The sequence below is a fragment of the Pseudomonas sp. Pseusp10 genome (assembly GCF_059492225.1).
Genome location: NZ_CP168528.1, coordinates 2816553 through 3041504, shown reverse-complemented (window position 1 = coordinate 3041504; position 224952 = coordinate 2816553). Strand labels below are relative to the sequence as shown.

The window sequence follows — 224952 nt, the reverse complement described above, 5'->3', positions numbered from 1 at the left end:
CTGCACACCCAGGACCAGAGCGCTTATTACGCCAGGCGCGGCTGGGTTGTGCAGGAGCGTTTTCAGGCATGGGAAAAAGATCAATGGCTCATGGCGCGAGACCTGTGAGCCATTGATCGAATGGTTCAAGCCGCTGGCGCGCTGGCCCTGGCCTCCTCCAGCAACTGCTGAATCATTTTTTCCTGCGTGTCGTAGCTGCCTTCACCGAAGTGGGTGTAACGCACCTGCCCCTTGGCATCGATCAGGTAGTGCGCCGGCCAGTACTGGTTGTCGAAGTTGCGCCAGATCGCGTAGTTGTTATCGATTGCCACCGGGTAGGTGATGCCGTATTCCTTCACCTTGGCCCTGACGTTGTCGATGATGCGTTCAAAGCCGTATTCAGGCGTGTGCACGCCGATCACTACCAGTCCGTCCTTTTCATATTTCTTCGCCCAGTCCTTCACGTACGGCAGGGTGTGCTTGCAGTTGATGCAGTCGAAGGTCCAGAAGTCCACCAGCACCACTTTGCCTTTCAGGGCTTCGTTACTCAGTGCGGGCGAGTTGAGCCAATCCACTGCGCCGGACAGCGAGGGCATGGCGCCTTGGGCGTTGTCCATGGCGCTGTCGGCCTTGACCTTGCTGACCAGGTAATCGACGACTTTCGGCACGGTTTCCAGCACGCCTTTCTCCACACGGCTGACACCTTCCGATGAGGTGTTGGCCAGCAACAGGTCATTGGCACCCGTGGCGATCACCGCCGCACCGGCCAGCACCGCAACCCCGGCGCCCCGACGCAACCAGCCAGTGACCGGGATCGACGGTTTCAAACGATTGACCAGGCCGCGACCGGCAAAGATCAACGTGCCCAGGGACAACGCACTGCCCGCGCCATAAGCCACCAGCAGCAGACTGGTGCCGGCGTTCGCGCCTTGCAGCATGGCACTGGTGAGAATCACCCCGAGGATCGGTCCGGCGCACGGCGCCCAAAGCAGCCCGGTGGCGACACCGATCATGATCGAAGCCAGAGGTCCGGACATTTTGCGCGAGTCCGGGTCGATGCGATTGCCCAGCAGCACGAAAGGACGAGCCAGCCAGTCACCGACCCGGGCGGAAATCAGCGACAGGGCGAACAGCACCATCACGAACAGGGCGACGTGGCGGCCGGTGTTGCTGGCCTGTATCACCCACTCAGTGCTGACCACGGCCAGGCTGGAGACCAGGGCAAAGGTCAGGACCATACCGCCGAGGGTCAGCAGGATCGAGGAGCGTGTGCGGTCGGCACCGGCAAACAGGAAGGGCACGACCGGCAGGATGCACGGGCTGAGGACGGTCAATATGCCGCCCAGGAAAGCGATGAGTAACATGGGATCACCTAAGACAAATCAGAGGGCGACACACAATCAATGTGGGAGCGGGCTTGCCCGCGAAGAGGCCGGTACATTCAATAGAGATGTCACCTGCAAGGCCGCCTTCGCTGGCAAGCCAGCTCCCACAGTGGATTGGGGTGTTTTCAAGCTGTCTGCTCATCCAGCAACTGCCCCTGAGGCGTGCGGCTGGAACCGTTCTCGGCAAGCATCTGCCCTTGCGGCGTACGGCTGGAACCGTCTTGTGCAAGGAAGCCATGGGTGCCCTTCTCTGCCACCGGCGTGAGCTGGAAGCAGGTGTTGCTGGCGCAGGCGCTTTGTTCGACAGCAGCGTTGGCATGGGCTGCTGCACCGGCGACGGCAAAGACGATGGCGGTCAGGTAGCGGGAAACGTTATTCATGATGGTCTTCCTGTTTCAAATGGATTAAGTAGTCGTTTATCGCGACACTCAGTTTTCCGAGTTGCAGTTGTCAGCCAACTTGCGGTAATCCAGCACTTGGGTCTTGGACTGGGAGTCGAGGTACGTCAGCCGCGCATTCACCACGCCGCAGGACGGTGTAGTGTCCTCGGTCAGCGACACCACTTTCTTGATGTCAAGTTGGGTGCCGTAGGTGTAGGTTTTTGGAGCGACATCGGCTTCGGCGCGGGCCGACAGGGTGCAGATGTTCAGGGCGGCAAACAGGCAAGCGGCGTAGATGGCTTTGGTGTTCATGGCGAGTTCCTCAAGGTTTCAACAGGTTGATCGTTGGTTGATCCGAGGCGGTCTGATTTGCCTCGATGGAACCTATTAAAAGCCTGCGAGGTATCTCGTCTGTGTCGGGAATCGGCGCGAATCAATCGGTTCGTATCAGAACGGGGCCTGGATACACAGCAATACAAAACCGCTGAAAACCGGCTTTTTTGCCTTCGTGTGTATCCGCAGGCAAGCCAGATACACTGCAATACAAAGGGCGGCAGGCGAGCCCGCCCGAGCTCGATAGACTGTGTGGCATTCCCCATTTATCAGAGGTTTGGCCCAATGGATCACGTTGATCACATCCTCATCGTTGACGATGACCGCGAAATCCGCGAACTGGTTGGCAACTACCTGAAGAAGAACGGCCTGCGCACCACGGTCGTGGCGGACGGACGGCAGATGCGCGCGTTTCTGGAAACCACCCCGGTGGACCTGATCGTGCTGGACATCATGATGCCGGGGGACGATGGCTTGCTGCTCTGCCGCGAGTTGCGCGCCGGCAAACACAAGACCACGCCAGTGCTGATGCTCACCGCCCGCAACGATGAAACCGATCGCATCCTCGGCCTGGAAATGGGCGCCGACGACTACCTGGTCAAGCCGTTCGCTGCCCGTGAACTGCTGGCGCGGATCAACGCGGTGCTGCGGCGTACACGCATGCTGCCGCCGAACCTGGTGGTGACCGAAGCCAGCCGCCTGTTGGCCTTCGGCCGCTGGCGCCTGGACACCTCGGCCCGTCACCTGCTCGATCAGGACGGCACCATGGTGGCCCTGAGCGGTGCCGAATATCGATTGCTGCGGGTGTTTCTCGACCATCCGCAACGGGTGCTCAACCGTGATCAATTGCTGAACCTGACCCAGGGCCGCGACGCCGACCTGTTCGACCGCTCCATCGATCTGCTGGTCAGTCGCCTGCGCCAGCGCCTGCTGGACGACGCCCGCGAACCGGCCTACATCAAGACCGTGCGCAGTGAAGGCTATGTATTTTCCCTGCCGGTGGAAATCCTGGGCGATCAATCATGACGCAGGCGTTACATTGGCCGCGTACCCTGGCCTCGCGGCTGTCGCTGATTTTCCTGATCGGCCTGATCCTCGCCCAGGCGCTGTCCTTCGGCGCGCAGTATTACGAGCGCTACGAATCCTCGAAAAACACCATGCTCGGCAACCTGGAAACCGATGTTTCCACGTCCATTGCCATCCTCGACCGCTTGCCCGCCGAAGAGCGGGCCGGTTGGCTGCAGCAACTGGAGCGACACAACTACAGTTACCTGCTCAATGAGGGTTCGCCGGGCACCCCCATCAGCACCGACATGCCCGATGCGCCCATTGCCATCGCCTCGATCAAGGACGCCATCGGCCACGATTACCCGATGACCTTTACCGATATCCCCGGGCCGAAAAAGCACTTTCAAGTGCATCTGAACCTGGCGGACGGCAGCCCGCTGACCATCGACGTGCGCCCCGCAATGGTCCCGTTGTCGCCCTGGCTGCCCATCGTGTTGCTCGGGCAACTGGCGCTGATGCTGGCCTGCTCCTGGCTGGCGGTCAGAATCGCCATCCGCCCCCTCACCCGCCTCGCCGGTGCCGTCGAAACCCTGGACCCCAACGCCCATCCCGTGCTCCTGGACGAAAAAGGCCCGACCGAAGTCGCCCACGCTGCCAAGGCCTTCAACTCGATGCAGGCACGCATCGCGGCGTACTTGAAAGAACGCATGCAATTGCTCGCAGCGATTTCCCACGACCTGCAAACCCCGATCACCCGCATGAAACTGCGCGCCGAGTTCATGGACGACTCCAGCGAAAAAGACAAACTGTGGAACGACCTGGGCGAGATGGAACACCTGGTGCGCGAAGGCGTGGCCTACGCCCGCAGCATCCACGGCGCCACCGAAGAAAGCCGCCGCACCGACCTCGACTCGTTCCTCGACAGCCTGGTGTTCGACTACCAGGACATGGGCAAGGACGTGCGGCTCGAAGGCAAGAGTGCAGCCGTCATCGACACCCGCCCACACGCCTTGCGCCGGGTGCTGGTCAACCTGACGGACAACGCATTGAAGTTTGCCGGTGCTGCCGAGTTGCGGGTGGAAAAACAGGCCGATGGCAACCTGTCGATCAAGATCCTTGATCGTGGCCCGGGGATTGCCGAGGAAGAACTCAAGCAAGTGATGGAACCGTTCTACCGCGTGGAAAACTCCCGCAACCGCAGCACCGGCGGCACCGGACTGGGGCTGGCGATTGCCCAGCAACTGGCGATAGCGATTGGTGGGTCGTTGACCTTGAGCAATCGTGAGGGTGGCGGGTTGTGTGCGGAGCTACGATTGCCAGTGCAGCCGTAAAAGAATCGTCGGCTGGCAGGCAGCCATCGCGGGCAGGCCCGCTCCCACAATTGGATCGAGTACATTCGGTAGAAATTGGTCGGCTGGAAGGCAGCCATCGCGAGCAGGCTCGCTCCCACAATTTGACCGAGTACACTCGGTAGAAATTGGTCGGCTGGAAGGCAGTCTTCGCGAGCAAGCCCGCTCCCACAATTGGACCGAGTACACTCGGTAGAAATTGGTCGGCTGGAAGGCAGCCATCGCGAGCAGGCTCGCTCCCACAATTGGACCGAGTACATTCGGTAGAAATTGGTCGGCTGGCAGGCCGCCATCGCGAGCAAGCTCGCTCCCACAGAAGAGCAACGGCCGGTCGGCGTACGCCCACGCTCTTCACCACTCATCAGGCCGAGCGTTAGCTCGCCTGCAGCTTTTGATCTTGATCCACCCGCCCCCTCGGCAGGCTGAGTGGAGGTGTTCATCCGGGGATGGGCGCGCAGCGCCGTTCGACGCAGTCGAACTCATTGCATGTAGGTCGCGCGAAGCCGACCGGAGGGCAATGCCCCCGGATGAATGCCGGAGCGAAGGAACCCCGAGCCTAAGCGAGGGGCCGTACGTAAGGGGCGAGCGTTTTTTGGGTTACTTTTTTTAGGCGCTTGTAAAAAAAGTGACTCGCCGTAAGGGCCATCCCTTTCAAGGTCTTAGGTAAAATCCCCTGAAATTTCAGTCAGGGATACCCGAAAGATGTGGGCCGATGTTCTAGCTCGATTCGAAAAAAAAGCACCTGCCAGCGTCATGGCCAAATTGGCGCTGGAGCAGGCTATTGCCCCTGAGTGGGTCGATCAGGTTTTCGAAGAACATCGGCAACGGCAGTATTCTCGTGAACTATTGTTCTCGACCATCATCAAGCTGATGTCCCTTGTTTCATTAGGCTTGAAGCCATCCCTGCACGCCGCCGCACGGCAACTGGAAGATCTTCCTGTCAGCTTGGCAGCCCTTTACGACAAGATCAGTCGTACCGAGCCTGCGCTGTTGCGCGCCTTGGTCACGGGCTGTGCACAACGCCTGACGCCAACCATCAAGGATCTGGGTTGCACGACGATGCTGCCGGGGTGGCAGGTTCGGGTAGTGGACGGTAATCACTTGGCCTCCACTGAGAAGCGTCTGGGGGCTTTACGCCACGAGCGCGGCGCCGCTCGTCCCGGTTTTTCGGTGGTTGTCTACGACCCCGACCTGGATCAGGTCATCGACCTTCAGGCGTGTGAGGATGCCTATGCAAGCGAGCGTGTTTGTGTGCTGCCTCTATTGGCCGATGCCGAACCGGGCCAGGTGTGGCTGGCTGATCGACTCTACTGCACGCTGCCGGTCATGGCAGCGTGTGAGCAGGTCCAAACCTCCTTTGTGATTCGTCAGCAAGCCAAGCACCCGCGCTTGATTCAAGAGGGTGAGTGGCAAGCGCCCGTACCTGTGGAAACAGGCACGGTCCGTGAGCAGATCATCCAAGTCAGAGGCGGTTACCAATGTCGGCGCGTCGAACTGACGCTTCATTCGCCAACGGACTCGGGTTACAGCAGCTTGATGTTCTGGAGCAACCTGCCTGAAAGCATCAGTGCGCAGCAGATCGCGGAACTCTATCGCCGTCGCTGGAGCATTGAAGGCATGTTCCAGCGGCTGGAAGCGATCCTGGAAAGTGAAATCGAAACCCTTGGCAGCCCGAAGGCTGCCTTGCTCGGATTCACCACGGCGGTATTGGCCTACAACGTCCTGGCCGTACTCAAACGAAGCGTCGAGCAAGCCCATCGGGATACTCAGCCTGAAGGTTGGGAGGCCTCGACCTACCATTTGGCGGTTCAGATCCGAAGTGGTTATGAAGGCCTGCAGATTGCGCTGCCCTCGGAACATCTTCCCGTTATCCCTGCGGAAAAACTGGCCCAGCGTTTGTTGGAACTGGCCAAAAACATCCAGCCAAAACAAGTTGCGAAAAGTCCCCGTGGCCCCAAGGTGCCCAAGCCCAAGACATGGGTCCAAGGCACCGCGGTGCATGCGCATGTTTCAACGGACCGGGCAATCAAGGCCGCCAAAACGAAAAGACCTTGAAAGGGATGGCCGTAAGGGCGAAACCATAAGTCGTCGTTACCAAACAAATGGATATGTACTCAATCAATACCCCCCACAACCCCCTCCCCATGCATCTGCCGCAACAACCCCAAACCACCCTCGAAAAACACCAAAGAACCGACCTGCCCCGCCTCGACCGCCAATCCTTGCAGCTGCTCACGCCCAGTCAGCTCTGGAAACTCGCCAATCCGCTGCAACAACCGCCACGCTAACGGACTCAACTCGGAAAACTTCACACTCCAGTCCTCGGCACGACGCACCAGCAACAACGTCGGCTGAGCCGGTAAAACGTCAGGCTGATAATCCGGTCCCACTTGTTGCACCGGCCAGGCGTAAGCCAACGGCCAAGCCAACGGCGACACTTGCAACGGCCGATCCAGCAACAACCCGGCATCACCCGCTGCCAACGGCTCGGCCTCGGACTGTTGCAGCGCCATTTCCACCCACTCGTAATGCGCCAGCTCCACCATGAAAGGTGGCCACGGTCCACCGGTCAACGCCTCAGGCCCGGTCGCGAGGAACTCGACAAACTCCTGAGCGATCTCACCAAATTTCGGTGTACGGGCGCGGTAGTCCCGCAGAAAGATCCGCACCAGTGAACGCCAGCGTTCATCGCCCAGAATCCTCACCAACACAGGAAAGGTACCACTGAGCAGCGAAGACAGATTGGCGAACACCAGATCACGGTAAACCTGTGCCCGCACCGGGTCCATTTCGGTGGGTGGCGCGCAATGCTCGGGGTCTCGCAGGTATTGGCCCATGATGCTTTGCTGTTGGTGCAGCGAATGTTTATCCACGGTTCACGCCCTCCTGTTGCAAGCGGCGAATGGTCTGCAATTCCGCCACCAGCTCGGTGAATGCCGGAAAGTTGAAGTCCCGCTCAAGCAAGGTCGGTTGTGCGCCAAACCGGGCATACGCCTGCTCCAGCAACGACCACACCACCGGTTTGACCGAAGCACCATGGGTGTCGATTTTCAAGGTGTCGGATTCGTCGAAATGCCCGGCAATGTGCATGGCCACCACCCGGCCCGAATCGATGCCGGCGAGAAACGCCTGCGGATCGAAGCCGTGGTTGATCGAATTGACGTAGACATTGTTGACGTCCAGCAGCAGGTCGCAGTCGGCCTCACGCAGCACGGCATTGGTGAATGTCACCTCATCCATGTCCTGTTGGGGCGCGGCGTAATAGGAAACGTTTTCCACCGCCAGGCGCCGACCGAGGATGTCCTGGGCCTGACGGATCCGCGCAGCGACGTGGTGCACCGCTTCTTCGGTGAAAGGCAACGGCAACAGGTCGTACAGGTGACCGTCATCACTGCAGTAACTCAGGTGCTCGCTGTACAGCGGCACGTTGTAGTGATCGAGGAAGCTGCGAACCTCTTGCAGAAAATCGACGTCCAGCGGCGACGGCCCACCCAGGGACAGGGACAAGCCGTGACAGGACAACGGATAGCGTTCGGCCAGGGCCCGCAATGCGGCGCCGTGGGCGCCGCCGATGCCGATCCAGTTTTCCGGCGCGACTTCCAGAAAATCGAAATCGCCTGACGGCGCGGCCTGGAGGTCTTTCATTAAACCGCGGCGCAGGCCCAGGCCGACGCTGGCCTTGGCTTCTGGGGGAATGGAGGTCTGCATGGTGTCGATCTCACAAGATGTTCAAGGACGCGAGCCGGTGCCCGCCATGAGACACAGTTAATCGAAGGGGTGTATCGGGACTGTGTTCGGCTGGGGCCGGAATAAGAGGTCACTGTGTCAAAAAGGGGTCTGGATACAGTGGGATACACACGATCCTTGCGGGCACTGCCGATACCTGTGGGAGCGGCGATGCGGCGATCCGACTTGCTCGCGAAGAGGCCGGCACATTCAAAAGAAAGGTTGACTGACCTGCCGCTTTCGCGAGCAAGCTCGCTCCCACAAGGTCCAGTGTCGGTCAGGGAAAGGTAGCTTTCGTCGCTCAACGCGGCGCTATATGGCCTGCGAACTAAACTAAATGCACGCAGGACCCGCTTGGTGCCCTGCACATTCCCACGACCACCGCCCAGCGGCGAACACCTCCCCACACAATGCCCCTGGACCGTGATCCTGCTGAAGGAGCACACGTGATGGACGAGGCCAGACTCAACGATTTCATGGGCAAACTGGTAAATGACATGGGAGGCGCGGCGATGCTCGCCAACGTCATCCTCGGCGAAGAGCTCGGCCTGTACCGGGCGATGGCCGACAGTCAGCCAATGACCCCGGAAGCACTCGCCGCCAAAACCGGCTGCAACACCCGCCTGCTGCGCGAATGGCTCAGTGCCCACGCCGCTTCCGGCTACATGGAACACCGTGACGGCCAGTTCCGTCTGCCCGAAGAACAAGCCATGGCTTTGGCAAACGAAGACTCACCGGTTTATGTGGCGGGCGGGATCGGCGTGGTCGCGTCGTTTTTCCATGACAAGGACAAACTGGTCAAAGCCATGCGCGGCAACGGCGCCCTGCCCTGGGGCGAGCACCATCCGTGCATGTTCAGTGGTACCGAACGTTTCTTTCGCCCTGGCTACAAAGCCCACTTGGTCACCGAATGGTTGCCGGCCCTTGACGGCGTGGCGGCCAAACTGGAAGACGGCGCCAAAGTGGCGGACATCGGCTGCGGTCATGGCGCCTCGACGGTGATCATGGCCCAGGCGTTTCCGGATTCGCGCTTCGTCGGCTTCGACTACCACGCGCCCTCCGTTACCGTCGCCACCCAACGGGCCGAAGAAGGCGGTGTGTCCGGCCGGGCCAGGTTCTTCCAGGGCACGGCAAAAAGCTACCCTGGCAGCGACTACGACCTGATCTGCTACTTCGACTGCCTGCACGACATGGGTGACCCGGTGGGTGCGGCCAAACATGCTTATGAATCATTGAAAGACGACGGCACGGTGCTGCTGGTCGAGCCCTACGCCAACGATTTGCTCGACGACAACGTCAACCCGGTCGGACGCCTGTTCTACGCGGCGTCGACCTTCATCTGCACGCCCAACTCGCTGTCCCAGGAAGTCGGCCTCGGCCTGGGTGCCCAGGCCGGTGAAGCGCGGTTGCGCAAGGTATTCACCGAAGCGGGTTTCACCCGTTTTCGTCGAGCCACGGAAACGCCGTTCAACCTGATTCTGGAGGCGCGCAAGTAAACACCGCCACCCGTCTTCTGTAGGAGCGAGCTTGCTCGCGAAAAGCGCGATTACGCCGCGGGGTGTCAGGCTTACAGTGTTATCGTTGACGACCATCGCGAGCAAGCTCGCTCCTACAGGTTTCCCAGCATGCTCGACAGCATGATCCGTGACCAGCTCGACCGCCTCCATCAGCTCATGGCCGACGCGCCGTTTGCAGTGCTGACCGGTGCCGGCATCAGTACACCTTCGGGCATCCCCGATTATCGCGACAACCAGGGCGTGCGGCGGGGTCGGCAGCCGATGATGTACCAGGAGTTTCTCTCGGCCCCGGAGTCCCGGCGACGCTATTGGGCGCGGGCGATGCTCGGTTGGCCACGGGTCCGTCAGGCGCAGCCGAACGTGGCCCACGACACCCTGGCCAGTCTGCAGGGCACGCGGCAGATCAGCGGGTTGATCACCCAGAACGTCGACACCCTGCACGACCAGGCAGGCAGCCACGATGTGATCGAACTCCACGGCAGTCTGCACCGGGTGCTGTGCCTGGATTGCGGCCGGCGCAGCGAGCGCGATTCGATCCAGCGCTTGATGGAAACACAGAACCCGTACCTGGCCGGTGTCGACGCGGTACAGGCGCCGGACGGCGACACCTTGCTCGACCCGGCCTTCGAGGCACGCTTCCAGGTCCCGCACTGCCCGCATTGCGCCGGGGAACGGATGAAGCCGGATGTGGTGTTTTTTGGTGAAAACGTCGCGCAGGCCACGGCGGCCAAGGCGATGACGGTTGTCGAACAGGCTGCAGGGCTGTTGGTGGTCGGCTCGTCGCTGATGGCCTATTCGGCGTTTCGCTTGTGCCGGGCGGTGGTGGATCAGGGCAAGCCGTTGATTGCCATCAACCTGGGCAAGACCCGGGCGGATGAGATTCTGGATCTGAAGATTGAGGGGGCGTGCGAGCAGCTGTTGCCCTTACTGGCAGAACGCCTCACTTCCTGATCAACACAATACCCTGTGGGAGCGAGCTTGCTCGCGATGGGGGCGGCACATACAACACATTTACTGACTGATCCTCCGCCATCGCGAGCAAGCTCGCTCCCACAAGGCCCCCCATGCAACTCAGGGAAATCGCTGACCCAGGTTTTCCTCTTTCAGCACATCGAACAAGGCCTGCGCCGCCGCCGACAGTTCTCCCCCAGGCAAGGTCAACACCCCGAGCGCCCGCTCCACCACCGGGTCACGCAAGGTGATGCAACGCGCGCCCAGCTCACGCATCTGCCCCGCGCACAAGGCCGGCACCGCGCTCACACCCAGGCCACTGGCGACCATGCGCCCGACCGTCGCCAGTTGATGGCTTTCAAACTCCACCGACAGCTTCATGCCGCGGGCCTGCAAATGCTCTTCCAGCATTACCCGCACGGTGGAAGGTCGCTGCAAGGTAATGAACGGCTCCTTGAGCAGAGTCTGCCAGTCGATGTCTTCCCGCCCGGCCAGCGCCGAATCCAGGGGCACCACCGCGACGAAACGGTCGATGTACAACGGCGTGAATTGCAGCGGCGAACTCTGGGTCGGCTCGAACGCCACCCCCAGTTCCACCTGGCGGTCACGGACCATTTCCAGCACTTGCTCGTTGATCACGTCGTTAACCGTCACGTTGACGTTCGGATAGCGGGCGCGGAATGTCTTGAGGATCGGCGGCAGCAGGTTGCCGGCGAACGACGGCATCGCCGCCAGGGTCACGCGACCGCGCTGCAGGGTAAAGCGTTGACGCAGTTCATCTTCGGCGTTGTCCCAGTCGGCAATCAACCGGCGTGCCAGCGGCACCAGGGATTCGCCTTCGGCCGTGAGCGCCACGTTGCGCGTGTTGCGGGTGAACAGGCGCCCGCCCAGGCCTTCTTCCAGCGCCTTGATGGTCAGGCTCAGGGCCGATTGCGACAGGTGCAGGCGTTCGCAGGCCACGGCAAAGCTCAGGCTCTGGGCCACGGCCAGAAAGGCGCGGATCTGCTTAATGGTCATGGTCGCTTCGCTTCCAGTTGTAAGCTACAAGCTTGGAGCTGCAAGAAAGCAGCGGTTTGTTGAGTTTTATCTATTAATCAACATTAAAAATCAACTTAACAAATGAATTAACCAGCGCGACACTCAACTCCATTCGGCTAGCCAGCCGCCCACAAAGAATAAAAGAGGTGCATATGGCAGGTTTCGACAAGCGCGTGAGTTCCTACGAGGAAGCTCTGGCAGGTCTTGAAGACGGCATGACCGTGATCGCTGGCGGCTTCGGCCTGTGCGGCATCCCGGAAAACCTGATCGCCGAGATCAAGCGCAAGGGCACTCGCAACCTCACCGTGGTTTCCAACAACTGCGGCGTCGACGGTTTTGGCCTTGGCGTGCTGCTGACCGACCGCCAGATCAGCAAAGTGGTGGCGTCCTACGTCGGCGAAAACAAGCTGTTCGAAGAGCAACTGCTCAAAGGCGAAATCGAAGTCATCCTGACCCCGCAAGGCACGCTCGCCGAGAAAATGCGCGCTGGCGGCGCAGGCATTCCGGCCTTCTTCACCGCCACCGGCGTTGGCACTCCAGTTGCCGAAGGCAAGGAAGTGCGCGAATTCCATGGCCGCAAGTACCTGATGGAAGAGTCCATCACCGGCGACTTCGCCATCGTCAAAGGCTGGAAAGCCGACCATTTCGGTAACGTGATCTATCGTCACACCGCGCAGAACTTCAACCCGCTGGCGGCCACCGCCGGCAAGATCACCGTGGTCGAAGTCGAAGAAATCGTCGAACCCGGCGAGCTGGACCCGGCGCAGATCCACACCCCTGGCATCTACGTCGACCGGATCATCTGCGGCACGTTCGAAAAGCGTATCGAACAGCGCACCGTGCGTAAGTGATCCCCTGCCCCCGGACCGAATGAAGGAATAACGACAATGGCACTTTCCCGCGAACAAATGGCTCAACGCGTCGCCCGCGAAATGCAGGACGGCTTCTACGTGAACCTGGGCATCGGCATTCCGACCCTGGTCGCCAACTACATCCCCGAAGGCATGGAAGTCATGCTGCAGTCGGAAAACGGCCTGCTGGGCATGGGTCCTTTTCCTACTGAAGAAACCATTGATGCCGACATGATCAACGCCGGCAAACAAACCGTAACCGCTCGTATCGGCGCTTCGATCTTTTCCTCGGCCGAGTCCTTCGCGATGATCCGCGGTGGTCATGTCGACCTGACCGTGCTGGGCGCGTTTGAAGTGGACGTGCAAGGCAACATCGCCTCGTGGATGATCCCCGGCAAACTGGTCAAGGGCATGGGCGGCGCGATGGACCTGGTGGCCGGCGCGGACAACATCATCGTCATCATGACCCACGCGTCCAAGGATGGTGAGTCCAAGCTGTTGTCCCAATGCAGCCTGCCGCTGACCGGCGCCGGGTGCATCAAGCGCGTGCTGACCGACCTCGCCTACCTGGAAATCGAAAATGGCGCATTTGTCCTCAAGGAACGCGCACCTGGCGTCAGCGTTGAGGAAATCGTCGCCAAGACCGCTGGTAAACTGATCGTCCCGGACCACGTTCCGGAAATGCAGTTCGCTGCCCAGTGAGGAATCATTCCATGCAAGAAGTCGTCATTGTTGCCGCCACGCGCACCGCGATCGGCAGTTTCCAGGGTTCGCTGGCCAATGTGTCCGCGGTTGACCTGGGCGCTGCGGTGATCCGCCAGTTGCTGGCGCAAACCGGCCTGAACCCGGCCGAAGTCGATGAAGTGATCATGGGCCAGGTATTGACCGCCGGCGCCGGGCAGAACCCTGCGCGCCAGGCCGCGATCAAGGCCGGCCTGCCCTTCGCCGTACCGGCCATGACCCTGAACAAGGTCTGCGGTTCGGGCCTCAAGGCCCTGCACCTGGGCGCCCAGGCGATCCGCTGCGGCGATGCCGAGGTGATCATCGCAGGTGGCCAGGAAAACATGAGCCTGGCCAACTACGTCATGCCCGGCGCGCGCACCGGCCTGCGCATGGGGCACGCGCAGATCGTCGACACCATGATCAGCGATGGCCTGTGGGATGCGTTCAACGATTACCACATGGGCATCACTGCCGAGAACCTGGCCGAGAAGTACAGCCTGACTCGCGAGCAGCAGGACGCCTTCGCTGCGGCCTCGCAGCAGAAAGCCGTGGCCGCCATCGAAGCCGGGCGCTTTGTCGATGAAATCACGCCGATCCTGATCCCGCAGCGCAAGGGCGATCCGCTGTCCTTCGCCACCGACGAACAGCCACGGGCAGGCACCACCGCCGAATCCCTGGGCAAGCTCAAGCCGGCCTTCAAGAAGGACGGTTCGGTGACCGCTGGCAATGCGTCGTCGCTGAACGACGGAGCCGCCGCCGTGATCCTGATGAGCGCCGAAAAAGCCAAGGCCCTCGGCCTGCCGGTCCTGGCGAAAATCGCCGCCTACGCCAACGCAGGCGTCGACCCGGCGATCATGGGCATCGGCCCGGTGTCGGCCACTCGGCGTTGCCTGGACAAGGCCGGCTGGAACATCGACCAGCTGGACCTGATCGAAGCCAACGAAGCCTTCGCCGCGCAATCGCTGGCCGTGGCCAAGGACCTGGAATGGGACTTGAACAAGGTCAACGTCAACGGCGGCGCCATTGCCCTGGGTCACCCGATCGGCGCCTCGGGTTGCCGCGTACTGGTGACCCTGCTGCATGAAATGCTCAAGCGTGATGCCAAAAAAGGCCTCGCCACCCTGTGCATCGGTGGTGGTCAGGGCGTAGCACTGGCGCTCGAACGGGCTTAAGCCAACAGCGTTCAACAGGCGGCACGGGGACCCACGAAGATCCGTCGCCGTCTGGACAAACACCCGGTGCGATGCAAGTCGCACCGGGTTCTTTTTGCCTGCGTTTTTTTCAGTTAGACCGCGTTATCGTTCTTCGCGAGCAAGCCCGCTCCCACATTTGACCGAGTTGTCCAGACGGGCACGATCCACTGTGGGAGCGGGCTTGCTCGCGAAGGGGCCCGACAAGTCACCCCAAGAACTGCAGAGTCAACCCACTGTCCGCCCCACTGATCACCACAAAGCAAAGTCTACGGAGCCATGCCCAGCAACTGCTGGCGCAACTCGGGGTTGCTGGTACGCGGATCGAGCCAGATGGCAAAAAATGCCTGGGCGAATTGCAGGTCCTTCACTTCACGCAACAACTCCTGACCAAGAAAAAACCGCGCGCCCTGCCCCGGCAGGTACACCCCGGTCAGCCGCGTGCCGGCCTGCACATCGACGAACGACTGCTGCATCTGCACCTGCCAGGACGCCAGTTGCCCGGCACTGATCGAGGTGCCGGCGAGTCGCTTGATCTCCCTGACGCTGGCATTCACCAGATCTTCACGGGAAATGTTGCGCTGGTAGATCAGCTCCAGGGCGAACGGCTGATCCCTCGCCAAGGGCCGCGACGTACTCCAGAGCCGTGCGCTGTAGACATCGAAGCCGTACTTGCGAAACTCACCACTGCCAATGACTTGCGCACCGGGCAGCGAATCCTGCCAATTGGCCAGGGCCTGGCAGCTCAGCAAAACAAGCAGCCACAGACCATGGCGCAGCGGTGATCGTTGGTGGTTCATACGGATTGGCCTCATCGCGGGATGCCCAGAAAAACGTAGGCGCAAAAGACCTTTTCGTACAATTTCCGAAGGGCCATGTTTTTGTATACAAAATCCATATACACATAAAGCAATCTACCCGACGCAATGTTACCGTTGCTACCTCACACAGGTCGGAGACGTGCGCGTGTTGATCCTTAAACTGCTGGTGATCCCAGGCTTTCTGCTGCTGATTTCCCTGGCTGGCAAACGCTGGGGGCCGAGCGTGGCCGGTTGGTTGTCGGGGTTGCCGGTGGTGGTCGGGCCGATCCTGTTGTTCCTCGCCCTTGAACAAGGCCCGGCGTTCGCCGCGCAATCGGCCACCGCTGCACTGTCGGCCATGTTCGCGATGATTGCGTTTTGCGTGACCTACGCCCAGGTCGCACAACGGGCCGGGTGGCCACTGGCGTTGATGGTCTCGCTGGTGGTCTGGGCGCTGGTGGCGGTTGTCCTGTCGCTGATTCCGGGATCCCTGGTGTTTTCGCTGTGCGCCGCCGCGACCGCGCTGCTCGCCGCGCCTTATCTGTTCCCCCCCGTGCAACCGGTGCTCAGTGGCCCGGCACCGAAATCCGACAAGCTTGTGCTGCGCATGGTGGCCGGGGCATTGCTCACGCTGGTCGTAACATTGCTGGCCAGCACCGTCGGCGACCGCTGGAGCGGCCTGCTGGCGGTGTTCCCGGTGTTGGGCAGCGTGATGGCGGTGTTCTCCCAGCAAACCCATGGCCCGGCCTTTACCGCCGCGTTGCTGCGCGCCACCGCCACCGGCATGTACTCGTTCGCCGCCTTCTGCCTGGTGTTGGCGCTGACCCTGCCGACGATGGGAATGAACGCTTTTGTGCTGGGCATCGCGGTGTCGGTGGCCATGCTGGGCGTGACAAAGCGTCTGCTGGCGCAGCCGGTTGGCCCGACGACGGACGCTGGAGGAACCGTCAAAGCACCGAAACACGTTCGATGAGGTACGTCTGAAAGAATGCAGGGGGCCGCTTCGCGGCCCAGAGGGGCGGTGCGGCGTTCCGACAAGCCCCCTCGTCACAGGTAAGCCACCTAACCCCAGATCGCTGCTTTGCCTGAGTGACCACTCGTTAGAGCACGCTGGAATGCATCACAAACTCCATGGGATGATCGCGCCCCACCGCGCGTCCATCCCTGGAGATTCCGATGTCATTGTTGAGTAAAAAAGCCCTTGTCCTGCTGCTGGCAGCCGCTACCGGCCTTGGGGCTTTGAATGCGCAGGCCGCCAAGGCCACTTCCAGCGATGCGCCAGCACAGAAGGTCTCGATGCTCGGCGGCAAGTTCACCTTCAACCTGCCCAAGGGTTTCCTCGCCAACCCGCTGCCGGCCAGCCCGGGCGGTGCCAACGGCACCCTGTACAGCAATGAGACCACCAAGACCGTGGTGATCGCCGCTGAAAACACCCTGCCCAAAGGTATCAGCGTCAAGGACAACGACGGCGGGTTCCTCGACGGCACCGTGGCCGACTTCGATGCGGCGCAACACAAGTCCCTGCCCGACTACAACAAGCTCAGCGAGAAAACCCTGACCCAGAAATCCGGGCTGGGCCTGCGCCAGGTCGACGGCACTGCCACGCAGGGCGGTGGCATGACCCTCACCACCACGCTGATGGCGGCATCCGGCACCCGCATGGCGGTGATTCAGGTGATTTCCCGCCCCGGTGACATGGCGGCCCACGAAACCCTGATCAAACAGATCGTCAGTGGAAAATAAGACTCAGGGGTTGAGACGCTGCAACCAGGCGCTCAAATCCTGTATCTCGTCGGCGCTGATGTTGTGACCGACACCAGGGTAGCCGTGGAACTCGGGTTCGAGTGACACGCTCTGCAACAGACTGTTGGCTTCGGTGCCGTCGCTGTAGGGAAGGCGTTTGTCCTGCTCGCCATGACCGATGAAAATTGCCAGCGACTGACGTTTTTCATCCGGTTGGAGCTCGGACTTGAGCACCGGCAGAATCCGCCCGCTCAATGCAGCGATCCCACCGAGCGCCTCGGGATGCCGCAGGCCTGTTTCGTAGGTCATGATCGCGCCCTGGCTGAACCCCACCAGGAATACCTTCTCGGGCTCGGTGTGATATTTCTTCGTGGCCTGTGCGACGAAATCCAGCAGCAACTGGCCGCTGGACTTCAGATCATCGGTCTCGCCGTTGTAGGCCCCTTCGCCCTTCTTGCGGAACCACTGATAGCTGCCTGCTTCCATCACCAAAGGTGCCCGCACCGACAGGTAGGTGTAGGACTCGGGCAAGTCGTCCTTGATGCCGAACAGGTCCTGCTCGTTACTGCCGTAACCGTGAAGAAAAATCACCAGGGGTTGATGGTTCGAATCGGCGTTGGCCTGCTCCAGGTACTTGAGCGGCAGGTCGGTTTGCAGCGGGGATTGGGCGAGGACGGCAGTGGATGCCAGGAGGGTGAGCAGCGCGAGAATCTTCAACATGGGACTTCCTTCACGGAATGCAGGATTCGCGCAAGAGCCTAACACTGGTCAGTAGGCAGGAACATCTCGGGCGTGGCGAATGCCGCCATCGCGAGCAGGGCTCGCTCCTACAGGGATTGCGCAGTCCCTGTAGGAGCGAGCCCTGCTCGCGATGAGGCCCGGGCGGGCAATGAAAATTCCGGCTCAGTCGTTGATCAACTTCCCCGCCCGAATCGCCTCGCGCCCCGCCACTTTCGCCTGCCAGGAGCCTGGCTGGGTATAGCGCCCACGGTCGATGGCGAACAGCACGCCACTGGTGCCGGCCTGCACGGTGGTGACCTTGTCGTTCAACGGGTCGACCACTTCGAACAGCGCATCGCCCTTCTCCACCCACTCCCCGGCCTCACGCAAGAAGCTGACCACGCCGTGATGCGGTGCGAACAGGTATTGGGTGCCTTCGAATGGCATGCCTTCACAGCATTCGGCCGGTGCCGCCGGCCAGGTGCCGGAGATGAAACCTTGCTCGGCAAGGAACCCGAGGATTGCCTCGCAATTGGCCTGGGCCTGGTCGACCCGGGTATCTCCCATGCTGCCCAGCTCCAGCGTGGTCGCCAGGTTGGCCGGTGGAATCGCCGCCGCCGGGAACGCCCTGGCCAGGCGCAACCATGGCGAAGAACAGGATTCATCGAACGAACTGCCGCCGGAGTCTTCACACAACAACGCCACGCCGGCCTTCAAACGCGCCGCCAGGGATTGCCATTGCGGCCAGTGCTGCGGCAAGGCGTAGATGTGAATCGCTGCATCGAAATCGCAATGCAGATCGAGGGTGATGTCGGCGTCGCAGGCATGGCGCAGCAACAGACGGTGCATGGCTTCCAGCTGCGATGCCGCTGCCGGCAAGCCGTCGAGAACCTGACCCATGGTCTGGCGAATCAGCGCGATGTTGGCCTGGGCGTCAGTGCCCAGGCGATCACCTATCAACGCGGCCACCGGCGCACTGAGTTCGACGAACGAGCGGTTGAAGTTCTTGCCGCTGCCCAGCTCGAAACGCCCCATATGGCTGCCTTGCAAGTGCTGGTCGAGGCCGATGGGATTGGCCACCGGCACCAGCTCGATCACACCGTTCAATTGTCCCTGTTGTTCAAGTTCGGTCAGGCGTTTCTTCAACTCCCAGGCCGTGCGCATGCCAGGCAATTCGTCGGCGTGCAGGCTGGCCTGGATGTACACCTTGCGCGTGCCCGCGCCATAACGAAACACGCTGAGGGTGCGCTCGCTGCCCAGGTGGCTCCAGGGAAGTTTGTGGTCGATGCGTTGCATGTGGGGGGCTCCTGATGTCTGTACGGCGAGATCACCTGTGGGAGCGGGCTTGCTCGCGAAGGCGCCGGTACATTCAACATCCATGTTGCCTGACACGACGCCTTCGCGAGCAAGCCCGCTCCCACAGGTATCTCAGTGCTGAAAATGATTGCACAAAAAAAATGGCAACCGCTTCAACGGCTGCCACTTTTTTAAACGGCTCGCTTACTCGCCGTAAACGTCAAACTTGAAGTACTTGTCCTGCACTTGCTTGTACTTGCCGTTGGCGCGGATTTCGGTGATAGCGGTGTTGAACTTGTCCGCCAGTTCTTTATCACCCTTGCGCACGGCAATGCCGGCGCCGCCACCGAAGTATTTCGGATCGTTGTACTCAGGACCGACGAAGGCAAAACCTTTACCGGCGTCGGTTTTCAGGAAACCGTCGTCCAGGTTGACCGAGTCGGCCAGCAGCGCATCGATGCGGCCGGAAACCATGTCCAGATTGGCTTCCTGCTGGGAGCCGTAGCGCACCAGGTCAATACCGGCAGGCACCAGCACTTCCGTGGCGAAGCGGTCGTGGGTACTGGCGCGCAGCACACCGACTTTCTTGCCCTTGAGTTCGGTCAGCGGGTCCTTGATGCTGGAACCTTCCTTCATCACGAAGCGCGCCGGGGTGTGGTAGTACTTGATGGTGAAATCGACGTTCTTCTTGCGGTCGTCAGTGATGGTCATGGACGACAGGATGGCGTCGATTTTCTTGACCTTCAGCGCAGGGATCAAGCCGTCGAACTCTTGCTCGACCCAGGTGCACTTGACTTTCATCTGCTCGCACAGGGCGTCGCCGATGTCCACGTCGAAACCGGTGAGTTTGCCGTCAGGGGTTTTCATCGAGAATGGCGGGTAGCCGGCTTCGATACCGATGCGAATCGGCTTGGCGTCTTCGGCCACAGCGGTCAGGGACAACATCGACAGTGCCAGGGCACCGAACATCACTAGCTTCTTCATTTATAACTCCTGTGTGCGGAGGCTTTTATTGGCAGCTTCGATTGGCAGCGTTCGGTCATCGCTTCGTGAGCGGGAACCGGGGTGGGCGGGCAGTCTAGAGTGGCTACTGGAGGGCAAATTACGCTGAAGCGACAAATACTTATAGAAAAGTGGCAGCAGGATGCAGGCGTTGAGGTGCACGCTCCATGACAGTGCAAAGTCTGTCAGACACGCCGCGTTTTCAGACCAGACCTACAGATTTTCGGGCGTCATCCGACGGAATGAACTGACTGGCGATGCCGGGAGTTTTGCGGCACATTGAGCGCCCTTGCGTCCCATCGAGAGTAGCGTGATGCCCACGTTGAACCTGATCCAGCACCACCCCGCCGAAGGTCCGGGTGCCATCGCCTTCTGGGCCGAATCCCGAGGGCTGACGCTGAAGGTGTTTCGCGCAGACCTCGGCCAATTGCCGCCCGCCAGCGCCGATCCCGTGATCCTGTTGGGCGGACCTTACGAATCCAATGCCGGCCCGGCCTGGCTGGAGGCCGAACGGCAATGGCTCAAAGGCAGTCTCGATCATGACGCGGCCGTGTTCGCCATATGCCTGGGGGCTCAGTTGCTGGCGCTGAGTCTCGGAGGGAATGTACGGCGGATGGACCAGACCGAAACCGGATGGACCACCGTGACCTTTATCGAGGGGCAAACACTGAAGGTGCTGGAATGGCACGAGGATGCCATCGACCTGCCGCCTGCCGCGCAGCTGTTGGCCAGCAGCGAACACTGTGTGCAGCAGATGTACCGCGCCGGGCCGGCGCGGCTGGGGTTGCAGTTTCATCCGGAGTGGAACGCCGAGTCGGTGACCATGCTCAATGCACATTTTGGCGATGAGTCGCCGTTGCCCCGGGGTTCGCAGGACGATGCTGCTTACGCCGACGTGTTTGCGTGGTTGCAGGCAACACTGGATGAGTGGTGGGCGGCCGCTTCCATTCGCTAATGCAGGTCAAAACACTTTCCTGTGGCGAGGGGGCTTGCCCCCGTTGGGTTGCGCAGCAACCCCAGAATCTCTGGTAATTGTCGAGAGTTTTGGGAGCGCTTCGCACTCCAACGGGGGCAAGCCCCCTCGCCACAGGGGTCAATGGTGTTTCAAGATCAGCATTCACAACCGATCGCAGCATTCACCGGCCGCGGCACCACGGCACTCAACTCAAACCCTTCATCCAGCCATCCGGTCACGCCGCCGATCATCTCCTTGACCGGATAATCCAGGGCCGCCAGCTTCACCGCTGCCTTGTTGGCGCCGTTGCAGTGAGGCCCGGCGCAATAGACCACGAACAGGCTGTCCTTCGGATAACCCGCCAAACCTTCGGCAGTCAGCAGACGCCGGGGAATGTTGATCGCTCCCGGTACATGCCCGCGTTCGAAAGCCAGCGGGCCACGCACATCCAGCAGAATGAAATCGACTTCACCACCCTGCTGGCTGGCATGGACGTCGGAACAATCAGTTTCGAACGTCAGACGGTTGCTGAAATGCATCAGGGCGATGGCCGATGGGGCGGCGGGAATTTCGCGAACCAGACTGGTCATGGGCTGTACTCCTAAGTAGCGGTGGGTGTGGGATGACTTTATCCGCCAGCCACTTGCGGCTACAGTGGCGCACAAGACACTCACCGGGAATTTTCCGCCAAATGCACCCTACCCCAGGAATGGTCGCGATTCTGGCCTACGACGGCCTTTGCACGTTCGAGTTCGGCATTGCCGTGGAGATCTTCGGCCTGCCCCGACCTGAATTCGATTTTCCGTGGTACGAGCACCGTATCGTCGCAGTCGATCAAGGCCCGATGCGTGCCATGGGCGGCATCCAGGTCCTGGCCGATGGCGGCATGGAATTGCTCGCCGATGCCCGCACCATCATCATTCCCGGCTGGCGCGACCGCAGCGCCGCGGTACCCATGGAACTGATCGCCGCCCTGCGCCAGGCCCATGCACGGGGCGCGCGATTGCTGTCGATCTGCTCCGGTGTTTTCGTCCTCGCCGCCACCGGATTGCTCGACGGGCACGGTGCGACCACGCACTGGCGCTATACCTCGGAACTGGCCGAGCGGTTTCCCGGCATCCTGGTGGACCCGGACGTGCTGTATGTCGACTCCGGCCAATTGATCACCTCCGCCGGCAGCGCCGCAGGCATCGATGCCTGCCTGCATTTGGTAGCACGGGATTTCGGCACGCAGGTGGCCAATTGCGTGGCCCGGCGCCTGGTCATGTCGCCGCAACGCAGCGGTGGCCAGGCGCAATTCATTCCGACGCCGGTCAGTCCTGCACCGCGCAGCGATCTTTCTCGCGTCATGCAGTGGGCACGTGAGCGTTTGCACGAGCCGCTGGAAGTACGCGACCTGGCCAGCGAAGCCGCGATGAGCGAACGCACGTTCCTGCGCCGCTTCACCGAAGCCTGTGGCCAGTCACCGAAAAGCTGGTTGCAGCACGAACGCCTGGGCCGCGCCCGCGAGCTGCTGGAAAGCAGCGACCAGAACACCGAGCAGATTGCCGAACGTTGTGGTTATCGCTCGGTGGAAAGCTTCCGGGTGGCATTCCGCACGGTGGTCGGCGTGCCGCCTTCGGTGTATCGAGAGCGGTTTGGGCGTGGGGGCAATGCTGTGTTTTGAGGTGTTCTCAAGGCCCTCTTCGCGAGCAAGCTCGCTCCCACAGGTTTTGTGTTGTTCACACCAACCCTGTGGGAGCGAGCTTGCTCGCGAAGGGGCCAGACCGGGCTAGCCAACTTTCAAGACTTGCGCAATAAATAGGTATCCATGATCCAGCCATTAGCCAGCCGTGCAGCCTTGCGCACCCGTTCGATTTCATCCGCCACATCCTTGAGCTTGCCGCTGATCAGGATTTCATCCGGCGTCCCCAAATAGGCCCCCCAGTAAATCTCGGTGTCCTGATCCACCACCTGATGGTAAGCATCCTGAGCATCGAGCATCACCACCAGGCTGTCGGCATCGCTCACCTGCCCCGCCGCCAAACGCCGGCCAGTGGTGATTTCAACGGAGCAGCCAATCTGGTTGAGCGGCACCTTGTGCTGTGCCGCCAACGCCTGGACGCTGGTAATGCCGGGGATCACCTCGAACTCGAACGCGCAGGCACCTGAAGCCTGGATGGCCTGAAGGATACGAAGGGTGCTGTCGTACAGCGCCGGGTCGCCCCACACCAGAAAACCACCACACTGGCCGTCGGACATTTCCTCGTTGATCAGCCTTTCGAAGGTCTGCTGCCTGGCCAGGTTCAAGTCGTCGACACTGGTCCTGTAGTCCATCTCACCGCGCTCGCGCTCCGGGCTGTGGGCTTCGACAAAACGGTAAGCGTGATCGGTGATGTAGCGCTCGCAGATTTCGCGCCGCAATTCGATGAGTTTGTCTTTGCTCTGGCCCTTGTCCATGAGGAAAAAAACATCGACCTGATTCAGCGCCTTCACCGCTTGCATCGTGATGTAGTCGGGATTGCCGGCACCGATACCGATGACCAGGAGTTTTTTCATCAAAACAGATCCTCGGGGTCGGTGCCCGGCAAGCGCAGCCGCCAGCGGCCATGGAACCTCAACTCGACAGCCGCCAAGGGGTCGACGTCGATCAGGCTGGACGACGCCCCTTGCAACACGTGCGTCAGCGCGGCGCGGATGACAAAGGGATGGGTAATGGCAACGATGTGCCCCGGCGTCGATTGCAACGAGGTCAGCCACACGCTCATCCGCTCCTCCAGTTGCAGCACCGACTCGCCACCGTGGGGTGCCGAAGCCGGGTCTACCAACCAATACTGGAGCTCCTCAGCTTCAGTCTTTTGAAGCTCACCGATGCGAACACCACCCCAACGCCCGAAGTTGCAGTCCCTCAAGGCGTCGACAATCTCCGGCGCGCTGCCGAACAGTTCAGCGGTTTGCCGGGTGCGCAACTCCGGGCCACAGACAAGACGCGGAGCGCCCTTGAACTGATTGCAACGGGAAAGCCTGAGCGCTTGCCAATCCATCTCCAGAGGTTCGTCCAAAGGAAAACGCGCCAATTTCTGTGCAACGGTTCGAGCGTGGCAAATCAGGGTTAAACGGGTCGCCTGCACCAGCAATCACTCTATGAAAGGAAAGAAACGATGGTGCAATTGTGCCGCAAGTAAGCAGACCCGGGGGGTAATGTCCGTCAGTTAAGCAATTCAGCCGCGACACCCTTTGTAGCAGCTGCCGAGCCCGCGAGGCTGCGTTCGGCTGCATGGCCGTCGTGAGTCCAGCTGACGCGGCCTGCCTGACGTACCGCAATGACTGATTTTACGACTGCTTCGCAGCCGAACGCAGCCTCGCGGGCTCGGCAGCTGCTACAGATCGCATTACCGTTTAACTGACTGGCATTAGACCCGGGGGTGTTTAATTTTCCTGTTTGAAACTGATTCCTTCAGGCATTTCCTGACAGGTTTTCTGTTATGGCTGACCGCAACTCAGGCAATGTCTTACAAGACTTTACGACATCGGCGTAGCCCTTTAGTACAGGCATTTCGCCCCTTTTTCGGACACGGACAGACCACGCGAAAATTAACTAGACAGGCAGTGCGTGATAATTAAATACTCCTTTCAACGGACTGTTAAAACATGTTCCACGCTCATCCAGCAGGAGCCCGGATACCCTTTCTCGAAACCCCGATCAATGCGCCTGGCCAGGCATCGCTTGCGGCCGAATTGCCCGCTCTTTGTTTAAAACGGTTCATCCCAAGAAACATCTGACAAGAAAAAGAGTGGCGCCTGACAACGTTCAGACGACCACCGATTTAATGTGTGGAAAAACCGACAGTGATAGTCAGGTTCGGCTCAAACCGCTGAATCGATTGATACAGGAGTGTCTCCATGCTGGTCTTGCGTCCAGTCGAGTTAGCTGATCTGCCCCAGTTGCAGAAGCTGGCTCGTGAAAGCCTCGTGGGCGTTACATCCCTGCCCGACGATAGCGAACGGTTGCGCGGAAAAATCCTCGATTCCTGTGCTTCGTTCGAGAAGGACGTCGAGGGTCATGGCCCGGAAAACTATTTCTTTGTACTCGAGGACCTGACGACACAGCACCTGGTCGGCTGTTCGGAAATCCTCGCCACGGCAGGGTTCAACGAGCCGTTCTACAGCCTGCGCAACCGGCACTTCACCAGTGCCTCGAGGGAGCTGAACATCGAGCACGGCGTACCGGCCTTGTCGTTGTGTCACGACCTCAGTGGCCACACCTTGCTGCGGGGCTTCCATATCGATGCCGCGCGGGTACGCACCGCGCATTCCGAACTGCTGTCGCGGGCGCGCCTGTTGTTCATCGCCGCCCACGCCCGGCGTTTTTCCGAAACGGTGATCACCGAAATCGTCGGCTACAGCAGTGATGAAGGCCACTCGCCATTTTGGGATGCCGTGGGCAAGCATTTCTTCGACTTGCCCTACGTCGAGGCCGAACGGCTTTGCGGCCTGCAGAGCCGCACCTTTCTCGCCGAACTGATGCCGCAGTATCCGATTTACGTGCCCATGCTGCCCCAGGCGGCACAGGACTGCATCGGCAGCATCCACCCCGACGGCCAGGAAGCCTTCGATATCCTCGAACGTGAAGGCTTCGAAACCAACAGTTACATCGATCTGTTCGATGGAGGCCCTACACTGTACGCGCGCACGTCGGGCATTCGTTCCATCGCCCACAGCCAGTGCGGCGTAACGCTATCCGGACCGGTGATCGATGCCCGTGGCAGCTATCTGGTGAGCAACGACTCCTTGAGGGATTATCGGGCCATTGTCGTCGATCTTGACTACATCACCGGGCAGCCCGTCACGCTGGACGCCGCCATGTGCAAGGCATTGAAGGTGACCGATGGCAGCCCGATCAGGCTGATCGCCCTGTGAATACCCGCCAGGGTCAACACCAACGTCCGAGTACACGCGAACAAGGAACAGCCGCATGATTGTCCGTCCGGTCCAGATCACCGACCTGCCCGCCGTGCTCACGCTGGTGCGCCAGGCCAGTCCGGGGCTCACCAGCCTGCCGGCCAACGAAGAGCGCCTGGCCCACCGTATCCGCTGGGCCCAACGCACCTTCGCCGGGCAGGTCGATCGCGCCGATGCCGATTATCTGTTCGTGCTCGAGGACGACGAGCAGCAAGTGGTGGGCGTCAGCGCCCTGACGGGTGGCGTCGGCCTGCGCGAGCCCTGGTACAACTACCGGGTCGGACTGACGGTCAGCACGTCACCGGACCTGGGCATCCAGCGCCAGATCCAGACCCTGTTCCTGAGCAATGAATTGACCGGGCAATCGGAAGTCTGCTCGTTGTACCTGCGCTCCGATCAGCGCCAGGGAAACAACGGCCGCCTGCTTTCGCTCGGGCGTTTTTTGTTTGTTGCCGAGTTTACGCAGCTGTTCGGCAACCGGCTCATCGCCGAATTACGCGGCAGTGCCGACGAGCGAGGTGGCTCGCCGTTCTGGGACAGCCTCGGCCGGCACTTTTTCAAGATGGACTTCAGCCACGCCGATCACTTGTCCGGGCTGGGCAACAAATCGTTCATCGCCGAACTGATGCCGCGCCAGCCGCTGTACACCTGCCTGCTCACCGAACAGGCCCAGGCGGTGATCGGCAAAGCCCACCCGAATACCGAGCCGGCCCTGAAAATTCTTAGCGCCGAAGGGTTTGCCCACAAGGGCTACATCGATATCTTCGACGGCGGACCAGTCCTTGAAGCCCCGGTTTCCGGGATCCGCACTGTGCGCGACAGTCAACCGCTGTCACTGGCCATCGGCTCGCCGGACGATAAAGCGCCCCTCTGGCTGATCCACAACCGCCGTCTGGAAAACTGTCGCATTACCTGCGCCCCGGCCCGACAGGTGGGCAACAGCCTGGTGGTTGATCGCCTGACCGCCAAGCGCTTGCAGCTGCAGCCCGGTGACTCGGTGCGCGCCGTGCCGTTGCTTGACCAACGGCTACAGGCCGTGGCGGCGTGACCTATCAGTTCCATCGTTGCGACGTCAATCGGCCTTACCCAGCAAATTCGTCATCATTCTCCCCCTGCGCGCGTGATAGCCTTTTATTTCTTTGGCGTTGACACTTTTGCTCAAGCCCTTCCATTCCATTGGTGGAACTCATATGTCCAGGCTTTCCCATCAAGATTTGCGCCGCAATTTTCGCCAACTGTTCGCCTCCAACACCTGCTACCACACGGCCTCGGTTTTCGATCCGATGTCGGCGCGCATTGCCGCCGACCTGGGCTTCGAAGTCGGGATCCTCGGTGGTTCGGTCGCATCGCTGCAAGTGCTGGGCGCCCCTGACTTTGCCTTGATCACCCTCAGCGAATTCGCTGAACAGGCCACCCGCATCGGCCGTGTCGCCCAGCTGCCGGTGATTGCCGACGCCGACCACGGCTACGGCAACGCGCTCAACGTCATGCGCACCATCGTCGAACTCGAACGTGCCGGCGTTGCCGCGCTGACCATCGAAGACACGCTGCTGCCCGCCCAGTTCGGCCGTAAGTCCACCGACCTGATCACGGTCGCCGAAGGCGTCGGCAAGATCCGCGCGGCACTGGAAGCCCGCTGCGATAAGGAAATGGCGATCATCGCCCGCACCCACGCAGGGATTCTGCCGGTGCAGGAAATCATCAGCCGCACCCGGCAATACCAGCGCGCCGGAGCCGACGGGATCTGCATGGTGGGCGTAAAGGACTTCGACCATCTGGAACAGATCGCCGAGCACCTGAGCGTGCCGCTGATGCTGGTGACCTACGGCAACCCGCTGCTACGCGATGACAAACGCCTGGCCGAACTGGGTGTTCGCGTGACCATCGACGGCCATGGTGCGTACTTCGCCGCGATCAAGGCGACCTACGACAGCCTGCGCGAGCAACGCCAGATCCTCACCCAGACGTCGGACCTGAGCGCGACCGAGCTGACGCACACCTACACGCAACCCGAGGAATACATCCGCTTCGCGGAAGAGTTCATGAGCGTGAAGGAATGACGGTTTAAACCGACCCGCCGCCATCGTCGGATCGCCGCCCGGAGCAAGCTCGCTCCCACATTTGGATCGCGGCTGTACGCCAATGCCGTGCGCACCGCAAATCCCCTGTGGGAGCGAGCCTGCTCGCGATGAGGCCATCACAGCCAACATCCATGCCGCCCGACCCGCCGCCTTCGCGAGCAAGCCCGCTCCCACATTTGGATCGCGGCTGTACGCCAATGCCGTGCTCACCGCAATTCCCCTGTGGGAGCGAGCTTGCTCCGGGCGGCGATCCGACGATGAGGCCATCACAGCCAACATCCATGCCGCCTGACACGTCGCCTTCGCGAGCAGGTTCGCTCCCACAGGTTTTGCAGTGGACGTTCAGACCGAGTCGAGCAGTTCGCGATAGGGTTTGCCATTGCCGCAACAGATCACGCGGTTACGCCCGGTGGTCTTGGCTTCGTATAGCGCATGATCGGCGTCGTTGAGCCAAAGCGTCGCGTCGGTGTGCGCCGGGTTGAATGACGCCAGGCCTATGCTCAGGCTGACTTTCAGCGCCGGACTCTGCTCGTACCCCAATGTGGCGAAGCGATCTCGCAGGGCATCCATGACAGCGGCGGCGCGGTTCAGGGGCAGGTCCGGAAGGATCACACAGAACTCGTCACCGCCGTAGCGCCCTGCCACATCGGTCGCTCGCAGGTTCTGCCTGAGCATTTTGCTCAACTGGCGCAAGACGATATCGCCGGCAACATGGCCGTAGGTGTCGTTGATGACTTTGAAATGGTCGATGTCGATCAGGGCAATCGCCCCGCCTTTTTGCTGGCGTTTGCAACGCTGGAACTCGACTTCCAGCTGGTCCTTCCAGGCGCCATGGTTCAGCAGGCCTGTCAGGCTGTCGGTGCGACTCAGTGCCAGCAGTTCACGCTTCTGAAGGCCGAGGGTATGGGCCTGGCGGAAGCAGATCCAGCCCAATGACAACGGATACAGGCACAGCAAGGGCAAACAGGCATAGAGTTGCACCGGGCTGGTGGCAGGAATGAGCGCCGGGGCAAAAATCTGCAAGCCAACGCAGAGGCCTAGCACTTGCGCGGCCGTCCCGGCCAGCAGGAAGCGCAAGCCGCCGATGGCCACGTTATGCATGGCCATCATGGAAATGGTGGTCGCGCTGGGCAATGGATTGAACTGCATGGCGGCAATCCAGAAGCCGCCGAGAAAGGCATCGATCAGCAGATTGCGGTGTTCGGCGTGATAAGGCTTGCTGGCCCGGCGCGCCCATTGGTAAGCCAGATGCGGCCAGACCAGGCCATTGAACCACATGAATCCCCAGACCCAGGGCGCCGGATCGAGTGGATACATCGCCGCGCTCACACACACCAATCCCAAGGCTACCCCCAGGATTCGCGATGTATAGAGCCTCCTGGCCAATGAAAACCCCTGTCCTCCCGTTCTTGCCATAGGGCCTCTGTGCCACTCAACGGAATGCGAAAACAGCCTGAGCCTATGCACTGCAGTCTATCAGGGTGACATTAAATAGCCATCACCGGCTGGCGGGCTGAATATCCGCCTGTCACGCTCGAATAAATGCAAAAGCCTCCTCCAGAAACGGCTATACATGAAAGAAGGAGTTGATCAATGACCATAAGAGGAGGCCCATGCAGACCTTTCAAGTATTGATCATCGGCAGCGGGTTTGGCGGCCAATGTGCTGCAATTAATCTGCTCAAGGCCGGCATCGACGATTTCCGCCTGCTGGAGCGACGGGATTTCTTCGGTGGTACCTGGTGCCAGAACACCTATCCCGGTGCGGCGGTCGATGTGCCCTCACCGCTGTACTCATTGTCTTTCGCCCCGTATCGCTGGACGCAAATGTTCGCCGGGCAGGCCGAATTGCACCGCTACACCCGCCATGTGGTGGAGCACTTCGGCCTGCGGGACAAGTTGGAACTGAGCGCGAATGTCGAGCGCGTAGAATGGGACGACGCCAACAAGCGCTGGACGGTGTACACCGCCAGCAAAGGCACGTTTTGCGCGCAGTTCCTGATCAACGCGACCGGGCCGCTGAGTCAACCGGTGGTTCCGCGCTTCGACGGGCAGGAACGCTTTCAGGGCAAGACGTTTCACACCAACAACTGGGATCACAACTACGACTACCGGCAAAAACGCGTGGCCATCGTCGGCAGCGGTGCCAGTGCGGCCCAGGTCATTCCGGCCATTGCCCCGGACGTCGGGCAGTTGCATGTGTTCCAGCGCACGCCCCACTGGGTGTTGCCCCGGGCTGACCGCAGCTTTGGCCGCTTGCAGCGTTGGTTGCTGGGGTTCAAGCCAGCCTACAAGCTGCTGCGCTGGGGAATCTATTGGCAATTCGAAACCCGGGTGATTGGCTTCAAGTATTCGAAGCCGGCCGTGCACAGGGTCCAGCGCCAGGCCCTGCACTTCCTCAAACGCCAGGTGCCGGACGCCGAACTGCGGCGCAAACTCACACCGGACTACACCATCGGCTGCAAACGGGTGATTCTGTCCAGCACGCTGTACCCGGCACTGACGCGCAGCAACGTAACGCTGCACAGCCGCGAGCAAGGCATCGCGGCCATCGACGAAACCGGCATCGTTACCCTCGATGGCCAACACATCGAAGTGGACCTGATCGTCTGGTCCACCGGCTACGACGCCACCGACGGGGTGATTTCCTACCCGGTAACGGGCAAAAACGGCACCCGTCTCAAGGAGGTCTGGGCGCCGTACCCGCGGGCCTACCTCGGCACCGCCCTGCCCGACTTTCCCAACCTGTTCATCGTCACCGGGCCGAACACCGGCATCGGCCACACCTCGGCGCTATTCATCATCGAATCCCAGATGAATTACATCCTCGATTGCATTCGCACCTTGAAGGATCAAGGTTTACGCAGCATCGAAGTTCGCCATGAGGCGGAACGTACCTACACTGAAATGATCCACCGGGAAATGGAACGAACCGTGTGGAAGTCCGGTGGTTGCCACAGTTGGTATCAAAGCAAGAGCGGTCATGTGATTGCCATGTTTCCGGGGTTCAGCTTCAGCTTTCATCGTTTGACCCGAGCGCTGAAACCCGCCGATCACATTTTGTCCTGAGCTGATAGAAGGGAGACGCGTGATGCTTTTGTTGTTCGTCGTTCTCGCAGTGTTCGTCGCCTGGAGCTGGCTGACCTACCCGGCCATCGGCTACTGGCTCTATGACCTGAACATGGCGGCCGAGGCCAAGCTGTACCGGCTGCACAAAATCGTCGTGCCCATCCCCGAGATGACCGTCTCGACCTGGCAAGGCGGACCGTACGAGGCCACCAGCAATGTGCTGATGCTCCATGGCTTCAGCGCCGACAAAAACCTCTGGCTGCGTTTCGCCCGGCACTTTGTCGGCAGCCATCGAGTGATCATCCCGGACATCGCCGGCCATGGCGAAACCGGCTTCAAGGCAGGCGGCGGCTACGACATCCCGCTGCAGGCCAAGCGCATGATCCAGCTGCTGGATGTGTGCGGCGTCGAAAAAGTCCATGTCATCGGCAACTCCATGGGTGGCTACATGGCGGCGTGGCTCGCGGCCACTTACCCCGAGCGCATTGTGTCCGTGGCGCTGATCGACCCGGCCGGGGTCACCGCGCCCGAGCCCAGTGACCTCGAACGGCATTTGGCCAAGGGCCACAACCCGTTTCTGATTCACTCGCGCGAAGAATTCCAGCGTTTCTACGCCATGACCATGGCTTCACCGCCCTGGGTACCGAAGCTCGTACTCGATGCCGTCGCCCAGCGTTATGAACAGTCTCGCGAGGAACTGGAAGAAATCTTCCGGGATTTTCGCGCCAGCCCGCCGATGGAACCGCACCTGCCCGACATCACCGCACCGGCCCTGTTGCTGTGGGGGCGCAAGGACCGGCTGATCGATGTCAGCAGCGTGGCGGTCTGGAGCAAGGGCATCGCCGACTTGCGCGTGCATATCTGGGACGCCGTCGGGCACATGCCCATGGTGGAAGCCCCCACCGGTTCGGCGCGCCTGTATCGCGAGTTTTTGGCATCGCTGCGCTCGGAGAGCCCGCAGGATCAACGACTGCACTAGGGGGCGTTCTCAATTGGTTTCCCTACCGCGCCGGGTCTGCTTTAAGGCGACAACGCGGTGGGGAAACTAATTGAGAACGCCCCCTTGCAGTCCTTTGCAGAATGAAGTTCGTCAGAAACTTCGTTTGTCGGCGTCGCTGAAGGCTGCGATCTTTCGTCCATCCTTTACGTCTCCGCGCCAGGAATCCTGTTCATGAACCACCCGAACTTCGTCAGCCCTGACCTGATCCGCCAACGCTTCTCTAAAGCGATGTCCGACATGTATCGCGAGGAAGTGCCGTTGTACGGCGCGTTGATGGAACTGGTGGAGCAGACTAACCGTCACGTGCTGGACAGCGATCCGCAAATCTTGCAGCAGCTCAAGAGCACCGGCGAAATCGAGCGACTGGACCTGGAGCGTCATGGGGCGATCCGCGTCGGAACGGCCGCTGAACTGGCAACCCTCGCCCGCCTGTTCGCGGTGATGGGCATGCAACCGGTGGGTTACTACGACCTGACACCGGCCGGCGTGCCGGTACATTCCACGGCGTTTCGTGCGGTGCATGAAGCGTCGCTGCAGGTCAGCCCGTTCCGGGTATTCACCTCGCTGTTGCGCCTGGAATTGATCGAAGACCTGGAGCTGCGAGCGTTCGCCCAGTCGATGCTCGAGCAGCGCTCGATCTTCACCCCCTCGGCCCTCACGCTCATCGAGCGTGCCGAATCCCTGGGGGGCCTGACCGAGCAGGAAGCCGGGGAATTCGTCGAACAGGCACTGGAAACGTTCCGCTGGCACCACAGCGCCACCGTCACCGCCGAGCAATATCAAAGGCTCAGCGCCCAGCATCGTCTGATCGCCGACGTGGTGGCGTTCAAGGGCCCGCACATCAACCACCTGACACCGCGGACCCTGGACATCGACATCGTGCAGGCGCAAATGCCGGCCCATGGCATCACCCCCAAAGCGGTGATCGAAGGCCCGCCCCGCCGCCAGTGCCCGATCCTGCTGCGCCAGACCAGCTTCAAGGCTCTGGACGAGCCGATTGCCTTCACCGATCAAAACGAGGCTCACGGCAGCCACAGTGCCCGTTTCGGCGAAATCGAACAGCGCGGCGCCGCCCTCACGCCCAAAGGCCGCGCACTGTACGACCGCTTGCTCAATGCCGCACGGGACGAGCTCAAGGACTTCCCCAACGAAGCCAACGCCGCGCGTTACAACGCCCTGATGGCGCAGCATTTCAACGAATTCCCCGACACCTGGGAAGGAATGCGCCAACAGGGCCTGGCTTACTTCCGCTACTTTGTGACGGAAAAAGGCCTGGCGGCGGGCGATCTGAAAAACGCCGCCCTGGACGACCTGCTCGGCAGCGGTTACCTGCGGGTTGAACCGCTGGTGTACGAAGACTTCCTGCCGGTCAGCGCGGCGGGGATTTTTCAGTCGAACCTTGGGGACGCGGCGCAAACCCGTTACGGCGCGCATGCCAACCAGCAGGCGTTCGAACAGGCCCTGGGGCGTTCGACGATCGATGAGTTGGGCCTGTATGCCGAGAGCCAGCGGCGTTCGATCGAACAGTGCTTCGCCGCGTTGGCCGATGTTGTTCAAGTCAATAAAAAACATGACTGAAGGATTTGTCACCACTCAATAAAAAAGGTTCTTCACGCAATCCCGGGAAACACCGAAAACGCAATACCTGTAGGAGCCAGCTTGCTGGCGATGGACTCAGGTACGCCGCATTTATCCGGTTCACACGCGTTATCGTTAACGACCATCGCTGGCAAGCCAGCTCCTACAAGAGACCGCGTCTGTAGGAGCCAGCCTGCTGGCGATGGACTCAAGTGCGCCGCGTTTATCCAGTTCACACGCGTTATCGTTAACGACCATCGCTGGCAAGCCAGCTCCTACAAGAGACCGCGTCTGTAGGAGCCAGCCTGCTGGCGATGGACTCAGGTACGCTGCGTTTATCCGGTTCACACGCGTTATCGTTAACGACCATCGCTGGCAAGCCAGCTCCTACAAGAGACCGCGTCTGTAGGAGCCAGCTTGCTGGCGATGGACTCAAGTGCGCCGCGTTTATCCAGTTCACACGCGTTATCGTTAACGACCATCGCCAGCAGGCTGGCTCCTACAAGAGACCGCGTCTGTAGGAGCCAGCCTGCTGGCGATGGACTCAAGTGCTCCGCGTTTATCCAGCTCACACGCGTTATCGTTAACGACCATCGCTGGCAAGCCAGCTCCTACAATACAGCCAATAAAGTGTTCGCCCAGTGCAATGGCCTCGGCAATCCATGCACTGGTAAAGAGCCCTGACACTGGGCGAACGGAAAGTATTTTAGTAGAAGTGGCTAAATATTTCCGTGCGGTAAAGATGAAATTTATCGACATGATATTTAATAAAATGTCGACTTAAATCCAGTCCCGCACCGTGCCACAAACTCACCAGTTCGACCATATGAGCTGATTATTCCTATACAAAACTTGCACAATAATAATCAGCCCATATGGAGCCATTACTCAATCTCAGTGCTTGCTGGTCACCGTCAATATGTCGGTATAAACCACGTTAACGCTTTGCCCGACTTTCAAGTCCTTGAGTTTGGCCTGGACCTCAGGACGTTTCACGTCGACGGTCTTGGACTGGCCTTCCGGGTTTTCGAAGGTCACCTTATGTTTCTTCAGGTCAATGTGGGTGATTTTCAGCTGCACTTTCACCTGGCGGTAAGCTTCCCCGCCCGGGTTGGCGCTACCTGGCGCAGCACGCACTTCGCCGGTGGCTTCGGCGGTGCCGGGCAGGCCTTTGTCGATATCGGTGTCGAGGTAGGCTGCAACGGCGCTGGTGACCCTGATGTCGACCGTATCGCCGACCTTGAGGTTTTTGAGATTTTTCGCCTTGTCGGTCAATTGCACAGGGAACTCATTACCCTGCGGGCCTTTGAGGACCACGGAATGGTTCGCGGCATCAACCGAAACGACTTGGGTGGAGACCTGATCAGCCACCACGACTTCGGACAACGGAATATCGGCGGCAACCGCGCCAAAACTGGCGGCAGACAGCAAGGTAGCGAGGGTGATGGCTTTGGTCAGTGCATGGCGTTTCATAGGCAGAACATTCCCTGTGATAGATGGCAACAGACGGCGTTGAAGCCGGGCTCAACACCATGTGTGGGATGAGCATAGACGCTGTTCAGCGAGTGGTCGTGGCGGGCCGCTGATTTTCTAATACCCGGTCATTTCCAGATAGCCGTTCCCTGCATGGCTGCCACTGAGGCGCACCGGGCCTTCCCAATATGGAATGCGCAAATCCATCCAGGCCTTGGGATTGAGTGCGGTGATGGCGATATCGAGGTGTTTGGCGGGGATCTTGATCGACCAGCGAATGGGCATTTCGCGCCCGGCAACGCTGGCGGTGTCTTGCGGCGTCAGGCCGATGTCACTGGCCTGCAGCCCTTGGGTCTGGCCCCGGGCGTCGATCCAGGTGCCGGTGAGGTAAGGTTCGCCGTCCTTTTGCCGCATGCGATACAGCATCACCTGCTCGCCGCTGTCCAGGTGCAGGGAGAACCAGTCCCAACCGCTCTGGTTGGCAGTCAGGGGCTGGCTGCTCCATTCCCGGTCGAGCCAGGCCGGGCCACTGACCTGAAAGGTTTTGCCGTCGATTTCCAGGGTGCCGCTGGCCTGGAAGAACGGCTGGCTGTAGTAGTAAGAGGCCTGGCCCTGTTCGGACTTCTGGCTGAATCCCTGGTCCCCCTGAAGCACCAGCGGACCTGTCGCGGTCAACCGCAGCCGGTAGCTGAAACGCTGGTCGCGGGCACTGAGTAGCACGTCAGCCAAGGGGTCGTCGGCCGTCGCCTGGCTGCGCAATTGCCAGTCGTCGATCCACGCATTGAACGGCGCAACGCTGACACCGGCCTGACCGACGCCGCCACGGGCATAACGTTCGGCCGCGTGATGCGCCGTCGCCGATGTCACCGCCGCGTGGCCGAGCCAGATTGTCTGATTCTGCCAACCCGCCACCTCGGGGGTGGCTTTCAACGCGCTGCGGAACAACGTCCATTGCGCGCCGAACTCATGGCCCTGATCGTCCTTCAGGTTGGCCGTGACGTACCACCATTCGATGCGAAAGCCGTCGTGCGGGCCGTGATCCACCGGGAAGCTGAACACCCGACCGGGCACCACCTTGGTGAACGCAGCGGCCTGGTTACCCATTCCGGCAAATCCCTTTTGCTCCGGTGTCGATTGATCGCAGCCACTCAACAGCAGCACCAGCAGCGCCAGGAGCAAGACGCCGACATTAACTTTCATGGGCAAACGTCCGCAGCAGGTCCGCCGGTTGTGTGCGGTACAAACGATACAACGGCCAGGCCGAGGCCAGTAACGTCGCCACCAGCGCCAGCCCCATCAATTGCAACAGTTGCACGGGAAACACCCGCAACGGCAGGCGCCAGCCAAAGGCCTGCACGTTGATCACCGTGTCCAGGCACCACGCCAGGGCGATGCCCAGCGGCAACGCCAGCACCAGGGTCAGCAACGCCAGCAACCAGGTTTGCCCGAGGTTGAGCAACATCAAATGCCGACGCGTCACCCCCAGCGCCCACAACGGCGCCAGTTGCCCGAGACGGCTCTGGCTCTGGGTCAACAGACTGATGAACAGCGCCACCCCGGCCACGCATAGCGTCAGGCTGTTGAGCGCGGCGGTGGCGGCGAAGGTGCGTTCGAAGACTTGCGTGGACCAGCCCTTGAGCCGCGCCTGATCGACGATGCGGCTGTCGTCCAGGGTAAACCGCGCCTGCAACGCCGTGACGAACGCCGGGATCGACGCCGGTTCGATGCGCAGGTTGAAGCGGTTCGGCGTCAGTTGCGGCCAGCCGCGCAACAGGTGGTTGATGTTGACCAGAACGTGGCCCTTGGGATTGCCATAGTCGGCGTAGATCCCGACGATCCGTGGCGACCACGGGCCAGTGGGCGTCGGCAGCGTCAGGTGATCGCCCAGTTGCACTTGCAGGCGCCGGGCCAGTTGTTCGCTGAGCATCACCGCATCGTCCTTGGCCAGTCGTTCCCAAGGGTTGTCGCCCAAGGCTTCGAGCAGCGGCCAGTGCTGGCGATAGGTCGGGTGGTCGATGATCCCGGACAGGTCCGTCGGCCAGCCCTGCAACTGGATCGACACCTGCCAGTTGGGCAGCACCGCCGCCAGTTGCGGCTGCTGGTTGAGCCAGCCGTGCAGCTCCCGGGCCTGGGCCGGGTTTTGTGGATTGAGGTAAAGCTCGGCCGTCAGCCGTTGCTCGAGCCAGTCGCTGAAAGTTTGGCGAAACCCTGCAGTCATGCTGCCGGCACCGATGTTGGCCGCCATGGCCAGCAGCAATGCCATCAACGCCAGGCTCAGGGCCGGCAGTTGCTGGCGGCAATCGGCGACAAACCATTGGCCAAGCACCGAGCGACTGTGCTGCGAGCCGAGACTGAGCAGCGCGCTGAGCACCACCGGCAGTGCCAGTGCGGCGCCGATCAACAGCGCCGCCATCAACACGAAGCCACTGACCAGGCTGTCGCCGAAGATCAACGCCAGCAGCGCTATCACCCCGGCCATTGCCGCCACCCCACCCTGGCGCCGCAACCAGCGGGCATGGGCCTGATGCCAGGCCTGCGGGTCGGCCAGTGCCAGCAAGGGCAAGCGCGCCGCCCGCAGCAGACTGTTAGCCCCGGCCAGCAACGCGCCGATCAGACTCAGGCCGATACCACTGAACCACCATGTCAGGCTGAGGCTCAACTGCCCCGCCACTTCGGCGCCATACAAGCCACGCAGGCTGGCGGCGACATCCGGCAACAGCACGCTGGCCAGCAGGTAGCCGCTGACCACCCCGGCCAAACCGCCGATCAGGGCCAATCCGCCCAATTCGACGGCAAGACAAGCCACCAGCATCCGCGCGCTCACACCGCAGGCACGCAGGGTCCGAAGCAAGCCGCGCCGTTGCTCCAGTGCCAGCCCGATAGCGGCGTTCACGATAAACAGTCCCACCACGAACGACAGCACCCCCAGGGCATCGAGGTTCAGGTGAAAGCTCTCGGTCAGGCGCGTCAGGTTGTTTTCTTCGCCGGCGCTCTTGAGTTGCAGCTGCCCCTTGAACGGCTCCGGCAGCGTCGCGGTGAAATCCTTCGGCAACAGCAGTCGCGACAGTTGCTCCGGCAACCCCAGAATCTGCTGGGCAAAACCGATGTCCACCAGCAGCACGCCGGGCGCCATGTCGGCCTGCACATGCAGCGGCGGCAGTGCCGCGCCAGCCAGGTTCGTTGGCCGGTCATCTTCGCGCAAACCCAGTGCCTGCAACGTCTGCGAAGATATCCAGGTACTGCCCGGCGGACTGAAAAAGCCGACCACCTGTTCAATCGCCAAGGCCTGCCCGGCCACCGCCGCGCCCGCCGGCAGCGACACCGGCTCGATGCCCATCAACTGCAAGCGCTGCTCTTCGTGCCCCTTGAGCGTGACCCGCCCTTGCAGCACCGGTGACACGGGCCACCCCGCGCGGCGCAGATCGATAAACCATTGCTGGGGGAACGTACCGCCACCGGGCGCACCAAGGCTGGCCTGGGGTTCGCCGCCGATCAATTGACTGGCGCGGGCATAGCTGTCGCGTGCCTGGCTGTTGAGTGCCTGGACCCCGGTCAGCAGACCGGTGGCCAGCCACAGCCCGGTCAGCACACTGAAAAACTGCACCGGGTGCTGCCGCCAATGGCTGAGCAGCGCGCGCAGGGTTTCGCCAAAGATGCGCATGTCAGCGCTCGCCCACACCGGCCAGGCGACCACCGCACAGCAGCGCTTTTTCCGCCAGCCGTGCGGCCACGCCGGGACTGTGGGTGACCATCAACAGGCTGGTGGGGCTGTCGTCGAGCAATTCGAGCAGCAACTGCAACACCTCGGCGCCGGTGGTTTCATCGAGGCTGCCGGTGGGCTCGTCGGCCAGCAGCAATGGCGGGCGCGACGCCAACGCCCGACCCAGCGCAACCCGTTGCTGCTGGCCGCCGGACAGTTGCTCCGGGTAACGCCGCAGCAGCTCACCCAAGCCCAGGCGCCGCACCAGATGCGCCTGCCAGCGTGGGTCATGGCGCCCCGCCAGGCGTGCCTGAATCGCCAGATTGTCTTCGACCCGCAGGCTGCCGATCAGGTTGAATTGCTGGAATACCAGGCCGATTTCCGTACGGCGCCAGTTCGCCAGTTGGCCTTCATTCATCCGTTCCAGGCAATGCTCGCCACTGCGGATGCTGCCGCGATCGACCTTGTCCAGCCCGGCGATCAGGTGCAGCAAGGTGCTTTTGCCACTGCCCGACTCGCCCATCAGCGCCAGGCTGCTGCCGGGCTTTAGCGTCAGGTCGACGCCTTGCAGCACCGGCAGCGGCCCCTGCGGTGTGGCGTAGCTTTTGAAAACGCCATGGACTTCAAGCATGGGTCAACCTGCTGGATATGCGTGGCTCAAGGATAGCGGCCCTGAATGTTTTTTGTCCGCTGCTGATGATCGCCCTGCCCGTGCCCCGCCCTACCCTCGAAGCTGGTCTAACCATAACGATAAAAAACGGAGACGCCATGCCTCGTTTCACCTTGAGCCCTCGTGGCCTGCTTGCTTGCCTGATCACTGCCTGCCTTGCGCAACCGGTGGTAGCCGCCGATGCACCGGTCGCGGCCAGCCCGCAAACCACGGCCAGTAACGCCGCCGTGCTGCAACAACTGCCCTTCACCGACCGCACCGACTACGAGTCGGTCACCAAGGGGCTGATCGCGCCCTTCAAGGGCCAGGTCAAGGACGCCTCGGGCAAGGTCATCTGGGACATCCAGGCCTATGACTTCCTCGCCAAAGACCAGGCCCCGGAGTCGGTCAACCCGAGCCTCTGGCGTCTGGCCCAACTCAGCGCCCATGCCGGATTGTTCGAAGTCAGCCCTCGGCTGTATCAGGTGCGCGGCCTCGATCTGGCGAACATGACCATCATCGAAGGCGACGACGGGCTGATCATCATCGACCCGTTGACCATGGCCGAAACCGCCAAAGCTGCACTGGAACTGTACTACCAGAATCGTCCGCACAAACCGGTGGTGGCGGTTATCTACAGCCACACCCACGTCGACCACTTCGGTGGCGTGCGTGGGGTCATCGACGAGGCCGACGTCAAGGCCGGCAAGGTCAAGGTGTTCGCCCCCGCCGGGTTCATGGAACACGTGATGAGCGAGAACGTCTACGCCGGCAACGCCATGAGCCGCCGCGCGCAGTTCCAGTTCGGCAGCCTGCTGCCCCGTGGCGAAAAAGGCCAGGTCGATGCCGGCCTGGGCAAGAGCACGCCGAGCGGCGGCACCGTCACCCTGATCCCGCCCACCGACCTGATCGACAAGGAACTGGAAACCCGCACCATCGCCGGCCTCGACGTGGAATTCCAGTTGACCCCGGGCACCGAGGCGCCGGCGGAAATGAACCTGTACCTGCCGCAATTACGCGCCTTGTGCATGGCGGAAAACGCCACGCAAATGATGCACAACATCCTCACCCCGCGCGGCGCGCAAGTGCGGGACGCCAAGGCCTGGGCCGAATACCTGGACGGTAGCCTGGCGCGGTACGGCGACAAGAGCGACGTGCTGTTCGCCCAGCACAACTGGCCGACCTGGGGCGGCGAACGCATCCGCACGTTCCTCGCCGACCAGCGCGACATGTACGCCTTCCTCAATGACCGCACCCTGCACCTGCTGAACCAGGGCCTGACGCCGCTGGAAATCGCCGACTCGATCAAGAAGCTGCCCGGCAACCTGGACCAGAAGTGGTACACCCGTGGCTACTACGGTTCACTGAGTTTCAACACCCGTGCGGTGTATCAGCGCTACATGGGTTTCTATGACGGCAACCCGACCAACCTCAATCCTCTGCCGCCAGTGGAAACGGCGAAGCGCTCGGTCGAAGCCATGGGCGGCGAAGCGGCAGTACTGGGGAAAATGCAGGCAGCAATGGCCAAGGGTGAATACCGCTGGGCCGCGCAACTGGGCAATCAGTTGCTGTTCGCCAACCCGGACAACGCCGATGCCCGCAAAGCCCAGGCCGAGGCGCTGGAGCAACTGGGTTATCAAAGCGAAAACGCCACCTGGCGCAACATGTACCTGACCGGTGCCATGGAACTGCGCACCGGCGTGCCACCCCAAGCCGGCACTTCGGTGTCGGTGGACATGGTGCGGGCGATGAGCCCGCAGATGTTCTTCGACTTCCTGGCGGTGCGCCTGGACAGCGAAAAAGCCGTAGGCCATGACCTGACCCTGAACTGGACTTTCGATGACCTGAACAAAGACTTCAACCTGACCCTGCGCAATGGCGTGCTGACCCACCGCGCCGGCCTCAACGCCCAGGCGGATGCCAGCGTAACCATGAGCAAGGCCACCCTGGAACAGATCAGCCTCAAGCAACTGGATATCCCGACGGCGATCCAGAAAGGCCTGATCAAGTTGCAAGGCAATGGCAAGAAGCTTGGGGAGCTGATGACCAGCCTCGATACGTTTGCGCCGCAGTTCAATATCGTTACGCCGTGAAACCGCTTTCGCGAGCAGGCTCCCACACTGGCTCTGTGTCGTTCACACATGCTGTGAACAGCACTGATCCTTGTGGGAGCGAGCTTGCTCGCGATGGCTATGTGGTAGGCAGCATGGATTTTTACGGGTGTACATATCCATTTCTGCGGTAACGGCCACTTAGGGTTCCGCCCTTACGGCAGGTCACTTGGAAAAGCCCCAAGTAACCAAGGGCTCTTGCCCCTGACGTTCGGTGCCTCGCCAAGGCTCGGCATTCCCTCGCTCCGGTCCTGCTCCGTGGGCCCGCCGCCATCGGCCATCCATGGCCGGGGGCGGCTAACCCGGCATCCTTGCCGGGTTGCCCACTACGCAGAACCTCCACTCGGCCTCTCGAGGGGGCAAGAAGATCAAAAGCCAAAGTCAAAGCCAAAGCCAAAACGAGGCGGCCTGCTGGCCGGCCTGGTTCTGATGCGTATGTGTTTCCCTGTAGGAGCGAGCTTGCTCGCGAAAAACGCCAGGACAACGCGGGCATTCAGGCAGCACGCGTTATCGTTGACGTCCATCGCGAGCAAGCTCGCTCCCACAGAAGAGCAAAGAAGAGCAGAGCAAAGGCAGGGCTGCGTACACCCATGCTCTTCACCACTCATCAGGCCGAGCGTTAGCTCGCCTGCAGCTCTTGATCTTGATCCACCCGCCCCCTCGGCAGGCCTCGTTCCGGCGTTCATCCGGGGGTAGGCGCGCAGCGCCGTTCGGCGTAGCCGAACGCATCGAGAGGAGGTCGAGCGAAGCCGACCGGAGGCGATGCCCCCGGATGAATGCCGGAGCGAAGGAACCCCGAGCCTAAGCGAGGGGCCGTAAGGGCGAAACCATAAGCCGCCGGTACCGAAGAAACGGATATGTACACCCGTAAAAATCCACGCCGCCTGACACACCGCTTTCGCGGGCAAGCCCGCTCCCACAGGGATCCAGGGTTGCCCACAACATGTGTGAACGACACAAATCCAATGCAGGAGCGCGGCTCAGGCAGACACCACTTCAACCACCGGCATGTGCCAGCGCTGATTGACCACCTCCTGCCCAGGCCCATACAGGCGCAGGACCAGAGTGAACGCACCGCTTGCCGGCGTCGGCAACCAGTTGCTCTGCTCCGGCGGAGCGGCGTTCTGCAGGATCAACGTCAACCCACCATCAGCATCCTCTTTCAAACTATCCCGGCTGCTCAGGCAGTAACGATTGATCGGGTTGGCCACCAATTGCCGGTCCGGCAAGTCATACAACGTCAGCGACCAGAACTCGCTGGCCGGTGGCAATTGACCCGGTGCGAAACGCAGGCGATAGCTTCGCCCGCCCTGCAAGGGTTGCCCCTGATTATCCAGGCGAGTGCCGGTGTAGAAGGCCTCTTCCACGCTGTTGCCGTAGATGCCGACATTCGCCGCAACAGCGCGGTTGAGGTAATTGCCGTTCAGCGCTTGGCGAGTGCCGAACAGACCGAGGGTGGTACGTACCTGGCTCACCGCAACTTGCAACTGCGCCTCGGCGTCTTGAATCCCGGCGAGCAGTGCCTCGTGCGTTGCTTGCGGCAATGTCGCCGGGTCGAAACCCTGGCCGGGCACGATGCCGATGCGTGCAAAGCGTGCGCGCAAGGCTTGTTCGGACGGTTGCGTGGGACACAGGCTGAGGATCTGGTTCAGCGCCGGGATAAACTCCAGCCCCAACCCGGTCTTGCTATCCCAGGGGTGCCAGTCAATCGCCGGCGCAGCCACAGGCGGTGCACTGCCGATGTATTCATGCAACGAACGCAAACCGTATTGCTGCTGCAAGGCACGCACCGCTGGCAGGTCCCCGGCGTTTTTCAGGCCCGTTCTCCCAAGCACCATGACGATTTCGGTTTCACTACGCAGCACGGCCTTGACGCCGTCAGGTGTCGGGCCTTGCCAGTCGGGTCCGGCGATCAGGTAATTCCCCGCATCGCGACCGGTGCTGAGCACGCCGACATAGGCAAAGTTATGGGTGTACTGGTCGACCAGTTGAAGCACGTAATAGCGGTCGTCAGGCACGGCCGGCACACTCAACACTTGCGGCTCGCTGCGCAGGTCGAGCCAGGCCCAGGAGTACGGCGTGTCGTTGTTCGGCGTGACGATGTCGCGGTTGTTCGGGGTAAACAACTCGCTGTAATGACGAAAGCGGTTGAAGCCGCCAACGTACTCTGGCGCGGCCGGGTTGAGCGCCTGTTTTTCCATGGTCTGGTAATGCATGAGCATGGGGTACGCGTAAATCCACGCCTCTTTGGCAATCTGCCGCAGGTCATCGGAATCAGCGGCCAGCAACCAGCGTGGGAACATCAGACTTGCTCCCAATACCCCCATGCCGCCCAGCACCCGGCGGCGACTGAAAATCAGGTTCATGATTCGATCCTCGCAATCGTCGGCAACTGATAACTCCCGTCCAGTGCCCCGCCCTTGGGCAGGTACAGGCGCAACAGCAGGTTGAACGGACCTTGCGGCGTCGGCAGCCAGTTGCCCTGCGGCGCAGCCTTGGGCGCATCGGCTTGCAGGATCAGGGTCAAGCCGCCGTCGGCATCGTATTGTAGACCAGGGCTGCGATCGCCCAACGCGTAACGCTGGATCGGGTTGGCGGCGAGCAACTGGGTTTTGCCGTCATACAAGGTCAGCGACCAGAACGCATTCACCGGCGGCAATTGCCCGGCGGGGAAATGCAGGCGATAGGCGTGTCGACCGTCGAGCGTCTGCCCCTCGGCATCGTGCAGTGCCATCGGGTACAGCGCTTCCACCGCATCGTTGGCGTAGATGTAACGCCAGGCGACCGCGGCACGGGTCAGGTCGTCGTCACCAAACTTGCCAACATTGGAAGGCGACGGGAACCAGCCCTGCTGCTCCACTGACAACTGGCTCGACGCTGCGCGCACCTGCTCGCGGCCGGCTTCGGCACCTTGGGCGACGGCTTCGCTCAAGTCCGCCGGGGCCTGAAATTCGGTCCCCGGGTTCACGCCGATGGCGGCGAAACGGGCCAGTTTCTTTTGCTCGCTGGCGGTCCATTGATGCAAGGGTGCCAGCGCGTTAAACGTGTTGAACAGCGCCTGTGCCGGCCCTTGCCTGGTGTCCGCATACGCTGGCAGTTGCAGCGGTGCCAACGGTTCAGGTGCCGCGCCGCCACTCACTGTGGACAGCGGCTGCAAGGCGTAGCCCTTCAGCACTTGCGCGGCGTCTTTCTGATCCGCTTCGCCTTTGACTTCGGTCCGCCCCAACAGGAATACCAGCCGACTCGGCGAGCGAATCACAGCGCTGAAACCCGATGGCACTGGCCCCTTCCAGTCCGGCCCGAGAATCAGGTAGCGCCCCGCCTGGTCACCCGTGGCGCGGGTGCCGATGTAGTCGAGGTTGTCGGTGCGCATGTCCACCAGTTGAAAACTGTAGTAGCGACCTTGCACGGCCGGCACGTCCAGCACCATCGGTTCGCCGCGTAAATCCAGCAAGGCCCGGGAATAGAAGGTGTCGTTGTTCGGCGACACGACTTTGTTGTCCTGCGGGCTGAGCAGGCGCGGTTCGCTATAGAGCTTGTTGAACGGTAGCTTCGCGGCGATGGCACTGAGTACTTTGTCGTGTTCGACCGTGGCGTAGGCGAACACGTAAGCCTCTTGGGCCAGTGCCTTCGCCTTGGGTTGATCGAGGGTTGCTGCGTGAACGGTGCCCAGGCTTGCGCCCAGGGCAAGAGCGGATATCCAGTAGCGCACGGTAGATCTCCTTTGTGGAATCAACGATTCACCGCCCCCCTGTGGGAGCGGGCTCGCCCGCGAAGAGGTCGGTACATCCAACATTGATGTTGTCTGACACACCGCTATCGCGGGCAAGCCCGCTCCCACAGGGACTTGTGGTGGAAATGCAATACGGGTTACTTGGCCCAGCGCCGCAGGTCCGACGGGGTGTAGTCGTCGGTCTTGGCGGCGAAGCCCACGCGCATCGGTTCGGTCTCTTCGTTGGCCAGGCCGCCGGCGTAGTAGCGTCCGGAGATCAGGTCATAGGAGGTTTCCAGCACGTTGTAGGTGAAGCCGTGGTCGTACTGTTGAATCGCGTGCAGTTCACCGCTGCGCCATAGCTCACCGCGACTGTCGTACTGGTCCGACTGGGCGATCTGCCAACTGTCCTCATCCACATAAAAGCGGCGCTTGGCGTAGATGTGCCGCGCACCGGGCTTGAGGGTCGCCTCCACCACCCACACGCGGTGCTTCTCATACCGGGCCAGGTCCTGGTTGACGTGGTTGGGCTTGATCACCGCGTCGTACTTGAGGTCGCGGCTGCCGATCTTGTAGCTGTTGTAAGGGATGAACAGCTCTTGCTTGCCCACCAGTTTCCAGTCGAAACGGTCCGGCGCGCCGTTGTAGCCGTCGATGTTATCGGCGGTGATCAGGCCATTGCTGTAACGGGCGCTGTTGTCATAGGCGATCATCGGCGCGCGACGCACGCGACGTTGCCCCGGCAGGTATTGCCAGGCCGAACGCGGTTCGGCGACCTGGTCGATCGGCTCGTGCACCAGCACCGCCTCACCGGACAGACGCGCCGGTTCCAGCACCCGGCTCTTGAACATGAACAGGATGTTGGAGCCCGGCTCCAGCCCACCGACGGTGTCGGCAAAATTGATCAGCGACTGGTTGCGCACATAGCTGGTGGCGCCGTTTTCACGCACCAACGCCGAGCTGCTGATGCGCTCATAACTGCCGCCCCGGTAACGGGTCATGTGGTTCCACATCACCTCCAGGCCTTCGGTGGGCAGCAGAAACGGAATGCCCCGGGCGTAGTCATGCAGGCCGTTACCGCCGTCGGCCATGCTGGTTTTGGCGACGTTATCGCGGCTTGCCGTCAGCACGTCCCTGGGCAGGTTGGCGCTGCGATGGGTCGGGTAGATGTTCATTTTGTAAGTGTCGGGATAGCGCTTGAACAACGCGACTTGCCCAGGGCTGAGAAACCTCTCGTACTGCGTGACGTTCTTCGCCGTGATGGTGAACAACGGTTTCTCCGCGGCATACGGATCGCTGTAACCACCCTTGCTGTCAACGGTACCGGCGTTGGCGGCAAGCCCTCCGGTCCAGGCCGGAATGCTGCCATCGGCATTGGCTGCCATTTCCGAGCCCATGGGGGTCAAGGTCTTGCCCAGTGCCGCCGAATCGGTGCCTTTGGCCTGAGCCAGGCCGACGGTGCAGGCCAGGGCCAGCACGCACAATTGCATACGCATAACGGTTCTCCTTAGAAGTCTGCCTTGAGGCTGACGGATGCGAAATCGCGGTCGTCGAGGGTGCTGTAGTCGTTGGAACCGAAGAACGCGTTGTAGGCCAGTTCCACGCTGTAATCGTTCATGTAGACGCCGGTCAGGCTCACGCCCAGCGCTTGCTGGCCTTCCTGGAACGGCCCTTGCGGATCGTAGGAATAACCCTCGACGTCATGCCGCCAGTTGACGGCCGGAATCAGGTTGATGCCTGGCAATACGTCGCTGTATTCGAGGCTGGCGCGCAGGCGATAACCCCACGACCACTCGGTGGCAAAGCCCTTGTCGGTGCAGTATTGGTTGGTCACACCGGAAGCCACCGTGTTGCACGGCGTGCCGTCGCGCGGAGCGCTGCGGCCGAACGCGGCGTTACGGCCCAGGCGCTCGTCCCCGAGATCGTCGATGTGCACCACGCCGGCTTCGCCGAACAGACTCAGGCGTGTGGCGCCCAATATGTTGTCGAAGGCCTGGGTCGCCGAACCGGTTGCCTGCCAGACGCCTTTGCGCTCCCACGCATCGAACGGGCTGCCATTGGTGGTGCTGAAACCGGGCGGCAACTGCACCCAGGAACTGCCCCCCGCCCCGGAAATCACGGCGACGTTGACGTCGGGCGCGTTGATCGCCAGCGGCATGTTCGGTCGGTAGCTCAACTCACCGGCCAGGGAAATCCCGCTGACAGGTTCAACGCCATTGAGGCTGATGCCATACAGGTGAATATTTTCAGGGAAGGCCGCCGCATAGCTCGGCCCCTGGATGCCACCGGGAAAGGTGCCGGGCAAGGCGGTGTTCCTGGCATTAATGGTGAAATACGGCAACCGCGAGTGATAGTTGATGTAGTAGATCGCCGCTTCGGCATCGTTCAGCGCCGGGATCATCTGGCGCAGGGCAAAGCCGAACTGGCCATAGTCGGACGGCGACTCGTTGCCCCGGGACGTGGCGAACAAACCCGCAGCCTGCATCTGTTGATCGGTCTGTACCTGACTCAGAAACAGCGGCCCGCAACCCGGCTGGATCACATCGCTGCTGGCAAAAAAGGTGCCGCAACCGTCGAGGACGCTGGGGCGCCAGTTGTACTGATAGAAACCTTCGAGGTTGGTGGTGTCGGTCAGGCCAAAGCTGAAGGAGACCATCTCCACCGGCAACTGGCCTTCCTTGATTTCCACACCGGGGCGGTTGAACGCCGAGATGTCCAGCGGGTTGATCACGTTGATGCCGTTCTGGATCAGCAGCGATTCACCCCAGGACAACACCTGGTTGCCGACCTTCACGCTCAGCGGATGCTCGGCCACCTGGAAGTCTTTCCAGACGTAGGCATCGAGCACCTCGAAGCCCTTGAACCTGGCCAGGTCATCCCAGCCCGAATCATCGAAATCCTTGAAACGGCCGTTACCGGTTTCATAGGCGTGGTCGTACCAGTATTTGAAACGAATGAACGCGCCCTGGCCCTGGCCATCGAGACTGAAATCGGTAAGGCCCTTGAAGAGCTGCGAGATGGGGTCGCCCCTCTCGAAGTTGAGCCGGTTATCGTCGGCGCTGACGCTGCTGCCATTGGCATCCACGCCCTGGGCCTGCAAGGCATTGGCGCGGGTCATCAGGCTTTTGTCGGGGTTTTGCGTCGACCAGCTGCTGCCCAGGCTCAGGCTGGTCTTGGTCGACAGGCTCCAGTCTTCGTTGAGGTCAAATGTGGTGGCGTAGGTCGGCCCCGAGAGTACAGCAAGAATCGCCAGTGCAAGAGGTTGCGGGCGGGTATGGCCAAGCCGGTGCAGTCGTTGGCGGACTCCGGCTGTGGCCGAACGTTTTTTTATCATTATTAGGCTCCGGTCTGGTTTGCTCAGCCCGGACACGGTGCCCAACTATCGAGCGAGACACGCAAGCGATGGCCGACAAAAAATAATCATCGGGGGGGGGCTGCGTGGCAGGTGGTTTATGTTTTGAAGATGTACATATTCGTTGCTGCGGTAACGGCTACTTGTGGGAGCGGGCTTGCTCGCGAAAGCGGAGTGTCAGCCAACAGAGATGTTGAATGATCAACCGCATTCGCGAGCAAGCCCGCTCCCACAGAAAAGCAAAAGCAGATCGTCGTACACCTTCGCTCTACACCACTCATTAGGCCGAGCGTTAGCTCCGCCCCCTCGGGAGGCCTCGTTCCGGCGTTCATCCGGGGGTGGGCGCGCTATGTACTCCATCACCAAAGCCCGCTCCCCTGATCTACAAACCAAGGCGAAACTGCTTAGGCGTAATCCCGAACTGCTTGCGGAACGCCCGAATGAAATTACTCGGCTGCCGATACCCCAGCCTCTCGGCAATCCGCTCAATCGGCTGATCCCCCGCCGTCAACCAGTGCCGTGCCAGCTCCAGACTGTCGCTACGGGTGTGTTGCGCCGCAGCGGTCTGCCAGTGCCGCAACATGCTCTGATGCAAAAACGCATTAGCCCCCAGCAATGGTTCATCGAGACTAGTCGCTGCCAGGCTCAGACACGGATGTGTCCCCTCCAGCACCTCGATACCAACACTGCGCAACCACTGCCCGGCCGCTTGTTGTGGAGTCAGGCGGACGGCGACGAACACCTCGGCCGGGGCACGCCCCAGGCGTCGGGCGATGTTGCGCACCAACGTCAGCGTCGCCGCATCGAGACCGAAAAAATGCGGCTGTTGATCGGCACTGCGCAAGTGCAAGCGAGCCTGCCCACCACCCTCCTCCAGTTCCGCCACCACGTAGTTGGTCACCCGTGGCAGAAAATCGGTGAAACACGCCAGGCTCGCGCGCAGGGTCGCAGCGGAGTCCAGCAGAATGTTCAACCCCCGCAACGTGGAGGTCGCCATGCCGTTGACCAGTTCGCAGCCAAACGACACCCCTGCGCCCGCACGCTCGCATTCGTTCCACAAGCGTTCGACCAGGTGCGCGGGCACCTGCAGGTCCTGACTTTCGAGCAACGACAGGCAGATGCCGGCCCGTTGCAGCAATTGCTCCTGGCACAGTCCGGACTGCCGGGCATGGCTGAGAATGGTGCGGGTGAAGGCGCTGGAAATGAACGGTTGGCTGGTCATGGCACGTTACGGCGAGAAGACAGGCGTGTACTTATGCCAGCCTCTGTGCTATCGATCCAATGCATTAAAAGTATCCGCCAAATGCAGGAGACGCATGATGGACCTACGCCAACTCCGCCACCTTGTCGCCCTGGCCGATTACCGCAATTTCGGCCGTGCCGCCGAGGCCATCAACCTCAGCCAACCCGCCTTCAGTCGCAGCATCCAGACCCTGGAACGTGATCTCGACTGCGTGCTGGTGGAGCGCAGCAGCCGCGAATTCCGCCTGACCGGCCAGGGTGAACTGGTGCTGCAACATGCCCGACGCCTGCTCGCCGGCAGCCAGGCCTTGCACAACGAACTGACGCAATACAACGGCCTGACCGGTGGCGAGTTGCGCTTCGGCTGCGGCCCCTATCCGGCCCAGTTACTGGTGCCCGAGGCATTGGCGGAATTCATTCAGGCTCATCCGGCGATCCGCATCAGTTTTCATCAAGGTGACTGGGAACAATTGGCGCTGTGGCTGCGGGAACAGCAAATCGAATTTCTGGTGGCCGACGCACGCTACTTCACCGGCGACCCGCAATATCAAGTGCAACTGCTGCGCCCGCGCAGCGGACGGTTCTTTTGCCGCATCGGTCATCCACTGGCCATGCGCGAAAACCTGTCCCTGCGCGCCCTGCTCGACTACGCGGTGGTCGGCACGCGGATACCGCCGATGATCCGCAAGATCCTCGCCGACGTGCAGGGCGAGGCAGACTTCAACCCGAGCGTTGAGTGCGCGCAATTCGATGCCATCCGCCGCGTGGTCATGCGCTCCGATGCGATCGGCATCGCCACCGTGGAGGCCCTCGCCGAACTGGTCGATCAGGGCCAGATCCGCCTGCTGGAATTTGCCGATGTGCCCAAGGAGGATCCCGGCCTGCAACTGCACTATGGCATCGTCAGCCGCGCCGGCCACTCCCTGACACCGGCCGCGCTGGCGATGGTTGAGGCGGTGCTGACGGTTGACCGGCGCTTGCTGGCATCGAATTAGTCCTGCTGAAAACGCACAAATCCCTGTAGGAGCGAGCTTGCTCGCGATGGTGTATCAGTCGACACAGCGGTGAATGACACTCCATCGCGAGCAAGCTCGCTCCTACAGAGGGTTTGGCGTCACATTCAAATCACGCGCGCCGGGCGAACGACTGCAACGCCCGGGGCTCACCGAGGGCGCGTAGCAGGCAGTGCATCGCCTCCTCGCGGCTGCGCTCGAAGCGATAGCGCGACTCGATGTACAGCGCCAGTTTCAACTCCACCGGTTCGTCCAGAGGCAGCGGCACGTGTTGCAGGCCCAGCACACTGGCGACCCGGCTTGGCAGGCTGATGCCGAACGGCTGGCGGTCGGCGATCAGCTTCGCGGCCAGGGTGCTTTGGGTGCTCATCGCCACATGGCGGCGCAGGCCTTTCAAACCGAGTTGCAAGTCCACCGGGCTGAGCCCGTCGCGGCGGCTCGACACCTGAATCTGCGGCTGTTCCAGATAGTCCTGCAGAGTCCGCGGCGGTTCCTTGAGTGCGGCTCCATAGGCGAACACGTAATGGTCGGCGGGCAATGACTGTTTGTACAGGCCGGCAAGCCCGGCCAGCGGCTGGTCGAGGTCGATCAGGATATCCAGCTTGCCGCTGGCCAGGTCCTGCAAGGCATCACGGCGCCGGGGCTGAAAGTAACGTACCTGCCAATCGGCGTGGGGCGATTCGAGCAAGGCATCGAGCAACACCGGTTGCAGGCAATCCAGACAACTGATGCGCAGCAGCGGATTGTTCTGCCGCGCGGCGGGAATCAAGCGCAAGCCATCGCGCAACGACTCGAGCGCTGCACGCACGTAGTCGGCCAGACGATGGGCGACCAGTGTCGGCGTCACGCCCAGGCGACTCTTGATGAACAGCGGATCGCCGCACAATTCGCGCAGGCGACGCAATGCATTGCTCATGGCCGGTTGCGACAGGCACATCACCTCGGCGGCACGGGTGACGCTGCGCTGCTGGTAAATCGCATCGAAGGCGAGCAACAGGTTCAAATCGAGCTGGCGTAAATCAAGCATGGTCTTGCTCCGGCAAATCGCTTAACGTCGGGCAGCCTAACCAGTGTTCCGGGACAAGCTGTGAGCCCTACATGACAAAAAGCGATCAGCCACTGCACGACCGATCAACCCCCAATGCGTTCTACGCGCCGACCCTGTTGCCGGCCATCGAAGAGTTGCTGGCCCGCGGTGTGTCCCGGGACAGCATCGAAGGCCTGTTTCGTCGCAGCCTGTTCGAGTTGCGCACGCCATTCATGCGCATTCCTCTATTCATGTCGCGGCGCTTCTGGGCGTTTGCCCTGGAACAGAGCGGCGACCCGCTGATCGGCCTGGCGGCCGGTCGGCGTTTCGTTTCTACCGCCACCAACGGCCTGACGTACCTGTTCGACGTGGCCGCCTCGCTGGACAGCGCCTGCCAGTATTTCGTGCACTTCTTTCCGTTTTTCAACGGGCACTTCCGGGCGCAGATCGTGCGCGGCGCAGACCGCATCGAACTGTGCCTGTTCGACTGCGGTAGCGTAAAAGCCAGTGCAGCGACCGCCGATTACATCCTCATCAGCCTGTGCAGCATGTTACGGCGCAAATTCCTCGCCAGTGGCCTGGAACGTGATCCGATTCTCGACGTTGGCCTGGTCGGTGCTTGCACGGCCAACCCGCAGGAACATGAACAAGCCTTCCGCGCACCGGTGCAATGGGGCCAGGCGCAGCACTCGATCCGCCTCGATCCGCAACTGTTCGTCATCCCGTTGACGCCGGGCAATCATGAACTGGAACACACGCTGGTCGAGTTGCTGGAGCAGACCCGACGCAACAGCGAGCCGACCTTGCTGGAGCAAGTCTGCGACCATTTGATCGTCGACCTCGCCGAGGCCAACTGGAAGCAATTCTGCACCACCCAGCATTTGCTCGAGCGCACCGCAGCACGACGCTTGAAGGCGTTGGGCTGGAGCTTTTCAGAGTTGCTCGACGAATACCGCCGCTACCGGGCCGAAGACTTTTTGCAGGGGACAGACCTGGAGCTGGTGGAGATTTCCGACCGCCTGGGCTACAGCGATGTGCAAAGCTTCAACCGTGCGTGCCTGCGATGGCTGGAGTGCGCGCCGGGCTTGTATCGAACCCGGCGAAGCCAATAAAAAACCACGCTCGTGCGCCACAGGTGCTTTTGGTTTTTGCGTCCCCCCGGTTTCCAGCTACAAATGATGAGTGGGTTGAGTGTCCAAAAACCTGACAGCGCTTGTCACGGGGCGGACGTCGAGGGATGGCTTCGGTTTCAGGGATGGCGCGCCCGTCGCAACGACTACAGTCAAAGCGCCTGCGGAAAACCTCAAGGAGGGTAAACATGCCTCGGCAAGTGATAGTCAACGCTGACGATTTCGGCCTCAGTGCCTGCGAAAACGCGGTGATCCTGGGCGCGTTCCAGGCCGGGCTCATCAGCTCCGCCACCGCCATGGCCAACATGCCGGCGTTCGAAGCGGCCTGTGCCCTGGCCCGGCATCCATTGCTCGAAGGCCGCATCGGCCTGCACTTCAACCTGACCTACGGTCGTCCGTTGAGCCAGAGCATTGTGCAACGCCCGACGTTTTGCGACGGTACCGGCGTATTCGACCTCAACCTGTCCCGCACCCGCCTCTGGCTCGGGCGCCGGGATCGCCACGCCGTACTCGAAGAACTCGAAGCCCAGTGGCAGCGCTGCCTGGACAACGGCCTGCACCCCAGCCACCTGGACTCCCATCAACATGTGCACAACATCTGGCCGATCGGCGAGATCGTCGCGCGCTTCGCCGCCCGCCAGGGGGTGCCGGTACGTCTGGCACGCAATCTGGGGCAAAACCTCAGCCTGCCCAAGCGCGTGTTCAAGGACCTGCTCAACCGTCGCCTGAGCAACCTGGCCGGTGCCACCGCCGACTACGTGTGCACCCCGGTGGATCTGCGCAACGCCGAACCGCCACCCGACGGCCTGCTGGAAATCGTCGCCCACCCGAACCAGCTCGGCGCCGACTTCGGCGATGCCTACCTGGAACCGGGAGAGTCCTTGAGTACACTGCTGGAACGGCGCTTGCCGGGTGTGCCGAGGGTGGCCTATTCCGCTGCTGGCGACGCCACGCCTCACCGTGCCCAGACCGCTCTGGAGTAACCCGCAATCCCTGTGGGAGATTCTATGGTTGTGTGTCAGGTGTATCTGTTTTGATGGTGTACATATCCGTTTTTGCGGTAACGGCCACTTAGGGGTCCGCCCTTACGGCGGGTTACTTGGAAGAGCCTGTAGGAGCGAGCTTGCTCGCGAAAAACGCCAGGACAACGCAGGCATTCAGGCAGCACGCGTTATCGTTGACGTCCATCGCGAGCAAGCTCGCTCCCACAGAAGAGCAAAGAAGAGCAAAGCAAAGGCAGAGCGGCATACACCCACGCTCTTCACCACTCAACAGGCCGAGCGTTAGCTCGCCTGCAGCTTTTGATCTTGATCCACCCGCCCCCTCGGGAGGCCTCGTTCCGGCGTTCATCCGGGGGGGGGTGCGCAGCGCCGTTCGGCGCAGCCGAACACATCGAGAGGAGGTCGAGCGAAGCCGACCGGAGGCGATGCCCCCGGATGAATGCCGGAGCGAAGGAACCCCGAGCCTAAGCGAGGGGCCGTACGCAAGGGGCGAGACCTTTGGTTCCTTTGGGCTGGGCCGGCACTCCGGCGTTTGCCAAAGGGACTCGCCGTAAGGGCCATCCCTTTCAAGGTCTTTTCGTTTTGGCGGCCTTGATTGCCCGGTCCGTTGAAACATGCGCATGCACCGCGGTGCCTTGGACCCATGTCTTGGGCTTGGGCACCTTGGGGCCACGGGGACTTTTCGCAACTTGTTTTGGCTGGATGTTTTTGGCCAGTTCCAACAAACGCTGGGCCAGTTTTTCCGCAGGGATAACGGGAAGATGTTCCGAGGGCAGCGCAATCTGCAGGCCTTCATAACCACTTCGGATCTGGACCGCCAAATGGTAGGTCGAGGCCTCCCAACCTTCAGGCTGAGTATCCCGATGGGCTTGCTCGACGCTTCGTTTGAGTACGGCCAGGACGTTGTAGGCCAATACCGCCGTGGTGAATCCGAGCAAGGCAGCCTTCGGGCTGCCAAGGGTTTCGATTTCACTTTCCAGGATCGCTTCCAGCCGCTGGAACATGCCTTCAATGCTCCAGCGACGGCGATAGAGTTCCGCGATCTGCTGCGCACTGATGCTTTCAGGCAGGTTGCTCCAGAACATCAAGCTGCTGTCACCCGAGTCCGTTGGCGAATGAAGTGTCAGTTCGACGCGCCGACATTGGTAACCGCCTCTGACTTGGATGATCTGCTCACGGACAGTGCCTGTTTCCACAGGTACGGGCGCTTGCCACTCACCCTCTTGAATCAAGCGCGGGTGCTTGGCTTGCTGACGAATCACAAAGGAGGTTTGGACCTGCTCACACGCTGCCATGACCGGCAGCGTGCAGTAGAGTCGATCAGCCAGCCACACCTGGCCCGGTTCGGCATCGGCCAATAGAGGCAGCACACAAACACGCTCGCTTGCATAGGCATCCTCACACGCCTGAAGGTCGATGACCTGATCCAGGTCGGGGTCGTAGACAACCACCGAAAAACCGGGACGAGCGGCGCCGCGCTCGTGGCGTAAAGCCCCCAGACGCTTCTCAGTGGAGGCCAAGTGATTACCGTCCACTACCCGAACCTGCCACCCCGGCAGCATCGTCGTGCAACCCAGATCCTTGATGGTTGGCGTCAGGCGTTGTGCACAGCCCGTGACCAAGGCGCGCAACAGCGCAGGCTCGGTACGACTGATCTTGTCGTAAAGGGCTGCCAAGCTGACAGGAAGATCTTCCAGTTGCCGTGCGGCGGCGTGCAGGGATGGCTTCAAGCCTAATGAAACAAGGGACATCAGCTTGATGATGGTCGAGAACAATAGTTCACGAGAATACTGCCGTTGCCGATGTTCTTCGAAAACCTGATCGACCCACTCAGGGGCAATAGCCTGCTCCAGCGCCAATTTGGCCATGACGCTGGCAGGTGCTTTTTTTTCGAATCGAGCTAGAACATCGGCCCACATCTTTCGGGTATCCCTGACTGAAATTTCGGGGGATTTTACCTAAGACCTTGAAAGGGACTCGCCGTAAGGGCGAAACCATCAGCCGCCGTTACCAAAAAAACGGATATGTACACAGCCAACAAAAAGACAGGCCGCCATCGCGAGCCTGTTCGCGATGGCGTCAGTCCGAGCTACACGTCACTCAGCTCTTCACCACCACCCACGTAAAATACAACGGCAACTGCGCCACCTGCTGCTGATAGCGGTCATAGAGTTCTTCGCGGTTGGAATGCGGGTATTCCTTGAAGTGACGGATCTGCAGCCCTGCCGCAATGGCGGCGCTGAAGAGCTCGCCCAGGGTGTGGACGAACCAGTAGGACGCCGCCGACGGCTGTTCGACCCTGCCTTCGTAGACGATCGGTTCATGCTGCACGAACGGTTCGCGACGGAAGTATGAACTGGCCAGATGAAAAGGATCGGCTGCCTCGGGGTCGAACATTTCCAGGAACGGGTGGGTTTCGTACACCACCAGCGCACCACCCGGCTTCAGCGTGCGCGCCACATGGCGGAAGAATTCGCCGATGTCCGGCATCCAGTTCAAGACGCCGATGGTAATCAGCGCCAGGTCAAAGCGATCCTCCAATTGAGCCGGCAAGTGGTGAATGTCCGCTTCGATGAATTGCGGTGCATGGGGTGAGCGGGACGCCAGTTCCCGTGCCTGTTCGAGAAACGCGCCGGACTGGTCGACACCCACCACGCTTCGCGCGCCCAGGGCAAACAGCGACAGACTTTCACGGCCGTTGTTGCAGCCCAGTTGCACCACCGCCTTGCCGTCGACACCTGTCCGGGTCAGCAACGCGGTCAGGGTGTCATCCAGGCAGGAAAAATCCGCGTGCGCCACGTCTTTCAACAAGGCTTGCCATTCGCAGGAGTCTTTGTGGTGACGGGCGGAGTCATTCCAGGCATCGCGGTTACTGGCGATGGCTTGTACGTTTGTCGGCAGTTCCATTGCTCGCTCCAGGGTTCAGGTCGTCGATTTGACCGGCCGGAGTCTAGATCAACCTCATCCTGGCACGTGTTGCGAACTTGTAATCCGCACAGCGCCGACGGCTGCCCACGGCGGCAGCTATAGTTAATGACCTTGGGGAATGCGATTAAACCGATTTCGCAGGTGTTGCCATGAACAAAACCAACCTGACGTTTTTGCTCGCCTTCTGCCTGAGCGCGACCGCTATCGCCCACGCCGACGACTTTCCAAACACCACTGACTACAGCAGTGAATTCAACTATTACGGCGCCGACCAACCCTTCGCCCACCCCGTACCACCGTCCATCAGCATTGTGCCGCCAGGTTCGTACATCCCGACCGCGCCCGGGGAATTCATTCCGGTTTCAAGCGAGCACGTGTTCTACGACTCGCGCCTGCCGACCGTGGCCGACGCCACTGTTCGGGTGTTTATCCGCTCCTACGATCCGGAGCGTGGCGTGTACGTGAACCAGGAAGTCGAGAACCCCGGCTGCATGCTGTCCTGCCTGAGGCAAGGCCCGGTGTTGCAGTGAACGCCCCCTACCACTGGCGTTTGTCCGGACGGGCGAGGCCGAGCTTTTCGATCCGGTAGCGCAACATGTCACGGCTAAGACCCAGCAGGCGTGCCGATTTGGTGACGTTCCAGTCGGTCTTGTCGAGCATCTTGCGCACCATGTCGCGCTCCACTTCCGGCAGGTTCATGGATTCGCTGCCGTTGTAGGGCGGACGTGGTTCGCTGAGTTGTTGCGGTTCGTGATGAAACTTCGGTGGCTCATCCACCAGGCTCAGGCAGACGTTCAACTGATGGGCGGCGATGGTATCGCTTTGCGCCAGCAATACGGTTTGCTCCAGCATGTTGCGCAATTCGCGCACGTTGCCCGGCCAGCTGTAGCTGAGCAGCAACTCTTCGGCCTGGTCGCTGAAATGCAGGTTCGGCTTGCCGTAGCGTTTGCCATGCAGCCCCAGGAAGTGCCGGGCCAGCAGCAGGATATCGGCTCCCCGGGCATACAGGCGCGGTACCTTGATGGAAATGATGCGCAGGCGGAAAAACAGGTCGCGGCGGAATTTGCCTTGCTGGACCATTTGCTCGAGATTGCAGTTGGTGGCGCTGATCACCCGCAGATCGACCTTGCGCTCCTTCACCGACCCGACCCGGCGAATGGTCCGGTCTTCCAGCAGCTTCAGCAGCTTGGCTTGCAACAGCAGGTCCATTTCACCGATTTCATCGAGGAACAGTGTGCCACCATCGGCCGCTTCCACCAGCCCCATGCGACGATCCTTGGCGTCGGTGAAGGCGCCCTTCTCGTGGCCGAACAGCTCCGACTCCACCAGATTGGACGGGATCGAAGCACAGTTGAATTCAATGAACGGGCCTTTGGCTCGCGGGCCGTCGAAATGCAAGGCCCGGGCCACCAGCTCCTTGCCGGTACCCGTCTCGCCTTCGACCAGGACCGGCGGCAGATCGCTGTTGGCCATCCGCCGTTCGGCGTCGAGCAACTGGGTGATGGTGCCCTTGAGGTAAGCCATCGGTGCCGACTCGCCAATCAGTGCCTGCACCCCCGACTTCTGGGCCTCGCGCTCCTGGTAAAACGACAGCGTGCGCTCCATCCGGTCGGTGGCCAGGGCCTTGTCCAGCAGCTGCTTGAGCTCCGGCAGGGCCACCGGTTTGGTGACGTAGTGAAAGGCGCCCTCTTTCATCGCCGCCACGGCGTCTTCGACGTTGCCGTAGCCGGTCATCATGATCACTTTCAGATCCGGTGCGCTGATGCGCAGCTTCTGGATCAGGTCGTGACCACTCATGCCCGGCAACGAGTTGTCGGTCAGTACCACGTCAGGAGCGAAAGTACCCAATTGCTCCAGTGCATCTTCGGCCGAGTGGCAAACGGTCACCTCGAAGCCCTTGCGCTCCAGGTAAGTCTGAATATTCTCGGCGAGGATTTCATCATCCTCGACCAGCAGAATGCTGTGCTCCATATGCCCCTCCCGTTGCCACTTTGAATTTGAGACAAACGCGGGTTCCTTCCTGCTCCCTGCTGGTCAGTTCGACCGAGCCGTCAAACCGCTCCATTATTCTTTTGACCAGGGCCAGGCCCACGCCCAACCCGCCTTGCTTGGTGGTGAAAAACGGTTTGAAGACCATTTGCTGTTGTTGTTTGGACATTCCCTTGCCGGTGTCGGTCAGGGTCATGCTCAAGTCGCCGGGCACCGAGGAATCGATCTCGATCGTCAGCACGCCCCCCTTGGGCATGGCTTCCAGTGCATTGGCAAACAGGCTATTGAGTATCTGCGTGAGCAGCACCTGTTGGCTGACGACCGGTGGCACGCTGACAGGAGAGAAACGCACTTCGACGTTCGAACGTTTGATCAGGGACTCAAAGGCACTCAAGGTGTCTTCGAGGGCCAGCACCAGATCGACCGTTTCACAGTCGTCATTCATCGGCCGCAACGACACCAGCAATTCACGGACCCAACGCGACATGCGGTCGACCTGATTGATGATGTCGCCAATGTTTTTCTGTGCGGTCTGGCTGGCGATGTCCTGGGCCAGTTCGGCGCTGGAACGGATGTTCGCCAGTGGATTGCGCAGGCTGTGGGCGACCGCCGAAGACATTTCCCCCAAGGCGACAAAGGTTTCGTTGGCGATCAGCTGTTTCTGCTGGCTCTGCAGCTGTATCGCCGCACGCTGCACGATCCAGAACAGCCCCAGATAAATGGCGGCCCCGCCGATCAACGTGGCCAGCCAGATCGCCTTGAAGCCACGCTGGATGCGCCCCACCAGATCCAGCGGCTCTTTATAGATTTCCACCATGGCAATCACTTTGCTTGTGTCGGCGTTGAACATCGGAATGTAGTTCTCGACGAACAAATACTCCGGTTCGCGCAGCAAGCGCTGCTCGGGACGCTGCTCATCGATTTCGTGGTAACGGGTGGACACCGGCGATTTCATTTCGAAGGATTCGTCCAGTTCTTTGTCGTCTTCGATGCGCACGCCGATCAACTCAGGGTTGGTCGACCAGACCACGGTGCGGTCCAGGGCGTACACCGTCGCCAGCAGGATATCCGGCAGATGCTCCACATGGTCGAGAAACTCAACACGCGCGGCGGCCCGGGCTTCGGGCCTGACATCGGAATAGGCATGGTCCAGGCGCGGGTCGAGCATTTCGCCCATGGTTTTGCCCGGCGAAATCCCGGCATGACGGATTTCAGCCTCGCCAATGGCTTGAATGAACTGCGCGGTCAGCAACGAGTCGCGCTCGATACTTTCGTCGACCACAAAGCGCGTGGAGATGTAGCCCAGCCCCAGCGCCACCGCAGCGATGATCAGAAAGCTCGCCAGCGAGAACCAGCGCAGCAAGTTGAACTGCGGCCGCCAACCCTTGCGTTGTGCTGCCGGAGCCTGCGGCGCAGCTACTTTTTGTTGTTCGAGTATCTGCATGGCGGTGTCCTGGATGCTTGAAATCGAGCCTGCTCAGCCGCTATCTGGATCAGTGTAGGTGGCATTGATTGCCATTGACCGGCCAACGTAATTTTTTTGACACTATTGCACCTTGGGGATGTCGGGTTGCGCGACCGAATGATGATGCTCAGGCTCCTCGTTACCACTGGCCAATGGCACCGCTGGCGGATGCTGACGGTCGGTTTCTTCCTGCAGGAAATCGATGATGGACTGGGCGGAACGCTCATCCATCCGCAAGTTGGGCATCGCGATCTTGTTGTAGCGCTCGAACAGCTCCATCGCTATCGGGTCCTTTTCCGCGAGCATGCGGTCAGGTTCGCGGATCCAGCGATTGAGCCAGGCCGGATCACGCTGACGGGTCACGCCGATCAGGTCCGGGCCAATGCTGTGCAGGCCGATGCCCTGCCCATCCAGCGGACCGAGGCTGTGGCAAGACGCGCAGCGGGTGCGGAACAGCTCTTCGCCATTGCTCGGCGGACGGATTTGCGGAGCGTTGGCGTAGCTTTCTTCGACGCTGGGCTGCTTCCAGTTCTGCAAGGAATTGGCCAGTTGGTCGGCCAGAATCCACGGATTTTCGAACGGCGAGGATTTCATCCATCGGCCCGTTGCCTGGTTGCCGATGATCAGGCTCAGGTTGTGGTCCTTGTTGCGCCCGTTATCGATGCCTTCGATGAACAACCCCAGTTTCTTGCGCAGCTCGGTGACGTCGGCGAACTCCCCGGTGAGGAATTTCCACCCTGGCCCGACCTGGAATCGTTGCGCATAGGCCTTGAGCACTTCAGGGGTATCGCTCAAGGGGTCGATGCTGATGGAGTAGAAGAAGATGTCCTTGCCGACCCGATCCCCCAGCAGTTTCTGCACCTGGCGCAGGCGCGCGGTCTCCAGGGGGCAGGAGTCGCTGCACGAGGTAAAGATGAAGTTGATCACCACCACCTTGCCTTTGATCATGTCATCGAAAAAACGCAGTTGCTGACCGTCCTGATCGGTCAGCAGCGTGTTGGGGAAATAGTTACCACCCCACGGGGTGGCGGCTTCAACGACAGCGGACTCGGGAGTGGATGCCGGGGCAGGTGCGGGCGTCGACAGTGGCTGGCTGGCGACCAGCAACTGGCTGGCCAGCAAACCGGTCACCGACATCAGCATCAGGTGCATGCCCAAGGCGCGTGAGCGTGGTGAATGCATCTTCATGTTCATGTCGACACCCTCCCTGTTCATTGCTTGACGGTCACTTCAGGGCCGAAGCCGTCGCCAGTGAGGAAGGTCGGCAGTGCTGCGCAATTCACGTAGTGCGCACCAACCAGTCTGCACATTGGTTGGGTCATTGAAACTGGCCTGCACGGCAGACGGCAGAGCGTTTTCCATCCGCGTGGTGTTGCGTGAGCCTTTGACCCCGTCAGGCACATCGAAAGAATCTTCGTTGCACTGCGCTTTTTTTCCATCACCAGCCGCCTTGATGTCGTGAAGGGGGGTGATGGTGGTTCTGCAAGGATCTCGCCAATTATGTAATTTCTTTACATAAAAGCATTAACACTCAATAAAACAATGACTTATCAGCATCAATGTGCCACGAGTGGAGAAATGACTGGGGATTGAAACCCGCTAACGGGGATAGTTCCTCCCCATTTTCAGGGGGCCAATTTAAACGACAGACGGACAGTGGTGCCTTCACCTTCACGGCTATCCAGGGTCACCGTACCGCCAAAACGCTCCATGATCCGCTTGACCAGCACCAGCCCGACGCCCAGCCCGCCCTGCTTGGTGGTAAAGAACGGCCGGAAGGCCATGGTGCGCTGTTCTTCATTCATGCCTTTGCCGGTATCGCTCACCCTCACGCTGACGCACAGGGCATCGCGCGGCTCGATCTGGATGGTCAGCGTACCGCCACTGTCCATGGCTTCCACCGCGTTGGACAGCAGGCTGTTGAGGATCTGGGTCAGTTGCACCTGCTGACTCAGGACCATGGGCGTCTGGTCCGGCTCGAACACCACGTTGACCTTGGCCTTGCTGATCTGATGCTCGTAAGCCATCAGGCTGTCATGCAGGGCCGCCACCAGGTTCACCGGTTCAGCCTCGTCAGTGAGCGGTCGCAGGGACTGAAGCAACTCCCTCACCCATGTCGACATGCGATCGACCTGACCAATGATGTCGTTGATGTTCCCGTGTGCCGGTCCGCTGTCGAACTCTATCGCCATCTCGGCGCTTGAACGGATGTTCGCCAACGGATTGCGCAGACTGTGGGCGACCGCCGAGGACACCTCCCCCAGAGCCACAAAGGTTTCGTTAGTGATCAATTGCTTCTGCTGCGTCGCCAGCAGGATCGCCGCCCGCCGCACGATCCAGTACAGCCCCAGGTAAATCAGACCGCCGCCCAGGGCGGTCGCCAGCCAGATCAGCACCAGGCCGCGCTCCATGCGGTTGATCAGGTCCTGCGGTTCCTTGTAAATCTCGACCATCGCCGTTACGGTGCTGCCATCGGCGTCGAACAGGGGAATGTAGTTTTCGATGAAGATGTATTTGGGTGGTTTCAGGAACTTCTGTTCCATGCGGGATTTGTCCACATCGTGGTAGCTGGTCGACACGGGAAGCTTTGAGCTGAACGCCCGGTCGAGGTCTTCATCGCCATGGATCGTGGAGCCCATCAAGGCCGGGTTGGTCGACCAGATCACCATGCGGTCGGGGGCATAGATGTTGACCAGGATCACGTCCGGCAAGTTTTCGATATGGTCGAGGAAATCATCACGGACATTGGTGCGGGACAGCGGGTCGACGTCAGGAAAATCCTTGTCATTTCGTGGGTCGAGCAACTCGCCCATATTCCGGATGTTGGGAATCGACACATTGCGCACCTCGACCGAGGCAATCGCCTGAATGAATTGCGAGGTCAACAGCGCATCGCGCTGCACGCTTTCGGTAAGCACGAACCTTGTAGACACCGCCCCCAGCGCCACCGCCACCGTGCCGATCACCACCATGCTGATCAGTGAAAACCAGCGCAGCAGATCGAACGGCTCCTTGCGCGTGTTCAAGCGAACCTCGCTTTCGGTCACAAGTACTTTGGCGATAGTGTTCATGGACACGGTTCCCGGAAACCTCCTATAGGTTTATAGCCCACACATAGCCGTTTGCCCGAACCTGGGTACTGCGATCCCCACCTCCCGCGCCCCATTCACCCCCAAAGTTGGGGGCAACTGCCCGCCCCCCCAGCTTCCGGGTCTATCGCCAGCGACTGCGCCTAGGCCTTTAGTCCGAGCTTCTCACGGGCGTTTTCGCTGATTGGTATGGAAGTTGCCAAACATCCTGCCAACTGACCAGTCCCCAAGGGGCAGGTACTTCGATAGAGGGAATACTCATGCACCCTTTACTGTCCAAAGCCGCGACTGCCCTGGTCGTGACCGCTCTAGCCCAAGGCATTGCCCAGGCAGCGCTGTTTGCCGTAGACCCCGGACCCTACCTGCCAGCCAATGGCAATTTTGCCGCCTGGTATCAAGATACCCACGGCCGAACCCTTGACCTGTGTTTATCCAAAGCTGTCAGTTCCAGGGTTCCAAGCGCGCCGGGCGCGCCGACTTACATGTGTTCGTTGATTCCGACCCCAGGTATTTTCGACGACACCAAACCGTTGGTCTTCCCGACCAATTTCCCCGACGAAGCGTTCTGGGCCACCGGCGAAACCACCATCGTCGATGCCGCCCGGGGCATCGACCTGACCTATGTCTCGGCGCTCGAGGCAGCCTTCAGTGGCGGTGATCCACTGGAGGGCGACCAGATCAGCTTCGCCCGTATCCGTATTCGCATCGACGTGCCCGCCGCCGGCACTTACGTCATCACCCACCCCTACGGCGTCGAAGTGTTCAACGTCGACACCCCCGGCCGGCGGGCGATCAACATGACCCGGGACATCGGCATCGGTGCGCCAAAAACCTACGACGGCGCGCTCAAGGGCGACGTCGGGCCGTTCCTGCGCAGCGTCAATGGCCCCTACACCGAGACCAACCCGACCACGGGCCAGGCCGAACAATTCGTTGGCGATCCGAACCTCACCGAAGCCGTCACCGGCAGCCCGTTCAACACCAACTACGTGCGCATCGAAGGCCCCAACGGCCTGGACCTGCGCACCAACCTCTTCGCCGTATCCGGCAAGTTGTCGACGGTGGTCCGGCCGACCCCGGTGATCGCCGAGCGCAGCACTTACTCGCGACAGGCCGGCACCAGCGCCCCGGTGGCCCAGCAGGACGTGTTCGTGCTGGCCCCGCCACCACCGGCCACCGTGACTCTGGACAGCAACAACCCGGTCCTGAACTTCACCGAAGCCAACACCACCGGCCACTGGTATGCGCAGTCGCCGAACAATCCGACGCTGCCGAGCACCTTGCAAGTGACCGCCGACAACCACCTGGCCATCGCCAGCAGCACGCCGACCACCTTGCCCATGCCGCTGACCGACCTGGTGACGATCTCGCGCGCCGAGTACAGCCTGAGCACCGGGCAAATCACCATCGTGGCTTCGACCAGCGATGAAACGTCGCCACCGGTACTCACCGCCACCTCCGGCACCGGTATCGCCATCGGCGCCCTGAGTGGCGACGGCGCAGTGAAAAGCCTGGCCACCGGCATCACGCCGATTCCGCCAGCCCAGGTTCGCGTGACGTCATCCAATGGCGGCAGCGATACCGAAGAAGTGGTCATCGTGCAATGAACGCTCACATGCCCAGATCCTCATCAGGAGGCATCATGAACAAATGGCCACGCCTGGCGGTCAACGCCCTGGGACTGACTCTATCGCTGTCCGGCAGTGCTTTCGCGCAACTCGCCGCCGTCGATCCCGGCCCTTACACATTTGCCACCGGGAAATTTCCGATCTGGTATCAGGACAACAATCAACTGTCGATGGAGCTGTGCCAGTCACGCGCCGCCAGCTCGCGGGTCCCCGCCAGTGTGCCACCGGCCTACATGTGCACCCTGTTGCCGACGCCGGGTATTTTCGACGACACCCAGCCGATGGTGTTCCCGGATAACTGGCCAGACGAAGCCTTCTGGTTTCTCGCCGAAACCAGCATTCCCAACAACACCGCCGGCTACGGCATGGATGCCTATGTCGCCGGGATAGAAGCGGCATTCGCTGGCGGAAATCCACTCGATGGCGATCAAATCAGCTTCGCGCGGATCCGTATGCGGGTGAACATTCCCGTCGCCGGGACCTACACCATTACCCACCCCTACGGCGTGGAAACGGTCAACGTCACCACCCCCGGCCGTCGTGCGATCAACCTCACCAGGGACATCGGCATCGGTGCACCGGGTAATTTCAGTGGCGCACTCAACGGTGCAGTCGGTCCGTTCCTGCGCAGCGTCAACGGCCCCTACACCGAGGTGAACCCGGACACCGGCGCCGTCGAAACCTTTGTCGGCGACCCGAACCTCACCGAAGCAGTGACCGGCAGCCCCAACAACACCAACTTCGTGCGCATCCAGGGTCCGGCCGGCACTATCCAGACCAACCTCTTCACCCTGTCCGGCAAGGTGCTCGACAATCGCGCGCAAACCGCGGTGGACATGAGCCGTGCCACCTACCGCCGCACAACTGGCACGGGCGGCACCAACACCCGGGTCGAGGTGTTTGCCAAAGCGGCCAACGGTTCGAGCCTGTGCTTTCGCGAAAGCATCGCCCTGGTACCCGGCCCACCTGTGTCGCCTTGCCAGACCAACATGGTCAGCGATAACAACGGCGTGTTCTTCGCCCAGCATCTGCTGAGCAACGGCACCGTGCCAGCGGTCGTGGTGGTCACCGCCACCAACCCGGCCGGGAGCACCCGCCCGACCTCGGTGTCGAGCAAGCTCTCGGACGTGGTAAAAATCCAGACCGCCCGTTACAGCTGGAGCAACCACAGCCTGCTGATCGAGGCCACCTCCACAGACGAAGTGGTGGTACCGGACATGGTCGCCCAGGGTTACGGAAGGCTGTCGAAAGCCGGCACCCTGCAAAGCCTGACAGTGCCTGACCTGACCCAGCCTCCTGCAACCGTTACGGTGAAATCCGCCGCCGGCGGCAGTGACACCGAGCCAGTCGTCGTAGTAGGTACGGCACCGGACACCGGCGCGAACCAGGCACCGATCGCCGTCGCCGATACCGGCAGCACCAGCTTCGGCGTGCCAATCACCCTCAACCTGCTGGCCAACGACCGTGACCCGGACGGCAACACGCCGCTGAGCATCACCGCGTTGACCCAACCAGCCGCAGGCCAGGGCACCGTGGCACTGAGCGGCACTACAGCAGTGGTCTACACCCCTCCAGCCGTCGTCAACGCGCCGCTGACCACGACCTTCACCTACAAGGCCCAGGACATCAAAGGCCTGGCCTCGACGACAGCGGCAACCGTGACCATTACCGTGGCGCCTAACCGGCCTCCGGTGGCAGTCGCCGATGCGGTCACGACACTGGGTGTGGCGATTCCAATCAACGTACTGGCCAACGACACCGATCCGGAAGGCAACCTGCCGCTGGCGGTCGCCAGCTTCACTCAACCACCGGCAGGTCGCGGCACCGTCAGCAGTAACGGCACGGTGCTCACCTACACCCCGCCAACCACCGTCACCACGGCCTTCACCACGACCTTCACCTACATCGCCCGGGACAGCTTCGGCGCCCTGTCGACGTCGCCGGCCACGGTCACAGTGCAGGTTTCGCCACGGCCTGTTGCGGAAACCTTCGCAGTGACCACCGCAACGGTGAGCGCCCGCTCCAATAACCGCTTCACCTGGAACTTTGCCGGCACCTCATCGGTGACCACCGGCAACACCATCACCGTCAAGGTCACCACGCCGACCGGGCTGGTCACCCTGGGCACCACCTCCGTCCCGGCGAATGGACGCTGGAAGTTGACGGTGAACAACACCACCACGGTGGTTCCGTCGGCGAACCCGACCGCCACGATCACCTCGTCCCAAGGCTCCGTGCGGACGGTGCCGGTGATCGCCAACTGAGCCCGCGCCCCATCAGCCACGTTGGTTGATGGGGCCGGCTTCAACCCTATGGAAAACCGCGGCCTCGGGTGGGGGGCCGCGGTTTTTTGCCGGGTGCATTGATGGAAACAATCCAGCGGTGGTCTGGCTGCCATCACTGGAGCGGTGCCCGACCAAGCTCAATCCAATGGGCTGGGACAACTGCAAGTGAATGGTTGGCTCGTAAGCCGCCATCGCGGGCAAGCCCGCTCCCACAGGGATCGGGGAAGTCCGCAAGACTCTGGTCGGCTGGCAGGCCGCCATCGCGAGCAGGCTCACTCCTACAGAAAAGCAAGGCAGGGCTGCGTACATCCACGCTCTTCACCACTCAACAGGCCGAGCGTTAGCTCGCCTGCAGCTCTTGATCTTGATCCACCCGCCCCCTCGGCAGGCTGAGTGGAGGTGTTCATCCGGGGAGAGGCGCGCAGCGCCGTTCGGCGCAGCCGAACACATCGAGAGGAGGTCGAGCGAAGCCGACCGGAGGCGATGCCCCCGGATGAATGCCGGAGCGAAGGAACCCCGAGCCTAAGCGAGGGGCCGTACGTAAGGGGCGAGACTTTTTGGTTCCTTTTGTGTCGTTTGACAAAAGGGACTCGCCGTAAGGGCGAAACCATAAGCCGCCGTTACCCAAAAAACGGATATGTACTCAGACCCACAACCTGATCGACAAGCCCAACAACGCCAGCACACCGCACTGACTGCGCGGTATGTTGAATGGACGGCCTTAGCGCACCAGCCGCTCGGCCAACGCCTTGGCCTGGCTCGCCACATCGGTGACGGCCGTACTTTCCCACCACATGCCGCGCAACGGCGGCCCCATGGCAAACAGACGGCTGGCAGGCTGACCCTCGGCGTTCAGGACCGCACCATCGACCTCCGCCGCGATGCCCAAGGCCAACGGCCCCGGCCGCACCAGGCCTCGGGCGAGCAATTGCCGGGGCAGCGGTCGCGCGACACGGCGCCAGTCATATTCGATACCGCTGGAGTTGATCAGGGCGGCACCACTGACTACACAGGTCTGCGCCTCGCCGCGCTGTCGAAGGCGGATACTCACCTCGCCATTGAGCGAAGGCTCAAGGCCCTTGAACGAAGCCGCGTGAATACGTAACCGCCCTTCTTTATATAACCGCTCCACCAGTTCGGCACTCAAGGGTGGCGAGCGGTGGTGATGGCTTTCCCACCACGGCCGCACATGCCGCACGAACTGCCGACGCTGCACGTCCGTCGCCTGATGCCACAAGCGGCCGATATGTGCCCGCACCGTGTCCAGCGGCGCCTGCCAGTCGATACCCTGGGCGATGGCGTCCCGGCAGTGTCGACGCAGTTCGCGCATCAACTGGCGGGGTGTGCGGATGCTCTGATCCTGCGCCAGAAAATCCACCCAGGCCGGTGGCTGGCGACGCACATGGGGCAGCAGCCCATGGCGGGAAAACACTTCGATCGGACCACGATGCCCGGCCTGTTCCAGGGACACCACGGCATCGACCATGGTCAGGCCCGAGCCGATGATCATGACCGTCGATAGCGGATCGAGCCGCTGCATGGCTGCCACGTCCCACGGATCGAGGGCCGCAGCGTTCAAGCCGCTGGACCAGGTTTGTGGCGTGCGCGCGGCGGGGAACATACCCGTGGCCAGAACCGCAAACGCCCCTTGCAGGCATTGGCCATCGCTCAGTGTCAGCCGCACGTTATCCGTACCGGTTTGCAAATCCACCACTTCGGCCCGTACATGTCCGACGGTCGAACCGTTCAAGGCACCCACCGCTTGCGCTTCTGCCAGACGCTGCTGCGCGTACAGACCGAATATCCCCCGAGGCGGAAACAATTCGCTGATCGGCACATGCTGCTGGTCCGACTCCGGCCAGCCGCCGCTGGCAATGTAGTCGGTGAGCCATTGGGTCAGGTCGTCGGCGTTGTCCGGATCGACACTCATCCGCGCCGCGTTGCCGTTGAGCGTATGCCCCAACTCCACCGCGCTATAGGCCTCGCCCCGGCCGAGTTCGGCGCGGGGCTCAATCACCAGCACCTTGCGCTTGCCCGGCAGGCGCATCAGCTGCGCCGCCAGCATCGTGCCACTAAGGCCGCCACCGACAATCAGGATGTCAGCGTCATGGGTCAAGGCCTGGTCCATCGTGTTCTCCCTGTTCAGATCACCACGTTACGCACAAACCGCGCCGCCACCGTCCCGTCGTTGCGATAACAGTGCGGCTGGTTGCTGGCGAACATGAAGAATTCACCCGCTGCGATATTCTGTGGCTGGTCACCGAGCATAACGGTCAGACAACCTTCGAAGACATAAATCTGCTCGCTCCAGCCATCGGCGTCCGGCTCCGATGGATACACCTCGCCCGGTTGCAGGCACCATTCCCACTGCTCGACTTCGCGGCTGGCGTGGGCCTTGGAGAGCAACACCGCTTTACTGCCGGGAATGGTGCCGGTCCAGGCCAGCTCATTGATACGGCTGGGATCGCGGGCGTCGGGCGCCTGGATCAAATCACTGAAGGCGACGTCGAGGGCTTCGGCCACCCGGTCGAGGGTGGTCAGGCTGACGTTCTTTTCCCCCGCCTCGATCGCCACCAGCATTCGGCGGCTGACACCGGACTTTTCGGCCAGCGCGGTCTGACTCATGTCGGCGGCATGACGCAATCGACGGACATTCTGACTGACGTGCTGGAGCACCGATGCCCGTTGGGTAGAATCTTTGTGCACTATATTGCTCACTGGGTTGGGTTGGGCAGTATACTGCGCAACATTCGGCGCATTGTGCGTCCCCCTCCAGTAGCGTGCAAGGTCATGACGTCGGTGAACTCCCCAAAGGCTTCCTCCCGTTTTACAAGGCTCAGCAAGGCCGAATGCGTGCTGGTGCTGATCACGATGGTCTGGGGCGGAACCTTCCTGCTGGTACAGCATGCGATGACCGTCAGCGGCCCGATGTTTTTCGTCGGCCTGCGCTTTGCCGCCGCCGCGAGCATCGTCGCCCTGTTTTCCTGGCGTCACTTGCGCGACCTGACCCTGTTCGAACTCAAGGCCGGGTCGTTTATTGGCGTGGCGATCATGCTCGGCTATGGCTTGCAGACAGTCGGACTGCAGAGCATTCCCAGCAGCCAATCGGCCTTTATTACCGCGCTGTACGTCCCGTTTGTGCCGTTACTGCAATGGCTGGTGCTGGGGCGGCGTCCGGGGTTGATGCCGAGCATCGGCATCATGCTGGCCTTTACCGGGTTGATGCTGTTGTCCGGGCCGTCCGGTGCGTCGTTCAACTTCAGCCCCGGTGAAATCGCCACCTTGATCAGCGCCGTGGCCATTGCGGCCGAGATCATTTTGATCAGCACCTATGCCGGCCAGGTCGATGTGCGTCGGGTGACGGCGGTGCAACTGGCGGTCACTTCGGTGCTGTCGTTCCTGATGGTGGTGCCGACCAATGAGGCGATACCGGACTTCTCGTGGTTGCTGCTGTGCAGCGCATTGGGCCTTGGGGCGGCGAGTGCGGCGATTCAGGTGGCGATGAACTGGGCACAAAAAAGCGTTTCACCGACCCGCGCCACGCTGATCTATGCCGGCGAGCCGGTATGGGCCGGGATTGTCGGGCGCATCGCCGGGGAACGCCTGCCGGCGATTGCCCTGCTCGGGGCCGGGTTGATTGTGGCGGCGGTGATTGTCAGTGAGTTGAAGACCAAGGGTAAGGCGGCTGCGGTAGAAGAAGAGCTGGAGCGGGAAACACAGGGTTGAACCGCTAATTCAGCGGTGCATGATCGATTGCTTTCGCGGGCAAGCCCGCTCCCACAGGTTTTGCGGTGTGCACACCGTTTTGTGTACATCCACAAACTCTGTGGGAGCGGGCTTGCCCGCGATGGCGTCCGAGAGGTTAAACCCAACCCTCTGAAACAAGGATAAACACGACTTTTCCATCTACCGTGTAGGATTCTGCGACAGCTTGGCGTTTGGTGATCCGGGAACTGGCACGTATGATGCTTCACAAACTTCCGCAGATTAGAAGCCTATGTCCCTGATAGTTCTACTGCTTCTGCCTTTCATAGGCAGCTGTTTGGCGGCCGTGTTGCCGCACAATGCACGTAACGCCGAATCCCTGCTGGCTGGCCTGATCGCCCTGATCGGCACCCTTCAGGTCGCGCTCCTGTACCCGCAGATCGCCCATGGCGGCGTCATTCGCGAAGAGTTTTCCTGGCTGCCCAGCCTGGGCTTGAACTTCGTCCTGCGCATGGACGGTTTTGCCTGGCTGTTTTCCATGCTGGTGCTGGGCATTGGCACCCTGGTTTCGCTGTACGCCCGCTACTACATGTCGCCGAACGATCCGGTGCCGCGCTTCTTCGCGTTTTTCCTGGCCTTCATGGGCGCCATGCTTGGCCTGGTGATCTCCGGCAACCTGATCCAGATCGTGTTTTTCTGGGAGCTGACCAGCCTCTTTTCGTTCCTGTTGATTGGCTACTGGCACCATCGCGCCGATGCCCGGCGTGGTGCCCACATGGCGCTGATGGTGACCGGTGCGGGCGGATTGTGCCTGCTGGCGGGGGTCATGCTGCTCGGCCATGTGGTCGGCAGCTATGACCTGGACAAGGTCCTGGCCGCCGGCGACCTGATTCGCGCCCATGCCCTCTACCCGATCCTGTTGCCCCTGATCCTGATCGGGGCACTGAGCAAAAGTGCGCAATTTCCCTTTCACTTCTGGCTGCCCCACGCCATGGCCGCGCCGACCCCCGTGTCGGCGTACCTGCACTCGGCGACCATGGTCAAGGCCGGGGTATTTCTGCTCGCGCGGCTCTGGCCATCGCTCTCGGGCAGTGAAGAATGGTTCTACATCGTCAGCGGCGCCGGTGCCTGCACCCTGTTGCTCGGGGCGTACTGCGCGATGTTCCAGAACGACCTCAAGGGATTGCTGGCCTACTCGACCATCAGCCACCTCGGCCTGATTACCCTGCTGCTCGGCTTGAACAGCCCGCTGGCCGCCGTCGCCGCGGTGTTCCACATCCTCAACCATGCAACGTTCAAGGCCTCATTGTTCATGGCCGCGGGCATCATCGACCACGAAAGTGGCACCCGCGATATCCACAAGCTCAGTGGCCTGTTCAAACTGATGCCGTTCACCGCCACCCTGGCCATGGTCGCCAGCGCCTCGATGGCCGGCGTGCCGTTGCTCAACGGTTTCCTCTCCAAAGAGATGTTCTTCGCCGAAACCGTGTTCATCAATGCCACGCGCTGGGTCGAGCTGAGCTTGCCGATCGTGGCGACCATTGCCGGTACCTTCAGCGTGGCTTACTCCCTGCGTTTCACCGTGGATGTGTTCTTCGGTCCGCCGGCGACCGACTTGCCCCACACGCCCCACGAGCCACCGCGCTGGATGCGTGCGCCGGTCGAGTTGCTGGTGTTCACTTGTCTGCTGGTGGGGATATTCCCGGCACAGGTGGTCGGCCCGCTGCTGGCTGCCGCGGCGCAACCGGTGGTCGGCGGCACGCTGCCCGAATACAGCCTGGCCATCTGGCACGGCTTGAACGCGCCGATGATCATGAGCCTGATCGCCCTCTCTTGCGGCACCCTGCTCTACTTGCTGCTGCGCAACCAATTCAAGCGTGGACGCTTCCACTGCCCGCCGGTCATTGGTCGTTTCGACGGCAAACGCCTGTTCGAGCGTGGCCTGATCATGATGATGCGCCTGGCCCGTCGCCTGGAGCCCCGGATGGGTACCAGGCGCCTGCAAATGCAATTGTTCCTGGTGGTGCTCGCCGCCGTGCTGGCCGGGTTGATTCCCATGTTGCACAGCAGCCTTCACTGGGGTGACCGGCCGAAAATCCCGGGGTCGATCGTCTTCGTCACCTTGTGGTTGCTGGCCATCGCCTGCGCCCTTGGTGCGGCCTATCAGGCCAAGTACCACCGCCTCGCGGCACTGACCATGGTCAGCGTCTGCGGCCTGATGACCTGCGTCACCTTCGTCTGGTTTTCCGCGCCGGACCTGGCCCTGACGCAACTGGCGGTCGAGGTGGTGACCACGGTGTTGATCCTGCTGGGCCTGCGCTGGCTGCCACGGCGGATCGAAGAAGTCTCGCCGTTGCCGGGCAGCCTGCGCCGGGCGCGGGTGCGGCGTATCCGTGACTTGCTGCTGTCGACCACGGTCGGTGTCGGCATGGCTTTGCTGGCCTATGCCATGCTGACGCGCCAGACACCCAACGATATTTCTTCGTTCTACCTGAGTCGCGCCTTGCCCGAAGGCGGTGGCAGCAACGTGGTCAACGTGATGCTGGTGGACTTCCGTGGTTTCGACACCCTCGGTGAAATCACCGTGCTGGTGGCCGTGGCCCTGACCGTGTTCGCCCTGCTGCGCCGCTTCCGTCCGCCGAAAGAAAGCCTGCAACTGCCGGCCCAGCAACGCTTGCTCGCGCCGGACGTGGTCACCGACCTGGTCAACCCGCGTCACGCCAGCGACACCGCGCTCGGCTTCATGATGGTGCCGGCGGTGCTGGTGCGCCTGCTGTTGCCGGTTGCGCTGGTGGTGTCGTTCTACCTGTTCATGCGTGGGCACAACCAACCGGGCGGCGGTTTTGTCGCCGGGCTGGTGATGTCGGTGGCGTTCATCCTGCAATACATGGTCGCCGGCACGCAGTGGGTCGAGGCGCAAATGAGCCTGCGGCCATTGCGCTGGATGGGCACCGGACTGCTGTTTGCCACGGCCACCGGGCTGGGTGCGATGCTGGTCGGCTATCCGTTCCTGACCACCCACACCTGGCATTTCTCGTTGCCGCTGCTGGGTGACATTCACCTGGCCAGCGCGCTGTTCTTCGACATCGGCGTATACGGCGTGGTGGTCGGCTCGACCCTGTTGATCCTCACCGCCCTCGCCCACCAATCGGTGCGGGGTCACAAAACCGCTGCCCAGCCTAAATCAGTTGCCATGAAGGAGGTCGTCTGATGGAAGAAGTCATCGCAATCGCCATCGGCGTACTGGCCGCGTCCGGCGTCTGGCTGATCCTGCGCCCACGGACATTCCAGGTGGTCATGGGCCTGTGCCTGCTGTCCTACGGCGTCAATCTGTTCATCTTCAGCATGGGCAGCCTGTTCATCGGCAAGGAACCGATCATCAAGAACGGTGTGCCGCAGGATCTGCTGCACTACACCGACCCGTTGCCGCAAGCGCTGGTGTTGACGGCGATCGTCATCAGCTTCGCCATGACCGCGCTGTTTCTGGTGGTGCTGCTGGCCTCCCGGGGCCTGACCGGCACCGACCATGTGGATGGCCGGGAGCCTAAGGAATGATGGCGATGTCTCACCTGATCGTCGCGCCCATTCTGCTACCGCTGCTGACCGCCGCGATCATGCTGATGCTTGGCGAGAAGCACCGGCCGCTCAAGGCAAAGATCAATCTGCTCTCCAGCTTGCTCGGGCTGGGCATCGCCGTGGCGTTGTTGCAATGGACACAAACCACCGGCGTGCCCGGTTCCATCGGCGTGTACCTGCCGAGCAACTGGCAAGTGCCGTTCGGCCTGGTGCTGGTGGTCGATCGCCTGTCGGCGCTGATGCTGGTGCTGACCGGCATCATCGGCGTCAGTGCCCTGCTGTTCGCCATGGCCCGCTGGGACAGCGCAGGTTCGAGTTTCCACGCGCTGTTCCAGATCCAGTTGATGGGCCTTTACGGCGCGTTCCTCACCGCTGACCTGTTCAACCTGTTCGTGTTCTTCGAGGTGCTGCTGGCCGCATCCTACGGGTTGATGCTCCACGGCTCGGGCCGGGCGCGGGTGTCGTCGGGGTTGCATTACATCTCGATCAACCTGTTGGCCTCGTCGCTGTTCCTGATTGGCGCGGCGCTGATCTATGGGGTTACCGGCACGCTGAACATGGCCGACCTGGCGGTAAAAATCCCGCTGGTGTCCGAAGCCGATCGCGGCTTGCTACACGCCGGCGCAGGGATTCTGGCCGTCGCGTTTCTGGCCAAGGCCGGGATGTGGCCGCTGAACTTCTGGCTGGTGCCGGCCTATTCCTCGGCCAGCGCGCCGGTGGCGGCGATGTTCGCAATCATGACCAAGGTCGGCGTCTACACCTTGCTGCGCCTGTGGACGCTGCTGTTTTCCGCCCAGGCCGGGGCGTCGGCGTTCTTTGGCGGTGAGTGGCTGATCTATGGCGGCATGGCGACCATTGTCTGCGCAGCCATTGCGATCCTCGCCGCACAACGCCTGGAGCGCATGGCCAGCCTGAGCATTCTGGTGTCGGCAGGCATTCTGTTGTCGAGCATCGGTTTCGCCCAGCCGAACCTGGCCGGCGCGGCGCTGTTCTATCTGTTCAGCTCGACCCTGGCGTTGAGTGCGCTGTTCCTGCTGGCCGAACTGATCGAGCGCTCGCGCTCGGCCAATGAAGTCCTGCTCGAAGATGAAGCCGAACTGCTGCCCCGGCCTCTGGAAAGCCTGCATCCGCCCAAAGGCATCAACCTCGACGACGAACAAAAAGCCGTGGTCGGCCAGGTGATTCCCTGGACCATGGCGTTTCTTGGCCTGAGCTTCATCGCCTGCGCCTTGCTGATCATCGGCATGCCGCCGCTCTCCGGCTTTATCGGCAAACTCGGGTTGATCGGTGCCCTGCTCAATCCGCTGGGCCTGGGCAACAGCGGCGACGAGCCGATTTCCAACGCCGCGTGGGGCCTATTGGTGTTGTTGATTGTGTCCGGGCTGGCGTCGCTGATCGCCTTCTCGCGCCTGGGCATCCAGCGCTTCTGGACGCCAGCGGAACGGCCATCGCCCCTGTTGCGACGCCTGGAATGCGTGCCGATCTTTGCACTGCTGGGCCTGAGTATTGCGCTGACCTTCAAGGCAGATCCGCTGCTGCGCTACACCCAGGCCGCCGCCGATGCCTTGTACAACCCGCAGCAATACGTGATGGCGGTGCTCGATACGCGCGTCGTGCCGAACCCGCCGGCCCATGCGACCACGCTGGAGGTGCAACCATGAAGCGCCTGTTTCCTGCACCGTTGCTGTCGCTGGCCTTGTGGCTGCTGTGGTTGCTGCTGAACCTGTCGACCAGCCCCGGCAACCTGCTGCTGGGTGCCGCGCTGGGGTTCTGTGCGCCGCTGATGATGCGCAAGCTGCGTCCGCTGCCGGTACGCATCCGGCGTCCCGGGGTGATCCTGCGCCTGGTCCTGCTGGTCGGGCGTGATGTGCTGGTGTCCAACCTCGCCGTGGCCTGGGGCGTGCTCAATGCGGGTCGCCGCCCGCCCCGTTCGCAATTCATCAAGGTGCCGCTGGACTTGCGTGACGCCAACGGCCTGGCCGCGCTGTCGATGATCACCACGGTGGTGCCCGGTACGGTCTGGTCGGAATTGGCGCTGGACCGCAGCATTCTGCTGTTGCACGTCTTCGACCTGGACGACGAAGCGCTGTTCATCCAGCACTTCAAGGCAACCTACGAACGTCCGTTGATGGAGATCTTCGAATGAGCCCGTTGCTGTCGAACGCGATCCTGCTGAGCCTGTTCTTCTTTTCCCTGGCGATGATCCTGACCCTGATCCGCCTGTTCAAGGGGCCGTCGGCCCAGGATCGGGTCCTGGCGCTGGACTATCTGTACATCGTCGCGATGCTGATGATGCTGGCGCTGGGTATTCGCTATGCCAGTGATACGTACTTCGAGGCGGCGCTGCTGATCGCACTGTTCGGTTTCGTCGGCTCGTTCGCCCTGGCGAAATTCCTGCTGCGTGGTGAGGTGATCGAATGAATACGCCATTGTCGTTGTGGGTGGAAATCCCGGTGGCGATCCTGCTGGTACTCGGCAGCCTGTTTGCATTGATCGGCGCCACGGGCCTGCTGCGCATGCAGGACTACTTCCAGCGCATGCACCCGCCGGCCCTGGCCTCGACGCTCGGGGCCTGGTGCGTGGCGCTGGCTTCGATCATTTACTTTTCGGCGCTCAAGTCCGCGCCGGTCTTGCACGCCTGGCTGATTCCGATCCTGCTGGCGATTACCGTGCCCGTGACCACTTTGCTGCTGGCCCGGGCGGCGTTGTTCCGTAAACGCATGGCCGGGGATGATGTGCCGGCTGAGGTGAGCAGTCGGCGGAGTGAGAGTGGCAGCTAAGCCAAAGTTTTGCAGTGACTGGACCGGCCTCTTCGCGGGCAAGCCCGCTCCCACAGTGGATTTGTGGCGCACACAAAACCTGTGGGAGCGGGCTTGCCCGCGAAGAGGCCAGTACTGTCACTACAGAAATGTCGATCAATCAAATCCAGGCCACCGCCAACAACCCCGCCCCCAACACCACACACAACGGCGAGTAAACCCAGGTGTCCAGCCGGGCAAATTTCGAGCCTTTGACCTCTTTGAAAAAACCCACCAGCTCCGAATCGCCAATGGCCCGGGCAAACAGCAAGATCGCAATCGCGCTGATCACCCACTGCAACGACCGGTGATGCAAGGGTGGCAGGCACCAACCCACCCGCAAGCACACCAGCATGGCAATCAACAGCAACAGTCCGGCCACCACCAGCGTGATCCAGCCTCGCGGCGTGAACGCCGGCCTCAGTTGCGCACTGCCCTCCTGCGGTACTTGCGGGACCGCCGCCACCGCCGCCCACTCGCCACCCAACGCCCAATACACATGCACCAGACTGATCACGGTGAAGATCGTCACCAGCGACTGAGCCAACAACAGGGTCATGGTTCAGAGATCCTTGAAAGGGATATGAACCGAACATTGTAGGAGCTACCGCAGGCTGCGATGTCTTGATTTTGCTTTTTCATGACAAAGATCAAAAGATCCCGACCTGCGGCAGCGCCTACAGGGTGGCGGAGACTTTATCCGCCACGTCCTTGGGCAGCCACGCCCGCCAGACGTCCGGATGAGCCTTCATGAACGCCTCTGCCGCCTGGCGCGGCGGTGTATGTTTCTCGCTCATCTCGGCCAGCGCCTTGTTCAGGGGATCGATCGGAAAGTCGACCTTGGCAAAGAACTCGGCAATCTGCGGATATTGCTTCTGGAACGGTGTGGAGACACCGATCGACAGCTTGGAGGCCAGGGAACGGGTCGGCTGTGGATTGGGGTTGTCGGCATCGGTCAAGGTCTTCCAGGCTTCGGCGTCGAACGGCGGTTCTTCGAGTTGAATCAGTTTGAAGCGACCGAGCAACGGCGTGGGCGACCAGTAGTAAAACAGCACCGGCTTGCCACGATGAATAGACGAGCTGATCTCCGCATCCAGTGCCGCGCCCGAACCGCTGCGGAAGTTCACGTAACTGTCGTCCAGCCCATACGCCTTGAGCTTCTGTTTGTTGACCACTTCCGAGGTCCAGCCGATGGGGCTATTGAGGAAGCGTCCCTTGGTCGGGGCTTCCGGGTCCTTGAACACGTCTTTATAGCGCGGCAGGTCGCTGACACTGCGCAGGTCCGGCGCCAGCGGCTTGATGCCCTTGGCCGGGTCGCCCTTGATCACATACTCCGGCACCCACCAGCCTTCGGTGGCGCCCTTGACCGTGTCGCCAAGGCTGACGACTTTGCCTTCGGCCTCCGCCTTGACCCAGACCGGGCTGCGTCCGGCCCACTCTTCGCCAATGACCTGAATGTCATTGTTGGCCAGCGCGGTTTCCAGGGTGATGGTGGTGCCCGGCAAGGTGTCGGTCGACAGCCCGTAGCCCTTCTCGACAATGATGCGCAGGACGTCGGTGATCAGGCTGCCGCTTTCCCAGTTCAGGTCGGCGAAGTGGATCGGTGTCTGGGCGGCAAACACCGGGGCGGGTGTCGCCAGCAAACCGAAAGTGGCCAGGACAGCAGCCAGCAACTGTCGAATTCCGTTCATGCTTTTGCACCTCGTGCTGTTCACAGCAATAGCAGGATGGCCTGGCAGCAGGCCGCGAAGCCTCTGAATACTCAGTCCACTGACTGTAGTAGAGGTTTCTGCTTTCGAGGTGCGTGGATCAGTTTTCGCAGGTTTCCTGCAAACGCATCAGCTCTCGTCTGACCATGCTGGCGTATGCCGCCGGTTGCAGTTGGTAAAGCTGTGACGCCACCCAATTCAGCCAGGCTCCCTGCAGAATGGTCTTCTGCCCGAACAGCCGCCGCGCCTCGTCTTGAGCGCTGGCCTGGTTCTGTTCGTGGAAATCGGCGCGGGTCAGGGTCATCACTCGCTGGCCTTGAAGGTCACCAACTCGCCCTTGCGCCACTTGGCCGCTTTGGCGGTCACGGCTTTCAGGGTCTTGGTCAGGCCTTCCTGCAGCTGTTGATGGGCGGCGAACACCATCACCACGCTGTGACCCTCCTTGAACACGATCCCCTGGCCGTCGGCCGTGGTCACGAAGGCGTAATCGCCAATTCCGTAAACCGTCAGCTTGATGTCGCGGAACTTGATGTCCAGTTTGCCGCCTTCGCGACTGGGCAGCACGGACGCGCTGAAATGATCGCCGACCTTGAGTTTGAGTCCGGGCTTGTCGTCCACCACCAGAGCTGATTCGGTGTCGATTTCGGCAATGTAAATGCCTTCAGCGTTCTGTTCGGTGATGTAAACGAAACGTGACTGAAACTGCTTGACCAGCTTTGCGCGCAAATCACCCAGCACGAACAAGGCATGCATATCGAGATTACTTACTGCCAAGGAAACATCCCCACATCTGAAAAATGGTGCCGTGCGCGAAAAATAAACGCACAGCCAAAAAAGCGGCAATGCCGAAGGTGTAGCCAAAGAACCCGGATTGAAGTCCTGAATGAGCAGTGCACTCATTCATCACGAAGCTTGAGAAGACTACTGGAACGTCACTCGCATCGTCTTGCCTGGCGTTCGTCACAGGCTGAAGGAAAACACCCTTCCTGCTGCCAGAGAATTATGGACTATCAACTTCGGGGAAAAATCTCATCAAGAAAAAATCTTTTCCTACATATCGTCCGCAAAAAATTGCTTTAGATAAACATCATTCACCCACCAGTGAGGGTGATTCTAGAGCAGCGATGCTCTTGGAGACTAGCCAAAACGACGTACATACGTCGGTAAACAATGAAAAGGACTTCATATGTGCACGCTGACTCACTTTGCTTATCCCCTGGTGCCTGACTCAGAAACAGCGCCAATCTCGCACCCGATACGGTCCCGCCACCATGAACCGCTTCCCGTTGTCCCGGCCCGCCCGCGATTTCAAGTGGTGATGGCGGGCATTGCCTTCTTTCACATCAAGGATAATTCGACAGGCTGCGTAAGAGGTTTCCGAGCTGATCATAACGAAGCGTGTGCCCTCGCCCGGTTTCTTGAATCACATTGTTGACATGCCCGCCGCGCTCATCGCCATCGACGTTTCGTCTGCCCGCCGACTTATCTCAGCCGTCGACGGGCAACTACTGCCATACTGCCGCCCAATAAAACGGATCCGCAAAAAATCGGGTTGCGTTGACAACAACAATGTATTTCCAGGGGAAGTCTGCAACGTGACGGAATTTGATATCGGCGAGTTTTTTATCCGGGGCGAAGCCAGAGAAATCGACGGTGAATTCCAGGCCGTGATTGTCATGCGTGCCAAACCACCGCTAAAGACCGTGACCTATCACCAGGTCGAAAAGGATCGCTGGTTCAAGACCCCGGATGTCGCCGCCCTGGCGGCCCAGGAATCGGCCATGGAACTGAAGGCGGCGGTCGATGCCGGGGCACTGAAAGCCTGAATGTCCGATTGACGGTCTATGCTCACTGTTGCGTTTGAACATCGCGATCGAACTCCACCCGTGCGGCGCCCTCGAAACCAGGGTGCCGCGCCTCGCCCCTCGACCCGACTGATGACCTGCAAGGAGATGAAGATGGAATCACCGACCCACGACTTGAAAGGCCTGTTCGACCAGCTCGGCCTGGACTCCAGCCAGAAAGCGATCGACGACTTCATTGCCGGCCATTTCCTGCCTGACGACAAGAAACTCATCGACGCCGAGTTCTGGTCACCGCAACAGGCCGGCTTCCTCAAAGAACAATTGCGCGAAGACGCTGACTGGTCGCGGGTGGTCGACGATCTGAACCTGCGCATGCACCAGACGCACTGACAACCTCAATGCAGGCTGCCAGGTCTTTCGGTGCTCAATTGCGCCAACCAGGCAGCCTTGCATTCCTCCGCTTCATCGCGACTGGAGAACGCCGTGCCCCGGCGCTCGCCATTGAGCAGCACCACCCAGCAAACCTTGCGTCCCATGGAGCGCAGGTTGGCAGGTACTCCGCTGCCGATCATGACCGCGACATCAACTTTGCCTTGCATGCTGCCCCCCGAACTTCGTTAGCAACCTAATTAGTAGATATGCTAATTAGTTTTCCGGCGAGGAAACAGCAAAAGCCTGCACAGGTTAATTGCAGAATTCGTAACAATCCCCCGGCAACCCGTAATGCTGTTCAGTATTCACTGTAGGAGCGAGCTTGCTCGCGATGGTCGTTAACGATGCCGCGTGTTTACTGACTAAACGCGGCGCACTTGAGTCCATCGCGAGCAAGCTCGCTCCTACAGAATCCTTAACTGAACAGCATTACCCGGCAACCCGGGGTTTCTAGCGTGGCTTTTCCGGTTTGTAGCCCAGGCGCAAACCGCCCCAATGCCTGCCCTTGAGCGTGATCGGCACCGAGAGATCGTGCATCAACTCGCCGGTGTCGCGTGTATAGGTTTGCAGCAGCACGGCCTTCTGATGGCTGCCACAGCGGATCCCGGTACGATCAGCAAACTTGCGCTTGGTCCGGTTCTGCATGGCATCGACCTGCGCGTCGCCCGTCAGCGGCTGACTGAATACACTGTTGTGGGTCGGCACATAACCCTGCTGGGTGCAGGCGATGGCGAACACCAATCCTTCGTGACGCGGCAACAACGGTTCCTGGATCGTTGGCAAAACCTGATCGGTGTAACGGTCGAAACGCGTCTGGTACTTGGCCGGGCTGGTATGGGGGATGCCCTGGTAATTGCGGTCGAACAGATCGTCGAGACTGATTCGACCGGCATCGATATCCGCCTCGAAACGCGCGGCAATCTGGCTCGCGCCTTCCCGGGCCAGGTCATAGATCCGCTGGTGATAGTCATCCAGCCCCACCTCGGCAAGACGCTCGCTGATGGTTTCGGCTTGCCCTTCCATTTGCACCGCCGCATGGGCCAGACGCTGAGTTTGCTGATCGCTGACCACCAGGTCGCTGCGCATCTGTTCGATGGCGTGAAACAGGCTGTCGAGTTGTTCGCGATTGGTGTCTGCCCCTTGGGCGATTTCCCCGACCTGGGACTCGACACTGGCCGCCAGATGGGCAATGTTCTCCAGGTGCTGTCCCGTCCGTTCGACCTGCTCGACACCTGTGTCCAGGTCGCTGGACAGTTGGCGGATCTGCTCCACCACCTGCGCGGTACGTTGCTGGATATCGGCCACCATCTCGCCGACTTCGCCCGTGGCGGTCGCCGTACGTGCGGCGAGCCCACGAACCTCGTCGGCCACCACTGCAAACCCGCGACCGTGCTCCCCCGCCCGCGCCGCTTCAATGGCGGCGTTCAACGCCAACAGGTTGGTCTGGCTGGCGATGGACTGAATCACCAGGGTCACTCGCTGGATATCATCGCTGCGCAGGCTCAAGGCTTCGATCAGTTCACGGCTGTTGCTGGCGCGCTGGCTGAGCTGATGCATGCGCGCAATGGACTCGATCAGTTCCGTACGCCCCGCCACTCCGCTTTGATGAGCCTCGCTGGCGGCACTCAGCGCCTGGCGACTGAGCGCCGAGGTGGCCTGTTCGGTGGTGATCATGACCTCGGCGTTACTGACGATCTGTGCAGCCGCCGTGAGCTGCGATTGCAACTTGTCCGCCAGTTGCCGAACCGAAAACGCCACACCGGCGGCAGACAGCGCGTTATGGCTGGTGGTGTAGGAAAGGTTGCGAGTCAATTCGCCAATGGCATCGGAGTTGGCTGGGGAAGCAGCCTCAGGGGTCGCGCGCGAACGCAGGCGAGGCAGCCAGATAATCAATACGGCCAGGGGCAAGGCAAGGTAAAGCGACCAGTCGCCCAGCGTCATGCCACTTAACAACAGCATCAGGGCGATGCTTTGCAACGTCGGCGTCAACCAGCGGTTTTTCGGCAACAGCACTGGTGCAGGCACTGCTGCAACCAGAGACCCGTCTCTCGTCATCATCGTCACCCCGGAAAGCTTCTAATTGTTGTCTTCGCATTAAACGCCACCATAAGGCCATTATCCATGAGCCTTTAGTCGCGAACGTTGCAGCAGATCAATAGAAGAACCGGGAAATCGAAGACGGCAGAAAACAAAGATCGCAGCCTGTGGCAGCGCCCTGCATCGATTGTGCAGGAGCTGCCGCAGGCTGCGATCTTTTCAAGGCAGCCCGGATTAAAGGGGCTGCCTCGCAGAATCAGGCCTGACGCTGGTGCTTGTCGATTTGCTCGTGACGTTCCTGAGCTTCGATGCAGTACTTGGTGGTCGGGCTGATCAGCAGGCGCTTGAGCCCAATCGGCTCGCCGCTGTCGTCGCACCAGCCGAAGCTGTCTTCCTTGATGCGCTCAAGGGCTTGTTCCAACTGAGGCAGCATGCGCTGGTCGCGATCGATCGCGTTCACCAGCCAGGTGCGCTCTTCTTCGACCGAAGCCGCGTCTGCCGGATCGGCCGGGGTGTCCAGGCTTTCGATCGCGATGCGGTTCTGCTCGATGCGCTCATGGGTTTCGACTTTCATGTTCTGCAACAGCTCGGAGAAAAAAGCATGTTGCTCGGCATTCATGTAGTCATCCGCCGGCATGGCCAGCAACTTGTCCTTTGTCATTGATATCTCTATAAAAAAACGTGCATTAAGGCGAATAAGGGAGCGTTCCGGCAGACCTGGGCAGGCCATCGGAAAGGCGCCGTTTGTTCCAAGCGCCACCCGGCACTCAATTTACGAGGGGCGGCAGTCTACGGCCGACTTGAGGCCTCAGCAACCGAAAAGACAGCGAATTTGTCCGACAAAGCCCTGAAAATGCTCTACGGCAGGCTTTGGGGCGGTAATCGGAGTGCGTTTATAGCAAGAAATTCAATCGAGCGGCTGTATATAGAAGACAAACGGCTTGTACCGGGCATTTTTCGTCTTCATTTGCAGGGCGGCGAACCTCAGCTAAGGTTGTCCCTCCCGAAATGGCCATATAAAGGAAAGGACCATGAAGCTGATCGGTATGCTGGACTCGCCCTATGTAAGACGCGCTGCCATTTCCGCCAAATGCCTGGGAATCACGCTGGAACATCAATCGGTCTCGGTGTTCCGCCACTTCGAACAATTCCGGCAGATCAACCCGGTAGTCAAGGCGCCCACCCTGGTTCTGGATGACGGTGAGGTGTTGATGGACTCGACGCTGATCATCGACTACCTGGAAACCCTGGCCGATAACAGCCTGATGCCCGTCAAACCGGGTCAGCGCCTGCGCGCGTTGCGCCTGATTGGCCTGGCGTTGGCCGCCAGCGAAAAGTCCGTGCAGCTTTACTACGAGCGCAACCTGCGACCGGCGGAAATTCAATTCGAACCTTGGGTGCAGCGGGTCGAAGGACAGCTGGTGGCGGCCTATTCGGCGCTGGAGCGCGAGCTGGAAAAGCAGCCGCTGAAGACTGACGGTTCGATTGATCAGGATGGCATTACCCTGGCCGTGGCCTGGAGCTTTACCAACCTGGTGGTGCCGGATCAGGTGAGTGCGGCGCAGTTTCCGGAGATTGCCGCGTTCACGGCGTATGCTGAAGGGCTTGAGGTGTTTGTCAGTACGCCGATTGACTGACAGATTCATTTTGCCCGATCTGCCGTCATCGCGAGCAAGCTCGCTCCCACAGGGGGATTGCATTGTCTTGTGGGAGAGAACCTGCTCGCGAAACCAGGGCAGTCGCCAGTGTCGCGTCCATGAACTTTTATTTAGAAAGCCTGCGATCATTTCTTGGCAAAATGCCGCACAACGTTGTGAACATTTAATCAGGCCAGCCTTATGACCCGCATCTTGACCATCGAAGACGACGCCGTGACCGCCCGGGAAATTGTCGCCGAACTGAGCAGCCACGGCCTCGACGTCGACTGGGTCGACAATGGCCGCGAAGGGCTGGAACGTGCGGTCAGCGGCAACTATGACCTGATCACCCTCGACCGCATGTTGCCCGGGCTCGACGGCCTGGCGATCGTCACCACGCTGCGGACCATGGGCGTGGCCACGCCGATCCTGATGATCAGCGCACTGTCCGATGTCGATGAGCGCGTGCGCGGCTTGCGCGCCGGCGGCGATGACTACCTGACCAAACCCTTCGCCACCGATGAAATGGCCGCGCGGGTCGAAGTCCTGCTGCGCCGGCAGAACACCGTGACCGCCCAGGCCACCACGCTGCGGGTGGCGGATCTGGAGCTGAACCTGATCAGCCACGAAGCCAGCCGCGACGGCCAACTGCTGACGCTGTTGCCCACCGAATACAAGTTGCTGGAATTTCTGATGCGCAACACCGGGCAAATCCTGTCGCGGATGATGATTTTCGAAGAAGTCTGGGGTTACCACTTCGACCCCGGCACCAACCTGATCGACGTCCACATCGGCCGTCTGCGCAAGAAGATCGACCCGCCTGGCAATGTCCCACTGATTCGGACCGTGCGAGGCTCGGGTTATGTCATTGCCGAACCCGTCTAAAGGCTGGCGCTCTTCCAGTAGTCGCCTGCTCGCGCTCTACAGTTCGCTGTTCGTGATCTGGAGCGGGATTCTCATGGGGGTCATGTACTACGAGGTTTCCACTTACCTGGACAACCTGGCCAAGCATTCGCTGATGCAACGCCAGCACCTGTTTTCGCGCTTCTCCGGCGAGCAACTGGTGGACGCCCTCGCCGTCAGCATGACCTTCGATATCCGCGGCATCGACGCCTACGGCCTGTTCGATGCCCAACACCGTTACCTCAACGGCGCCCTGCGCTACATTCCGGACGGCTTGCCGCTCGATGGCAAGATCCACATGCTCAACGACTGCGATGCCTCCGACGACAACGACGACCAGACGCTACCCGCCGACAGTTGCGACGCCGTGGCGACCCGCACCCTCGACGGCCGCTGGCTGGTGCTGGTGCGCGACAACGGTTCGTTGTTTGCCGTGACCCGAATCATCCTTCACGCCTTATTCTGGGGTGTGACCCTGACCATTGTGCCGGGCATCGTCGGCTGGTATTTGCTGCGACGCCGTCCGTTGCGACGCATTCGCGGGATTCAGGCCAGTGCCGAAGCCATCGTCGCTGGCGACCTGAGCCGGCGCTTGCCACTGTCCAATCGGCGTGACGAACTGGACATGCTCGCCGCCATCGTCAACGTCATGCTCGAGCGCATCGAGCGCTTGATGAACGAGGTCAAGGGTGTGTGCGACAACATCGCCCATGACCTGCGCACTCCCCTCACCCGCCTGCGCGCGCAGCTTTATCGTATGCAGCAGCAAGCCGGCGAAGGCTCGCCGCAGGCCATGCAACTGGACCAGGTGCTGGCCGAGGCCGACACCCTGATGGCGCGCTTCCGTGGCTTGCTGCGGATTTCCGAACTGGAAGATCGCCAGCGCCGCTCCGGTTTCGTGCAACTGGACCCGGTGGCGTTACTGCAAGAACTGCATGAGTTCTATCTGCCCCTGGCGGAAGACGATGGCCTGGTTTTTCAACTGCACCTGCCCGCGTCATTGCCACCCCTCCATGGCGATCGGGCACTGCTGTTTGAAGCGGTGGCCAACCTGTTGAGCAATTCGATCAAGTTCACCCCGCCCGGTGGCGCGGTGATCTTGCGCGGGATCAATGATGGCGGGCATACACGGATCGAAGTGCTCGACTCCGGCCCGGGCATTCCCGAGGCGGAACGTGAAGCGGTGTTCCAGCGTTTCTATCGCGCCGAGGCGGGCAATCAAAAAAGCGGCTTCGGACTGGGGCTGTCCATCGTCGCGGCGATTGTCAACCTGCACGGGTTTACCCTGGAGGTGGGCAGCAGCGAACTGGGTGGCGCGCGGCTGGTGCTCGATTGTCGGGAGAGTTTGATTCCACCGGCTTGATGCGCACTCCAAAACAATGAAGATCCATTGTGGGAGCGGGCTTGCCCGCGAATGCGGTTTCTCATTCAACAAATATGTTGTTTGACTCTCCGCTTTCGCGAGCAAGCCCGCTCCCACAGGAAATGGTGTTTTGACTGTCAGGCCGGGTAATTGGCCCGCAGTGCCTCAAGCCCACCCTGATAGATGCCGTTAAACAACGCCTCCACTTCCTCGTTGCTCACACCCACCGGCTCGAACCTCCCGGACCAGGTCACCCGCGCGCCCTCGCCTTGCGCCTCGACCTTGATCGTCGCCAGATAATCAGTCGCCGGAAAGGGTGCCTGCAAAATCGAGTAGCTGTAGGTTTGAGCCGCGTTGTCGAACGCTTGCAGACGTTCGATCACCACCGCGCCGTCCGCCGTTTGCAGGCTGCGCACGCGCCCGCCTTCGCTGAGCTCGCTCTTGGGAATGAACGGCAGCCAGTCCGGCAGCGAATTGAAACCGCCAATCAATTGCCAGACCTGTTCGGCCGAAGCCGGGATGTCGATGAAGGCTGATGCAGTTGCCATGAAATGTTCTCTCTAATCAATAAGGTTCAGATGGCCAGACTGTCGACGACACCGCCGTCGACCCGCAAGGCAGCGCCGGTGGTGGCCGAGGATAACGGCGAAGCGATGTAGGCCACCAGATTGGCGACCTCCTCGACGTCCGCCACGCGCTGGATGATCGACGTCGGCCGGGCCTTGCGCACGAACGCATCGGCTTCGTCCCGGGCGCTGCGTCCGGACTCGGCCGTGGCGTCCTTGAGCATGTCTTCCAGGCCATCGGTAAAGGTCGGGCCGGGCAGGATCGCATTGACCGTCACGCCGGTGCCGGCCAGACGCTTGGCCAGGCCATGGGACACGGCCAGGTTGGCGCTTTTGGTCACGCCATAGTTGATCATGTCCGCCGGTGTCGCCACGCCGGATTCCGAAGACAGGAAAATCACCCGGCCCCAGCCCTGCTTGACCATGTCCGGCGTGTAATGCCGGGACAGGCGCACGCCGGAGATCACGTTGACCTCGTAGAAGCGTGTCCACTCACTGTCCGGTGCGTCGAAGAAATCCACGGTGTTGAAGATCCCGAGGTTGTTCACCAGGATGTCTGCCCGAGGTTCTGCTGAGAACAGGGTCTCGGCGCCTTCGGCGGTACCGAGGTCGGCGGTCACGCCGCGCAATTGCGCGCCGGGTACGCGTTGGCGAATGCTCGCCAGCGCCTGCTCGACCTTGGTCGTGTCACGGCCGATCACCACCACCGTGGCACTCGCCTCGGCCAGTGCCTGGCTGATGCCCAGGCCGATGCCGGCGGTGCTGCCGCTGACGATCGCCAGTTTTCCGCTCAAATCAATCTTCATGCTCAAGCTCCAGTGAGGGGCAAGGGTGCGCGCTCGGAAACCAGCTTCGCCTCACGCATCGCCTGCCAGAATGCAGCGGGAATTACCGCCGACAACGCGGCCACATCTTCGGCGATCCGGTCCGGGCGACTGGAGCCCGGAATCACCGCGGCCACTGCCGGGTTGGCCAACGAGAATTGCAATGCAGCGGCTTTGACGTCGACACCGTGGGCCGCCGCAATGCGTTTGATCTGCTCGACCTTGTTGATGATCGCCGGGCTGGCCTTCTGGTATTCGAAGTGCGCGCCACCGGCGAGGATGCCCGAGCTGTACGGGCCACCGACCACGATTTCGACGTTCTGTCCCAGGGCGGCGTCCATCAGACGCTGCAAGGCGCGGTCATGGTCGAGAAGAGTGTAGCGGCCAGCCAACAGAAAACCGTCCGGCTGCGCTTCGCTCAGATCAAGGGTCAACTCGCACGGCTCGACCTTGTTCACGCCCAGGCCCCAGCCCTTGATCACGCCCTCTTCGCGCAAACGCGTCAGCACTTTGAAGGCGCCGGTACGGGCCTGGTTGAAGTACTCCAGCCACTGATCGCCGTAGAAATCCTGGGCGATATCGTGCACCCAGACGATGTCCAGGCGATCGGTTTGCAGGCGCTTGAGGCTGTCCTCGATCGAACGCATCGTTGCATCGGCGCTGTAGTCGTTGACGATCCTGTTCGGCCGGCCGTGCTCGAACACTCCGCTCTTCTCGCCCAGGTCACGGGCGGCGGCGTCTTCGACTTCATCGAGGATCACCCGGCCGACCTTGCTGCTCAGTACATAGTCGTCACGGTTGTAGCGCGACAGTGCGCTGCCAAGGCGAATCTCCGACAGACCCGAACCGTAGAACGGCGCGGTATCGAAGTAGCGCACGCCGGCATCCCAGACGGCATGGACAGTCGCCTCTGCTTCTTCTTCCGGGATGGCGCGGAACATGTTGCCCAGCGGTGCGGTGCCGAAACCCAGTGCGCCGGGCAGTTTGTCTTTCAAGCTCATGGATGATTCCTCGTCAGTAGTCAGGGGTCAGTGATGACCGTTGAGCAGATCCTAGATTGCGAGGATCTGACCGTCCAAGACATAATGTGCAGCACTTGAGTCCCTACAGGTCTGACATGATAGACATCCGCCAATTGCGCTACTTCGTCGCCGTCGCCGAGGAAGAACACGTCGGGCGCGCCGCCGAACGCCTGCACATTTCCCAGTCCCCCCTGAGCCGGCAGATCGCCCAGCTCGAAGAGCGCCTGGGCCTGACCCTGTTCGAGCGCAGCCAGCAACGCATCCGCCTGACCCGCGACGGCCAGACCTTCCTCGCCGAAACCCGCGCCCTGTTGACCCACGCCAATCGCCTGGAATCCCTCGGCAAGCGTCTGGGGCGCGGCGAAGAAGGCGGCCTGTGCATTGGCTACATCGAAAATGCCATGCACGCTGGCGTGCTGCCCAATGCCTTGCGCGTGCTGCGGGTCGACCGGCCGAACGTACACGTGGCGCTGTACAACCTCAGCTCGGCCGAACAACTGGAAGGCTTGCGCCAGCGAAGCCTGGACATCGCCCTGGTCAGCGAACCACCGACCGATGACGACCCCGACCTGCTGGGTTTCCAGGTGCTGGACGACCCGATGCTGCTGGCCCTGCCCGAGCACCATCGGCTGGCGCAGCAGACCGTGCTGACCCCGGCGGACCTCGCTGACCAGGAATGGATCGGCGTGCAGCACCGACAGAACGCCAGCTGCCACGACGACTTCGTCAGCGCCTGCATCCGCGCCGGTTTCACGCCGGACATCCGCATGGAGGCCACCGAACCTTTCACCGCACTTGGGTTGGTCGCGTCGGGGCTGGGCATCGCGATGATCCAGAAAGGCCTGAGCCGCAACGCCCCGCCGGGCGTGGTGCTGCGGGAAGTGCCGTGGATTTGCTTCACCACGCCATTGTGGGCGGCGTGGCACCGGATCAACTTGCGGCCGCTGGTGGAGACATTCAGGAAGGTGCTGACGGAGCCTGAATCCAACACACAACACTGTGGGAGTGGGCTTGCCCGCGATTGCGATCTACCTGCCAACAAAACCGTCGGCTGACACTCCGCCATCGCGGGCAAGCCCGCTCCCACAGGTTTCGTGCTCAGCCCAAAGCCATGTTTTTGTCGTGACAACCGCACATTAAACATCGACTGACCGCCCTTGTTTAACGGCTGTCAGCGTAACTTGATGAAAGCTACAGCGCCTTGCGTCATTACCTACGGTTACGCCAGAATCCGCCGGCTTACGCGTCTTGGGTCCGGGCTTTATCGTTAGCCGGTCGCTGAAAAACAGCGATCGGGTTTGGTAGCCCGGACTAATTAGGCGCATAGCGCACCGTTTGCAGACCTTTCAGGTCTCTGTTTTATGGTGGCCATGCGCAGGGCTCTCTCGGGAGCGCCGGGTTCCTAATTACCGGTCTACCAACCCGCGTATGGCCGCCACCCCTCGTTTGGTAGCGAGGGCTGAAGGCTCCGTGATTTCAATTAGGAGCTCCATCAATGATCAAGCCCACACCCAATCCCCCGGAAACAAATCCAGCCTCCCCCTACGAAAGCCCCGATTCAAAGCAATTCCACGAAGCCGCCGAACGCGCCCTCAATCACTACCTCAACCCCGCCGCCAACATCATGGCCACGCCCCACAAACCGTCCACGATGTTCACCATCAACCCCGACATCGACACCGAGACCCTGTTGGCCCACGCCTGCGAATCACTGGCCTCGGCCAATGTGATGACCAATGATCTGGCGGGTTTTCTGGAGGGCTCGCATCGCAACACGCTGCTGGGCATTGCTCAGGTCATCATGCTGGGTGAGTTGGCAGTGAACCGGGCGCTGGATCGACTTGATCCGCCTGAGTAAAGCGCCGAACGTGTGGGAGCGAGCCTGCTCGCGATGGCGATTCGTCAGGCAATGATGATTCGCCTGGCACTCCGCTATCGCGAGCAAGCTCGCTCCCACAGTTGATTGATGTCGTATGCAGCACTTTTGCTCGCTGCAGACCCCGTGTGGGAGCGAGCCTGCTCGCGATGGCGATTCGTCAGGCAATGATGATTCGCCTGACACTCCGCTATCGCGAGCAAGCTCGCTCCCACAGTTGATTGATGCCGTACGCTGCATTTTTGCTCGCTGCAGATCCCGTGTGGGAGCGAGCTTGCTCGCGATGGCGGCAGCACATCCAACATCGATGTGACTGACCCACCGCTATCGCGAGCAAGCTCGCTCCTACAGTTGATTGATGTCGTATGCAGCATTTTTGCTCGCAGCAGACCCCGTGTGGGAGCGAGCTTGCTCGCGATGGCGGCAGCACATCCAACATCCATGGCACGGGGTCAGCGATAACGATCCGGCAGAACGCTGGTTGCACTCGAAAATTGCACAGCACATGGCGGTTCCACCACCGGCACGTTGACCGGGCGGAACAGCAGCGGCTCTGACTCGCGCAGGTACACCGGCATGTCAGTCACCGGTGGCATGGCGGGAATCTCGAAGTACATCTGCACCACCCAGCCACGGTGATAGCTGGCGTGGTTGACCACGTGCATCAGCATCGCGCCGGCGCTCATGGAGCCGCTTTCGCCCGAGACAAAGGTGAACTCCACGGACTTGTCCAGGGACGCATCGGTTTGCCGGGCGCTCCAGTCGCAATACCAGCGATCGATCTCTTTTTGCGCCATGCGCAGTTCGGACAGATCGGCATGCAGCAGATCGTGTGAAGTCTTGAAGTTATGTCCCCGCCCTTCAAGGTGCGCCCGCCAGATGCAATCCACCACGTAGACGTGATTGAGGGTGCCGATCATGTTTTTGAACACCGACACCCGTTCTTTTTTGACTTCGCCCGGAGGGAGCGCCGCGAGGCTGTCGAAGAGGCGCTGATTGGCCCAGCGTTTGTAATCGGCCAGCAGGCAGGCAGTGCGTACGGTGATCATCAGAGTTCTCCGATGGCAGTAAGCGCACTCCCTAGCATAGACCCGATGGCCGCGAAGCAGGGCCGGCACTGATCATCGGTCGTTCAAGCGCTTCACCACGCGCTCGGCGATGCCAGGGAACTCTTGGTGATCGCCGTGCATCCTAAATTATGTGGTACTTCCCTTATGCTTCATGCTGTCGGAGGACACCGTCATGCGCCGTCTGTTTATCATTTCTTCCCTGGTTCTTTGTTTACCCGCAGGTTCCGCTCTGGCCAAAGTGGATGCCGAAGATGTCGCTACCTCGGCCGGGGTTTCCGCCTCGCTTTATTCGACGTTCAAAGACCACAAACTCATGATTCCCGCCCGGGATGACGCTTCCAGCTTCGTCGCCAGTGGCGGTGCGATTCGTGGTGCTTATCTGGAGGCGGTATTGAAAAAAGTCCGTCAGGACAATCCAGCCCTCAACAACGCAAGCGACGAAGACCTGGCCCGCGCCATCCTCGTCCAGGATGGCGTTGCCACCGATCATTGAAGACCGTCATCGCCAGCGGTGGGGCTTGTGACACCGGGATAGCGTTTGCGGCCCTACCTGGCGTGCGTGCCAGTGGACAAGCGTGCCCACCCGGCCACGAGCTGCGCGTTGATACTCACCCCGCCGCACACCACGATCACCACGTCATGGGCGTCGGCAATCGCCGGGTGATCGAGGTAGGCAATCGCCAATGAAACGCCGCACGCTGGCTCGACCAGCTGACGCATATCATTGGCGTAACGCACTACGCCCATGATCGCCTCATCATCACTGAGCACCACGCACTCATACGGGAAATCGCCGATGTGCCTGACCGGCCAGGCGGCCACTTGTGCGGCGCCCAGGGACGTGGCGACCGTGTCGATTTTCGGCAATTTGACCGGGTGCCCGGCCGCCACCGCCGCGGCGAACGATGCCGCGCCTGCGGTTTCGCAGGCAACGATGCGGCAATCGGTGTGCCGATGACGAATCAGGCCGGTGAGCAGCCCCGCCAGCAAGCCACCGCCGCCCACCGATGCCACCAGCACATCCACTGGCGGGCAGTCGTCAAGGATTTCATCGACCATGGTGCTGTGCCCTTCCCACAACACCGGGTGGTCGAAGGCCGGCACGAATTCACTGCGCGGGTCCTGGGCGAGCTCCCGTGCCAGTTGATTGGCTTCGTCCCAGACCTTGCCGTGCACGATCACCTCGGCGCCGGTCTTGCTGATCCGCGCCCGGGTGCTTTGCGGGGTGGTGTGCGGCACCACGATGCATGCCTTGAGCCCCAGGCATGCAGCGGCCATGGCCGTGGCCAGTCCGGCGTTACCGCCGGAGGGACAGACCACCTTGCGCTTTCCCTGTTGCGCCGCCCGGCTGCACAGCAACCCGATGCCGCGTATTTTGAACGAGCCGCCAGGTTGCAGGTTTTCCAGTTTCAACCAGATACGACGGGACGGGGTCGACAGGCCAGGGTGCAGGATCAAAGGCGTTCGGATGTGAAGCATATGGGCTCCTGTTACACGCCACCGGCTCGTCGAGCTTGCGCGAGCCGGCGGTGAACGGTCCTCTCTCCCAAGCTTAGTTCACCCGGCCTCGGGGCGACCGTCTCAGCGATAACGCGGCGCCGCCACACAATTGCCAAACAAACCGGACAGCGTCCGGCGCTGGGCTTCGTAACGGTCCCACTGGCTGCCATCGTGCAGCCCGGGAATGGTCACCACTTCGCCGGCCGCCAGGCCGACGAGCGCGGCATCGACCATGTCTTCGGCGGACATCACGATTTCCTTGGGCAAGTTTTCCACCGGGTTGCCGGCCTCGCTCCAGAAATCGGTGGCGGTCGCCCCCGGCAACACCGCCTGAATGCGTACGCCCTTGTCCGCCAGTTCATGCTGCATCGACTGGCTCAGTGCCAGGACAAACGCCTTGGTCCCGCCGTACACGCCGTTGAGGATTTCCGGGGCGATGGCGACGATGGAGGCGATATTGATCACGGTGCCGGTGCCCCGGGCGACGAAGCCCGGTACAGCCGCATAGGCCAGGCGCATCAACGCCGTCACATTGAGGTTGATCATCGCGTCCATGTCGTCCACGGGACTGGCGAGCAGCGGCATGACGCCACCGACCCCGGCATTGTTGACCAACAAGGTGATGCTGGCGTCGCTGCGCAGGATCTGTTCGACCCGCAGCGAATCCGCCTTGTTCGTCAGGTCGGCGACAACCACTTCCACGGTGCGCCCGGTTTCATCGCTCAAATGGCTGGCCAGGGCATTGAGTCTGCCCCGGCTGCGGGCCACCAGAATCAGGTCGTAACCCTGCCGGGCGAGGCGATCGGCATACACTGCGCCAATGCCCGAAGAAGCGCCGGTGATCAGTGCAGTGCCTTTGGATGAGAGAGCCATGGTGCAATTCCTCTACGGTGAGGCGAGAGATTCGCCGGGTGCAGACCGTTATAAAGGGACTTTCGACTGTCTCAAATGACGTTTAAAGTACGTTTTTAGGACACAGCCGTTTGAGGGCAGATCCATGATCAGCGTGGCGTTCGTGGTTTTCGAGGGTTTCCAGTCCATGGCGCTGGCCGCCATGCCGGTGTTCGAGTACGCCAATTTCAGTGCCGCAGAAGCGCTGTATGACGTACGCGTGCTGTCCGAAAACGGACACAACCTGCGGGCCTCCGGCGGCTTGAGCGTCGGCACGGAGGCATTCGACGAGCGCGTATTCGACACGGTGATCGTGGTCGGTGGCGACGCCATCGTCGAACAGGCGCCCGAGGCTGTGCTGGATTACCTGCGGGCCAGCATCAACACGGCACGCCGTACGGCGTCGATCTGCTCCGGGGCGTTCGTCATGGCCCAGGCCGGCTTGCTCGACGGGCGGCGGGCCACTACCCACTGGGCCTACGCCCGGGAACTGCAAGCACGGTTTCCGGCGATCAAGGTCGAAGCCGATCGCATCTATGTGATCGACGGTTCGATCTGGACCTCCGCCGGCATGACAGCGGGTATCGACCTCGCCTTGGCCATGGTCGAAAAGGATCACGGCGCCGAGCTGGCCCGGGCGGTGGCACAGAAACTGGTGATGTACCACCGCCGCGCTGGCGGCCAGTCGCAGCACTCGGCGCTGCTGGAGCTGGAGCCTAAATCCGATCGCATTCAAACCGTGCTCGGCTACGCCCGGGAACACCTCGCGCAGCCCCTTTCAGTAGAGCAACTGGCGCAAGTGGCCAACCTCAGCCCCCGGCAATTCAGCCGGGCGTTTCGCGCCGAAACCGGGCAATCGCCGGCCAAGGCCATCGAAAACCTGCGCCTGGAAGCCGCGCGACAGATGCTCGAACGCGGACGCCTGACGCTTGACCAGATCGCCCTGGAAACCGGGTTCACAGACCGCCGACGCATGCGCGAAACGTTCCTGCGGGCGTTCGGGCAACCACCACAGGTGATTCGGCGCAATGCGCGAGCAGAGGTGCTTTGATCACTCCCAGGCCCTGCGAGGGAATCATCAATCTCTACACTGAACATACCGGAGGTTGCTTTTGGAGGTGTCATGAAAATTTCGGTAAAACTGGCGTTTTTCGCCGTCGTCAGCACCCTCGCCTACCTTGCCCTGGCGATCTGGGGACTGGGTGGTTTCGCGGCTTACTTCAGCCACGGTTCACTGGTCGTCGTGGCCATGGCCACCCTGATCATGGCCGTCGTATCACTGTTCACCGAAGTCAACCTGAGTTCGGGGGTGCGCGAAGACCGGGCCAATCGCTGGGTCCTCCCGGCTTTCGGCGTGATCGGTGTGCTCAGCGGCTTTCTGCCGGCCTATACCGACCGTATCGATTTCTGGACTTTCGGTGGTGAGGGCGTGCGCTGGCTCGGGGCGCTGTTGTTCATCGTGGGCGGCGCGCTGCGGTTGTGGCCGGTGTTTGTGCTGGGCAAGCGCTTCAGCGGGCTGGTGGCCATCCAGCCGGGGCATCGACTGGTCACCGAGGGGATTTACCGCAACCTGCGCAACCCCAGTTATCTGGGGATGATGGTCATCGCCGTGGGCTGGGCGCTGGCGTTTCGTTCGGGGGTCGGGTTGCTGCTGGCAGCACTGACCCTGATCCCGCTGATTGCCCGGATTCATTCGGAAGAGGCCTTGCTCAGGGCGCAGTTCGGCAGCGAATACGAGGCCTATTGCGCCCGCACCTGGCGGCTGGTTCCCGGACTTTACTGAAGCAACGCAGGCCCCTGTGGGAGCGAGCTTGCTCGCGATGGCGTCCTTTCAGTCGACATGTTGTTTGAATGATGGACCGCTTTCGCGAGCAAGCCCGCTCCCACATTAGATGGCGAGTAGGCGCAGACCAGCGGCATCCACCTGAACCCGCACCGACTCATAACTTGCCAACGTCGCATGGGCCGTCCTGATCGGCTGCTCATGGGTCGCCGTGACAATCATCAAATCCGCCCCCGCCGCCTCGGCCGCCAGAATCCCCACTGTGGCGTCTTCAAAAATCAGACATTGCGCAGGCTCGACGCCCAGGCGCCGGGCCGCGAGCTTGTACCCCGCAGGATCGGGCTTGCCAGCCGTGACGTCCTCGGCAGTCACCAGCACCTCAGGCTCGGGAATCCCCGCCGCCGCCATCCGCCGCAACGCCAGTTCCCGCGGGGCGGAAGTGACGATGGCCCACTGGCTGGCTGGCAAAGACCGCAAAAATTTCGCCGCACCAGCCACTTCGAATACCCCGTCGACATCCTCGATTTCCGCTTCGGTAATCCAGGCGGCTTCGGCCTCGGCATCCACCCCGGGCAACCCCAGGCGCCTGATGGTGTCGATGGCACGGGTGCCGTGAATGGTCGGCAGGAAGGTTTCGACGTCGACACCATGGCGCACCGCCCAGGTTGTCCAGACGCGCTCGGCGGCGGCAATGGACGTCAGGACGGTGCCGTCCATGTCGAACAGAAAGGCACGGTAAGTCGAGTTGAAAACAGAGTGATCGGACAAGGAAAAGAACCTCGCAGGTGCCACACGGATTTACCCGGCAATGTAGCATCTGCGAGCGGTTCAGTTGAGTCTCCTGGACTTGAGGGCGCCGTCGACACAGTCCAGCAACGGACCGATGGCCCAGGGTTTCTTGATGAACGAAACGGCGTGTCGCACCCCGGAACTGGCCGGCGTTTCGAAACCGGACATGATCATGATCGGCTTGTCCGGCCAGCGATCACCGAACTGGTTGGCCAGGTCCGCACCATTGAGCGTGCCGGGCATGGTGATGTCCGTCAGCAGCAAGCCCACCTGCGGCGCATGCTGTTCCAGATAGATGGCTGCCGCGTCCGCACTGATATGTGGCTCGACGACAAAACCTTCCTCCTGAAGAATTTCACAGAGAAACTCCAGGATCAGCGGGTCGTCCTCGACCACCAGAATCACCCCGCCAGGAGGATCTCCACCCGCTGTCGGTACTCGACTCATGACCGTGCCGCTCCCTGATTGCCTCAATGATTTCGCGGGTTCTAGCCCGCCACTTAAAGTTATGAGCAGCGCAGACCGCGGAAATTCATTTTTGATACAGCCAGGTGACCGGCATCAAGCGTCCTGCAGGATCAGGTCGGCCCCCTTCTCCGCCACCATCAGCACGGCGGCGTGGGTGTTGCCCGACGTCACGTTGGGGAAAATCGACGCATCGACGATGCGTAAACCGTCCAGCCCGTGGACCTTGAGGCGCTTGTCCACCACCGACTTGTGTTCGTCCGGGCCCATGGCGCAGGAACCACACAGGTGGTAGATCGAGCCACTGTTTTCGCGGAAGTACTGCAACATCTGTTCGTCGGTTTCGACCATCGGTCCCGGCAACACTTCTTCGACAGTGATGCCCTTGAGCGCCGGTGCCTGCATGATCTTGCGCATCAGGCGGCTGCCCTGGATCACCTCGTCGATGTCCTTCTGGGTGCTCAGGTAATTGGGGTCGATCAACGCCGCATCCCGCGGGTTTTTCGAAGCGATTTCGATGTGCCCACGACTGGTCGGCCGGCATGGGTTGAAGCACAGCAGGAAGCCTGAGTACGGCTCGGGCTTGAGGCTGGCCTTGTTGTTTTTCGGGATCTGGTACGACAGCGGGTTGAAGTACAACTGCAGGTTCGGGTTGGTCTGCTGCTCGTCGCCACGGAAGAACCCGCCGGCCTGGTTGACGCTCATCGCCAGCGCGCCCTTGCGGGTGAACAGGTACTTCAGGCCCAGTTTGAACTGGCCGAACAACGAACTGAGCTGGTCGTTGAGTGTCGGGATGTTGGCCTTGTAGTAGTAACTGGCGCACAGGTGATCCTGCAGGTTCTGTCCCACCGCCGGCAAGTGCTTGACCAGCGGGATGTTGTGCCTGGCCAGCAGCGCCTGATCGGCCACACCGGACAGTTGCAGAATCTTCGGTGTGTCCACGGCACCGGCGCAGAGGATCACTTCCTTGTTGGCGCTGAAGGTTCGGACCACGCCGTGCTGGGTGATGGAGATCCCGGTAGCGCGCTGCCGGTCGTCGAACAGCACCCGGTCCACCAGGGCAAAATGCTCGACCACAAGGTTCGGCCGGCTCAATGCCGGATGCAAATGGGCGAAGCTGCTGGAGCAACGCTGGCCGTCGCGGGTGTTGACGTCGTAGATGCCCGCACCTTCGAATTTCGGCCCGTTGAAGTCGTCGCTGATGGGGTAGCCCAGTTCATCGCAACCCTTGAGGAACACATCGCAGATCGGATGGGTCTGGCCCTTCATCGGGGTGATGCTGATCGGGCCGCTGCCGCCGTGGTAATCGCTGTCACCCAGCGGGTGGTTTTCCAGTTTGCGGAAGTACGGCAGCACGTCCTTGAAACCCCAGCCGTCGTTGCCGTTGGCCGCCCAGTCATCGAAATCGTGGGCCTGGCCGCGCACGTAGATCATCGCATTGATCGAACCCGAGCCACCCTGCACCTTGCCACGCGGGGCGTAGATTTCGCGGTTGTTCAGCTGCTTTTGCGGCTGGCTGTAGTACATCCAGTTGAAGGTCGGGTTGTAATACATTTTGGCGAAGCCGACCGGGATCTTGAACCACAGGGAACTGTCTTTCCCGCCCGCTTCCAGCAGCAGCACCGTGTGTTTCCCGGAGGCCGAGAGGCGATTGGCCAGAACGCAGCCTGCTGCGCCGGCGCCAGCGATGATGTAGTCGTATGTCATGCACGGTTACCGCGTAAGTCGTTGTACAAAAAAACGGAATGGGTAGAGCCCTGTAGGAGCGAGCTTGCTCGCGATGAACCTGAGAACACTGCGGGGTATCAGGCCCCCAGCGTTATCGTTGACGATCATCGCGAGCAAGCTCGCTCCTACAAAATTCTCCCGTCAGCCCCTGGCTGGCGATGTGTCTTTGACGTCAGCCGGGGTCGGCGCCATTTGCAGGTGCAGGCGTGAACCGGTGTACGGCGAATGCTTGCGCACCACATCCATGTTCAGCTCCACGCCAAGGCCCGGCTCGGTGGACGGGATGATGTAGCCGTCCTCCCACTGCAAGGGTTTGGTCAGGACTTCGGCATGGAAACCACCCCAGGTCATGATGCTTTCCTGGATCAGGAAGTTCGGTGTGCAGGTCGCCAACTGGAAACTCGCCGCCGCGCCGATCGGCCCGTTGTAGAGGTGCGGGGCGATCTGCGCGTAATAAGCTTCGGCCATGCTCGCAATCTTCTTCGCTTCCAGCAGGCCACCGCAGCGTGCGACGTTCATTTGCAGGATCGACGCACCGCCAGCCTGCAACAGCTTGAAGAATTCGTACTTGGTGGTCAGGCGTTCACCGGTGGCAATCGGGATGCTGGTCTTGGCCGCGACTTGCGCCATCGCGTCTTCCTGGCCTGGCGGCACCGGCTCTTCGAACCACAGCGGGTCGTACTTCTCCAGGCGCTTGGCCAGGCGAATCGCCGAGGACGGCACCATCTGCCCGTGGGTGCCGAACAGCAAATCGCACTTGTCTCCCACCGCTTCGCGGATCTTGCGACAGAAGGTCTCGCAGCGCTCCAGCACTTCCAGGGAAATCTGGTGACCGGAGTACGCGGTGTACGGGCCTGCCGGGTCGAACTTCACGGCGGTGAAGCCTTTGTTCATGTTCTCGATGGCGCACTCGGCGGCCAGGTCCGGGTCGTCGTAGTCGTACTCACCCTTGCTGTTGACCGGGTACAGGTAGGTGTAGGAACGCAGCTTTTCGTGGACCTTGCCACCGAGCAACTCGTACACCGGTTTGTTCGCCGCCTTGCCAATGATGTCCCAGCAGGCCATCTCCAGGCCGCTGACCACGCCCATCATGGTCAGGTCCGGGCGCTGGGTGAAGCCGCTCGAATAAGCCTGGCGGAAAAAACGTTCGATGTGGTGCGGGTCCTGGTTCAGCAGGTAGCGTTCGAACACGTCTTCGATGATCGGCACCATGGCCTTGGGGCCAAAGGTCGCGGCGTAGATTTCACCGACGCCTTCAATGCCGCAGTCGGTCTTGAGCTTGACGAAAAGCCAGTACATCCCGCCGATGTGCGGTGGTGGAACGGCAACGATATGGGTTTCAAGGGCGACGATTTTCATCTCAGGCACCTGTCTTGTTCAAAGTTGGCTTGTTCAAAGAGTGACGATTGATCCGTGCGCGCAGTGTCAGGGCCGCCAGGGTCCCGAGCAGGCCGACGAACGCGATGTAGCCGAAATACAGCTTGTAGCCAAAGGCACCGGGGAAATGCTCGGTGAGGTAGCCATTGATCAAGGGAATGAAGGCATCTGGCAGGTAACCCACCACCGAGACGATGCCGATGGCCAGGCCGGTGATGCGCAGCGGGATGTTGCAGGTATCGAGAATCGCCCAGTACAGCCCACGAATGGCGTAGGTCATCAGGCCAATGAAAATCACCGTGCCGATCAGCAGGCCGAGACTGTTGAGGGCCGGGAACACGATCAGGCCGATCATCGCCAGGGAAGCGAGGAACAACGCGACGACCAGTACCGAAATGTTGGAGAACTTGTCGCCCAACCAACCGCCACCGATACCGCCGATGGGGCGCATCCACAACTTGATGGTGGTGATGGTGCCGGCCATGACCGCGGTCATGCCGCCACCTTGCAAGTAATCGGAGAAACTGTAGGTGGCCCAGAAAATGTGGTAACCGCAGAACACAATGGCGGTAACCAGCCACAGTTCAGGGATTTTCACCAGGGTAGCCAGGTCGCTGAGCAGATTGAACTTGCCCTTCTCCACCGCCGCCGTGTCTTCCATCGACTTCGGATCCTTGATCAGCACCAGCACACAACCGATGGCGATACAGGTAAAGGCATAGAGGTAAACCACGTGCTTGAAGCCTTCGGCCGCCGACTCGCCACGGCTTTCCGTTGCGAAGGCGAACAGGCCCAGGGCAACCGTCGCCAGCAAGGCTTCCACCAGACCGCGACCGCCGTCGAGGATGCCGAAGAAGCGGCCTTGCTCGGAGTGATGGGCAATCATCTTCACCCGCTTGAGCACCGAGGCCCAGAAGGTCAAGCCGGTGGTCAGGCCCCAGCAACCGAAGATGATCATCAAGCCGGTCATCGACGGCGCGGTGGAGTACCACAGGCCCAGGGCGCCGGTAGCCACCAGCGAGAAGAAAATCAGAAAGCGTGGTGCGATGCGATCCGCCAGCCAGCCGCTTGGCAGATACGACAACAGGAAGATCGTACCCAGCATCGAGTACAGATAACCCAGTTCACTGTGGTTGATCTGGAACACTTCGAGCATGGTGGTCTGGTAGACCTGGCGCAGGTACAGGATCGGGTAGATCGCACCGGCGGCGAGCACCAACAGCATCAGTTGGAAATAACGACTTCCCTTGTCGCTTTGGCTTTTTAGAACCGCGTTCGAACCCTGAACAGCGGCAGCAGTGGATGCTTGCTTGGACATCGAGTAGACCTCTGGCGCCCGGTGGTCCGGGCGCTCGAATAATTGTTTTTATATATCTCGGGTGTACTCAGGCTAATGTGGGAGCGGGCTTGCTCGCGAAAGCGGTCCATCATTCAAACAACATGTCGACTGAAAGGTCGCTTTCGCGAGCAAGCCCGCTCCCACATAGGCGAGAGGGGTGCTGCGGGTAAATCAATACTTCATCACCACCAGACGGGTCTGGGTGAACTCAAGCATGCCGTGCTTGCCGTCATCACCGCCCAGGCCCGAGCGTTTCCAGCCGGCGTGGAAGCCCTGGTACGGGTCGGCCGGGGTGCGATTGACGTACAACTCACCGGCCTCGATGGCGTTGGCGACTTTCTGTGCGGTGCGGTAGTTCTCGGTGTAGAGCACCGACGACAGGCCGAACTGGTGGTCGTTGGCCATGGCCAGCGCTTCGTCGATGTCGCGGTACTTGAGCACCGGCAGCACCGGGCCGAAGATTTCTTCCTGGATGATTTCCATGTCCTGACGGCAGCCGCTGAGCAGGGTCGGCGGATAGAAATGGCCCTTGCCTTCAGGCAGCACGCCGCCGGTTTCCAGCACCGCGCCGTCGGCAATGGCGCGCTCGACCATGGCGTGGATGTTCTGCTGCGAACTCGCGTTGACCAATGGCCCCATCAGGCTGGCATCGGTAGCGCGGTCGCCGAATTTCACCGCACTGATTTTCTCTTTCAGCAGGCCGAGGAAATTGTCGTAGACGCTTTCCTGTACATAGACCCGCTCCACCGCCGTGCACAACTGGCCGCAGTGGGTGGTCTTGGAAGCGACGATGGCACTGGCGGCCGCTTCGAGGTCGGCATCGGCCTCGATGATCGCCGGGGTCTTGCCGCCCAGTTCCAGGGACGGCTTGGCGATATTGGCCTTGCAGTAATCGAGCACGATGCGCCCGGCATTGACGCTGCCGGTCAGGGTGATCAGGCCCACGGCTTTATGGGTGCAGACGACCGCGGCGGTGCCGTGGTCCATGGTCAGGATGTTCACCACGCCCGCCGGCAGGCCGGATTGCTGCACAGCCTTGGCGACTTCGAAGGCCGAGGTCGGCGTGTTGTTGCTCGGGCGCACCACTACTGTGTTGCCGGCGATCAGCGCCGGGGCGATCTTGCGCAGCAGGGTGTAGACCGGGTAGTTGAACGGAATCAGGCACGCGACCACGCCAATCGGCTCGCGGTGCAGGAACAGGTTTTCGTTCGGCGAATCGCTGGGAATGATCTCGCCTTCGATACGGCGCGCCCATTCAGCGTGATAGCGGGTGATCTGCGCCGCGTAACGGGCTTCGTTGCTGGCGTCGGCCACGCTCTTGCCGGATTCGGCGGCGAGGGCCTCACCGATGTCGACCGCGCGGGCCTCGAGAGCATCAGCGAAGGAGCGCAAGTAATCGGCGCGTTCAATGCTGGTGAGCTTGCCCCATACTTTTTGTGCTGCCTGGGCCGCTTCGACCGCCGCCGTGGCTTCATCGGCCGTGGCCGCCGAGACGTGGCCCAGCAGCGCTTCGGTCGCGGGGTTGTAGACCGCGATCAGTGCATCGCTGACCGGTTCAATGAAGTGGCCGTTAACAAAATTTCGCTCGAGTCGCATGTGAATCGCCCATCGTTGTTTTTTTCAATACCGCCAGTCTTGTCATGCAGACCGGGTTGAACAAACGATTTATTGAGCGGTGAAACATTCGAAAAATGCAGGTTACCCCTGTGAACGGTGTGATCCCCTGTAGGAGCGAGCTTGCTCGCGATGGTGGCAGGGTCACCGGGTTCATCCTGGTTGCCATCGTCATCGTTGACCACCATCGCGAGCAAGCTCGCTCCTACAGGGGGGCGTGGTGTTTCAGGAAGCAGCGGTAGAGGGCTCCAACTGCCTTTGCGCCAACCAGACTTCCTCCTGCAGCCACTGGCTGAACACCTGCAGCTGCGGCATCTCGGTCTGCTCCGGCCGGGTCACCAGCCAGTAGGATTGATGCCCGTCGACGTGCACATTCAGCACCTGGGTCAACTGCCCGCTGGCCAGTTCCGAGGCAACCATGTGCCAGTCGGCAATGGTGATCCCCAGGCCATCGGTGGCAGCCTGGATCGCCAGGTCCAGCAGGTCGAATTCATAACCGCCCTGGGTGTCGACACCACTGATGCGCGCCGCGTCCAGCCAGTGTTTCCAGGTCAGGTAGCGCTGGTCTTCCCGGGCCAGCACATGCAGCAGCGTCAGCCGATTGAGGTCCAGGCCCTGCTCGCTCCACTCCCGCGCATACAGGGACGGCGCGCACACCGCGATATGCCGCTCCTGTATCAGCAGCGAACTGTCCAGCCCGTCCCATTCGCCATCGCCGAAACGGATCGCACAATCCAGTGTGCTGGTCTCCGCCAGGCTGTCCTGCAAGCGCGTGGTGATGCTCAATTCCAGTTCCGGATGCTGCTCGCGCAAGCGCCCAAGGCGCGGCATCAACCAGCGGCTGGTGAAGGTCGGCGGCGCGTTGATGTGCAGACGGTTGGAATGAGTTTTCTGCTGGATGCTGCGCACCGTCAGCTCGATCTTGTCGAACGACTGGTGCAGCGCCCGCAATAGCACCCGGCCGGCGCTGGTCAGGTCGAGGTGATGATGCCGCCGCTCCAGCAGGCTCTCGCCCAGTTGCTCTTCGAGCTGACGCACCTGGCGGCTGACCGCACTCTGGGTGACATTGAGCAATTCGGCGGCCCGGGTGAAGCTGCCGGTGCTGCCGGCCACTTCGAAGGCTTTGAGGGCATTCAGGCCGGGCATTTTGCGTTTCATGAAAAGGCTCTCGAGGACCAGTGACAGGGCGCAAGGATCCCATGGCGGCGATGCATTGTCCTACAGGATTTTTTCAGTAACATGCGTTCGAGGAAGGTTTCAGCAGATTTTTAATCGTTTGTTCATCGCAGCTCAGATCGCAAGACTGGCCGGCATCTCTAATAAAAATAACCGAGAGCTGCCACATGCCCTTCCCTGTTTCCCTGCGTTTCAGTCCTTTGTATCTCGCTCTACTCTGCACCTTTGCGGCCCCGGCCATGGCCGTGCAAGTCACCGACAACCTCGATCTCGGCGGCGCGGTGCGTGCCCGCTGGGACTACGACCCGGATCGCGACATTCAGAAGTTCGGCCTCGACACCGTGTTTCTCAGCGCCAAGTACAACTCCGATACCTGGATCGGTGAAGCCCAGTACCGTTTCTACGGCCGTTCCTATCCCTACCAGTACACCAAAAACTACGGCGACATCCAGTTCGCCAAGTACGCGTGGGCCGGCTACAAGTTCAACCCCGACCAGCAGGTGCAAGTGGGCCTGAACACGGTGCCGTTCGGTTTGCAGCCATACTTCGGCAGCACCTTCTACGAAACCCTGGGCAACGTCATCGGCCTGGAAGACGTGCAACAGGTCGGCGCCAAGTACATCCAGCAAAGCGGCGACTGGAACGTCCAGGCCGGTTACTACCTGCGCCCGGCGTGGCAAGGCAAGGGCACCAGCAACGGCGTCACCTACTCCAGCGTGGTGTCGCAAGCCGATAGCTATGTGGCCGATGGTAGCGACAACCAGGAACGCAACACCGTGGTGCTGCGGGTGGCCAAGGCGCTGGACCTGGGGCCGTGGAAATCCGAGGTCGGCCTATCCGGCCTGACGTCGAGCATTCAGAACAGGGACACCGATAACGACGGCCGGCGCAATGCCGTGGCCGTGCACTACCTGGGCAAGAACGGCCCTTGGGGCGTGCAGTTGCAGGCGGCGCGGCAGCAGATGTCACCGCGCAACCCCGGCACCGATGAACTGGTGACCCTCGGCGGTTACGACGGCACCTACAACGTCGCCAGCCGCGGCAACCTGTACGTGGCGGACGTCAGCTATGACGTGGCCGGCAAGTACCTGTTCGACCAGGTCAGCGGGGTCAAGCTCTACGCCAACTACAGCGCCTTCGACAAATCCGCCGATGATTTCAAGACCTCCCAACGGATGATCCTCGGCACCTCGTTCGCGGTCAGCAAATTGTGGGTCTACACCGAATGGCTGTTCGGCAAGAACGATCCGTACATTGGCGGCAGCAGCTATACCCAGAGCCTTGGGGCGGGTGGGACTGATCAGTGGGAGAATCAGTTGTACGTGAACATCGGGTATTACTTCTGATCCGAAGGTTTTGGCGTCCATGAGGACGCCTTCGCGGGCAAGCCCGCTCCCACAATGTCCGCGTCGTACAAAAAATCTGTGCGCACCAAAGAACCTGTGGGAGCGGGCTTGCCCGCGATGGCGTCAGCCCAAACAACACTTGCATCGGCTCGTTGCCAATAGTCAGATAGACGCTACAAAACACATCAGAAATGAGCCCCCTCCCATGCGTCAACTGCCCTCGCTCAATATGCTGCGCGTCTTCGAAGAGGTCGCGCGGCATCGCAGTTTCAGCCAGGCGGCCCTGGGATTGAACGTCACCCAGGGCGCCGTCAGCCGGCAGATCAAACAGCTTGAAGACTACCTCGGCGTCGCGCTGTTCATCCGCACGCCCCAGGGCCTGACCCTGACCGAAACCGGCACCGCCCTCTCCCCGCACCTGGCAGAAGCCTTCGACCATATCGAACGCGCCCTGCAAGCGGTACGCGTACCCAATCTGCGCCAACGCCTGCGCATTGTCGCGCCGCCCACCTGGGCGACACGCTGGCTGTCGGCGCACCTGCGCGCCTTCGTTCAGCGCTATCCCGACATCAGCCTCAGCGTGACCAACCAGTTGGGCCACGAGAGTCTTGCGGAAATCGACTGCCACATCCGCTTCGGCCTCGAGGCCGCCAGCCATTGCAACAGCCGCTTGCTGGTGATGGAGCGGCACATTGCCGTGGCCAGCCCGGAACTGTTCAGCGACGGCGACCCGCCGGACCTGCGGCAATTTCCATTGCTGCACATCCTGCACGACGGCAAACGCCTGAAGGTCTGGGAGAACTGGCTGGCAGCCATGGGCCGGGACGACATCGATGCCGGGCAAGGGCTGGAGTTCAGCACCCTGGACCAGGTGATCCACACCGCACTGGCGGGCGGCGGGCTGGCAGTGATCGACCGGCAGATGATCGAAAAGGAACTGGCCAATGGCAGCCTGCTGCCGATCACCCCGGTGGAAGTGATCGGGCCGTATGGCTATTGGCTGGATGTGGCGAATGACAAGCAGGGCTTGTCGAAGGTGCGGTTGTTTACCGAGTGGTTGGGACTGGTCAGCAATCCCTGATACACCAACATCCCCCTTGTAGGAGCGAGCTTGCTCGCGATGGACCCGAAAGCGCATTGGGGTGTCAGGTACCCAGCGTTTTCGTTGACGACCATCGCGAGCAAGCTCGCTCCTACAGGGTGTATCAGATGGGTGCCGTGACTTTCACGCCTTCCGACACACCACCCTCCACAGGACTCTGTGCCTTGCCCGCCTGGCTCAAGGTCAGCGACTTGGTCTCCGGTGCCCACGCCCAGGACAGCAAGGCGCCCAGCGCCAGAATCGCCGCGAGAATGCCCATGGTCGGGCTCAAGCCAATCCCGGCCACACTCACCGGCAACAGGAAAGTGCTGATCGCCGAACCCAGGCGACTCACCGCCGTGGCCAGGCCGATACCGCTGGCGCGCACTTCGGTCGGGAAGCTCTCGGCCGGGAACACACCCACCAGGTTGCTCACTGCCGACAGCACCAGGGTGAACACGCCGAACACCAGCACCATCAGCCATGCCGCGCTACCCGGCAACACTGCCAGCAGGAACAACGCCACCGCCAGAATGATGAACGAGTTGATCAGGAACCCGCGTCGAGTGAACTTGATGGTGCACCAGATGCCGATCAGCGCGCCGAGGATCAGCAGCATGTTCAGCATCAGTTCGGTGCCGAAGCCTTCGGCCAGGCCCATCGTCTGCAGGATCGACGGCAGGAAGGTGTAGATGGCGAAGTACGGCATCACGATGCACACGAAGAACAGGCAGTTGAACGCCGTGCGCTTGCGGTATTCACGGCTGAACAGCACCGCGTAGCCGGAACGGGTTTCGGTGGACGGGGTTTCGTCGAGTTCGACGTGCTCGCCCAGGTGTTTCTTGACGACGGCCCGGGCCTCGGCGATGCGGCCCTGATTGACCAGCCAGCGCGGCGATTCCGGCGTACCGATACGGGCGATCAGAATCAGTGCCGCCGGAATTGCCGACGAGGCGAGCATCCAGCGCCAGGCATCATCGCCGAGGCTGAGCATCGCCGTACCGATGAAAGTCGCGGCGACGTAGCCGAAGGTCCAGATTACGCTGAACGAACCGAGCAACACACCACGGTGCTTTCTTGGTGCAAACTCAGCCAACATGGCATGCCCGACACTGTAATCGCCGCCCAGGCCGATGCCGATCAGCACCCGGCACAGGAACAGCGCTATCGCCGATTCAACGTAGAACTGCATCACCGAGGCGATGGTGATCAGAACGAAACTGACCAGGAAAATTTTCTGCCGGCCGACCTTGTCGGAGATCCAACCGAAGAACAGGCTGCCGAGAAACAGGCCGATCAGGGCCGAAGCGCCGATCAGGCCCTGCCAGAATGCGTCCAGTTGCATCTGTGGGCTCAGCAGGGTGAATGCGATACCGATCAGGCCGAGGATGTAGCCGTCGGTGAAGTGTGCGCCGAAGGTCAGGCCGGCGATCTTGATGTGGAAGCGGCCAATGGGCAGGTCGTCGATTTTTACCGGTTGTACGGACATGTAAATCTCCAATTGTTGTTATTGACGGAGAAATGAAGCGTGTAACTCCTGTAGGAGCGAGCCTGCTCGCGATGGACTTGAGAACTCCGCGGGGTGTCAGGCTCCCCGCGATATCGTTGACGTCCATCGCGAGCAAGCTCGCTCCTACACAAGGGCGTCGTAGCGTTACAGACCACCCATCAACAGGTATTTGATTTCCAGGTAGTCATCCAGACCGTACTTCGATCCTTCGCGACCCAGGCCCGATTCCTTGATGCCGCCGAACGGCGCCACTTCCGTGGAAATGATCCCTTCGTTGATCCCGACCATGCCGGCTTCCAGGCCTTCGGCCATGCGCCAGACTCGGCCGATGTCGCGGCTGTAGAAGTAGGCGGATAAACCGAACGGCGTGTCGTTGGCCTTTTGCAGCACTTCGGCTTCGTCCTTGAAACGGAAGCAGGCCGCCACCGGGCCAAAGGTTTCATCCTGGGCGATCAGCATTTCGCTGTTGGCTTCGGCGAGGATAGTCGGCTCGTAGAACGTGCCGCCCAGCGCATGACGACGGCCACCACACAGGACCTTGGCGCCCTTCTCCACCGCGTCGCTCACATGCAGCTCGACCTTGGCCAGTGCGGCGCCGTTGATCAGCGGGCCTTGCTCGGTTTCACCGTCCAACGCACTGCCGACGCGCATCGCTGCCACCGCTTCGGCGAGTTTGCCGGTGAAGGCCTCGTACACGCCGTCCTGAATGAAGAAGCGGTTCACACAGACACAGGTTTGCCCGGTATTGCGGAACTTCGAGGCCATCGCGCCTTTGACCGCTGCATCCAGATCGGCGTCGTCGAACACAATGAACGGCGCGTTGCCGCCCAGTTCCAGCGAGACCTTTTTCAAGGTGTCGGCGGCCTGGCGCATCAGCAATTTGCCGGTGCGGGTCGAGCCGGTGAACGACAGCTTGCGCACAACGCTGGACGCTTGCAGCGCACCGCCAATCGCCATGGCATCCCCGGAGACGATGTTGAACACACCGGCCGGAATCCCGGCTTGCTCGGCCAACACCGCCAGCGCGAAGGCCGATAACGGGGTTTCTTCCGACGGTTTGAGGATCATCGTGCAACCGGCGGCCAGCGCCGGGCCGACCTTGCGGGTGACCATGGCCAGCGGGAAGTTCCACGGTGTGATCGCCGCGACCACGCCTATGGCTTCCTTGGTGACGATGATCCGCGCATCGGCCTTGTGGCTCGGGATCACGTCGCCATAGGCACGCTTGGCTTCTTCGGCGAACCACTCCAGGAAGCTCGCGGCATACACCACTTCGCCCATGGCCTCAGCCAACGGCTTGCCTTGTTCGCGACTCAGCAGCGTGGCCAGATCCTTCTGGTTGCTCAGCATCAAGTCGCTCCAGCGCTTGAGGCGCTGGCTGCGTTCCTTGGCGGTCAGCTTGCGCCACGCCGGCAATGCACGGTTGGCGGCTTCGATGGCCAAATCAGTCTCTTCAGCACCGGCCTTTTGCACCTCGGCGATCAGCTCGCCGTTGGCCGGGTTCAGCACCGGATAAGTCGCACCGCCGCTGGACCATTGCCCATCGATGAAATTGCCGTGGCGGATCAAAGTACTCATGCCACGGCCTCGGTCAGGTTGAACCGTTCCAGACCCGGACGGGCGGTACGCAGGATGCGCTTGCCAGCGGTGTAATCGTTGATCACATCACACGGCGTGTAGTTGCGTTCCAGCTCGTGCAGCTCTTCGGCGTCGAGTCTGGTTTCCAGGGCCGCCAGGGCACTGTCGAACTGTTCGGTGGTGTCGGCGCCGACCAGCATGCAATCCACGCCCGGATGGTTGGCCACCCACGCCTGGGCAATCTGCGCGTTGGACACACCACGGGCACGGGCGACACGTTGCACCGAATGGGCGATTTCGAACGAGGCTTCGTCGCTGTACATCTGCTGGGTGAAGAAGTCGGTCTGGTTGCGGGTCGACTGCGCGTCACCGGTCAGCAGGCCGCGAGCCAACGGGCTGAACACCGAGACACCGAGGCCCTGATCACGACAGAACGGGATCATCTCGCGCTCTTCTTCACGGTAGGCGCAGTTCAGTTGCAGCTGCATGTTGATCGGCTTGACCCAGCCATTGCGCTCGCAAGCCATGAGGATTTTCGCCAGTTGCCCGGTGAGCATGGTCGACACGCCGATGTAGCGGGCCTTGCCGGAACGCACGATGTCGTTCATCGCGCTCATGGTTTCTTCGACCGGGGTGTTGACGTCGAAGTAGTGCAACATGAAGACGTCGACGTAATCCATGTCCAGGCGTTTGAGCGAGGCGTCGATGCTGTCCATGATGTGCTTGCGCGAGTGACCGCTGGCGTTGATGCCGCTGCGGGTGCCGTAGCCGACCTTGGTGGTGATCACCAGGTCTTCACGACGGGCCAGGCGCTTGACGATACGCCCCACCACTTCCTCACCGACTCCAGCGGAATAGAAGTCCGCCAGGTCGATGAAGTTCACGCCGTTGTCCAGTGCGTGCTTGACGATCGGCTCGCTTTTCTTCTCATCGAAGATCCACGGTTTCCAGTCCGGGGTGCCCATGTTCATGGTGCCCAGGCACAGGCGGGAGACTTCGAGGCCGGAGTTGCCCAAACGAATGTATTGCATGGCGAGGACCTCAGGCTTTTGGCGTGTAGAAAGGGTTGCTGATGTGATCGACCACATCCTTGAGCTGCGCGGTTTCCGGTTTGCCGGTCAGGGCGGCGCGGATCGCGGTGCGGCAGGCGTTGTAGTTGTTCAGGTACACGGCGTCGAGGTCGTCGCAGGCCGGGTTGACCCAGTTGGCCGTCACGATGGCCCACTCGTCCTCGGCTTCCGGCGGCAGGGTGCCGTCAAGCAGCGCTTCCAGAACCGCCTTGGCGATGCCGGCCTGGGACGCGCCCCAGGTGGCGTTGCCGTGCAGGTCGCTACCGATCGCGGCCTTGTTCACATACAAGGTCATCGGCTTGACCGGGATGTTCGGCTGGGCGATCACCATGAACGGGCAGTGACCCTGGCTTGGCGACGCCAGGCTGTTGGCGAACGCTTGCCCTGCCGGGCCGTTGCGCGGGCCGATCAAAATGTTGATGTGCGCGGCGTTCACGCCCGGGCCTTCGAAACCTTCACCGATGTACAGGTCGAGTTCTTTCATGATCAATACTCTTGGAGACGCAGAGGGATGTGTTTGGGTGTTCAGCAGCACACGCAAGCACAGGGCCTGGCGTGGCAGATGTCTGGATTCGAAGAGCGCAGCAGGACGCTGGCGAAGACGCGGCAGTGATGATGAGTCATGGTTGCAAACGCTCTTTTTTGTTGTTGATGAGCTGGTTTGCGATTTTTTAACACTGGGGATTGGCGGGGCTGTAACCATTAAAAGTCATGAGGGTATGACTTCAAGTCATACCCTTCCGACTCATGCAAAAAACCTGTGGGAGCGGGCTTGCCCGCGAAGGCGGCAGTCCAGTCAACATTGATAGCGACTGACACTACGTCTTCGCGGGCAAGCCCGCTCCCACAGGGTCCGAGGTTGCTTGGGATTACTGCGACGTGGCGTCCTTTTTCATCGCATCTTTGCTCATGGCGTCCTTGGACATGGAGTCGCCTTTTTTCATCGCGTCCTTGGACATCGCATCGCCTTTTTTCATGGTGTCCTTAGACATTGAATCGGTCTTCTTCATCGCATCTTTCTTCATCGCATCCTTGGACATGGCGTCCTTGGACATCGAGTCCTTGCTCATGCTGTCGTTGCTCATCGTGTCAGCAGCGAACACAGAGGCAGCACCAACGGCCAGGCACATGGACAGAACAACGGTGGTCAACTTTTTCATGGTGAAACTCCTTGGAGCACGGGTTTGCGGACGGTGAATGTTTCGGGCATTCATCAGCTGCCACCAAACCAGTTGTAGCCCTGGTCTTCCCAGAAGCCGCCGCTGTAGGTGTTGCTGACGAAAATCGCCTGAATGTGTTTGGGGTTCTTGTAGCCCAGCTTGGTGGGCATGCGCAGCTTCATCGGGAAGCCGTATTCGCGCGGCAGCACCGCGCCGTCATAGGTCAGCGTCAGCAGGGTCTGCGCATGCAGCGCGGTGGCCATGTCGATGCTGGTGTAGTAGTCGTCGGCGCATTTGAAACCGACGTATTTGGCATCGGTGTCGGCGCCGATGCGCTTGAGGAAATCGCTGAAACGCACGCCGCCCCAACGGCCGATCGCGCTCCAGCCTTCAACGCAAATGTGCCGGGTGATCTGCTCGGTCTGGGCCATGGCGCGCAGCTCTTCGAGGCGCCAGCTGCGCTTGTCGGCAACCAGTCCGGTGACTTCCAGGCGATAGCCCTCCTCCTCCACCGTCGGTGCCTCGTCGATGCCGTAAAAGGCATTGAACGGAAACGGCCGGGTGATCATCGATTCGGGATAAGTCGGCGCCATCGCGTTGGGGTTGAACAGCCAGCCTTGCACGCGGTCATTGAAGCGCGACATGGACGACAACGCCGTCTCGACACTTTCGTTGTCGGTGATGTTGCAACCGGACAACATCGCCACGCCGCCGAGTGTCAGGCCGCGCAGCAGGAACGAGCGGCGCGAGCGGTCTTCGATCTGCGGGGCGAGAATCTTGCGGGCGTCGGTCAGGATCGAAGCCTCGTCCAGCCCGGGTACCTGAATGCGCTTTTTCATACCTGCTCCTTGCGGCCGACGATCATGGCCCACAGCGTTTTCGGAACCAGCGCAACCATCAGCAGATGCACAGCCACAAAGGCCACCAATAAAGCCATGGCGAAGAAGTGCACACGGCGCGCGCCTTCGTAACCGAACAGCAATTCACGCAACAGCGGGAACTGCACCGACTTCCACAACACCAGCCCGGAGAGCACCAGCAGCGTGATATCGACCATCACGAACAGGTAGGCGACTCGTTGCACCTGGTTGTAATGACTGAGGTCAGCGTGCCCGAGTTTTCCGCGCAACGCGGCCCACAGGTCATGCAGCACGCCTCTGGGCGAAACCGGGAAAAAGCGCCGCTTCAGGCGCCCGCTGAACAGGTTGAAGGCCAGGTAGATCAGGCCGTTGATCGCCAGGAACCACATCGCCGCGAAATGCCATTGCAGCGCGCCGCCCAGCCAGCCGCCGAGGGTGATCGACCTGGGAAAACTGAATTCGTAGATCGGCGAGGCGTTGTAGATGCGCCAGCCGCTGGTGACCATCACCAGCACCGCCAGGGCGTTGAGCCAATGGGTCAGGCGTAGCCAGCGTGGATGACTGGACTTGGGTGAAGCAGTGCTCTGCGACATGTCCGGCTCCCGGTTGTTATTCGTTGGAGCCGATTATGGGAGCCGGAAGATCGCCAAATCCTCACGTAAAGTTAAATTAAACGTGATAACTACCGCCGGACACTTGTAGGAGCGAGCTTGCTCGCGATGGTGTATCAGGCGCCACTGTGTCGACTGACACACCATCGCGAGCAAGCTCGCTCCTACAGGGTTCCGTGGTGGTCCGCCGGTTGTGCAATTATGGTTAAATGCCGCCCCCGCAAATTGCCGACCCAGACCAATGAACGCAGACGCCCTTGCCACCCTTCACGACCACTTGCTGACGGCACTGGCAGCCGCCCCCGCCGAAACCCGCCGCCTGTTCCACGGCCGTGGCCGCTGCTGGCCGGGGCTGGAGCAAGTGACCGTGGACTGGCTGCAAGGCGTGGTGCTGGTGGCGCTGTTCAAGGAGCCGGAAGCTGAGCAACTGGAAGACTTGAAGCAGAAGCTGATGGCGATCACCCGGTCTGGGCAGTGGGCAAAAGCCGGCGCCCATACGCTGTTGCTGCAACACCGTTACCTGCTGCAAAGCACCACCGAATGGCTGCTCGGGGAAGTCATCGAGGAAATGACCATCACCGAGGGTGGCCTGAAGTACCGGGTGGATCTTGGCCGCAAACAGAACACCGGACTGTTCCTCGACATGCGCTACGGCCGCGACTGGGTACGGGCCAATGCCGAGGGCAAGCGGGTATTGAACCTGTTCGCCTACACCTGCGGTTTCTCGGTAGCCGCCATCGAAGGCGGCGCAAGCCACGTGGTCAACCTCGACATGTCGAGCCCGGCCCTGAGCCGTGGTCGCGACAACCACCGGCTCAACGGCCACGATTTGAGCAAAGTGAGTTTCCTCGGCCACGACCTGTTCAAGTCCTGGGGCAAGGTGATCGGCAAAGGCCCGTACGACCTGGTGATCATCGACCCGCCGTCGTTCCAGAAAGGCAGCTTTTTGCTGACCAAGGATTACCAGCGTGTGCTGCGCCGTTTGCCGGAGTTGCTCAGCCCGCAAGGTACCGTGCTGGCGTGCATGAACGACCCGGCGTTTGGTGCCGACTTCCTGATCGACGGCGTGACCCGCGAAGCACCGAGCTTGCGGTTCGAGCAGCGGCTGGAGAATCCGCCGGAGTTTCCCGATGCGGATGTCGAGTGTGGGTTGAAGGCGTTGGTGTTTCGGCAGTAACACCGAGTCGTGCCCTTCGCGAGCAAGCCCGCTCCCACATAGGCGTTGTGACGAGCCGAGATCCAGTGTGGGAGCGGGCTTGCTCGCGAAGGGGCCAATGCATTCACCAAACCACCAAGGTTCAACGCGGCTGCAACACCAGCGCAAACAACTCGCCATGCCCGTTCACATTGAGCTTGTGATAGAGGTTGCGCCGGTGCACTTTCACTGTCTCCGGGGAGATGCCCATTTGCTGGGCGATGGCCTTGCTGGAGAAGCCCTGGAGAATCAGGCGCGCGGTTTCGATTTCCCGCAGCGTCAGGCGTGCGTCGAAGCGATCGAGCAAGGTCGCCAGATCGCCGGCCGGTGGTTCGGCGACCGGCCCTTCCGGCGGCAGCAAATCCAGGTGTCGGCGCATCGCTGCCAGCACCCAATCACGCACGCAGAGCAGGCGGCCCTGTTCCTCAAGGCTAAAGCGCGAAGCACGCCCGAGGGACAGGCCGAGCACGGCGCCGTCGACGTTGACCATGAACTGCAACTCGTCCCCACCAACCACGGCGCTGAAGTAACTCAGGTAGTACTCGCTGTGCTGGAACTGGTCGGGGGCCACGGATTCGAGGCTGTGCAAACCGTCGGCAATGCCCGCACAGGCGGCTTGATAGAACGGATCGAGCAGGTACATGCCGGCGCGGTAGTCCGCCAGTTCTTCGTGCTCATCACTGCTGCCCTTGGCATCGAAATCAATCAGCAGGCGCGGCACATGGCCCGGACGCATCAGCGCCACCAGGGCGTTGTCCAGCGGCACCAGCAAGCGCAGGGTATCGACCAGCGCACGCCAGAAACCGTCCCGCCCCACCGCCGTGAAAACCCGCGCCAGCCCCTGGTGCACCGGCAACACTTTCAACAACGCGTCCACGCACTACCCCTTTCGAGTAACCCATGATGGGAATGGGTGAAGGCCACCCCGGTCGATACGCTGCAAACTCCTGATTACCACCGGCCATAGCAGGCCAGGAGTGCCGCATCATGAGTCGTCACCGCTTGTATTTCAATCTGGGGTTTGGCGCCTGTCTGGCCGTGTCACTGTCGGCCTTTGCCGTCGAAACCCCGACCGTGCACGTATACAACTGGTACGACTACATCGGCCCCACCACCCTGCAGGATTTCAAGCGTGACACAGGGATCGCGCCGGTCTACGACACCTTCGACAGCGCCGAAGTACTCGAAGGCAAACTGCTCACCAGCCGCAGCGGCTACGACGTGGTGGTGGCGAGCAATTTCAGTCTGCCCACGCTGATCAAGGCCGGCGCCCTGGCGCCATTGCCCCGGGCGCAGATGCCGGACTTCAAGAACATGGACGCCGATCTGCTGGCGAAACTGGCCAACAACGATCCGGGCAACCAGTACGCCGTGCCCTACCTGTGGGGCACCAACGGCATCGGCTACAACATCGACAAAGTGCGCGCGGTGCTGGGTGACAAGGCCCCGGTGGATTCCTGGGACCTGGTGTTCAAGGAAGAGAACCTGGCCAGGCTCGGCGAATGCGGCGTGGCCATGCTCGACTCGCCGTCGGAGATGCTGCCGGTCGCCCTGCACTACCTCGGCCTGCCACCCAACAGCACTAACCCCGAGGACTACAAGAAAGCCGAAGCGCTGCTGCTCAAGCTGCGTCCGCACATCGCCTACTTCAACTCGTCGAAGTTCATCAGCGACCTGTCCAATGGCAACATCTGCGTGGCGGTCGGCTGGTCCGGCGCGATGCTCGAAGCCAAGGCCACCGCCGAGCAGGCCGGCAACGGCGTGAAGATCGCCTACAGCCTGCCCAAGGAAGGCGCGCCGGTGTGGTTCGACACGCTGGTGCTGCTCAAGGACGCACCGCACCCGGAACAAGGGATGGCTTTCATCGACTACCTGATGCGCCCTGAAGTCATCGCCCCGGTCAGCGACCACCTCAACTATCCCAACGGCAACCGCAGCGCCACGACGCTGGTCGCCGAGGCGACCCGCAGCAACCCGGCCGTCTACCCGCCAGCGGAAGCCATGGCCACCCTGTTCACCCTCCAGCCTTTGCCGCCGGCTACCGAGCGCGTGCGCACGCGGATCTGGAGCAAGGTCAAAAACGGTCAGTGACGGGGACACCACAAAACCCTGTGGGAGCGGGCTTGCCCGCGATGAGGCCAGCACATTCAGCATTGATGTTGGCTGACATGACGCCATCGCGGGCAAGCCCGCTCCCACAGGTAAAGCATCCGCCCCGCCAATTTTTTCTGCCACGAATCGAAAATGAGAAAACCCATGAAACCACGCGCCCGCGACCTGAACATCCCGATCGGCCAACTGCAACCCGGCCCGCTCAATGCCATCACCGACGTCCCCGGCGTACGGGTCGGCCACAGCAATGTACGAGGACGCACCGCCAACGGCCGCGACATCCTCACGGGCGTCACCGTCATCGAACCGCGCGCCGGTTCCACCAGCCAGCAACCGTGCTTTGCCGGTGTGCATGTGCTCAACGGCAACGGCGATGCCACGGGGCTGGAGTGGATTCGCGAAGCGGGCTTGCTGACCAGCCCCATCGCGTTCACCAACACCCATAGCCTGGGTGTGGTACGCGATGCGCTGATTGTGCTCGACCGCGAGCAGCAACCCGATGACGGGCGTCTCTACTGGAACATGCCGGTGGTGCTGGAAACCTTCGACGGCTTGCTCAACGACATCAACGGCTTTCACGTGAAGCCGGAACACGTGGCCCAGGCCGTGCGCTCGGCGGCGGGCGGGCCGGTGACCGAAGGCAATGTCGGCGGTGGCAGCGGCATGATCTGCCACGAATTCAAGGGCGGCATCGGCACCGCGTCGCGACGCTTGAACAGCGCCCAGGGCGGCTGGACGGTGGGGGCGATTGTCCAGGCCAACCACGGCATCCGCCATGAACTGCGCGTCGATGGTTATCCGGTCGGGCGCTACATGGAACAGGTCGATTCGCCATTCCTCAAGGCCTCGTTACCGCATCCGGGCATGGGTTCGATCGTGGTCTGCCTGGCCACCGATGCGCCGTTGCTGCCACACCAGTGCACGCGCCTGGCCCAACGCGCCAGCCTCGGCCTGGCCCGCACCGGCGGCGGTAATGAGGACCACAGCGGCGACATCTTCATCGCCTTCGCCACCGGCAACGATCAGGTGCCACCGGCCGCCTATGAGAGCAAGAAAGCACCGACCACCGACAACCTGAGCATGGTCAACAACGACCACATCAGCGAGCTGTTCCTGGCCGCCACCGAAGCCGTGGAAGAAGCCATCATCAATGCCTTGCTCGCCGCCGACACCGCCGAAGGCAATGGGCATGCGGTACCAGGGCTGGATGCCGAAACATTGCTCAAGGCGTTGCGCCGCGCCGGCTGGCCGGGGGATGCGACTAGTGGTACTTGAGTGAAACACTTGGTCTTTTTACGATGAACTTGCGCAGCCGTTTGTTGACTCAAACCGCTGCGCAGGTGGTGAGTGATCTGAACCCCTACCAAGCTCACCGCCTGTTTCATGCGCATCTTGAGCCTCTCGGCTCTACTTCCTCCCCATCAAAGAGCTTTGAGGCTCTTTTTTTGCCTCTGAAAACCAACACTCTTCATTGTGGGAGCGGGCTTGCTCGCGATGAGGCCGTGTCAGTCGACATTAATGTGGCTGACACGGCCTCATCGCGAGCAAGCTCGCTCCTACAAGGGGGTTTTCATTGGGGTTGGGGGATGCACAGCGAACGCCACGCCGCCTGCGCCAGCATGTCCCGGTACGCCTTCGGGCTGCCCTTGACCCGGCCCGACAACCAGGCGCGGCAGTAGCTGTCGGCCTGACCGACGATCAGTGACAGTATCAACTCCGCCGGAAAACTCCCCAGCTCATTACCCTGTGCCCTCAGCCACTCCAGCAACTGCTTGTTGCGCGTCTTGTTGCGGGCGGCGAGTTCATCCTTGAACGGCCCCTTGGTAACGGCAAACCGTGCGTGGTACTGGAACCGTGCCCACTCCGGCTGGCTATCGACCCAATCCACATAGCTGTGCACCAGCGCATGCACCCCTGCTTCGGTGGTTTGTGCCTCAGCCAGGTAACTGTCGCGCAAACGGGCCTGATCATCGAGGGCGGTAAAAAACAGCGCCGCCACCAGGCCTTCCTTGTTGCCGAAATGGTGATAGATCGCGCCGACGCTGGTATCGCATTCGGCGCGAATCATTTCGATCGTCGTGGCCTCGATCCCCTGTTCGTTGAACAGGCACAGGGCCTTTCTGAAGATGTCGCGCTTGAGTTCGGCGCGTCGTCCGGGGTAGCAGCGTTCGAGCAGATCGGCGGTATCCATGCTGAAAAACAGTCCGGAAAAGTCATGGGTGGAGGCTGGCGGTTGCCAGCGAACAAGTGCCGCTAGGTTGACAGATTTCCTTTCAACAGAATACTGTTCCGTCACAGAACATTATTCTGTTACGGAAGAATGTTCTGCAAACTGTCATCCTCAAGAGGCAAAAAAATGAGTCAGTTCCTCAGCATGTTCAACAGCGCAGGGCCAGAAGGGTTCAGCAAAATGGCCTGCCAGGTGGCGCCCTATTTCTCCAGCATCAACCCGCTGGTCCAGGATTTACGCAAAGGCTCTGCCACCGTGCATGTGCCGTTTGCCCGGGAGATCACCAATCATTTGGGTACGGTGCATGCGATTGCCATGTGCAACGCCGCCGAACTGGCCGCCGGGATGATGACCGACGTCTCCATTCCCGCCGGCGCACGCTGGATTCCCAAAGGCATGACCGTGGAATACCTGGCCAAGGCCAAGAGCGATGTGACGGCGGTGGCCGCGGGGGAAGCAGTGGACTGGACCACCGAAGGCGACAAGGTCGTGCCGGTGGACATTCACGATGCCGAGGGCAAGAAGGTGTTCACGGCGCGGATCACCATGAATGTGAAGCTGGCCTAAACACTGACCGCAGTTAAATGTGGGAGCGAGCTTGCTCGCGATAGCGGTGGTTCAGTCAACATTGATGTTGAATGTGGTGCCGCCATCGTCGGAACGCCGCCCGGAGCAAGCTCGCTCCCACAGTTTTTTCAGTGTTGAGTGGATTGTGATCAGACCAGGCGCAACCGGGGGCCAGACACCGGCACCGCCTCATCACCCAACCGCTCCCGCACAAACTCCTGAGCCTTGCGCGTCAACTGGTCCAGATGCCGGTCGCGTTGTTTTTCCGCGTCGGTCATGGCCCGCTTGCCGTGCTTTTGCAGCAGGTAGGTATGAATCTGCCGCACCTCCAGCGAGCTGTAGATCGACGCCACGTCCAGCAGCGCCATCAAGCCATCGGTGGCGTGGTCGCGGGTGTTCATCAACACCTGGGTCGCACGCACGCCCACTACCTCAAAGCCCATCGCCTCGAAATACGGCACCTTGGCCACCGCACAGGTCAACTCGGCATGGGGATAACGGCCGACCATTTCCCGCAGCATCCGCCGGGCCACGCCCTGGCGCCGATATTCGGCCTGTACCGCCATGTACGCCACGCCGCAAGCCTCGGGGTCGTCCTGCACCGGCAGGTACAGCACAAAGCCAATCACCTTTTGCGGGTCGTCTTCGTCAGTGGCAACGATCAACTCCACGGCAATGCCCTTTTCTCCGTTCAGCGCCTCCAGATACAGATGCACCTCATAGCCGATCGCGTATTGATAGAGGTTGTACAGCAGGTTGCTGGGCGGGATCGCGACCATGCTGATGTCGGTCAGGTTGTCGACCACCATCTGCAGGATCTGGCTATTGATGTGCTCGGGGCACGGGGTCTTGAAATGGCTGATCAGGGGCATTGCGGTGACAGGCTCCGGGAGGCAAGGGCCGCCTATCATAGCGCGCCTGACACCTGCGGTCCGAAGGGTGATGGACAGACATCCCCCCAATTCATGAGCCATATGCATCGCCGGCGTTTGCGTTACGGCTGGAGGCGTTGCGTTTTCGAGGCTGACAGCAGTGACTCAGGCACAATTTGTGCTGGATGTAGTTGCCTCATCGCGAGCAGGCTCGCTCCTACAGGGGACTGCGGTTTTGCCCACTCGTCGATCTTCTGTGGGAGCTCGCATGCTCGCGATGGCATCCACCACCACAACGGTCTGCGGTGTGAATGGGGGGGAATCAGTGGGTAAGGCCCCCCAACTGTGAGGATTCCCACCCACTAGGCCACTACGACTAAAGTCCAAATCGCCAGTCTTCTGATATCAATCAGGTTTTTGTCTCCCTCGATCTCCCCGCGATTGGCGCACCTCTTGCATTGAGCGAAATGCGAACGTCAGCCACACCGGCGCGCCCCGAGGGGAACAACATGAAAAAAATGCCTGACCTCCAGTCGCTCGGTTTTTTCCGAAAACCGGGCATCGCCGCTGTGTTGCTGATCAACGTCAGCATCGGCACCGCCAATGCCGTACCGCTAGATGATTTCGGCCCGCCACCACCGACGGACCCCTCGGCGTTTAGCAACCCGCCGGCCGACCTCGACGCCGCGGCGGCTGCCCTACGGGCCATGCCACCCGTCAACCAGGGCTCCCTCGCCCTGCCCAATGGCGCTTTTGGCACCCGCCTCACCACGCCAACGACTGATAACGTGCTGCCGCCAGCTCTGCAGACATCTTTCAAGATCCCCACCAACGGCAAGCCCAGCCCGTTGTTCGGGGCCCAGCCGTACACTCAGCAACTGCTGCTGTTCGAAGAATTCGGCACGGAAAAACTCGACCCGACACTGCCGGCACCGCCCCTGACCTTCCCGGTTCCGCTCGCCGGCCCGGCGCCCATGCAGGACCCGAACAACATAGCCCGCAGCGGCCCTTCGCCCTCGGCGCTGGAAGCCTTCATGCGCCAGCCGGGGCTGTACCCGTTTCCGTCGCAGTATTCCAACGTACTGGACCGCAACCCGTGGAAAGCGCAGATCGAAGCCTTCCTCAACCGCCATCCGGTCGGCTCGCCGGCCGAAGGTCGTCCGCCAGGAAAAGGCTGGTCGCACCAGCGCTGGAACGAGTTCTACCCACAGGTCGGCTTCAAAACCGCTCAAGCGGGCGCCCAGCTCAACAGCGGCATGCGCGACCGCCGACAGTTGCACAACTACGCCGTCGGTGAGTTCGGGCCTGGCGGGCTCTACAACCAGACTTCGAGCACCCCGGTCATAACGGGCACCACCAAAGGCATAAATGTTCGTTTTCATCCCAACATGCCGATTCAGAACCACAAGGCGCTCTGGACCTTCGACGGCACCTTTCCGCCAAAACTGTTGATGGTGCGTTACGGTCAAGCCGCGCTGATGCGCCACTACAACGCCCTGCCGATCGATCCAGCGGCCAACATGGGGTTTGGCCTGCACACCATTACAACCCACGAACATAACGGCCACTCCCCGGCCGAAAGCGATGGCTTTGCCGGTGCGTTTTTCTTTCCGGGGCAGTACTACGACTATCGCTGGCCGATCCAGCTGGCCGGTTACGACACCATCAACACCAGCGCTCAGGATCCGCGTGCGGCGTTCCCTTGCGCCCCTGGCGAAACCCTGTTCGTCAACGATGCCACTCCAGGCCTGAAGACGTGCAACAACGGCAGCATCAAGATCCGTGGCGACTGGCGTGAAACCATGAGCACCCACTGGTTCCACGACCACATGGTCGATTTCACCGCGCAGAACGTCTACAAGGGCAACGCGGTGATGATGAACTACTACAGCGCCCTGGATCGCGGTAACGAAGCCTTCGAAGACGGCGTCAACCTGCGTCTGCCCAGCGGTTCGGCGCTGCCTTGGGGCAACCGCGACTATGACGTCAACCTGATGGTGGCCGACAAGGCCTGGGACGCCAATGGCCAACTGTGGTTCAACCCGTTCAACACCGACGGCTTCCTCGGCGATCAGATCCTGGTCAACTGGCAGTACCAGCCGCGCCTGAACGTGCGGGCGCGCAGCTATCGCTTCCGCATCCTCAATGGCTCGGTGTCGCGCTACTTGAGGATCGCACTGGTGCGTGAAGTCGCCGGCACCGGCGGCGAATTCCCCGGGCCGGCAGGCTCCGGCGTGTCTTATACCCGCGTGCCGTTCCACTTGATCGCCAACGACGGCAACCTGATGGAACATGCTGTGCCGTTCGACGGCAGCATGGACCTGGAAGGTAACGGTGACCTGCAGAACCACAACGCCATCCTGCCCACCATGGGCATCGCCGAGCGTTACGACATCATCGTCAACTTCGCGAAAAACGGGATCAACACCGGCGACAAGCTGTACTTCGTCAACCTGATGGAGCACCACGACGGTAAGGGGCCGGAGGCTACACTGCTGAGCCTGGCCGACGTGCTGTCCGGGAAGTACAAGGCGGTGCTCAAGTCGGGCAGCAAAGGGCTGGAATGGGACGGCGGCGACCCGGCGGTGGGCAAGTTCATGCAGATGGTGGTCCAGCCTTATACCGGCCAGGACGTGAGCATGAACCCCGCCGACTACGAACCCGCCAAACCGGGCAAGCCGGCCGGCAAGACCATGATCCCGCTGACCCTCAACCGCGATGATCCGGCGGTGCAGGCCAAGCTCAAGGTGGCACGGCATCGTGAGTTCATCTTCGGCCGCTCCGACGGCACAGACCAGGAACCCTGGACGATCAAGACCGACGGTGGTCAATTCGGCTTCTCCATGGACCCTCGAATCATCAGCGCCGCTCCGCAACTGGCCAACGGACCGACCCCTGCCGGGTTCTCCGGCGACGGCACCCTTGAGGTGTGGAAAATCAAGAGCGGCGGCAACGGCTGGAACCACCCGGTGCACGTGCACTTCGAAGAGGGGATCATCCTCCACCGCGATGGCAACCCGCCGCCGGAATGGGAAAAATGGGCACGCAAGGACGTCTATCGCATCGGCGAGGGCATCGACAGCTCGGTGGATGTGGAAATGGCGGTCCGTTTCCGGGAATTCGCCGGGACCTACATGGAGCACTGCCACAACACCCAGCACGAGGACACGTCCATGTTGCTGCGCTGGGATATCGAGCACCCCGGCCAGTTCCAGTTGATGCCAGCGCCCCTGCCCGGCTGGGACGGCGTCACGTACGTCAATTCCTCCGCGTTGCCGACCTTCCGCACTGGCGATACACGTAACAACAACGATGGTGATAACAAAGTGCCGATCGCCAACCCCGACAGCGCCATCAGCAGCAACAGCCAACCGCTGACCATCAACGTCCTGGCCAACGACACCGACCCTGACGGTAACGTGCCACTGAAAGTGGTGGGGCTGGAGCAACCGGACTCCGGCAAGGGCGTGGTCAGCACCGATGGTACGCGCGTGATCTACACACGACCGGCCACAGTCCTCGCGCCGTTCACCGCGACCTTTACCTATAAGGCCGCCGATGCCAAGGGTGCGGAATCGGCACCGGCGACGGTGTCCGTGGCGGTCGGGGCAGTGGTCGTCGAGAACCTGATCGTCACCAGCGCTACCGTCATCGCCCGCAGCAACAGCCGCTACTACTGGACCCTGTCCGGCACCACCACGCGCGGCACGGGCAATACCATCACGGCGACTGTCACGACCACATCCGGTCCGTTGAACCTTGGCGCCGCCACCCTGACGCCTACGGCTACAGGCGCGCGCTGGAATATAGCGGTGACGACCGTCGGCAGTGGCCCGTCGCCTGGTGCGACGGCGACCGTCACATCGGCCTTCGGCAGAACCGTGACGGTGCCAGTGCACTAGAGCGCAGTGATCGGCGCCCGGTCCATGCAATGTGGACCGGGCGCTTTTTTTTTGTTGATCGTACGGTGGTGCCGTGGGGGGGGGACTGACTATCGACTGGCATTTGCGCTGACTGTCAGGCCGCCATCGCGAGCAGGCTCGCTCCCACCATTGACCGGTGCCGAACACAAATCCCGTGTACGACACAAAACCACTGTGGGAGCGAGCTTGCTCGCGATGGCGGAAGGTCAGCCACCCTCTTCGTCGGCTGTGAGTCCGCCTTCGCGAGCAAGCCCGCTCCCACCATTGACCGGTGTCGAGCACAAATCCCGTGTACGACACAAAACCACTGTGGGAGCGAGCTTGCTCGCGACTGGGGTCTACAGTCACCGCTGCGGCGCCACCATCCGAAAGCGGATATTGATCTCGTTGGACACCACACTGTCCGCCCACTCGCCCTTGCCTATCTTGAAGTCGTCACGCTTGAGCACCAGCTGGCCCTCGAAGATGCCGATGGCGCTCTCCGATTTCAGCTTCACCGGTACACTCACTTCCCGAGTAAGCCCCCGCAGGGAAAGCTTGCCGGTGATGGTGTAGCTGTTATTGCCCAGGGCCTTGATGGACGTCGACTCGAAGGTCGCCACCGGATAAGTCGCGGTGTCGAACCACGCCGGCTTTTGCAGCTCGGTATTGGCGTCGCTGCTGCCGGCGTCGATGCTCTTCAGGTAGATGGTCAGCGCGGCATGGGCGGCGCTGGGGTCGTCGGTGTCGAAGTCCAGTTTGGCCTTGAACTTGCCGAAGGTGCCGTAGGTTCTCGAACCCATCTGCTCATAGGTGAAACTCAATGTACTGGCCTTGGCGTTCACGTCCTTGTATTCCACGGCTTCAGCGAACGGCACCGGGCCGAACACCAACGTGCCGGCCAGAACAACGCAACGCGCGGATCGAAGGTTCATGGCACTCTCCGGGAGGGCTCCCGTCTTGAGTTGGCGTGCCGCACACGAGGGGTGGCATCAGATGACTAAAGCAAACAACCGGCCTTTATTCCACTTCACACGGAGATTTGCGACCACCTGCCGATGGCCGTCAGCGCTACCCGCACTCCCCGCGTTGCCACGCCCGTTGCAACAGCTCGATTACCTCGGCATCCGAGGTCTGGGAAAAGTCCATGTACCAATGGCCAATCGAAGTGAACCACTCGGGCAGCAGCGGGCAAACCAGCTCATCCACCTCGCCGCGCAGCGCCTGCGCCGTCTCGATCGGCGCCACCGGCACTGCCACCACGATGCGCGATGGCGCCTGCACCCGCAGCGCCTGGATCGCCGCCCTCATCGAAGCACCGGTGGCCAGCCCATCGTCGATCAGGATCACCACCTGATCCTTGAGCTGCACGGACGGCCGCGTGCCGCGGTAGACCTTCTCGCGGCGCAGCAGTTCGCGGGTTTCCCGTTCGACCACGGCGTCGAACGCGGCGCGATCAATCGGATGCACCCGCAGTGCCTCTTCATTACGAATCTGGATACCGCCGCTGGCAATCGCACCCATGGCGTACTCCGGATGGGACGGCACGCCGAGCTTGCGCACCAGCATCAGGTCCAGGCGAACCTTCAGCGCCGTGGCCACCTCATAAGCCACCGGTACGCCGCCACGGGGCAAGGCCAGAACGATGACGTCGGGGCGATGTGCGTAAGGCAGCAGCGGCTCAATCAAACGCCGCCCGGCCGCGGGCCGGTCTTGCAGGATGGAATGGGACAAGGGGCTCATTCGAAAACCTCCCCAGGCGATCACGCCTGTCGGTGAATCCTGCTCCCACTGATGAAGTGCCTGATTTTCAGTGTGCACAAGACTACAAACACCACAGTCCCTGTGGGAGCGGGCTTGCCCGCGAAAGCGTCAGCACAATCAACATCTACACCACTGAACCACCGCTATCGCGAACAGGCAATCAAAAAAACCGCCTACACCAACCGCTCAATCTTCTGATGCTGCCACACCAGTTTGTAATACAAAGTCTGCAGCACCAGCATCCCCAGATACGCCACCGGAAACGCCATCCACACCCCTTGCAGCCCGAACTTCGCGTCCAGCAGATACGCCGCCGGCAACTGCACGCCCACCACGCACACAATGGAAATCGCCACCGGCACCATCACTGTGCCGCTGGCGCGCATGATGCCGCCGATGATCGCCTGGAAACCAAACACCAACAGGCTCCAGAGCATGATGTGCAACAAGTGCCGGGCCATGCTGCGCGTCGCCTCTTCGGTCAGGAACGACGCCAGCAACCACTGCGACAGCAAGTAACCCAATACAACCAGACCACCGGTCAGGCACACGTTGATCATCAACCCCGTGCGCAGAATCGGACCCATGCGCTCGATGCGCCCGGCCCCGATCGCCTGCGCCCCCAGGATCGACGCGGTAATCGCAATCGACAGCGCCGGGAACTGCACGTAATTGACGATCTGCGTCACCGCGCCATACGCCGCCGTCGCCTGGGAACCGTGCCGGTTCACCAGGGCCAGAATCACCAACTCCGACAGCGACAACACCACCATCTGCAACCCGGTGGGCAAACCGATGCGCAACACCTTACCGAGAATCGCCATGTCCAGCTTCATCGCCGCAAAGAACTCCCGATCCGGCGCCAGCGGATGGCCCTTGCCAATCAGTCGCCACGCCAACAACCCCATCGCCACCAGGTTACCCACCAACCCGGCAAACGCCGCACTCTGAATCCCCATCGGCGGCAACCCGATCCACCCGCGAATCAACGCCGGCGTCAGCGCCAACCCCACAATGGTCGACACCACCAGCGCCAACAACGGCGACAACGTATCGCTCACCCCGCGCAACAACTGCGTGAACAACACAAACACCAACAGCGACGGCATGATCCACAACATCACATGGGCATACGCCACCGCATCGTCCAGCACATCCCCCGGCGTCCCCAACCCCACCAACGCCGACCGCGCAAACACACTCCCCACCACTGCCGCCGCCAACCCGATCAACAGCCCCAACAACAACGTCGCCCCGGCAATCGCCTTCACCAGATGCGTCTCCCGCGCGCCCCATGCCTGCCCGATCAACACCCCGGCGCCAGCACCGAGGCCGATGACCAGGGCGATGAAGAAGAAAACAATGGGGAACATGCCGGATACGGCCGCCAGGGCTTGGGTGCCGAGCATTTGGCCGATGTAGATACTGTTGACGGTACCGGACATGGATTGCAGGAAGTTCGACAGGACCATCGGGGCGAGGAAAAGCAGGTAGGTTTTCCAGAGGGGGCGTTGAGGGTTTGGGGTTTGCATTGGATAGAGGTCCATCTCGACGGCGGGAGGGCTGATTGACGATAGCTTCGGTGAGTCAAAACCAGGGGGCAAAGAACATCTCAGGTCTGTGTTTATATTTCCAGCAAATGCTTGCGAGCGCAGGTCGCGGAGTAATCGAAAACGGGTGCCGAATGCGGTGCCCGGCAGGCCTCATGAACCCGCTGCCTGCTTTTTCCGATCAATGATCTATGCTCGTGTACGGCAGTAAACCAGCTGGAGCCCTCGGCGCATCCAATCGCTGATCAGGACATCCAGGGCAGAGAGGACTGTGGTGACGGGAGCAACACTATGATGAAACCGGAATATTCAACCTGCATGAAATGGATCGCAATCGCTGCCGCCTCGGCGGCTCTGATTGCAGGCTGCGCCAGCCAGAACGATCCCGTGGCCCAGGCCGGGAAAGCCGATGCAGCCAAAGGCATCGCCGCACCCAGCCTCACCGAGACGAAGGCCATCGCCGAGGAAGCCTTCATCTACGGACTGCCGATCGTCATGAACTATGCGGTGATGTATGAGTACGCCGTGGACAAGAACGGCCCACAGTTCAAGGCCCCCTTCAACCAGATCAAGAACGAACCCCGCGTCTTCACCTACCAGGACACGGCCGTTGTCACCCCCAACAGCGACACCCCCTACTCCTTCCTCTGGATGGACCTGCGCGCCGAGCCAATGGTGCTCACGGTACCGGTAGTCGAAAAGCAGCGTTATTACTCGGTGCAATTGATCGACGGCAATACCTACAACTACGGCTACATCGGCAGCCGCGCCACGGGGAACGGCCCGGGCAACTACCTGGTGGTCGGGCCTGACTGGAAGGGTTCCACGCCACCGGGCATCAACAAGGTCTTCCATTCGACAACGCCCTTCACGGTTGCAGGCTATCGAACCCAGCTCTTCAATCCCAAGGACATGCCGAACGTGATGAAGGTGCAGTCGGGCTACAAAGTCCAGCCGCTGTCGGCGTTTCTGAAGCAACCGGCGCCGCCTGCATCGCCGGTAGTCAATTTCCTTCCGGCCACCACAGCGGGGATCAAGGATAACTTCTTCGAGTACCTCGATGCCGCGCTCCAGTACGTGCCGCCAACGCCGGAAGACAGGGAGATTCGGGCCCGAATCGCGCGAATCGGCATCGGGCCGGGCAAGAGCTTCGAGTTCAAGGATCTCTCGCTTGAACACAAGGCCGCCGTCCTGCTCGGCATGAAGGAAGGCGACGAAAAGGTGGACAAGTGGTTGTCCGGCGGACTCAAGGACGTCAATGGCTGGAACATCGGTTCGTTCTTTGGCGACCGTCATTTCTACAACGGCAACTGGCTGATGCGCGCGGGCGCGGCCAAGGGCGGTATCTACGGCAACGATGCAGTGGAAGCCACTTATCCCATCACCCGCACCACAGCGCTCGGCAAGCCACTGGACGGCAGCAAACACAACTACACGCTCACCTTCCCCGCCGGGCAGCTGCCGCCGGTGAACGCCTTCTGGTCGGTGACCATGTACGACGGCAAGACCCAGCTCCTGATCAAGAACCCGATCGACCGCTATCTGCTGAACTCGCCCATGCTGCCTGGCATGAAGAAGAGCAAGGACGGGGCACTCACCCTCTACATTCAGCGGGACTCGCCCGGCAAGGCGCTGGAAGGCAACTGGCTGCCCGCACCCGACGGCCCGATCTACCTGGTGATGCGCCTCTACTGGCCCAAGGAGACACCGCCTTCGATCCTGCCGGCTGGCGAAGGAACGTGGAAGCCAGCAGGCATCGTGGTATCGAAATAGAACCGGGCGCGCCAGATCGCACAGCCCCCCGGCATTTTCCGGGGGGCTGCCCTTTCTCAGGAAGGCAAATACCGCGTCACACTCGCGTCCAGCAGCTTGATCAGCGCAGGCTCCATGAACTGGAACTCATCTGGTATGTTCAGGCAGACGATACGTTTGCCTGTCAGTTCGGAGAAAAATCGCGCTGTCAGTTTTTGTCGATGGATCGGCTCCATCACACATATCAAATCAGCCCACTGCAGCAGCTCAGGGCTCACGGAAACAACAGCCCCGTAGTCGACACCTGCTGAAGCTGTTTCCACGCCGGGCCAATCAGCGAACCGTTGCTCGGCCGACGGACTTCGCAGCCGATTCTGGCTGCAGATGAAGAGAACGTTCACATCGGATGACTCCAACCAGTGTTCGTCTCCCGAGGTGGGAACGGGACACTGTTTTATGTTGAAGCAGATGGTGCCTGCCGTCAGCTACCTTGGGTCGTGGCGGTTGGTGGGGTTGAGAGCACTGCAAATTATCGCTGCTGCTCTGTGTTTAAATTTTCAACAAAGAGACATGAAAGGTCTGAGGTTTCATCATCACAGGTCCTACATAAAGCTCGGAATCCCTCACCTTCCTCGCTGATTCCATGCGGCCTATAGTCAGCCCCGTCGCCCAAATGGCGATTCGGGTTTGGCGACCTGATCATAGAGAATGCGAAGGCTATCCGCTTCATTGCAGGTATCATCGCACCCGCAAAGCCGCTGCTATGGCGGCTGTGCGCGGGAGACCCTCGGGTCTGCCGGTTTTCTCTATTGCCGGTTCGCCAACCTGCGCACAGCTGCCACCCATTCGTTTGGCGACGACTGAGTGACGGCATAAGCCAATCAAATAGAGATCTTCAAAATGAATCGATACATGCCCCTCACCGGAATCGACCTGGTTCCGGCTTCCCTGCTCATCGATACCCAAGCCCCACTCGACGTCCTGCAAGCCATGGCGGATTACCGCATTCGCACGGTCACGCAGGTGCTGGAGAACATTGCTTATCGCGCCGAGATTGGTTGCGACACGGTGGTGTTGTCGGACTTTTCCAAACTGCTGGTCATTCCGTTGCGGGATGGTTGTGACTTGATGGATGTGATTGGGCGGCGGTTGCGGGCGCAGGTTGCGGAGTAAAGAAAAACGAGTGCTCTCGCGCCTAATGCCTATCAGTTAAGCGGTAATGCGATCCGTAGCAGCTGCCGAGCCCGCGAGGCTGCGTTCGGCTGCGAAGCAGTCGTGAGTCCAGCTGACGCGGCCTGCCTGACGTACCGCGATTACTGATTTTACGACTGCTTCGCAGCCGAACGCAGCCTCGCGGGCTCGGCAGCTGCTACAAAGGGTGTCGCGGCTGAAATGGCTTAACTGATCGGCATTAGGTGCTCTCGCGCCCGTTTTATTGCTACTCCAGAAAGGGGTTACCCGTCAGCTTGATTCGAGGCCGCGAAAAACCAATCAGGCGAAGATACTCAATATGCCCGTAACAAAGAGAAGAGCCGCTGGGTAGCGGCTCAACCTGGGAAACCTTCGAAGATTTAAACGACTGGACAAGGGAGCCGGACGACCACGAAATGATGACTACTGTCACCGTAATCTGGCACCTGCGCTCAGGCACTTGGTGCTGTCAATCGAAGGTATATTTGCCTTCGAGCATGAATGCCGGCTCTCTCCAGTTGGGTCCTCTCACTACTATGCACCCATTATTTTTTATAAAACCGGCATCACACATTTTCTTGACAAGGTTCAATAGCCCTATGTTGTTCTCCACATGCGCCCAGTTAGCCCGATTATAAAGGCCATCAAGCCGAGGAAAGGAGATACCCAATTCATTTTTGGTAAGAAATAGAATTACCTCTTCAGGCTTCTCGTTTAGTACGATGTTTTTTATGACGCTCATCGTTTTATTCCTCCAATTTACCTGGACTCTCTGTCCGTTTGTTTGTTGTCTGCCTCTATAGCCTCGGGCGTGTAGAGTAATTCAAAATCATCTTTTAGCTTGTAGTCTTCCAGCGTCGCGGCGTGAGTATTGTTCCAAATAACACCGTCGTCATTCGGGTTTACACCGTCAACCACACCTAATGCTCTGAAACGTTCCAGCTCTCTGAGTTCATGAGTATAGAAGCGTTTGTCAGCATCTGTGATTACCAATTCACCCAGCAGAATTTTTTTCAAGCGAAAAATCATAATGGCATTGGCGTCCGAAGGACCAAAGCGTCCAGTATGTAATTTTACCAGGTCAATACCCGCCTGGGTCACGGTAGCACTTGTCCAATCGAGATCGAGTATTGGGCCTCCGGCTTTGGCGGGATTGAAAAATCGACCGCTGTATTTTCCCCTTGTGGTTGCTCCTTCATAAGGACTATTAAAAACAACGTAGATTGGCGGCAGACCGCTTTCAATCGGAAAACAGTAAATGCAATCCCTGAAATCAGGCAATTCGAACGCAGGTAAGGTTTCAGGCTGCACAAGCAATTGCGACAGCGTCACTCCAGTGTAAGTCGGTACTTGCGCAGGTCGGGCGGGCGAAGTTGTCGAGCCGTCTCCCAAGTGAATAATGGGAAAACTGAGGATAATGGGCGGAGTATCGTTTGACGTGAAACTGTAGCTACTGGTCGCTGGATCGAATGCCAATGCTCGCACTGGCACTTTTGCCGAGACACTCCCTCCAGCCGGGGTTGCAACGAGTGAGTATTGGTTAAGGTCGCCAACAATCCGATAAGGAAGGTCAATGGTTCCTTCGGCAGCGGCGATTGCATTCAGGTTTGACGGCAGCTTTGGCAAAAAAGTGCTACCGGATAGTGTGAGAGCTGTTTGAGGAAAGCGTTCGCCGTTAGCAAGAGCAGGTGAATAGAACAAGGCCCCGATCCCAACGGCAGTGGCCCGACTGAGAAGTGCTTCCCCCAACCCTGCCAACAACTGGATGCCTTCATGGATCAATGCCCTGAAGGTCCAACCGTCGGCGACATGGATGGCAATGGCACCCGCCACAGTTCCAGCCTTTGCGCCATTACCAATGGGTAACCTGTAGGTGTAAGCGACTTCGCCCCTTGCCAAGGCGCGATGGATTGCAGCGTCTGCAGTTGTGGAAGCGTCCTCCAGAATGGGGATGGCTTCGACCAGGATTCGTTTAACGTAGGCGGCAGTTAGCGATAATAGGTATTCTTCATAAAAGCTTTGTCGCACTGCCATATCGTCTTCTGCATCCGAATTCGATGCAAATACTGCGGCACTCATTTTTCTGTCTAGCGACAATGCGTCTAAACCATTATATAGTAGTGCATCGTGCCAACTCCTGTGCATTCTGGCCCTTTGCAGAAGCTCTACGATGATCGCTTTCTTTTTTAAGGCAGCTTCCAATGCATTGAACTCCTGCCCATCAATGGCTGCGACTATGCGTTTTTCTAGATAACCTCGAACATTCGGTGTAGCACCAGAAAAAGCACTCGTTATCTGATCGTGCACCGACAGCCCTATCGCCTCCAACTTTTGGTATGCGTAACCGGGGTTTCCGGTACTCTCAATACTATGAGGCGTAGTAACTTCCGGGACAGTCCCATCCCAAAACAAAATACTATCGAAGCTTGAAGGAAAAGCCCGGGATTCCGTAGTTTGAACCGGCCGAGACTCAGACGTTATTAAAGGTGAATGATGAGCAACTGGTTTTTGCATATGGCACTCCATGCAACAATATTAATTCCATAGAATAGACAGCACAAAAGTTACGCCGCAACAACGTAGAAACCTCAACACTTAAACATTAACGACATGCGTCGTGCGCGAAAGATTACATTAAGCCAAAACAACCTCTGCGGTTTCCAGCAAATTCCTCACAGCAAAAGTGCCGAATTCAATCTTCCATATGCGGACTATTAAAACAAAGGAACTGATTTATTTTTACGATACTGTTTAAACAATGAAGACGTCGTGCTCGGGCCTTACGCAGGTGCTGGAGAGCATTGCCTACCGATCCGAGATCGGTTGCGGCACGATGTGCTGTCGGATTTTTCCAAACTGCTGGCCATTCCGTTGCACGATGGTTGCGATTTTATGGATGTGATTGGGTGGCGGTTGCGGGCGCAGGTGGAAGAGTGACTACATTTGGGTGTCGAAGGCGTCTGTGTTCTTCTTTTTGTCTGTCCTCAACGACAGCTGAGTACGGCGGAAGGGTAAAAGACTAGATCAGTCGGACAACAATGGCGATGACAACAAAGATTGCCAGAGCCAGGGCGGCACCGACGCTGAACGGCACCACAGCAGAGCGGATCGCGTTCGGGGCGGGTCTACGCATCTCTTCGGCAAAAGCTGCAACGTCGCGGTGCAGTTGTTCAATGCTGGATTGATTCGTATGTTGTGTAGACATGCTGCTACTTCCTGTGTGGGTCACGAGTCGTGTCTGCTGCGGCGAGTACGAATGCTCAAAACTTCGCCCAAAGGCTGACAGCGGCGACGATAGCGGTCACCATACCAGCCCCCACCGCGATCGGGTACCAGAAGGTCTCTTGCCTGAGCTTGCGTTCTTCTGCCGTGAGTTTTCGGGTTTCGGCCATGGACCTTCGGATTTCGACTTGCAGTTTGTCGAGCTCCAGATTGTCGCGGTCGTTTTGTAGCATGGCTCATCCCTTCGGGCTTTGCTGTTCAAAAGGTTCTCCCCGAACAGCCGGTGATCCCCTCCTTTCTGCCCGGTCAATATTTCCCGTTTTTCACTTTTTGGAATAGTGGGTTACTCCTGCCAAAGTTGTAGGCAAAATCCGAGAATCGAGCCGAAAAAGAAAAGCTGATCGCTCACAACACATCCCCCAAAGTGCCAATCGATCCTGCCCACAGTCAATTAGCTAAACTTCATGAGTAAACCACGTCGCGAAGCCCTGACAGTCAGGAGGCGAGCATGAGCAAACAACCTCAACCCCAAAGCCGCTCCAACCCCCAACCCAGATCCCGTCCGGTTGTGCCAAGCCTGCCCGGCAAAACCGGCAACAAGTCCGGTGGCTTGCGCGGCAACTATCCGCCGAAGAAGTCGTAATGACCTCAGGTGTACGACAGGCTTTGCAACGGAGTCTGTCGTACACCCCGTCACTTCAGCATTACTTGCCTCTATATCGGACATTGTTTTGCGCAAACGACGTCGTAACTGCCAAGAATGATGGCCAAGGGCTACGCTCTCCACGGTTTCTCAAATACTCCTCGAGCACGCCGCCAACAGATTCTCATCCCTGACTCTGAAAACGTCTGCACCCTTAACGCACCCAGCTTTTCGCGATGTCCCGTGTTGCCATAAACCCTGCATTTTTCTGGCTCATTTACATGGAGTAAGCGTACATGCCCTTCCCCCCTCGTTTCCTCGACCACTACCGCAAAGCCGACCGCATCATGCTGGGCCTGATCTGGCTGATGTTCGCTTTCGCTATCGGCCTGGCGTTCTGGCATGACACGTTCAAGCAGGCGCTGCTGGTGGGCGGTGGCACCAGTGTGTTGTTGACCGTGCTGTATCGCGCCATCGGCGGGTCGCGGTTGATGCGCTGTTTGCTGGGCGTTGGCTTGATGGTGATGGCGGCGTTGCATATCAATCAGGCCGAGGGGGTCATTGAGTCGCACTTCGGGATTTTTGCGTTGTTGGCGGTGCTGACGTTTTATCGGGACTGGCTGCCGATTCTGGTGGCGGCAGTGGCGATTGCGCTGCATCACGTGGTGTTTCATGTGCTGCAGCACCAGGGTTTTCCGGTGTATGTGATGGCGCATCACGGTGGCTGGACGATGGTGTTCGTTCACGCTTTTTATGTGGTGATGGAGACGGTCGCGCTGCTCTATCTTGCGGTGCACAGCCAGGCCGATGCGGTGGAGAGCCAGGACATGCTGGACAAGATGCTCGCCACCACGTCGCAGTTCACCGCCAATGCCGAACAGAGTGACAAGGCGCGGGAGCATGTGTCGCTGGCGCAGCGTTTCGATCAGTTTTTGATACAGATCACCGCGTTGGTCGACGGGGTAGTGCGTGACTCTCACGGCTTGGGTCAGTTGGGCCAGGAGTTGGCCAAGGCGAGTAATACGCTGGAGAAAGGCGCGAAGCATCAGTTGAAGGAAATCGCGCAGATGACCGGGTCGATGCAACGCATGGGCGATGCGATGGAGCACATCGTGGTGCATGTCGAGCATGCCGTTGAACATGCCGGCCAGGCCAGTGCGCAAGTCACTCGCGGTCAGGAAAGCGTGAACCGTGCACGGCAGGAAATCACCCAGTTGGCCTCGCGCCTGGAAGGTACCAACCAGACCGTGCAGGAGCTGGCCGGGCAGGCGCAGCAGATCGGTTCGGTGCTGGAGGTGATCAGCAGCATTGCCGAGCAGACCAATTTGCTGGCGCTCAACGCGGCGATTGAAGCCGCCCGCGCCGGTGAGCAAGGCCGGGGCTTTGCCGTGGTGGCCGACGAAGTGCGCAGCCTGGCGCAGCGCACGGCGGTGTCCACCAAGGAAATCAGGACCATTATCGAGGCCTTGCAGCAAGGCAGCCGCAAAGCCGTGGAGGCCATGCAGGACAGCCGCGAAGGTGTGGAGCGTTGTGTCGAGGACAGTCAGTTGGCGGCGGCGATGTTGCAGGCGGTTGGCAGCGATATCTCGCAGATCGATGAACTCAATGGGCGGATTGTCACGACGACCCGCGAACAATCCACGACGAGTTTCGAGATCGTCGGTCGCTTGCAATCGGTGCAGAGCATTGCGCAGAACACGGCGGATGATGTGGAGACGCTGGCGCTGAGCAGTCGGCGTTTGCCGCCTATTGCCACACGGCTGGATGCACTGGGGCGTACGTTTCATCAATGATGGCGTCGTGGTTTACATGAACAATTTTTCATCTTGTAAATCACAGCCTTACATCACTTGATGGAGCAACCAAGCCTCAAACAGAACTAATGGTTTATTCGCAATCTACTGACAATCCCATCACATTCCGCCGGATAGCCTTGTTACTCCAGCCGCTTCACGCAACGTGCGAAATAGTGATGAAAAATTCGTTAGTCAGGTTTCTGAAAAGTGACCAGGGTGCGCTGATCCTTCTGCTCGGCGTATCCGCGTTTCTATTGCTGTTCGGGTTGGGGGCAAGGGAGCTTTGGGGCGCGGAAACGCGCTGGGCGAACATCGCGCTGCAAATGTTGCAAACCGGCGATTATTTCGACCCTTATCTCAAGGGGATGCCCTATTACGACAAACCGCTGCCTTCCTATTGGTTGATTACGGCCACTGCCCACTTGATGGGTGGCCTCGGGCACTGGTCGCTGCGCTTGCCTTCGGTTCTGGCGGCGTGGCTGAGTGTCTGGCTGGTCTATCTGATCGGTGAACGGCTCTTTAGCAAAGGCACCGGTCTGATGGCCGGCTGGTTTCTGGCGACGACGTTCTTTTTCGTGTTCTGGGCGCGGGTCGCCACGGCCGACATTTTAACCGTTTGCGGTGTTTTGGCGGCTGTCTGGTGGTACTGGCGCGGCCCGAATGACACCCGGCTGAGTCGCTACATCGTATTTTTCCTGATGCTGGCACTGACGTCGCTGTTCAAGGGATTGATCGGGTTCATCCTGCCGGGGCTGATGCTGTTGCCGCATCTGCTCAGCGAGGGACGCTGGAGAAACCACCTCAATCCGCGCCTGTTTCTGGCGATCCTGCTGGGCGGTGTGGTCTACATGCTGCCGTTCATGCTGTCGCACCGCTATGGAACGCCGACTTATGGGCCGAGCGGGCTTGGCCTGGTGTTCCAGGAGAACGTGGTTCGCTTCTTCAAGCCGTTCGACAACATCGGCCCGATCTATACCTATCTGCTCTATCTGCCGGTGTACACCCTGCCCTGGGCACCCTGCTGGATGCTCGGCCTGTGGGTGGCCCTGCGCAGTTGGAAGTACACCGAACCCAACGTTCGCTGGCTGATCCAGGGCCTGGGGTTGCTGTTTCTGTTCTTCACCGCCAGTGGCAGCCGACGCAGCTACTACGTATTGCCGCTGGTGCCGTTTGCCCAGCTGCTGGCGGCCTGGTGGGTCACCCGGCGCATGGCCGCGCGTCAGGCGGCCGGTAACGTCAGCGGGCCGGGTTGGGCGAAGGGTATTGCCGGAGCGGCAGGTTGTTTGTTTTTGATTCTGGGCGTTGCCTATCCGTGGACCAACGGCGGTGCTGGCGGTGTCATGCAGTTCACCCGGGATGTGCGTGCAGAAGCGATCAAAACGGCGCCGTGGAACGAATGGCGCATGGTGCTGGTGGATGTCGACAACAAGCTACCCATGTACCTGCAAAACCATGGCGCTGCGTTCTACTACGTGCTCCCGGATTCGGACATTCCGCAAACAGGCGACAGTGCTGCACTGATGGCGTGGCTGGAAAGGAAAAGTGGCGAGACCTGGAACCCTGAACGCACGATCATCGTGGAGCAGTACAAGGATATCCATCAATTGCCTCTGGACTATCTGACGGCCGACCATCAGTTGATCACCACCAAACCCAACAACGGCGCCCGGTTGTTTCATGCCCATGAAAATGGCAGTGCGGCGTTTGTTCCCAATGGGAAAACGATGGGAATCCCTGTGGCCGGGCAAACTGCGGCGCAAGCCTCGGTTCAATAGATGTATTGAGGTGATCAATCAACGAAACAGGGCGCCTTGCAGGCTAATGCCGATCAGTCAGGCGAACCCAGACGCTACACCGTCCTTGTAGCAGCTGGCGTAGCCTGCGTCCGGCTGCGCAGCAGTCGTAAATCCGGCTTTCATGATCTCTCTGACGTACCGCGAACTCTGATTTTGCGACTGCTACGCAGCCGGACGCAGGCTACGCCAGCTGCTACAGATTGCGTTGTGGCTTAACTGATCGGTATTAGCCTTGCACACGCCTTTTTTCGTCCGCATCTAGTCCACTGGTCGCACCAATGTTGCTCTACAGATTCAATCTATCTAGATTTGAATCTATAGATTCACATCGAGCACACAAACATGGCCGTCCCCGCCCAAGCCCAATCCTTCAGCAAAAACCAATGCGTAACCGGCCTGCGCGCCGCTGTGAGCATCCTCGAAAAGTGGAAAGCCACCAGCGATCAGGCCTGCCGCATCCTGCGCATCTCCCGCAGTACCTACACCCGTGCGCGGCAGCATGACCCGGACTGGGCCGTGGCGCTGGATGCGGACCAGATGCAGCGCATCAGTTTTGTGCTGAACATTCATGCAACGTTGCGGCTGGTGTTCGATAACCCGGAGAACGTCTACGGTTTTGCGTCAATGACCAATAGCAACGAGTTTTTCAACGGGCGTTCGCCGCTGGAGATCATGGCGCAGGGCGACATGATTTCGCTGTATGAAACCTTCCGCCGCATTGACATGCTGCGGGGTGCGCAATGGTGATGGCGAGTGAGCTGGCCGCGTTTGCCGGTCAGTCGTTGCAGGCTTATCGCCTGGTCAATTCAAAGTTCCCGCCGATTGCGTTGTTTGATGATGTGGCGGATGCAGATGAGTTTGAGGTGTTGTTCGAGATTCAGGCGCTGACCAATCCGCGGTTGAAGAATGAGGTGGGTCAGCTGGAGTTGATTGCACGCAGCGAGATCCCGTTCGGGATTGCGGGTTGCTCCTACGCGATAGCGCCGTTTACCCACGTCAACCCGGCGGGTTCGCGCTTCAGTGACGGCAGTTTTGGGGTGTTGTACCTGGCGGATTCGATGGAAGCGGCACTGGCCGAGGTGCGGCATCACCAGGCTCTGTATTGGTCGAAGGTACCGAGCCTGAACTATGAGCGGTTTGTGTTTCGTGGGTTGGTCTGCGCCTTTGGCGATGGCGGGATGAAGGACGCCACCGCCCTGCCGCTGACCGATCCGGTGTATGCGTCGGACGACTACACCGATTCCCGCCGCCTCGGTTGGGATGTCAGGAAGGCCCAATGTCCTGGCCTGCGTTATCACTCGGTGCGGATGCCGGGCAGTCACTGCTGGGCGTTGATGACGCCAAGGCCCGTGTCCTCGATCATTCAAGCGGCGCATTACGAGATGGTCTGGAATGGGCAGATCACCAGTGTCAGCCAGATCAGCGAGGCTTGAACCCCGTTGATAGGCGCATGAAAACCTGTGGCGAGGGGGCTTGCCCCCGTTGGGTCGCGAAGCGGCCCCAAAAAAGGGCTGCTGCGCAGCCCAACGGGGGCAAGCCCCCTCGCCACAGAAAGTCCCCTCGCCGCACACGCAGTGTTCAATCCATTGACTGCGTCGATAGTCACCATTGATTCAATGAAGTTCTCTTAAAAAATCCCCGGCGTAACATCTGCTCCATACCAACCCATTACACCCCGGAGCACACCATCATGAAACGCCAAGTCCTTCTCAGCATCGCTTTCTCGGTTTTCGCCGTTAACGCTTTCGCCGCTACCTCCGCTCAACCTGTGGTTGCTGAAGGCGGCTCGGATCGTCTGATTGAAAGCCGTGTGGCTGAAGGGGGTTCCGATCGTCTGATCGAGAATCGTGTGGCCGAAGGTGGTTCGGATCGCCTGCTGGAAAAACGCGTCGCCGAAGGTGGCTCCGACAAACTGCTGCAAAACCGCGTTGCCGAAGGCGGTTCCGACAAACTGCTGCAAAACCGCGTTGCCGAAGGCGGCTCCGACAAACTGCTGCAAAACCGCGTCGCCGAAGGCGGTTCCGACAAACTGCTGCAAAACCGCGTCGCTGAAGGTGGTTCCGACAAACTGCTGCAAAACCGCGTCGCCGAAGGTGGTTCCGACAAACTGCTGCAAAACCGCGTTGCCGAAGGCGGTTCCGACCGTCTGATCGAAAGCCGCGCCGTCTGAATGCAGTGCTTTACCGCAACACTCAACGAAAAGCCCGGCCTCAACCAGGCCGGGGCTTCTTTGCATCCTTACAACTTTACACCAGCGCAGCTACGGCCACATTGAAGGTTGCGCTCGGGCGCATGGCCTTGCTGATCAGCTCGGCGTCGGCATGAAAGGTTCCTCGATTTATAGTGGGGTGTAGCAGCTGCCGAGCACCGCGAGGCTGCGTTCGGCGGCGTAGCCGTCGTAAACCCTAAGCGCACGATCTGCCTGACACACCGCACAATCTGATTTTACGACGGCTGCGCCGCCGAACGCAGCCTCGCGGTGCTCGGCAGCTGCTACAAAGGTTGCGCAGGCCACAAACAGAAACCACGGCCCAGGCCACGCAACAGGATGGCCGCCATCATGTCATTGGTGCCGCTTTCGCTGGTGGAGCCGGACAGCATCCACAAGGCCAGCAGCGCGTCTGCGCCGATCACCGTCAGCAACAGGATGCGCGGCTCCTCGAACCAGTCCCAGCGGCTGCCCTGGCTGAGCACGTAGGTGAAACAGAACAACGCGGCACCGATCAGTGAACAGCCGAGCCAGTCAAACGAACGTTGTCGGTCGAGGTCACGCCATTCGAAAACGCCAATCCCCCCCCCCCCCCAAACCACCACGACTATCAAGGCACCGACGCACAGCAACAGGCCGATGGTCTTGCGCTTGCTGCGCCGCACCACGACCTCAGGCGTTCCAGTACTTGCGCTGGTGGCAATGGCGGCCTTGTCCAGGAGCGAGTTCATTTTTTCATTTCCTGTTCAGTGCCAAGAACTAAAGCAGCCACTGGGCGACAGGGTCTGCCGCCCGGCTGTCAAACCTTCATGAGCGCGTTGATCGGCTCACTGTTTGATCGGTGTAACGAGCACCTTTTCGTCGGTGTCGAGGACAAACACCGCCAACAGGCGTGCAGGTTGGGTATCGCTGGCGTTGGCGCTGACCAGATGCACGGAACCCGGCTCCTCTACGAAGTTTTCGCCGACCTTGTAGATCTTTTCCGGCTGGCCTTTGACCTGGATGCGGAACGAGCCTTCAAGAACCGTTGCATAGATAAAGGCTGTTTTCGGATGGGTATGGGCCGGCGATGCGGCGCCCGGCCCATACTCGACGACCACGCCCCTCATGCTCTTGCCAGGGATGTTGGGAATGGGACGGTCGAACACCACCGTCACCTTGCCGGGGGGCGGCTCGGCGGCCGATGCGGCGCTGATCGAGAGCACGGCGAAGACAGCGGCCATCAGCAATCGGGTAACCATGGGATTTCTCCTGGATTGGAAGGGAAATGTGAGGGTGCGATCCGTTACTGCGCCGTCGACCGGGCCAGCCATTCGTCGAAGCGGATCGCCCCCAGGCGTGCGTTCTTGCCGGTGACCAGCGATTGATCGTCGAGCACGGCGCCGAAGTAACGGGCATGTACATCCGGCACAACCTTGCGGTTGTCCTGGGTCGCCCGCAGATAGCGCCTGGCCAGTTCGTCGATCGGCATGGTTTCCGGGCCGCCCACTTCAACCGTGCCATTGACCGGTGTTGCCAGCACGACATCGGCCAGCGCCGCTACCACGTCGTCGGACGCAATCGGCTGGATCAGCGCCGGCGAAGCATGAATTTCATCGCCGACGGCGAACGACTGGACAATGCCGCCGGCAAACTCGGAGAACTGCGTGGCACGCACAATGGTGTAGGGAACACTGGATGCCTTGATAAGGGCTTCCTGCGCAACCTTGGCCCGAAAATAGCCAGTATCGGGAAGCCGTTCGCTCCCGACAATCGACAGGGCAACGTGATGACGAACCCCGGCGGCGGCTTCGGCGGCCAGCAGGTTACGGCTCGACGTTTCAAAGAAATCGAGAACGGCCTGGTCCTCCCACGACGGCGCGTTCGCCACGTCGACAACCACATCAGCACCGTCCATCGCTTCGGCCAGGCCTTCGCGGGTGATGCTGTTCACGCCCGTGCTGGGGCTGGCGGCAAGCGCGTCATGGCCGCGCTCGCGGAGGGTATTCACAAGTTTCGATCCAATGAGGCCGGAGCCTCCGATGACGACGATCTTCATGGTTTTTCTCCACTTGTCGACTGCAACGATTGCGTCGGTGTAGAGAGAGATTGCCTGCACGCGTGAGGCAAGTCCTTGCGCCGGGCTTGGGTTTGCCTTGGCGAGCGCTTGGATTTATGTCCAAAGCTACTGAAGTTCCTCCAGCTACCCTTGCCGCTGACGGTGCAGCGGGTGTCGAGCTACCGTATCATCGTCCCCAGTTACCAACCGCCAGCCGCCTGGGACACGGCGTTGAGGGCGCTTCGCCAGGGGATGCTCAACTTGCCATTCGTGTTTGAAGATTACGTGCTCGATCAGGAGCGCCGGGAGCTGACCTTGCGCGGCCAGGTCGTGGCCGTCGGACCGCAGGTCTTCGACCTGTTGCTGCTGTTCGTCAACAATCCCGATCGAGTCCTCAGCAAGGACGAGTTGCTCAAGTCGGTGTGGGGCGGCCGGATCGTTTCGGAATCGACGATCACCAGCCACATCAATGCGGTACGCAAGGCCATCGGTGATACCGGGGAGGAGCAACGCCTGGTGCGCACCGTCGCCCGCAAGGGCTACCGCTTCGTCGGCCGGATCAACGGCGACACGAACGGGGAAGCTCGACAGCCTGACATCGACGAGCGCTCGACCGCTGCCCCGAAGCCAATCCCCTCCTCTACGCTCGCCCTGCCGGACAAACCCTCGATCACCGTCCTGCCGTTCCAGAACCTGAGCGGCGATCCGGAGCAGGAATACTTCGCCGACGGCGTCGTGGAGGACATCATCGCCGCCCTGTCGCGTATTCGCTGGCTGTTCGTCATCGCGCGCAATTCGAGTTTCACCTACAAGGGCCGGGCGGTGGACGCCATGGGCGTCGGCCAGGAGTTGGGCGTTCGCTACGTGCTCGAAGGCAGCGTGCGCAAGAGCGGGAACAAGCTGCGCATTACCGGGCAACTGATCGACGCGACGAGCGGGACGCACATCTGGGCGGAGCGCTTCGAAGGCCTGCTCGACGACATCTTCGAACTGCAGGATCAAATCACCCAGAGTGTTGTCGGGGCTATCGCGCCGCAACTGGAGCGGGCAGAAATCGAACGCGCCAAACGCAAGCCGACGGAAAGCCTGGACGCCTATGACTACTACTTGCGTGGCATGGCAAAACTGCACAGCGGCAGCCGGGAAGCCATCGAACAGGCGCTGCCGATGTTCTACCAGGCCATCGAACTCGATCCGGAGTTTGCCTCGGCCTATGGCATGGCTGCCTGGTGCCACTTCTGGCGCAAGCTCAATGGCTGGATGAGCGATCGGCCTGCAGAAATCGCCGAGGGCATACGGCTGGCGCGTCTGGCAGTGACCCTCGGTCGCGATGATGCTGTCGCGTTGACCCGGGGCGGACATGCGCTGGCTCATCTCGCCGGCGAAGTCGACGCCGGCATCGCACTGCTCGACAGGGCGCGCCTGCTCAATCCCAACCTCGCCCCCGCCTGGTTTCTGGGCGGTATCCTGCGGGCGCTGCACGGTGAAACGGACGCCGCCATTGAGCATTTGAACCATGCCGTGCGCTTGAGCCCGCTGGATCCGGAAATGTTCAGGATGCAGGTCGGGATGGCGCTCTCACACTTCTTCGCCGGGCACTTCAATGTCGCCGCAGACTGGGCGGAAAAGGCACTGGGCAACCTGCCCAGCCTGCTGGTCGCCGCGGCACTGGTGGCGGCCAGTCATGCGCTCGACGGTCGAATGGATAAAGCGACGTGGGCGATGCAACGCCTGCAAGCGCTGGATCCCTCTTTGCACCTGGGCACCCTCAAGGACTGGCTGCCCATTCAACGGCCTGAGGACCTCGCCCGTTTCGCCGATGGACTGCGCCTGGCGGGATTGCCGGAATAAAGCCGACCACCCTTGACCTTGTAGGAGCGAGCCTGCTCGCGATGGACTTGAGGACACCGCGTTTAATCAGAAAACCCGCGTCATCGTTAACGACCATCGCGAGCAAGCTCGCTCCTACAATTGCAACGGTAGGCCTTTGACTTAACGCCACGTCCAAAATCGCTTTCTCGGATTCGATGTAACTTGCCTTCGGTGTTCATGGGTGCGAGCGTTGATTGACGCGTTAAACGCATCCACTGAACTTACCAGCGGCGTGGCAAGTCATCCTCCTGACGACTATCGCAGCACGCGATGAATTCAACCGCGGTTCCGTTCACTCAACGTGCCGCTCCCTCCCCCATCACATCCTCCGCCCAACTGATCGCCGCCACGACGGTGGGAAAACCGATGGTGCTGGTCAACGCGATCAGGGTGTGACGGATCTGCTCCGGCGTTGCACCCGCCTCCAGCGCCCGGCGGGTATGGCTGTGCACGGCGCCCTCGGAATGGATCGCCGCTGCGGCGCCGAGCTGAATCAGTTGAACAACTTGCTCGTCCAGCGGCCCGGCGTGACGCACGGCCGTGCCCAAGGCCTCAACTGTATCCAGGTAATCCGGGTAGTGCTGTTTGAGGTTCTGGTAGGTTTTGTTTGCTCTCTTCTTCGCCATTTTCATTTCCCCGCGAGCCTGTACCGGCCTGCTTCGTTGGGCCTTCCACGGCCATGTTGACCCCGATTAGGCAAACTTCAATCACCGAAAACTTGCGAAAATCGACAGTAGGCTAAGCTTAGTGCAGCTAATTGCCCACGATGCTCGCGGCTGCAGTTTTTGGATTTTTCTGGAGAGCGTCTGCAACAGCTATTCCAGAAAGGCCCAAACAATTTGCGCAGGATTGCCGTGATGACCGAGCCTCTACTCAGTTTTGACGATCTAAAGCGTGCTGCCGCTTCCGGCGAAATCGATACCGTGCTGGTCTGCATGATCGACATGCAGGGACGCCTGGTCGGCAAGCGGTTCCAGGTCGAGTTTTTCATCGACAGCGGCCACGAAGAAACCCACTGCTGCAACTACCTGCTGGCCGACGACATTGACATGGAGCCCGTGCCGGGTTACGCCGCGGCCAGTTGGAGCAAGGGTTACGGCGACTTCGTGCTCAAGCCCGACATGTCCACCCTGCGGCGCGTGCCGTGGCTTGAGTGCACGGCGCTGGTGCTGTGCGATGTGCTCGATCATCACCATCGCAAAGACCTGCCCCACAGCCCGCGGGCGATTCTGAAAAAGCAGGTCGAGCGCCTGCGCGAGCGCGGCTATACCGGCATGTTTGCCTCGGAACTCGAGTTCTATCTGTTCGACGAGAGTTACGAGGCGATCCACCAGCGCAACTATCACAAACCGAAAACCGCCGGCCATTACATCGAGGATTACAACATCCTGCAGACCACCCGCGAAGAGCCGGTGCTGCGGGCGATTCGCAAGCATTTGCAGGCATCGGGCATTCCCGTGGAAAATTCCAAGGGTGAGTGGGGCCCGGGCCAGGAAGAGATCAATATCCGCTATGCCGATGCCATGACCATGGCCGACCACCACGTCATCATCAAGCACGCCTGCAAAGAAATCGCGCAGTTGCAGGGCAAGGCGATCACGTTCATGGCCAAGTGGCGCTACGACGCTGCCGGCTCCAGCAGTCATATCCATAATTCGCTGTGGGACAAGAACGCCAAAAAGCCGCTGTTCTTCGACGCGAAGGCCGAGTTCGGCATGTCGAAACTGATGCGTGCCTGGGTCGCCGGGCAACTCAAGTACGCCAACGACATCACCTGTTTTCTTGCGCCCTACATCAATTCCTACAAGCGCTTCCAGGTCGGCACTTTTGCGCCGACGCGGGCGGTATGGAGCCGCGACAATCGCACCGCCGGCTTTCGCCTGTGTGCCGAAGGCAGCAAAGCCATCCGCATCGAATGCCGCATCGGCGGCGCCGACCTCAACCCCTATCTGGCTTTCGCCGCCTTGATCGCCGCGGGCCTGGCCGGTATCGACGAGAAGCTCGATCTCGCGCCGCCGTTCGAAGGTGACGCCTATCTGGATGAGCACTTGCCGGAAGTGTCCAAGACACTGCGCGATGCGAGCGCCGCACTCAAGGCCTCCAGCATGTTGCGCGAAGCGTTCGGCGATGAGGTGGTCGACCACTACGTGCACACCGCCGAGTGGGAACAGAAAGAGTACGACCGGCGAATCACCGACTGGGAATTGCAGCGCGGTTTCGAGCGCTATTGAGAACATCATGACTGCGAAGGTGCAATTGATCTCCCCGGTCGATGGCCGGGTGTACGTCGAACGAGAGATGGCCGATGCGGCGCAGGTCGAGCAGGCGCTGACCGCCGCTGCCAGCGCACAGGCGTCATGGCAACGCCGCTCACTGAGCGAACGCGCAGCATTTTGCAGCGCTGCAGTGGATGCGATGTTGTCGATGCAGGCGGACATCGTGCCGGAACTGGCCTGGCAGATGGGCCGCCCGGTGCGTTATGGCGCCGGCGAACTGCGCGGTTTTGCCGAACGTGCCCGGCACATGATCGCCATCGCGCCGCAAGCCCTGGCGGCGGTAGAGCCCGAGCCTGTGGCGGGTTTTCGACGCTACATCAAACGCGAGCCGCTAGGCACGGTGCTGGTGGTCGCGCCGTGGAACTACCCCTATTTGACGGCGGTGAACACGATCATCCCGGCGCTGATGGCCGGCAACAGCGTGATCCTCAAGCATGCGTCGCAAACCCTGCTGGTGGGTGAGCGTTTCGCCGAGGCCATGCGCCGCGCCAGTCTGCCGGACGGCCTGTTCCATAACCTGCTGTTCGATCATCGGCAGACCGCCGCGATCATTGATTCGGGCCGGGTACAGCAGGTCAACTTCACCGGTTCAGTCGATGCCGGCAAGGCCATGGAAAGCGCCGCCACGGGACGCTTCCTCGGCGTGGGCCTGGAGCTCGGCGGCAAGGATCCGGCCTACGTGCGGGCTGACGCCAACCTCGAGCATGCAGTGGAAAACCTGGTGGACGGCAGTTTCTTCAATTCCGGGCAGAGTTGCTGCGCCGTGGAACGCATCTACGTCGACCAGAAAATCTACCCGGTGTTTGTCGAGCGCTTCGCTGAACTGACCCGCCAGTACGTGCTCGGCAATCCACTGGACGAGGCCACCACCCTCGGTCCACTGGTGAATCCCGGTGCGGCGGACTTCGTGCGCAAACAGATCGCCGAAGCATTGTCACTGGGTGCCAAGGCATTGATCGATGCCAAGGCGTTTCCCGCCGACGTGCCGGACAGCGCCTACCTCGCGCCGCAGGTCCTGGTCGATGTCAGCCATCAAATGTCGGTCATGCGCGATGAAAGCTTTGGCCCGGTGGTCGGCATCATGCCGGTGGCCAGCGATGACGAGGCCATTGCCTTGATGAACGACAGTGAGTTCGGGCTCAGCGCGTCCATCTGGACCCAGGACCTCGCAGCGGCTGAACGCCTGGGTAGCCAGATCGCCACCGGCACGGTGTTCATGAACCGCTGCGATTACCTGGACCCGGCACTGGCCTGGACCGGCGTGAAGAACAGCGGGCGCGGTGTCACCCTGTCGCCACTGGGCTACGAGCACCTGACCCGGGCCAAATCCTTTCATCTGCGTCACGAGGTGTAGACCATGAACCTGACAGGAAACTGGAACTACCCCACGAGCGTTCGTTTCGGTGTCGGGCGCATCGCCGAACTGGCCGAGGTCTGTCGCAGCCAGGGTATCCAGCGCCCCTTGCTGGTGACCGACAGCGGCCTGGCCCGCGCGCCGATCACCACGGCGGCACTCGACGCATTGCGCGCCGCCGGTCTGGGCGTGGCGCTGTTCTGTGATCTCAAGCCCAATCCGGTGGAAGCCAACCTGGCCGGCGGGCTCGACGCCTGGCGCGCCGGCCGGCACGACGGCGTGATCGCTTTCGGCGGCGGCAGTGGCCTGGACATGGGCAAGCTGATTGCCTTCATGAGCGGCCAGACCCGCCCGGTCTGGGACTTCGAAGACATCGGCGACTACTGGACCCGCGCCGACGACAGCCGCATCGCCCCGGTCATTGCAGTGCCGACCACGGCGGGAACCGGTTCCGAAGTCGGTCGCGCGGCGGTGATCATCGACGAACGCACCCACACCAAACGCATCATCTTCCACCCGAAAATGATGCCGCGCGTAGTCATCAGTGACCCGGCCCTCACCGTCGGCATGCCCGCCAAGGTCACCGCCGGCACTGGCATGGACGCGTTATCGCATTGCCTGGAAGCGTACTGCGCCCCCGGTTTTCATCCCTTGGCCGACGGCATTGCCGTGGAAGGCATGCGCCTGGTGGCCAACGCTCTGGTGAAAGCGGTACACACGCCGTCGGACCTTGAGGCGCGCGCGCAAATGCTCGCGGCAGCGGCAATGGGCGCCACGGCATTCCAGAAAGGCCTGGGCGGGATGCATGCGCTCTCGCATCCGGTGGGTGCGCTGTACGACACCCATCACGGCATGACCAACGCCACCTTCATGCCCTATGTCCTGCAATTCAATCGCACCGCCATCGAGGAACGCATCACCCGCCTGGCGGCGTACCTGCGCCTGCCCTCGCCGGGGTTCGACAGTTTCATGGCCTTCGTCCTCAAGCTGCGCAAGGACATCGGCGTGCCCCATACGCTGGTTGAGCTGGGCGTGGATGACCGGCAGGCCGACCTGATCGCCGACATGGCGATCGTCGACCCTTCTGCCGGCGGCAACCCGCTGCCATTGACCCGGGACGGCGTGGCAAAGATTTTCGACGCGGCACTTCACGGCCGTCTGTAGGAGCGAGCCTGCTCGCGATGAACGTGAGGATAACGCGGGGTGTCAGGCTCCCCGCGTCATCGTTGACGTCCATCGCGAGCGAGCTCGCTCCTACAGAAAACCAAGGTCGAGCCTACGGCGGCTCAGTTCGGCCTGTCCAACACCTGACAAAGGGCACACATCATGAACCCAGCAAGCCAGCCCGGCACCGACACACACGACGATGACGTCAAGGTGCTGCACAGCATGGGCTACGCCCAGCAACTCTCACGACGAATGGGGGTTTTCTCCAACTTCGCCATTTCCTTTTCGATCATCTGCATCCTCTCGGGTGGCATCAACTCGCTGGCCCAGGGCACCTCGGGCGCGGGGGGTATATCCATCGGGATCGGCTGGCCGATCGGCTGCCTGATCTCCGGGGTATTCGCCATGGCCATGGCGCAGATTTCCTCGGCCTACCCCACCGCCGGCGGCCTGTACCACTGGGGCTCGATCCTCGGTAACCGCTTCACCGGCTGGCTGACCGCGTGGTTCAACCTGCTGGGGCTGGTCACGGTGCTGGGCGCGATCAACGTCGGCACCTATTACTTCTTTTTCGGCGCCTTCGGACCGGCACTGGGCATGGAGGACACGACCACGGTCCGGGTAATATTCCTGGCAATCCTCACGGGCCTGCAGGCCTTGTGTAACCACTTGGGCATCGGCCTGACGGCAAAGCTCACCGACTTCTCCGGCTACCTGATCTTCGCCACGGCGCTGGCCCTGACCATCGTCTGCCTGATATCGGCACCCAGCTATGAATTCGCGCGGTTGTGGACCTTCGGCAACTATTCCGGCGAGGCGGGTGGCAGCGTCTGGCCGCAGGTCTCCAACGGCTGGGTGTTCATGCTCGGCCTGCTGCTGCCGATCTACACCATCACCGGCTATGACGCTTCCGCGCATACCTCCGAGGAAACCCGCAATGCGGCCATGTCGGTGCCGCGCGGCATGGTCATGTCGGTGGTCTGGTCATTGCTGTTCGGCTGGCTGATGCTCAGCGCGTTCGTGCTGATGCTGCCGAACATGGACGAGGCGGCCAAACAAGGCTGGAACGTGTTTTTCTGGGCCATGAACACCCAGGTCAACCCGACACTGAAACTGGTGCTTTACGTGGCGATCTTCATCTCGCAGGTGCTCTGCGGGCTGGCCACCGTCACCTCGGTTTCACGGATGATCTTCGCGTTTTCCCGGGACGGTGGCCTGCCCTGCTCAAAAGCGCTGTCGTCGGTCTCATCGACCCATCGCAGCCCGGTCGCGGCCATCTGGACAGGTGCCACCCTCGCGGTGTTGTTCGACTGGGGATCGTCGGTGATCTCGATCGGGGCAACGCCGGTCTACACGATCGTGGTGTCCTGCACGGTGATCTTCCTGTTCTTCTCCTTCGCCATTCCCATCGTGCTGGGGCTGTTTACCTATGGGACGTCGAAGTGGCCGACCATGGGGCCATGGAACATGGGGCGATTCTGGTACTCGGTGTTCGCCATCCTCTCGGTCCTGGCGATGGTGATCATTTTCGTTATCGGCATCCAGCCACCAAACGATTGGGCGCTGTACATCACCATCGGTTTCCTGATCCTGACGGCCATCGTCTGGTTCGGTTTTGAAGCACGGCGCTTCCAGGGGCCACCGGTGGGCGACATGATCGTCAAGCGCCAGGCTGAAATCGCCGCGGCGGAAGCGGCGTTGAATAAACAAGGCGGAAGTTGATGGCCGAATCACTGTAGGAGCGAGCTTGCTCGCGATGGTCGTTAACGATAACGCGTGTTTACTGGCTAAACGCGGCGCTCTTGAGTCCATCGCGAGCAAGCTCGCTCCTACAGAGTCCGGGTCAGATCAGCCGGACTTTTTTGCAGGCTGATGATCTATCCTGTGCCTCCCCGATTTCACCCCGGAGACACCTGTGCCCGCCCTCACCGCCCGCGAGGTTTACCAGCCGTTGCGCGATGCCGCCCAGGGGATTCGCACGTTCCAGCGAGTCGACGACGCTGGCGAGTCTGGTCATGTGCTGGTCGACATCGACGGCTGGCGCCTGTTGCTCGACGTCGACGCCGGCCACTTGCGCCACTGCCTGCACGGCCAATGCCCCGATGGCCGTGAATATGTGTTCGACAACGGGCAGCGCTTCGGCACCGACCCGGTGAGTTTACTCAGCACCTGGGAACTGGCGCAGCTTGAGCGGTTGCTGGCCTGAACCCTGCGCAACCTATCGTTCCCGGGCCGCACTTGTGATACACAGCCGGAGTGATTTCTGCGTCCAAGGAGGTTCTGCCCATGCCCCGTTCCCCACGCCTGCTGCACTGGCTGGCCTGCGCCCTGCTCGGTTTGTTCGCTGGCGCAGCCCAGGCCGGTACGACGCCCCCGGCACCCGATGCCCTGCAACCCTTGCTGGCGACGATGAATGAGCGCTTGTACATCAGTGAGCTGGTGGCGCTGACCAAGTGGGACAGCGGCAAACCGGTCCAGGACAACGCCCGGGAAGCGCAAGTCATCGCCAACGCCCGCATGCAAGCCACCCAGCGCAAACTCGACCCCGACGATGTCGCCAACCTGATCGCTGCCCAGATCGAAGCCAGCAAACTGGTGCAATATGGCCGGCTCGCGCAATGGCAAGCGGCGCACAAGGCGCCGGACACACCGCGGCCGGACCTCAACAACGACATCCGGCCCAAGCTCGACAACCTGCAAAACCTGCTGCTCCAGCAGTACGCCGATTTCCTGCCCTACCGCAAAGACCCGAACTGCCCGCAATGGCTGGCCACCGAACGCTCCACGCTGACCAAGGATTACCTGCATGACCAGGCGATGATTCGTGCGACCGGGGAGCTGTGTATTGCGGGGCGATAACGTCATATGAGCCGGATTGAAACCCTCGCCAAAATACTGCTCGGCCCGGTGTTGCTTGCGCAAGGTCTCTACACCAGACGAATGACGCCGAGGCTGCCGGAGGCCGAAGGTGAACGCCAGGGCGAGGCCGGCAGCGGCGATGTTCTGCGGTTGTTGATTGTCGGCGACAGCGCCGCTGCGGGTGTGGGTGCGGCGACTCAAGGCGAAGCCCTCAGCGGTCGGCTGGTCGAGCGCCTGGCTGAAGATTATCAGGTGGAGTGGAAACTCTGGGCGCGCTCGGGTCTGGATTCCCAAGGGCTGCTGGAGCTGCTCGAACATCACGCCCCCGAGCCGTTCGATGTGGCGCTGCTGTCGATTGGCGTCAACGATGTCACCAGCACACTGGCGGTTGATCAGTGGCTGGCTCGGCAACAGCGCTTGATGGCGCTGTTGTGCGACAAATTCGCGGTGAGACAGGTTGTGCTGTCGCCGCTTCCGCCGATGCACCTGTTCCCCGCCCTGCCCCAGCCGCTGCGCTGGTTTCTGGGTTTCAGGGCGCGGCGTTTCAATGCACATTTGGCGGATCTGGCGGAACGTGTGGATCAATGTACGATGCTGACAACCCCGCTGGCACCCGCACCGGGCTTGATGGCCAGCGATGGTTTTCATCCGGGGCCGCTGCTCTACCGTCAATGGGCCGACGATGCCGCCAGGGTTATCGACCAACGCTTTCGCACCACAACAATAAAAACAGGAGTTGAAGATGTCTGAGCTGAACCTGAACCCCAATGTCGCAGCGTCCCTGAAGCAGTGGCACGCGATGATTGGCAACCGCGACTTGAGCGGCTTGCCCGAATTGCTCGATCCGCAAGCGGTGTTCCGTTCGCCGATGGCGCACACGCCGTATCCGGGGGCGCCGGTGGTGTCGATGATCCTCAACACGGTCGTGAACGTGTTCGAGGATTTTGCCTATCACCGCGAGTTGGCCACGGCGGATGGCTTGAACGTGATTCTCGAATTCAGCGCCAGAGTCGGCGAGAAAGAGCTGAAGGGCATCGACATGATCCGCTTCAACGAACAGGGCAAGATCGTCGAGTTCGAAGTGATGGTGCGGCCGCTGAGTGGCTTGCAGGCGCTGGGTGAGGAAATGGGGCGGCGCCTCGGTGCTTATCTGAAGGCCAGCAAGGCCTGATTTCCCGATCCCCCAACTCCCCCCTGTAGGAGCGAGCCTGCTCGCGATGGACTCAAGAGCGCTGCGTTTAGTCAGTAAACACGCGGCATCGTTAACGTCCATCGCGAGCAGGCTCGCTCCTACAGGTTTTGTGTACAAGCCAAAGCCTTTACACCATCGGCTGGTGACTGGTCACGCAGTGAATGCCGCCACCGCCCGCGGAGATCGCGTCGATGTCGAGTTGCACCACCTTGCGGTCCGGGTAGAGTTCGGACAGCAGGTCGAAGGCTTTGCCATCGGCTTCTTCGTCGCCGAACTGCGGAGCAATGATCGCGCCGTTGATCACGAAGTAGTTGATGTAGCCGGCGGCGAAGTCCTGGTTGTCCTTGTTGAACCGGCTGTTGCGCGGGTTGAGGGGTGGCGAAACGGTATGTACCTGCAACTTGCGGCCATCGGCATCCGTGGCGTTTTCCAGGATCTGCAGATGGGCGCGGGTGACCTTGTAGTCGTAGGACTCGGGGTCGTTGTCGAGGTTGGCGATGACCACGCCGGGTTTGACGAAACGCGCATAGAAATCGACGTGGGCGTCGGTGATGTCCTTGCCCTTGATGCCCGGCAGCCAGATGATTTTGCGCAGGCCCAGGCGTTCTTTCAGTTCTGCTTCGACCTCGGCCTTGCTCCAGTCGGGGTTGCGATTGCGATTGATCCAGCTGCTTTCGGTCATGATCCCGGTGCCGTGGCCGTCCACTTCGATGCCACCGCCCTCGCCCACCAGTTCGCTGCGCTGGTAATCCGCCTTGGCGTTTTCGGCGACCAGGGCGGCCAATTGCCCATCGTCCTCATGCTGCTGTTTGTTGCCCCAGCCATTGAAGTTGAAGTCCACGGCACTGAGGTCGCCGTTGCCATCGACGACAAAGTTGGCGCCGATGTCGCGCATCCAGATGTCATCCAGCTCGGCGATCACGAAGGTCGTGTTGTGGCTGCCGCATTTGGCTTCGGCCAGGCGCCGTTCGCTCTGGCGACAGAACACGGTGACCGGTTCGTATTCGGCAATGCTGCGGGCAATCCGGCCAAGGGCGTCTTGCACGTGGGGCGTGAAATCCTCCCAGATCGCGGCCTGCGCGCCGAAGGCGATGAAGGCCCGCTGGTGTTTGTCACCTTCATCGGGCATGTACCAGTTTTCTTTGCCGGCCGCTCGCACCGGCAGGGAGGCAAAACCCAATCCCATGGACGCCACCGCGCCCATTGCGGCGACGACCGATACCTGCTTGATGAATGTTCGACGAGTCGGCATGTGTTTTCCTGAAATTCGGGGTTTGGCCGGCCCGCGGGCCGGCCGGTGATCATTTGACCGTAGCGGTCTTGAACTTGGTCCAGGTGCGCATGCGTGCCCGCATGTCGGCCTGGGAAATGTCCTTGCCGGGAATCAGCCGCGCGTAGGTGGCTTCATCGAGGTAGATGTCCGGGTTGTTGCGCATCGCGGCATCGACGTCCGGCCGCGCCTTGGCATTGGAGGTCGGGTAGCCGGTGAAGTTGCTGATGGCCGCCATGTTTTCCGGGCGCATCACGAAGTTGATGAAAGCGTAGGCGTATTCCGGGTGCCGGGCGTCGACGGGAATGGCCATGGTGTCCATCCACACCGTGGTGCCTTCGCGGGGAATGCGGTAGTGGAAGGTGGTTTTCTTGCCGGCACTGTCCGACGTGCGTTGCGCCTGGGTCATGTCGCCGCTGTAGCCGAGGGACATGCACAGGTTGCCATTGACCAGATCGGTCACCGGTTGCGACTGGAATTTACGAACGTACGGCCGCAACTTCATCAGCAACTCACTGGCCGCCGCCAGGTCTGCCGGTTTGCCGCTGCGCGGGTCGCGCCCGAGGTAGTTGAGCACCACCGCCAGCACTTCATCTGGCGAGTCGATCATCGAGATGCCGCAATCGGCAAACTTCGCCGCCAGCTCCGGCTTGAACAGCATGTCCAGGCTGTTGACCGGTGCGCCCGGCACACGCTGGGCGATCTGGTCGGCGTTGTAGGTCAGGCCAATGGTGCCCCAGGTGTACGGGACCGTGGCCTGGCTCGAATGCTCATAGTGCGAGCGCAGCTTCTGCAATCCGGGCTCGACGTCATTCAGGGCAGCGAGCCTGGACTGATCCAGCGGTTGCAGGCTGCCGGCACGCATCAGGCGTTCAGCCACGGTGTCGCCGGGAAAGATCAGGTCGTAACCGCTGCCGCCGGCGAGCATCTTGGCTTCCAGGGTTTCACTGCCATCCATGACGTCGTAGATCACCTTGATCCCGGTTTCGGCGGTGAACTTGCTGAGGGTGTCCTCGGCAAAATAGTCGGCCCAGTTATACAGCCGCAGGGTTTTCTCCTCGGCGTGCAGCGCAGGCACCGCACAGGTCAGCGCCAGCCCCGTGGCCAGGCACAGCTTGTTGATCGTGTTCATGTCACACCCCTTGGGTTGCCCAGCGTGAGTGGATCTGGCGACCGTCCTGGGTCAGCAACGCGCCGTACATTTCCGGACGGCGGTCACGGTAGATGCCCCAGGTCAGGCGGTCTTCGCGCATGGCCGCCAGGTCCAGGGTGTGGACCAGCACGCCGGTGCTGTCACGATCGGCTTCGGCGAGCAATTTGCCCTTGTGATTGCAGATGAACGACGAGCCGTAGAAGTTCATTTGCAGGGCCGGGTCGGTGGTCGCCGCTTCCCGGCCGACACGGTTGGCCGCCACTACGGGCAGCAGGTTGGCGGCGGCGTGGCCGCGCATGGTCATCTGCCAGTGATCGCGCGAATCCAGGGTTGCACAACCCGGCTCGGAGCCGATGGCGGTCGGGAACAACAACACTTCGGCGCCCATCAAGGCCAGGCAGCGCGCGGTCTCGGGGAACCACTGGTCCCAGCAGATGCCCAGGCCGATGCGCCCGAACGCGGTGTCCCAGACCCGGAAACCACTGTCGCCGGGGCTGAAGTATTCCTTCTCCTGATAGCCGATGGCATTGGGGATGTGGGTCTTGCGGTACACGCCCAACAAGCGCCCATCGGCATCGGCCACGCTCAACGAATTGAAGTAGGCATTGCCGGCCTTCTCGTACCAGCTCAGCGGCAGCACCACGCCCAACTCTTTCGCCAATGCGGCAAAGCGCTTGAGCACGTGGCTGTCGCGATACTCCTCGGCCAGCGCCAGGTGTTTGTGGTGTTGCTCAATGCAGAAATACGGCGTGGCAAACAGCTCCTGTAACAGGATGACCTGCGCGCCCTTGGCCGCGGCCTCGCGGACCAGTTGCTCGGCTTGATCGAGGTTGTGTTTCAGGTCCCAGGTGCAAGGCATCTGGGTGGTGGCGATGGTCAACAGTGTCATGGCATCAACCCCGCACCGGCCAGGCTGGCTGTTGTTGGGTGATGCAATGCACACCCCCGCCGCCATGGGCCAGATGGTTGATCCGCACCGGTACCACTTCGCGACCGGGGAACGCCTGCGCCAGCACTTCGGCGGCGACATTATCGGCATCGATGCCGTAGGCCGGCATGATGATCGCGCCGTTGGCGATGTAGAAATTGGTGTAGGAGGCGCAGAACACTTCGGCCTCGGTGTCCACCGCATCGGTGGCTTCATAAAGTTCGATCAGCTCGAACTGGCGGCCCTGGGCATCCGTGGCCAGTTCAAGGGCGCGACGGTTCTCCCGGGCGACTTCGGCGTACACCGATTGTTGGTCGTGGGTGGCGTCCACCAGCAACACGCCAGGGCGGGCGAAGGCGCACACGCCATCGACGTGGCCGTCGGTCATGTCACCGGTCACGTAGTCCGGATCACCCGGCAGCCAGATGGTTTTCTTCACGCCCAGCAGGCGAGTGAAGATCTCTTCGATGTCGGCCTTGGTCACGCCAGGGTTGCGGTTGGGGTTGAGCAGCACCGACTCAGTGGTGATCAGCGTGCCCTCGCCGTCCACGTGAATGGCGCCGCCCTCGTTGCTCAGCGCCGTGCCGAAACACTCCAGGCCCAAATGGTTGAGCGCACGGCGGGCCAGGCTTTCGTCCAGATCGTGGGCCGACTTGCCGCCCCACGCATTGAAGCGCCAGCTCACACCGGCCAGTCCTTGCTGCGGGTGGCAGACGAAGCTCGGGCCGGAGTCGCGGCACCAGCTGTCGTTGACCGCCAGTTCGATCAATTCGATGTTCGGCCCGCACAAGGCTTTGGCGCTGGCGACGGCTGAAGGATCGACCACCAGCTTCACCGGTTCGAAGCGGGCGATGGCATTGGCCACGCGGGCGAAGTCCTCTTGAACCTGTGGCAGCGTCACCCGCCAGCCCGACTCCCAAAGGGTCTTGTTGTGCGGCCAGACCATCCAGGTCGCGGCGTGGGTGACCCACTCGGCTGGCATCATCCAACCGCTGTTTTGAATAACGTTCTGCTGCATGACAAGTACCTCTGAGTTAAGTCATTGTGTTCAATGAAAACTGCCTTGGCGGTCTTGGCATGCATGCTACGGCTGACAAAACGGGCAAACAAACGATGGATTTTGCAGGAAACTGATTAGAGGAACTTATCGATATGCTCAAACACTGGCCGCCCCTGAGCACCCTGCGCGGCTTCGAAGCCGCCGCCCGGCTGGGCAGTTTTCACAAGGCCGCCGAAGAGCTGCACCTCACCCAGTCGGCGATCAGCCAGCAGATCCGCAGCCTTGAGGCGTACCTGGAGCAACCGCTGTTCTATCGCAGCGGGCGCAGCGTCAGCCTGACCGATGCCGGTCACGATCTGCTCAGCACCACCCAGGCGTTGTTGCAGCAACTGGCGGTGGGCATTCGCCGGTTGGGGCAGTACCAGAAACCCAATCAACTGGTGCTCAACACCACCCCGGCGTTCGCCCGGCACTGGTTGTTGCCGCGCCTGGGGGATTTCCGTCGCCAGCATCCGCAGGTCGATCTGTGGATTTTCAGCACCGATGAAGTGCCGGATATGGCCAGCCAGACCATCGACCTGGCGGTGCGCGACGACATCAGTTCCCAGGCCGAATGCAGTTTCAAGGTGCTGCACGCCGACCGCCTCTACCCGGCGTGCCACCCGAGCCTGTTGGCGGTGCCGGCGGAACAGCGCACCACCCTGCATGGCGAGCGGGAAATGGACTGGAGCCACTGGGCGGTGGAATCGGGGATTGATGTGGGGCAGATGGATCAGGGGCTGAATTTTTCCGATCCGGGTTTACTGCTGGACGCGGCCTGCACCGGGCTCGGCATCGCGCTGGTGAGCCAGTTGCTGAGTCGGCAGGCGCGGGCCACCGGGCTGTTGCAGCCGATGGTGGAGCAAACCATCCGTGGCCCGAACTGGGCCCTGCTGACACATCGCGACAGCGAGAACACGGCGATGGCGCGCAGCTTCACTCAATGGCTGGTGGAGAACCTGGGCGAGTGATTACTGCGCCGGAAAAGTTTGCAGATAGGCCAACAGGTCCTCGATCTTTTCCGGGTCACTGAGGCCCCAGAAAATCATGCGGGTACCGGGCACGACTTTTTTCGGTGCTTCGAGGTAGGCGATCAGGGTTTCGCGGTCCCAGACCAGGTTGGCTGACTTCATCGCATCGGAGTACACGTAGTCCGTGGTGACGGCGGAATGGCGGCCAATCACGCCATTGAGCTGCGGGCCGAAGAAGGCGCGAGCCGATTCGCCGATCTGGTGGCAGCCGCTGCAGAGGCGCTTGAAGACTTTCTCCCCGGCCTGGACATCGCCCGCGGCAAGGGTGGGTGTGCTGAACAGGCCTGCGGTGAATAGCGAAGCCAAGGTCAATGCGGCGATTTTCTTCATGTTGCGTTTCCAGTCTGCGAATGCTCGCTATTGGAACATGACGGCTGAGGATATCCAAAACAGTCAGGTGGGCCCGGCTCTTGTAGGAGCGAGCCTGCTCGCGATAGCGATCTGTCAGACACCTTTGATGTCGACTGACACTCCCTCATCGCGAGCAGGCTCGCTCCTACAGGGGTTCTGTGCACTGGCTTATTTTTTGGTGCGCGAGGTATTGAGCGACGCCGCTGCCTGAACCAACGCCTTCAGCGCCGTTTCATCGATCTGCTCACCCTCGTGGATATCAATCGCACGGCGGGTATTGCCTTCAAGGCTTGCGTTGAACAGCTTCGACGGATCATCCAGCGACGCACCCTTGGCGAAGGTCATCTTCACCACTTGCCTGTAGGTTTCCCCGGTACACAGGATGCCGGCATGGGACCACACCGGCACACCCCGCCACTTCCATTCTTCAATCACTTCGGGGTCGGCCTGGTGGATGATCTTGCGGACGCGGGACAGGGTTTCGCCGCGCCAGTCGGCCAGTTCGCGGATTCGCTCGTCGATCAGTGCCGAGGCTTCGTTTGAGTCAACCTTGTCCGTTTTCATCACCGTCTGCACCCTCATCATGATGGTTGTGACCGATGAGGGTAGACGGTGTTCGAAGGTTTTCAGGATTCGCTGACTGACGGCGCCTGGGGCACGGGGCGGGTTTTCACGGTGACGAACATTTTGATGCGGTCGCCGATTTCCTGGAGGGTATGGCGGAACGGGTCGTGTCTTTCGCTGGTGGTCGGGTCTTCGAAGCTCCAGACCATCACTTCAGCGGTAAACGGCATGCGCGCGGCCTCTTCGGAGGACTTGTCGCACAGCGTGATGACGTAGTCGAACTCCTGGCCTTCGAAATCTTCGAGGGACTTGCTGCGCAAGCCACCAGCATCGACACCGATGTGGTCCAGGGACTCGAACGTGCGTGGATCGATCTCGCTGGCCTCGAGCCCGGCGCTGAAGGCCTGGAAGTCGGCAGGGTCGATGTGGCGCAGCAGGGCTTCGGCCATGGGTGAGCGGACATCGTTTCTGGCGCAGACGAACAGCACGCGACGGGGGTCGGTCATGGGTTTACCTCGACTGGCGGACTTTAGTGTTTGCTCATCAATCCATGCAACACGCCGAACCGCAGACCCGGTTCAGACGCAATCATATGCGTGATCCCGAACACCTTGAACGCCGCCAGCATCACCACCAGACCGCCGGGCAAAATGCTCAGGCGATGGGTGGGCAAACCCGCCAACTTGAGGTGTTTCACATGTTTGACTTCCAGCAGGCGCAACGACAGTCGCAGCAGCCCACCGTAGGTGATGCCGCTCTGACCGTCATCATTCAAGCCGTTGGCCTTGAGCACCTTGGCCAGCATCCGCGCCGTCCCTGAAGAACCGATCGCCTGCTGCCAGCCCATGGCGCGGTAACGGCGGGCAATGCGCTCCAATTGCACCGTGGCCGCGCGTTCGGCCTCCAGCAGCGCTTCGGCCACGATCCGCCCGCCATGGAAATAGTGCGCACCGAAGGTTCCGCTGCCGATGGCAATGCTCTCGGTGACCAGCAGCTGGTCGCCACGGCCGATGACCATTTCCGTGGAGCCACCACCGATATCCACCACCAGCCGCGTGCTCTGCGCCGGCAAGGTGTGGGCCACGCCGGCATAGACCAGTTGCGCCTCTTCGTGACCGGAAATGACGTCGATGCGAAAGCCCAGGTGCCGTTCGGCACTGGCCAGGAACAGCGGCGCGTTGTCCGCTTCGCGTACCGCGCTGGTGGCCACCGCCCGCACGCGCCCGGCCTCGAAACCGCGCAACTTCTTGCCGAATCGCGCCAGCGCCTGCCAGCCCCGGTCCAGCGCCAACTCATCGAGCGCCCCGCCCTGCAGGCCTTCGGCCAGACGCACCGGTTCACGCAGGGTTTTCACTTCCTGGATGACCATCTGCTGGTTCCGTCTCACCGACTGGCCAATCATCATGCGAAACGCATTGGAGCCCAGGTCGATGGCGGCAAACAGCGGGGCGTCTTTCATACGGGGCTCCTTGCACATTCATCTGCCGGCAGGCTGGTGGCCGACGGGCACTCAAGACGGATTGCGAGGATCTTGCCATGGCTTCGATGACACCCAGATGACACCACCGGGCATCACCACTTCGTAACAAACTGTGACTAGCATCGGCTGTGCCATCCACGACGCGAGTGTCTCACCATGCTTTCCAATCAGGACACCTTGATCCAGCGCATTCACCGCGAGCTGCTCGATATCAGTGACGAAGAGCTGGAACTGGAATTATCGGAAGACGGACACAACCTGGACGCACTGTTCGATGAACACATTGAGGATGGCAGCGAGAAAGAAGCCCGGCGCCGTTACTTCGCCGAACTGTTTCGCCTGCAAGGCGAACTGGTGAAATTGCAGAGCTGGGTGGTCAAGACCGGGCACAAAGTGGTGATCCTGTTCGAAGGCCGCGATGCCGCCGGCAAGGGTGGCGTGATCAAGCGCATCACCCAGCGCCTCAACCCCCGGGTCTGCCGGGTGGCCGCCCTGCCCGCGCCCAATGACCGCGAACGCACGCAGTGGTATTTCCAGCGCTACGTTTCGCACTTGCCCGCCGCCGGGGAAATCGTGCTGTTCGACCGCAGTTGGTACAACCGCGCCGGGGTCGAAAAGGTCATGGGGTTCTGCAATGACGACCAGTACGAAGAGTTCTTCCGCACCGTCCCGGAATTCGAGCGCATGCTTGCCCGCTCAGGCATCCAGCTGATCAAGTACTGGTTCTCGATTTCCGACCAGGAACAGAACCTGCGCTTTCTCAGCCGAATTCACGACCCGCTCAAGCAGTGGAAACTCAGCCCCATGGACCTGGAGTCACGTCGCCGCTGGGAGGCCTATACCAAGGCCAAGGAAATCATGCTCGAGCGCACCCACATCGCCGAAGCGCCCTGGTGGGTGGTGCAGGCCGACGACAAGAAGAAGGCCCGGCTCAACTGCATCCATCACCTGCTGAGCCAAATGCCTTATGAAGAGGTCGAGTTGCCGGTGATTGAATTGCCGCAGCGCGAGCGCCAGAAAGACTATTCGCGGGGGCCTGTACCACAGGAAATCATCGTGCCCGAGGTTTACTGAACTCAATTTGACCCACACCACAATTGTTCATTTGTCATCGAATCGTCATGAAGTGGGCGCCATACTCTGCTCATCCAATGCGTGCTTTAACTTTCTGCTGCCTCTCCCGGCGGCTTTTTTTTTGTGCCTTCACTGGTTTGGAGGTCACTTCATTTTCAGCGTGGGCATGGTCCCTTGTAGGAGCTGGCTTGCCAGCGATGGTCGTTAACGATAACGCGTGTGTACTGGATAAACGCAGCGCATTTGAGTCCATCGCCAGCAAGCTGGCTCCTACAATTCTGCCTCTCCCGGCGGCTTTTTTTTTGTGCCTTCACTGGTTTGGAGGTCACTTCATTTTCAGCGTGGGCATGGTCCCTTGTAGGAGCTGGCTTGCCAGCGATGGTCGTTAACGATTACGCGTGTGTACTGGATAAACGCAGCGCATTTGAGTCCATCGCCAGCAAGGCTGGCTCCTACAATTCTGCCTCTCCCGGCGGCTTTTTTTGCCTGAAATTGCGCTTACAGACATTCCTGCGCCGCACGCTCGAACGTCGATGGCACGAACGCCGAGGCCAGCAGCTTGCGCTCGTACAGGAACACCTTGCCGCCATTCGAGGCTTTATAGGTTTCAAGCACGTTGTCCGCCGCCACTTTGCTCGAAACGACGATCCGGTAGCTGCGCTGGGTCTGCGACACCGTGGGCGCCAGCGCATCGTGCTGCAACTTCGGCACCACGCAATGGGTGTACTCCTCGGGCGACTTGCTGGTCTGCAAGGTCATGGTCGGATTGTTCGGCGTGGCACAACCGGCCAGCAGCAGCGAGGCGAAGGCCAGGGTCGGGGCAAAAACAGTGCGCATGTATCAGGTCCTGAAAAGAATTCCACGGTGGATTGGGTTGCCCGCCGCTCAACGGAGGTCGGAGCTTATTAATTTGTTGCTGCGGTTAAACCGGCCGTTACCAGCGCCTTCAACGACGCATCGAACTGTTTCAGCGCGGTCAGTTGCAGGTCGCGTTGCTGTTCGATTTGCGCGGCGATCTCAGGGGCGGCCTTGTCATGCACCCACACCGACGGCAGTTGTTTTTCCACCGCGCCTTCGGCCTTGCCGATGTATTGCAGGTTGGCGTCGTAGAACCGCGCGGCGAAACGCGCCTCGACCCGGTCGTTACGCTGGGTCAGCAACTGGTTGTGGGTATCGAGCATCACCACCACGTCCGGGTGGGCCTGCACCAGCGCATCGAGGTTGTCGTAGACCGTCACCGACAGAAAGGTGTTGTGCAGCGAACTCATCAGCCAGTCGATCGCCAGTTGCGGATCGGAGCTGTTGACGAACGCCTGGCGAATCCGCGCATCCAGTGCGTTTTTCGCGCCATTCACCGCCACCGAGTGGTATTGCTCAAGGTATTGCAGGTTTTCCACGGTATTTGCGCTGTAGAGCACCCCGACCGTCTGACCGTATTGCAGCCCTGCATTCACGCCGGTAATGGGCGGCAAATGGCACTCAGCTGTATCGGCGGCAAAGGCCGATGCGGTGGACGCAACACTGCCCAGCAACAGGGCAATCACAGCCAGTCGGGTCAAGATTTTCATCGCGCAGGTTCCTTGAGCAGCGTGTTCAATGCAGGCAATTTTCCGCCTTTGCGCAAAAAACAGAACTTGCGATTCTTGATGGTGACTATTGACTGAACCAATAGTGCGGCGGCGCCAGCACAGGTCTCTGGCGCAAACCTGCCGGTCAATGTCGAACAAGCGGCTGTGCCGGGCGCCCACAGTTGATTACAGTGGCGACTGCCCTCAAAACCTGATCAAGGAACGAAACAATGGTGACCTGCTACCTGAAATACGTGCTCGATCCCTACCAGCTCGACGCATTCGAGCACTACGGCAAGTTGTGGATCCCCCTGGTGGAGAAGTTCGGCGGCCAGCACCACGGCTACTTTTTGCCTTCGGAGGGCGCCAACAATATCGCCCTGGCGCTGTTCACCTTCCCCAGCCTGGCAGCGTACGAGCATTACCGGCAGCAATCGATGAGCGATCCGGACTGCATCGCGGCGTTCAAGTACGCCGAAGAGAGAAAATTCATCCTCAGCTACGAGCGTTCATTCATGCGGCCGGTGTTTGGCGAGCAGGATCGCTGAGTCAGTCTTTTTTCAGATCCAGGCAATAGGTGTAGTAACCGGGGTCGCGCACCCAGCCCAGGGATTCATACAGGCGCTGGGCGGTGAAGTTGTCGGTGGCGGTTTCCAGGGTCATGCCCTTGCCGCCGGCCAGCTTCGCAAAGTCGCGGGCGGTGTTCATCAGCAGTGTGCCGACGCCTTTGCCCCGGGCGGCGGGCGTGGTGAACAGATCACCGAGCAACCAGGTGCGGTGGGCGTCGATGGAGGAAAAGGTCGGGAACAGCTGGACGAACCCGAGGTTTTCACCGTCGGTGTCCCGAGCAAGAAAAATCACCGATTCATCCCGGGCGAGCCGCTCGGCGATGAAGGCGCGCGATTGCGAAAGGTTCGACGGCTGCTTGTAGAACATCCGGTAGGCGTCAAACAAAGGGGCGATCTGGTCGATGTGCGATGCGTCGGCGCGCAGGGCCTGAATAGCCATGAGGGTGCTCCATTGCGGTCTCAAGGATTTACAGACTAGCAATGGCATCGGACCAGCGACGTAAAATTTTCTGAAAGCACCGAGATCCCTGTGGGAGCGAGCTTGCTCGCGAAGGCGGCAGCACATTAAACATTGATGTGACTGATCCACCGCCATCGCGAGCAAGCTCGCTCCCACATTAGGTTTCCACATTGATTGTGGATTGTGGTCAAACCCGCACGTTACGCCCCGGCAACGACGTACGCTGGCTGCTTTCCCAGCCTTCGACCAACCCCACCGGCACATCCGACGCCGGCAGCATCTTCACGCCACGCACCAGATCGGACGCCCGTTCAGCGAGCATGATGGTCGGCGCATTGAGGTTACCGTTCGGCTCGGTCGGGAATACCGACGAATCGATCACCCGCAGGCCGGCGATGCCGCGCACGCGCAATTCGGAGTCGACCACCGCCATGTCGTCCTCGCCCATGCGGCACGAACCGCACGGATGGTAGGTGCTTTCCAGGTTATCGCGCACGAAGGCGTCGAGGTCTTCATCGCTGGTCACCTGCGCGCCCGGGGCGATTTCGCTGTCGCGAAAGCGGTCCATGGCTTTCTGGCCGATGATCTCGCGGGTCAGGCGAATGCAGCGGCGGAAGCCTTCGCGGTCCTCTTCCCGTTGCAGGTAGTTGAAGCGAATCTCCGGATGCTCGTACGGGTCGGCCGAACGCACCCGCACATAACCACGGCTTTTCGGTTTGTTGGGACCTGTGAGCACCATGAAGCCGTGGCCCTTGATCGGCTTGTTGCCGTCGTAGCGCATCGCTGCCGGCAGAAAGTGGAACTGGATGTCCGGCCAGCGCAGGCCCTTCTCGGAGCGGATGAAACCACCGGCCTCGAAATGGTTGGTGGCGCCGAGGCCATCCTTGAACAGCAGCCAGCGCAAACCGATCATCAGCTTGCTCAGCGGGTCCATCTTGCTGTTGAGGGTCACCGGTTCCTTGCAGCCGAACTGAATGTACACCTCGGCGTGATCCTGCAGGTTCTCCCCTACCCCCGGCAGGTCATGGCGCACGCCGATCCCGGCCTTGCGCAGGACTTCCGCCGGGCCGATACCCGAGCGTTGCAGCAGGTGCGGCGAACCGATGGGCCCGGACGAGATCAGCACTTCGCGGTTGCAATACACCTGGTGGGTCTGACCACCGTGGTCATACATGACCCCCACCGCCCGCTTGCCTTCGAGGATGATCTGGCGGGTCATCGCATGGGTGATCACCGTCAGGTTCGGACGGCCCATGGCCGGGCGCAGATAGGCGTTGGCCGTAGAGCAACGCACGCCGTTTTTCACGGTCATGTGCATGGCACCGAAACCTTCCTGCATGTAGCCGTTGCAGTCTTCGGTCTTGATGTAACCCGCCTCCGCACCGGCTTCGACCCAGGCGCCGTACAGCGGGTTTTTCATGTGGTTGCCGTTGGTGGTGTGCAGCGGCCCGGTCTGCCCGCGATAGTTGTCACCACCCGACTCGTAGCTTTCGGCGCGCTTGAAGTACGGCAGGCAGTTGCGATAACCCCAGCCTTCGGCACCGAGGGATTCCCATTCGTCGAAATCCAGAGCATGGCCACGGATGTACACCAGGCCGTTGATCGACGACGAACCGCCCAGCACCTTGCCCCGTGGGCAGTGAATCCGCCGGCCGTTGAGGTAAGTCTCCGGTTCGGTCTCGTAGCGCCAGTTGTACTTCCTGGTGTTCATCGGGATCGAGAAGGCACTGGGCATCTGGATCACTACGCTCTTGTCACTGCCGCCGAATTCCAGGACCAGCACCGAGGTGGCCGGGTCTTCGCTCAAGCGGTTGGCCAACACACAACCTGCCGAGCCTGCGCCAATGATGATGTAGTCGTATTTTTGCGTAGCCATTTTTTGCGTGGTCATTCTTTGCGTGGTCATAATTATCTCCCGACCGTCGATTCAGTGAATACCCGCGGTGGCTGCTGTTTGTGGGTCAGCGTGTCGCCGGTGGTGTATTGCGGGGAGGTTTTTTCGATGTGCTGGATCACCGCTTCTTCGCGCTTGAGATCGATCGAGCGGCTCAGCCAGTAGTACGCCAGGCCCGAGACGATCAGCCCGACCAGCCAGGCGATGTCGATGCTGCCCAGTGCCTTGGCGAGCGGGCCGACATACACCTCGCGCTGTTCAACGCCGTCGAAGATGTAGAAGAACGGGATCATCGAGATAAAACCGATGGCATAGGCTGCGATACCGCGCAGTCCCCAGCTGCCATAGATGTTGCCGTGGGGCATGAAGAAGTGCGGGATGGCGTAGCGGCCCTTGCGCACGAAGAAGTAGTCGGTGAGGTTGACCGAGGTCCAGGGCACCAGGAAGTACAGCATCACCACCAGGTAGATCCCCAGCACCGACAGGCCTTTGCCGGAACTCTGGATGCTCAGGGCCACGCCCAGTTGCAGCAGGATCACGAAGCCGATGGCCAGGATGCGTGCCTTGCGCGTTGGCTCGATGTGCTTGATCGAGTCGACGCAGGTCAGCGTGGTCAATTTAGCGCTGTAGATGTTCATCGCGATCACCGGCAGGAACGCCAGGATGGTGACGACCACCACCGCCGTGCCCACCAGCGGCGACACGGTGTTGCCGACTTGCCCGAGGGCCACCAGCACATCAGTGGAATGCAGGTGATCGGCGAGCCAGCCACCCACGGAAATCATCCACGCACCGGACAGCGAAGCCCCGAGGAACACCACCGCGATCAGCTTGCCGCTGGAAGTGTTCTTCGGCAGGTAGCGCGAGTAGTCCGACACATAAGGCGCATAGGCGATGTTGTAGCTGGCGGCCGCCGCAAACTGCGCGATGAAACCGGTCCAGTTGAAACCCAGTGGCGCCGGGGCCGTTTCGCCCGCCGCCAGCGCCGGCATGGCTGCGTCCGGCACCCAACCCATCAACACCGCCACGGTTACCAGGCCATACAGCGGCAACGACAGGAACAGCGCCCATTTGAAGCTGCGGTGCATCCAGTCGTGGCCGAGAATCGCCAGCACCGCCGCCGGTATGGTCACCGCCACCGCAATCACCGCCGGATTGAATCCGAACAGCGTGTGTAGCCCCTGCATCATCAGCACCAGGTTGACGATGTTGAAGCCGGCGAACACGAACAGCGTAGCGAGCAGTACCAGAATCACCCCGCGATAGCCGAACTGCGCGCGAGACTGGATCATCTGCGGCAAGCCAAGGTGCGGGCCTTGCGAACCGTGAAACGCCATGAACAGCGTGCCGAACATGATGCCCAGCGTGCCGGCGAGCGTGGTCCAGAGCGCGGTCAGGCCGACGCTTGGGCCGACGAAGCCGATGGTCATGGTGAAGAACGTGAAGTTGCCGAGGAACCAGAACGGGCCCTGGCTCGACAGTTTGTCGGTGCGCTCGTTCTCGGGGATGAAGTCAATCGAATGCCCCTCGACGACGGATTTTTCGTCGAGGCTGGACACGCTCGTGGCGGACTTGGCGTTAGTGTTCATGATGGACTCTTATTGTTGGAAGATCATGACGAGATAACCGCGTTCTTTCGGGTGAACGACTCCCGGGGCGCGTCCTTGCCGTTCCTGATCAATGATGGCGCCAATGGCGAAAATGACGCTGAACCTGTAGGAGCGAGCTTACTCGCGATGAAGCCAGGAGCGCCGCGGGGTATCAGGCTTCCAGCGTTATCGTTAGCGACCATCGCGAGCAAGCTCGCTCCTACAAAGGACAAGCGTCAGCCCGGCAGCGTGATCCAGACTGCCTTGGTTTCGAGCAGGTAATCGAGCTGCTCGGCGCCCAGGTCCTTGCCGAATCCGGACTGTTTGTAGCCACCGAACGGCATCGACGGATCGAGGGTGCCGTGGGCGTTGACGTAGACCGAACCGGCCTTGAGACGCGGGATCAGGCTGTGCACCTTGCCCAGGTCGTTGGAATACAGTGCGGCAGCCAGACCATAGGGCGAGTCGTTGGCCAGGGCCAGTGCCTCTTCCTCATCGTCGAACGGTGCGGTGACCAGCACCGGGCCGAAGATCTCTTCCTGGACAATGCGCATGTCGTTGCGGCAGTGGGCGAAGATGGTCGGCTCGACGAAGAAGCCAGGGCCATCGACCGGTTGGCCGCCGTAGACCAGTTCGGCGCCTTCGGCCTTGCCGGTTTCGATGTACTCGGTCACGCGCTGCTTTTGCAGGGCCGAGACCAGTGGGCCGATGAAGCAGTCCGGGTCCAGGCCCGGGGCCATTTTCAGGGTGCGCGTGTAGGCGATCAGCTCACGCAGGAATTCGTCGTAGACACTGCTATGAATATAGGCCCGTGTACCGGCATCGCATACCTGCCCGGAGTTGAAAAACACGCCGTTGGCGACCGCTTGGGCGGCGGCCGGGATGTCGGCGTCGGCGCAGACGATGACCGGTGATTTGCCACCGAGTTCGAGGGTCAGGCGCTTCATGTCATCCAGCGCTGCGCGGCCGACAGTCTGACCGACCGGGGTCGAGCCGGTGAAGGTCAGTTTGTCGATGCCGGGGTGGGTGGCCATGGCCGCACCGACCACACTGCCGCGCCCGGTGACGATGTTGATCACGCCGTCGGGGATGCCCGCTTCCTGCACCAGTTCAGCGAAACGCAGGGCCGACAACGAGGTCAGCTCGGCGGGTTTGACCACCACTGTGCAACCGGTCGCCAGCGCCGCGCCGAGCTTCCAGGCCATGGTCTGCAATGGGAAGTTCCACGGCACGATGGCGCCGACTACGCCGACCGCTTCCTTGCGGGTATAGGCCAGGTAGTTGCCCGGCAGCGACGGTTCGACGGTACGGCCGTGCAGCTTGGTGGCCCAGCCGGCGAAGTAGCGCAGGGTATCGACGGTGCCCTGGATGTCCACGTCCTTGGCGAAAGCCACGGATTTGCCCATGTCGATCGATTCGATTTCCGCCAGCTCGGCAGCGTTCTGTTCGATCAGGTCGGCCAGGCGTTGCATCATCCGTTCGCGTTCGGCCGGTTTGGCCTGGCGCCAGGCGCCGCCGTCGAACTGGGCACGCGCGGCTTGCACGGCGCGGTCCAGGTCATCAGTGGTGCCCATGGGAATGCGGGTGATCAGGCCTTCGGTCGAAGGTTCGATCACATCGGAGGTCTGGCCGTCGCTGGCTTCGACCCAGGCGCCGCCGATGAACATTTTCTGGACCTTGCTGAGAAAGGTTTGGGTGGCTTCGCTGACGCCGAATTTTTGCAGGTAACTTTTGACGATCGTGTCCATTTTTATTCTCACTGCCCGGCAGTCAGGTCCTGCCGGGGCTCTGGTTTCTGAGCTTTGTGGTTTCGATGATCAGGCTGGAGTCGACTCGCTCTCGGCGGCGGCCCGCACCTTGCCACGTTCGTGGAAGATAAAACCAATGCTGTTGAGCAGCAGTTGCGCGGCCAGGATCGAGGTCATGCCGGTCGGGTCGTAGACAGGCGCGACTTCCACCAGGTCCATGCCGACGATGTTGCCCTTGCTGCGCTTGGCCAGGGCCTGGATGATTTCCAGCACTTCGTAGTAGAGGAAGCCGCCGTGGCTCGGGGTGCCGGTGCCGGGGGCGATGGACGGGTCGAAACCGTCGATGTCGATGGTGATGTAGTAATTGATGTTCTGCGGGATCAGCGCCAGCACACCCTCGACGCCGAGGCGACGCACATCACGCACCGAGAGGATTTTCGAGCCGGCTTCATGGGCCGCTTCGTAGTCGTCGCGGTTGGACGACGACACGTTGCGGATGCCCATCTGGGTCATGCCGACAATGTGGTTCATTTCCGAGGCGCGGCGCAGCGGGTTGCCGTGGCCGTAGCGCACGCCGTGGCGTTCGTCGACGAAATCCAGATGCGCATCGAAGTGAATGATGTGGATCGGGCCGCGGCCTTCGAAGGCCTTGATCACTGGCGCGTGTACCGAGTGGTCGCCGCCGAGCACCACCGGCATCACGCCGGCATCGAGGATCTTGCGCACGGCGTATTCGGTGTTCTTGTTACTGGTTTCCATGTCGGTGTGGACGATGTCGGCATCACCGACGTCGACCATGCGCACGTCCGATGCGGTGAGGTACATCACGTCGTCTTCGTGGTCGTAGGCGCCGGCATGGCCGAAGGAAAACAGCGTCGATGCTTCGCGAATCCCGCGTGGTCCGAAGCGTGCGCCGGAGCGCCACTGGGTGCCCATGTCGTTGGGCACGCCAAGTACCGCGACGTCGGCATCCAGAGCATCCCAATCGGTGCACACCGGGGATTTGCCAAAGGTGCAATGACCCACGAATGGCAGGTTCAGGCGACCGGATTCATAACCGTTGTTCGACATTTCTAGCCTCTCCACTTCTTGTTATCGGCCTGGCGGACTGCAAGGCGACCGCCGTTGGAAAGACTATGGGCGCAGGTTTTCGTGGAAAAAATGCTAAACATCAGATACTCATATCGGCATTACCGATGCATCCACAGGCGGGAGGTTCCAGGTGATTCAGCTACACGATGTCGATCTGAAGTTGCTCAGAGTATTTGCCACGATTGTTCGCTGCGGCGGTTTCTCGGCCGCGCAGGCGGCGCTCAATGCCGGGCAGTCGACCATCAGCGAACAGATGACCCACCTGGAAACCCGTCTCGGGGTCAAACTCTGCCAGCGCGGGCGCAGCGGCTTCCGTCTGACCGAGCAAGGGGTGGCCATCCATGAAGCCACCCAGCGCCTGCTGTCGGCGGTGGAAAACTTCTGCATGGACGCCGACGTGCTCAAGCAGCACATCAGCGGCAAGCTCAACCTGGGGATCATCGACACCACGATCACCGACCCGGATTCGCCCATTCCGCGCACCACCCAGCGCTTCGTCTCCCGAGGCCATGACGTGCACCTGAACGTGTACGTCGGCACTCCGGCGGAGCTCGAAGAACGGGTGCTCGACGGTCGACTTCATCTCGCCATCGGGCACTTCCCGATCCATGTGCCGGGGCTGCTGCAATCGCCGCTGTACCAGGAAGCCCTGGGTTTGTATTGCGGGCGGCGCCACCCGCTGTTTGGCAGCCAGGCTGAAGGTGAGGAGCTGCTCGAAGAAGTCGCTGCCGGGCGGATCGTCGTGCGTGGCTACATGCAGCAATACGACCTCGAGCACCTGGGCGTCAGCAAAGCGGCCGCCACCGTGGACAACATCGAAGCCACCGCGATCCTGATCATTTCCGGCGCCTACCTGGGTTTTCTGCCGGAGCACTTTGCCGCCCAATGGGTCAAGAGCGGTGAGATGCATCAACTGGCACCCGCGAGCTTGCGTCTGAAATCGCCGTTCGACGTGATCACCCGACGCGGTACGGCACCGCCGCCCATCCTCCAGGCGTTCCTCGAGGACCTGGCCGCCAGCGCCCGTAAAACCGGCACGCCGTGAGGTGACACTCGCCAAATTGAAATTTTGCCGGGCATACTGAATTTAGTTTGCCAACCTTGCAGGCCCGTCATGCGCATCCACGTCACCTTCATCGACCGCGTCGGAATCACCCAGGAAGTGCTGGCCCTGCTCGGTGGACGCAGTTTCAACCTGGACGCCGTGGAGATGGTCCCGCCAAACGTCTACATCGATGCGCCGACCCTCGGCGCCGAGGTGCTCGAAGAGTTGCGCGAAGCCCTTTTTGATGTGCGCGGCGTGCAAGCGGTGACCATGGTTGACATCCTCCCGGGGCAACGCCGGCGCCTGCAACTGGACGCCTTGCTGGCCGCCAGTTCCGACCCGGTGCTGGCGGTGGACGATCGCGGCCATGTGCTGCTGGCCAACCCGGCGCTGATCGCCCTCTGCGGCCGCGAACCGGCAGGTGAATCGCTGACCGCACTGTTCGACGATGCCGATTTGCAGCGCACCCTGATCGCCCATCATTTCCGCCTTCCGATGCACGAGGTCAGCCTCGGTGGCCAGACCTTGCTCCTCGACGCAATGCCGATCACCGACGCCGGCGCCCTGCTCACCCTCTATCAACCCAATCGCATCGGCGAACGCCTGTCGGCGCTGCATCACGACCATGCCGAAGGCTTCGATGCGCTGCTCGGCGAATCGCCGCCGATCCGTGCGCTCAAGGCCCGCGCGCAACGGGTGGCGGCCCTTGATGCGCCGCTCTTGATCCAGGGTGAAACCGGCACCGGCAAGGAGCTGGTGGCCCGTGCCTGCCATGCCATCAGCCCACGGCACGATGCGCCGTTCCTGGCCCTGAACTGCGCGGCACTGCCGGAGAGCCTGGCCGAAAGCGAGCTGTTCGGCTACGCCCCCGGCGCCTTCACCGGCGCACAACGGGGCGGCAAGCTCGGCCTGCTGGAACTGGCCGATCAGGGCACGGTATTCCTTGATGAAGTCGGGGAAATGTCGCCCTATCTGCAAGCCAAACTGCTGCGTTTTCTCAGCGATGGTTGCTTCCGTCGAGTGGGGGGCGACAAAGAAGTACGGGTCAATGTGCGGGTGCTCAGCGCGACCCACCGCGACCTGGAAAAAATGGTCGCCGAAGGGCGGTTTCGCGAGGACCTGTTCTACCGCCTCAACGTGCTCAACCTGCAAGTACCGCCGCTGCGCGAGCGCGGTCACGACATCCTGCTGATGGCCAATCACTTCATGCAACAGGCCTGCGCGCAGATCCAGCGACCGGCCTGTCGCCTGGCGCCTAGCACCTTCAGCGCCCTGCTCGGCAACCGCTGGCCGGGCAATGTGCGGCAACTGCAAAACGTGATCTTCCGCGCGGCGGCGATTTGCGAAAATCCGCTGGTAGACATCGACGACCTGGACATCGCCCGCACCGCCGTTGAGCGGCAAAACGACGGCGAAGTCGGCAGCCTGGAAGAAGCGGTTGGCGACTTTGAGAAGAACCTGCTGGAACAGCTTTACCGCAGCTATCCGTCCAGTCGGTTACTGGCTGCGCGGTTGCAGACGTCCCATAGCGCCATTGCCATTCGCTTGCGCAAGTACGGGATTCCCAACAAACCGTAAAGCGGCATTTCCGGGTCACCGCATAACCCTGTGGGAGCGAGCTTGCTCGCGATGAGGCCGGCATATCCAACATCAATGTTGCCTGATACTCAGCAATCGCGAGCAAGCTCGCTCCCACAGGGGGCTGAGTCGTGCTCGAGCTCACCGTTCGCAAATCGATACAGCGTAACGAAATCAAGACAACCACTTGCCTGCCAGCAATCACGGCGCTTGCGTCCGAGGCTTTACTTGCCCGTATTGATTTCAATACAGCACTCGTTATCCCCTTCTTGTAAAAATACTTCAAGCCATTGATTTAAAACGACTAATCAACATTGGCACCGCCCTTGCTATCACTCCTCCAGCCCCGCTCGTCGCCCCGCCACGAGCCTTAAAACAATAAGGAGTTGATATGAGCGAATTGCGTTTCACCGTCGATCACGAATGGTTGCGCCTTGAGAGCAATGGCCTGGTCACCGTCGGCATCACGGCGTTTGCCCAGCAGGCGCTGGGGGATGTGGTGTTCGTTCAGGTGCCTGAGCTGGGCGCCTTCGATGCAGGCGCTGAAGTGTCGGTGCTGGAGTCGGTGAAAGCCGCCAGCAGTATCGGCATGCCGCTGGACGGTGAAGTGGTCGAGATCAACGCGACGCTCGAGAGCACCCCGGAATTGGTCAACGAAGACCCGTTGGGCGAAGGCTGGTTCTTCCGTTTCAAACCGGTCGATGTCGAGGCGTTGAGCGACTTGCTGGATCTGGACGCCTATGAACGCCTGACCGCCGAACACGCCGACGCTTGAAGCCCCCACGAATCCAGAAAAAGGACCACACCATGTTCAGCAAGCACGACCAGATCAAAGGCTACGACGACGAACTGCTGGCGGCGATGAATGCCGAGGATGCACGGCAGGAACACCACATCGAACTGATCGCCTCGGAGAACTACACCAGCCAGCGGGTGATGCAAGCCCAAGGCAGCGGCCTGACCAACAAGTACGCCGAAGGCTATCCGGGCAAGCGCTATTACGGTGGCTGCGAACACGTCGACGTGGTCGAGCAACTGGCCATCGACCGCGCCAGACAACTGTTCGGCGCCGACTACGCCAACGTCCAGCCGCACTCCGGCAGCCAGGCCAACGCGGCGGTTTATCTGGCCCTGCTGCAAGCCGGCGACACCGTGCTGGGCATGAGCCTGGCCCACGGCGGTCACCTGACCCACGGTGCCAAGGTGAGTTTTTCCGGCAAGCTCTACAACGCCGTGCAGTACGGCATCGACACCACCACGGGCCTGATAGATTACGACGAAGTCGAGCGCCTGGCGGTCGAGCACAAGCCGAAGATGATCATCGCCGGGTTCTCGGCGTACTCGAAGACCCTGGACTTCCCGCGCTTCCGCCAGATTGCGGACAAGGTCGGCGCGTACTTCTTCGTCGACATGGCCCACGTCGCTGGCCTGGTGGCGACCGGTCTGTACCCGAACCCGCTGCCCTATGCCGACGTGGTCACCACCACCACGCACAAGACCCTGCGCGGTCCGCGTGGCGGTCTGATTCTGGCCAAGGCCAATCCGGAGCTGGAGAAAAAGCTCAACGCCGCGGTGTTCCCCGGTGGTCAGGGCGGCCCGCTGATGCACGTGATCGCGGCCAAGGCCGTGTGTTTCAAGGAAGCGCTGGAACCAGGCTTCAAGACTTATCAGACGCAAGTGATCCGTAACGCTCAGGCCATGGCGCAGGTGTTTATCGAGCGCGGATATGACGTGGTGTCCGGCGGCACGGATAACCACCTGTTCCTGGTCAGCCTGATCCGCCAGGGCCTGACCGGCAAGGACGCCGACGCCGCCCTCGGCCGCGCCGGCATCACCGTGAACAAGAACGCCGTGCCCAACGATCCGCAATCGCCGTTCGTGACGTCCGGCCTGCGTATCGGTACGCCGGCGATCACCAGCCGTGGTTTCAAGGAAGCGCAAAGCATCGCCCTGGCAGGCTGGATCTGCGACATCCTCGATCACCTGGGCGATGCCGACATCGAGGCCAATGTCGCCCGCCAGGCGGCCGCCCTGTGCGCCGACTTCCCGGTCTACCGCGACTGACCCCACAACACAAAACCCCTTGTGGGAAAAAACTCTGTGGGAGCGAGCTTGCTCGCGATGGCGGACTTTCATTCAACATCAATGCTGAATGTAATGGCCTCATCGCGAGCAAGCTCGCTCCCACAGGGTCTCCCACAGGTTCTGTACCCTGCTGCACAAGGAAAGCACCATGAATGCCATTGTCGAATCGACCGGCAAGAGCCCGGCGAAAGTAGAAATCGGCACCAAACTGCGCGGCGCGGACAAGGTCGCGCGGATTCCGGTGAAGATCATTCCCACGGATGAACTCCCGCGCAAACCCGACTGGATTCGCGTGCGCATGCCGATCTCCCCCGAGGTCGAGCGGATCAAGCAACTGCTGCGCAAACACAAGCTGCACAGCGTCTGCGAAGAAGCCTCGTGCCCCAACCTCGGCGAGTGCTTTTCCGGTGGCACCGCGACCTTCATGATCATGGGCGACATCTGCACCCGCCGCTGCCCGTTCTGCGATGTCGGCCATGGCCGGCCCAAGCCGCTGGATGCCAACGAACCGATGAACCTGGCCGTGGCCATCGCCGAACTGCGCTTGAAGTACGTGGTGATCACCTCGGTGGACCGCGACGACTTGCGCGACGGCGGCGCCCAACACTTTGTCGATTGCCTGCGCGAGATCCGCAAACTGTCGCCCGGCGTGCAACTGGAAACCCTGGTGCCGGATTATCGCGGGCGCATGGACGTGGCCCTGGCAATCACCGCCACTGAGCCGCCGGATGTGTTCAACCACAACCTGGAAACCGTACCGCGCCTGTACAAAGCCGCACGGCCGGGTTCGGACTTCGAATGGTCGCTGGACCTGCTGCAGAAATTCAAGCACGCGGTGCCCCACGTGCCGACCAAGTCCGGGCTGATGCTGGGCCTGGGCGAAACCGACGAGGAAGTCATCGAGGTCATGCAGCGCATGCGCGAGCACGATATCGACATGCTGACCCTCGGCCAGTATCTGCAGCCCTCCCGCAGCCACCTGCCGGTGCAGCGCTTCGTGCACCCGGACACCTTTGCCTGGTTCGCCGAGGAAGGCACGCGCATGGGCTTCAAGAATGTCGCGTCCGGACCGTTGGTGCGCTCGTCCTATCACGCCGATCAACAACTTCATGGAGGTGCAGGCGATTTCAAGCCATGATGGGTTGACTGGTCATGCATGGAGCCGCTCCCGATGTCTCGTTCACCCTGTCTGTTGTTGCTGTGCCTGAGCCTGGCCCTGCCGTGCATGGCCGACGAGCCGAAACCCGGGCACATGGTGTATCTGCGTGCGGTCGACCCGGGCATCGAACAGGACATCCGCTACGCCAGCGCGCACAATTTCACCGGGCATCCGCTTGACGGTTATCAGGCGCCGGAGTGCCTGTTGTCCGTGGACGCCGCCAAAGCCCTGGCCCGAGTGCAAACGGCGCTGAAAGCCGAGGGTTACGGTTTGAAGGTATTCGACTGCTATCGACCCAAGCGTGCGGTGGCAGACATGGGCCGCTTCGCCACCGAGCCCGACGACCCGCTCAAGACCGAATTCTATCCACGGGTCGACAAGCAGGACTTCTGGCGCCTGGGTTACGTGGCCCGGGTGTCCAATCATTCCCGGGGCAATACCGTCGACCTGACCCTGACCGGCCCCGGTGCCCTGCCCGCCGACACTTGGACGCCTTCGGCCACGCCGGTGGATTGCACCGCCCCTTACGGCCAGCGCTGGCACGACGGCGCGCTCGACATGGGCACCGGCTTCGATTGCTTCGATGAACGGGCACACACCGATTCGGCGCTGATCAATGCCACGGCCAAAGCCAATCGCCAGCGACTCAACAGCGCGATGGAAAAAGAAGGTTTCAGCGGTTATTCGGCCGAGTGGTGGCACTTCACGTACAGCGCGAATACGCAGAAGCCGGACGTCATGGATTTCCCCATCACGCCGCTCGCACCATGAACCCTCTGATCAAATCCCTGTTGCTGCTGTTTTTTCCATGGGTTGCGATGGCCCAAGGACTCGACGGCAGCGATCAACTGATCGTGGTTACCAGTAAAAACTGGGATGACATTCAAGCCACTGCTCAGCGCTATGAGCGGCACGGCAAAATCTTTGAAAAATTCGAAGCGCCGTTTGCGGTGGTGCTCGGCAAAAACGGCATGGGCTGGGGCAAAGGGTTGCTCGACATCGGGCAACCTGAAGGCCCAGTGAAACAGGAAGGCGATGGCAAGGCTCCGGCCGGAATGTTCAAGCTGGGCACGGCGTTTGGCTACGCGCCTTCGGCCGAAACCCGCCTGCCCTATCTGGCGTTGACGCCAACTATCGAATGCGTGGACGACAGTCAGTCTGCACGCTACAACGAATTGGTCGACGGAGCGGTGGTTGCGAAGGACTGGACCAGTTCCGAACGCATGCGCCGCAGCGATGACTTATACCGCCAGGGCATTTTCATCCAGCACAACATCCCGGCCATTCCCACTGCCGGCTCGTGCATTTTCTTCCACATCTGGCGCAGTTCCAGCGCACCAACCCGTGGCTGCACTGCCATGGATCCGGCGGATATCGCGCGGTTGTTCAACTGGCTGGACCCGGGCAAATCCCCGGTGCTGGTGCAACTGCCCGAAAAGCAGTACGAGCAATTGCGCCAGCGCTGGAAGCTTCCCGAACGCCAGTAAACGCTGAACCCCTCGCCACAAGGAGTTCGTCGTTCGCGTTGGTTAACCCCGCTCAACCACCACGCCACTCATCGACGGCTTCGCCAACGCGTAATAAATCACCCCCGGCACCAGCAACCCGACGATCCACGAAATATCCACACCGCCCAGTTGCGCAACCATTGGCCCGGAGTAGAAATGGGTGTCGACAAAGGGCAACTGGATCAACACGCCAATCACGTACACGCTGATCCCCAGCACGTTCCAGCGACCGTAGCGCCCTGCCGGGTCGGACAGTGCCGGGACGTCGTAACGCTCCTTGTTGATGAAGTAGTAGTCCACCAGGTTGATCGCGCTCCACGGAGTGAAGAACGTCAGCAAAAACAGAATGAAGTACTTGAACGAGTTGAGGAACGAGTACTGCCCCAGCAATGCCAGCGTGGTGGATGCCGCGACGATCAGCAGCACAAACAGCATGCGCTGGCGGGCGGTGATTTCCAGGCGGCGACGAAAGCCGGTAATGATGGTGGCGATGCACATGAAACTGCCGTAGGCGTTGAGGGTCGACACCGTGACCTTGCCGAACACAATGCTCAGGTACAGCAAGGATGCGATCACCCCGCTACTGCCCAGACCGACAATGGTCGCCACTTCGTGCCCACGGAAATTCGCCCCGGCCAACGCGGCGGCGAACACCCCCAGCACCATCGAAGCCTGAGCCCCCAGCACCGTGCCGAGACCGACGGCAGCGAAGGTTTTCCACGATGAAGTCTTGCTCGGCAGATAACGCGAGTAATCCGCCACATAAGGACCGAACGCGATCTGCCAGGACGCCGAGAGCGACACCGCCAGCAGGAAGGTGCTCCAGCCAAAATGACGATTGTCGAGCAGCAGGCCGATATCGTTTAGGGTCATCAACCGGGTGAACAGGTAGGCGAAAGCGATGATGCCCAGCACGCTGGCCACCCGCCCGACCAGGTGAATCACCCGATAACCGAAGATCGTCAGGAACGCGATGCACGCCGCGAAAATCAGGATGCCGGCGCTGTCACTGACGCTGATCAATTGCGCAATCGCCTGCCCCGACAGCACCGCGCCGGTGGCGCTGAAACCGAGGTACATCAGGCACACCAAAACAATCGGGATCGCCGCGCCATACACCCCGAACTGCACGCGGCTGGAGATCATCTGCGGCAGGCCGAGCTTCGGCCCTTGCGCCGCATGCAGCGCCACCACGGCACCGCCGAATAGCTGACCGATCAGCAAGCCGATCAGTGACCAGAACACATCGCCGCCGAGTACTACGGCCAGGGCGCCGGTGACGATGGCAGTGATCTGCAGGTTGGCGCCAAGCCACAGGGTGAATTGGCTATAGAGACTGCCATGACGCTCGGCCTCGGGAATGAAATCAATCGAGCGGGTTTCGATCAGGGGACTTCGTTGCACACTCATGACGGTGTTTCCTTTGAGGAACTGTTTTTGTTATCAGGGATAGAACTTAGAAGTTCTTGGTGGCGCTCGCCACCACCGTGGCCGAACACAGATCGTCATAGCCATACCAGCCACTGCACTCGCTTTTCGTCAGGTCGGTGTCGACATAACTCAGGCCCCAGGTCACGCCGACGAAGTCGCGGGTCAGCTTGGCTTCCCACTCGTAGTAGGCCTCGCGGTTGTCGCCGTTGGCGGACCAGAAGGCCGGGTCTTTCACGTCGTTGCGCCCCACCCGCAGCTCCAGGCCGACCTCGGCCGGCAGCGTGAACTTGTAGCCGACGTAGGTGTAGAGGGTGTCCTGGTCTTCACCGAAAACGTTCGGTGTGTCCTTCGAGTAATAGGCGCCGAGCTTCACGCCATAGACGTCGAGAATGGCGTAGATCTCACTCAGGTTGAATTCGGAATTTTTCGGGTAGTCGTACTTGATGTAGCCCAGATCGAGGCTGATCGCGTCCGTCGCCTGCCAGTAGTACCCGGCGTAGTACTCAAGTTCCTGCCGGGTATCGAAGCCGCCACCGAAATCCACGTTGGAGGTCCAGGCGCCAATGTACAGGCCGCTGCTGTGCAGCAATGTTGCGCCAGCCTGGGCCGCCGGATCGCCCAGGGTCTGCGAGATGCCGCGGCTGCGGTAGTCGCTGACGACGCCCAGGGTCATGTCCAGGCTGAAGTCATCGTTGAGGGCCAGGGCCTGGCTGGTCAAAGGCGCCAATGCCAGTGCTGCGAGGGTCAAAGCTGAAAGTGCGTTCATGCGCTTCTCTTGTTTTTATGGGGGTACGGGGAATTTCAGCCACGGCGCTGCCAGGCCCGTCGCAATGCGAGGGGCCTGGCAGTTTTCAGACAGTGCGGTTGAACGCAGGTCAGGACGCGGGCGCGTAGACCTGCTTGCCGGCGAAGAAGGTGTTCAGGACTTTGGTCTCGAACAGTTCGTCATCGCTGACCTTGAACACATCGCGGTCGAGGATGATCAGGTCAGCCTGCTTGCCCGGTGCCAGCGAACCGATCTGCTGCTCCAGGCGCAGGGTTTTGGCGGCGTTGAGGGTGTAGGCGTAGAACATGGTCTGGCGGTCGATGCTCTCCTTGGCATTGAGCACACCCAGCGGCCCTTTGCGCGTGCTGGCCTGGGCAATGGCGTTGAACGGGTTGGGGCTGGACACCGGCCAGTCGCTGCCGCCGGCAATCACCGCGCCGGCGTCATGCAGCGACCGGGCGGGATACTGGTAACCGTAGGCGAAAGCGCTGATGTAGGGTTTGACCAGTTCGACGGTGTAGGTCTCGCCGGTGGCCCACAGCAGTTGCATGGAGGCGATCACCCCCAGTTGCTTGAAGCGCGCAAATTCCTTGGGATTGACCAGTTGCAGGTGAGCGATGCTGTGCGGCACCGGTGTCGGGTTGAGCTTGCGCGCATAGGCCACGCCATTGAGCGACTCACGCACCGCACGGTCGCCGACCGCGTGCATGTGCACGATCCAGCCGCGTTTTTCCGCCGCCACCACCAGCTCACCAAAGTGCGCCGGGTCGATCAGCAGCTGACCATTCTTGTGGCTGTTCTTGAACGGCACGATGACCGCGGCGGTCTGCCCCGGAAATTCGAGAATGCCGTCGGTGAACACCTTGATGCCGGGGAACGTCAGGTTGGGAACGCCTTCGAACTGCTTCATCACCGTGGCGATCACTTCCAGATCGGCCGGGCGGCTCTTCGGGTTGGTGACCATCAATGCCGCGACGTGAGCACTGAGTTCACCGTTCCGCGCCAGCGCCTTGTACAGCGGCAGCACGCCGACACTTTCCTTGGTGGCCTTGAAATCGAACAGCGAATCCTCACTGCCGCCGTTCGCCGCAGCGTCCATCCAGGCGGTGATGCCGTATTGATTGTTGACCCTCACCGCCTCGCGAGCGGCCTTGAGCATGGTCTCCGGGCTGGGCGCGGGGATCCCGCTGCGCACCACGTCCCAGCGGGATTCGGCAAAGTAACCGTTAGGCGTGAAGTCCTGTTCATGCCCGATGTAACCGCGGTCTTTTTCCGGCAGGCTTTTGACCAGTGCTGCGTCGATATTCAGACGCTTGAGCATCGCGTTGTTGGCCCAACCGGTGTGGCCGTCGATGCCGCTGAAGACGATGGGCTGATCGGCCCAACGCCCCTGATTGAACATTTTTCCGAGTTCACGGCTTTTTTCCCAATAGGCCGAACTGACACCGGCGACGCTGATCACATCACCGGCCCTGGCACGGCCGGCCTTGTCCTCTTCGATCAACCATTGCTCCAGTTCCGGCAAGGGTTTGACCTCGTCCAGCAGGTTGGCTTTCATGTTGTCGAATGCGCCCACGATCGGGTGGCTGTGGGTGTCGATCATGCCTGGCATCAACACCTTGCCCGCCAGGTCGATACGCTGGGTCCCGGCATCGGCCAGGGCGTTGATTTCGGCATTACTGCCCACTTTCAGAATCTTGCCGTCTTGCACCGCAACAGCCTGCACCAGCGCCTGGCCGGGTTCGGCGGTAAAGACCTTGCCGTTGAACAACACAAGGTCGGCGGCAGCCATCGCTTGCACCGACGATAACGCCAGCGCAGCGGCCAACAGGTTTGGAATGAATCGCATCGGAACGCTCTCTAATTTTTATGGGGCGGATCGGGAAGTAACAGCTTGGGAAACTACCTGTGGCGCAAGCCCCAGGAACGGCGCCTTGGCCCACACGACCTTGCCGCCGACCAGCGTCAGCAGCACGTCGTTGCGACCCAACTCCTCTTCGGGCACCTGCATGAAGTTCTTGTCCAGCACGATCAGATCAGCGAACTTGCCGACTTCGACCGAACCCACCACCGCGTCCAGCTTCAGCTGTTCGGCGGCATTGAGGGTGATGCTGCGCAGCACTTCGGCTCGCGACAGCGCCGGATCGGCGTTGAGTCGCCCGGCGTACTTGGGGCCATAGCTGTGCGGATTGGTGGGGTCGCCGGAGCGGGTGACACCGACTTTCAGCGCCAGGAACTCATCGAGGGGATCGACCGGCCAGTCGCTGCCAAACGCCACACGACCGCCAGCATGGGCGATGCTGCCCGAGGGTTCCATGCGCTCGAATCGCTCGGCACCGAGGTGATCGCTGGTGCCATCGACCGTGGACGGCGCCTGCTGCGCCCACTGGAACGACATGGTGGCCGTGACGTCCAGTGCCTTGAAGCGTGGGTAGTCGGCAGGGTCGACCGACTCGGCGTGCGCGATGGCCGGGCGGAAATGATTGCCCGCCAGTTGCTCGCGCACGTAGGCAACGCTGTCCAGTGCATCCCGCACCGCGCGCTCGCCGGTGGCATGCAGGTGCGGATCGAACCCGGCCTTGACCGCCTCCAGCAACAACGGATTGAGCACTTGCGGCGGGAAGTACAGTTCGCCCAGGTTTTTGCCCGGTGTCCACTTCGGCGCCTTGTCAGTGCCGCTGTTGTGCAGGTACGGGGTCAACATGGCACCGGTGTCCGCCGGGGCATTGATGATGCCGTCCATGAACAGTTTGACGTGGCGCATGTTCACGCCCGGCGCGACATGCACTTCGCCCTGGTCGTAGGTGTTGGCCAGGGCCTTGGCCTCGGCGATGGTTTTCACCGGGTCCGCCGCAGCAGCGGCCGGGTCCAGCTTGATCGCCAGCAAGGCCCGGGCGGTCAATTCACCGGACTTTTGCAGGCTGCTGAAGCCCTTGCCGTTTTCCGGGCCGGACAATGCGTCGAAGAAACTGGTGATGCCCTGTTGGCGCATGGCGTCGAGGGCAGCTCGCAGCTGGTTGAGTTTTTCTGCGTCGGTGGCGGGCGGCACCACGGCGGCCAACGACTCGGCGGCGCCGTCCTCGCAGATGCCGTTCGGGTTGCCGGCGCTGTCACGTCGGTACTTGCCGTCTTCGGGGTCGGCGGTGTTCTTGTTGATCCCGGCCAGTTCCAGGCCGCGAGAGTTGGCCAGCACGGTATGAAAATCGGTGGAGCGGACCTGGATCGGCCGTTTGGTCTTGAGCGCATCCAGGGTCGATTTATCGGGGTCACCGTCGAGCCCGGTCATGCCCATGCGATCCCAACTGCCCACTTCCAGCCAGACATCCGGGCCCTTGTCCTTGTCGGCATCGAGACAGGCCTGGATGCTCGCCTGGAACTGCTTGCGGGTCATCGCCTGGTACTTCAGATCGCACAAGGTCATGGCGCGACCGCCGTCCCCCGGGTGCATGTGCGCATCGACGAAGCCCGGCATCAGCATGCGCCCGGCCAGGTCGATCAGTTGTGTTTGCTTGCCGATGTAGCCGTCGACCCCGGCATCGTTGCCCACGTAGACAATCTTGCCGCCGGAAATCGCGATGGCCTGTTGCACGGAATCCTGGCCATCGACGGTGTAGACGTAGCCATTGCGCATGACCGTGTCGGCGGGCGTCGCGCCCAATGCCATGCAGGAAAATGCCGTTGTCGACGCAACGGCGATGAACAACCTGGAAAGTCTCAAATGCCTCACCCCTGTTCTTATTGTTTTGAAGCGGCCCGAAGCGACTGCACAAGCCCTTGATAGACAGGGACTACCCTATAGGGCGCAGCGCTCGAATGGACCTCTGCAAATGAGGAGGGGTGAGGCAAATAATTGAAACGGCGGGGATTAATCCCGGCGCACGGACTCCGCCAGCGCACCCGGCGAACGCAGGACCGAGCCCAGCTCCACCTTGCTTTTCACACCGAGCTGCAAGTAGCAATTACGCAAATAGGTGCGCACGGTCGCGGGGCTCAGGGCGAGGAGTTTGGCGATCTCTTTGTAGGAATGGCCGGCGGCGAACAGCATCGCTGCGGTGCGTTCCCGTGGTGCCAGGCCATCCCCGCCCGACGGTGCCTCGAGGGAAAGGATGACGTGTTCGGCGTTGGGGCTGAGGGTCAGGGCGCAGCGGCCCAGGCGGATCACACAGGGGGCTTTGGACAATTGCGCAACGACGTCGGCCGGCAGTGTCGAACCGCTCCAGCCGGGCAGTTCGCGCTGAATCGCGGCACACAACCGGGCGCCGACATAGAGCAGGCTGCCGTCCATGCGCGCGATCCCGGAGTCGCTCGCACCATTGTCGGTGTCGAAGCGGATCATGTCCTGCACCTGAAACCGCCACAGCTGGAACAGGTGATCGCAGTAAGCCGCAAACAGCTCGCCTTCCGTTTCGTTGAATGCCTGTTCATGCTCACCACGGTAGAGGCAGGCGAAGAACATCAGACCGCTTTCTGGCAGTTCGAAGGTGATGCACATCAAATGAAACAGGTCGTGACGCCGGGCGAAGTCGTTGACCGCTTCGCAGGGGTCGTTGAAACCGCTGTCGCGCAACACCTCGCCGGGTTGATTCAAGGTGGTATGGGAGAATTTGTCGTTGGCCGCTACCGGATGCCATTCGGCAACAAAGGATTCGGGCAGGTTGATGCGTCCGTGCATCCAGCTTTGCGGGGTAACGTTGCCGGGGGGCGACATCTCGCCCCACCACGCAGAGGTGAAGGGCACCAGTTGACCGAATGTTTGCAGGCCATCGGCGATGAACCGCGACGCCCCGCTTTCCCGTGCCAGCCGCCCCAGGTGCAACACGCAATGATTGAACGCCTTCAGCGTGGCCAGCGACCTGTTGTCGTCAACCTTGTTTCCCCCCTCCATTTTTGCGATCCCGTTCACTGCATGGTCTGTTGCCTTGACGATGCCATAGGCTCGGGAATGGCGTCCAGCTCGCCGTGACATCAACGGTTACAAACTGCTGTTCAATCCGTACAACTGTGGCCGGCGGTCCTGATGCAGGTCGTTGCGGGCGCTAATGCGCTTGTTGCGCGCTTCGGCGAGGTTCAGCGTCGCCAGCAGGATTTGCTCGCCGCCCTGCTCCGCCGGACCGGCCAAGGGATAACCGTCAGCATCGACGATGACCGACCCTTGCACCCAGCCGACCCCGCGTTCATGGCCATAGCGATCGCATGCTGCAATGAACATGCGGTTCACCGAAGCATTGGCCTGCACCCGCAAGACTTCGGCCGGGCGCTCGGTTTGCGGCCGCGGACCGTCGGGCCAGTTGACCGGCGCACACAGCAGATCGGCCCCGGCCAGTGCCGGCAGTCGCACCCACTCGGGAAACTCCAGGTCGTAGCAAATCAGCATGCCGAGACGCCCATGAACCGTCTCGACCACCGGCGGCGCGGCATCGCCGGCGCTGAAGATTTCTTTTTCGGCATCCCACAGATGCGCCTTGCGGTACACCGCACGCAACCCTTGGGCATCGATCATCGCCGCGCTATTGGCCAGCTCATCACCGGGCAGGCGCTCGCAAAATCCGCCGACTATCACCAGGTTCAGCTCACGAGCCAGGGCCTGCCAGAGTTGCAAGGTCGGGCCATCAGCGGTTTCCGCCAGGGTCAGCGCTTCGTCGCGGTCGGCAAACAGATAGCCGCTCTGCACCAGCTCAGGCAGCACTACGATTTGCGCGCCCTGGTACGCCGCCTGACGAATCGCGCGCTCGGTGAGCGTGCGGTTGTAGGCCAGGTCACCTATTTTCGGTGCCAGTTGGCAGCAGGCGACCACCGTATTTTTTGCGCTGTTCAACGCCCTGCCTCCGCAGATGAGTGGGTCATGGCGACGATGTCGCTTTCGCTCAGCGCGTCGATCACCCGGCGCTCGGCGGCCAGATCAATCGAGCGGCTGAGCAGGTAATAGGTCAGCCCCGAGACCACCAGGCCCACCAGCCAGGCGATGTCCACGCCTTCCAGCACCCGCGCCAGTGGGCCGACGAACACCTCTTTGCCAGCGGCGGCATCGAAGATGTAGAAGAACGGCACCATGGCGGCGAAGCCGATCAGGTACGAGGCAATGCCGCGAAATTGCCAGGCGCCGTAGATGCCCTTCGGTGTGAAGAAATGCGGGATCGCATAGCGGCCCTTGCGCACGAAGAAGTAGTCGACCAGGTTGACGGCGGTCCACGGCACGAGGAAGTACAGCAACAGCACCAGGAAGGTGTTCAGCAGCGCGATACCGTCCCCTTTGATCGACAGCACGCAGGTCAACAGAATCACGCTGATCACACTGATCGACAGCACGCGGGCGCGGGGAGTCGGGGTGATTTTTTTGATCGAGTCGACACCGGTCAGCAGCGTCAGCATGGCGCTGTAGGTGTTGAGCGCGATGATCGGCAGGAAGCCCGCCACCGAGACGATCACCAGCAGATTGCCCAACCCCGGCACCATCGAGGAACCGACCTGATTCAACGCCACCAGTGCATCCGCGGCTTTCAACTGCTGCGCCAGCCAGGCGCCGAGGCCGATCATCCAGCTGCCCGACAACGAGGCACCGATGAACACCGCCGCGATCAGTTTCGCCCGGCTGGTGTTTTTCGGCAGGTAACGGGAATAGTCGGACACGTAGGGTGCATAGGAAATGTTGTAGCTGGCACCGATGGCGAACAGCGTGGCGAAGGCCACCCAGTTGAAGCCCAGATCGGTCGCCGGCGTGACGCCTTCCTGACCCGCACCGAACATCAGGGCGATGGTCACCAGGGCGTACAGCGGCAAGGTCGCCAGCAAGGCCCACTTGAAGGCCTTGTGCATCAGGTCGTGGCCGTAGATCGACAACAGTGCGCCGATCAGCACCACCGCGACGGCAACGATGGTCGGGTCGATGCCGAACACATGTTCAAGGCCGTTCATGATCAGCGAGATATTCACCACGTTGAAACCGACGAACACGAACATCGTCGCCATCAACGCCAGGATCACTCCGCGATAACCAAACTGGGCGCGGGACTGGATCATCTGTGGCAGGCCCATTTCCGGGCCCTGGGAGCCGTGGAACGCCATGAAAATGGTGCCGAACATGATGCCCAGGGCACCGGAGAGCATGGTCCACAACGCCGACAAACCGAGGCTCGGGCCGACAAAACCGATGGAGATGGTGAAGAAGTGGAAGTTGCCCAGGAACCAGAACGGCCCCTGGCTGCTGAGTTTGGCGTGACGTTCGTTTTCCGGAATGTAATCGATGGAGTGGCCTTCGATGGCCAACCCGCCACTCGCCTCGGCGGCGCGCGCAGACACTGGGGAACCTGACATACGATTGTTCCTATGCTGTTGTTTGTTGTTTTTGTGGGTACAGCGCTCGCCACGACGTCCAGTTCAGGTGAAACTCCATAAAAAGCTGACGATGACGCTGGTTTCACGGCAATGTAGGGCGTGAGTCCGAGCAATAAAATATCGCAGGCACACTGTTCACATAGATCAGCGCCTATGTAATCGAGAATCGGGAGTCCCCATGCTGGGAACTGTAACGGAGCTGGATCTGCGTCTGATCCGGGTATTTTTGACCGTCGTTGAGGCCGGCGGCATTTCGGCGGCACAAACCGCCCTCAATACCACGCAACCGACGATCAGCGCGCAACTGGCGACGCTGGAAGCGCGGGTCGGTTTTCGTCTGTGCGAACGCGGGCGTGGCGGGTTTTCCGTAACACCCAAAGGCACGCAGTTCATCGAGGCGGCCCGACGCTTGCTGGCGGCTGCCGAGGGTTTTCGGGTCGAGGTGCAGCACATCAACCGCAAAGTCTCGGGCAGCATCAACATCGGCCTGCTGGGGCAAATCGATCCGGTGGCGAACAGGAAAATCGGCCTGGCCATTGCCCGTTTGCGGGCTCGGCACGAGGGGCTGTACTTCCATTTCACCGAGCTGTCGTCGTCCCTGCTGGAAGAGAAAATCATCAACGGCCATATCGACTTGGCCATCGGTTACTTCTGGCACCGCTTGCCCAGCATCGATTATTTCCCGCTGTTCCCGGAAACCCAGATCGCCTACTGCGCGCCCTCGCATCCGTTGTTCGGGCAAGTCGGCGCACTGACCCGTGAAGATGTCAGCGGGTTTGACTGGGTCTGGCCGAGCCATCCGCTGCCGGAAATGCCGGCCCCCACGTCAATTGAACGCCTGACCGTGCTCACCGACAGCATGGACGGCGCGGCCCTGCTGATTCTGTCCGGCCAGCATTTGGGGTTTCTGCCGCAGCACTACGCGACCCGCCATGAACAGCTGGGGCAGCTGCACCCGCTGAATCCGGACCTGCTGCGCTATGAGGTGAGCTTTCATGCGGCGGTGCGGCATTCGGCTCGCCAGCGGGATCTGGTGAGTGCGTTCCTGAATGAGTTGATCGAGATTTTCGGACCGATGTAGATCCTGTGGGAGCGGGCTTGCTCGCGAAGGCGTCGTTACAGTCAATATTGATGTTGACTGACCCACCGCTTTCGCGAGCAAGCCCGCTCCCACAGGGAAATGCGGTGGTTTCAGAAATGGATGTCGTTGGCCGGTATCACATCGATCCGCGCCACGGCGCCGGTCCGGAGCGCCAGGTCCTTGTTGTGTTCGGCAATGATGTCTTCGGCGCTGAGGTTGCCATTGTCGATGGTGGAATGTGCGTCCCCCGCCAGCACCACCTCGTAGCCCAGTGTCAGGGCCTGACGCACGGTGGCGTTGACACAGTAATCGGTCTGCAGGCCGCAGATGACCAAGCGTTCGAAGTCCTCTTTCGGCAACAGTCTTTGCAGATTGGTCTGGTAGAACGAATCCGGGGTGGTCTTGCGCACGCGATGATCCTTGGGCGAGGTTTCCAGCCCTTCGGCCAGTTGCCAGCCGCCAGCCTCATGCGCCAGCAGGCTGCCCGCTTCTTCGTGCTGGATCAGCACCACGGGAACTCCGGCCTTGCGCGCCCGGGCAGAAAGGTCATTGATGGTGTTGATGACACGCCCGATCTCGAAGCACGCGTACTCACCGGAACACAAAGCCTGCTGAACATCGATGATTAACAACGCAGTGGTCATGATTTCCTTCCTTGAAGTGTCGAGGAATCAGGGGACGAACATAAGCCCGTCCCCTTGCGGATACAAGCCTCAATAACCCAGCGACAACCCGGTGTTACGCCGTGGGTCGTTCGCCCCGTAGAAACGGTTCTTGCCCACCGGTTTACCACCCAGGGACGGCGCGCCGACCAGGATCGCCGCCAGGTGGTTGGGGTCCTGGGGACCTGCGAACTTGTGGCCCCAGCTTTCGAGGATTTTCACCGTGTCCGGGCTGGTGGTGAAGGCTTCCAGGTTGGTTTCCTCCGGCAGCCACTGCTGGTGGAAACGCGGCGCATCCACTGCTTCCTGGATGTTCATGCCGTAGTCGATCACGTTGAGCATGGTCAGCAAGGTCGCGGTGATGATGCGGCTGCCACCCGGCGTACCGACCACCATCACCACTTTGCCGTCCTTGGTGACGATGGTCGGGCTCATGGATGATAGCGGCGCCTTGCCGGGCGCGATGGCGTTGGCCTCGCCCTGCACCAGGCCGTACATGTTCGGCACGCCGACTTTCGAAGTGAAGTCGTCCATTTCATCGTTGAGGATGACCCCGGTCTTGCTCGCCATCACGCCAGCACCGAACCAGTCGTTGAGGGTATAGGTCACCGACACTGCGTTGCCCCATTTGTCGACGATGGAGTAATGCGTGGTGTTGTTGCCTTCATGGGGCGCTACGCCGGGCTTGAGTTCGCTGGATACCGCGGCTTTTTGTGGCTTGATCGCTTCGCGAAGCTTGGTTGCGTAGTTTTTATCCAGCAGGTGGGCAATCGGGTTCTTCACGAAATCCGGGTCGCCCAGGTAGCTGTTGCGGTCCACATAGGCGTGGCGCATCGCCTCGATCTGATAGTGCATGCCCTGGGCCGAGTGGTAGCCCAGATCCTTCATCGGATAGCCTTCGAGGATGTTCATGATCTCGCAGATCACCACGCCGCCGGAGCTCGGTGGCGGTGCGGAAACGACGTGATAGCCACGGTAGTCGCACTCGATGGGCGCCAGTTCGCGGGTCTTGTATTTGTCGAGGTCGGCCTGGGTGATGATGCCCTTGTTGGCCTGGCTGGAGGTGACGATAGCGTCGGCGACCCAGCCCTTATAGAAACCGTCGGCGCCTTTCTCGGAGATTTCCCGCAGGGTCTTGCCGAGGTCCTTTTGCACCAGTTTCTGGCCGACCTGCATCGGCTCGCCGTTATGGAGAAATATCGAGCCGGAATCCTTCATGTCCTTCTTGAACATGTCAGTGGCGTAGTCCAGCAGATCGACATCCCCCTGCTCCAGCACGAAACCGTCTTCGGCCAGCTTGATGGCCGGGGCGATGATTTCCTTGCGCGGCTTGGTGCCGTACTTGGACAGCGCCAGTTCCATCCCCGAAACGGTGCCCGGCACACCTACGGCCAGATGGCCACGGGTACTCAAGTCGGGAACGACGTTGCCCTCCTTGTCCAGGTACATGTTGGCGGTAGCGGCCAGCGGGGCTTTTTCACGGAAGTCGAGGAAGGTCTTGCGCCCGTCCGCCAGTTGAATGGTCATGAAACCGCCGCCACCGAGGTTACCAGCCGCGGGGTACACCACCGCCAGCGCATAGCCGACCGCGACCGCCGCATCGACAGCATTGCCGCCGTTCTTGAGCACATCCACGCCCACGTGGCTGGCCAGGTGCTGGGCCGTGACCACCATGCCGTTTTCTCCCGTAGCCGGGGCCACGGAGGCGGCGTGAGCAGTCAGACAGCTGAGTGCCAATGAGGTCGCAATCAGCGATTTGGCAAAAGGTTCATACTTCATGAGTCGGTCTCTTCTTGTTATTTCGTAGGAAAACGCTTCAAAAGCCGTAGCCAAGTATGGTCGGGATTACGTATTGCGCCTCCCCGTCGAGACAGTATCCTTAACGCCTGTTCAGCCATTTCGTGCGAGCCCTGGCATGACCTATACCTGCACCACTGTGGCTTCACCTGTCGGCCAGTTGAAGCTGGTCGCGAACGGTTCACGACTGGCGGCTATCCTCTGGGAAAACGACAAACCCGGTCGGGTGCGCCTCGGACCGATGAGCGAAGCGCCGGACAACCCGATCCTGGTGCGCACGGCTGCGCAGCTGGGCGAGTATTTTTCCGGCACCCGCGATCGCTTCGAACTGGAACTGGATTTTGCCGGCACGGAATTTCAGAAGAAGGTCTGGGCGGCGCTGCTGACCATCCCGTTCGGTGAGACCCGCAGCTACAGCCAGATCGCCGAGCAGATCGGCAACCCGGCAGCGGTCAGGGCGGTGGGCGCGGCGAATGGCAAGAACCCGATATCGATCGTGGCGCCGTGTCACCGGGTGATTGGCGCGTCGGGCAAGCTGACCGGGTTTGCCGGGGGACTTGAGGCGAAGGAGCTGTTGCTGACGCTGGAGGGTGGGCAATGGCCCGGCACGGCACGCCTGCCAGGCTTTTGATCATGCTTGGGGGAACAGATTTTTCATCGCCGCATACTGCAACAGCATGATGGTCTTGGCGTCGCAGATCTCGCCGCGGTAAAACGCTTCGAGCGCGTCGTCGAAACGCCATTCCAGCACTTCCAGTTCCTCGGTTTCCGCCTCCAGCCCACCACCGTCGCTGACCTTGGAGGCCGCATCGTACTCAGCGATGAAGAAGTGCAGTTTTTCCGTCACCGAACCGGGGCTCATGTACGCCTCGAACACCTTCTGCACATGGTGCACGCGGTAACCCGTCTCTTCCTCCGCCTCATCGCGGATGCGGTCTTCGGGTGCGGCGCCTTCCAGCAGCCCCGCCGCCACTTCGATCAACAGCCCATCGTGGCCATTGACGAACACCGGCAGGCGAAATTGCCGGGTCAGTACCACGGTTCTCTTTTCGCGGTTGTACAACAGAATCGCCGCGCCGTTGCCACGGTCGTAGACCTCTCGCGCCTGGCGTTGCCACTCGCCGTTGTTGCGGCGGTAATCGAAGGTGATTTTCCTGAGCAGGTACCAGTCGTGGGACAACACCTGAGACTCAAGGATGTTGACCCGCTCGGCTGTGTTCGACATGACAACGCGTCCTGTTACTTGTCTGAGGGTCCACATGTTAAATGAAAACGAACAGCGCTTGCCCCCTCAAGCAAGCGGCGCGTTGACGACGGTTCAACTTTTCCGGGGATGGATCAATCGCTGCAAGCGGGATAGGCTGCGGTTTCAATGCCATATGGATATAGCCATGAACCTGCGTATCGAACTGTCGCAAAACCCCACGGAAGAACAACGCCAGGCGATCCTCAAGCCATTGCGCGCGTACAACGGCTCGAAGGCCGAAGGTAACGTGCCTGAGCACATCGCCTTGCTGGTGCGCGACGACAACGACGAAATCCTCGGCGGCCTGCATGGCCGATTTTTTTACCAGTGGCTGTACATCGACTTGCTGGTGGTGCCGGAACAGGCGCGGGGACAGGGCATGGGCTCGAAGCTGATGCAGATGGCCGAGGACCTGGCGCGGGAACGGCGCTGCGTCGGGCTGTGGCTCGACACCTTTGAATTCCAGGCACCGGAGTTCTACAAGAAATGCGGCTATAGCGAGATCGGGCACATTGCCGACTATCCGCCGGGCCACAAGCACTTCTTCTTCCAGAAGCGCCTGATTTACTGACTCGACACAATACCTGTAGGAGCGAGCTTGCTCGCGATGGTCGTCAACGAAAACGCTGGGTGCCTGACACCCCGCGGCGTTCCGATTTTTTTCGCGAGCAAGCTCGCTCCTACAGGGGGTACAGCGTCAGATCACAAACAAGTCGCCAACGCCGCCAACCGGCGCTTGGCCACGAAATCGTCCTTCTGCGCGTAGTAGCTCAACGCCGTGCCCGAGGCATCGGTGGTCACGTCGACGAAAGACTCTGCCGAACGCGTGTAAACCGTAGTGACGCCCTTCCCGCCTGCCTGCAAATACGCCGCGGCATCGACACCGAACACGGCCTCGTCCTGCCAGGAAAACTGCACGCACTGGGCGACGTCTTTTGCCGGTTTTTCCGAGTTCAGGGTCTTGTACGGGGCCTTGGTGCGGGCATCGTTCATCGCCGAACCCGCGCATCCCGCCAGCAACGTCACGGCCAGCGCCACCATCAGAAATCGCATTGCATTCACTCATCAGGAAAAAGCGGACTTTATCACCCCGGCAGCCCGTATCGTTCTGCTTTACTGCATTTATACCGCGACACCGCGCAACGATTCGCGCACCCTGTCGCGCCAATACCGCCGCATCGCGCCTATCACTGGAATTCTGATGACACCCAATGCCGAGTTTTACAAACCGACCGCTGAATATGCCGACAAGCTGATCAGCCAGATCGGTCAGACGCCTTCATGGATCGCCAAGCGAATCGGTGTCACCGACAAGCGGATTCGCTACATCCTCAACGGCGAAAGAACCGTCAAAGGCGAAACCACACCAATCCAGATGACCTATACCGAACAGTTTGCCCTTGAATGCCTGGCAGCAGCGGCCAAGGCCAGCAAGAAGCAGTCTTCGTAATCCCCACTCAAGGAGCGACCATGGCGGCAACCGAACTGCAGCATGAGCTAGCACTCAAGAAGTTTCTCGATGCGCGCCCCGAATTGCGCGAAGAACTCGACCACCTCAACCCGCTGTTGGCTCAGGCCAAGGGCGAAACGGCGGCCCAGTATCGCGAGGAACGACTGCACGAAGCGTTTGAAGCTGAAGCGGAACGCCAGAAATTGTTCGCTTGGGAACTGACGTTGCAATTAACCGCCGCCACGTCCCGGGACTATGAGGCGCAGCGCCTGGAAGTGCACCGGGAAGTGGCAGAAATGGCCGGCATGGACTGGCTGGAATATTGCGAGTTGAATGGGATAAAACCCTAAGCACTGTTCAGGGATACCATCGCCGATGCTGCCCAACACCGCCAGGCCCCACGCCAGCCCCGGTCACTTGCACACGCAGAAATGGCGCGGGCGCATAGGCCTGAGCCTGGTGGCCATGCTCTCGGTACTCGCCGGCATGACCGACGCCATCGGCTTCATGGCCAGCGGCGACTTCGTCTCGTTCATGAGTGGCAATACCACCCGGATGGCTGTCGCCATCAGCACTGGCGACCTTGGCTTGACCCTGCGCCTGGTGATCCTCATCGCCACCTTCATCGTCGGCAACGCGCTGGGCATTATCGTCAGCCGGCTAGGTGGCCGCCGAGCGTTGCCCTTGTTGCTGAGCATTGCCACGTTGTTATGCGCCGCCGCAGCCTGGCCTTTCGATGCGCAACTGCCCGCACTGCTGGCAGCGATCATCGCCATGGGAATGCTCAACGCCGCGGTAGAAGAAGTGAATGGCCTACCGGTCGGCCTGACCTACGTGACAGGCGCCCTGTCGCGCTTCGGCCGCGGACTGGGACGCTGGATGCTCGGCGAGCGCCGTAATGGCTGGCGCGTGCAACTGATCCCCTGGACCGGCATGTTCGCTGGCGCGGTACTCGGTGCCGTGCTGGAACATCACTTGGGGCTCAAGGCGTTGTTTGCCAGTGGCCTGTTGGCTGCCGGGCTCGGGGTGTTGTCGTTGAAGATCCCGCGGCGCTGGCAGTTGGGGTATATGCCGCGTTGACTTTAGCCCGCTATCGCTGGCAAGCCAGCTCCTACAGGGTATGTCGCCACAGATCTACTGTAGGAGCTGGCTTGCCAGCGATAAGGCCCGCACAGACAACATCACTTTGGCCGCCCCGGCGATAAAGCTTTATCATGGCCGCAGTTTCGCTGATCGAGTCTGTCATGAAGTTCGCCATCGCCGTGTTTTCCGCCGCCCATGCGCCCTCCTCGCGCCGCGCCTTGCTGTTCGCCCAAGCGGCGCTGGCCGGCGGGCATGAGATTGTCCGGCTGTTTTTCTACCAGGATGGCGTCTACAACGCATCCGGCAGCGTGGTCACACCCCAGGATGAACTGGACTTGCCCAAGCAATGGCGCACATTCGTCAGCGACCATCAACTTGATGGCGTGGTGTGTATCGCCGCCGCCTTGCGTCGTGGTGTCTTGAATGAAGAAGAGGCCAAGCGCTATCAGCGCGAGGCTGTAGCCGTCGCCGCGCCGTGGGAGTTGTCCGGTCTCGGCCAATTGCATGACGCGGTGCAGGATGCCGACCGCCTGATCTGTTTCGGAGGCGCATGACATGGCCAAGTCCCTGTTGATCATCAGCCGCCAGTCGCCATGGTCCGGCCCGGGCGCGCGGGAAGCTTTGGATATCGTGCTGGCCGGCGGTGCCTTCGATCTGCCGATTGGCCTGTTGTTTCTCGATGACGGCGTGTTCCAGCTGGCCGCCAGTCAGAACGCCAAGGCCTTGCAACAGAAAGACCTGAGCGCCAATCTGCAGGCCCTGCCGATGTTCGGTGTCGAGGAACTGTTTGCCTGTGGCGACAGCATCACCCAGCGCGGCCTGGACCCGAGCGGCCTGTCGCTGGAAGAAGCCCAAGTGTTGGCCGCCCACGAAATCAGCGCCCTCATTGATCGTTACGACCAGGTGATCACCCTCTGATGTCGACTTTGCATGTGTTGTCTCATTCCCCGTTCGGCGACGAACGCCTGACCAGTTGCCTGCGCGTGATCGGCGCCAACGACGGGTTGCTGTTGTCCGGTGATGCAGCCTATGCGTTGCAGCCAGGCACCGCGCCGTTCGCTGCGCTCAGCGCACGTGGCCTGAAACTGTTCGTCCTGGCCGAAGATGCCCAGGCCCGTGCACTTGTGGTTCCAGACTGGGCCCTGGCCATCGATTACCCGGCCTTCGTCGAACTGTCGATTCACTACGACAAGGTCAACAGTTGGCTATGAATGCATTGACGGTTGGCGCCCGCGCCATCGAGCTGGACAAGGACGGTTTCCTGGTCGAACTGAATGACTGGTCCGCCGATGTGGCCAGTGCCCTGGCGGCTGCCGAAGACATCGAGTTGACGCCCGAACACTGGGAAGTCCTCGAACTGCTGCGCAGTTTCTACGCCGAATTCCAGCTGTCACCGGCCACCCGCCCGTTGATCAAGTACACCGCCCTGAAACTCGGCCCGGAAAAAGGCAACAGCCTGCACCTGAACCGCCTGTTCAAAGGCACTCCCGCCAAACTCGCCGCGAAACTGGCGGGCCTGCCCAAACCGACGAATTGCTTATGACTGATTACCCAGCACTGACCCTCGAAACGCCCGCCGAGCACCCGTTCGCCCAATTCGTGCGAATCCTCGGCAAAGGCAAGCGCGGCGCCCGCGATCTGACCCGGGCTGAGGCCCGCGAAGCCATGGGCATGGTGTTCGATGAAAAGGTCGAGGAAACCCAGCTCGGGGCGTTCCTGATGCTGTTGCGGCACAAGGAAGAAAGCGCCGAGGAAATGGCCGGGTTCACCGAAGCCTTGCGTGAGCGCCTGAATCCGCCAGCATTGGCGGTGGATCTGGATTGGCCGACGTATGCCGGCAAGAAACGTCATCTGCCGTGGTTTCTGCTGGCGGCCAAGTGTCTGGCGCAGAATGGCTTGCGGATTTTCATGCATGGCGGCGGTGCCCACACGGCTGGCCGGTTGTACACCGAGCAACTGCTGGGCGAATTGAACATCCCGCTGTGCCGCAACTGGCAACAGGTCGGCACGGCGCTGGATAACGGCGGACTGGCCTTCATGCCACTGGTGGACTGGGCACCGCAGTTGCAACGGATGATCGACCTGCGCAATACCCTGGGCTTGCGCTCGCCGATTCACTCGCTGGCGCGGATTCTCAATCCGCTGGGTGCGCGTTGCGGCCTGCAAAGCATTTTCCACCCTGGCTACCAGGCCGTGCACCGCGATGCCAGCGGCCTGCTCGGTGATACCGCCATCGTGATCAAGGGCGATGGCGGCGAAATCGAGATCAACCCGGACGCCGACAGCCACCTGTACGGTACGAGCGGTGGCGAGAGCTGGGATGAGGAATGGCCGCAGTTGTCCGCGCAGCGTCACGTCAAACCCGCCTCGCTTGAACCTGAACATATGAAAGCGGTGTGGCGTGGTGATGTGGTCGACAGCTACCCGCAAATGGCCCTGATCTCGACCATGGCCCTGGCCTTGCGTGGCCTCGGACAAAGTCGCGAACAGGCCTTCGAAACCGCAGAAAAATACTGGGCGGCGCGGGACAAATCGATTTAACTGATCATTCACGCCCGATCTTTGCGCTTTTTGTTCGAACTCATCGGAATAGACTCAACTGCAACGATTATGGGTTTCGGGAGTCTTGAACATGGGTTTGTTAGTCGATGGCCGCTGGCAGGACAAGTGGTATGAAAGCAGCAAGGACGGCGCGTTCCAGCGCGAACAGGCGCAACGCCGCCACTGGCTGACCGCTGACGGCAAACCGGGACCGACCGGCGTCGGTGGTTTTGCGGCCGAGCCCGGGCGCTACCACCTGTACGTGTCCCTGGCCTGTCCATGGGCTCATCGCACGCTGATCCTGCGCAAACTCAAAGGCCTCGAAAAGCTGATCGACGTCTCGGTGGTCAGTTGGTTGATGCTGGAAAACGGCTGGACCTTCGACCGGCACCTGGGCTCGACCGGCGACAAGCTCGATCACTTCGACTTCATGCACCAGCGCTACACCGCCGATGCCACCGACTACACCGGCCGCGTCACCGTACCGGTGCTGTGGGACAAACAGCAAAAGCGCATCGTCAACAATGAATCGTCGGAAATCATCCGCATGTTCAATGGTGCCTTCAATGATTTGACCGGCAATGACCTGGACTTCTACCCCGCGCCACTACGGGGTGAAATTGATGCGCTGAACGAGCGGATTTACCCGGCGGTGAACAACGGCGTGTATCGCGCCGGGTTTGCCACGTCGCAACAGGCCTATGAAGAAGCCTTCGACGATGTGTTTGCCGAGCTGGATCGACTGGAGCTGTTACTCGGCGCCAACCGTTACCTGGCTGGCGAATACCTGACCGAAGCGGACATCCGTCTGTTCACCACACTGATTCGCTTCGATGCGGTGTACTACGGGCACTTCAAGTGCAATCTGCGGCGGATTGCAGATTATCCGAACCTGTCGAACTGGTTGCGCGAGATTTATCAGTGGCCGGGGATCGCCGAGACGGTGGATTTCACCCACATCAAGAACCACTACTACGCCAGTCACCGCACCATCAACCCGACGGGTGTGGTGCCGAAAGGCCCGGCCCAGGACTTCACCGCGCCCCATGATCGGGAGCGGTTGAGCGGGAAAGGGGTTTGGCGCAGAGCCTGAGTTTGATCTGGACTTTGCGGTGAATGTGCGGGCCTCTTCGCGAGCAAGCCCGCTCCCACAGGGGATTTGTGTCGTTCACGAATCCAATGTGGGAGCGGGCTTGCTCGCGAAGAGGGCGACTCGGTCCTCAGACCTGCCCCTGAGCCCCTTCGAACCACGCCAGTTTCTCGCGCAGTTGCACCACTTCACCGACGATCACCAATGTCGGTGCATGCACTTCATGCTCCGCCACCAGCCGCGGCAGGTCCGCCAGGGTGCCGGTAAACACTCGCTGATTGACCGTGGTGCCCTGCTGGATCAACGCCGCCGGGGTATCAGCGCCGCGACCGTGCTTGATCAACTGCTCGCAAATGACCGGCAAGCCCACCAACCCCATGTAGAACACCAGGGTTTGTGCCGGCGCGACCAGATCGGCCCACGGCAAATCGGTTGAGCCGTCTTTCAGGTGCCCGGTGACAAAGCGTACCGATTGCGCGTAATCGCGATGGGTCAGCGGAATCCCGGCGTAGGCCGCACAACCGCTGGCCGCCGTGATCCCTGGCACGACCTGGAACGGGATGCCATTGGCCGCCAGCTCTTCGATCTCTTCACCGCCACGACCGAAGATGAACGGATCGCCACCCTTCAATCGCACCACACGCTTGCCCTGTTTGGCCAGATCCACCAATTGCTGGTTGATCTGATCCTGCGGCACCGTGTGGTCGGCACGGCGCTTGCCGACGTAAACCCGCTCGGCGTCGCGACGGCACAGTTCGAGAATCGCCGGCGCTACCAGGCGGTCATACAGCACCACGTCGGCTTGCTGCATCAGACGCAATGCCTTAAACGTCAGCAGGTCGGGATCGCCTGGACCTGCGCCCACCAGATAAACCTCACCAGTGGCCACTGGCGCTTCACCGTCGATTTTGGCTTGCAGCAAACGCTCGGCTTCACCACCCTGCCCGGCCAGTTGCCGATCGGCAATCGGGCCCTGGAAAACATCTTCCCAGAACGCCCGACGCTGCTGCACATCCGGAAACAGGCCTTTGACCTGATGACGAAAACGCGCCGCCAGCCCGGCCAACTGACCGAAGGTGGAAGGAATCCAGGTTTCGATCCTGGCGCGGATCAAACGCGCCAGCACCGGCGCATCGCCGCCACTGGACACCGCGATAATCAATGGGGAACGGTCGACGATGGCCGGGAAGATCACGCTGCACAGGGCCGGCGCGTCCACCACGTTGACCGGCACGCAACGCCGATGGGCATCGGTGGAGACTTGTGCGTTCAGCGCCTCGTCGTCGGTAGCGGCAATGATCAGCCCGCAACCGTCCAGATCCGCCTCGGCATAACCACGCAACAGGCACTCGCCGCCGCTGCCGGCAACCAGTTCGCGCAATTGCGCTTCGATTTCAGGTGCAACCACCCGCAGCAGCGCACCGGCATCGGCCAGCAGGCGGGATTTGCGCAAGGCAATTTCCCCTCCACCGACGACCAACACACGACTGCCGCGAAGGTTGTGAAACAGCGGCAGATAGTTCATTTAGCCGATGACCTCAAGGCCACCCATGTACGGCTTGAGAACTTCAGGCACTCGGATCGAACCGTCGGCCTGCTGATAGTTCTCCAGCACCGCCACCAGTGTACGCCCCACCGCCAGGCCGGAGCCGTTCAGGGTGTGCACCAGTTCCGGCTTGCCGGTTTCAGGGTTGCGGAAACGCGCTTGCATGCGACGGGCCTGGAAGTCGCCACAGTTGGAGCACGACGAAATCTCGCGGTACTTGTCCTGGCTCGGGATCCACACTTCCAGGTCGTAGGTCTTGACCGCACTGAAGCCCATGTCGCCGGTGCACAGCGCCAGGGTGCGATAAGGCAGCTCCAGTAGTTGCAGGACTTTCTCGGCGTTGGCGGTCAGGCCTTCCAGCGCTTCCATCGACTTCGACGGCTCGACGATCTGCACCATCTCGACCTTGTCGAACTGGTGCTGGCGGATCATGCCACGAGTGTCACGACCCGATGCGCCGGCTTCACTGCGGAAGCACGGTGTGTGGGCGACGAACTTGATCGGCAGCAGTTTCGAGTCGACGATTTCGCCAGCGACGATGTTGGTCAGCGACACTTCGGCGGTCGGGATCAGGTACAGGTCGGCTTCGCCTTCGCGCGCGATCTTGAACAGGTCCTCTTCAAACTTCGGCAACTGACCGGTGCCTTGCAGCGCCGGTGCCTGGACCAGATAAGGCGTGTAGGCCTCTTCGTAGCCGTGCTCGGTGACGTGCAGGTTGATCATGAACTGTGCCAGGGCGCGGTGCAGGCGAGCGATCGGGCCGCGCAGCAAGGCGAAACGGGCGCCGGACAGCTTGGCGGCAGTTTCGAAGTCCAGCCAGCCGAACTTCTCGCCCAGGGCCACGTGATCCTGAACCGGGAAATCGAAGGCCGTCGGGGTGCCCCAGCGGCGCACTTCGACGTTGCCGTCTTCGTCGTCGCCAACCGGTACCGATTCGTGCGGCAAGTTGGGGATACCCAGCAGGATCGAGTCCAGATCGGTCTGGATCGCGTCCAGTTCGACTTTACCGGCGCTCAATTCGCCCGCCATGCGCTCGACGTCCGCCATCAGCGGCGCGATGTCTTCACCGCGCTGCTTGGCCTGACCGATGGATTTGGAGCGCGCATTACGTTCAGCCTGCAGTGCTTCGGTGCGGGTCTGGACGGTCTTGCGCTGTTCTTCCAGCGCTTCGATGCGCGCAACATCCAGGGTATAGCCACGGGATGCCAGGCGGTCCGCTACGTCCTGAAGGTTGCTACGTAACAGTTTGGAATCGAGCATGTCGGTTTCTCGTTTATCAAAGTTTGGTCAAGGACAGGCCGGCCCAGGTGGCAAGCAGCCCGCCGAATACGCTGAGCGCCGCATAGCCCAGGGCCAGCGGCACTTGCCCGCTTTCCAGCAGGCGCACCGTATCCAGTGAAAAGGATGAAAAAGTCGTCAGCCCCCCGAGGAAGCCAACGATCAACCCGGCGCGAATCTCAAAAGGCACCTCCGGGCGTATCAAAAACAGACCGTATAGAACACCGATCAGCAAACAGCCCACGATATTAACGGCCAGCGTCGCGGTATAGAAGTGCCGCGGCCAATTCGCATTGATCCAGTTGCCCGTGGCGAAGCGCAACAACGTGCCGGCGATCCCGCCAACGGAAACCGCAACGATCAAGGCAAGCACTACTTTCTCCGCTGCCGGGGGCTTAAACGGTCGAGTTTCGCCAGGTGATTGAGCTTTTCGCCGATCTTCAGCTCCAGCCCACGAGGCACGGGCTGATAAAACGGAATCGGGTCGAGTTCTTCCGGGAAATAGTCTTCTCCGGCGGCATAGGCGTCCGGCTCATCGTGGGCGTAACGGTATTCATCGCCATAGCCCAACTGCTTCATCAGCTTGGTCGGTGCGTTGCGCAGGTGCAGCGGCACTTCCAGCGAGCCGTGCTCGGCGGCGGCGCGCAATGCAGTCTTGAAGCCCATGTACACCGCGTTGCTTTTCGGCGCGCAGGCCAGATAGGTGATGGCCTGGGCCACCGCCAACTCACCTTCCGGGCTGCCGAGGCGTTCCTGCACTTCCCACGCCGCCAGGCACAGGCTCAGGGCGCGCGGGTCGGCATTGCCGATGTCTTCGCTGGCCATGCGCACCACGCGCCGGGCCAGGTACAACGGGTCGCAACCGCCGTCGATCATGCGTGCGAACCAGTACAACGCGCCGTCGGGGTTGGAGCCGCGAACCGACTTGTGCAACGCGGAAATCTGGTCGTAGAACGCTTCGCCGCCCTTGTCGAACCTGCGGCGGGTGTCACCGAGCAGACTTTGCAGGAGTTCGGTGCCGATTTCACTGTTGTCCTCGGCCAGGTCCGAGGCGTTCTCCAGCAGGTTGAGCAGGCGCCGGCCATCGCCATCGGCGGCCGACAGCAGCATCTGGAAGCCTTCATCGCTGAGGGTCAGGTTGCGCTTGCCCAGGCCCCGCTCTTCGGTCAGCGCGCGCTGCACCAGTTTGCGTAAGGCCGCTTCGTCGAGGCTCTTGAGCACGTAGACGCGCGCTCGCGACAGCAAGGCGTTGTTGAGTTCAAACGAAGGGTTTTCCGTGGTCGCGCCGATGAAGATCAGCGTGCCGTCCTCGACATAGGGCAGGAACGCATCCTGCTGGGACTTGTTGAAGCGATGCACTTCATCGACGAACAAAATGGTGCGGCGGCCGTACTGCGCGGCCTGCTGCTTGGCGATTTCCACCGCCTGACGGATCTCCTTGACCCCGGCCAGCACTGCCGAGACCGTTTCGAAGTGCGCATCCGAGACTTCCGCGAGCAATCGCGCCAGCGTGGTTTTACCCACCCCGGGTGGCCCCCAGAAAATCATCGAGTGCAGGGCACCCTGCTCCAGGGCTTCGCGCAAGGGCTTGCCGCGAGCGAGCACGTGTTCCTGACCGACGTACTCGTCCAGATTGGCCGCACGCAAGCGGGCGGCCAAGGGCTGGGCGATCGGGGTGCTTCCAAACAGGTCCATCACTACCTATGAAACCTCACTGGGTCTGATGCCGATCCTGTAGGAGCGAGCTCGCTCGCGATGGTCGCCAACGATAACGCTGTAAGCCTGACACCCCGCGGCGTGCACGGGTTTATCGCGAGCAAGCTCGCTCCTACAGAAGTTCTGCACTTTATTCCTGGATCACATCCGCACCCTTGGGGATGTCGAACTTGAACTTGGACGCCGGGATCGGCTCGTTGGCCTTCACCCCGGTGAACAGGATATTGGTACGCTGGCCAACGCTGTCGATCAACTGCATGTCGTTGACCAGACCGTTGCGGAACGACAGACGCAGGCTGTCGAACAGCGTGTCCTTGGTCTTCGGCTTGAGGGTGAAGTCGATTACGCCTCCGGCTTCCTTGGCACTGATGTCGAAGCTCTGGCTGATCTTGGACACGTCACCGGACAGCAGCAACGCTGGTGTCTGGGTCAGGCGCTGGTCGAGCTTCTTGATGGTGGCCTGCTCCAGGTCCGGGTCCCACAGGGTGACTTTCTTGCCATCGGAGATCATGGTCTGTTCGGCCGGTGCATCGGTGTGCCAGTAGAACAAGCCCGGACGCTGCAGCGACATCTCGCCGGCAGTTTCCTGCAACTGGGTGCCGGTACCATCAAGGGTCAGTTGCGAGAAACGTGCGGTCAGGGTCTGGGATTTTTCCAGCAGTTGGGTCAGGCGCGCCACGTCCTTGTCATCGGCGTGAGCCGAGAGCGTGGTCAAAGCCAGTACCGGCAGCAACAGCATGCGGATCAGACGCATGGGAGTCCTCATAACATTCGTGGGAGTGCGAGCGGCGCCAAAGGGTGCCACTCCTTTCATACTCGGGTCAGTCGCGCACCGGCCCAGGGGCCAGGACTTCACGCGAACCGTTGGTGTTCATGGACGTCACGACCCCGGCCATTTCCATGGCTTCGATCATGCGCGCGGCGCGGTTATAGCCGATCTTCAGCTTGCGCTGAACCGCGGAAATGGAGGCGCGACGGCTTTCCAGCACGAACTGCACCGCTTCGTCGTACAGCGCGTCGGCCTCGGGATCGTCTCCGTCGCCGCCACCGCTGCTGCCTTCGAAGCCGCTGCCCGCCTCTTCGACGCCATTGAGAATGTCGTCGTTGTATTCCGGTGCGCCCCGCAGCTTCCAGGCTTCCACCACGCGGTGAACCTCATCGTCGGACACGAAAGCACCGTGAACACGAATCGGTAGACTGGTACCCGGCGGCATGTACAGCATGTCACCGTGGCCCAGCAGTTGTTCTGCACCGCCCTGGTCGATGATGGTCCGCGAGTCGATCTTGCTCGACACCTGGAACGCCATGCGAGTCGGGATGTTGGCCTTGATCAGACCGGTGATCACGTCCACCGACGGACGCTGGGTCGCGAGGATCAAGTGGATACCGGCCGCACGAGCTTTCTGCGCAATACGGGCGATCAGTTCTTCGACCTTCTTGCCGACGATCATCATCATGTCGGCGAATTCGTCGACCACCACCACGATGGTCGGCAGCTTTTGCAGGAGCGGTGCTTCGTCGTGGATGCTTTCGCGCTTGTACAGCGGATCGCTCAACGGCTCGCCTGCGTCCTGGGCTTCCTTGACCTTGGCGTTGAAGCCCGACAGGTTCCGTACGCCCATCTTGGCCATCAGCTTGTAGCGTCGCTCCATCTCGGCAACGCTCCAGCGCAAGGCGTTGGCGGCGTCCTTCATGTCGGTGACCACCGGGCACAACAGGTGCGGAATACCTTCGTAGATCGACAGTTCAAGCATTTTCGGGTCGATCATGATCAGCTTGGCGTCTTCCGGGCCGGACTTGAACAGGATCGACAGGATCATCGCGTTCACGCCCACCGACTTACCGGAACCGGTGGTACCGGCCACCAGCAGGTGCGGCATCTTCGCCAGGTCGGTGATGACCGGCTTGCCGCCGATGTCATGGCCCAGGGCCAGGGTGACCGGGGATTTGAAGTTGTCGTACTCGGGGGTCGACAGCACCTCGGAGAAACGCACGATCTGCCGGTCTTCGTTGGGGATCTCGATACCGACCGTGGTCTTGCCCGGAATCACTTCCACCACGCGCACGCTGGTCACGGCCAGGGAACGGGCCAGGTCCTTGGCCAGGTTGGAGATGCGACTGACTTTTACGCCGGCAGCCGGCTGGATTTCGTAACGGGTAATCACCGGGCCCGGGTGAATCGAATCCACTGCGACTTCAACGCCGAATTCCTTGAGCTTGATTTCCAGCAAGTGGCCAACTGCAGCCAGGGATTCAGGCGAGTAATTGAGCTGTTTCTTTTCCGCAGGATCAAGAATCGAGATCGGCGGCAAGGTGCCTTCCACCGCGCTGTCGACGAACAGCGGCGCCTGCTTCTCTTTTTCGACGCGTTTGCTCGGTGCGGCAGGCTTTGGCGGCGCGGGCGCAATCACCGGTGGCACCTGCTTCTCGCGCTCGGACATGTGCTTGCTCAGGGCTTGCTCACGCTCGATCAGGCGCTCCTTGACCTTGGCTTGCTCGCGCTTGTCGGTGACGGTCGGCGCGACCACTTCATCCATACGATCATCGACTTCGCGCAACTGGGCAACCAGTTGTTTGCGCTCGGTACGGGCCGCCCACCAGCGATTGGCCGCGCCCTGGAACAGTTCGAACAGGTCGAGGGTGATCTTGCCGGTGATGTCCATCACCTTGAACCACGACAAGTCGGTAAACACGGTCAGGCCGAACAGGAACAACGCGATGAACAGCAGTGTACTGCCCTGGATGTTCAGGGCGTTCCTGGCCAGGTCGCCGAGGCTTTCGCCCAGCGCTCCTCCCGCACCGGCCGGCAGACCGGTCGCGGCATGGAAATGGATATGGGCCAGAGCGGCGCCCGACAGTACCAGGAACAGCAGCCCTATCAGGCGCCAGGAGAACAGCCAGCCGCTCCACTGCCACGGTTCGTGACGCTGACGGAAGATCTGGTACGCCTTGATCGCCAGCAGCAACGGGAAGATGTAGGCAAAGTAACCCAGCACCATGAACAGGATATCGGCGCTGTAGGAGCCCGCTGGCCCGCCGAAGTTCTGCACGTCGTCGATCTTGCTGTTATGACTCCAGCCCGGATCATCCTTGCCATAGGTCAACAAGGCCATCATCAGGAACAGGCACAAGGCACCGATAGCGATCAGCGCACCTTCCTTGAGTCGGTAGTGCAAGTGCTGGCGCCAGAGCGGAACGACGGCTGGTTTAGGTGCTGCGGTGGATTTCTTCAAAACGCTACTTTTCCTGCGCCATGGGCGCGTCCATCTGGTGAATGTCTATAAAAACTGCCAAAAAACTACCCAATCCAGGCAGGTAAAAAGTTAACACGCGTAACCGGGACTACTTTTAACACTGCGCCCCGGTTTTTATAAACACGGCGCGCACTGAATATAGCAGGGCATTGTACGGGTTTGTACGCACGACGCCATGCTTGAGACCCTTGGGTGTAGCATAGTCAACAGCACATGACATGCCGTTCAATTTGAGCATGCATTCTCTTTTGTGACAAAGGCTTATGAGGTGTTTTTATGAGCGAAGCGAAGCATTCACGCCTGATTATCCTGGGCTCCGGCCCTGCCGGTTACAGCGCAGCCGTTTATGCCGCCCGCGCCAACCTCAAACCCGTTGTCATTACCGGCATACAGGCTGGTGGCCAGCTCACCACCACCGTCGAAGTGGATAACTGGCCAGGCGACGTCGAAGGCCTGACCGGGCCGGTCCTGATGGACCGCATGCAAAAACACGCCGAGCGCTTTGCCACCGAGATCATTTACGACCACATCCATACTGCCAAGTTGCAACAACGGCCGTTCGAGCTGATCGGCGATGGCGGAACCTACACCTGCGATGCACTGATCATTGCCACCGGCGCGAGCGCGCAATACCTGGGCCTGCCGTCGGAAGAAGCATTTGCCGGCAAAGGGGTTTCGGCCTGCGCGACCTGCGATGGATTTTTCTATCGCAATCAGGTGGTTGCGGTGGTCGGCGGCGGTAACACGGCGGTCGAAGAAGCCTTGTACCTGTCGAACATCGCCAAGGAAGTGCACCTGGTCCATCGGCGCGACAAGCTGCGCTCGGAGAAGATCCTCCAGGACAAACTCTTCGAAAAAGCCGCCAACGGCAATGTCCGCCTGCACTGGAACCAGAATCTGGACGAAGTGCTGGGCGATGCCAGCGGCGTGACCGGCGCCCGCCTGCGGGACAGCCAAACGGGTGAAACCAAGGAGCTGCCTCTGGCCGGGGTGTTTATCGCCATCGGCCATAAACCCAACACCGACCTGTTCACAGGCCAACTGGAGATGCGCGACGGGTATCTGCTGGTCAAGGGCGGCAGCGAAGGCGATGCTACCGCCACGGCGATTGCGGGTGTGTTTGCCGCCGGCGACGTGGCCGATCACGTTTATCGCCAGGCCGTTACGTCTGCCGGTGCCGGTTGCATGGCGGCGCTGGACGCCGAAAAATACCTCGACGACATTCCTGCCGTTTGAAGGCAAACTTTACGTCGGGCCAACACCCGCCACTGCCCTCCCCTTCTACAAGCCCGGATGCCATGCTGACTTGGTTACAACGCAACTCCCTGACCTTTCCACCACTGGAAAAGGCCATGCGCGACCCCAACGGGTTGCTGGCTGCCGGTGGTGATCTGTCCGCTGATCGGTTGATCAACGCCTATCGCCACGGGTGCTTTCCATGGTTTTCCGAAGGCCAGCCGATCCTCTGGTGGTCTCCGGACCCGCGCACGGTTTTGTTTCCCGACGAATTGCACGTCTCGCGCAGCCTGAACAAACTGCTGCGCCAGCAACGCTATCAAGTGACCTTTGACGAGGACTTCGCCGCCGTCATCCGCGCCTGTGCCGCCCCCCGGGATCACGCCGACGGCACCTGGATCACCGACGCGATGCAGGACGCCTACATAGAGCTGCACAGGCGTGGTCACGCGCACTCGGTGGAAGTGTGGGACGGGGACGAACTGGTCGGCGGCTTGTATGGCCTGGCGATGGGCCAGTTGTTTTTTGGCGAGTCCATGTTCAGCCGCACGGACAATGCCTCGAAATTCGGCTTTGCCACCCTGGTCCGGCATCTGAAAGACTCCGGTTTTGTACTGATCGATTGCCAGATGCCCACCGACCACCTGCACAGTCTCGGAGCCCGGGCGATACCCCGCCGCGAGTTTGCCAACTATCTGGTCAGGCACCTGGACCAACCCAACTCTGCCACCTGGGTTTGCTGAGCGACTTTTGCCAGCGTGGCTTACACTTAATCCAAAGCACTACCCCGAGGGTTGATCATGACCGAGTTGGCGCGTTTGAAGTTCTATGCCACTCAGCCGCACTCTTGCAGTTATCTGCCCGAGGAGCAGGCCACAACCCTGTTCCTCGACCCTAGCCAGCCCATGGATGTGCATGTCTACGCAGACCTGTCGGAGATGGGGTTTCGTCGCAGTGGCGATCATCTCTACCGGCCGCATTGCCAGAATTGCAATGCCTGCGTTCCGGCGCGCATTCCTGTAGCGCAATTCACCCCCAACCGTCAGCAGAAACGCATCTTCAAGCGCAACGCCGACTTGCAGGTACGCCCCGCCAAGCCAGGTTTCAACGAAGAGTATTTCGATCTTTATCAGCGCTACATCGAACAACGGCATGCCGACGGCGACATGTACCCGCCCAGCCGCGATCAGTTTTCCACATTCCTGGTGCGCGACCTGCCGTTTTCCCGGTTCTACGAATTCCGTCTCGACGGCCGGTTGCTGGCGATCGCCGTCACCGATCTTCTGCCGAACGGTCTGTCGGCGGTGTACACCTTCTATGAACCCAACGAAGAACGTCGCAGCCTGGGACGCTACGCGATCCTCTGGCAGATCGCCGAGGCCGGGCGCCTGGGGCTGGATGCGGTCTATCTGGGCTACTGGATCAAAAACTGCAAAAAAATGAACTACAAGACCCAGTATCGCCCCATTGAGCTGCTGGTTAACCAGCGCTGGGTCGTCCTGAACTAGAGCGCACCCTAAACCCCTTGGCTTGAACCCCACTTTTCGGGCACAATGCACGCCGCTTTTGCCTGGCGCAGTTGCACCGGGCCATTCACTGGACACCGAGGGCTTTACTGCATGTCGAAAGAAGACAGCTTCGAAATGGAAGGCACTGTCGTCGACACCCTGCCCAACACCATGTTTCGCGTGGAGTTGGAAAATGGGCACGTCGTAACCGCGCACATCTCCGGCAAGATGCGCAAGAACTACATCCGTATTCTTACCGGCGACAAAGTGCGCGTAGAGCTGACTCCCTATGACTTGAGCAAAGGGCGCATCACTTACCGCGCTCGCTAAGGTAGGAGCGAGCTTGCTCGCGAAAAACCTGAGGGCACCGCGTCAAGTCAGAGTCCCCGCATCATCATTGACGAACATCGCGAGCAAGCTCGCTCCTACAGAGATAGGGCCCACTCGCTACGCAAGTCAATACAAGACGCCCGGCTTATGCCGGGCGTTTTTGTTTGTGCGCGATTTGATACCCCCCTGTGGGAGCGAGCTTGCTCGCGATGAGGGTGGCACATTCAAGAAATGTGCAAGCTGACACGCCGTCATCGCGAGCAAGCTCGCTCCCACAGGTCTTGATGTGCATTTCGCAGACAACAAAAAGGCGCCTCTCGGCGCCTTTCTGTTTTGCTTTTGAACGTCAGGCCATCTCGGCCGTGGTCTCGAACTCGAAGGTCAGCTCGCCGTCCTTGATGTCGATGTGTACCACACCGCCATGTTCGGCCAGTTCGCCAAAGAGAATCTCCTCCGCCAGCGGACGCTTGATCTTGTCCTGGATCAGGCGAGCCATAGGGCGAGCACCCATCGCCGCGTCGTAACCACCTTCGGCCAGCCAGTTGCGGGCCGCATCGGTGACCTCCAGCAACACACGCTTGTCTTCCAGCTGCGCCTGAAGCTCGGTAAGGAACTTGTCCACCACGCTCTTGATGACCTCATGGCTGAGGCGACCAAACTGGATGATGGTGTCCAGACGGTTGCGGAATTCCGGCGTGAAGCTCTTCTTGATCACTTCCATCGCATCGGAGGAGTGATCCTGATAGGTGAAACCGATCGAAGCGCGGGCTGCGGTCTCGGCACCGGCGTTGGTCGTCATGATGACGATCACGTTACGGAAATCCGCCTTGCGCCCGTTGTTATCGGTCAGCGTACCGTGGTCCATGACCTGCAGCAGCAGGTTGAAGACTTCCGGATGCGCCTTCTCGATCTCATCGAGCAACAGCACGCAGTGCGGCTGCTTGGTGATGGCCTCGGTAAGCAGACCGCCCTGATCGAACCCGACATACCCCGGAGGCGCACCGATCAGACGCGATACGGTGTGGCGCTCCATGTACTCGGACATGTCGAAGCGAATCAGCTCGACGCCCAACGCTTTGGCCAACTGACGCGCCGCCTCGGTTTTACCGACACCGGTAGGCCCTGCGAACAGGAACGAACCGACAGGCTTGTCAGGGGATTTGAGGCCGGCACGGGACAGCTTGATCGCAGTCGCCAGCGAGTCGATCGCGGCATCCTGACCGAACACGGTCAACTTCAGGTCACGCTCAAGGTTACGCAACAATTCCTTGTCGGAGCTGGTGACGTGCTTAGGCGGAATCCGCGCGATTTTCGCGACGATGTCCTCGACCTGAGGCACTTCGATGCGTTTAACGCGCATTTCGATCGGTTGCAGGCGCTGGTAGGCACCCGCCTCGTCAATCACATCGATCGCCTTGTCCGGCATGTGCCGGTCATTGATATAGCGCGAAGCCAGTTCGGCAGCGGCGCGCAAGGCTTCATCGCTGTATTCGATATTGTGATGCTGTTCGAAGCGCCCTTTGAGACCGCGCAGGATACCGATGGTGTCTTCCACCGAAGGTTCCGACACATCGACCTTCTGGAAACGCCGGGCCAAGGCACGGTCCTTCTCGAAGATGCCGCGGAATTCCTGGAAGGTGGTCGAACCGATGCAACGGATATCACCCGAGGACAGCAGCGGCTTGAGCAGGTTCGAGGCATCCATGACGCCACCGGACGCGGCACCCGCACCAATGATGGTATGGATCTCGTCGATGAACAGGATCGCCTGCGGACGCTTTTTCAGCTCATTGAGCAACGCCTTGAAGCGCTTCTCGAAATCGCCACGGTATTTGGTACCGGCCAGCAAGGCACCCAGGTCGAGGGAGTAAACCACGCTATTGGCCAGCAGGTCCGGCACCTGGTTGTCGACAATGCGCTTGGCCAGGCCTTCGGCAATCGCGGTTTTACCCACGCCGGCCTCGCCCACCAGCAGCGGATTGTTTTTACGCCGACGCGCCAGGATCTGCGCGACACGCTCGACTTCCAGCTCACGCCCCACCAACGGATCGATACGACCCTGGCGCGCCAGTTCATTGAGGTTGCTGGCATAAGCATCCAGGGGATTGCCCGAGGAAGAAGACTCACCACCCTCGTCGTCCTGCATATCTTGCTCACCTTCAGAGTGATCGCCATGCCCCGGCACCTTGGAAATGCCATGGGCGATGTAGTTGACGACATCTATACGGGCAACGCTCTGCTGTTTCAGCAGGAACACCGCCTGACTCTCTTGCTCACTGAAGATCGCGACCAGTACGTTGGCACCAGTCACTTCGCGTTTGCCCGAGCTCTGTACGTGAAACACAGCACGTTGCAGTACACGCTGGAAGCCCAGGGTTGGCTGGGTTTCACGATCCTCGTCATGAACCGGGATCAATGGCGTGGTGGAGTCGATGAACTCCTGCAGGTCATGCTTGAGTTTGTCGAGGTTTGCGCCGCACGCACGCAAAACGGTGGCGGCAGCCTCATTGTCCAATAGGGCCAGCAAGAGGTGTTCGACGGTCATGAACTCATGACGCTTCGAACGGGCCTCCTTGAAGGCAAGATTGAGGGTGACTTCGAGCTCGCGGTTTAACATAGCTTCACCTCATACCCAAGTGGTCGGCGATTAACCGTCCTTCTCGATTTCACAGAGTAGCGGATGCTGGCTTTCCCTGGCGTACTGGTTGACCTGCATGGCCTTGGTCTCCGCGATGTCGCGGGTAAACACTCCACATACTGCCCGCCCTTCCGTGTGGACGGCCAGCATGACCTTGGTCGCCAGCTCGCGATTCAGGTTAAAAAACACCTCGAGCACTTCGACGACGAAATCCATCGGTGTGTAGTCATCATTGAACAAAACCACCTTGTACATCGGCGGCGCCTGTAGCGCAGGCTTTGCCTCCTGAACAGCAATGCCTGTGGAATCGTCGTCGTGTAAATCAGGGTGATCCTGATTGAATGTTAGTCGAATCTGGCTGATTGCATGCATGGAAAGAAAGGTTCGTCAGTGGTTCAAATACAGTGGTGGGGGCGGCTATCAGCGTTTTCAACTCCGACTGCCCGGTCAGCTTGACTATCGGCAAAACGGTGTTACAACCAATAGAGCCCACAGTGGGTAAAAAAGGTCCGCGGAGTCAATCTTATTTACAGATTCGACTGCGGATGTACTGGATGATACTCCAGTGATGGAGTCTGTTGCAGAGGGATATGGGTATGGCTGTCGGCAAGGTGAAGTGGTTCAACAATGCCAAGGGTTACGGATTCATCAACGAGGAAGGCAAGACAGAAGACCTGTTTGCCCACTACTCAACCATTAAAATGGATGGTTATAAAACCCTGAAAGCCGGGCAATCTGTCGTATTCGATATCATCCAGGGCCCCAAAGGCCTGCACGCGGTCAACATCAGCAACCCGGTGGACGCCTCGAAAATCACGACACAGACACCTGAACAGACCGTTTCGGCTTAACACCGCCGCGTCATCCAGTCATAAAAAAACCGCCTGACTCAACTTCTTGAATCAGGCGGTTTTCATGTGCCTGCGTATTCTTACATGTGCGAGATCAGCGCATCACCGAAGCCGGAAGACGAAACCAGCTTCGCACCCTCCATCAGACGCTCGAAGTCATAGGTCACGGTCTTGGCGGAAATCGCGCCGTTGGTGCCCTTGATGATCAGGTCGGCCGCTTCGGTCCAGCCCATGTGGCGCAGCATCATTTCAGCGGACAGGATCAGCGAACCCGGGTTGACCTGGTCCTTGCCGGCGTACTTCGGTGCAGTACCGTGGGTAGCTTCGAACATGGCCACGGTGTCGGACAGGTTGGCGCCCGGCGCAATACCGATACCGCCCACTTCCGCCGCCAGGGCGTCGGAGAGGTAATCGCCGTTCAGGTTCAGGGTCGCGATCACATCGTACTCGGCCGGGCGCAGCAGGATCTGCTGGAGCATGGCGTCGGCGATGGCATCCTTGACGATGACATTCTTGCCGGTTTTCGGGTTCTTGAACTGCATCCACGGACCGCCGTCCAGCAGGGTCGCGCCGAATTCCTCAGCCGCCACTTCGTAGGCCCATTCCTTGAAGGCACCCTCGGTGAACTTCATGATGTTGCCTTTGTGCACGATGGTCAGCGAATCGCGATCGTTGTCGACCACATATTGCAGGGCCTTGCGTGCCAGACGCTTGGTGCCCTGCAGGGACACCGGCTTGACGCCGATACCGCAGTTCTCGTCGAAACGGATCTTGGTAACGCCCATTTCTTCCTTGAGGAACTTGATGACCTTGGTGGCTTCCGGCGTACCGGCCTTCCACTCGATGCCGGCGTAGATGTCTTCGGAGTTCTCGCGGAAGATGGTCATGTCGACATCGCCTGGCTTCTTGACCGGGCTAGGCACGCCTTCGAACCAGCGCACCGGACGCAGGCAGACGTACAGGTCGAGTTGCTGACGCAGGGCCACGTTCAGGGAACGGATGCCGCCACCGACCGGGGTGGTCAGCGGGCCCTTGATGGAAACCACGTAATCCTTGACCGCGTCCAGGGTTTCCTGAGGCAGCCAGGTGTCCTGATCGTAAACCTGAGTCGCTTTCTCCCCGGCGTACACTTCCATCCAGGAAATCTTGCGCTCGCCACCATAAGCCTTCTTAACAGCAGCATCGACAACCTTGATCATGACCGGGCTGATGTCGACACCAATGCCGTCGCCTTCGATGAAGGGGATGATCGGGTTATTAGGAACATTGAGAGAATGGTCTGCATTGACGGTGATTTTGTCGCCGACGGCTGGAACCTGAATCTTCTTGTAACCCATGCTGAACTCCATTGATTGGATTGAACATCTGGCTTGGTTCGAGCGTAACCCAGTTGAATCGGCGCGCAAACCCTATGTTCCATCCATCTGCCGCAAAGCCTTGCAACTCGCGAGCTACAAGCCTGAAAGCAAAGGGAAAAGCGCCAAACTCAAGCACGACGAATGACCCTACGCCCTGCTCGCGCCTGCGACCTTTAGACCAATGGACGACATTCGTTGCGTATGAACCATCGGCAGATTGCCAGCTACCTATGTATAATGCCGCCGCTGACTAAAGGGTCACGACGGGCGAAACAGCTCTACGATGAGTGTTTACGCCTGATAAGCCGGTCTGTTACCGCAGCCCGACTGCTTGACGCCCTACTGATGCACCCAACATCACAGCAACGAAACCTCGATATTCGGCTCATGGATGACTTTGAACGAACGCGCTTACCCGGCGCCCTCGAGTTTCTGCGCACGCTTTAGCAAAGAAGAGAGAGTTAATCCGAATATGCCCACCCGCTCGAAGATCATCTATACCTTCACCGACGAAGCTCCTGCCCTCGCCACCTATTCACTGTTGCCTATCGTAGAGGCGTTCACCGCCTCGGCTGATATCGCCGTTGAAACCCGCGATATCTCTCTTGCAGGGCGCATCCTGGCCAGCTTCCCCGAGCAACTGGGTGACAAAGCCGTAGCCGACCACCTCGCCGAACTGGGCGCCCTGGCCGTTACGCCTGAAGCCAACATCATCAAGCTGCCGAACATCAGCGCCTCGGTTCCACAACTGCAAGCCGCAATCAAAGAACTGCAAGCCCAGGGCTACAACCTGCCGGACTACCCGGAAACCGTGACCTGCGACGCCGACAAAGAAGCCAAGGCGCGCTACGACAAGGTCAAGGGCAGTGCTGTGAACCCGGTTCTGCGCGAAGGCAACTCCGACCGCCGCGCTCCGCTGTCGGTCAAGAACTATGCGCGCAAGCACCCGCACAAAATGGGCGCCTGGGCCAAGGACTCCAAGTCCCACGTCGCGCACATGAGCACCGGCGATTTCTATGGCAGCGAAAAAGCTGCCCTGATCGACGCCGCTGACGCCGTGAAAATCGAACTGATCGCTCAAGACGGCACCGCCACCGTCCTGAAAGAAAAGACCAGCGTACAAGCCGGTGAGATCCTCGATTGCGCGGTCATGAGCAAAAACGCCCTGCGCAGCTTCATCGCCGCAGAAATCGAAGACGCCAAGGCACAAGGCGTACTGCTGTCGGTTCACTTGAAAGCCACCATGATGAAGGTCTCCGACCCGATCATGTTCGGCCAGATCGTTGCCGAGTTCTATAAAGACGCACTGGCCAGGCACGCTGACGTACTGGCACAGATCGGCTTCAACCTGAACAACGGCATCGGCGACCTGTATGCGCGCATCAAGGCCCTGCCTGCCGAACAGCAAGCGGCCATCGAAGCTGACATTCAGGCGGTCTACGCCGCTCGCCCTTCCCTGGCGATGGTCAACTCCGACAAAGGCATCACCAACCTGCACGTGCCGAGCGACGTCATCGTCGACGCTTCGATGCCAGCCATGATCCGTGACTCCGGCAAGATGTGGGGCACCGACGGCCAGCTGCACGACACCAAGGCCGTGATCCCGGATCGCTGCTACGCGACCATCTACCAGGCAGTGATCGAAGACTGCAAGGCCAACGGCGCATTCGATCCGACCACCATGGGCAGCGTGCCAAACGTTGGCCTGATGGCGAAGAAAGCCGAAGAGTACGGCTCCCACGACAAGACCTTCCAGATCAAGGCTGACGGCGTTGTTCGCGTCACCGACAGCAAGGGCAACCTGCTGCTGGAGCAGTCGGTTGAAGCCGGCGACATCTTCCGCATGTGCCAGACCAAAGACGCGCCGATCCAGGACTGGGTCAAACTGGCCGTCAACCGTGCTCGCGCCAGCAGCACCCCGGCGATTTTCTGGCTGGACCCGATGCGCGCCCACGATGGCGTGGTGATCGAGAAAGTTCAGGCTTACCTGAAGGATCACGACACTGCCGGCCTGGACATCCAGATCATGTCGCCAGTCGACGCCATGAAGTACACCCTGCAGCGCACCCGCGAAGGTAAAGACACCATCTCGGTGACCGGCAACGTACTGCGCGACTACCTGACCGACTTGTTCCCGATCATGGAACTGGGCACCAGCGCCAAGATGCTGTCGATCGTTCCGCTGATGAACGGCGGCGGGCTGTTCGAAACCGGCGCCGGCGGTTCGGCACCGAAGCACGTTCAGCAGTTGCTGGAAGAAAACTTCCTGCGCTGGGATTCGCTGGGTGAGTTCCTGGCCCTGGCGGCGTCCCTGGAACACCTGGGCGTAACCTACAACAATCCAAAGGCGCTGGTTCTGGCCAAGACCCTGGATCAGGCCACCGGCCAGTTCCTGGACAACAACAAGTCGCCATCGCGCAAAGTCGGCAACATCGACAACCGCGGCAGCCACTTCTACCTGGCGCTGTACTGGGCTCAAGCCCTGGCTGCCCAGACCGAAGACACTGCACTGCAAGCACAGTTCGCGACCCTGGCCAAGACCCTGACCGAGAACGAGGCAACCATCGTTGCCGAACTCAACGCTGTCCAGGGCAAGCCAGTGGACATCGGCGGTTACTACCACGCCGACGCCGAGCTGATCAGCAAGGCCATGCGCCCGAGCGCAACCTTCAACGCGGCTGTCGCTGCGCTGGTTTAAGGTTGTAAGGATGCAAAGAAGCCCCGGCCTAGTGCCGGGGTTTCTGCTTCTGGCGTGCGCAACCCTTGTAGCAGCTGACGAGCACCGCGAGGCTGCGTTCGGCGGCGCAGCCGTCGTAAAATCAGATTGTGCGGTGTGTCAGGCAGATCGTGCGCTCAGGGTTTACGACTGCTTCGCAGCCGAACGCAGCCTCGCGGTGCTCGGCAGCTGCTACACCCCACTATAAATCGAGGTACTTTCATGGACTGGAAACCCCATATCACCGTCGCCACCATCGTCGAAGACAACGGTCGCTTCCTGATGGTCGAAGAATCGAAACACGGACGAACGGTGCTCAACCAGCCCGCCGGCCATCTCGATCCGAACGAAACCCTGATCGAAGCCGCCATCCGCGAAACCCTCGAGGAAACCGGCTGGGACGTCGAACCGACCGGCGTACTGGGCATTTACCTCTACACCGCCCCGAGCAACGGCGTGACCTACCAGCGGGTCTGCTTCATCGCCAAACCGCTCAAACACCACGCGGATTATCAACTGGACGACGGCATCGTCGGCGCCAAGTGGTTGACCCGCGAAGAATTAATCGAACAACGCGACAACTGGCGCAGCGAGCTGATCATCCGCTGCATCGATGACTATCTGGCAGGCATTCACTTCGGCCTCGAATTGATCCGTCCTTCTCTTTAGCCATGCAGGCTCCAGCCTGTTAGAATCGCGTCCTTTTTCAAGACACTCATTGAATCCCTATGCGTGATCCAGCCCCTTCTGACACACAAAAGAAGCGCGTCATTGTCGGCATGTCCGGCGGCGTGGACTCTTCCGTTTCCGCCCTCCTGCTGATCGAGCAGGGCTATGAGGTGGAAGGCCTGTTCATGAAGAACTGGGAAGAAGACGATGGAACGGAGTACTGCACCGCCATGGATGACCTGGCGGACGCCCAGGCCGTGTGCGACAAGATTGGCATCAAGCTGCACACCGCCAACTTCGCCGCCGAATACTGGGACAACGTGTTCGAGCATTTCCTGGCCGAATACAAGGCCGGACGCACGCCGAACCCGGACATCCTGTGCAACCGCGAAATCAAGTTCAAGGCGTTCCTCGACTACGCCATGATGCTCGGCGCCGACCTGATCGCCACCGGTCACTACGTGCGTCGCCGCGACATCGACGGGCGTACCGAACTGCTCAAGGGCCTGGACCCGAACAAGGACCAGAGCTACTTCCTGCACGCCGTGGGTGGTGAGCAGATCGCCAAGACCCTGTTCCCGGTCGGCGAGCTGGAAAAACCGCAAGTGCGCGCCATTGCCGAGAAATACGAGCTGGCGACCGCGAAGAAAAAGGATTCCACCGGGATCTGCTTTATCGGCGAGCGCCGCTTCAGCGACTTCCTCAAGCAGTACCTGCCAGCGCAGCCGGGTGAGATCAAGACCACCGAAGGCGAAATCATCGGCCGTCACCACGGCCTGATGTATCACACCATCGGCCAGCGCCAGGGCCTGGGCATTGGCGGACTGAAAGATGCCAGCGATGAGCCGTGGTACGTGCTGATCAAGGACCTGGAACACAACGAACTAATCGTCGGCCAGGGTAACGATCACCCGTGGCTGTTCTCCCGCGCCCTGCTCGCCTCCGACATCTACTGGGTCAACCCGATCGACCTGAGCCAGCCACGCAAGCTGACTGCCAAGGTTCGTTATCGCCAGAGCGACCAGCCGTGCACCCTGGAAAAAACCGCCACGGGTTATCGCGCAACCTTCGATGACCCGCAGCGCGCGGTCACTCCGGGTCAGTCCGTGGTGTTCTATGACGGTGAAATCTGCCTCGGTGGTGGCGTGATCGAAATAGCGGAACCATGGACGAGCAAGGGCCAGGCCCTATGAACCCGATTCAGGAGCAACTGACAGCACTGGGCGGCGTGTTTCTCGCCGCGGTGCTGGTGGACAGGATTGCCAAGAGCGGCCAGACCAACGAGGCCGGCCTGACCTGCATGCTCGGCAGCCTGCTGATCCGCGACCCCAAGGACACCCTGGAAGTCTACGGTGGCGACGATATCAACCTGCGCGAAGGCTATCGCGCACTGATCGGCGCCCTGGAGCGCGACCCGAGCGCCCTGCAGCGCGAGCCGCTGCGCTATGCCCTGGCCATGCTCGGTCTTGAGCGCCAACTGGCAAAACGTGGCGACATGCTTGAGGTGATCGGCAAGCGTTTGCCGCAGATTCAGTCCCAGGTCGAACACTTCGGCCCTGCCCACGAAAACGTGATCGCCGCCTGCGGCGCGTTGTATCAGGACACCCTGAGCACCCTGCGCCAGCGCATCCAGGTGCACGGCGACATGCGCAACCTGCAACAACCGAGCAATGCCTCGAAAATTCGTGCCCTGCTGCTGGCCGGCATCCGCTCGGCACGCCTGTGGCGGCAATTGGGCGGTCATCGCTGGCAGCTGGTGATCAGCCGCCGCAAATTGCTGAAAGAGCTTTACCCGTTGATGCGTAACGAATAACCCGCGTCGACAGAACCGAACTTAGCAATACGCGTAATACGCCGGTCAGTTGGCGACGGACCGGCGGATTTTTTCATGTATGATACGCGCCCCATTTCGTTGCCCGACTGTCCGAGAACACCCCATGCAGCTCTCTTCGCTCACTGCGGTTTCCCCTGTTGACGGCCGCTACGCCGGCAAAACCCAGGCCCTGCGCCCAATTTTCAGCGAGTACGGCCTGATCCGTGCCCGCGTCCTGGTTGAAGTGCGCTGGCTCCAGCGCCTGGCCGCTCACCCTGCCATCAGCGAAGTGCCGGCGTTCTCCGCCGAAGCCAACGCTGTGCTCAACACCCTGGCGGAAAACTTCTCTCTGGAGCACGCCGAGCGCGTCAAAGAGATCGAGCGCACCACCAACCACGACGTCAAAGCCATCGAATACCTGCTCAAAGAGCAAGCGGCCAAGCTGCCGGAGCTGGCCAAGGTCAGCGAATTCATCCACTTTGCCTGCACCAGCGAGGACATCAACAACCTGTCCCACGCCCTGATGCTGCGCGAAGGCCGTGATGACGTGATGCTGCCGCTGATGCGCCAGACCGCCAATGCCATCCGCGAACTGGCCATCCGCTTCGCCGACGTGCCGATGCTGTCGCGCACCCACGGTCAACCGGCCTCGCCGACCACCCTGGGCAAAGAGCTGGCGAACGTGGTTTACCGTCTGGAGCGCCAGATCGCTCAAGTCGCTGCCGTTCCGCTGCTGGGCAAGATCAACGGCGCTGTCGGCAACTACAACGCCCACCTGTCGGCCTACCCTGAGATCGACTGGGAAGCCAACGCCCGCGCCTTCATCGAAGACGAACTGGGCCTGGGCTTCAACCCGTACACCACGCAAATCGAGCCGCACGACTACATCGCAGAGCTGTTCGACGCGATCGCGCGCTTCAACACCATCCTGATCGACTTCGACCGCGACATCTGGGGCTACATCTCCCTGGGTTATTTCAAACAGCGCACCATCGCTGGCGAAATCGGCTCGTCGACCATGCCGCACAAGGTCAACCCGATCGACTTCGAAAACTCCGAAGGCAACCTGGGTATCGCCAACGCACTGTTCCAGCACCTGGCGAGCAAGCTGCCGATCTCCCGCTGGCAGCGCGACCTGACCGACTCCACCGTACTGCGCAACCTCGGTGTCGGCTTCGCCCACAGCGTGATCGCCTACGAAGCCAGCCTCAAGGGCATCAGCAAACTGGAGCTCAACGAGCAGAAGATTGCCGCTGACCTGGACGCGTGCTGGGAAGTATTGGCCGAGCCGATCCAGACCGTGATGCGTCGCTACAACATCGAAAACCCGTACGAAAAACTGAAAGAACTGACTCGCGGCAAGGGCATCAGCCCTGAAGCGCTGCAGACTTTCATCGACGGCCTGGACATGCCAGCCGCCGCCAAGGCCGAGCTGAAATTGCTCACCCCGGCGAACTACATCGGTAACGCTGTAGAGCAAGCCAGACGCATCTGATCGACCGCTAGACCCTTTTAAGACGCCCGGCCGCGCCGGGCGTTTTTATTCCCGTCTGAAAAGTGCATTTTTTCAATAGGTTACACATGAATCCTGATATTCCTCTTCAACTTCTGGGCGGCATCACGGCGCGGGAATTCCTGCGCGACTACTGGCAGAAAAAGCCGCTGTTGATCCGTCAGGCGATTCCTGATTTCGAAAGCCCGATCGACGCCGACGAACTGGCCGGCCTGGCGCTGGAAGAAGAAGTCGAATCGCGCCTGATCATCGAGCACGGCGAGCGCCCTTGGGAATTGCGTCGAGGTCCGTTCGCCGAAGACGAATTCAGCAAATTGCCGGAACGCGAATGGACCCTGCTGGTTCAGGCCGTGGATCAGTTCGTCCCGGAAGTCAGCGAACTGCTGGAAAACTTCCGCTTTCTGCCGAGCTGGCGCATCGACGACGTGATGATCAGCTACGCCGCACCGGGTGGCAGCGTTGGTCCGCACTTCGACAACTACGACGTATTCCTGCTGCAAGGCCACGGCAAGCGCAACTGGAAGATCGGCCAGATGTGCAACACCGAAAGCCCGCTGCTGGCCCACGCCGACCTGCGCATCCTCGCCGAATTCGAAGCGACCGACGAATGGGTACTGGAACCGGGCGACATGCTCTACCTGCCGCCACGCCTGGCCCATTGTGGCGTCGCCGTTGATGACTGCATGACCTACTCGGTCGGTTTCCGCGCGCCGAGCGCCGCTGAAGTGCTGACCCACTTCACTGACTTCCTCAGCCAGTTCCTGTCGGACGAAGAACGCTACACCGACGCCGACGCCGTGCCGACAGCCGATCCCCACCAGATCCAGCGCGATGCACTCGACCGCTTGAAAGGCCTGCTGGCCGAGCACATGAGCGACGAGCGCCTGCTGCTGACCTGGTTCGGCCAGTTCATGACCGAGCCACGCTACCCGGAACTGGTAGTGGGCCCGGAGGAGGTCGAAGAAGACGACATCATGAACGAACTGGAGCAAGGCGCGATCCTGATTCGCAACCCGAGCGCACGCCTGGCCTGGTCCGAAGTCGACGACGACCTGCTGCTGTTCGCCAGCGGCCAGAGCCGTTATCTGCCGGGCAAACTGCGCGAGCTGCTGAAGATGATCTGCGCCGCCGATGCACTGCACGCCGACAACCTCGGCGAATGGTTGAGCGACGAAGACGGCCGCGGCCTGTTGTGCGAACTGGTCAAGCAAGGAAGCCTGGGGTTTGCCGATGAATAAGATTCACGTACGTGTCGCAGACTGGCAAAAGGACAACGCCGAGATCCGGCGCATTCGTGAAACGGTGTTTGTCGCCGAGCAGTGCGTTCCACCTGAGCTGGAATGGGATGCCGATGACGCAACGGCTGTGCACTTCCTCGCGTTCGAAGGCGACTTTCCAATTGGCACCGCCCGCCTGCTGCCTGACGGCCACATCGGTCGGGTGTCGGTGCTCAAGGACTGGCGCGGTCTGAAGGTCGGCGATGCGTTGATGCAGGCGGTGATTGGCGAAGCCGAAGCGCGCGGATTGAAGCAGCAGATGCTCAGCGCCCAGGTACAAGCCACGGCGTTCTATGAGCGCCTGGGCTTTCACATGGTCAGTGAGGAGTTCCTGGAAGCCGGGATTCCGCATGTGGACATGGTTCGCCATTCGGCCTGATACCTTGTGGCGAGGGGGCTTGCCCCCGTTTGAGTGCGCAGCACTCACAAAATCATGAAGTCAGTTGAATTTTGGGGCCGCTTCGCAGCCCAACGGGGGCAAGCCCCCTCGCCACAAAAGCTGCATGCAAACACCACAAAGCGCCCCGCCATCTTCGGATGCCGGGGCGTTTTGCTGTCTAGGATTCAACTAGCGCCACTCCAGGCCGACAAACTGGCAATATCAACACCTGCATCTGTAGGAGCGAGCTTGCTCGCGATGGACGTGAACGATGATGCTGGAAGTCTGACACCCCGCAGCGCTCTCAAGACCATCGCGAGCAAGCTCGCTCCTACAAACCCCAGGCCGACAAAGTGGCAATATCAAGCCTTTAGAACGCGGAGATAACGGATATGTCCCTACGCACCCTGCTCAGCACCTTGCTGGTGGCCTGCAGCTTTTCGGCCATGGCAGCCACCGAAATCGTGCCCCTGAACTACCACACCAGCGCCGACCTGTTGCCGGTAGCACAGGACTTCATCGGCAAGGATGGCCAGGTCAGCGCCTATGGCAATCAACTGATCGTCAACGCCGATCAGCGCAAGATCGACGAACTTAAAGCCCTTCTTTCGCAACTCGATACGGCGCCCAAGCGCCTGCTGATCACCGTCGACACCAGCGACAACAACTTCCAGGGCGACCAGGGTTACTCGGTGAACGGCGCCAAGCCCAGCCAGACCCGCATCATCAACTACAGCACCGATAGCCGCGACGGCGGCATCCAGCAAGTCCAGGCCAGCGAAGGCGCACCGGCGTTGATCCAGGTCGGCCAGAGCGTACCGATCACCAGCAGCCAGAACGACTCCTATGGCGGTTACAGCAGCCAGACTGAGTATCGCAATGTCACCCAGGGTTTCTACGTCACGGCAAACGTCACCGGCGACATCGTTCACCTGTCGATCAGTACCAACCGTGACCGCATGAGCCAGGAACGTCCCGATGTAGTGAACGTGCAAAGCACCGACACAACCGTCACCGGTCACCTCGGTGAGTGGATCC

At 60.8% G+C, this 224952-nt stretch carries 212 protein-coding genes and 1 pseudogene (2 of these 213 running past the window's edge); 104 read left to right on the top strand and 109 right to left on the bottom strand.

Annotated elements, in window-relative coordinates:
- Positions 1–108, top strand: the final stretch of a protein-coding gene (locus ACEN8Z_RS13710; protein ID WP_495597991.1) for a GNAT family N-acetyltransferase. 354 nt of this gene lie to the left of the window's left edge; 108 of the gene's 462 nt are visible here — the last part of the coding sequence; its start codon lies beyond the left edge, outside the window; its stop codon occupies positions 106–108.
- 17 nt (positions 109–125) lie between these two features.
- Here the strand turns inward: ACEN8Z_RS13710 and ACEN8Z_RS13705 are convergent, their stop codons facing one another.
- From ACEN8Z_RS13705 to ACEN8Z_RS13695, 3 genes are all read right to left on the bottom strand, one after another.
- Positions 126–1343, bottom strand: coding sequence for a cytochrome c biogenesis protein DipZ (locus ACEN8Z_RS13705; RefSeq protein WP_495597990.1), 1218 nt, complete (start codon positions 1341–1343; stop codon positions 126–128).
- Positions 1344–1489: 146 nt separating this feature from the next.
- Positions 1490–1744, bottom strand: coding sequence for a hypothetical protein (locus tag ACEN8Z_RS13700; protein ID WP_495597989.1), 255 nt, complete (start codon positions 1742–1744; stop codon positions 1490–1492).
- 48 nt (positions 1745–1792) lie between these two features.
- Positions 1793–2056, bottom strand: coding sequence for a DUF2790 domain-containing protein (locus ACEN8Z_RS13695; protein WP_495025113.1), 264 nt, complete (start codon positions 2054–2056; stop codon positions 1793–1795).
- Between the two features lie 306 nt (positions 2057–2362).
- On the opposite strand from ACEN8Z_RS13695, the gene ACEN8Z_RS13690 reads away from it, so the two are divergent.
- From ACEN8Z_RS13690 to ACEN8Z_RS13680, 3 genes are all read left to right on the top strand, one after another.
- On the top strand, positions 2363–3103 hold the full coding sequence (locus ACEN8Z_RS13690; RefSeq protein ID WP_102701714.1) for a response regulator: 741 nt from the start codon (positions 2363–2365) through the stop codon (positions 3101–3103).
- The gene (locus tag ACEN8Z_RS13685; RefSeq protein WP_495597988.1) at positions 3100–4416 is read left to right on the top strand and encodes an ATP-binding protein; all 1317 of its coding nucleotides are present in this window, start codon (positions 3100–3102) and stop codon (positions 4414–4416) included. Before ACEN8Z_RS13690 ends, ACEN8Z_RS13685 begins: the two co-directional genes overlap by 4 nt.
- Before the next feature lie 771 nt (positions 4417–5187).
- On the top strand, positions 5188–6489 hold the full coding sequence (locus ACEN8Z_RS13680) for an IS4 family transposase (protein ID WP_495598127.1): 1302 nt from the start codon (positions 5188–5190) through the stop codon (positions 6487–6489).
- Between the two features lie 59 nt (positions 6490–6548).
- Here the strand turns inward: ACEN8Z_RS13680 and ACEN8Z_RS13675 are convergent, their stop codons facing one another.
- Entirely contained in the window at positions 6549–7307 is a 759-nt protein-coding gene (locus tag ACEN8Z_RS13675) for an HvfC family RiPP maturation protein (protein WP_495597987.1), read from the bottom strand.
- Positions 7300–8142, bottom strand: coding sequence for an HvfB family MNIO-type RiPP peptide maturase (locus ACEN8Z_RS13670; RefSeq protein ID WP_495597986.1), 843 nt, complete (start codon positions 8140–8142; stop codon positions 7300–7302). The genes ACEN8Z_RS13675 and ACEN8Z_RS13670 overlap by 8 nt, the downstream gene beginning before the upstream one ends.
- A 467-nt stretch (positions 8143–8609) precedes the next feature.
- Here ACEN8Z_RS13670 and ACEN8Z_RS13665 point away from each other — a divergent pair, with 467 nt between their 5' ends.
- Both ACEN8Z_RS13665 and ACEN8Z_RS13660 read left to right on the top strand, forming a co-directional pair.
- The gene (locus ACEN8Z_RS13665) at positions 8610–9656 is read left to right on the top strand and encodes a class I SAM-dependent methyltransferase (RefSeq protein WP_495597985.1); all 1047 of its coding nucleotides are present in this window, start codon (positions 8610–8612) and stop codon (positions 9654–9656) included.
- Between the two features lie 129 nt (positions 9657–9785).
- The gene (locus tag ACEN8Z_RS13660; protein WP_495597984.1) at positions 9786–10628 is read left to right on the top strand and encodes an NAD-dependent protein deacetylase; all 843 of its coding nucleotides are present in this window, start codon (positions 9786–9788) and stop codon (positions 10626–10628) included.
- A gap of 120 nt (positions 10629–10748) precedes the next feature.
- Here ACEN8Z_RS13660 and ACEN8Z_RS13655 read toward each other — a convergent pair whose 3' ends face one another.
- Positions 10749–11645: a LysR family transcriptional regulator gene (locus tag ACEN8Z_RS13655; protein ID WP_495597983.1), complete on the bottom strand. Its 897-nt coding sequence runs from the start codon at positions 11643–11645 to the stop codon at positions 10749–10751.
- A gap of 173 nt (positions 11646–11818) precedes the next feature.
- On the opposite strand from ACEN8Z_RS13655, the gene ACEN8Z_RS13650 reads away from it, so the two are divergent.
- The 3 genes from ACEN8Z_RS13650 to ACEN8Z_RS13640 are packed head-to-tail and all read left to right on the top strand — an operon-like array spanning position 11819 to position 14412.
- Entirely contained in the window at positions 11819–12517 is a 699-nt protein-coding gene (locus ACEN8Z_RS13650; protein ID WP_056854522.1) for a CoA transferase subunit A, read from the top strand.
- Positions 12518–12553: 36 nt separating this feature from the next.
- Positions 12554–13219: a CoA transferase subunit B gene (locus ACEN8Z_RS13645; protein ID WP_007975748.1), complete on the top strand. Its 666-nt coding sequence runs from the start codon at positions 12554–12556 to the stop codon at positions 13217–13219.
- A gap of 11 nt (positions 13220–13230) precedes the next feature.
- A complete protein-coding gene (locus ACEN8Z_RS13640; RefSeq protein WP_108232539.1) occupies positions 13231–14412 on the top strand; it encodes an acetyl-CoA C-acetyltransferase in 1182 nt (393 codons plus the stop codon).
- Positions 14413–14699: 287 nt separating this feature from the next.
- Here the strand turns inward: ACEN8Z_RS13640 and ACEN8Z_RS13635 are convergent, their stop codons facing one another.
- Positions 14700–15230, bottom strand: coding sequence for a chalcone isomerase family protein (locus ACEN8Z_RS13635; RefSeq protein WP_495597982.1), 531 nt, complete (start codon positions 15228–15230; stop codon positions 14700–14702).
- Between the two features lie 166 nt (positions 15231–15396).
- Here ACEN8Z_RS13635 and ACEN8Z_RS13630 point away from each other — a divergent pair, with 166 nt between their 5' ends.
- Positions 15397–16203 (top strand): hypothetical protein, encoded by an 807-nt coding sequence (locus ACEN8Z_RS13630; RefSeq protein WP_495597981.1) that lies wholly within the window; start codon positions 15397–15399, stop codon positions 16201–16203.
- 203 nt (positions 16204–16406) lie between these two features.
- A complete protein-coding gene (locus ACEN8Z_RS13625; RefSeq protein WP_442100035.1) occupies positions 16407–16973 on the top strand; it encodes a DcrB/PsbP domain-containing protein in 567 nt (188 codons plus the stop codon).
- Between the two features lie 3 nt (positions 16974–16976).
- Here the strand turns inward: ACEN8Z_RS13625 and ACEN8Z_RS13620 are convergent, their stop codons facing one another.
- The 3 genes from ACEN8Z_RS13620 to ACEN8Z_RS13610 form a co-directional block, all read right to left on the bottom strand.
- The gene (locus tag ACEN8Z_RS13620; protein WP_495597980.1) at positions 16977–17693 is read right to left on the bottom strand and encodes an alpha/beta hydrolase; all 717 of its coding nucleotides are present in this window, start codon (positions 17691–17693) and stop codon (positions 16977–16979) included.
- Between the two features lie 183 nt (positions 17694–17876).
- Entirely contained in the window at positions 17877–18989 is a 1113-nt protein-coding gene (locus tag ACEN8Z_RS13615; RefSeq protein ID WP_495597979.1) for a succinylglutamate desuccinylase/aspartoacylase family protein, read from the bottom strand.
- Positions 18990–19193: 204 nt separating this feature from the next.
- Positions 19194–19973, bottom strand: coding sequence for an ABC transporter substrate-binding protein (locus ACEN8Z_RS13610; protein WP_007996325.1), 780 nt, complete (start codon positions 19971–19973; stop codon positions 19194–19196).
- A gap of 331 nt (positions 19974–20304) precedes the next feature.
- Between ACEN8Z_RS13610 and ACEN8Z_RS13605 the strand changes: the two genes are divergently transcribed.
- Positions 20305–20946 carry a type 1 glutamine amidotransferase gene (locus ACEN8Z_RS13605; RefSeq protein WP_495597978.1) on the top strand — a complete coding sequence of 214 codons (642 nt, stop codon included), beginning with the start codon at positions 20305–20307 and terminating at the stop codon, positions 20944–20946.
- Positions 20947–21101: 155 nt separating this feature from the next.
- Here ACEN8Z_RS13605 and ACEN8Z_RS13600 read toward each other — a convergent pair whose 3' ends face one another.
- On the bottom strand, positions 21102–21536 hold the full coding sequence (locus tag ACEN8Z_RS13600; protein ID WP_495597977.1) for a rhodanese-like domain-containing protein: 435 nt from the start codon (positions 21534–21536) through the stop codon (positions 21102–21104).
- 101 nt (positions 21537–21637) lie between these two features.
- Between ACEN8Z_RS13600 and ftrA the strand changes: the two genes are divergently transcribed.
- On the top strand, positions 21638–22612 hold the full coding sequence (ftrA, locus tag ACEN8Z_RS13595) for a transcriptional regulator FtrA (protein WP_495597976.1): 975 nt from the start codon (positions 21638–21640) through the stop codon (positions 22610–22612).
- 116 nt (positions 22613–22728) lie between these two features.
- Here the strand turns inward: ftrA and cobF are convergent, their stop codons facing one another.
- Both cobF and ACEN8Z_RS13585 read right to left on the bottom strand, forming a co-directional pair.
- Positions 22729–23484 carry a precorrin-6A synthase (deacetylating) gene (gene cobF / locus ACEN8Z_RS13590; protein ID WP_495597975.1) on the bottom strand — a complete coding sequence of 252 codons (756 nt, stop codon included), beginning with the start codon at positions 23482–23484 and terminating at the stop codon, positions 22729–22731.
- Positions 23484–24056, bottom strand: a complete 573-nt coding sequence (locus tag ACEN8Z_RS13585; protein ID WP_495597974.1) for a histidine phosphatase family protein — start codon at positions 24054–24056, stop codon at positions 23484–23486. The genes cobF and ACEN8Z_RS13585 overlap by 1 nt, the downstream gene beginning before the upstream one ends.
- Before the next feature lie 772 nt (positions 24057–24828).
- Between ACEN8Z_RS13585 and ACEN8Z_RS13580 the strand changes: the two genes are divergently transcribed.
- The 3 genes from ACEN8Z_RS13580 to ACEN8Z_RS13570 all read left to right on the top strand — a co-directional run bounded on the left by ACEN8Z_RS13580 (position 24829) and on the right by ACEN8Z_RS13570 (position 27947).
- Complete coding sequence (locus tag ACEN8Z_RS13580; protein ID WP_495597973.1) at positions 24829–25845, top strand: arginine N-succinyltransferase; 1017 nt, start codon at positions 24829–24831, stop codon at positions 25843–25845.
- Positions 25846–25900: 55 nt separating this feature from the next.
- A complete protein-coding gene (gene astA, locus ACEN8Z_RS13575) occupies positions 25901–26935 on the top strand; it encodes an arginine N-succinyltransferase (protein WP_495597972.1) in 1035 nt (344 codons plus the stop codon).
- Between the two features lie 142 nt (positions 26936–27077).
- Positions 27078–27947 (top strand): isocitrate lyase/PEP mutase family protein, encoded by an 870-nt coding sequence (locus tag ACEN8Z_RS13570; RefSeq protein ID WP_007996313.1) that lies wholly within the window; start codon positions 27078–27080, stop codon positions 27945–27947.
- Between the two features lie 363 nt (positions 27948–28310).
- Here ACEN8Z_RS13570 and ACEN8Z_RS13565 read toward each other — a convergent pair whose 3' ends face one another.
- Complete coding sequence (locus tag ACEN8Z_RS13565) at positions 28311–29384, bottom strand: diguanylate cyclase (RefSeq protein ID WP_495597971.1); 1074 nt, start codon at positions 29382–29384, stop codon at positions 28311–28313.
- Between the two features lie 197 nt (positions 29385–29581).
- Between ACEN8Z_RS13565 and ACEN8Z_RS13560 the strand changes: the two genes are divergently transcribed.
- From ACEN8Z_RS13560 to hglS, 3 genes are all read left to right on the top strand, one after another.
- Entirely contained in the window at positions 29582–31036 is a 1455-nt protein-coding gene (locus tag ACEN8Z_RS13560; protein WP_495597970.1) for a flavin-containing monooxygenase, read from the top strand.
- A gap of 22 nt (positions 31037–31058) precedes the next feature.
- On the top strand, positions 31059–32015 hold the full coding sequence (locus ACEN8Z_RS13555; RefSeq protein WP_108230511.1) for an alpha/beta fold hydrolase: 957 nt from the start codon (positions 31059–31061) through the stop codon (positions 32013–32015).
- 192 nt (positions 32016–32207) lie between these two features.
- A complete protein-coding gene (gene hglS, locus ACEN8Z_RS13550; protein ID WP_495597969.1) occupies positions 32208–33614 on the top strand; it encodes a 2-oxoadipate dioxygenase/decarboxylase HglS in 1407 nt (468 codons plus the stop codon).
- An 894-nt stretch (positions 33615–34508) separates the two neighbouring features.
- On the opposite strand, the gene ACEN8Z_RS13545 is transcribed toward hglS, so the two are convergent.
- The 4 genes from ACEN8Z_RS13545 to ACEN8Z_RS13530 form a co-directional block, all read right to left on the bottom strand.
- Positions 34509–35087: a hypothetical protein gene (locus tag ACEN8Z_RS13545; RefSeq protein ID WP_007996307.1), complete on the bottom strand. Its 579-nt coding sequence runs from the start codon at positions 35085–35087 to the stop codon at positions 34509–34511.
- Positions 35088–35204: 117 nt separating this feature from the next.
- On the bottom strand, positions 35205–36287 hold the full coding sequence (locus ACEN8Z_RS13540; protein WP_495597968.1) for a lipocalin-like domain-containing protein: 1083 nt from the start codon (positions 36285–36287) through the stop codon (positions 35205–35207).
- Positions 36277–38748: an ABC transporter permease gene (locus ACEN8Z_RS13535; protein WP_495597967.1), complete on the bottom strand. Its 2472-nt coding sequence runs from the start codon at positions 38746–38748 to the stop codon at positions 36277–36279. The genes ACEN8Z_RS13540 and ACEN8Z_RS13535 overlap by 11 nt, the downstream gene beginning before the upstream one ends.
- Position 38749: 1 nt before the next feature.
- Positions 38750–39418, bottom strand: coding sequence for an ABC transporter ATP-binding protein (locus tag ACEN8Z_RS13530; protein WP_007998320.1), 669 nt, complete (start codon positions 39416–39418; stop codon positions 38750–38752).
- Positions 39419–39555: 137 nt separating this feature from the next.
- Between ACEN8Z_RS13530 and ACEN8Z_RS13525 the strand changes: the two genes are divergently transcribed.
- The gene (locus ACEN8Z_RS13525; RefSeq protein WP_495597966.1) at positions 39556–41529 is read left to right on the top strand and encodes an alkyl/aryl-sulfatase; all 1974 of its coding nucleotides are present in this window, start codon (positions 39556–39558) and stop codon (positions 41527–41529) included.
- 998 nt (positions 41530–42527) lie between these two features.
- On the opposite strand, the gene ACEN8Z_RS13520 is transcribed toward ACEN8Z_RS13525, so the two are convergent.
- From ACEN8Z_RS13520 to ACEN8Z_RS13500, 5 genes are all read right to left on the bottom strand, one after another.
- The gene (locus tag ACEN8Z_RS13520) at positions 42528–43913 is read right to left on the bottom strand and encodes a DUF1254 domain-containing protein (protein WP_495597965.1); all 1386 of its coding nucleotides are present in this window, start codon (positions 43911–43913) and stop codon (positions 42528–42530) included.
- Complete coding sequence (locus ACEN8Z_RS13515) at positions 43910–45259, bottom strand: DUF1254 domain-containing protein (protein WP_495597964.1); 1350 nt, start codon at positions 45257–45259, stop codon at positions 43910–43912. Before ACEN8Z_RS13515 ends, ACEN8Z_RS13520 begins: the two co-directional genes overlap by 4 nt.
- A 158-nt stretch (positions 45260–45417) precedes the next feature.
- Positions 45418–46755, bottom strand: a complete 1338-nt coding sequence (locus ACEN8Z_RS13510) for a DUF1329 domain-containing protein (protein WP_495597963.1) — start codon at positions 46753–46755, stop codon at positions 45418–45420.
- An 11-nt stretch (positions 46756–46766) separates the two neighbouring features.
- On the bottom strand, positions 46767–48593 hold the full coding sequence (locus tag ACEN8Z_RS13505; RefSeq protein WP_495597962.1) for a DUF1302 domain-containing protein: 1827 nt from the start codon (positions 48591–48593) through the stop codon (positions 46767–46769).
- 400 nt (positions 48594–48993) lie between these two features.
- Complete coding sequence (locus tag ACEN8Z_RS13500; protein WP_495597961.1) at positions 48994–49833, bottom strand: AraC family transcriptional regulator; 840 nt, start codon at positions 49831–49833, stop codon at positions 48994–48996.
- A 94-nt stretch (positions 49834–49927) separates the two neighbouring features.
- Between ACEN8Z_RS13500 and ACEN8Z_RS13495 the strand changes: the two genes are divergently transcribed.
- On the top strand, positions 49928–50848 hold the full coding sequence (locus ACEN8Z_RS13495; RefSeq protein WP_495597960.1) for a LysR family transcriptional regulator: 921 nt from the start codon (positions 49928–49930) through the stop codon (positions 50846–50848).
- 130 nt (positions 50849–50978) lie between these two features.
- Here ACEN8Z_RS13495 and ACEN8Z_RS13490 read toward each other — a convergent pair whose 3' ends face one another.
- Positions 50979–51893 (bottom strand): LysR family transcriptional regulator, encoded by a 915-nt coding sequence (locus tag ACEN8Z_RS13490; protein WP_495597959.1) that lies wholly within the window; start codon positions 51891–51893, stop codon positions 50979–50981.
- Between the two features lie 71 nt (positions 51894–51964).
- Here ACEN8Z_RS13490 and ACEN8Z_RS13485 point away from each other — a divergent pair, with 71 nt between their 5' ends.
- Both ACEN8Z_RS13485 and ACEN8Z_RS13480 read left to right on the top strand, forming a co-directional pair.
- Entirely contained in the window at positions 51965–53005 is a 1041-nt protein-coding gene (locus ACEN8Z_RS13485) for an AraC family transcriptional regulator ligand-binding domain-containing protein (protein WP_495597958.1), read from the top strand.
- A gap of 206 nt (positions 53006–53211) precedes the next feature.
- Positions 53212–54006: a ChbG/HpnK family deacetylase gene (locus ACEN8Z_RS13480; protein ID WP_495597957.1), complete on the top strand. Its 795-nt coding sequence runs from the start codon at positions 53212–53214 to the stop codon at positions 54004–54006.
- 584 nt (positions 54007–54590) lie between these two features.
- Here the strand turns inward: ACEN8Z_RS13480 and ACEN8Z_RS13475 are convergent.
- Together ACEN8Z_RS13475 and ACEN8Z_RS13470 are read right to left on the bottom strand one after the other, a co-directional pair.
- Positions 54591–55892 carry an IS4 family transposase gene (locus ACEN8Z_RS13475; RefSeq protein ID WP_495597711.1) on the bottom strand — a complete coding sequence of 434 codons (1302 nt, stop codon included), beginning with the start codon at positions 55890–55892 and terminating at the stop codon, positions 54591–54593.
- Positions 55893–56124: 232 nt separating this feature from the next.
- Complete coding sequence (locus ACEN8Z_RS13470) at positions 56125–56931, bottom strand: class I SAM-dependent methyltransferase (protein ID WP_495597956.1); 807 nt, start codon at positions 56929–56931, stop codon at positions 56125–56127.
- A gap of 170 nt (positions 56932–57101) precedes the next feature.
- Here ACEN8Z_RS13470 and ACEN8Z_RS13465 point away from each other — a divergent pair, with 170 nt between their 5' ends.
- Positions 57102–57482 carry a hypothetical protein gene (locus tag ACEN8Z_RS13465; RefSeq protein ID WP_495597955.1) on the top strand — a complete coding sequence of 127 codons (381 nt, stop codon included), beginning with the start codon at positions 57102–57104 and terminating at the stop codon, positions 57480–57482.
- Between the two features lie 7 nt (positions 57483–57489).
- Here ACEN8Z_RS13465 and ACEN8Z_RS13460 read toward each other — a convergent pair whose 3' ends face one another.
- The 4 genes from ACEN8Z_RS13460 to ACEN8Z_RS13445 all read right to left on the bottom strand — a co-directional run bounded on the left by ACEN8Z_RS13460 (position 57490) and on the right by ACEN8Z_RS13445 (position 63477).
- Positions 57490–58923 (bottom strand): sigma-54-dependent transcriptional regulator, encoded by a 1434-nt coding sequence (locus ACEN8Z_RS13460; RefSeq protein WP_495597954.1) that lies wholly within the window; start codon positions 58921–58923, stop codon positions 57490–57492.
- Entirely contained in the window at positions 58892–60385 is a 1494-nt protein-coding gene (locus ACEN8Z_RS13455) for a sensor histidine kinase (RefSeq protein ID WP_495597953.1), read from the bottom strand. The genes ACEN8Z_RS13460 and ACEN8Z_RS13455 overlap by 32 nt, the downstream gene beginning before the upstream one ends.
- A gap of 102 nt (positions 60386–60487) precedes the next feature.
- Complete coding sequence (locus ACEN8Z_RS13450; RefSeq protein WP_495597952.1) at positions 60488–61600, bottom strand: SCO family protein; 1113 nt, start codon at positions 61598–61600, stop codon at positions 60488–60490.
- Between the two features lie 431 nt (positions 61601–62031).
- Positions 62032–63477, bottom strand: coding sequence for a sensor histidine kinase (locus ACEN8Z_RS13445; RefSeq protein WP_495597951.1), 1446 nt, complete (start codon positions 63475–63477; stop codon positions 62032–62034).
- 278 nt (positions 63478–63755) lie between these two features.
- Between ACEN8Z_RS13445 and ACEN8Z_RS13440 the strand changes: the two genes are divergently transcribed.
- Positions 63756–65102 (top strand): hypothetical protein, encoded by a 1347-nt coding sequence (locus tag ACEN8Z_RS13440; protein ID WP_495597950.1) that lies wholly within the window; start codon positions 63756–63758, stop codon positions 65100–65102.
- Between the two features lie 35 nt (positions 65103–65137).
- Positions 65138–67387, top strand: coding sequence for an Ig-like domain-containing protein (locus ACEN8Z_RS13435; protein WP_495597949.1), 2250 nt, complete (start codon positions 65138–65140; stop codon positions 67385–67387).
- 742 nt (positions 67388–68129) lie between these two features.
- Here ACEN8Z_RS13435 and ACEN8Z_RS13430 read toward each other — a convergent pair.
- Positions 68130–69536, bottom strand: coding sequence for an FAD/NAD(P)-binding protein (locus ACEN8Z_RS13430; RefSeq protein WP_495597948.1), 1407 nt, complete (start codon positions 69534–69536; stop codon positions 68130–68132).
- A 14-nt stretch (positions 69537–69550) separates the two neighbouring features.
- Positions 69551–70114: an XRE family transcriptional regulator gene (locus ACEN8Z_RS13425; RefSeq protein WP_116261104.1), complete on the bottom strand. Its 564-nt coding sequence runs from the start codon at positions 70112–70114 to the stop codon at positions 69551–69553.
- On the opposite strand from ACEN8Z_RS13425, the gene ACEN8Z_RS13420 reads away from it, so the two are divergent.
- The 7 genes from ACEN8Z_RS13420 (at position 70109) to ACEN8Z_RS13390 (ending at position 77469) form a co-directional block, all read left to right on the top strand.
- Positions 70109–71134: a DMT family transporter gene (locus tag ACEN8Z_RS13420; RefSeq protein WP_495597947.1), complete on the top strand. Its 1026-nt coding sequence runs from the start codon at positions 70109–70111 to the stop codon at positions 71132–71134. The two genes, ACEN8Z_RS13425 and ACEN8Z_RS13420, sit on opposite strands and share 6 nt — an antisense overlap.
- 271 nt (positions 71135–71405) lie before the next feature.
- Positions 71406–74324, top strand: coding sequence for a monovalent cation/H+ antiporter subunit A (locus tag ACEN8Z_RS13415; RefSeq protein WP_495597946.1), 2919 nt, complete (start codon positions 71406–71408; stop codon positions 74322–74324).
- Positions 74324–74668, top strand: a complete 345-nt coding sequence (locus ACEN8Z_RS13410) for a Na+/H+ antiporter subunit C (protein ID WP_094952903.1) — start codon at positions 74324–74326, stop codon at positions 74666–74668. Before ACEN8Z_RS13415 ends, ACEN8Z_RS13410 begins: the two co-directional genes overlap by 1 nt.
- Positions 74665–76350 (top strand): monovalent cation/H+ antiporter subunit D, encoded by a 1686-nt coding sequence (locus ACEN8Z_RS13405; RefSeq protein WP_495597945.1) that lies wholly within the window; start codon positions 74665–74667, stop codon positions 76348–76350. The genes ACEN8Z_RS13410 and ACEN8Z_RS13405 overlap by 4 nt, the downstream gene beginning before the upstream one ends.
- Entirely contained in the window at positions 76347–76835 is a 489-nt protein-coding gene (locus ACEN8Z_RS13400) for a Na+/H+ antiporter subunit E (protein WP_108230557.1), read from the top strand. Before ACEN8Z_RS13405 ends, ACEN8Z_RS13400 begins: the two co-directional genes overlap by 4 nt.
- Entirely contained in the window at positions 76832–77110 is a 279-nt protein-coding gene (locus ACEN8Z_RS13395) for a K+/H+ antiporter subunit F (RefSeq protein WP_007986253.1), read from the top strand. Before ACEN8Z_RS13400 ends, ACEN8Z_RS13395 begins: the two co-directional genes overlap by 4 nt.
- On the top strand, positions 77107–77469 hold the full coding sequence (locus tag ACEN8Z_RS13390; RefSeq protein WP_007995227.1) for a Na+/H+ antiporter subunit G: 363 nt from the start codon (positions 77107–77109) through the stop codon (positions 77467–77469). Before ACEN8Z_RS13395 ends, ACEN8Z_RS13390 begins: the two co-directional genes overlap by 4 nt.
- Positions 77470–77608: 139 nt before the next feature.
- Here ACEN8Z_RS13390 and ACEN8Z_RS13385 read toward each other — a convergent pair whose 3' ends face one another.
- The 4 genes from ACEN8Z_RS13385 to ACEN8Z_RS13370 all read right to left on the bottom strand — a co-directional run bounded on the left by ACEN8Z_RS13385 (position 77609) and on the right by ACEN8Z_RS13370 (position 79970).
- Positions 77609–78046 carry a DUF3995 domain-containing protein gene (locus ACEN8Z_RS13385; protein ID WP_495597944.1) on the bottom strand — a complete coding sequence of 146 codons (438 nt, stop codon included), beginning with the start codon at positions 78044–78046 and terminating at the stop codon, positions 77609–77611.
- A 118-nt stretch (positions 78047–78164) separates the two neighbouring features.
- Positions 78165–79178: an ABC transporter substrate-binding protein gene (locus ACEN8Z_RS13380; protein WP_495597943.1), complete on the bottom strand. Its 1014-nt coding sequence runs from the start codon at positions 79176–79178 to the stop codon at positions 78165–78167.
- A 118-nt stretch (positions 79179–79296) separates the two neighbouring features.
- A complete protein-coding gene (locus ACEN8Z_RS13375; protein WP_007995222.1) occupies positions 79297–79500 on the bottom strand; it encodes a hypothetical protein in 204 nt (67 codons plus the stop codon).
- Positions 79500–79970 carry a hypothetical protein gene (locus tag ACEN8Z_RS13370; protein ID WP_007986246.1) on the bottom strand — a complete coding sequence of 157 codons (471 nt, stop codon included), beginning with the start codon at positions 79968–79970 and terminating at the stop codon, positions 79500–79502. Before ACEN8Z_RS13370 ends, ACEN8Z_RS13375 begins: the two co-directional genes overlap by 1 nt.
- Positions 79971–80382: 412 nt before the next feature.
- Between ACEN8Z_RS13370 and ACEN8Z_RS13365 the strand changes: the two genes are divergently transcribed.
- The 3 genes from ACEN8Z_RS13365 (at position 80383) to ACEN8Z_RS13355 (ending at position 81391) form a co-directional block, all read left to right on the top strand.
- Positions 80383–80631 carry a hypothetical protein gene (locus tag ACEN8Z_RS13365; protein ID WP_495597942.1) on the top strand — a complete coding sequence of 83 codons (249 nt, stop codon included), beginning with the start codon at positions 80383–80385 and terminating at the stop codon, positions 80629–80631.
- Positions 80632–80791: 160 nt separating this feature from the next.
- Positions 80792–81022 carry a hypothetical protein gene (locus tag ACEN8Z_RS13360; protein WP_007995218.1) on the top strand — a complete coding sequence of 77 codons (231 nt, stop codon included), beginning with the start codon at positions 80792–80794 and terminating at the stop codon, positions 81020–81022.
- Between the two features lie 132 nt (positions 81023–81154).
- Positions 81155–81391 (top strand): DUF2789 domain-containing protein, encoded by a 237-nt coding sequence (locus ACEN8Z_RS13355; protein WP_007995217.1) that lies wholly within the window; start codon positions 81155–81157, stop codon positions 81389–81391.
- Positions 81392–81396: 5 nt separating this feature from the next.
- Here the strand turns inward: ACEN8Z_RS13355 and ACEN8Z_RS13350 are convergent, their stop codons facing one another.
- The 3 genes from ACEN8Z_RS13350 to ACEN8Z_RS13340 form a co-directional block, all read right to left on the bottom strand.
- Positions 81397–81600 (bottom strand): hypothetical protein, encoded by a 204-nt coding sequence (locus ACEN8Z_RS13350; protein ID WP_007995215.1) that lies wholly within the window; start codon positions 81598–81600, stop codon positions 81397–81399.
- Positions 81601–81883: 283 nt separating this feature from the next.
- Positions 81884–83107 carry a methyl-accepting chemotaxis protein gene (locus tag ACEN8Z_RS13345; RefSeq protein WP_495598126.1) on the bottom strand — a complete coding sequence of 408 codons (1224 nt, stop codon included), beginning with the start codon at positions 83105–83107 and terminating at the stop codon, positions 81884–81886.
- Between the two features lie 619 nt (positions 83108–83726).
- Positions 83727–84131, bottom strand: a complete 405-nt coding sequence (locus tag ACEN8Z_RS13340; protein WP_007935965.1) for a TraR/DksA family transcriptional regulator — start codon at positions 84129–84131, stop codon at positions 83727–83729.
- Between the two features lie 370 nt (positions 84132–84501).
- On the opposite strand from ACEN8Z_RS13340, the gene ACEN8Z_RS13335 reads away from it, so the two are divergent.
- The 3 genes from ACEN8Z_RS13335 to ACEN8Z_RS13325 all read left to right on the top strand — a co-directional run bounded on the left by ACEN8Z_RS13335 (position 84502) and on the right by ACEN8Z_RS13325 (position 87373).
- Positions 84502–85107, top strand: a complete 606-nt coding sequence (locus ACEN8Z_RS13335; RefSeq protein ID WP_495597941.1) for a glutathione S-transferase — start codon at positions 84502–84504, stop codon at positions 85105–85107.
- A 201-nt stretch (positions 85108–85308) separates the two neighbouring features.
- Positions 85309–85992, top strand: coding sequence for a response regulator transcription factor (locus ACEN8Z_RS13330; protein WP_008020526.1), 684 nt, complete (start codon positions 85309–85311; stop codon positions 85990–85992).
- Positions 85970–87373 carry a sensor histidine kinase gene (locus ACEN8Z_RS13325; protein WP_495597940.1) on the top strand — a complete coding sequence of 468 codons (1404 nt, stop codon included), beginning with the start codon at positions 85970–85972 and terminating at the stop codon, positions 87371–87373. The genes ACEN8Z_RS13330 and ACEN8Z_RS13325 overlap by 23 nt, the downstream gene beginning before the upstream one ends.
- Before the next feature lie 137 nt (positions 87374–87510).
- On the opposite strand, the gene ACEN8Z_RS13320 is transcribed toward ACEN8Z_RS13325, so the two are convergent.
- From ACEN8Z_RS13320 to ACEN8Z_RS13310, 3 genes are read right to left on the bottom strand one after another with little or no spacing between them, the layout of a single operon-like run.
- Positions 87511–87921, bottom strand: a complete 411-nt coding sequence (locus ACEN8Z_RS13320) for an SRPBCC family protein (protein ID WP_108230566.1) — start codon at positions 87919–87921, stop codon at positions 87511–87513.
- Positions 87922–87947: 26 nt separating this feature from the next.
- Complete coding sequence (locus ACEN8Z_RS13315; protein WP_495597939.1) at positions 87948–88745, bottom strand: SDR family NAD(P)-dependent oxidoreductase; 798 nt, start codon at positions 88743–88745, stop codon at positions 87948–87950.
- A gap of 2 nt (positions 88746–88747) precedes the next feature.
- Positions 88748–89764, bottom strand: a complete 1017-nt coding sequence (locus ACEN8Z_RS13310; RefSeq protein ID WP_495597938.1) for an aldo/keto reductase — start codon at positions 89762–89764, stop codon at positions 88748–88750.
- 116 nt (positions 89765–89880) lie between these two features.
- On the opposite strand from ACEN8Z_RS13310, the gene ACEN8Z_RS13305 reads away from it, so the two are divergent.
- A complete protein-coding gene (locus tag ACEN8Z_RS13305) occupies positions 89881–90840 on the top strand; it encodes a LysR substrate-binding domain-containing protein (protein WP_495597937.1) in 960 nt (319 codons plus the stop codon).
- Between the two features lie 440 nt (positions 90841–91280).
- Positions 91281–91643, top strand: a complete 363-nt coding sequence (locus tag ACEN8Z_RS13300) for a DUF6124 family protein (RefSeq protein WP_007995197.1) — start codon at positions 91281–91283, stop codon at positions 91641–91643.
- Positions 91644–92113: 470 nt separating this feature from the next.
- On the opposite strand, the gene ACEN8Z_RS13295 is transcribed toward ACEN8Z_RS13300, so the two are convergent.
- Entirely contained in the window at positions 92114–92710 is a 597-nt protein-coding gene (locus tag ACEN8Z_RS13295; protein WP_007995195.1) for a DinB family protein, read from the bottom strand.
- 193 nt (positions 92711–92903) lie between these two features.
- Between ACEN8Z_RS13295 and ACEN8Z_RS13290 the strand changes: the two genes are divergently transcribed.
- Entirely contained in the window at positions 92904–93224 is a 321-nt protein-coding gene (locus ACEN8Z_RS13290; RefSeq protein WP_495597936.1) for a DUF2388 domain-containing protein, read from the top strand.
- A 53-nt stretch (positions 93225–93277) separates the two neighbouring features.
- Here ACEN8Z_RS13290 and ACEN8Z_RS13285 read toward each other — a convergent pair whose 3' ends face one another.
- Together ACEN8Z_RS13285 and ACEN8Z_RS13280 are read right to left on the bottom strand one after the other, a co-directional pair.
- Entirely contained in the window at positions 93278–94210 is a 933-nt protein-coding gene (locus ACEN8Z_RS13285) for a pyridoxal-phosphate dependent enzyme (protein WP_495597935.1), read from the bottom strand.
- Positions 94211–94312: 102 nt separating this feature from the next.
- The gene (locus ACEN8Z_RS13280; protein ID WP_495597934.1) at positions 94313–95104 is read right to left on the bottom strand and encodes an SDR family NAD(P)-dependent oxidoreductase; all 792 of its coding nucleotides are present in this window, start codon (positions 95102–95104) and stop codon (positions 94313–94315) included.
- A gap of 124 nt (positions 95105–95228) precedes the next feature.
- Between ACEN8Z_RS13280 and ACEN8Z_RS13275 the strand changes: the two genes are divergently transcribed.
- Positions 95229–96173 carry a GlxA family transcriptional regulator gene (locus tag ACEN8Z_RS13275; RefSeq protein ID WP_495597933.1) on the top strand — a complete coding sequence of 315 codons (945 nt, stop codon included), beginning with the start codon at positions 95229–95231 and terminating at the stop codon, positions 96171–96173.
- Between the two features lie 72 nt (positions 96174–96245).
- On the top strand, positions 96246–96905 hold the full coding sequence (locus ACEN8Z_RS13270; RefSeq protein ID WP_495597932.1) for a methyltransferase family protein: 660 nt from the start codon (positions 96246–96248) through the stop codon (positions 96903–96905).
- Positions 96906–97010: 105 nt separating this feature from the next.
- On the opposite strand, the gene ACEN8Z_RS13265 is transcribed toward ACEN8Z_RS13270, so the two are convergent.
- The 7 genes from ACEN8Z_RS13265 to ACEN8Z_RS13235 all read right to left on the bottom strand — a co-directional run bounded on the left by ACEN8Z_RS13265 (position 97011) and on the right by ACEN8Z_RS13235 (position 105375).
- Complete coding sequence (locus ACEN8Z_RS13265) at positions 97011–97673, bottom strand: HAD-IA family hydrolase (protein WP_495597931.1); 663 nt, start codon at positions 97671–97673, stop codon at positions 97011–97013.
- A gap of 60 nt (positions 97674–97733) precedes the next feature.
- Complete coding sequence (locus ACEN8Z_RS13260; RefSeq protein WP_495597930.1) at positions 97734–98141, bottom strand: response regulator; 408 nt, start codon at positions 98139–98141, stop codon at positions 97734–97736.
- Between the two features lie 114 nt (positions 98142–98255).
- Complete coding sequence (locus tag ACEN8Z_RS13255) at positions 98256–99866, bottom strand: GMC family oxidoreductase (RefSeq protein ID WP_495597929.1); 1611 nt, start codon at positions 99864–99866, stop codon at positions 98256–98258.
- A gap of 162 nt (positions 99867–100028) precedes the next feature.
- Positions 100029–101246, bottom strand: a complete 1218-nt coding sequence (locus ACEN8Z_RS13250) for a mandelate racemase/muconate lactonizing enzyme family protein (RefSeq protein ID WP_007995183.1) — start codon at positions 101244–101246, stop codon at positions 100029–100031.
- Position 101247: 1 nt separating this feature from the next.
- A complete protein-coding gene (locus ACEN8Z_RS13245) occupies positions 101248–102582 on the bottom strand; it encodes an MFS transporter (protein ID WP_495597928.1) in 1335 nt (444 codons plus the stop codon).
- Positions 102583–102774: 192 nt separating this feature from the next.
- A complete protein-coding gene (gene aldA / locus ACEN8Z_RS13240; RefSeq protein WP_495597927.1) occupies positions 102775–104199 on the bottom strand; it encodes an aldehyde dehydrogenase in 1425 nt (474 codons plus the stop codon).
- 243 nt (positions 104200–104442) lie between these two features.
- Positions 104443–105375 carry a LysR substrate-binding domain-containing protein gene (locus ACEN8Z_RS13235; RefSeq protein ID WP_008004762.1) on the bottom strand — a complete coding sequence of 311 codons (933 nt, stop codon included), beginning with the start codon at positions 105373–105375 and terminating at the stop codon, positions 104443–104445.
- Positions 105376–105560: 185 nt separating this feature from the next.
- On the opposite strand from ACEN8Z_RS13235, the gene ACEN8Z_RS13230 reads away from it, so the two are divergent.
- Positions 105561–106739, top strand: a complete 1179-nt coding sequence (locus ACEN8Z_RS13230; protein WP_495597926.1) for a hypothetical protein — start codon at positions 105561–105563, stop codon at positions 106737–106739.
- Between the two features lie 205 nt (positions 106740–106944).
- The gene (locus ACEN8Z_RS13225; RefSeq protein WP_495597925.1) at positions 106945–107820 is read left to right on the top strand and encodes a LysR substrate-binding domain-containing protein; all 876 of its coding nucleotides are present in this window, start codon (positions 106945–106947) and stop codon (positions 107818–107820) included.
- Positions 107821–107944: 124 nt separating this feature from the next.
- Here ACEN8Z_RS13225 and ACEN8Z_RS13220 read toward each other — a convergent pair whose 3' ends face one another.
- From ACEN8Z_RS13220 to ACEN8Z_RS13190, 7 genes are all read right to left on the bottom strand, one after another.
- Positions 107945–109309 (bottom strand): MFS transporter, encoded by a 1365-nt coding sequence (locus ACEN8Z_RS13220; RefSeq protein WP_008004765.1) that lies wholly within the window; start codon positions 109307–109309, stop codon positions 107945–107947.
- 165 nt (positions 109310–109474) lie between these two features.
- A complete protein-coding gene (locus tag ACEN8Z_RS13215) occupies positions 109475–110908 on the bottom strand; it encodes an NAD-dependent succinate-semialdehyde dehydrogenase (RefSeq protein ID WP_495597924.1) in 1434 nt (477 codons plus the stop codon).
- Positions 110905–111939 carry an aldo/keto reductase gene (locus tag ACEN8Z_RS13210; RefSeq protein ID WP_104447693.1) on the bottom strand — a complete coding sequence of 345 codons (1035 nt, stop codon included), beginning with the start codon at positions 111937–111939 and terminating at the stop codon, positions 110905–110907. The genes ACEN8Z_RS13215 and ACEN8Z_RS13210 overlap by 4 nt, the downstream gene beginning before the upstream one ends.
- 10 nt (positions 111940–111949) lie before the next feature.
- Positions 111950–112462, bottom strand: a complete 513-nt coding sequence (fae, locus tag ACEN8Z_RS13205; RefSeq protein WP_007984954.1) for a formaldehyde-activating enzyme — start codon at positions 112460–112462, stop codon at positions 111950–111952.
- 385 nt (positions 112463–112847) lie between these two features.
- Positions 112848–113138: a pentapeptide MXKDX repeat protein gene (locus ACEN8Z_RS13200; protein WP_495597923.1), complete on the bottom strand. Its 291-nt coding sequence runs from the start codon at positions 113136–113138 to the stop codon at positions 112848–112850.
- A gap of 53 nt (positions 113139–113191) precedes the next feature.
- A complete protein-coding gene (locus ACEN8Z_RS13195) occupies positions 113192–113977 on the bottom strand; it encodes a molybdopterin-dependent oxidoreductase (RefSeq protein WP_495597922.1) in 786 nt (261 codons plus the stop codon).
- Entirely contained in the window at positions 113974–114591 is a 618-nt protein-coding gene (locus ACEN8Z_RS13190) for a cytochrome b/b6 domain-containing protein (protein ID WP_495597921.1), read from the bottom strand. Before ACEN8Z_RS13190 ends, ACEN8Z_RS13195 begins: the two co-directional genes overlap by 4 nt.
- A gap of 259 nt (positions 114592–114850) precedes the next feature.
- Between ACEN8Z_RS13190 and ACEN8Z_RS13185 the strand changes: the two genes are divergently transcribed.
- Positions 114851–115786 (top strand): class I SAM-dependent methyltransferase, encoded by a 936-nt coding sequence (locus tag ACEN8Z_RS13185; protein WP_495597920.1) that lies wholly within the window; start codon positions 114851–114853, stop codon positions 115784–115786.
- Positions 115787–115907: 121 nt separating this feature from the next.
- Here the strand turns inward: ACEN8Z_RS13185 and ACEN8Z_RS13180 are convergent, their stop codons facing one another.
- Positions 115908–116681: a helix-turn-helix transcriptional regulator gene (locus ACEN8Z_RS13180; protein WP_495597919.1), complete on the bottom strand. Its 774-nt coding sequence runs from the start codon at positions 116679–116681 to the stop codon at positions 115908–115910.
- A 110-nt stretch (positions 116682–116791) separates the two neighbouring features.
- On the opposite strand from ACEN8Z_RS13180, the gene ACEN8Z_RS13175 reads away from it, so the two are divergent.
- Together ACEN8Z_RS13175 and ACEN8Z_RS13170 are read left to right on the top strand one after the other, a co-directional pair.
- Positions 116792–117895, top strand: coding sequence for an extracellular solute-binding protein (locus ACEN8Z_RS13175; protein ID WP_116261076.1), 1104 nt, complete (start codon positions 116792–116794; stop codon positions 117893–117895).
- Positions 117896–118060: 165 nt separating this feature from the next.
- A complete protein-coding gene (locus ACEN8Z_RS13170; protein WP_495597918.1) occupies positions 118061–119191 on the top strand; it encodes a DmpA family aminopeptidase in 1131 nt (376 codons plus the stop codon).
- 295 nt (positions 119192–119486) lie between these two features.
- Here the strand turns inward: ACEN8Z_RS13170 and ACEN8Z_RS13165 are convergent, their stop codons facing one another.
- A complete protein-coding gene (locus ACEN8Z_RS13165) occupies positions 119487–120107 on the bottom strand; it encodes a TetR/AcrR family transcriptional regulator (protein ID WP_495597917.1) in 621 nt (206 codons plus the stop codon).
- Between the two features lie 165 nt (positions 120108–120272).
- Here ACEN8Z_RS13165 and ACEN8Z_RS13160 point away from each other — a divergent pair, with 165 nt between their 5' ends.
- On the top strand, positions 120273–120713 hold the full coding sequence (locus ACEN8Z_RS13160) for a hotdog fold domain-containing protein (RefSeq protein ID WP_495597916.1): 441 nt from the start codon (positions 120273–120275) through the stop codon (positions 120711–120713).
- Between the two features lie 149 nt (positions 120714–120862).
- Here the strand turns inward: ACEN8Z_RS13160 and ACEN8Z_RS13155 are convergent, their stop codons facing one another.
- The gene (locus ACEN8Z_RS13155) at positions 120863–121585 is read right to left on the bottom strand and encodes a GNAT family N-acetyltransferase (protein ID WP_495597915.1); all 723 of its coding nucleotides are present in this window, start codon (positions 121583–121585) and stop codon (positions 120863–120865) included.
- 509 nt (positions 121586–122094) lie between these two features.
- Between ACEN8Z_RS13155 and ACEN8Z_RS13150 the strand changes: the two genes are divergently transcribed.
- Positions 122095–125487 carry an Ig-like domain-containing protein gene (locus tag ACEN8Z_RS13150; protein ID WP_495597914.1) on the top strand — a complete coding sequence of 1131 codons (3393 nt, stop codon included), beginning with the start codon at positions 122095–122097 and terminating at the stop codon, positions 125485–125487.
- Positions 125488–125852: 365 nt separating this feature from the next.
- Here ACEN8Z_RS13150 and ACEN8Z_RS13145 read toward each other — a convergent pair whose 3' ends face one another.
- The 3 genes from ACEN8Z_RS13145 to ACEN8Z_RS13135 all read right to left on the bottom strand — a co-directional run bounded on the left by ACEN8Z_RS13145 (position 125853) and on the right by ACEN8Z_RS13135 (position 128783).
- Positions 125853–126422 (bottom strand): YceI family protein, encoded by a 570-nt coding sequence (locus ACEN8Z_RS13145; protein WP_495597913.1) that lies wholly within the window; start codon positions 126420–126422, stop codon positions 125853–125855.
- 136 nt (positions 126423–126558) lie between these two features.
- On the bottom strand, positions 126559–127230 hold the full coding sequence (locus tag ACEN8Z_RS13140) for a phosphoribosyltransferase (RefSeq protein WP_008000776.1): 672 nt from the start codon (positions 127228–127230) through the stop codon (positions 126559–126561).
- 194 nt (positions 127231–127424) lie between these two features.
- Complete coding sequence (locus ACEN8Z_RS13135) at positions 127425–128783, bottom strand: MATE family efflux transporter (protein WP_495597912.1); 1359 nt, start codon at positions 128781–128783, stop codon at positions 127425–127427.
- A gap of 312 nt (positions 128784–129095) precedes the next feature.
- Between ACEN8Z_RS13135 and ACEN8Z_RS13130 the strand changes: the two genes are divergently transcribed.
- Positions 129096–130574, top strand: coding sequence for a DUF1254 domain-containing protein (locus tag ACEN8Z_RS13130; protein WP_495598125.1), 1479 nt, complete (start codon positions 129096–129098; stop codon positions 130572–130574).
- A gap of 56 nt (positions 130575–130630) precedes the next feature.
- Here ACEN8Z_RS13130 and ACEN8Z_RS13125 read toward each other — a convergent pair whose 3' ends face one another.
- Positions 130631–130954 (bottom strand): low molecular weight protein tyrosine phosphatase family protein, encoded by a 324-nt coding sequence (locus tag ACEN8Z_RS13125; RefSeq protein WP_495597911.1) that lies wholly within the window; start codon positions 130952–130954, stop codon positions 130631–130633.
- Between the two features lie 499 nt (positions 130955–131453).
- Here ACEN8Z_RS13125 and ACEN8Z_RS13120 point away from each other — a divergent pair, with 499 nt between their 5' ends.
- Positions 131454–131726 carry a hypothetical protein gene (locus ACEN8Z_RS13120; RefSeq protein WP_495597910.1) on the top strand — a complete coding sequence of 91 codons (273 nt, stop codon included), beginning with the start codon at positions 131454–131456 and terminating at the stop codon, positions 131724–131726.
- Positions 131727–132213: 487 nt separating this feature from the next.
- On the opposite strand, the gene ACEN8Z_RS13115 is transcribed toward ACEN8Z_RS13120, so the two are convergent.
- The 4 genes from ACEN8Z_RS13115 to ACEN8Z_RS13100 all read right to left on the bottom strand — a co-directional run bounded on the left by ACEN8Z_RS13115 (position 132214) and on the right by ACEN8Z_RS13100 (position 135199).
- Complete coding sequence (locus ACEN8Z_RS13115) at positions 132214–132486, bottom strand: hypothetical protein (protein ID WP_495597909.1); 273 nt, start codon at positions 132484–132486, stop codon at positions 132214–132216.
- A gap of 17 nt (positions 132487–132503) precedes the next feature.
- Positions 132504–134258, bottom strand: coding sequence for an S-type pyocin domain-containing protein (locus ACEN8Z_RS13110; protein WP_495597908.1), 1755 nt, complete (start codon positions 134256–134258; stop codon positions 132504–132506).
- A 505-nt stretch (positions 134259–134763) separates the two neighbouring features.
- On the bottom strand, positions 134764–134949 hold the full coding sequence (locus ACEN8Z_RS13105; RefSeq protein WP_495597907.1) for a hypothetical protein: 186 nt from the start codon (positions 134947–134949) through the stop codon (positions 134764–134766).
- 55 nt (positions 134950–135004) lie between these two features.
- Positions 135005–135199, bottom strand: coding sequence for a hypothetical protein (locus ACEN8Z_RS13100; protein WP_008000757.1), 195 nt, complete (start codon positions 135197–135199; stop codon positions 135005–135007).
- 275 nt (positions 135200–135474) lie between these two features.
- Here ACEN8Z_RS13100 and ACEN8Z_RS13095 point away from each other — a divergent pair, with 275 nt between their 5' ends.
- The 6 genes from ACEN8Z_RS13095 (at position 135475) to ACEN8Z_RS13070 (ending at position 141371) form a co-directional block, all read left to right on the top strand.
- Positions 135475–135609, top strand: coding sequence for a hypothetical protein (locus tag ACEN8Z_RS13095; RefSeq protein WP_008047147.1), 135 nt, complete (start codon positions 135475–135477; stop codon positions 135607–135609).
- Between the two features lie 296 nt (positions 135610–135905).
- A complete protein-coding gene (locus tag ACEN8Z_RS13090; RefSeq protein WP_495597906.1) occupies positions 135906–137402 on the top strand; it encodes a methyl-accepting chemotaxis protein in 1497 nt (498 codons plus the stop codon).
- Between the two features lie 179 nt (positions 137403–137581).
- Positions 137582–139180 carry an ArnT family glycosyltransferase gene (locus tag ACEN8Z_RS13085; RefSeq protein ID WP_495597905.1) on the top strand — a complete coding sequence of 533 codons (1599 nt, stop codon included), beginning with the start codon at positions 137582–137584 and terminating at the stop codon, positions 139178–139180.
- A gap of 363 nt (positions 139181–139543) precedes the next feature.
- Positions 139544–139948: an antitoxin Xre-like helix-turn-helix domain-containing protein gene (locus ACEN8Z_RS13080; protein WP_495597904.1), complete on the top strand. Its 405-nt coding sequence runs from the start codon at positions 139544–139546 to the stop codon at positions 139946–139948.
- Positions 139942–140634 carry an RES family NAD+ phosphorylase gene (locus tag ACEN8Z_RS13075; RefSeq protein ID WP_495597903.1) on the top strand — a complete coding sequence of 231 codons (693 nt, stop codon included), beginning with the start codon at positions 139942–139944 and terminating at the stop codon, positions 140632–140634. The genes ACEN8Z_RS13080 and ACEN8Z_RS13075 overlap by 7 nt, the downstream gene beginning before the upstream one ends.
- 257 nt (positions 140635–140891) lie before the next feature.
- Complete coding sequence (locus ACEN8Z_RS13070; protein ID WP_495597902.1) at positions 140892–141371, top strand: phage infection protein; 480 nt, start codon at positions 140892–140894, stop codon at positions 141369–141371.
- A gap of 350 nt (positions 141372–141721) precedes the next feature.
- Here ACEN8Z_RS13070 and ACEN8Z_RS13065 read toward each other — a convergent pair.
- From ACEN8Z_RS13065 to ACEN8Z_RS13055, 3 genes and pseudogenes are all read right to left on the bottom strand, one after another.
- Positions 141722–141961: pseudogene (locus ACEN8Z_RS13065) on the bottom strand (hypothetical protein); the annotation flags it as partial.
- 276 nt (positions 141962–142237) lie between these two features.
- Positions 142238–142651 (bottom strand): cupin domain-containing protein, encoded by a 414-nt coding sequence (locus ACEN8Z_RS13060; protein ID WP_442100951.1) that lies wholly within the window; start codon positions 142649–142651, stop codon positions 142238–142240.
- A gap of 44 nt (positions 142652–142695) precedes the next feature.
- Positions 142696–143448 carry an SDR family oxidoreductase gene (locus tag ACEN8Z_RS13055; protein WP_495597901.1) on the bottom strand — a complete coding sequence of 251 codons (753 nt, stop codon included), beginning with the start codon at positions 143446–143448 and terminating at the stop codon, positions 142696–142698.
- 261 nt (positions 143449–143709) lie between these two features.
- On the opposite strand from ACEN8Z_RS13055, the gene ACEN8Z_RS13050 reads away from it, so the two are divergent.
- Positions 143710–145299 carry a winged helix-turn-helix domain-containing tetratricopeptide repeat protein gene (locus ACEN8Z_RS13050; protein ID WP_495598124.1) on the top strand — a complete coding sequence of 530 codons (1590 nt, stop codon included), beginning with the start codon at positions 143710–143712 and terminating at the stop codon, positions 145297–145299.
- A 317-nt stretch (positions 145300–145616) separates the two neighbouring features.
- Here ACEN8Z_RS13050 and ACEN8Z_RS13045 read toward each other — a convergent pair whose 3' ends face one another.
- On the bottom strand, positions 145617–145946 hold the full coding sequence (locus tag ACEN8Z_RS13045; RefSeq protein WP_007996946.1) for a carboxymuconolactone decarboxylase family protein: 330 nt from the start codon (positions 145944–145946) through the stop codon (positions 145617–145619).
- A gap of 231 nt (positions 145947–146177) precedes the next feature.
- On the opposite strand from ACEN8Z_RS13045, the gene ACEN8Z_RS13040 reads away from it, so the two are divergent.
- The 8 genes from ACEN8Z_RS13040 (at position 146178) to ACEN8Z_RS13005 (ending at position 154147) form a co-directional block, all read left to right on the top strand.
- Positions 146178–147551: a glutamine synthetase family protein gene (locus tag ACEN8Z_RS13040; RefSeq protein WP_495597900.1), complete on the top strand. Its 1374-nt coding sequence runs from the start codon at positions 146178–146180 to the stop codon at positions 147549–147551.
- A gap of 7 nt (positions 147552–147558) precedes the next feature.
- Entirely contained in the window at positions 147559–148950 is a 1392-nt protein-coding gene (locus ACEN8Z_RS13035; RefSeq protein ID WP_495597899.1) for an aldehyde dehydrogenase family protein, read from the top strand.
- A gap of 3 nt (positions 148951–148953) precedes the next feature.
- Positions 148954–150114: an iron-containing alcohol dehydrogenase gene (locus ACEN8Z_RS13030; protein WP_495597898.1), complete on the top strand. Its 1161-nt coding sequence runs from the start codon at positions 148954–148956 to the stop codon at positions 150112–150114.
- Positions 150115–150276: 162 nt separating this feature from the next.
- A complete protein-coding gene (locus tag ACEN8Z_RS13025) occupies positions 150277–151839 on the top strand; it encodes an amino acid permease (protein WP_495597897.1) in 1563 nt (520 codons plus the stop codon).
- A gap of 193 nt (positions 151840–152032) precedes the next feature.
- Entirely contained in the window at positions 152033–152323 is a 291-nt protein-coding gene (locus ACEN8Z_RS13020; protein WP_495597896.1) for a DUF7693 family protein, read from the top strand.
- Between the two features lie 80 nt (positions 152324–152403).
- Positions 152404–152976 carry a chorismate mutase gene (locus tag ACEN8Z_RS13015; RefSeq protein WP_495597895.1) on the top strand — a complete coding sequence of 191 codons (573 nt, stop codon included), beginning with the start codon at positions 152404–152406 and terminating at the stop codon, positions 152974–152976.
- Positions 152977–152982: 6 nt separating this feature from the next.
- Positions 152983–153726: an SGNH/GDSL hydrolase family protein gene (locus ACEN8Z_RS13010; protein WP_495597894.1), complete on the top strand. Its 744-nt coding sequence runs from the start codon at positions 152983–152985 to the stop codon at positions 153724–153726.
- On the top strand, positions 153719–154147 hold the full coding sequence (locus ACEN8Z_RS13005) for a nuclear transport factor 2 family protein (RefSeq protein ID WP_008002876.1): 429 nt from the start codon (positions 153719–153721) through the stop codon (positions 154145–154147). The genes ACEN8Z_RS13010 and ACEN8Z_RS13005 overlap by 8 nt, the downstream gene beginning before the upstream one ends.
- A 148-nt stretch (positions 154148–154295) precedes the next feature.
- Here ACEN8Z_RS13005 and ACEN8Z_RS13000 read toward each other — a convergent pair whose 3' ends face one another.
- From ACEN8Z_RS13000 to ACEN8Z_RS12985, 4 genes are read right to left on the bottom strand one after another with little or no spacing between them, the layout of a single operon-like run.
- The gene (locus ACEN8Z_RS13000) at positions 154296–155420 is read right to left on the bottom strand and encodes an agmatine deiminase family protein (RefSeq protein ID WP_495597893.1); all 1125 of its coding nucleotides are present in this window, start codon (positions 155418–155420) and stop codon (positions 154296–154298) included.
- Between the two features lie 49 nt (positions 155421–155469).
- Positions 155470–156570, bottom strand: a complete 1101-nt coding sequence (locus ACEN8Z_RS12995) for an extracellular solute-binding protein (protein ID WP_495597892.1) — start codon at positions 156568–156570, stop codon at positions 155470–155472.
- 1 nt (position 156571) lies between these two features.
- Positions 156572–157480 carry an N-carbamoylputrescine amidase gene (gene aguB / locus ACEN8Z_RS12990; RefSeq protein WP_442099638.1) on the bottom strand — a complete coding sequence of 303 codons (909 nt, stop codon included), beginning with the start codon at positions 157478–157480 and terminating at the stop codon, positions 156572–156574.
- A gap of 4 nt (positions 157481–157484) precedes the next feature.
- A complete protein-coding gene (locus ACEN8Z_RS12985) occupies positions 157485–158537 on the bottom strand; it encodes an agmatine deiminase family protein (RefSeq protein WP_495597891.1) in 1053 nt (350 codons plus the stop codon).
- A 134-nt stretch (positions 158538–158671) separates the two neighbouring features.
- Here ACEN8Z_RS12985 and ACEN8Z_RS12980 point away from each other — a divergent pair, with 134 nt between their 5' ends.
- Positions 158672–159529, top strand: a complete 858-nt coding sequence (locus ACEN8Z_RS12980) for a LysR substrate-binding domain-containing protein (protein ID WP_008002864.1) — start codon at positions 158672–158674, stop codon at positions 159527–159529.
- Here the strand turns inward: ACEN8Z_RS12980 and ACEN8Z_RS12975 are convergent, their stop codons facing one another.
- The 4 genes from ACEN8Z_RS12975 to ACEN8Z_RS12960 all read right to left on the bottom strand — a co-directional run bounded on the left by ACEN8Z_RS12975 (position 159530) and on the right by ACEN8Z_RS12960 (position 161963).
- Positions 159530–159919 carry a c-type cytochrome gene (locus ACEN8Z_RS12975; protein ID WP_495597890.1) on the bottom strand — a complete coding sequence of 130 codons (390 nt, stop codon included), beginning with the start codon at positions 159917–159919 and terminating at the stop codon, positions 159530–159532. It lies immediately after the preceding gene.
- A 189-nt stretch (positions 159920–160108) separates the two neighbouring features.
- The gene (locus tag ACEN8Z_RS12970) at positions 160109–160504 is read right to left on the bottom strand and encodes a DUF1801 domain-containing protein (protein WP_495597889.1); all 396 of its coding nucleotides are present in this window, start codon (positions 160502–160504) and stop codon (positions 160109–160111) included.
- Positions 160505–160566: 62 nt separating this feature from the next.
- The gene (locus ACEN8Z_RS12965) at positions 160567–161010 is read right to left on the bottom strand and encodes an arsenate reductase ArsC (RefSeq protein ID WP_495597888.1); all 444 of its coding nucleotides are present in this window, start codon (positions 161008–161010) and stop codon (positions 160567–160569) included.
- Between the two features lie 23 nt (positions 161011–161033).
- Complete coding sequence (locus ACEN8Z_RS12960) at positions 161034–161963, bottom strand: Ppx/GppA phosphatase family protein (protein ID WP_495597887.1); 930 nt, start codon at positions 161961–161963, stop codon at positions 161034–161036.
- 177 nt (positions 161964–162140) lie between these two features.
- On the opposite strand from ACEN8Z_RS12960, the gene ppk2 reads away from it, so the two are divergent.
- On the top strand, positions 162141–163058 hold the full coding sequence (ppk2, locus tag ACEN8Z_RS12955) for a polyphosphate kinase 2 (RefSeq protein ID WP_104447738.1): 918 nt from the start codon (positions 162141–162143) through the stop codon (positions 163056–163058).
- 498 nt (positions 163059–163556) lie between these two features.
- On the opposite strand, the gene ACEN8Z_RS12950 is transcribed toward ppk2, so the two are convergent.
- A complete protein-coding gene (locus ACEN8Z_RS12950) occupies positions 163557–163895 on the bottom strand; it encodes a hypothetical protein (RefSeq protein WP_008002852.1) in 339 nt (112 codons plus the stop codon).
- Positions 163896–163963: 68 nt separating this feature from the next.
- Positions 163964–164626: an ATPase gene (locus ACEN8Z_RS12945; RefSeq protein WP_495597886.1), complete on the bottom strand. Its 663-nt coding sequence runs from the start codon at positions 164624–164626 to the stop codon at positions 163964–163966.
- 230 nt (positions 164627–164856) lie between these two features.
- On the opposite strand from ACEN8Z_RS12945, the gene ACEN8Z_RS12940 reads away from it, so the two are divergent.
- Entirely contained in the window at positions 164857–165174 is a 318-nt protein-coding gene (locus ACEN8Z_RS12940; protein ID WP_008002848.1) for an NIPSNAP family protein, read from the top strand.
- Between the two features lies 1 nt (position 165175).
- Here the strand turns inward: ACEN8Z_RS12940 and ACEN8Z_RS12935 are convergent, their stop codons facing one another.
- The 5 genes from ACEN8Z_RS12935 to speB all read right to left on the bottom strand — a co-directional run bounded on the left by ACEN8Z_RS12935 (position 165176) and on the right by speB (position 171957).
- Positions 165176–165634, bottom strand: coding sequence for a GNAT family N-acetyltransferase (locus ACEN8Z_RS12935; protein WP_495597885.1), 459 nt, complete (start codon positions 165632–165634; stop codon positions 165176–165178).
- 208 nt (positions 165635–165842) lie between these two features.
- Complete coding sequence (betA, locus tag ACEN8Z_RS12930) at positions 165843–167531, bottom strand: choline dehydrogenase (RefSeq protein ID WP_495598123.1); 1689 nt, start codon at positions 167529–167531, stop codon at positions 165843–165845.
- Positions 167532–167563: 32 nt separating this feature from the next.
- A complete protein-coding gene (locus tag ACEN8Z_RS12925; protein ID WP_495597884.1) occupies positions 167564–169138 on the bottom strand; it encodes a purine-cytosine permease family protein in 1575 nt (524 codons plus the stop codon).
- A 236-nt stretch (positions 169139–169374) separates the two neighbouring features.
- The gene (locus ACEN8Z_RS12920; protein ID WP_495597883.1) at positions 169375–170886 is read right to left on the bottom strand and encodes an aldehyde dehydrogenase family protein; all 1512 of its coding nucleotides are present in this window, start codon (positions 170884–170886) and stop codon (positions 169375–169377) included.
- A 69-nt stretch (positions 170887–170955) separates the two neighbouring features.
- Positions 170956–171957 carry an agmatinase gene (gene speB, locus ACEN8Z_RS12915; RefSeq protein WP_108230635.1) on the bottom strand — a complete coding sequence of 334 codons (1002 nt, stop codon included), beginning with the start codon at positions 171955–171957 and terminating at the stop codon, positions 170956–170958.
- Between the two features lie 151 nt (positions 171958–172108).
- On the opposite strand from speB, the gene ACEN8Z_RS12910 reads away from it, so the two are divergent.
- The 7 genes from ACEN8Z_RS12910 to ACEN8Z_RS12880 all read left to right on the top strand — a co-directional run bounded on the left by ACEN8Z_RS12910 (position 172109) and on the right by ACEN8Z_RS12880 (position 179332).
- Complete coding sequence (locus tag ACEN8Z_RS12910; protein ID WP_007987347.1) at positions 172109–173023, top strand: LysR family transcriptional regulator; 915 nt, start codon at positions 172109–172111, stop codon at positions 173021–173023.
- Positions 173024–173092: 69 nt separating this feature from the next.
- The gene (gene gcsR, locus ACEN8Z_RS12905) at positions 173093–174601 is read left to right on the top strand and encodes a transcriptional regulator GcsR (RefSeq protein WP_126046349.1); all 1509 of its coding nucleotides are present in this window, start codon (positions 173093–173095) and stop codon (positions 174599–174601) included.
- A 391-nt stretch (positions 174602–174992) separates the two neighbouring features.
- Entirely contained in the window at positions 174993–175376 is a 384-nt protein-coding gene (gene gcvH, locus ACEN8Z_RS12900) for a glycine cleavage system protein GcvH (RefSeq protein WP_008000464.1), read from the top strand.
- A gap of 32 nt (positions 175377–175408) precedes the next feature.
- Positions 175409–176665 carry a serine hydroxymethyltransferase gene (glyA, locus tag ACEN8Z_RS12895; protein WP_108230637.1) on the top strand — a complete coding sequence of 419 codons (1257 nt, stop codon included), beginning with the start codon at positions 175409–175411 and terminating at the stop codon, positions 176663–176665.
- A 169-nt stretch (positions 176666–176834) separates the two neighbouring features.
- Complete coding sequence (gene lipA / locus ACEN8Z_RS12890; RefSeq protein ID WP_495597882.1) at positions 176835–177824, top strand: lipoyl synthase; 990 nt, start codon at positions 176835–176837, stop codon at positions 177822–177824.
- A gap of 33 nt (positions 177825–177857) precedes the next feature.
- Complete coding sequence (locus tag ACEN8Z_RS12885; RefSeq protein WP_495597881.1) at positions 177858–178616, top strand: M15 family metallopeptidase; 759 nt, start codon at positions 177858–177860, stop codon at positions 178614–178616.
- Positions 178613–179332 (top strand): L,D-transpeptidase family protein, encoded by a 720-nt coding sequence (locus ACEN8Z_RS12880; protein WP_495597880.1) that lies wholly within the window; start codon positions 178613–178615, stop codon positions 179330–179332. The genes ACEN8Z_RS12885 and ACEN8Z_RS12880 overlap by 4 nt, the downstream gene beginning before the upstream one ends.
- A gap of 42 nt (positions 179333–179374) precedes the next feature.
- Here the strand turns inward: ACEN8Z_RS12880 and ACEN8Z_RS12875 are convergent, their stop codons facing one another.
- The 7 genes from ACEN8Z_RS12875 to ACEN8Z_RS12845 form a co-directional block, all read right to left on the bottom strand.
- The gene (locus ACEN8Z_RS12875; protein WP_495597879.1) at positions 179375–180763 is read right to left on the bottom strand and encodes a purine-cytosine permease family protein; all 1389 of its coding nucleotides are present in this window, start codon (positions 180761–180763) and stop codon (positions 179375–179377) included.
- Between the two features lie 46 nt (positions 180764–180809).
- Positions 180810–181550, bottom strand: coding sequence for a TorF family putative porin (locus ACEN8Z_RS12870; RefSeq protein ID WP_008000451.1), 741 nt, complete (start codon positions 181548–181550; stop codon positions 180810–180812).
- Between the two features lie 109 nt (positions 181551–181659).
- Complete coding sequence (locus ACEN8Z_RS12865; RefSeq protein ID WP_495597878.1) at positions 181660–183399, bottom strand: amidohydrolase; 1740 nt, start codon at positions 183397–183399, stop codon at positions 181660–181662.
- Between the two features lie 18 nt (positions 183400–183417).
- Positions 183418–185214 carry an amidohydrolase gene (locus ACEN8Z_RS12860; RefSeq protein ID WP_495598122.1) on the bottom strand — a complete coding sequence of 599 codons (1797 nt, stop codon included), beginning with the start codon at positions 185212–185214 and terminating at the stop codon, positions 183418–183420.
- Positions 185215–185415: 201 nt separating this feature from the next.
- Complete coding sequence (locus ACEN8Z_RS12855; RefSeq protein WP_495597877.1) at positions 185416–186435, bottom strand: helix-turn-helix transcriptional regulator; 1020 nt, start codon at positions 186433–186435, stop codon at positions 185416–185418.
- A gap of 87 nt (positions 186436–186522) precedes the next feature.
- A complete protein-coding gene (locus tag ACEN8Z_RS12850) occupies positions 186523–187365 on the bottom strand; it encodes a nitrilase family protein (RefSeq protein ID WP_495597876.1) in 843 nt (280 codons plus the stop codon).
- Entirely contained in the window at positions 187362–188861 is a 1500-nt protein-coding gene (locus ACEN8Z_RS12845) for a purine-cytosine permease family protein (protein WP_495597875.1), read from the bottom strand. The genes ACEN8Z_RS12850 and ACEN8Z_RS12845 overlap by 4 nt, the downstream gene beginning before the upstream one ends.
- Before the next feature lie 199 nt (positions 188862–189060).
- Here ACEN8Z_RS12845 and ACEN8Z_RS12840 point away from each other — a divergent pair, with 199 nt between their 5' ends.
- Positions 189061–189963: a LysR family transcriptional regulator gene (locus ACEN8Z_RS12840; RefSeq protein WP_495597874.1), complete on the top strand. Its 903-nt coding sequence runs from the start codon at positions 189061–189063 to the stop codon at positions 189961–189963.
- A 110-nt stretch (positions 189964–190073) separates the two neighbouring features.
- Here the strand turns inward: ACEN8Z_RS12840 and ACEN8Z_RS12835 are convergent, their stop codons facing one another.
- Both ACEN8Z_RS12835 and ggt read right to left on the bottom strand, forming a co-directional pair.
- Positions 190074–190607: a cysteine hydrolase family protein gene (locus tag ACEN8Z_RS12835; protein ID WP_495597873.1), complete on the bottom strand. Its 534-nt coding sequence runs from the start codon at positions 190605–190607 to the stop codon at positions 190074–190076.
- A gap of 69 nt (positions 190608–190676) precedes the next feature.
- On the bottom strand, positions 190677–192404 hold the full coding sequence (gene ggt / locus ACEN8Z_RS12830) for a gamma-glutamyltransferase (RefSeq protein ID WP_495597872.1): 1728 nt from the start codon (positions 192402–192404) through the stop codon (positions 190677–190679).
- 136 nt (positions 192405–192540) lie between these two features.
- On the opposite strand from ggt, the gene ACEN8Z_RS12825 reads away from it, so the two are divergent.
- Positions 192541–193053 carry a methylated-DNA--[protein]-cysteine S-methyltransferase gene (locus ACEN8Z_RS12825; RefSeq protein ID WP_495597871.1) on the top strand — a complete coding sequence of 171 codons (513 nt, stop codon included), beginning with the start codon at positions 192541–192543 and terminating at the stop codon, positions 193051–193053.
- Here the strand turns inward: ACEN8Z_RS12825 and ACEN8Z_RS12820 are convergent, their stop codons facing one another.
- Positions 193054–193647 (bottom strand): NUDIX domain-containing protein, encoded by a 594-nt coding sequence (locus ACEN8Z_RS12820; protein ID WP_495597870.1) that lies wholly within the window; start codon positions 193645–193647, stop codon positions 193054–193056.
- Positions 193648–193813: 166 nt separating this feature from the next.
- Here ACEN8Z_RS12820 and ACEN8Z_RS12815 point away from each other — a divergent pair, with 166 nt between their 5' ends.
- Positions 193814–194239 (top strand): GNAT family N-acetyltransferase, encoded by a 426-nt coding sequence (locus ACEN8Z_RS12815; RefSeq protein ID WP_033052504.1) that lies wholly within the window; start codon positions 193814–193816, stop codon positions 194237–194239.
- A gap of 131 nt (positions 194240–194370) precedes the next feature.
- Here ACEN8Z_RS12815 and ACEN8Z_RS12810 read toward each other — a convergent pair whose 3' ends face one another.
- Positions 194371–194721: a hypothetical protein gene (locus ACEN8Z_RS12810; protein ID WP_495597869.1), complete on the bottom strand. Its 351-nt coding sequence runs from the start codon at positions 194719–194721 to the stop codon at positions 194371–194373.
- Between the two features lie 148 nt (positions 194722–194869).
- On the opposite strand from ACEN8Z_RS12810, the gene ACEN8Z_RS12805 reads away from it, so the two are divergent.
- The 9 genes from ACEN8Z_RS12805 to ACEN8Z_RS12765 all read left to right on the top strand — a co-directional run bounded on the left by ACEN8Z_RS12805 (position 194870) and on the right by ACEN8Z_RS12765 (position 199835).
- Positions 194870–195118, top strand: a complete 249-nt coding sequence (locus ACEN8Z_RS12805) for a hypothetical protein (RefSeq protein ID WP_008000820.1) — start codon at positions 194870–194872, stop codon at positions 195116–195118.
- Positions 195119–195138: 20 nt separating this feature from the next.
- Positions 195139–195468: a DUF6388 family protein gene (locus tag ACEN8Z_RS12800; protein ID WP_008000822.1), complete on the top strand. Its 330-nt coding sequence runs from the start codon at positions 195139–195141 to the stop codon at positions 195466–195468.
- A 25-nt stretch (positions 195469–195493) separates the two neighbouring features.
- The gene (locus tag ACEN8Z_RS12795; protein WP_495597868.1) at positions 195494–196198 is read left to right on the top strand and encodes a YoaK family protein; all 705 of its coding nucleotides are present in this window, start codon (positions 195494–195496) and stop codon (positions 196196–196198) included.
- Between the two features lie 164 nt (positions 196199–196362).
- The gene (gene tusD / locus ACEN8Z_RS12790; protein ID WP_495597867.1) at positions 196363–196755 is read left to right on the top strand and encodes a sulfurtransferase complex subunit TusD; all 393 of its coding nucleotides are present in this window, start codon (positions 196363–196365) and stop codon (positions 196753–196755) included.
- Between the two features lies 1 nt (position 196756).
- Complete coding sequence (tusC, locus tag ACEN8Z_RS12785) at positions 196757–197119, top strand: sulfurtransferase complex subunit TusC (protein WP_008000828.1); 363 nt, start codon at positions 196757–196759, stop codon at positions 197117–197119.
- On the top strand, positions 197119–197412 hold the full coding sequence (tusB, locus tag ACEN8Z_RS12780) for a sulfurtransferase complex subunit TusB (RefSeq protein ID WP_495597866.1): 294 nt from the start codon (positions 197119–197121) through the stop codon (positions 197410–197412). Before tusC ends, tusB begins: the two co-directional genes overlap by 1 nt.
- Complete coding sequence (locus ACEN8Z_RS12775; protein WP_015094405.1) at positions 197409–197744, top strand: TusE/DsrC/DsvC family sulfur relay protein; 336 nt, start codon at positions 197409–197411, stop codon at positions 197742–197744. Before tusB ends, ACEN8Z_RS12775 begins: the two co-directional genes overlap by 4 nt.
- The gene (locus tag ACEN8Z_RS12770) at positions 197741–198742 is read left to right on the top strand and encodes a glycosyl transferase family protein (RefSeq protein ID WP_495597865.1); all 1002 of its coding nucleotides are present in this window, start codon (positions 197741–197743) and stop codon (positions 198740–198742) included. Before ACEN8Z_RS12775 ends, ACEN8Z_RS12770 begins: the two co-directional genes overlap by 4 nt.
- Before the next feature lie 91 nt (positions 198743–198833).
- Positions 198834–199835 (top strand): glutathione S-transferase family protein, encoded by a 1002-nt coding sequence (locus ACEN8Z_RS12765; RefSeq protein ID WP_495597864.1) that lies wholly within the window; start codon positions 198834–198836, stop codon positions 199833–199835.
- Positions 199836–199962: 127 nt separating this feature from the next.
- Here ACEN8Z_RS12765 and cysG read toward each other — a convergent pair whose 3' ends face one another.
- From cysG to ACEN8Z_RS12735, 6 genes are all read right to left on the bottom strand, one after another.
- Positions 199963–201357 (bottom strand): siroheme synthase CysG, encoded by a 1395-nt coding sequence (cysG, locus tag ACEN8Z_RS12760; RefSeq protein WP_495597863.1) that lies wholly within the window; start codon positions 201355–201357, stop codon positions 199963–199965.
- Positions 201358–202638 carry a serine--tRNA ligase gene (gene serS / locus ACEN8Z_RS12755; protein WP_442099689.1) on the bottom strand — a complete coding sequence of 427 codons (1281 nt, stop codon included), beginning with the start codon at positions 202636–202638 and terminating at the stop codon, positions 201358–201360. It abuts the gene before it with no gap.
- A 16-nt stretch (positions 202639–202654) separates the two neighbouring features.
- On the bottom strand, positions 202655–203029 hold the full coding sequence (crcB, locus tag ACEN8Z_RS12750; RefSeq protein WP_008000841.1) for a fluoride efflux transporter CrcB: 375 nt from the start codon (positions 203027–203029) through the stop codon (positions 202655–202657).
- Entirely contained in the window at positions 203029–204351 is a 1323-nt protein-coding gene (locus tag ACEN8Z_RS12745; RefSeq protein WP_495597862.1) for a replication-associated recombination protein A, read from the bottom strand. The genes crcB and ACEN8Z_RS12745 overlap by 1 nt, the downstream gene beginning before the upstream one ends.
- 151 nt (positions 204352–204502) lie before the next feature.
- A complete protein-coding gene (gene lolA / locus ACEN8Z_RS12740; protein WP_223461587.1) occupies positions 204503–205126 on the bottom strand; it encodes an outer membrane lipoprotein periplasmic chaperone LolA in 624 nt (207 codons plus the stop codon).
- 67 nt (positions 205127–205193) lie between these two features.
- Positions 205194–207605 (bottom strand): DNA translocase FtsK, encoded by a 2412-nt coding sequence (locus ACEN8Z_RS12735; RefSeq protein WP_277529934.1) that lies wholly within the window; start codon positions 207603–207605, stop codon positions 205194–205196.
- A 297-nt stretch (positions 207606–207902) separates the two neighbouring features.
- Between ACEN8Z_RS12735 and trxB the strand changes: the two genes are divergently transcribed.
- The 4 genes from trxB (at position 207903) to infA (ending at position 210700) form a co-directional block, all read left to right on the top strand.
- Positions 207903–208862, top strand: a complete 960-nt coding sequence (trxB, locus tag ACEN8Z_RS12730) for a thioredoxin-disulfide reductase (RefSeq protein ID WP_008000849.1) — start codon at positions 207903–207905, stop codon at positions 208860–208862.
- Positions 208863–208924: 62 nt separating this feature from the next.
- Complete coding sequence (gene aat / locus ACEN8Z_RS12725; protein ID WP_277529938.1) at positions 208925–209605, top strand: leucyl/phenylalanyl-tRNA--protein transferase; 681 nt, start codon at positions 208925–208927, stop codon at positions 209603–209605.
- Positions 209606–209662: 57 nt separating this feature from the next.
- Entirely contained in the window at positions 209663–210370 is a 708-nt protein-coding gene (locus tag ACEN8Z_RS12720; protein WP_008000853.1) for an arginyltransferase, read from the top strand.
- 111 nt (positions 210371–210481) lie between these two features.
- On the top strand, positions 210482–210700 hold the full coding sequence (infA, locus tag ACEN8Z_RS12715) for a translation initiation factor IF-1 (RefSeq protein WP_002553999.1): 219 nt from the start codon (positions 210482–210484) through the stop codon (positions 210698–210700).
- A 346-nt stretch (positions 210701–211046) separates the two neighbouring features.
- Here infA and clpA read toward each other — a convergent pair whose 3' ends face one another.
- Positions 211047–213317 (bottom strand): ATP-dependent Clp protease ATP-binding subunit ClpA, encoded by a 2271-nt coding sequence (clpA, locus tag ACEN8Z_RS12710; protein WP_008000854.1) that lies wholly within the window; start codon positions 213315–213317, stop codon positions 211047–211049.
- A gap of 30 nt (positions 213318–213347) precedes the next feature.
- Complete coding sequence (gene clpS, locus ACEN8Z_RS12705) at positions 213348–213710, bottom strand: ATP-dependent Clp protease adapter ClpS (RefSeq protein WP_033052565.1); 363 nt, start codon at positions 213708–213710, stop codon at positions 213348–213350.
- Positions 213711–213934: 224 nt separating this feature from the next.
- Here clpS and cspD point away from each other — a divergent pair, with 224 nt between their 5' ends.
- Positions 213935–214189, top strand: a complete 255-nt coding sequence (gene cspD / locus ACEN8Z_RS12700; protein ID WP_008000855.1) for a cold shock domain-containing protein CspD — start codon at positions 213935–213937, stop codon at positions 214187–214189.
- An 80-nt stretch (positions 214190–214269) separates the two neighbouring features.
- On the opposite strand, the gene icd is transcribed toward cspD, so the two are convergent.
- Positions 214270–215526: an NADP-dependent isocitrate dehydrogenase gene (gene icd, locus ACEN8Z_RS12695; protein ID WP_007972065.1), complete on the bottom strand. Its 1257-nt coding sequence runs from the start codon at positions 215524–215526 to the stop codon at positions 214270–214272.
- Between icd and ACEN8Z_RS12690 the strand changes: the two genes are divergently transcribed.
- The 9 genes from ACEN8Z_RS12690 to ACEN8Z_RS12650 form a co-directional block, all read left to right on the top strand.
- A complete protein-coding gene (locus tag ACEN8Z_RS12690; RefSeq protein ID WP_177318805.1) occupies positions 215525–215692 on the top strand; it encodes a hypothetical protein in 168 nt (55 codons plus the stop codon). The two genes, icd and ACEN8Z_RS12690, sit on opposite strands and share 2 nt — an antisense overlap.
- A 327-nt stretch (positions 215693–216019) precedes the next feature.
- Positions 216020–218245, top strand: coding sequence for an NADP-dependent isocitrate dehydrogenase (locus tag ACEN8Z_RS12685; RefSeq protein WP_495597861.1), 2226 nt, complete (start codon positions 216020–216022; stop codon positions 218243–218245).
- 240 nt (positions 218246–218485) lie between these two features.
- Complete coding sequence (locus ACEN8Z_RS12680; protein ID WP_495597860.1) at positions 218486–218932, top strand: NUDIX hydrolase; 447 nt, start codon at positions 218486–218488, stop codon at positions 218930–218932.
- A gap of 59 nt (positions 218933–218991) precedes the next feature.
- Positions 218992–220125, top strand: coding sequence for a tRNA 2-thiouridine(34) synthase MnmA (gene mnmA / locus ACEN8Z_RS12675; RefSeq protein ID WP_277529954.1), 1134 nt, complete (start codon positions 218992–218994; stop codon positions 220123–220125).
- The gene (gene hflD / locus ACEN8Z_RS12670; RefSeq protein ID WP_104447781.1) at positions 220122–220745 is read left to right on the top strand and encodes a high frequency lysogenization protein HflD; all 624 of its coding nucleotides are present in this window, start codon (positions 220122–220124) and stop codon (positions 220743–220745) included. The genes mnmA and hflD overlap by 4 nt, the downstream gene beginning before the upstream one ends.
- A gap of 124 nt (positions 220746–220869) precedes the next feature.
- Complete coding sequence (gene purB, locus ACEN8Z_RS12665) at positions 220870–222240, top strand: adenylosuccinate lyase (protein ID WP_007981277.1); 1371 nt, start codon at positions 220870–220872, stop codon at positions 222238–222240.
- Positions 222241–222326: 86 nt separating this feature from the next.
- Entirely contained in the window at positions 222327–223496 is a 1170-nt protein-coding gene (locus tag ACEN8Z_RS12660; protein ID WP_442099831.1) for a ribosomal protein uL16 3-hydroxylase, read from the top strand.
- Positions 223489–223914: a GNAT family N-acetyltransferase gene (locus ACEN8Z_RS12655; RefSeq protein WP_495597859.1), complete on the top strand. Its 426-nt coding sequence runs from the start codon at positions 223489–223491 to the stop codon at positions 223912–223914. Before ACEN8Z_RS12660 ends, ACEN8Z_RS12655 begins: the two co-directional genes overlap by 8 nt.
- A 392-nt stretch (positions 223915–224306) precedes the next feature.
- A protein-coding gene (locus ACEN8Z_RS12650; protein ID WP_495597858.1) for a secretin N-terminal domain-containing protein crosses the window boundary here: on the top strand, positions 224307–224952 show its 5' portion. The gene runs 116 nt beyond the window's last position; the window shows 646 of its 762 coding nt (coding positions 1–646); its start codon is at positions 224307–224309; its stop codon lies beyond the right edge, outside the window.

What these genes read in the sequence shown, in the direction of transcription:
- ACEN8Z_RS13185 (WP_495597920.1), top strand. Translation starts at nt 114,851, where the DNA reads ATGAACGCAGACGCCCTTGCCACCCTTCACGACCACTTGCTGACGGCA.
- ACEN8Z_RS13305 (WP_495597937.1), top strand. Translation starts at nt 89,881, where the DNA reads ATGATAGACATCCGCCAATTGCGCTACTTCGTCGCCGTCGCCGAGGAA.
- ACEN8Z_RS13620 (WP_495597980.1), bottom strand. Translation starts at nt 17,693, where the DNA reads ATGTTGAAGATTCTCGCGCTGCTCACCCTCCTGGCATCCACTGCCGTC.
- ACEN8Z_RS13415 (WP_495597946.1), top strand. Translation starts at nt 71,406, where the DNA reads ATGTCCCTGATAGTTCTACTGCTTCTGCCTTTCATAGGCAGCTGTTTG.
- ACEN8Z_RS12840 (WP_495597874.1), top strand. Translation starts at nt 189,061, where the DNA reads ATGCTGGGAACTGTAACGGAGCTGGATCTGCGTCTGATCCGGGTATTT.
- ACEN8Z_RS13085 (WP_495597905.1), top strand. Translation starts at nt 137,582, where the DNA reads ATGAAAAATTCGTTAGTCAGGTTTCTGAAAAGTGACCAGGGTGCGCTG.
- ACEN8Z_RS13095 (WP_008047147.1), top strand. Translation starts at nt 135,475, where the DNA reads ATGAGCAAACAACCTCAACCCCAAAGCCGCTCCAACCCCCAACCCAGA.
- ACEN8Z_RS13640 (WP_108232539.1), top strand. Translation starts at nt 13,231, where the DNA reads ATGCAAGAAGTCGTCATTGTTGCCGCCACGCGCACCGCGATCGGCAGT.
- ACEN8Z_RS13545 (WP_007996307.1), bottom strand. Translation starts at nt 35,087, where the DNA reads ATGAAACGCCATGCACTGACCAAAGCCATCACCCTCGCTACCTTGCTG.
- lipA (WP_495597882.1), top strand. Translation starts at nt 176,835, where the DNA reads ATGAATGCCATTGTCGAATCGACCGGCAAGAGCCCGGCGAAAGTAGAA.
- ACEN8Z_RS13520 (WP_495597965.1), bottom strand. Translation starts at nt 43,913, where the DNA reads ATGAACCTGATTTTCAGTCGCCGCCGGGTGCTGGGCGGCATGGGGGTA.
- ACEN8Z_RS13500 (WP_495597961.1), bottom strand. Translation starts at nt 49,833, where the DNA reads ATGACCAGCCAACCGTTCATTTCCAGCGCCTTCACCCGCACCATTCTC.
- ACEN8Z_RS12765 (WP_495597864.1), top strand. Translation starts at nt 198,834, where the DNA reads ATGGGTTTGTTAGTCGATGGCCGCTGGCAGGACAAGTGGTATGAAAGC.
- ACEN8Z_RS13445 (WP_495597951.1), bottom strand. Translation starts at nt 63,477, where the DNA reads ATGAACACTATCGCCAAAGTACTTGTGACCGAAAGCGAGGTTCGCTTG.
- ACEN8Z_RS13470 (WP_495597956.1), bottom strand. Translation starts at nt 56,931, where the DNA reads ATGGAACTGCCGACAAACGTACAAGCCATCGCCAGTAACCGCGATGCC.
- ACEN8Z_RS12935 (WP_495597885.1), bottom strand. Translation starts at nt 165,634, where the DNA reads ATGGCTATTCAGGCCCTGCGCGCCGACGCATCGCACATCGACCAGATC.
- clpA (WP_008000854.1), bottom strand. Translation starts at nt 213,317, where the DNA reads ATGTTAAACCGCGAGCTCGAAGTCACCCTCAATCTTGCCTTCAAGGAG.
- ACEN8Z_RS13080 (WP_495597904.1), top strand. Translation starts at nt 139,544, where the DNA reads ATGGCCGTCCCCGCCCAAGCCCAATCCTTCAGCAAAAACCAATGCGTA.
- infA (WP_002553999.1), top strand. Translation starts at nt 210,482, where the DNA reads ATGTCGAAAGAAGACAGCTTCGAAATGGAAGGCACTGTCGTCGACACC.
- ACEN8Z_RS13260 (WP_495597930.1), bottom strand. Translation starts at nt 98,141, where the DNA reads ATGAGTCGAGTACCGACAGCGGGTGGAGATCCTCCTGGCGGGGTGATT.
- ACEN8Z_RS13505 (WP_495597962.1), bottom strand. Translation starts at nt 48,593, where the DNA reads ATGATAAAAAAACGTTCGGCCACAGCCGGAGTCCGCCAACGACTGCAC.
- ACEN8Z_RS13345 (WP_495598126.1), bottom strand. Translation starts at nt 83,107, where the DNA reads ATGATCACCACCGAACAGGCCACCTCGGCGCTCAGTCGCCAGGCGCTG.
- ACEN8Z_RS13535 (WP_495597967.1), bottom strand. Translation starts at nt 38,748, where the DNA reads ATGCGCATCTTTGGCGAAACCCTGCGCGCGCTGCTCAGCCATTGGCGG.
- ACEN8Z_RS13235 (WP_008004762.1), bottom strand. Translation starts at nt 105,375, where the DNA reads ATGAAACGCAAAATGCCCGGCCTGAATGCCCTCAAAGCCTTCGAAGTG.
- hflD (WP_104447781.1), top strand. Translation starts at nt 220,122, where the DNA reads ATGAACCCGATTCAGGAGCAACTGACAGCACTGGGCGGCGTGTTTCTC.
- ACEN8Z_RS13245 (WP_495597928.1), bottom strand. Translation starts at nt 102,582, where the DNA reads ATGTCCAAGCAAGCATCCACTGCTGCCGCTGTTCAGGGTTCGAACGCG.
- hglS (WP_495597969.1), top strand. Translation starts at nt 32,208, where the DNA reads ATGAACCACCCGAACTTCGTCAGCCCTGACCTGATCCGCCAACGCTTC.
- ACEN8Z_RS13030 (WP_495597898.1), top strand. Translation starts at nt 148,954, where the DNA reads ATGAACCTGACAGGAAACTGGAACTACCCCACGAGCGTTCGTTTCGGT.
- ACEN8Z_RS12960 (WP_495597887.1), bottom strand. Translation starts at nt 161,963, where the DNA reads ATGAAAGACGCCCCGCTGTTTGCCGCCATCGACCTGGGCTCCAATGCG.
- ftrA (WP_495597976.1), top strand. Translation starts at nt 21,638, where the DNA reads ATGCACCCTACCCCAGGAATGGTCGCGATTCTGGCCTACGACGGCCTT.
- ACEN8Z_RS12820 (WP_495597870.1), bottom strand. Translation starts at nt 193,647, where the DNA reads ATGTCGAACACAGCCGAGCGGGTCAACATCCTTGAGTCTCAGGTGTTG.
- ACEN8Z_RS13330 (WP_008020526.1), top strand. Translation starts at nt 85,309, where the DNA reads ATGACCCGCATCTTGACCATCGAAGACGACGCCGTGACCGCCCGGGAA.
- ACEN8Z_RS12810 (WP_495597869.1), bottom strand. Translation starts at nt 194,721, where the DNA reads ATGCGATTTCTGATGGTGGCGCTGGCCGTGACGTTGCTGGCGGGATGC.
- ACEN8Z_RS12775 (WP_015094405.1), top strand. Translation starts at nt 197,409, where the DNA reads ATGAATGCATTGACGGTTGGCGCCCGCGCCATCGAGCTGGACAAGGAC.
- ACEN8Z_RS13160 (WP_495597916.1), top strand. Translation starts at nt 120,273, where the DNA reads ATGAGTCAGTTCCTCAGCATGTTCAACAGCGCAGGGCCAGAAGGGTTC.
- ACEN8Z_RS13440 (WP_495597950.1), top strand. Translation starts at nt 63,756, where the DNA reads ATGCACCCTTTACTGTCCAAAGCCGCGACTGCCCTGGTCGTGACCGCT.
- ACEN8Z_RS13690 (WP_102701714.1), top strand. Translation starts at nt 2,363, where the DNA reads ATGGATCACGTTGATCACATCCTCATCGTTGACGATGACCGCGAAATC.
- ACEN8Z_RS13350 (WP_007995215.1), bottom strand. Translation starts at nt 81,600, where the DNA reads ATGCAAGGCAAAGTTGATGTCGCGGTCATGATCGGCAGCGGAGTACCT.
- aat (WP_277529938.1), top strand. Translation starts at nt 208,925, where the DNA reads ATGCTGACTTGGTTACAACGCAACTCCCTGACCTTTCCACCACTGGAA.
- ACEN8Z_RS12835 (WP_495597873.1), bottom strand. Translation starts at nt 190,607, where the DNA reads ATGACCACTGCGTTGTTAATCATCGATGTTCAGCAGGCTTTGTGTTCC.
- ACEN8Z_RS12985 (WP_495597891.1), bottom strand. Translation starts at nt 158,537, where the DNA reads ATGCAGCAGAACGTTATTCAAAACAGCGGTTGGATGATGCCAGCCGAG.
- ACEN8Z_RS12995 (WP_495597892.1), bottom strand. Translation starts at nt 156,570, where the DNA reads ATGAACACGATCAACAAGCTGTGCCTGGCCACGGGGCTGGCGCTGACC.
- betA (WP_495598123.1), bottom strand. Translation starts at nt 167,531, where the DNA reads ATGGCTACGCAAAAATACGACTACATCATCATTGGCGCAGGCTCGGCA.
- ACEN8Z_RS13190 (WP_495597921.1), bottom strand. Translation starts at nt 114,591, where the DNA reads ATGTCGCAGAGCACTGCTTCACCCAAGTCCAGTCATCCACGCTGGCTA.
- ACEN8Z_RS13410 (WP_094952903.1), top strand. Translation starts at nt 74,324, where the DNA reads ATGGAAGAAGTCATCGCAATCGCCATCGGCGTACTGGCCGCGTCCGGC.
- ACEN8Z_RS13700 (WP_495597989.1), bottom strand. Translation starts at nt 1,744, where the DNA reads ATGAATAACGTTTCCCGCTACCTGACCGCCATCGTCTTTGCCGTCGCC.
- ACEN8Z_RS13220 (WP_008004765.1), bottom strand. Translation starts at nt 109,309, where the DNA reads ATGTCCGTACAACCGGTAAAAATCGACGACCTGCCCATTGGCCGCTTC.
- ACEN8Z_RS13435 (WP_495597949.1), top strand. Translation starts at nt 65,138, where the DNA reads ATGAACAAATGGCCACGCCTGGCGGTCAACGCCCTGGGACTGACTCTA.
- ACEN8Z_RS12795 (WP_495597868.1), top strand. Translation starts at nt 195,494, where the DNA reads ATGCTGCCCAACACCGCCAGGCCCCACGCCAGCCCCGGTCACTTGCAC.
- ACEN8Z_RS13660 (WP_495597984.1), top strand. Translation starts at nt 9,786, where the DNA reads ATGCTCGACAGCATGATCCGTGACCAGCTCGACCGCCTCCATCAGCTC.
- ACEN8Z_RS13230 (WP_495597926.1), top strand. Translation starts at nt 105,561, where the DNA reads ATGCCCTTCCCTGTTTCCCTGCGTTTCAGTCCTTTGTATCTCGCTCTA.
- ACEN8Z_RS13450 (WP_495597952.1), bottom strand. Translation starts at nt 61,600, where the DNA reads ATGAACATGAAGATGCATTCACCACGCTCACGCGCCTTGGGCATGCAC.
- ACEN8Z_RS13010 (WP_495597894.1), top strand. Translation starts at nt 152,983, where the DNA reads ATGAGCCGGATTGAAACCCTCGCCAAAATACTGCTCGGCCCGGTGTTG.
- ACEN8Z_RS13315 (WP_495597939.1), bottom strand. Translation starts at nt 88,745, where the DNA reads ATGAAGATTGATTTGAGCGGAAAACTGGCGATCGTCAGCGGCAGCACC.
- ACEN8Z_RS13295 (WP_007995195.1), bottom strand. Translation starts at nt 92,710, where the DNA reads ATGATCACCGTACGCACTGCCTGCCTGCTGGCCGATTACAAACGCTGG.
- ACEN8Z_RS12870 (WP_008000451.1), bottom strand. Translation starts at nt 181,550, where the DNA reads ATGAACGCACTTTCAGCTTTGACCCTCGCAGCACTGGCATTGGCGCCT.
- ACEN8Z_RS13120 (WP_495597910.1), top strand. Translation starts at nt 131,454, where the DNA reads ATGAATCGATACATGCCCCTCACCGGAATCGACCTGGTTCCGGCTTCC.
- ACEN8Z_RS13680 (WP_495598127.1), top strand. Translation starts at nt 5,188, where the DNA reads ATGGCCAAATTGGCGCTGGAGCAGGCTATTGCCCCTGAGTGGGTCGAT.
- ACEN8Z_RS13015 (WP_495597895.1), top strand. Translation starts at nt 152,404, where the DNA reads ATGCCCCGTTCCCCACGCCTGCTGCACTGGCTGGCCTGCGCCCTGCTC.
- ACEN8Z_RS13275 (WP_495597933.1), top strand. Translation starts at nt 95,229, where the DNA reads ATGATCAGCGTGGCGTTCGTGGTTTTCGAGGGTTTCCAGTCCATGGCG.
- ACEN8Z_RS13270 (WP_495597932.1), top strand. Translation starts at nt 96,246, where the DNA reads ATGAAAATTTCGGTAAAACTGGCGTTTTTCGCCGTCGTCAGCACCCTC.
- ACEN8Z_RS13340 (WP_007935965.1), bottom strand. Translation starts at nt 84,131, where the DNA reads ATGACAAAGGACAAGTTGCTGGCCATGCCGGCGGATGACTACATGAAT.
- ACEN8Z_RS13285 (WP_495597935.1), bottom strand. Translation starts at nt 94,210, where the DNA reads ATGCTTCACATCCGAACGCCTTTGATCCTGCACCCTGGCCTGTCGACC.
- tusC (WP_008000828.1), top strand. Translation starts at nt 196,757, where the DNA reads ATGGCCAAGTCCCTGTTGATCATCAGCCGCCAGTCGCCATGGTCCGGC.
- gcsR (WP_126046349.1), top strand. Translation starts at nt 173,093, where the DNA reads ATGCGCATCCACGTCACCTTCATCGACCGCGTCGGAATCACCCAGGAA.
- ACEN8Z_RS13480 (WP_495597957.1), top strand. Translation starts at nt 53,212, where the DNA reads ATGCCTCGGCAAGTGATAGTCAACGCTGACGATTTCGGCCTCAGTGCC.
- ACEN8Z_RS13105 (WP_495597907.1), bottom strand. Translation starts at nt 134,949, where the DNA reads ATGTCTACACAACATACGAATCAATCCAGCATTGAACAACTGCACCGC.
- cobF (WP_495597975.1), bottom strand. Translation starts at nt 23,484, where the DNA reads ATGAAAAAACTCCTGGTCATCGGTATCGGTGCCGGCAATCCCGACTAC.
- ACEN8Z_RS13475 (WP_495597711.1), bottom strand. Translation starts at nt 55,892, where the DNA reads ATGGCCAAATTGGCGCTGGAGCAGGCTATTGCCCCTGAGTGGGTCGAT.
- ACEN8Z_RS12920 (WP_495597883.1), bottom strand. Translation starts at nt 170,886, where the DNA reads ATGGACACGATCGTCAAAAGTTACCTGCAAAAATTCGGCGTCAGCGAA.
- ACEN8Z_RS13280 (WP_495597934.1), bottom strand. Translation starts at nt 95,104, where the DNA reads ATGGCTCTCTCATCCAAAGGCACTGCACTGATCACCGGCGCTTCTTCG.
- ACEN8Z_RS12940 (WP_008002848.1), top strand. Translation starts at nt 164,857, where the DNA reads ATGGTGACCTGCTACCTGAAATACGTGCTCGATCCCTACCAGCTCGAC.
- gcvH (WP_008000464.1), top strand. Translation starts at nt 174,993, where the DNA reads ATGAGCGAATTGCGTTTCACCGTCGATCACGAATGGTTGCGCCTTGAG.
- ACEN8Z_RS12825 (WP_495597871.1), top strand. Translation starts at nt 192,541, where the DNA reads ATGACCTATACCTGCACCACTGTGGCTTCACCTGTCGGCCAGTTGAAG.
- ACEN8Z_RS13025 (WP_495597897.1), top strand. Translation starts at nt 150,277, where the DNA reads ATGAACCCAGCAAGCCAGCCCGGCACCGACACACACGACGATGACGTC.
- speB (WP_108230635.1), bottom strand. Translation starts at nt 171,957, where the DNA reads ATGTCGAACAACGGTTATGAATCCGGTCGCCTGAACCTGCCATTCGTG.
- ACEN8Z_RS13645 (WP_007975748.1), top strand. Translation starts at nt 12,554, where the DNA reads ATGGCACTTTCCCGCGAACAAATGGCTCAACGCGTCGCCCGCGAAATG.
- ACEN8Z_RS13430 (WP_495597948.1), bottom strand. Translation starts at nt 69,536, where the DNA reads ATGGACCAGGCCTTGACCCATGACGCTGACATCCTGATTGTCGGTGGC.
- ACEN8Z_RS13075 (WP_495597903.1), top strand. Translation starts at nt 139,942, where the DNA reads ATGGTGATGGCGAGTGAGCTGGCCGCGTTTGCCGGTCAGTCGTTGCAG.
- ACEN8Z_RS13200 (WP_495597923.1), bottom strand. Translation starts at nt 113,138, where the DNA reads ATGAAAAAGTTGACCACCGTTGTTCTGTCCATGTGCCTGGCCGTTGGT.
- glyA (WP_108230637.1), top strand. Translation starts at nt 175,409, where the DNA reads ATGTTCAGCAAGCACGACCAGATCAAAGGCTACGACGACGAACTGCTG.
- ACEN8Z_RS12815 (WP_033052504.1), top strand. Translation starts at nt 193,814, where the DNA reads ATGAACCTGCGTATCGAACTGTCGCAAAACCCCACGGAAGAACAACGC.
- ACEN8Z_RS13335 (WP_495597941.1), top strand. Translation starts at nt 84,502, where the DNA reads ATGAAGCTGATCGGTATGCTGGACTCGCCCTATGTAAGACGCGCTGCC.
- ACEN8Z_RS13155 (WP_495597915.1), bottom strand. Translation starts at nt 121,585, where the DNA reads ATGCCCCTGATCAGCCATTTCAAGACCCCGTGCCCCGAGCACATCAAT.
- ACEN8Z_RS13655 (WP_495597983.1), bottom strand. Translation starts at nt 11,645, where the DNA reads ATGACCATTAAGCAGATCCGCGCCTTTCTGGCCGTGGCCCAGAGCCTG.
- ACEN8Z_RS13485 (WP_495597958.1), top strand. Translation starts at nt 51,965, where the DNA reads ATGACAAAAAGCGATCAGCCACTGCACGACCGATCAACCCCCAATGCG.
- ACEN8Z_RS12660 (WP_442099831.1), top strand. Translation starts at nt 222,327, where the DNA reads ATGAATCCTGATATTCCTCTTCAACTTCTGGGCGGCATCACGGCGCGG.
- ACEN8Z_RS13405 (WP_495597945.1), top strand. Translation starts at nt 74,665, where the DNA reads ATGATGGCGATGTCTCACCTGATCGTCGCGCCCATTCTGCTACCGCTG.
- ACEN8Z_RS12975 (WP_495597890.1), bottom strand. Translation starts at nt 159,919, where the DNA reads ATGAAGAAAATCGCCGCATTGACCTTGGCTTCGCTATTCACCGCAGGC.
- ACEN8Z_RS13705 (WP_495597990.1), bottom strand. Translation starts at nt 1,343, where the DNA reads ATGTTACTCATCGCTTTCCTGGGCGGCATATTGACCGTCCTCAGCCCG.
- purB (WP_007981277.1), top strand. Translation starts at nt 220,870, where the DNA reads ATGCAGCTCTCTTCGCTCACTGCGGTTTCCCCTGTTGACGGCCGCTAC.
- lolA (WP_223461587.1), bottom strand. Translation starts at nt 205,126, where the DNA reads ATGCGTCTGATCCGCATGCTGTTGCTGCCGGTACTGGCTTTGACCACG.
- ACEN8Z_RS13060 (WP_442100951.1), bottom strand. Translation starts at nt 142,651, where the DNA reads ATGGTTACCCGATTGCTGATGGCCGCTGTCTTCGCCGTGCTCTCGATC.
- ACEN8Z_RS13510 (WP_495597963.1), bottom strand. Translation starts at nt 46,755, where the DNA reads ATGCGTATGCAATTGTGCGTGCTGGCCCTGGCCTGCACCGTCGGCCTG.
- ACEN8Z_RS12875 (WP_495597879.1), bottom strand. Translation starts at nt 180,763, where the DNA reads ATGAGTGTGCAACGAAGTCCCCTGATCGAAACCCGCTCGATTGATTTC.
- ACEN8Z_RS12950 (WP_008002852.1), bottom strand. Translation starts at nt 163,895, where the DNA reads ATGCGCACTGTTTTTGCCCCGACCCTGGCCTTCGCCTCGCTGCTGCTG.
- ACEN8Z_RS13490 (WP_495597959.1), bottom strand. Translation starts at nt 51,893, where the DNA reads ATGCTTGATTTACGCCAGCTCGATTTGAACCTGTTGCTCGCCTTCGAT.
- ACEN8Z_RS13685 (WP_495597988.1), top strand. Translation starts at nt 3,100, where the DNA reads ATGACGCAGGCGTTACATTGGCCGCGTACCCTGGCCTCGCGGCTGTCG.
- ACEN8Z_RS13395 (WP_007986253.1), top strand. Translation starts at nt 76,832, where the DNA reads ATGAGCCCGTTGCTGTCGAACGCGATCCTGCTGAGCCTGTTCTTCTTT.
- serS (WP_442099689.1), bottom strand. Translation starts at nt 202,638, where the DNA reads ATGCTCGATTCCAAACTGTTACGTAGCAACCTTCAGGACGTAGCGGAC.
- ACEN8Z_RS13140 (WP_008000776.1), bottom strand. Translation starts at nt 127,230, where the DNA reads ATGAGCCCCTTGTCCCATTCCATCCTGCAAGACCGGCCCGCGGCCGGG.
- ACEN8Z_RS13045 (WP_007996946.1), bottom strand. Translation starts at nt 145,946, where the DNA reads ATGGCGAAGAAGAGAGCAAACAAAACCTACCAGAACCTCAAACAGCAC.
- ACEN8Z_RS13320 (WP_108230566.1), bottom strand. Translation starts at nt 87,921, where the DNA reads ATGGCAACTGCATCAGCCTTCATCGACATCCCGGCTTCGGCCGAACAG.
- ACEN8Z_RS13530 (WP_007998320.1), bottom strand. Translation starts at nt 39,418, where the DNA reads ATGCTTGAAGTCCATGGCGTTTTCAAAAGCTACGCCACACCGCAGGGG.
- ACEN8Z_RS12925 (WP_495597884.1), bottom strand. Translation starts at nt 169,138, where the DNA reads ATGAACACTAACGCCAAGTCCGCCACGAGCGTGTCCAGCCTCGACGAA.
- ACEN8Z_RS13150 (WP_495597914.1), top strand. Translation starts at nt 122,095, where the DNA reads ATGAAAAAAATGCCTGACCTCCAGTCGCTCGGTTTTTTCCGAAAACCG.
- ACEN8Z_RS13215 (WP_495597924.1), bottom strand. Translation starts at nt 110,908, where the DNA reads ATGAGTACTTTGATCCGCCACGGCAATTTCATCGATGGGCAATGGTCC.
- tusD (WP_495597867.1), top strand. Translation starts at nt 196,363, where the DNA reads ATGAAGTTCGCCATCGCCGTGTTTTCCGCCGCCCATGCGCCCTCCTCG.
- ACEN8Z_RS13130 (WP_495598125.1), top strand. Translation starts at nt 129,096, where the DNA reads ATGAAACCGGAATATTCAACCTGCATGAAATGGATCGCAATCGCTGCC.
- ACEN8Z_RS13610 (WP_007996325.1), bottom strand. Translation starts at nt 19,973, where the DNA reads ATGAAGAAGCTAGTGATGTTCGGTGCCCTGGCACTGTCGATGTTGTCC.
- ACEN8Z_RS13055 (WP_495597901.1), bottom strand. Translation starts at nt 143,448, where the DNA reads ATGAAGATCGTCGTCATCGGAGGCTCCGGCCTCATTGGATCGAAACTT.
- ACEN8Z_RS13565 (WP_495597971.1), bottom strand. Translation starts at nt 29,384, where the DNA reads ATGGCAAGAACGGGAGGACAGGGGTTTTCATTGGCCAGGAGGCTCTAT.
- ACEN8Z_RS13170 (WP_495597918.1), top strand. Translation starts at nt 118,061, where the DNA reads ATGAAACCACGCGCCCGCGACCTGAACATCCCGATCGGCCAACTGCAA.
- ACEN8Z_RS13540 (WP_495597968.1), bottom strand. Translation starts at nt 36,287, where the DNA reads ATGAAAGTTAATGTCGGCGTCTTGCTCCTGGCGCTGCTGGTGCTGCTG.
- ACEN8Z_RS13210 (WP_104447693.1), bottom strand. Translation starts at nt 111,939, where the DNA reads ATGCAATACATTCGTTTGGGCAACTCCGGCCTCGAAGTCTCCCGCCTG.
- ACEN8Z_RS12680 (WP_495597860.1), top strand. Translation starts at nt 218,486, where the DNA reads ATGGACTGGAAACCCCATATCACCGTCGCCACCATCGTCGAAGACAAC.
- ACEN8Z_RS13665 (WP_495597985.1), top strand. Translation starts at nt 8,610, where the DNA reads ATGGACGAGGCCAGACTCAACGATTTCATGGGCAAACTGGTAAATGAC.
- ACEN8Z_RS13365 (WP_495597942.1), top strand. Translation starts at nt 80,383, where the DNA reads ATGTGCACGCTGACTCACTTTGCTTATCCCCTGGTGCCTGACTCAGAA.
- ACEN8Z_RS12720 (WP_008000853.1), top strand. Translation starts at nt 209,663, where the DNA reads ATGACCGAGTTGGCGCGTTTGAAGTTCTATGCCACTCAGCCGCACTCT.
- ACEN8Z_RS13670 (WP_495597986.1), bottom strand. Translation starts at nt 8,142, where the DNA reads ATGCAGACCTCCATTCCCCCAGAAGCCAAGGCCAGCGTCGGCCTGGGC.
- ACEN8Z_RS12800 (WP_008000822.1), top strand. Translation starts at nt 195,139, where the DNA reads ATGGCGGCAACCGAACTGCAGCATGAGCTAGCACTCAAGAAGTTTCTC.
- ACEN8Z_RS13555 (WP_108230511.1), top strand. Translation starts at nt 31,059, where the DNA reads ATGCTTTTGTTGTTCGTCGTTCTCGCAGTGTTCGTCGCCTGGAGCTGG.
- cysG (WP_495597863.1), bottom strand. Translation starts at nt 201,357, where the DNA reads ATGAACTATCTGCCGCTGTTTCACAACCTTCGCGGCAGTCGTGTGTTG.
- ACEN8Z_RS13385 (WP_495597944.1), bottom strand. Translation starts at nt 78,046, where the DNA reads ATGACCCTGTTGTTGGCTCAGTCGCTGGTGACGATCTTCACCGTGATC.
- ACEN8Z_RS13115 (WP_495597909.1), bottom strand. Translation starts at nt 132,486, where the DNA reads ATGAGCGTCATAAAAAACATCGTACTAAACGAGAAGCCTGAAGAGGTA.
- ACEN8Z_RS13570 (WP_007996313.1), top strand. Translation starts at nt 27,078, where the DNA reads ATGTCCAGGCTTTCCCATCAAGATTTGCGCCGCAATTTTCGCCAACTG.
- mnmA (WP_277529954.1), top strand. Translation starts at nt 218,992, where the DNA reads ATGCGTGATCCAGCCCCTTCTGACACACAAAAGAAGCGCGTCATTGTC.
- ACEN8Z_RS13495 (WP_495597960.1), top strand. Translation starts at nt 49,928, where the DNA reads ATGATGGACCTACGCCAACTCCGCCACCTTGTCGCCCTGGCCGATTAC.
- astA (WP_495597972.1), top strand. Translation starts at nt 25,901, where the DNA reads ATGATTGTCCGTCCGGTCCAGATCACCGACCTGCCCGCCGTGCTCACG.
- trxB (WP_008000849.1), top strand. Translation starts at nt 207,903, where the DNA reads ATGAGCGAAGCGAAGCATTCACGCCTGATTATCCTGGGCTCCGGCCCT.
- ACEN8Z_RS13300 (WP_007995197.1), top strand. Translation starts at nt 91,281, where the DNA reads ATGATCAAGCCCACACCCAATCCCCCGGAAACAAATCCAGCCTCCCCC.
- ACEN8Z_RS13005 (WP_008002876.1), top strand. Translation starts at nt 153,719, where the DNA reads ATGTCTGAGCTGAACCTGAACCCCAATGTCGCAGCGTCCCTGAAGCAG.
- ACEN8Z_RS13090 (WP_495597906.1), top strand. Translation starts at nt 135,906, where the DNA reads ATGCCCTTCCCCCCTCGTTTCCTCGACCACTACCGCAAAGCCGACCGC.
- ACEN8Z_RS13175 (WP_116261076.1), top strand. Translation starts at nt 116,792, where the DNA reads ATGAGTCGTCACCGCTTGTATTTCAATCTGGGGTTTGGCGCCTGTCTG.
- ACEN8Z_RS12945 (WP_495597886.1), bottom strand. Translation starts at nt 164,626, where the DNA reads ATGAAAATCTTGACCCGACTGGCTGTGATTGCCCTGTTGCTGGGCAGT.
- ggt (WP_495597872.1), bottom strand. Translation starts at nt 192,404, where the DNA reads ATGAAGTATGAACCTTTTGCCAAATCGCTGATTGCGACCTCATTGGCA.
- cspD (WP_008000855.1), top strand. Translation starts at nt 213,935, where the DNA reads ATGGCTGTCGGCAAGGTGAAGTGGTTCAACAATGCCAAGGGTTACGGA.
- ACEN8Z_RS13355 (WP_007995217.1), top strand. Translation starts at nt 81,155, where the DNA reads ATGGAATCACCGACCCACGACTTGAAAGGCCTGTTCGACCAGCTCGGC.
- aldA (WP_495597927.1), bottom strand. Translation starts at nt 104,199, where the DNA reads ATGCGACTCGAGCGAAATTTTGTTAACGGCCACTTCATTGAACCGGTC.
- ACEN8Z_RS13390 (WP_007995227.1), top strand. Translation starts at nt 77,107, where the DNA reads ATGAATACGCCATTGTCGTTGTGGGTGGAAATCCCGGTGGCGATCCTG.
- ACEN8Z_RS12845 (WP_495597875.1), bottom strand. Translation starts at nt 188,861, where the DNA reads ATGTCAGGTTCCCCAGTGTCTGCGCGCGCCGCCGAGGCGAGTGGCGGG.
- ACEN8Z_RS12745 (WP_495597862.1), bottom strand. Translation starts at nt 204,351, where the DNA reads ATGGACCTGTTTGGAAGCACCCCGATCGCCCAGCCCTTGGCCGCCCGC.
- ACEN8Z_RS13460 (WP_495597954.1), bottom strand. Translation starts at nt 58,923, where the DNA reads ATGGAGCACAGCATTCTGCTGGTCGAGGATGATGAAATCCTCGCCGAG.
- ppk2 (WP_104447738.1), top strand. Translation starts at nt 162,141, where the DNA reads ATGCTTTCCAATCAGGACACCTTGATCCAGCGCATTCACCGCGAGCTG.
- ACEN8Z_RS13615 (WP_495597979.1), bottom strand. Translation starts at nt 18,989, where the DNA reads ATGCAACGCATCGACCACAAACTTCCCTGGAGCCACCTGGGCAGCGAG.
- ACEN8Z_RS13035 (WP_495597899.1), top strand. Translation starts at nt 147,559, where the DNA reads ATGACTGCGAAGGTGCAATTGATCTCCCCGGTCGATGGCCGGGTGTAC.
- ACEN8Z_RS12970 (WP_495597889.1), bottom strand. Translation starts at nt 160,504, where the DNA reads ATGAAAACGGACAAGGTTGACTCAAACGAAGCCTCGGCACTGATCGAC.
- ACEN8Z_RS13100 (WP_008000757.1), bottom strand. Translation starts at nt 135,199, where the DNA reads ATGCTACAAAACGACCGCGACAATCTGGAGCTCGACAAACTGCAAGTC.
- ACEN8Z_RS13325 (WP_495597940.1), top strand. Translation starts at nt 85,970, where the DNA reads ATGTCATTGCCGAACCCGTCTAAAGGCTGGCGCTCTTCCAGTAGTCGC.
- ACEN8Z_RS13635 (WP_495597982.1), bottom strand. Translation starts at nt 15,230, where the DNA reads ATGAACCACCAACGATCACCGCTGCGCCATGGTCTGTGGCTGCTTGTT.
- ACEN8Z_RS13380 (WP_495597943.1), bottom strand. Translation starts at nt 79,178, where the DNA reads ATGAACGGAATTCGACAGTTGCTGGCTGCTGTCCTGGCCACTTTCGGT.
- ACEN8Z_RS13625 (WP_442100035.1), top strand. Translation starts at nt 16,407, where the DNA reads ATGTCATTGTTGAGTAAAAAAGCCCTTGTCCTGCTGCTGGCAGCCGCT.
- ACEN8Z_RS13250 (WP_007995183.1), bottom strand. Translation starts at nt 101,246, where the DNA reads ATGAAAATCGTCGCCCTTGAAACCCATATCGTTGCCGTTCCACCACCG.
- ACEN8Z_RS12965 (WP_495597888.1), bottom strand. Translation starts at nt 161,010, where the DNA reads ATGACCGACCCCCGTCGCGTGCTGTTCGTCTGCGCCAGAAACGATGTC.
- ACEN8Z_RS13145 (WP_495597913.1), bottom strand. Translation starts at nt 126,422, where the DNA reads ATGAACCTTCGATCCGCGCGTTGCGTTGTTCTGGCCGGCACGTTGGTG.
- tusB (WP_495597866.1), top strand. Translation starts at nt 197,119, where the DNA reads ATGTCGACTTTGCATGTGTTGTCTCATTCCCCGTTCGGCGACGAACGC.
- ACEN8Z_RS13400 (WP_108230557.1), top strand. Translation starts at nt 76,347, where the DNA reads ATGAAGCGCCTGTTTCCTGCACCGTTGCTGTCGCTGGCCTTGTGGCTG.
- fae (WP_007984954.1), bottom strand. Translation starts at nt 112,462, where the DNA reads ATGAAAGAACTCGACCTGTACATCGGTGAAGGTTTCGAAGGCCCGGGC.
- ACEN8Z_RS12860 (WP_495598122.1), bottom strand. Translation starts at nt 185,214, where the DNA reads ATGGCATTGGGCGCGACGCCCGCCGACACGGTCATGCGCAATGGCTAC.
- ACEN8Z_RS13255 (WP_495597929.1), bottom strand. Translation starts at nt 99,866, where the DNA reads ATGACATACGACTACATCATCGCTGGCGCCGGCGCAGCAGGCTGCGTT.
- ACEN8Z_RS13650 (WP_056854522.1), top strand. Translation starts at nt 11,819, where the DNA reads ATGGCAGGTTTCGACAAGCGCGTGAGTTCCTACGAGGAAGCTCTGGCA.
- ACEN8Z_RS13310 (WP_495597938.1), bottom strand. Translation starts at nt 89,764, where the DNA reads ATGAGCTTGAAAGACAAACTGCCCGGCGCACTGGGTTTCGGCACCGCA.
- ACEN8Z_RS13695 (WP_495025113.1), bottom strand. Translation starts at nt 2,056, where the DNA reads ATGAACACCAAAGCCATCTACGCCGCTTGCCTGTTTGCCGCCCTGAAC.
- ACEN8Z_RS13070 (WP_495597902.1), top strand. Translation starts at nt 140,892, where the DNA reads ATGAAACGCCAAGTCCTTCTCAGCATCGCTTTCTCGGTTTTCGCCGTT.
- ACEN8Z_RS12865 (WP_495597878.1), bottom strand. Translation starts at nt 183,399, where the DNA reads ATGCGATTCATTCCAAACCTGTTGGCCGCTGCGCTGGCGTTATCGTCG.
- ACEN8Z_RS13000 (WP_495597893.1), bottom strand. Translation starts at nt 155,420, where the DNA reads ATGCCGACTCGTCGAACATTCATCAAGCAGGTATCGGTCGTCGCCGCA.
- ACEN8Z_RS13605 (WP_495597978.1), top strand. Translation starts at nt 20,305, where the DNA reads ATGCCCACGTTGAACCTGATCCAGCACCACCCCGCCGAAGGTCCGGGT.
- ACEN8Z_RS12980 (WP_008002864.1), top strand. Translation starts at nt 158,672, where the DNA reads ATGCTCAAACACTGGCCGCCCCTGAGCACCCTGCGCGGCTTCGAAGCC.
- ACEN8Z_RS13165 (WP_495597917.1), bottom strand. Translation starts at nt 120,107, where the DNA reads ATGGATACCGCCGATCTGCTCGAACGCTGCTACCCCGGACGACGCGCC.
- ACEN8Z_RS12655 (WP_495597859.1), top strand. Translation starts at nt 223,489, where the DNA reads ATGAATAAGATTCACGTACGTGTCGCAGACTGGCAAAAGGACAACGCC.
- ACEN8Z_RS13290 (WP_495597936.1), top strand. Translation starts at nt 92,904, where the DNA reads ATGCGCCGTCTGTTTATCATTTCTTCCCTGGTTCTTTGTTTACCCGCA.
- ACEN8Z_RS13600 (WP_495597977.1), bottom strand. Translation starts at nt 21,536, where the DNA reads ATGACCAGTCTGGTTCGCGAAATTCCCGCCGCCCCATCGGCCATCGCC.
- aguB (WP_442099638.1), bottom strand. Translation starts at nt 157,480, where the DNA reads ATGACACTGTTGACCATCGCCACCACCCAGATGCCTTGCACCTGGGAC.
- ACEN8Z_RS13110 (WP_495597908.1), bottom strand. Translation starts at nt 134,258, where the DNA reads ATGCAAAAACCAGTTGCTCATCATTCACCTTTAATAACGTCTGAGTCT.
- ACEN8Z_RS13560 (WP_495597970.1), top strand. Translation starts at nt 29,582, where the DNA reads ATGCAGACCTTTCAAGTATTGATCATCGGCAGCGGGTTTGGCGGCCAA.
- ACEN8Z_RS12770 (WP_495597865.1), top strand. Translation starts at nt 197,741, where the DNA reads ATGACTGATTACCCAGCACTGACCCTCGAAACGCCCGCCGAGCACCCG.
- ACEN8Z_RS12685 (WP_495597861.1), top strand. Translation starts at nt 216,020, where the DNA reads ATGCCCACCCGCTCGAAGATCATCTATACCTTCACCGACGAAGCTCCT.
- ACEN8Z_RS13455 (WP_495597953.1), bottom strand. Translation starts at nt 60,385, where the DNA reads ATGCAGATACTCGAACAACAAAAAGTAGCTGCGCCGCAGGCTCCGGCA.
- icd (WP_007972065.1), bottom strand. Translation starts at nt 215,526, where the DNA reads ATGGGTTACAAGAAGATTCAGGTTCCAGCCGTCGGCGACAAAATCACC.
- ACEN8Z_RS13580 (WP_495597973.1), top strand. Translation starts at nt 24,829, where the DNA reads ATGCTGGTCTTGCGTCCAGTCGAGTTAGCTGATCTGCCCCAGTTGCAG.
- ACEN8Z_RS13135 (WP_495597912.1), bottom strand. Translation starts at nt 128,783, where the DNA reads ATGCAAACCCCAAACCCTCAACGCCCCCTCTGGAAAACCTACCTGCTT.
- ACEN8Z_RS13525 (WP_495597966.1), top strand. Translation starts at nt 39,556, where the DNA reads ATGCCTCGTTTCACCTTGAGCCCTCGTGGCCTGCTTGCTTGCCTGATC.
- ACEN8Z_RS12855 (WP_495597877.1), bottom strand. Translation starts at nt 186,435, where the DNA reads ATGGAGGGGGGAAACAAGGTTGACGACAACAGGTCGCTGGCCACGCTG.
- ACEN8Z_RS13375 (WP_007995222.1), bottom strand. Translation starts at nt 79,500, where the DNA reads ATGACCCTGACCCGCGCCGATTTCCACGAACAGAACCAGGCCAGCGCT.
- ACEN8Z_RS12885 (WP_495597881.1), top strand. Translation starts at nt 177,858, where the DNA reads ATGTCTCGTTCACCCTGTCTGTTGTTGCTGTGCCTGAGCCTGGCCCTG.
- clpS (WP_033052565.1), bottom strand. Translation starts at nt 213,710, where the DNA reads ATGCATGCAATCAGCCAGATTCGACTAACATTCAATCAGGATCACCCT.
- ACEN8Z_RS13040 (WP_495597900.1), top strand. Translation starts at nt 146,178, where the DNA reads ATGACCGAGCCTCTACTCAGTTTTGACGATCTAAAGCGTGCTGCCGCT.
- ACEN8Z_RS13465 (WP_495597955.1), top strand. Translation starts at nt 57,102, where the DNA reads ATGAACAAAACCAACCTGACGTTTTTGCTCGCCTTCTGCCTGAGCGCG.
- ACEN8Z_RS12880 (WP_495597880.1), top strand. Translation starts at nt 178,613, where the DNA reads ATGAACCCTCTGATCAAATCCCTGTTGCTGCTGTTTTTTCCATGGGTT.
- ACEN8Z_RS13195 (WP_495597922.1), bottom strand. Translation starts at nt 113,977, where the DNA reads ATGAAAAAGCGCATTCAGGTACCCGGGCTGGACGAGGCTTCGATCCTG.
- ACEN8Z_RS13225 (WP_495597925.1), top strand. Translation starts at nt 106,945, where the DNA reads ATGCGTCAACTGCCCTCGCTCAATATGCTGCGCGTCTTCGAAGAGGTC.
- ACEN8Z_RS12805 (WP_008000820.1), top strand. Translation starts at nt 194,870, where the DNA reads ATGACACCCAATGCCGAGTTTTACAAACCGACCGCTGAATATGCCGAC.
- ACEN8Z_RS12690 (WP_177318805.1), top strand. Translation starts at nt 215,525, where the DNA reads ATGCTGAACTCCATTGATTGGATTGAACATCTGGCTTGGTTCGAGCGT.